This is a genomic window from Paenibacillus sp. 01T443, from assembly GCF_056398325.1.
Genome location: NZ_JBFTPE010000003.1, coordinates 1 through 230,686 on the forward strand (window position 1 = coordinate 1; position 230,686 = coordinate 230,686).

General features: G+C 48.1%; 170 protein-coding genes, 8 tRNA genes, 1 pseudogene and 2 riboswitches (1 of these 181 cut by a window edge). Of the genes and pseudogenes, 144 read left to right on the forward strand and 35 right to left on the reverse strand.

The window, feature by feature from the left end:
* A partial coding sequence (locus AC1DLI_RS04590; protein ID WP_477600080.1) for a hypothetical protein occupies positions 1–237 on the forward strand: 237 nt, incomplete at its 5' end.
* A gap of 216 nt (positions 238–453) precedes the next feature.
* Here AC1DLI_RS04590 and AC1DLI_RS04595 read toward each other — a convergent pair.
* Complete coding sequence (locus tag AC1DLI_RS04595) at positions 454–1,608, reverse strand: virulence factor (RefSeq protein ID WP_477600082.1); 1,155 nt, start codon at positions 1,606–1,608, stop codon at positions 454–456.
* 267 nt (positions 1,609–1,875) lie between these two features.
* On the opposite strand from AC1DLI_RS04595, the gene AC1DLI_RS04600 reads away from it, so the two are divergent.
* From AC1DLI_RS04600 to AC1DLI_RS04635, 8 genes are all read left to right on the forward strand, one after another.
* Entirely contained in the window at positions 1,876–2,979 is a 1,104-nt protein-coding gene (locus tag AC1DLI_RS04600) for an MBL fold metallo-hydrolase (protein ID WP_477600084.1), read from the forward strand.
* A gap of 255 nt (positions 2,980–3,234) precedes the next feature.
* A complete protein-coding gene (locus AC1DLI_RS04605) occupies positions 3,235–4,302 on the forward strand; it encodes a Gfo/Idh/MocA family protein (RefSeq protein WP_477600086.1) in 1,068 nt (355 codons plus the stop codon).
* Between the two features lie 234 nt (positions 4,303–4,536).
* A complete protein-coding gene (locus AC1DLI_RS04610; protein ID WP_477600088.1) occupies positions 4,537–6,156 on the forward strand; it encodes an ABC-F family ATP-binding cassette domain-containing protein in 1,620 nt (539 codons plus the stop codon).
* Positions 6,157–6,428: 272 nt separating this feature from the next.
* Positions 6,429–7,433: a LacI family DNA-binding transcriptional regulator gene (locus AC1DLI_RS04615; RefSeq protein ID WP_477600090.1), complete on the forward strand. Its 1,005-nt coding sequence runs from the start codon at positions 6,429–6,431 to the stop codon at positions 7,431–7,433.
* Between the two features lie 306 nt (positions 7,434–7,739).
* Positions 7,740–9,137 carry an ABC transporter substrate-binding protein gene (locus tag AC1DLI_RS04620; RefSeq protein WP_477600092.1) on the forward strand — a complete coding sequence of 466 codons (1,398 nt, stop codon included), beginning with the start codon at positions 7,740–7,742 and terminating at the stop codon, positions 9,135–9,137.
* Between the two features lie 168 nt (positions 9,138–9,305).
* Positions 9,306–10,388, forward strand: coding sequence for a carbohydrate ABC transporter permease (locus AC1DLI_RS04625; protein WP_477600094.1), 1,083 nt, complete (start codon positions 9,306–9,308; stop codon positions 10,386–10,388).
* A 1-nt stretch (position 10,389) separates the two neighbouring features.
* Positions 10,390–11,481: a carbohydrate ABC transporter permease gene (locus tag AC1DLI_RS04630; protein ID WP_477600096.1), complete on the forward strand. Its 1,092-nt coding sequence runs from the start codon at positions 10,390–10,392 to the stop codon at positions 11,479–11,481.
* Positions 11,482–11,590: 109 nt separating this feature from the next.
* Positions 11,591–13,258: a glycoside hydrolase family 13 protein gene (locus AC1DLI_RS04635; RefSeq protein ID WP_477600098.1), complete on the forward strand. Its 1,668-nt coding sequence runs from the start codon at positions 11,591–11,593 to the stop codon at positions 13,256–13,258.
* A gap of 191 nt (positions 13,259–13,449) precedes the next feature.
* On the opposite strand, the gene AC1DLI_RS04640 is transcribed toward AC1DLI_RS04635, so the two are convergent.
* Genes AC1DLI_RS04640 through AC1DLI_RS04650 form a run of 3 tightly spaced genes read right to left on the reverse strand, consistent with a single transcriptional unit; the run spans position 13,450 to position 16,378 of the window.
* The gene (locus AC1DLI_RS04640; protein WP_308994222.1) at positions 13,450–14,268 is read right to left on the reverse strand and encodes an ABC transporter ATP-binding protein; all 819 of its coding nucleotides are present in this window, start codon (positions 14,266–14,268) and stop codon (positions 13,450–13,452) included.
* A 54-nt stretch (positions 14,269–14,322) separates the two neighbouring features.
* Entirely contained in the window at positions 14,323–15,369 is a 1,047-nt protein-coding gene (locus AC1DLI_RS04645; protein WP_477600101.1) for a FecCD family ABC transporter permease, read from the reverse strand.
* A gap of 1 nt (position 15,370) precedes the next feature.
* Complete coding sequence (locus tag AC1DLI_RS04650; RefSeq protein WP_477600103.1) at positions 15,371–16,378, reverse strand: FecCD family ABC transporter permease; 1,008 nt, start codon at positions 16,376–16,378, stop codon at positions 15,371–15,373.
* A gap of 239 nt (positions 16,379–16,617) precedes the next feature.
* Here AC1DLI_RS04650 and AC1DLI_RS04655 point away from each other — a divergent pair, with 239 nt between their 5' ends.
* The 4 genes from AC1DLI_RS04655 (at position 16,618) to AC1DLI_RS04670 (ending at position 20,572) form a co-directional block, all read left to right on the forward strand.
* Positions 16,618–17,616 (forward strand): ABC transporter substrate-binding protein, encoded by a 999-nt coding sequence (locus AC1DLI_RS04655; RefSeq protein ID WP_477600105.1) that lies wholly within the window; start codon positions 16,618–16,620, stop codon positions 17,614–17,616.
* A 149-nt stretch (positions 17,617–17,765) separates the two neighbouring features.
* Positions 17,766–18,092, forward strand: coding sequence for an L-rhamnose mutarotase (locus AC1DLI_RS04660; protein WP_477600107.1), 327 nt, complete (start codon positions 17,766–17,768; stop codon positions 18,090–18,092).
* 215 nt (positions 18,093–18,307) lie between these two features.
* Positions 18,308–19,213, forward strand: a complete 906-nt coding sequence (locus AC1DLI_RS04665) for a cation diffusion facilitator family transporter (RefSeq protein WP_477600640.1) — start codon at positions 18,308–18,310, stop codon at positions 19,211–19,213.
* A gap of 351 nt (positions 19,214–19,564) precedes the next feature.
* Positions 19,565–20,572 carry a C40 family peptidase gene (locus AC1DLI_RS04670; protein ID WP_477600642.1) on the forward strand — a complete coding sequence of 336 codons (1,008 nt, stop codon included), beginning with the start codon at positions 19,565–19,567 and terminating at the stop codon, positions 20,570–20,572.
* Positions 20,573–20,634: 62 nt separating this feature from the next.
* Here AC1DLI_RS04670 and AC1DLI_RS04675 read toward each other — a convergent pair whose 3' ends face one another.
* The 3 genes from AC1DLI_RS04675 to AC1DLI_RS04685 all read right to left on the reverse strand — a co-directional run bounded on the left by AC1DLI_RS04675 (position 20,635) and on the right by AC1DLI_RS04685 (position 24,347).
* Positions 20,635–21,279 carry a YqaA family protein gene (locus AC1DLI_RS04675; RefSeq protein ID WP_477600109.1) on the reverse strand — a complete coding sequence of 215 codons (645 nt, stop codon included), beginning with the start codon at positions 21,277–21,279 and terminating at the stop codon, positions 20,635–20,637.
* 453 nt (positions 21,280–21,732) lie between these two features.
* Positions 21,733–23,148: an NAD-dependent malic enzyme gene (locus AC1DLI_RS04680; protein WP_477600111.1), complete on the reverse strand. Its 1,416-nt coding sequence runs from the start codon at positions 23,146–23,148 to the stop codon at positions 21,733–21,735.
* A gap of 83 nt (positions 23,149–23,231) precedes the next feature.
* Complete coding sequence (locus tag AC1DLI_RS04685) at positions 23,232–24,347, reverse strand: MGDG synthase family glycosyltransferase (RefSeq protein WP_477600113.1); 1,116 nt, start codon at positions 24,345–24,347, stop codon at positions 23,232–23,234.
* Between the two features lie 202 nt (positions 24,348–24,549).
* On the opposite strand from AC1DLI_RS04685, the gene kapB reads away from it, so the two are divergent.
* On the forward strand, positions 24,550–24,945 hold the full coding sequence (kapB, locus tag AC1DLI_RS04690; RefSeq protein WP_477600115.1) for a sporulation phosphorelay system protein KapB: 396 nt from the start codon (positions 24,550–24,552) through the stop codon (positions 24,943–24,945).
* A gap of 6 nt (positions 24,946–24,951) precedes the next feature.
* Here kapB and AC1DLI_RS04695 read toward each other — a convergent pair whose 3' ends face one another.
* On the reverse strand, positions 24,952–26,286 hold the full coding sequence (locus AC1DLI_RS04695; RefSeq protein WP_477600117.1) for a stalk domain-containing protein: 1,335 nt from the start codon (positions 26,284–26,286) through the stop codon (positions 24,952–24,954).
* A gap of 421 nt (positions 26,287–26,707) precedes the next feature.
* Here AC1DLI_RS04695 and gltB point away from each other — a divergent pair, with 421 nt between their 5' ends.
* Positions 26,708–31,312: a glutamate synthase large subunit gene (gltB, locus tag AC1DLI_RS04700; protein WP_477600119.1), complete on the forward strand. Its 4,605-nt coding sequence runs from the start codon at positions 26,708–26,710 to the stop codon at positions 31,310–31,312.
* Positions 31,313–31,658: 346 nt separating this feature from the next.
* Here the strand turns inward: gltB and AC1DLI_RS04705 are convergent, their stop codons facing one another.
* Entirely contained in the window at positions 31,659–32,027 is a 369-nt protein-coding gene (locus AC1DLI_RS04705; RefSeq protein ID WP_308994235.1) for a helix-turn-helix domain-containing protein, read from the reverse strand.
* 130 nt (positions 32,028–32,157) lie between these two features.
* Here AC1DLI_RS04705 and AC1DLI_RS04710 point away from each other — a divergent pair, with 130 nt between their 5' ends.
* From AC1DLI_RS04710 to AC1DLI_RS04730, 5 genes are all read left to right on the forward strand, one after another.
* Positions 32,158–32,598 carry a PilZ domain-containing protein gene (locus AC1DLI_RS04710; RefSeq protein ID WP_477600121.1) on the forward strand — a complete coding sequence of 147 codons (441 nt, stop codon included), beginning with the start codon at positions 32,158–32,160 and terminating at the stop codon, positions 32,596–32,598.
* Between the two features lie 47 nt (positions 32,599–32,645).
* Positions 32,646–34,028 carry a sugar phosphate nucleotidyltransferase gene (locus AC1DLI_RS04715; protein ID WP_477600123.1) on the forward strand — a complete coding sequence of 461 codons (1,383 nt, stop codon included), beginning with the start codon at positions 32,646–32,648 and terminating at the stop codon, positions 34,026–34,028.
* A gap of 11 nt (positions 34,029–34,039) precedes the next feature.
* Positions 34,040–34,501: a S24/S26 family peptidase gene (locus AC1DLI_RS04720; protein ID WP_477600125.1), complete on the forward strand. Its 462-nt coding sequence runs from the start codon at positions 34,040–34,042 to the stop codon at positions 34,499–34,501.
* Positions 34,502–34,954: 453 nt separating this feature from the next.
* Positions 34,955–35,875: an ABC transporter ATP-binding protein gene (locus AC1DLI_RS04725; protein WP_477600127.1), complete on the forward strand. Its 921-nt coding sequence runs from the start codon at positions 34,955–34,957 to the stop codon at positions 35,873–35,875.
* Positions 35,868–36,662, forward strand: a complete 795-nt coding sequence (locus AC1DLI_RS04730; protein ID WP_477600129.1) for an ABC transporter permease — start codon at positions 35,868–35,870, stop codon at positions 36,660–36,662. The genes AC1DLI_RS04725 and AC1DLI_RS04730 overlap by 8 nt, the downstream gene beginning before the upstream one ends.
* Before the next feature lie 82 nt (positions 36,663–36,744).
* Here AC1DLI_RS04730 and AC1DLI_RS04735 read toward each other — a convergent pair whose 3' ends face one another.
* From AC1DLI_RS04735 to AC1DLI_RS04745, 3 genes are all read right to left on the reverse strand, one after another.
* Positions 36,745–37,191, reverse strand: a complete 447-nt coding sequence (locus tag AC1DLI_RS04735; protein WP_477600131.1) for a bactofilin family protein — start codon at positions 37,189–37,191, stop codon at positions 36,745–36,747.
* Positions 37,192–37,196: 5 nt separating this feature from the next.
* The gene (locus AC1DLI_RS04740) at positions 37,197–38,210 is read right to left on the reverse strand and encodes a M23 family metallopeptidase (protein ID WP_477600133.1); all 1,014 of its coding nucleotides are present in this window, start codon (positions 38,208–38,210) and stop codon (positions 37,197–37,199) included.
* Positions 38,211–38,393: 183 nt separating this feature from the next.
* A complete protein-coding gene (locus tag AC1DLI_RS04745; RefSeq protein ID WP_477600135.1) occupies positions 38,394–40,655 on the reverse strand; it encodes an O-antigen ligase family protein in 2,262 nt (753 codons plus the stop codon).
* A 444-nt stretch (positions 40,656–41,099) separates the two neighbouring features.
* Here AC1DLI_RS04745 and AC1DLI_RS04750 point away from each other — a divergent pair, with 444 nt between their 5' ends.
* The 17 genes from AC1DLI_RS04750 to AC1DLI_RS04830 all read left to right on the forward strand — a co-directional run bounded on the left by AC1DLI_RS04750 (position 41,100) and on the right by AC1DLI_RS04830 (position 57,578).
* Positions 41,100–41,900, forward strand: coding sequence for an ABC transporter permease (locus AC1DLI_RS04750; protein ID WP_477600137.1), 801 nt, complete (start codon positions 41,100–41,102; stop codon positions 41,898–41,900).
* A gap of 15 nt (positions 41,901–41,915) precedes the next feature.
* Positions 41,916–43,175 (forward strand): ABC transporter ATP-binding protein, encoded by a 1,260-nt coding sequence (locus AC1DLI_RS04755; RefSeq protein ID WP_477600139.1) that lies wholly within the window; start codon positions 41,916–41,918, stop codon positions 43,173–43,175.
* 1 nt (position 43,176) lies between these two features.
* A complete protein-coding gene (locus AC1DLI_RS04760) occupies positions 43,177–44,718 on the forward strand; it encodes a polysaccharide pyruvyl transferase family protein (RefSeq protein ID WP_477600141.1) in 1,542 nt (513 codons plus the stop codon).
* On the forward strand, positions 44,705–45,700 hold the full coding sequence (locus tag AC1DLI_RS04765) for a glycosyltransferase family 2 protein (protein ID WP_477600143.1): 996 nt from the start codon (positions 44,705–44,707) through the stop codon (positions 45,698–45,700). Before AC1DLI_RS04760 ends, AC1DLI_RS04765 begins: the two co-directional genes overlap by 14 nt.
* Before the next feature lie 15 nt (positions 45,701–45,715).
* Positions 45,716–46,948, forward strand: coding sequence for a glycosyltransferase family 4 protein (locus AC1DLI_RS04770; RefSeq protein WP_477600145.1), 1,233 nt, complete (start codon positions 45,716–45,718; stop codon positions 46,946–46,948).
* Positions 46,949–47,875 (forward strand): NAD-dependent epimerase/dehydratase family protein, encoded by a 927-nt coding sequence (locus AC1DLI_RS04775; RefSeq protein WP_477600147.1) that lies wholly within the window; start codon positions 46,949–46,951, stop codon positions 47,873–47,875.
* The gene (locus AC1DLI_RS04780; RefSeq protein ID WP_477600149.1) at positions 47,865–48,812 is read left to right on the forward strand and encodes a glycosyltransferase family 2 protein; all 948 of its coding nucleotides are present in this window, start codon (positions 47,865–47,867) and stop codon (positions 48,810–48,812) included. The genes AC1DLI_RS04775 and AC1DLI_RS04780 overlap by 11 nt, the downstream gene beginning before the upstream one ends.
* A 35-nt stretch (positions 48,813–48,847) precedes the next feature.
* Entirely contained in the window at positions 48,848–49,591 is a 744-nt protein-coding gene (locus tag AC1DLI_RS04785; protein WP_477600151.1) for a sugar phosphate nucleotidyltransferase, read from the forward strand.
* A gap of 15 nt (positions 49,592–49,606) precedes the next feature.
* Positions 49,607–50,170: a dTDP-4-dehydrorhamnose 3,5-epimerase gene (gene rfbC, locus AC1DLI_RS04790; RefSeq protein ID WP_477600153.1), complete on the forward strand. Its 564-nt coding sequence runs from the start codon at positions 49,607–49,609 to the stop codon at positions 50,168–50,170.
* A 3-nt stretch (positions 50,171–50,173) separates the two neighbouring features.
* A complete protein-coding gene (rfbB, locus tag AC1DLI_RS04795) occupies positions 50,174–51,196 on the forward strand; it encodes a dTDP-glucose 4,6-dehydratase (RefSeq protein ID WP_477600155.1) in 1,023 nt (340 codons plus the stop codon).
* A 1-nt stretch (position 51,197) separates the two neighbouring features.
* Positions 51,198–52,046 (forward strand): dTDP-4-dehydrorhamnose reductase, encoded by an 849-nt coding sequence (gene rfbD, locus AC1DLI_RS04800; protein ID WP_477600157.1) that lies wholly within the window; start codon positions 51,198–51,200, stop codon positions 52,044–52,046.
* An 8-nt stretch (positions 52,047–52,054) separates the two neighbouring features.
* On the forward strand, positions 52,055–52,999 hold the full coding sequence (locus AC1DLI_RS04805) for a glycosyltransferase family 2 protein (RefSeq protein WP_477600159.1): 945 nt from the start codon (positions 52,055–52,057) through the stop codon (positions 52,997–52,999).
* 92 nt (positions 53,000–53,091) lie between these two features.
* Positions 53,092–54,498, forward strand: a complete 1,407-nt coding sequence (locus AC1DLI_RS04810; protein WP_477600161.1) for an undecaprenyl-phosphate glucose phosphotransferase — start codon at positions 53,092–53,094, stop codon at positions 54,496–54,498.
* The gene (locus AC1DLI_RS04815; protein WP_477600163.1) at positions 54,488–55,459 is read left to right on the forward strand and encodes a glycosyltransferase family 2 protein; all 972 of its coding nucleotides are present in this window, start codon (positions 54,488–54,490) and stop codon (positions 55,457–55,459) included. Before AC1DLI_RS04810 ends, AC1DLI_RS04815 begins: the two co-directional genes overlap by 11 nt.
* A 153-nt stretch (positions 55,460–55,612) precedes the next feature.
* Positions 55,613–57,037, forward strand: coding sequence for a cardiolipin synthase (gene cls / locus AC1DLI_RS04820; protein ID WP_477600644.1), 1,425 nt, complete (start codon positions 55,613–55,615; stop codon positions 57,035–57,037).
* 119 nt (positions 57,038–57,156) lie between these two features.
* Entirely contained in the window at positions 57,157–57,339 is a 183-nt protein-coding gene (locus AC1DLI_RS04825) for a hypothetical protein (protein ID WP_477600165.1), read from the forward strand.
* 53 nt (positions 57,340–57,392) lie between these two features.
* Complete coding sequence (locus AC1DLI_RS04830) at positions 57,393–57,578, forward strand: H-type small acid-soluble spore protein (RefSeq protein ID WP_477600167.1); 186 nt, start codon at positions 57,393–57,395, stop codon at positions 57,576–57,578.
* Positions 57,579–57,861: 283 nt separating this feature from the next.
* Here the strand turns inward: AC1DLI_RS04830 and AC1DLI_RS04835 are convergent, their stop codons facing one another.
* On the reverse strand, positions 57,862–58,173 hold the full coding sequence (locus AC1DLI_RS04835) for a dehydrogenase (protein ID WP_308994257.1): 312 nt from the start codon (positions 58,171–58,173) through the stop codon (positions 57,862–57,864).
* 79 nt (positions 58,174–58,252) lie between these two features.
* Complete coding sequence (locus tag AC1DLI_RS04840; protein WP_477600169.1) at positions 58,253–58,702, reverse strand: cupredoxin domain-containing protein; 450 nt, start codon at positions 58,700–58,702, stop codon at positions 58,253–58,255.
* A gap of 168 nt (positions 58,703–58,870) precedes the next feature.
* Between AC1DLI_RS04840 and uptA the strand changes: the two genes are divergently transcribed.
* The 6 genes from uptA (at position 58,871) to AC1DLI_RS04870 (ending at position 64,462) form a co-directional block, all read left to right on the forward strand.
* Positions 58,871–59,479 (forward strand): undecaprenyl phosphate transporter UptA, encoded by a 609-nt coding sequence (uptA, locus tag AC1DLI_RS04845; protein WP_477600646.1) that lies wholly within the window; start codon positions 58,871–58,873, stop codon positions 59,477–59,479.
* Positions 59,480–59,545: 66 nt separating this feature from the next.
* Positions 59,546–60,112, forward strand: a complete 567-nt coding sequence (locus tag AC1DLI_RS04850) for a thioredoxin family protein (RefSeq protein WP_477600171.1) — start codon at positions 59,546–59,548, stop codon at positions 60,110–60,112.
* 13 nt (positions 60,113–60,125) lie between these two features.
* A complete protein-coding gene (locus AC1DLI_RS04855) occupies positions 60,126–60,785 on the forward strand; it encodes an MBL fold metallo-hydrolase (RefSeq protein WP_477600648.1) in 660 nt (219 codons plus the stop codon).
* Between the two features lie 23 nt (positions 60,786–60,808).
* Positions 60,809–63,067 carry a Tex family protein gene (locus AC1DLI_RS04860; RefSeq protein WP_477600173.1) on the forward strand — a complete coding sequence of 753 codons (2,259 nt, stop codon included), beginning with the start codon at positions 60,809–60,811 and terminating at the stop codon, positions 63,065–63,067.
* A gap of 101 nt (positions 63,068–63,168) precedes the next feature.
* The gene (locus tag AC1DLI_RS04865; protein WP_477600175.1) at positions 63,169–63,615 is read left to right on the forward strand and encodes an RrF2 family transcriptional regulator; all 447 of its coding nucleotides are present in this window, start codon (positions 63,169–63,171) and stop codon (positions 63,613–63,615) included.
* 175 nt (positions 63,616–63,790) lie between these two features.
* A complete protein-coding gene (locus AC1DLI_RS04870; RefSeq protein ID WP_477600177.1) occupies positions 63,791–64,462 on the forward strand; it encodes a nitroreductase family protein in 672 nt (223 codons plus the stop codon).
* Between the two features lie 184 nt (positions 64,463–64,646).
* Here the strand turns inward: AC1DLI_RS04870 and cmpA are convergent, their stop codons facing one another.
* A complete protein-coding gene (gene cmpA / locus AC1DLI_RS04875) occupies positions 64,647–64,790 on the reverse strand; it encodes a cortex morphogenetic protein CmpA (RefSeq protein ID WP_308994264.1) in 144 nt (47 codons plus the stop codon).
* Between the two features lie 79 nt (positions 64,791–64,869).
* On the reverse strand, positions 64,870–65,232 hold the full coding sequence (locus tag AC1DLI_RS04880; RefSeq protein ID WP_477600180.1) for a hydrolase/acyltransferase: 363 nt from the start codon (positions 65,230–65,232) through the stop codon (positions 64,870–64,872).
* 130 nt (positions 65,233–65,362) lie between these two features.
* Here AC1DLI_RS04880 and AC1DLI_RS04885 point away from each other — a divergent pair, with 130 nt between their 5' ends.
* The 11 genes from AC1DLI_RS04885 to AC1DLI_RS04935 all read left to right on the forward strand — a co-directional run bounded on the left by AC1DLI_RS04885 (position 65,363) and on the right by AC1DLI_RS04935 (position 67,814).
* Positions 65,363–65,842: a SprT family protein gene (locus AC1DLI_RS04885; protein WP_477600182.1), complete on the forward strand. Its 480-nt coding sequence runs from the start codon at positions 65,363–65,365 to the stop codon at positions 65,840–65,842.
* 27 nt (positions 65,843–65,869) lie between these two features.
* Positions 65,870–65,945 (forward strand) — tRNA-Asn (locus AC1DLI_RS04890).
* A 5-nt stretch (positions 65,946–65,950) separates the two neighbouring features.
* Positions 65,951–66,041 (forward strand) — tRNA-Ser (locus tag AC1DLI_RS04895).
* Positions 66,042–66,148: 107 nt separating this feature from the next.
* Positions 66,149–66,223: transfer RNA gene (locus AC1DLI_RS04900), tRNA-Glu, on the forward strand.
* 49 nt (positions 66,224–66,272) lie between these two features.
* A tRNA-Lys gene (locus tag AC1DLI_RS04905) sits at positions 66,273–66,348 on the forward strand.
* Between the two features lie 52 nt (positions 66,349–66,400).
* Positions 66,401–66,485 (forward strand) — tRNA-Leu (locus AC1DLI_RS04910).
* 179 nt (positions 66,486–66,664) lie between these two features.
* Entirely contained in the window at positions 66,665–66,982 is a 318-nt protein-coding gene (locus AC1DLI_RS04915; protein ID WP_308994267.1) for a hypothetical protein, read from the forward strand.
* 112 nt (positions 66,983–67,094) lie between these two features.
* A tRNA-Glu gene (locus tag AC1DLI_RS04920) sits at positions 67,095–67,169 on the forward strand.
* 51 nt (positions 67,170–67,220) lie between these two features.
* Positions 67,221–67,296 (forward strand) — tRNA-Lys (locus tag AC1DLI_RS04925).
* Positions 67,297–67,351: 55 nt separating this feature from the next.
* A tRNA-Leu gene (locus tag AC1DLI_RS04930) sits at positions 67,352–67,436 on the forward strand.
* 144 nt (positions 67,437–67,580) lie between these two features.
* A complete protein-coding gene (locus tag AC1DLI_RS04935; RefSeq protein WP_477600184.1) occupies positions 67,581–67,814 on the forward strand; it encodes a helix-turn-helix domain-containing protein in 234 nt (77 codons plus the stop codon).
* A 51-nt stretch (positions 67,815–67,865) separates the two neighbouring features.
* Here AC1DLI_RS04935 and AC1DLI_RS04940 read toward each other — a convergent pair whose 3' ends face one another.
* A complete protein-coding gene (locus AC1DLI_RS04940) occupies positions 67,866–68,438 on the reverse strand; it encodes a 50S ribosomal protein L25 (RefSeq protein ID WP_477600186.1) in 573 nt (190 codons plus the stop codon).
* Positions 68,439–68,801: 363 nt separating this feature from the next.
* Between AC1DLI_RS04940 and AC1DLI_RS04945 the strand changes: the two genes are divergently transcribed.
* From AC1DLI_RS04945 to AC1DLI_RS04955, 3 genes are read left to right on the forward strand one after another with little or no spacing between them, the layout of a single operon-like run.
* Positions 68,802–69,992: a glycosyltransferase family 4 protein gene (locus AC1DLI_RS04945; protein ID WP_477600650.1), complete on the forward strand. Its 1,191-nt coding sequence runs from the start codon at positions 68,802–68,804 to the stop codon at positions 69,990–69,992.
* Positions 69,992–71,089: a glycosyltransferase gene (locus tag AC1DLI_RS04950; RefSeq protein WP_477600188.1), complete on the forward strand. Its 1,098-nt coding sequence runs from the start codon at positions 69,992–69,994 to the stop codon at positions 71,087–71,089. Before AC1DLI_RS04945 ends, AC1DLI_RS04950 begins: the two co-directional genes overlap by 1 nt.
* A complete protein-coding gene (locus tag AC1DLI_RS04955) occupies positions 71,082–72,161 on the forward strand; it encodes a mannose-1-phosphate guanylyltransferase (protein WP_477600190.1) in 1,080 nt (359 codons plus the stop codon). The genes AC1DLI_RS04950 and AC1DLI_RS04955 overlap by 8 nt, the downstream gene beginning before the upstream one ends.
* A 244-nt stretch (positions 72,162–72,405) precedes the next feature.
* Here the strand turns inward: AC1DLI_RS04955 and AC1DLI_RS04960 are convergent, their stop codons facing one another.
* Positions 72,406–72,744 (reverse strand): L,D-transpeptidase, encoded by a 339-nt coding sequence (locus AC1DLI_RS04960; RefSeq protein WP_477600192.1) that lies wholly within the window; start codon positions 72,742–72,744, stop codon positions 72,406–72,408.
* 210 nt (positions 72,745–72,954) lie between these two features.
* Between AC1DLI_RS04960 and AC1DLI_RS04965 the strand changes: the two genes are divergently transcribed.
* From AC1DLI_RS04965 to AC1DLI_RS05045, 17 genes are all read left to right on the forward strand, one after another.
* On the forward strand, positions 72,955–74,094 hold the full coding sequence (locus AC1DLI_RS04965) for a GntR family transcriptional regulator (RefSeq protein ID WP_477600194.1): 1,140 nt from the start codon (positions 72,955–72,957) through the stop codon (positions 74,092–74,094).
* 232 nt (positions 74,095–74,326) lie between these two features.
* Positions 74,327–75,880 carry a PHP domain-containing protein gene (locus AC1DLI_RS04970; RefSeq protein ID WP_477600196.1) on the forward strand — a complete coding sequence of 518 codons (1,554 nt, stop codon included), beginning with the start codon at positions 74,327–74,329 and terminating at the stop codon, positions 75,878–75,880.
* 300 nt (positions 75,881–76,180) lie between these two features.
* The gene (locus AC1DLI_RS04975) at positions 76,181–78,409 is read left to right on the forward strand and encodes a GH92 family glycosyl hydrolase (RefSeq protein ID WP_477600198.1); all 2,229 of its coding nucleotides are present in this window, start codon (positions 76,181–76,183) and stop codon (positions 78,407–78,409) included.
* A 152-nt stretch (positions 78,410–78,561) separates the two neighbouring features.
* On the forward strand, positions 78,562–80,103 hold the full coding sequence (locus AC1DLI_RS04980) for a GxGYxYP domain-containing protein (protein WP_477600200.1): 1,542 nt from the start codon (positions 78,562–78,564) through the stop codon (positions 80,101–80,103).
* Positions 80,104–80,519: 416 nt separating this feature from the next.
* A complete protein-coding gene (locus AC1DLI_RS04985; RefSeq protein ID WP_477600202.1) occupies positions 80,520–81,821 on the forward strand; it encodes an ABC transporter substrate-binding protein in 1,302 nt (433 codons plus the stop codon).
* An 81-nt stretch (positions 81,822–81,902) separates the two neighbouring features.
* Complete coding sequence (locus AC1DLI_RS04990) at positions 81,903–82,802, forward strand: carbohydrate ABC transporter permease (RefSeq protein WP_477600204.1); 900 nt, start codon at positions 81,903–81,905, stop codon at positions 82,800–82,802.
* 43 nt (positions 82,803–82,845) lie between these two features.
* Entirely contained in the window at positions 82,846–83,673 is an 828-nt protein-coding gene (locus AC1DLI_RS04995; protein ID WP_477600206.1) for a carbohydrate ABC transporter permease, read from the forward strand.
* A gap of 81 nt (positions 83,674–83,754) precedes the next feature.
* Positions 83,755–84,876 carry a LacI family DNA-binding transcriptional regulator gene (locus AC1DLI_RS05000; RefSeq protein WP_477600208.1) on the forward strand — a complete coding sequence of 374 codons (1,122 nt, stop codon included), beginning with the start codon at positions 83,755–83,757 and terminating at the stop codon, positions 84,874–84,876.
* Positions 84,877–85,085: 209 nt separating this feature from the next.
* On the forward strand, positions 85,086–88,229 hold the full coding sequence (locus tag AC1DLI_RS05005) for an alpha-mannosidase (RefSeq protein ID WP_477600210.1): 3,144 nt from the start codon (positions 85,086–85,088) through the stop codon (positions 88,227–88,229).
* Positions 88,180–89,529: a glycoside hydrolase family 125 protein gene (locus tag AC1DLI_RS05010; protein ID WP_477600212.1), complete on the forward strand. Its 1,350-nt coding sequence runs from the start codon at positions 88,180–88,182 to the stop codon at positions 89,527–89,529. Before AC1DLI_RS05005 ends, AC1DLI_RS05010 begins: the two co-directional genes overlap by 50 nt.
* 1 nt (position 89,530) lies before the next feature.
* On the forward strand, positions 89,531–90,490 hold the full coding sequence (locus AC1DLI_RS05015; protein ID WP_477600214.1) for an aldo/keto reductase: 960 nt from the start codon (positions 89,531–89,533) through the stop codon (positions 90,488–90,490).
* Positions 90,491–90,509: 19 nt separating this feature from the next.
* Positions 90,510–91,274 carry a sugar phosphate isomerase/epimerase family protein gene (locus AC1DLI_RS05020; RefSeq protein ID WP_477600216.1) on the forward strand — a complete coding sequence of 255 codons (765 nt, stop codon included), beginning with the start codon at positions 90,510–90,512 and terminating at the stop codon, positions 91,272–91,274.
* Between the two features lie 102 nt (positions 91,275–91,376).
* Positions 91,377–93,242, forward strand: a complete 1,866-nt coding sequence (iolD, locus tag AC1DLI_RS05025) for a 3D-(3,5/4)-trihydroxycyclohexane-1,2-dione acylhydrolase (decyclizing) (protein ID WP_477600218.1) — start codon at positions 91,377–91,379, stop codon at positions 93,240–93,242.
* 50 nt (positions 93,243–93,292) lie between these two features.
* Positions 93,293–94,303: a 5-dehydro-2-deoxygluconokinase gene (iolC, locus tag AC1DLI_RS05030; RefSeq protein WP_477600220.1), complete on the forward strand. Its 1,011-nt coding sequence runs from the start codon at positions 93,293–93,295 to the stop codon at positions 94,301–94,303.
* A gap of 31 nt (positions 94,304–94,334) precedes the next feature.
* On the forward strand, positions 94,335–95,780 hold the full coding sequence (locus AC1DLI_RS05035; RefSeq protein WP_477600222.1) for a CoA-acylating methylmalonate-semialdehyde dehydrogenase: 1,446 nt from the start codon (positions 94,335–94,337) through the stop codon (positions 95,778–95,780).
* 54 nt (positions 95,781–95,834) lie between these two features.
* Complete coding sequence (iolB, locus tag AC1DLI_RS05040) at positions 95,835–96,644, forward strand: 5-deoxy-glucuronate isomerase (protein ID WP_477600224.1); 810 nt, start codon at positions 95,835–95,837, stop codon at positions 96,642–96,644.
* Between the two features lie 46 nt (positions 96,645–96,690).
* The gene (locus AC1DLI_RS05045) at positions 96,691–98,688 is read left to right on the forward strand and encodes a beta-galactosidase trimerization domain-containing protein (protein ID WP_477600226.1); all 1,998 of its coding nucleotides are present in this window, start codon (positions 96,691–96,693) and stop codon (positions 98,686–98,688) included.
* 48 nt (positions 98,689–98,736) lie between these two features.
* Here AC1DLI_RS05045 and AC1DLI_RS05050 read toward each other — a convergent pair whose 3' ends face one another.
* Positions 98,737–101,775 carry a glycoside hydrolase family 2 TIM barrel-domain containing protein gene (locus tag AC1DLI_RS05050; protein ID WP_477600228.1) on the reverse strand — a complete coding sequence of 1,013 codons (3,039 nt, stop codon included), beginning with the start codon at positions 101,773–101,775 and terminating at the stop codon, positions 98,737–98,739.
* A gap of 107 nt (positions 101,776–101,882) precedes the next feature.
* Here AC1DLI_RS05050 and AC1DLI_RS05055 point away from each other — a divergent pair, with 107 nt between their 5' ends.
* On the forward strand, positions 101,883–102,749 hold the full coding sequence (locus tag AC1DLI_RS05055; RefSeq protein WP_477600230.1) for a helix-turn-helix domain-containing protein: 867 nt from the start codon (positions 101,883–101,885) through the stop codon (positions 102,747–102,749).
* 262 nt (positions 102,750–103,011) lie between these two features.
* Here AC1DLI_RS05055 and uraA read toward each other — a convergent pair whose 3' ends face one another.
* Positions 103,012–104,313 (reverse strand): uracil permease, encoded by a 1,302-nt coding sequence (gene uraA, locus AC1DLI_RS05060; protein ID WP_308994270.1) that lies wholly within the window; start codon positions 104,311–104,313, stop codon positions 103,012–103,014.
* 142 nt (positions 104,314–104,455) lie between these two features.
* Between uraA and AC1DLI_RS05065 the strand changes: the two genes are divergently transcribed.
* Both AC1DLI_RS05065 and AC1DLI_RS05070 read left to right on the forward strand, forming a co-directional pair.
* Complete coding sequence (locus tag AC1DLI_RS05065; RefSeq protein ID WP_477600233.1) at positions 104,456–104,884, forward strand: NfeD family protein; 429 nt, start codon at positions 104,456–104,458, stop codon at positions 104,882–104,884.
* A 6-nt stretch (positions 104,885–104,890) separates the two neighbouring features.
* Positions 104,891–105,820 carry an SPFH domain-containing protein gene (locus AC1DLI_RS05070; protein ID WP_477600235.1) on the forward strand — a complete coding sequence of 310 codons (930 nt, stop codon included), beginning with the start codon at positions 104,891–104,893 and terminating at the stop codon, positions 105,818–105,820.
* 261 nt (positions 105,821–106,081) lie between these two features.
* Here AC1DLI_RS05070 and AC1DLI_RS05075 read toward each other — a convergent pair whose 3' ends face one another.
* Complete coding sequence (locus AC1DLI_RS05075) at positions 106,082–107,923, reverse strand: extracellular solute-binding protein (protein WP_477600237.1); 1,842 nt, start codon at positions 107,921–107,923, stop codon at positions 106,082–106,084.
* 240 nt (positions 107,924–108,163) lie between these two features.
* Between AC1DLI_RS05075 and AC1DLI_RS05080 the strand changes: the two genes are divergently transcribed.
* Positions 108,164–111,184 (forward strand): carbohydrate-binding protein, encoded by a 3,021-nt coding sequence (locus AC1DLI_RS05080; RefSeq protein ID WP_477600239.1) that lies wholly within the window; start codon positions 108,164–108,166, stop codon positions 111,182–111,184.
* A 98-nt stretch (positions 111,185–111,282) separates the two neighbouring features.
* On the opposite strand, the gene AC1DLI_RS05085 is transcribed toward AC1DLI_RS05080, so the two are convergent.
* Both AC1DLI_RS05085 and AC1DLI_RS05090 read right to left on the reverse strand, forming a co-directional pair.
* Positions 111,283–113,046 (reverse strand): sensor histidine kinase, encoded by a 1,764-nt coding sequence (locus tag AC1DLI_RS05085; RefSeq protein WP_477600241.1) that lies wholly within the window; start codon positions 113,044–113,046, stop codon positions 111,283–111,285.
* A gap of 15 nt (positions 113,047–113,061) precedes the next feature.
* A complete protein-coding gene (locus AC1DLI_RS05090) occupies positions 113,062–114,645 on the reverse strand; it encodes a response regulator (protein ID WP_477600243.1) in 1,584 nt (527 codons plus the stop codon).
* 193 nt (positions 114,646–114,838) lie between these two features.
* On the opposite strand from AC1DLI_RS05090, the gene AC1DLI_RS05095 reads away from it, so the two are divergent.
* The 4 genes from AC1DLI_RS05095 to AC1DLI_RS05110 all read left to right on the forward strand — a co-directional run bounded on the left by AC1DLI_RS05095 (position 114,839) and on the right by AC1DLI_RS05110 (position 120,579).
* Positions 114,839–115,828 (forward strand): ABC transporter permease, encoded by a 990-nt coding sequence (locus AC1DLI_RS05095; protein WP_477600245.1) that lies wholly within the window; start codon positions 114,839–114,841, stop codon positions 115,826–115,828.
* A gap of 23 nt (positions 115,829–115,851) precedes the next feature.
* Complete coding sequence (locus AC1DLI_RS05100) at positions 115,852–116,739, forward strand: carbohydrate ABC transporter permease (RefSeq protein ID WP_477600247.1); 888 nt, start codon at positions 115,852–115,854, stop codon at positions 116,737–116,739.
* Positions 116,740–116,839: 100 nt separating this feature from the next.
* Positions 116,840–118,453 carry an ABC transporter substrate-binding protein gene (locus AC1DLI_RS05105; RefSeq protein ID WP_477600249.1) on the forward strand — a complete coding sequence of 538 codons (1,614 nt, stop codon included), beginning with the start codon at positions 116,840–116,842 and terminating at the stop codon, positions 118,451–118,453.
* A gap of 71 nt (positions 118,454–118,524) precedes the next feature.
* Entirely contained in the window at positions 118,525–120,579 is a 2,055-nt protein-coding gene (locus AC1DLI_RS05110; RefSeq protein ID WP_477600251.1) for an alpha-galactosidase, read from the forward strand.
* Between the two features lie 210 nt (positions 120,580–120,789).
* Here AC1DLI_RS05110 and AC1DLI_RS05115 read toward each other — a convergent pair.
* Positions 120,790–121,388: pseudogene (locus AC1DLI_RS05115) on the reverse strand (transposase); the annotation flags it as partial.
* A gap of 823 nt (positions 121,389–122,211) precedes the next feature.
* Positions 122,212–123,111 (reverse strand): AraC family transcriptional regulator, encoded by a 900-nt coding sequence (locus AC1DLI_RS05120; protein WP_477600253.1) that lies wholly within the window; start codon positions 123,109–123,111, stop codon positions 122,212–122,214.
* Between the two features lie 161 nt (positions 123,112–123,272).
* Here AC1DLI_RS05120 and AC1DLI_RS05125 point away from each other — a divergent pair, with 161 nt between their 5' ends.
* The 10 genes from AC1DLI_RS05125 (at position 123,273) to AC1DLI_RS05170 (ending at position 133,967) form a co-directional block, all read left to right on the forward strand.
* Complete coding sequence (locus tag AC1DLI_RS05125; protein WP_477600255.1) at positions 123,273–124,577, forward strand: alpha-L-fucosidase; 1,305 nt, start codon at positions 123,273–123,275, stop codon at positions 124,575–124,577.
* Positions 124,578–124,612: 35 nt separating this feature from the next.
* Complete coding sequence (locus tag AC1DLI_RS05130) at positions 124,613–126,250, forward strand: hypothetical protein (RefSeq protein ID WP_477600257.1); 1,638 nt, start codon at positions 124,613–124,615, stop codon at positions 126,248–126,250.
* Positions 126,251–126,260: 10 nt separating this feature from the next.
* Positions 126,261–127,253 (forward strand): aldose 1-epimerase, encoded by a 993-nt coding sequence (locus AC1DLI_RS05135; protein ID WP_477600259.1) that lies wholly within the window; start codon positions 126,261–126,263, stop codon positions 127,251–127,253.
* An 89-nt stretch (positions 127,254–127,342) separates the two neighbouring features.
* Positions 127,343–128,479 carry a Gfo/Idh/MocA family protein gene (locus tag AC1DLI_RS05140; protein ID WP_477600261.1) on the forward strand — a complete coding sequence of 379 codons (1,137 nt, stop codon included), beginning with the start codon at positions 127,343–127,345 and terminating at the stop codon, positions 128,477–128,479.
* Positions 128,476–129,378, forward strand: coding sequence for a sugar phosphate isomerase/epimerase family protein (locus AC1DLI_RS05145; protein WP_477600263.1), 903 nt, complete (start codon positions 128,476–128,478; stop codon positions 129,376–129,378). The genes AC1DLI_RS05140 and AC1DLI_RS05145 overlap by 4 nt, the downstream gene beginning before the upstream one ends.
* Before the next feature lie 97 nt (positions 129,379–129,475).
* On the forward strand, positions 129,476–130,573 hold the full coding sequence (locus tag AC1DLI_RS05150) for a fatty acid desaturase family protein (RefSeq protein WP_477600265.1): 1,098 nt from the start codon (positions 129,476–129,478) through the stop codon (positions 130,571–130,573).
* A complete protein-coding gene (locus AC1DLI_RS05155) occupies positions 130,570–130,887 on the forward strand; it encodes a MocE family 2Fe-2S type ferredoxin (protein WP_477600267.1) in 318 nt (105 codons plus the stop codon). Before AC1DLI_RS05150 ends, AC1DLI_RS05155 begins: the two co-directional genes overlap by 4 nt.
* A 37-nt stretch (positions 130,888–130,924) precedes the next feature.
* On the forward strand, positions 130,925–131,911 hold the full coding sequence (locus tag AC1DLI_RS05160; protein ID WP_477600269.1) for an aldo/keto reductase: 987 nt from the start codon (positions 130,925–130,927) through the stop codon (positions 131,909–131,911).
* Complete coding sequence (locus tag AC1DLI_RS05165) at positions 131,889–132,773, forward strand: creatininase family protein (RefSeq protein WP_477600271.1); 885 nt, start codon at positions 131,889–131,891, stop codon at positions 132,771–132,773. Before AC1DLI_RS05160 ends, AC1DLI_RS05165 begins: the two co-directional genes overlap by 23 nt.
* 120 nt (positions 132,774–132,893) lie before the next feature.
* Positions 132,894–133,967 (forward strand): Gfo/Idh/MocA family protein, encoded by a 1,074-nt coding sequence (locus AC1DLI_RS05170; RefSeq protein WP_477600273.1) that lies wholly within the window; start codon positions 132,894–132,896, stop codon positions 133,965–133,967.
* A gap of 151 nt (positions 133,968–134,118) precedes the next feature.
* Here AC1DLI_RS05170 and AC1DLI_RS05175 read toward each other — a convergent pair whose 3' ends face one another.
* Together AC1DLI_RS05175 and AC1DLI_RS05180 are read right to left on the reverse strand one after the other, a co-directional pair.
* Positions 134,119–134,898: a response regulator transcription factor gene (locus AC1DLI_RS05175; protein WP_477600275.1), complete on the reverse strand. Its 780-nt coding sequence runs from the start codon at positions 134,896–134,898 to the stop codon at positions 134,119–134,121.
* Positions 134,899–134,928: 30 nt separating this feature from the next.
* On the reverse strand, positions 134,929–136,773 hold the full coding sequence (locus AC1DLI_RS05180) for a cache domain-containing sensor histidine kinase (RefSeq protein ID WP_477600277.1): 1,845 nt from the start codon (positions 136,771–136,773) through the stop codon (positions 134,929–134,931).
* A gap of 215 nt (positions 136,774–136,988) precedes the next feature.
* Between AC1DLI_RS05180 and AC1DLI_RS05185 the strand changes: the two genes are divergently transcribed.
* The 14 genes from AC1DLI_RS05185 (at position 136,989) to AC1DLI_RS05250 (ending at position 164,353) form a co-directional block, all read left to right on the forward strand.
* Positions 136,989–138,353 carry an ABC transporter substrate-binding protein gene (locus AC1DLI_RS05185; protein ID WP_477600279.1) on the forward strand — a complete coding sequence of 455 codons (1,365 nt, stop codon included), beginning with the start codon at positions 136,989–136,991 and terminating at the stop codon, positions 138,351–138,353.
* A 36-nt stretch (positions 138,354–138,389) separates the two neighbouring features.
* Positions 138,390–139,265, forward strand: a complete 876-nt coding sequence (locus tag AC1DLI_RS05190) for a carbohydrate ABC transporter permease (RefSeq protein WP_477600281.1) — start codon at positions 138,390–138,392, stop codon at positions 139,263–139,265.
* Positions 139,262–140,083 (forward strand): carbohydrate ABC transporter permease, encoded by an 822-nt coding sequence (locus AC1DLI_RS05195; RefSeq protein WP_364146755.1) that lies wholly within the window; start codon positions 139,262–139,264, stop codon positions 140,081–140,083. The genes AC1DLI_RS05190 and AC1DLI_RS05195 overlap by 4 nt, the downstream gene beginning before the upstream one ends.
* A 64-nt stretch (positions 140,084–140,147) precedes the next feature.
* Positions 140,148–142,565, forward strand: a complete 2,418-nt coding sequence (locus AC1DLI_RS05200) for a glycoside hydrolase family 95 protein (RefSeq protein ID WP_477600284.1) — start codon at positions 140,148–140,150, stop codon at positions 142,563–142,565.
* A gap of 23 nt (positions 142,566–142,588) precedes the next feature.
* Entirely contained in the window at positions 142,589–143,494 is a 906-nt protein-coding gene (locus AC1DLI_RS05205) for a nucleoside hydrolase (RefSeq protein WP_477600286.1), read from the forward strand.
* An 18-nt stretch (positions 143,495–143,512) separates the two neighbouring features.
* Complete coding sequence (locus AC1DLI_RS05210; RefSeq protein ID WP_477600288.1) at positions 143,513–146,188, forward strand: family 78 glycoside hydrolase catalytic domain; 2,676 nt, start codon at positions 143,513–143,515, stop codon at positions 146,186–146,188.
* A gap of 113 nt (positions 146,189–146,301) precedes the next feature.
* Entirely contained in the window at positions 146,302–148,602 is a 2,301-nt protein-coding gene (locus AC1DLI_RS05215) for a helix-turn-helix domain-containing protein (protein ID WP_477600290.1), read from the forward strand.
* Positions 148,603–148,805: 203 nt separating this feature from the next.
* Positions 148,806–149,771 (forward strand): ABC transporter permease, encoded by a 966-nt coding sequence (locus AC1DLI_RS05220; RefSeq protein ID WP_477600292.1) that lies wholly within the window; start codon positions 148,806–148,808, stop codon positions 149,769–149,771.
* On the forward strand, positions 149,765–150,664 hold the full coding sequence (locus AC1DLI_RS05225; RefSeq protein ID WP_477600294.1) for a carbohydrate ABC transporter permease: 900 nt from the start codon (positions 149,765–149,767) through the stop codon (positions 150,662–150,664). The genes AC1DLI_RS05220 and AC1DLI_RS05225 overlap by 7 nt, the downstream gene beginning before the upstream one ends.
* Before the next feature lie 104 nt (positions 150,665–150,768).
* Positions 150,769–152,355, forward strand: coding sequence for an extracellular solute-binding protein (locus AC1DLI_RS05230; RefSeq protein WP_477600296.1), 1,587 nt, complete (start codon positions 150,769–150,771; stop codon positions 152,353–152,355).
* A gap of 32 nt (positions 152,356–152,387) precedes the next feature.
* Positions 152,388–155,096, forward strand: coding sequence for a hypothetical protein (locus AC1DLI_RS05235; RefSeq protein WP_477600298.1), 2,709 nt, complete (start codon positions 152,388–152,390; stop codon positions 155,094–155,096).
* Positions 155,097–155,414: 318 nt separating this feature from the next.
* Positions 155,415–156,470 carry an FtsH protease activity modulator HflK gene (hflK, locus tag AC1DLI_RS05240; protein ID WP_477600652.1) on the forward strand — a complete coding sequence of 352 codons (1,056 nt, stop codon included), beginning with the start codon at positions 155,415–155,417 and terminating at the stop codon, positions 156,468–156,470.
* Complete coding sequence (hflC, locus tag AC1DLI_RS05245) at positions 156,467–157,333, forward strand: protease modulator HflC (RefSeq protein ID WP_364146783.1); 867 nt, start codon at positions 156,467–156,469, stop codon at positions 157,331–157,333. Before hflK ends, hflC begins: the two co-directional genes overlap by 4 nt.
* 1,587 nt (positions 157,334–158,920) lie before the next feature.
* Complete coding sequence (locus AC1DLI_RS05250; RefSeq protein ID WP_477600301.1) at positions 158,921–164,353, forward strand: glycosyl hydrolase 53 family protein; 5,433 nt, start codon at positions 158,921–158,923, stop codon at positions 164,351–164,353.
* 262 nt (positions 164,354–164,615) lie between these two features.
* On the opposite strand, the gene AC1DLI_RS05255 is transcribed toward AC1DLI_RS05250, so the two are convergent.
* Entirely contained in the window at positions 164,616–165,485 is an 870-nt protein-coding gene (locus AC1DLI_RS05255) for a helix-turn-helix domain-containing protein (protein WP_477600303.1), read from the reverse strand.
* Positions 165,486–165,684: 199 nt separating this feature from the next.
* Here AC1DLI_RS05255 and AC1DLI_RS05260 point away from each other — a divergent pair, with 199 nt between their 5' ends.
* The 9 genes from AC1DLI_RS05260 (at position 165,685) to AC1DLI_RS05300 (ending at position 182,760) form a co-directional block, all read left to right on the forward strand.
* Positions 165,685–169,023: a tetratricopeptide repeat protein gene (locus tag AC1DLI_RS05260; RefSeq protein ID WP_477600305.1), complete on the forward strand. Its 3,339-nt coding sequence runs from the start codon at positions 165,685–165,687 to the stop codon at positions 169,021–169,023.
* 78 nt (positions 169,024–169,101) lie between these two features.
* The gene (locus AC1DLI_RS05265) at positions 169,102–171,078 is read left to right on the forward strand and encodes a glycoside hydrolase family 2 protein (RefSeq protein ID WP_477600307.1); all 1,977 of its coding nucleotides are present in this window, start codon (positions 169,102–169,104) and stop codon (positions 171,076–171,078) included.
* 120 nt (positions 171,079–171,198) lie between these two features.
* Complete coding sequence (locus AC1DLI_RS05270) at positions 171,199–172,671, forward strand: glycoside hydrolase family 53 protein (protein WP_477600309.1); 1,473 nt, start codon at positions 171,199–171,201, stop codon at positions 172,669–172,671.
* A 42-nt stretch (positions 172,672–172,713) separates the two neighbouring features.
* Positions 172,714–175,029, forward strand: a complete 2,316-nt coding sequence (locus tag AC1DLI_RS05275) for a beta-galactosidase (protein WP_477600311.1) — start codon at positions 172,714–172,716, stop codon at positions 175,027–175,029.
* A gap of 370 nt (positions 175,030–175,399) precedes the next feature.
* A complete protein-coding gene (locus tag AC1DLI_RS05280) occupies positions 175,400–177,124 on the forward strand; it encodes a sensor histidine kinase (RefSeq protein ID WP_477600313.1) in 1,725 nt (574 codons plus the stop codon).
* An 18-nt stretch (positions 177,125–177,142) separates the two neighbouring features.
* The gene (locus AC1DLI_RS05285) at positions 177,143–178,783 is read left to right on the forward strand and encodes a response regulator transcription factor (protein WP_477600315.1); all 1,641 of its coding nucleotides are present in this window, start codon (positions 177,143–177,145) and stop codon (positions 178,781–178,783) included.
* Between the two features lie 102 nt (positions 178,784–178,885).
* Complete coding sequence (locus tag AC1DLI_RS05290; RefSeq protein WP_477600317.1) at positions 178,886–180,583, forward strand: type 2 periplasmic-binding domain-containing protein; 1,698 nt, start codon at positions 178,886–178,888, stop codon at positions 180,581–180,583.
* Positions 180,584–181,002: 419 nt separating this feature from the next.
* Complete coding sequence (locus AC1DLI_RS05295; RefSeq protein WP_477600654.1) at positions 181,003–181,863, forward strand: ABC transporter permease; 861 nt, start codon at positions 181,003–181,005, stop codon at positions 181,861–181,863.
* An 18-nt stretch (positions 181,864–181,881) separates the two neighbouring features.
* Positions 181,882–182,760: a carbohydrate ABC transporter permease gene (locus tag AC1DLI_RS05300; protein ID WP_308994317.1), complete on the forward strand. Its 879-nt coding sequence runs from the start codon at positions 181,882–181,884 to the stop codon at positions 182,758–182,760.
* 261 nt (positions 182,761–183,021) lie between these two features.
* On the opposite strand, the gene AC1DLI_RS05305 is transcribed toward AC1DLI_RS05300, so the two are convergent.
* Positions 183,022–184,326 (reverse strand): glycosyltransferase family 39 protein, encoded by a 1,305-nt coding sequence (locus tag AC1DLI_RS05305; RefSeq protein WP_477600319.1) that lies wholly within the window; start codon positions 184,324–184,326, stop codon positions 183,022–183,024.
* A gap of 189 nt (positions 184,327–184,515) precedes the next feature.
* Here AC1DLI_RS05305 and AC1DLI_RS05310 point away from each other — a divergent pair, with 189 nt between their 5' ends.
* From AC1DLI_RS05310 to atzF, 12 genes are all read left to right on the forward strand, one after another.
* On the forward strand, positions 184,516–185,295 hold the full coding sequence (locus AC1DLI_RS05310; RefSeq protein ID WP_477600321.1) for a YheC/YheD family protein: 780 nt from the start codon (positions 184,516–184,518) through the stop codon (positions 185,293–185,295).
* Positions 185,296–185,465: 170 nt separating this feature from the next.
* Entirely contained in the window at positions 185,466–186,422 is a 957-nt protein-coding gene (locus AC1DLI_RS05315) for an ABC transporter permease (protein WP_477600323.1), read from the forward strand.
* A 34-nt stretch (positions 186,423–186,456) separates the two neighbouring features.
* Positions 186,457–187,353 (forward strand): carbohydrate ABC transporter permease, encoded by an 897-nt coding sequence (locus AC1DLI_RS05320; protein ID WP_477600325.1) that lies wholly within the window; start codon positions 186,457–186,459, stop codon positions 187,351–187,353.
* Between the two features lie 77 nt (positions 187,354–187,430).
* Entirely contained in the window at positions 187,431–189,092 is a 1,662-nt protein-coding gene (locus AC1DLI_RS05325) for an extracellular solute-binding protein (RefSeq protein ID WP_477600327.1), read from the forward strand.
* Positions 189,093–189,218: 126 nt separating this feature from the next.
* Entirely contained in the window at positions 189,219–190,760 is a 1,542-nt protein-coding gene (locus tag AC1DLI_RS05330) for a helix-turn-helix domain-containing protein (RefSeq protein WP_477600329.1), read from the forward strand.
* Complete coding sequence (locus tag AC1DLI_RS05335; RefSeq protein WP_477600331.1) at positions 190,757–192,535, forward strand: cache domain-containing sensor histidine kinase; 1,779 nt, start codon at positions 190,757–190,759, stop codon at positions 192,533–192,535. Before AC1DLI_RS05330 ends, AC1DLI_RS05335 begins: the two co-directional genes overlap by 4 nt.
* 147 nt (positions 192,536–192,682) lie before the next feature.
* Positions 192,683–192,837: riboswitch (guanidine-I (ykkC/yxkD leader) on the forward strand.
* Positions 192,838–192,956: 119 nt separating this feature from the next.
* Positions 192,957–193,970, forward strand: coding sequence for an ABC transporter substrate-binding protein (locus AC1DLI_RS05340; RefSeq protein WP_477600333.1), 1,014 nt, complete (start codon positions 192,957–192,959; stop codon positions 193,968–193,970).
* 6 nt (positions 193,971–193,976) lie between these two features.
* Entirely contained in the window at positions 193,977–194,777 is an 801-nt protein-coding gene (locus tag AC1DLI_RS05345) for an ABC transporter permease (RefSeq protein WP_477600335.1), read from the forward strand.
* Positions 194,778–194,896: 119 nt separating this feature from the next.
* Positions 194,897–195,059: riboswitch (guanidine-I (ykkC/yxkD leader) on the forward strand.
* A gap of 59 nt (positions 195,060–195,118) precedes the next feature.
* Positions 195,119–195,838, forward strand: coding sequence for an urea amidolyase associated protein UAAP1 (locus AC1DLI_RS05350; RefSeq protein WP_477600337.1), 720 nt, complete (start codon positions 195,119–195,121; stop codon positions 195,836–195,838).
* A 32-nt stretch (positions 195,839–195,870) separates the two neighbouring features.
* Positions 195,871–196,521, forward strand: coding sequence for an urea amidolyase associated protein UAAP2 (locus AC1DLI_RS05355; protein ID WP_477600339.1), 651 nt, complete (start codon positions 195,871–195,873; stop codon positions 196,519–196,521).
* Between the two features lie 54 nt (positions 196,522–196,575).
* Positions 196,576–200,211 carry an urea carboxylase gene (uca, locus tag AC1DLI_RS05360; RefSeq protein WP_477600341.1) on the forward strand — a complete coding sequence of 1,212 codons (3,636 nt, stop codon included), beginning with the start codon at positions 196,576–196,578 and terminating at the stop codon, positions 200,209–200,211.
* Positions 200,208–202,040: an allophanate hydrolase gene (atzF, locus tag AC1DLI_RS05365; protein ID WP_477600344.1), complete on the forward strand. Its 1,833-nt coding sequence runs from the start codon at positions 200,208–200,210 to the stop codon at positions 202,038–202,040. Before uca ends, atzF begins: the two co-directional genes overlap by 4 nt.
* A 93-nt stretch (positions 202,041–202,133) precedes the next feature.
* Here atzF and AC1DLI_RS05370 read toward each other — a convergent pair whose 3' ends face one another.
* Entirely contained in the window at positions 202,134–203,012 is an 879-nt protein-coding gene (locus tag AC1DLI_RS05370) for a LysR family transcriptional regulator (protein ID WP_477600346.1), read from the reverse strand.
* 110 nt (positions 203,013–203,122) lie between these two features.
* Between AC1DLI_RS05370 and AC1DLI_RS05375 the strand changes: the two genes are divergently transcribed.
* The 3 genes from AC1DLI_RS05375 (at position 203,123) to AC1DLI_RS05385 (ending at position 208,957) form a co-directional block, all read left to right on the forward strand.
* Entirely contained in the window at positions 203,123–204,403 is a 1,281-nt protein-coding gene (locus AC1DLI_RS05375; protein ID WP_477600348.1) for an adenylosuccinate synthase, read from the forward strand.
* Between the two features lie 509 nt (positions 204,404–204,912).
* Entirely contained in the window at positions 204,913–207,330 is a 2,418-nt protein-coding gene (helD, locus tag AC1DLI_RS05380) for an RNA polymerase recycling motor HelD (protein WP_477600350.1), read from the forward strand.
* Positions 207,331–207,460: 130 nt separating this feature from the next.
* Positions 207,461–208,957 (forward strand): MDR family MFS transporter, encoded by a 1,497-nt coding sequence (locus AC1DLI_RS05385; RefSeq protein WP_477600352.1) that lies wholly within the window; start codon positions 207,461–207,463, stop codon positions 208,955–208,957.
* Positions 208,958–209,053: 96 nt separating this feature from the next.
* On the opposite strand, the gene AC1DLI_RS05390 is transcribed toward AC1DLI_RS05385, so the two are convergent.
* The gene (locus AC1DLI_RS05390) at positions 209,054–209,596 is read right to left on the reverse strand and encodes a hypothetical protein (RefSeq protein ID WP_477600354.1); all 543 of its coding nucleotides are present in this window, start codon (positions 209,594–209,596) and stop codon (positions 209,054–209,056) included.
* A 75-nt stretch (positions 209,597–209,671) separates the two neighbouring features.
* On the opposite strand from AC1DLI_RS05390, the gene rbsK reads away from it, so the two are divergent.
* The 3 genes from rbsK to AC1DLI_RS05405 all read left to right on the forward strand — a co-directional run bounded on the left by rbsK (position 209,672) and on the right by AC1DLI_RS05405 (position 211,974).
* Entirely contained in the window at positions 209,672–210,598 is a 927-nt protein-coding gene (rbsK, locus tag AC1DLI_RS05395; RefSeq protein WP_477600356.1) for a ribokinase, read from the forward strand.
* Between the two features lie 80 nt (positions 210,599–210,678).
* Positions 210,679–211,389, forward strand: coding sequence for an MBL fold metallo-hydrolase (locus AC1DLI_RS05400; protein WP_477600358.1), 711 nt, complete (start codon positions 210,679–210,681; stop codon positions 211,387–211,389).
* A gap of 21 nt (positions 211,390–211,410) precedes the next feature.
* Positions 211,411–211,974: a TetR-like C-terminal domain-containing protein gene (locus AC1DLI_RS05405; RefSeq protein ID WP_477600360.1), complete on the forward strand. Its 564-nt coding sequence runs from the start codon at positions 211,411–211,413 to the stop codon at positions 211,972–211,974.
* A 157-nt stretch (positions 211,975–212,131) separates the two neighbouring features.
* Here AC1DLI_RS05405 and AC1DLI_RS05410 read toward each other — a convergent pair whose 3' ends face one another.
* A complete protein-coding gene (locus tag AC1DLI_RS05410; RefSeq protein WP_477600362.1) occupies positions 212,132–213,022 on the reverse strand; it encodes an ROK family protein in 891 nt (296 codons plus the stop codon).
* Positions 213,023–213,279: 257 nt separating this feature from the next.
* Here AC1DLI_RS05410 and AC1DLI_RS05415 point away from each other — a divergent pair, with 257 nt between their 5' ends.
* The 9 genes from AC1DLI_RS05415 (at position 213,280) to AC1DLI_RS05455 (ending at position 225,312) form a co-directional block, all read left to right on the forward strand.
* A complete protein-coding gene (locus tag AC1DLI_RS05415; RefSeq protein WP_477600364.1) occupies positions 213,280–214,530 on the forward strand; it encodes an MFS transporter in 1,251 nt (416 codons plus the stop codon).
* A gap of 99 nt (positions 214,531–214,629) precedes the next feature.
* Entirely contained in the window at positions 214,630–215,313 is a 684-nt protein-coding gene (locus AC1DLI_RS05420) for a hypothetical protein (RefSeq protein WP_477600366.1), read from the forward strand.
* Between the two features lie 201 nt (positions 215,314–215,514).
* Positions 215,515–216,813, forward strand: coding sequence for an ABC transporter substrate-binding protein (locus AC1DLI_RS05425; RefSeq protein WP_477600368.1), 1,299 nt, complete (start codon positions 215,515–215,517; stop codon positions 216,811–216,813).
* 113 nt (positions 216,814–216,926) lie between these two features.
* A complete protein-coding gene (locus AC1DLI_RS05430; protein ID WP_477600370.1) occupies positions 216,927–217,823 on the forward strand; it encodes a carbohydrate ABC transporter permease in 897 nt (298 codons plus the stop codon).
* Complete coding sequence (locus AC1DLI_RS05435) at positions 217,824–218,657, forward strand: carbohydrate ABC transporter permease (RefSeq protein WP_308994343.1); 834 nt, start codon at positions 217,824–217,826, stop codon at positions 218,655–218,657. It begins immediately after the preceding gene.
* Between the two features lie 182 nt (positions 218,658–218,839).
* Entirely contained in the window at positions 218,840–220,513 is a 1,674-nt protein-coding gene (locus AC1DLI_RS05440; protein ID WP_477600373.1) for a family 43 glycosylhydrolase, read from the forward strand.
* A gap of 36 nt (positions 220,514–220,549) precedes the next feature.
* On the forward strand, positions 220,550–221,854 hold the full coding sequence (locus tag AC1DLI_RS05445; protein WP_477600375.1) for an ABC transporter substrate-binding protein: 1,305 nt from the start codon (positions 220,550–220,552) through the stop codon (positions 221,852–221,854).
* A gap of 10 nt (positions 221,855–221,864) precedes the next feature.
* Positions 221,865–223,688 (forward strand): cache domain-containing sensor histidine kinase, encoded by a 1,824-nt coding sequence (locus tag AC1DLI_RS05450; protein ID WP_477600377.1) that lies wholly within the window; start codon positions 221,865–221,867, stop codon positions 223,686–223,688.
* Positions 223,681–225,312, forward strand: coding sequence for a response regulator (locus tag AC1DLI_RS05455; protein WP_477600379.1), 1,632 nt, complete (start codon positions 223,681–223,683; stop codon positions 225,310–225,312). Before AC1DLI_RS05450 ends, AC1DLI_RS05455 begins: the two co-directional genes overlap by 8 nt.
* An 8-nt stretch (positions 225,313–225,320) precedes the next feature.
* Here AC1DLI_RS05455 and AC1DLI_RS05460 read toward each other — a convergent pair whose 3' ends face one another.
* The 3 genes from AC1DLI_RS05460 to AC1DLI_RS05470 all read right to left on the reverse strand — a co-directional run bounded on the left by AC1DLI_RS05460 (position 225,321) and on the right by AC1DLI_RS05470 (position 227,773).
* Positions 225,321–226,220, reverse strand: coding sequence for an ArsR/SmtB family transcription factor (locus AC1DLI_RS05460; protein WP_477600381.1), 900 nt, complete (start codon positions 226,218–226,220; stop codon positions 225,321–225,323).
* 266 nt (positions 226,221–226,486) lie between these two features.
* The gene (locus tag AC1DLI_RS05465; RefSeq protein ID WP_308994349.1) at positions 226,487–226,714 is read right to left on the reverse strand and encodes a 3-dehydroquinate dehydratase; all 228 of its coding nucleotides are present in this window, start codon (positions 226,712–226,714) and stop codon (positions 226,487–226,489) included.
* A gap of 147 nt (positions 226,715–226,861) precedes the next feature.
* Positions 226,862–227,773 carry an AraC family transcriptional regulator gene (locus AC1DLI_RS05470; protein WP_477600383.1) on the reverse strand — a complete coding sequence of 304 codons (912 nt, stop codon included), beginning with the start codon at positions 227,771–227,773 and terminating at the stop codon, positions 226,862–226,864.
* A 171-nt stretch (positions 227,774–227,944) separates the two neighbouring features.
* On the opposite strand from AC1DLI_RS05470, the gene yicI reads away from it, so the two are divergent.
* On the forward strand, positions 227,945–230,266 hold the full coding sequence (yicI, locus tag AC1DLI_RS05475; RefSeq protein ID WP_477600385.1) for an alpha-xylosidase: 2,322 nt from the start codon (positions 227,945–227,947) through the stop codon (positions 230,264–230,266).
* Positions 230,267–230,473: 207 nt separating this feature from the next.
* Positions 230,474–230,686 carry the 5' end (the start) of a sugar phosphate isomerase/epimerase family protein gene (locus tag AC1DLI_RS05480; RefSeq protein ID WP_477600387.1) on the forward strand. 558 nt of this gene lie beyond the right edge of the window, so only the first 213 of its 771 coding nucleotides appear in the window; the start codon lies at positions 230,474–230,476; its stop codon lies off the right edge, out of view.

The following is a 230,686-nucleotide window of genomic DNA, read 5'->3' on the forward strand; positions in this document are numbered from 1 at the left end:
CTTGATCCGGAATACACCGTGTCGAGCGCGGAGCAGCTAAACCAAGTTATTCAGACGGCGCTGGAATCAAAGACGGCCAGCTTGGCGTTTCGTTATGAGGAAGGCGATCAATTTCCAGCAGCGCTCAAGGCAGCCTTCAAGCGTGTAAAGGTGGCTGTCGGTTACCGGGCAAGCTATGAGCCATACGCGGGAGACGATTCGCTGCTTGTCCGCCTGCAGATGGAATATGCGAAGTAGAGCTGAATAAGCGAATGGAAGAGGCGCAGAAATGAGCCTCTTTGTTTTTTATAAGAATTTATAAGATTTCCCTCATAAATCTGCTTAGATATCACCGCGAAACGATTGTTTCTGCCGCAGGGGAAGGGAACTGCCGTTTACTCTGGTGATTAGCTCGCTTCAAACACAAAAAGTGGGTGCAGCTCTGCACCCACTTTTATGCGTATGGTAAGCGGTCTACTGCTCGTTGTTTCTCGCAGCCGTCATTTGCTGCCAAACAGAGCCGGCGGCTTCCTCGCCGCGTTCAATCCTCTCAAGCGCCATTTGGGCTTGTAGCTGAATTTCGAACTCGCTGTCATGCGCTGCTTCCCGCAGCGCCTCGATAGCCGTCTCGTCGCCAGCCTCGTAGAGAAAGCGGGCTGCACGCCAGCGGACAAGCTTGTTCTTGTCGCGCAGGGATTCAATCATCGGCCCTATAGCAGCAGGGTCACCAAGGTCCGATAGCGTATCGCCGGCAGTCCGTCTCACGGACGTAGACGAGTCACGCAGCGCAATGAATAAATAAGGCAGAGCTTCAGGCAATCGCAGATCGCCGAGATAAATGACAGCCAGCCTTCGAATCGAAGTGTTCTCATCCTGGATTGCCTTGGCAAGCAAAGGTAATCCTTCAACGGAGGAAACGTACCGCTCAAGCGCAGCGTAACGTACCTGCCAATCAGTTGAGGCGAATTGCTCCTCTGCCTCTTCGAGGGTTAGCGGAGCCGGCCTTACGACCGCCGGCGAAGCTCCCTCTTCTAAACCGGACTGGCCTTGTTCGATAGCTGCTTGAACGAGCGTTTCTAATCGTTCGCTCGGATAGGAGGCCTCGAGCTCGCGTACGATCTCAGCCGCGATCTCCTCGGGCTCGCCGTATCGGACGCCGAATTCCTCCAGCTTGCGCTCACGGATCATGCCAGAGCCGGCTGCAAGACTAACAGCCTCTCCAAACTGCGCTGGAAGCGCCGAGCGAGCTTCGGTATCTCCCATGCGTACGCGTACCTGCATCGGAATCCCGCGATACATTTGAACCAGTACCTGCGCTTCGCCATAGCTGGTTGATGGTCCTTTGCTTCCAGTCTGCTCACCGTCAGCATTATCCTTCTGCAGCAATTGTCCGGCTTCGGCCAAAATAGCGGCCCAATCCGCTCCGGGCTTTCGGTCAAGCGCAATAAAATCAGCGGTGCGGAACAAGCTTCGCACGCCTTTGATTTGGAGCAGCTGCCGGAACAGCTCAGGCGCATCGTTTGCTTCGCTGGTTTTATAAGTAAGCCTGCGTCCGCGCGGCAGCATCTCATCGACGTTCAGCTTCATGGAGTTAGGACTCGGTGTGGGCTCTATAGAAATTAGTTTCATAAGGAAACCTCCTGAATTGATAATGGGGTAAATGAAAATTTCCAACTATTAAGTAACATTTGCTGCGTCGAAAGCGTAGTCTTATGTGTAAAACTTATATAACCAAGTGTACCTGATTTTAAGTTGGGATGCTAACGATGGAACGGAAGGCTGACCCGGTTTATTTTGTAATATGAGTTTTTTACGTATAAATAACATATTTGCATTGTAAGCTGTCAGCTTGGTATCTTATAAAAACAACGGAATTTTGCGAGGAGGGATGGACGGTTGAGGTTAAAACGATTTGCAAACATAGATCCTATCGAGCAGCACACATCGCTTAAGCAATTCAAGAGATGGCGTCAAGAGCGCATTCGCAGGCTAAGAATGAAGGATTATTCATTCACCGTTCCGAATGTCGAACCTGATATCGCATATCTGGAGGATAACCGAAAGTGGCCTTCCATCACTTGGGTGGGTCACTCGACCTTTTTCATACAATTCGGTGGGTTGAATATTATAACGGACCCTGTTTGGTCCACCCAAATGGCATTCCAAAAAAGACTTTCTCCGCCGGGCATTCCCATTGAGGATGTGCCGCCGATCGATGTTGTCCTTATATCCCATTCCCATTATGATCATCTAAATATAAATTCACTGCGCAGGCTGGTTGGTTCAAGGCATTTGCTTGTGCCGGCGGGACTTGGCGCAAAGCTTAGGAAAAAGGGTTTCTTTCGTATCCATGAGCTGCATTGGTGGGAATCCGTTATGTTAAACGGGGTCAAATTCACCTTCGTGCCTTCTCAGCATTCGACTAGGCGCAATCCCTGGGATTCGAATAGCTCGCATTGGGGCGGCTTCGTGATTGAACGCCCGGCTTCGCGCAGCGGAAAGCTTGCAGGCCGCGTTAGCGGATTGGCTGCAGAGGATAAAAGAGCTGGCGATTCGGAGGTCCGAGCACAGATCGCAAGCACGGCAGAACCGGCTTCGGAGCGTCTGCATCCGTTTTTCAACGAGCGGGGCCAAGCAGAACGGCCAATCGTGTCTGATTTTCCTACGATCTATTTTGCCGGAGACAGCGGCTACTTCCAAGGCTTTAAGGAGATCGGACGACGCTATCCCATTGACGTCGCGCTTCTGCCGATCGGTGCATACGAGCCGGAATGGTTCATGGCGCCGCAGCATATTACGCCAGAGCAAGCGCTCCAGGCATTCGAGGATCTAGATGCCAAATGGTTCTTGCCGATGCATTATGGCGCATTCAAGCTAGCCGATGATACGCCTCGCGAAGCGCTTGACCGGCTGGAGGCAGAACGCAGAAAACGCAGAATCCCGGATGAGCAAATTCTTATTTTGCCGCACGGGGAGACATGGCGTTTATCGGGAAAATAACAAACGTGAACAAATGCGCGCCAAATTCGCACAATGACGGCAGTGGGCGAACAAGGTATACTGATTTAGAGCATATTTCGGAAAATGATTACGAAGCAAGGATTGCATGCGCAAACCTATGCTTAATCTTACGAAGAGAGGTTTGCATGCGCAAACCTTAGCTAAATCTTACGAAGCAAGGTTTGCATGCGCAAACCTAAGCTTAATCTTACGAAGAGAGGTTTGCATGCGCAAACCTTGAAGGAGGAGCAATAAATGAATCAAGCTAACATACGTCTAGGCGTGATCGGTGCAGGCGCAATCGGCAGCATCCACATGCAGACGTTCAATAAGGTGGAAGGCATCGACGTCGTGGCAGTTACGGATGTGTACCTTCCGCTTGCCGAGCAGCGCGCCGCGGAGCATGGCATTCAGACAGTTCATGCAAGCCCGCAAGCGCTGCTTGAGGATCCGTCTATCGATGCTGTTGTCATCGGTGTACCGAATAACTACCATGCGGCACTTGCGATAGAAGCGCTTAAGCATGGCAAGCATGTTCTTCTCGAGAAGCCTATGGCCATTAATTCGGATGCTGCACGCGAGATTGTAGACGAAGTCGAGAAATCTGGCAAAATATTGATGATGTCGCATCAAATGCGCTGGACAGGTTTGAGCCGGGCGCTTAAGCAGCGTATCGACAACGGTGATGTAGGTCAAGTCTATAACGCGAAGGCAGGCTGGTTCCGCAAGAAAGGCATACCTGGCTGGGGTTCTTGGTTCACTCGCAAGGATCAATCCGGCGGAGGACCGCTTATTGATATCGGCGTTCATATGCTTGACCTGTCCCTCTACTTAATGGGCAACCCGAAGCCGGTATCCGTTTACGGTACCACTTATGCGGAATTTGGACCCAATCGCCAAGGAATCGGAAATTGGGGTACACCGAATTGGGATGGATACTATGACGTAGAAGATCTTGCTTCAGCTTTAATCAAGCTTGATAACGGAGCGACATTGTCGCTTGAAGTAAGCTGGGCGGCGCATGCGGCATTTTTGTCGGAGGAGCCTTTCATCCATTTGATGGGAACACAAGGCGGTGTAGGTATGGTGGGCAACTACGGCAAGTACGTCACGCATGCCGAAACCGGCGTTGCTGAAAGCGATATCGAGCCGCTTGACGGGGAAGAGGATCGGATTCTTATGAGCCGGCACTTCGTTGAGTGCATCCGCGAGGGCAAGCAGCCGATTACATCGGCGCTTTCGGGCTATACGAATAATCGCATTCTTGACGCCATCTATGAATCCTCCCGCACAGGCAATGAAGTTAAGCTGAACTGGGATTAAGGCAGCAGCTTTACGATAGTGTACGAAATCATAAGCCTTCCCTAAAGCATCGACGGCCTGTTGCTTGCTAAGGGAAGGTTTTTGTGCATACCCATTATGAAAAATAATAGCTTTCTTGCAGCGCAGCTTGCCTATCAGGCGGGAGCAAGGCAAAAGAAGGTTCGGTTTCCGCAGATACTGTGGTATAATAGTTCGAGATAAAGTGATTTTGTAGTGAAGGACGGGATTAAACGAATGATTAGCACAAGTGGCATAACGCTCCGTTACGGGAAGCGGGCGCTTTTTGAAGATGTAAGCATTAAGTTCACGCCAGGCAACTGTTACGGCTTGATCGGCGCTAACGGCGCAGGTAAATCGACCTTTCTAAAAATATTATCCGGTGAAGTAGAACAATCGCACGGAGAAGTGCATATAACGCCGGGCGAACGGCTAGCCGTTCTAAAGCAGAACCATTATGAATATGATGAGTCCGTTGTTCTCGAGACGGTTATGATGGGGCACAAGCGCCTTTACGAAGTAATGAAGGAGAAGGACGCCTTGTATGCTAAAGCGGACTTCACCGATGAGGACGGTATGCGTGCCGGCGAGCTTGAAGCAGATTTCGCTGACATGAACGGCTGGGAAGCAGAGTCGGAAGCGGCAGAGATGCTTAACGGCCTTGGCATTACACCTGACCTGCATGACAAGAAAATGGCAGAGCTAAGCGGCAATGAGAAGGTTCGCGTTTTGCTTGCGCAAGCATTGTTCGGCGCACCGAACATTCTATTGCTCGATGAGCCTACCAACCACTTGGACATCGAGTCGATCCGTTGGCTGGAAGATTTCCTTGCTGATTATCAGGGCACGGTTGTCGTTGTCAGCCATGACAGGCATTTCTTGAATACCGTATGTACGCATATCGCAGATATCGACTTCGGTAAAATCCAAATGTATGTAGGTAACTACGACTTCTGGTACGAATCCAGTCAGCTTGCCCTGCAGTTGATGCGCGGAGAGAACAAGAAGAAGGAAGACAAAATCAAAGAGCTTCAAGCGTTTATTCAACGTTTTAGCGCGAATAAATCGAAAGCGAAGCAAGCAACGTCAAGACAAAAGCTGCTTGAGAAAATTTCGCTTGACGATATTCGGCCGTCGAATCGTAAATATCCGTTTATCCTCTTCAAAGGGGAGCGCGAAGCCGGCAAGCAGCTGCTGCTCGTTGACGGCTTGACCAAATCAATCGATGGCGAGAAAGTGATCGATAATTTGACGATCGCGCTTAATAAAGGCGATAAGGTCGCTTTTGTTGGCCCGAACAGCTTGCCTAAAACCTTGCTTTTCCAACTGCTTGTTGGCGAAGTTGAGGCGGATGCAGGCAGCTACTCATGGGGCGTAACAACGTCTCAGGCTTATTTCCCGAAAGACAACTCCCCTTATTTTGAAGGGGTAGATTTGAATTTGGTGGAATGGCTTCGTCAATATTCGAAGGATCCGGATGAAACTTTTATCCGCGGCTTCCTTGGCCGTATGCTATTCTCAGGCGATGACGCGATGAAGAAAGCCAGCGTATTGTCAGGGGGCGAGAAGGTTCGCTGCATGCTCTCCAAGATGATGCTTGAGGGCGCAAACGTATTTATTCTCGACGAACCAACGAATCACTTGGATCTTGAATCCATTACGGCACTTAATAACGGTTTGACAGATACGGATTGCACCATTCTGTTCACCTCGCATGACCATCAGTTCGTTCAAACGATCGCTAACCGCATCGTTGAGATTACGCCAAACGGCGTGATTGACCGGATGATGACCTATGACGAGTACCTGGAAAGCGCTGAAGTAAAAGCACTTCGTGAGCGTATGTACGCAGTATAATCCACGAATTTATAAGAGCGTCCGGTTGTAAGGGAAACCTTGCGGCTGGTCGCTCTTTTTATTTTGAAGTTAATGAACATTAATAGCCGGGATAGGAAGAGGACTGGCAGAAGGAATTTATGGTTGCAAAGCATGCGGATTAGCATTATACTATCGTTGAAAAGGTTTTCAGAAAAGCTTTTCAGAATACGCTTTCAAAAATAAAACCATATAAATTGAGTATACTAGTTCAGGATCCATACATTCTCATTCAGCAAGAAAGGCGTGCAGCTATGAAATCAACCATACGTGATGTCGCAAAATACGCAAATGTATCCATTAGCACGGTTTCCCGGGTTATGAATGCTCCGGATACGGTGGTGGAGGAAAAGCGTGCGAAAGTATTAGAAGCCATCGAAGCGCTTCAATACCAACCGAATGGATTTGCAAGAGGGTTAATTTATAAAAAATCTGATACCCTCGGCGTGATGATCCCGGATATTGAGAACCCATATTATGCCGGCTTAATTCGCGGGATGCAGGATGCTGCTGTCATGCTTAATCATAGTCTTATGATTTGCAATACGGATCGTGATAAGAAACGTACCATTGCGTATGTGCAAAATTTTTTCGAGAAGCAAGTAGATGGCATTATCTTTGCGAGCGACTCTTTGCACGTGGAATATTACGAGGAAATGCAGCGATACCGACTGCCCTTCGTGCTTGCCTCAACCAATGCGCCGGAATATGATATCCCTTCCGTGGACATTGATGATGAACAAGGAGCATACGAAGCGGTTAAGTATTTATTGGAATCGGGTCATCGCCAAATCGGCATGATTAGTTTTCCATTAGGTGAAACCATCTCCGGCGTGCCGCGCTACTCTGGTTACAAGAGAGCCTTGAGCGAGTTTGACATAACGACTGGCGAGGAAGATGTCGAGTTTGCAGAACATCGGTTTGAACATGCGTATGACGCGGCAGAGCGCCTTTTATCACGTGATCGGGAGTTTACGGCCATCTTTGCAGCATCCGATGAATTTGCAATGGGAGTCATCTCTTATTTACGGGAACATGGAAAATCGGTGCCTGACGACATGTCTGTTATCGGCTTTGACAATATTCGCATGGCGCAGATGTTCATTCCGAAGCTCACAACGATTGACCAGCCAACCTATGATATCGGATATCGCTCAGTTCAGAAACTGCATGAACTCATAACGACCGGCGAAGTAGCTGAGCTTAGAGAAAAGCTTCCGCATCATTTGATCGTGCGGGAATCAACAAAGACCAAATAAGCAAGAAGCAAGAAGCAAGGGACAGTTATTTTTTAAGAGGAAGAACCGTTGAAATATCGAGTGGTAAGCAAGCTTTCAAAAATGAGAGCTATTCTCTGCATTTTTGAAAAGCTTTTCAGAACATGTAAGCGATTACTTACTGGGATGTAATTATTCGATTGACGCATCGGGATAAAAAGAGCTTGATTTGGCATTTTAAAGGGGGTGATGACACAACTCGAAAGCTAACTTTATTCGGATGTTTCGAAAGGGTCATGAGGGTGTAAGGTAATTACTGAATTACTTAAATATGAAAGGATGAGGTCTATGTACTCGAAAAAAACAAAGAAAGCATTGCCTGCCTTTATTTTAATGTTAGTCGTGGCGATGACGATTACGGCTTGCGGCGGGAAAAATAATACAAATAACGGGGCGAATACACCGACCGATAAACCTGAAACAACGGCCGAAGGCGGAAATGCCGGAGCAGCTGGCGACAGTGCGCTGGCTCAGGCGTTGAATGGAGATTTCAAAGGTAAAAAAGTAACGATGTTCGGCCCGTTCACGGATGCGGATGAAGTGAAATTTAACGAAAGCATCAAAGCATTCGAGGAAAAATCCGGCATCGATATTGCTTATGAAGGATCAAAAGAATTTGAAGCTACAATCTCTGTTCGCGTGAACGGCGGCAACGCGCCTGATATTGCGGATTTCCCGCAGCCGGGTTTGCTGAAAGGGTTTGTTAACGCCGGTAAGGTTATTGATGTGAAATCTTTCCTTAGCGATGAGTACTTGAAAAAGCAATACAATCAAAGCTGGCTCGACATGGCAACCATGAAGGGCGCAAGCGATGATGTTATGGCAGGTATATGGGCGCGAAGCAGCGTGAAAAGCTTAGTATGGTACAACAAAAAGGCTTTTGCTGATGCGGGTTATACGGTGCCAAAAACTTGGACGGAGCTTATGACTTTAACGGATCAGATCGCAAAGGACGGGGATCCGGCCTGGAGTATCGGTATTGAGAGCGGTACAGCTACAGGGTGGCCTGCAACCGACTGGATGGAGGATATCATGCTCCGTACGACGACACCGGAAAACTATGACAAATGGGTATCCGGCGAGCTTCCTTTCACAGATCCGGTAGTTAAAAATGCTGCAGAAAAAATGGCTGAGATTTGGTTTAACGAAGACTATGTATACGGTGGACGTAAATCCATTGCTACAACCTCATTCGGGGATGCGGTAAAACCGCTATTCGATAATCCGCCAAAAGCTTGGCTTCACCGTCAAGCGGGCTTTATCACAAGCTTCTTCCCAGAAGGTTTGACAGCTGACGATTATGATTGGTTCCCATTGCCTGCGATTGATGAGCAATATGGCCAACCCGCGCTGATCTCAGGTGATATCTATGCCATGTTCAATGATCGTCCAGAGGTACGTGCGGTAATGGAGTTCTTCTCGACAGGAGAATCGTTGAAAGCATGGATTCAAACGGGCGGCGTAACGGCGCCAATGAATGATGCAGATCCTTCCTGGTACCCGAATGATCAAGAGCGCAGAATGGCTGAGTTTGTGAAAACGGCCGATACGATTCGTTTTGACGGCTCCGACTTAATGCCGGGCGCTGTCGGTGCAGGAACATTCTGGAAAGGTATGACAGACTGGGTAAGCGGAACGGTAGATCTAGATACGGCCTTGAAAGAAATTCAAGCCGGCTGGAAGTAATAATTGCTAAAAGGATCTTGAGGGGCTGTTAGCCAAATGGCGAAAGCCCCTTGATCATCAAAAAACTGTCGTGGTAAGCACATGCTTACGAAGTAAGGTTTGCTTCGCAAACCTAAGCCGATGCTTACGAAGTAAGGTTTGCTTCACAAACCTTTAAGGAGGATTCATATGGAACTACAGGCTAGGAAAGGCAATGCTCTGCGTCTACTGTTGATATCCGTGCTGGTGCCAGCTTTGAATGTTGCCGTCCACGGGTGCATTTTTTTGTTCTTTCGCGATTCCAGCTTGCCGCCCGTACTCAATGCGATATTAGCTGTCCTTTGGGGAGCGCTAGGCATTTATTCGATTTACTACTCCTTTAACTGGGTGGTCGAACAATATCCGGATCAATGGAAGCGAAGAATATTGCCTTTTGTATTTGTTGGTCCAGCAGTGCTGCTGCTTGGCTGGCTGTTAGTTTTTCCAACGCTGCGGACTCTATATTTAAGCTTTTTTGATGCAGGCTCGGTTAACTTCGTAGGCTTCGCCAACTATGTTGCCGTATTTACGGATCGGCTGCTCATTATGGCGCTTCGCAATAATCTGCTGTGGGTATTTTTTGGTACGTTAGCCTGCGTAAGCTTAGGCCTGCTTATTGCGATTCTGGCTGACCGAAGCAGCTTCGAGAAGTTGGCTAAGGGGCTCATCTTTATGCCGATGGCTATCTCGTTCGTTGCCGCAGGCGTCATTTGGAAGTTTATTTATTACTATCAGCCAGGCAATGAACAAATCGGTCTGCTTAACGCGATCGTCGTAAAATTCGGAGGGGAGCCGCAGGCTTGGCTCAGTATGATTCAACCCTGGAACAACCTGTTTCTGATCGTTATTCTGATTTGGATGCAAACCGGCTTTGCAATGGTGATATTCTCAGCAGCGATCAAGAGCATTCCGGAGGATACGCTGGAGGCTGCCCGCATGGATGGCGCAGGCGAAGTCCGGATTTTCTTCAAAATCATGATTCCTTACATTGCAGGCACACTGCTGTCGGTGACAACGACGATCATTGTTTTTACGCTGAAAATATTCGATGTGGTTATGATCATGACAGGCGGACAATATGAGACGGATGTTGTAGCCACGCAGTTCTACCGTCAGCTCTTTATGTACCAAAATGCAGGCTACGGTTCGACCTTAGCGATTGTATTGCTAATAGCGGTCATTCCGGTCATTATCATCAACCTGCGTCAGTTCCGCAGAGAGGGGGGCTTCTAAGATGAGCAAGAACAAAAAAATTCGCAAGTCCAAATGGCTCGTGAATACGGTGCTCGCCATCATCTGTCTCATCTGGACGATCCCGACGCTCGGTCTGCTCGTTTCTTCGTTCCGGCCTGCCGCTGACATTTTGTCAACGGGCTGGTGGAATATTTTGCCGCATCGTGATTGGCAAACCTCTGAGCAAATTCAGTTGCCCAAAGATACCGATCTTCGCGAGCCGATTAAGGTGAACGATGTTACCTATTCGGATGATCAGCTGCGAGCAGGTGTAGTGGTTGGCGGAGAGCGGCTGATTTGGGAGAACCGGCGAGCTCGGCTCTTGAACGTCCAGGATAAGCAGTGGACGGTCATTTCCCGTTTTACGACTCAGAACTACGAGACGGTGCTTGGAGGGAAAACCTACTCCATCACGATGCCGGACGGCACGACAAAAACCGAGAAGGGCAGCGGGATGTCGCGTTCCTTCTGGAATACGATTGCAGTTACCGTTCCGGCGACCGTTATTCCGATCTTTATTGCTTCCTTTGCCGCTTATGCTTTTGCATGGCTTCGCTTCCCAGGCAGGAAGACGCTGTTTGTTATCGTCATTGCATTGTTGGTTGTTCCGCTTCAGGTGGCGCTTATTCCGATTTTGCGTGACTATACGTCGCTAGGTCTTAATGGGACTTATTTTGGCATATGGCTCGCGCATACCGCATTTGGATTGCCGCTGATTACTTATTTTATGTACACATCAATCAGCCAGCTCCCGAAGGATTTGTTTGAATCGGCGTTTATGGACGGGGCAACGAACTTTACGATTTTTAGCAAGCTGATTTTGCCGCTGTCCGTTCCAGCGCTTGCTTCGATCAGCATCTTTCAGTTTTTATGGGTATGGAATGATTACTTGGTATCGCTTATATTCCTCGGCAGCCAACCGGAGGTACAAGTTTTGTCCATGAACATCGCGAATATGGTCGGTTCGAGAGGGAATGATTGGCATCTGCTTACAGCTGCCGCATTCGTATCGATGTTGATGCCTTTAGCTGTATTTTTTGGATTACAAAGGTATTTTGTTCGAGGCATGTTAGGCGGTTCGATCAAGGGCTAGAGCAGGATTATATCGCAGGAAACGAATGGCGCAGCGCTTGGACCGGTGTCCGGGCATGCGCCATTATCGTATAGACAAAAGATGATCGACGAGTAAAGGAGAGAGCGACATGGAGGTAAAGCCGGCTTGGTGGAAGGAATCGGTCGTATATCAGGTTTATTGGCGGAGCTTTCGAGATACGGATGGGGACGGAATCGGTGATCTAAAAGGCGTGATTGAGAAGCTGGATTATATTCAATCGCTCGGTGTAACGATGGTATGGATTAATCCGTTTAATGAATCGCCGGATAAGGATAACGGCTACGACGTATCCGATTATTATGCGGTAATGAATAAGGCCGGCACAATGGAGGACTTTGATTTATTAGTGGATCAGACCCATGCGCGAGGGATGAAGCTGATGATGGATGTCGTAGTGAACCATACCTCGGATCGTCATCCGTGGTTTATGGAATCGCGCTCCTCGGCCAGCAATCCGAAGAGAGATTGGTATATTTGGCAGGATGGAAAGGACGGCGAACCGCCAACGAATTGGCGCTCCTATTTCAACCCGTCAAGCTGGGAGTTGGATGAGGCAACTGGGCAATATTATATGCATTCCTTCGCGATCGAGCAGCCTGATCTGAATTGGGCGAATAAAGAGATGCGGTATGAATTATACAAAATGCTGCGCTTCTGGCTTGATAAGGGAGTGGACGGCCTACGGCTTGATGCCCTGGCACTGCTGGCAAAGCCGAAGCTGTTGACGGATGTGGAGAACCCCCGCGATATTCGATATTTGACGCATAATCCCGGACTTCATGAATATTTACAAGAAATGAACCGTGAGGTTTTTAGGCACTATGATATGATGACCGTCGGTGAAATTGCCTTCGCTACGCCAGAGACAGGCCCCTTGTTCGTTGATGAGGAGCGTCAAGAGTTGAATACACTGTTCCATTTCGAGGTTGCCGATGAGATGCCGGAGTGGGATATGCTGCGTTTCAAGCGAATTCAACGATTGTGGGCAGAAGCGCTGGCAGGCCGCGGATTTGGCTCACAGTTTCTGAACAACCATGATCATACGAGGCAGGTATCGCGTTACGGCAATGATCAAGAGTACCGGGTGGAATCCGCTAAGCTGCTCGGCATGATGATACATACGCTCCCGGGTATCCCTTATATCTATCAAGGGGAAGAGATCGGAATGACTGGCGTAAGGTATGATACGATCGGTGATTACAAGGATATCGCTATGCTTAATAAATATGTCGAAGAGATCGGCAAAGGAGGAGATCCGGCAGCGGTGTTTCGCGCTTTGCAGCCGCTTAGCCGGGATAACTCCAGAACTCCGATGCAGTGGAATGACGGTCCAAATGCAGGCTTTGGCAGTGAGGAGCCTTGGATTAAGATAAATCCGAATTATACGGAAATCAATGTACAGCAGGCGGAAAGTGATCCGAATTCCGTCTTGGCGTTTTACAGAAAACTTACAGCACTGCGTAAAAGCAATCCGGTTATGGTCTATGGAGATTTCACTGACATCAGCGGAGAAGATCCTCATCTTTATGTTTATGTGCGCGAATATGAGGGATCGGAATGGATTGTGCTGTTGAACCACAGCAACGAGACGAGTACGTTTACTTTTTCGGAGACGTATTTCGGCAATGATTTGATTCATTTGGAGCTTGAGCTGGTGCTGGGCATCTATGAGCAGACAGCTGACAGCTGGAACTGTGAGAAGCGAAGCATGGAGTTAAGGGCGCACGAGGGAAGGATTTATAAGGTTGTTTCCTAGCATACCCAGTCAAGCGTATAAGGAAAACAAAGAAAGAGCCTGCTCCGTTATGGAGACAGGCTCTTTCTTAATATATAAGAATTTATAAGTTTTCACTTATAAATGTGCTTATATATCACCGCGAAACGTCAGCTTTTGCCACAGAGGACGGCGACAGCCGTTTACGCTTGTTGGAATGAGATCGCAGGAATTCACGAATACATGATTTCTTTAGCAATCGGCAGCTTTCTGCCCTTTCCGTATGGTATGCAGAGCGGCGTACCGAAGATCGGGTCAGCTGTAATTTGGCATTCCATATCGAAGACGTCACGGATAAGCTGTTCATTCATGATTGCCTCCGGACTTCCTTGCGCGTGAATGCGGCCGTCTTTTACGGCAACGATATGATCCGCGTAACGGCAAGCGAGATTAATATCATGCAGCACCATAACGATCGTGCGTTTCTCTTGCTCGTTTAATTCGAACAACAAATCAAGTATTTCAATCTGATGTGCCATGTCGAGATACGTTGTAGGCTCATCCAGCAAAATGGTGGGTGTATTTTGCGCCAGGGTCATCGCGATCCAAGCACGCTGGCGCTGACCGCCGGAGAGTGAATCCACCGAACGGGAGGACAGCTCGTCCATGTGCGTTACCGCAAGCGCCTTTTTCACCATCTTCTCATCCTCGTGCGACCATTGCTGAAGCCAGCTTTGGTAGGGATAGCGTCCTTGCTTCACAAGCTGATGGACGGTTAACCCCTCAGGAGCGATAGGACCCTGCGGCAGGATGGCGAGCCGTCTAGCGATTTCCTTGCTCGAGAGCTTGGCAATTTCAGTGCCGTCAAGCAATATAGAGCCTTCCTGCGGTTTTAAGAGGCGCGCAAGGGAACGAAGCAGCGTCGATTTGCCGCAGCCGTTACTGCCAATGAACACCGTAATTTTCCCCGAAGGAATAAGCAAATCGAGATGATTGAAAATCTCCTTTTGTCCGTAAGACAAAGTAAGGTTTTTCGCTTGAATGGAGGACACGAGAAGCACTCCTTCTGTTTTCCAATTTATTTTAAGTGAATGCCCCGGCGACAGTTACGACCCGTTGCGGTGACGATATAGCAAATAGATAAAAAAGGGTGCTCCGATCGCCGCTGTAAATACGCCGGCGGGAATATCGAGCGGAATAAAGGCTACTCTTGCCACAAGATCAGATAATAATAACACGAGAGAGCCAATGAGAGCAGAAACCGGGATAACGCCTCCGTAGGAGGGGCCAACAAGCTTGCGTGCAATATGCGGAGCCATTAGGCCGATAAAATTGATTGCACCTCCGATAGAAACCGCTGCCCCTGCAAGCGCAACGCTGATGATGAGTAAAATGGTGCGTTTAACCTGCACGGAACTGCCGACGCTTGTAGCAACCTCGTCACCAAGCTCCTGCACATTAAGATGCCGGGCATAAATAAGTGCAATTGGAAAAAGTACGATAATCCAAGGAAGTAAGGCTTTCACATCTCTTTCCCAGGAGACGCCGTATATGCTGCCTGTCATAAACGTGAAGGCTTTGACGGCGACGGCAGTAGGCGTAAAGGATGACGTTAAGATGAGCATATAAGTAAAGGCTGTTAACGCAGTAGCCATACCGATGCCGATTAGCACGAGCCGAAGCGGCGTGATGCCTTTGCGGTAAGCAAACAAGTAGATAAGGAACGCGGCGCCAAATGCGCCTAGAATAGCACTCAGCGGCATGAAGCGAATGCTGATATGCGAGAAGTACAAGATAAAAATGACAGTGCCTAATGAAGCTCCTCCTGATATGCCAATGATGTCCGGAGAGGTCAGCGGGTTGCGTACGATACCCTGAAGCAAAGCGCCGGATACGGCGAGAGCCGAGCCTACCATTACGGCAATCAAGACCCGGGGCATTCGAAGCGAGAAGATAATCATCGAATCAGAAGAATCCGCGTTCCCAAAAAACGCGCTTATTACAGTAAAAGGGCTAATCGTTTTGCTCCCAAGTCCTACGCAAATGATGACCGCAGCCAAATTAGCGAGAAATAATAAAATAACCATCATGACGGTACGGCGGTCTACTTGAAATGAATGTCTGCGGCCTCTAATGGTAATCCATTTATTCATACTAGGCACGGCCTCCTCTTCTGGCGATAAAGACGAAGAAAGGAACGCCAATGATAGCCGTCATAATCCCAACTGGAACTTCCTTCGGAAATGAAATATACCGTGACCCGATATCGGCTGCCAGCAGCAGAACGCCGCCATACACTGCGCAATAAGGAATAACCCAGCGATAGTCGATGCCGACCAAATAGCGCATCAGGTGAGGAATGATAATGCCTACGAAAGCAATTGGACCGGCCATGGATACCGAGCCTCCCGCAAGTAAGACGATAATGATTCCCGCGGCTAGTTTAATATAGACTGTTTTTTGCCCAAGCCCGACGGCCACATCTTCTCCAAGCGTCAGCACATTCATATGTCTGGCAAGGATGAAGGCACCGATCAAGGCGATCCCCATATAGGGAGCAGCAGCTGTAAATATATTCAAATCCCGACCGGCGACCGAACCAACAAACCAATATAGCACCTGATCGAAAGTTTGTCCGCTCGTAAGCAGAACACCTAATGAAAGGGAAGAAAAAAACGCGGTTAATGCAGCTCCTGCAAGCGTAACCTTAAGCGGTGTTAAGCCGTCATTGCCGATGGATCCCAAAGTATAGACAAGGGCCGCTGTAAAAGCAGCGCCGATGAAGGCAAGTGTCGCATATGTCGTTAAACCGCTAGCTCCGAAAAAAGCCGAGCCGATTACAATGAAAAAGGCAGCTCCCGCATTAATGCCGAATAGACTGGGTGAAGCCAGCTGATTTCGTGTTATGCCTTGCATTAGCGATCCGGCAACAGCCAGGCCTGCCCCTGCTGCGGCAGCAATAAGCGCACGCGGCATCCTCGCTGTCTGAATAATAAGATGCTCCTGCGAGCCATCGAACGCCCGATACGAAGCCAAGATGGTCCGCCAGCTGATATTGGTCACTCCGAAAGCGATGCTGCAAACGATACCCGCGGCAAAGAGAAGCAGTCCCACGATAAGCCCTGCCGTTCTTTGAGCACGAGTATGTAATAATGTATCCATAATGTCCTCTTTCCTCAGTTGCAAGAATGATGAAATATTCCTTAAATTGTTATATGTGCTAACATTAAAGTATCGTCGAATAATTAGGATTACTACTACAACATTTTAGGGGATCGCTGTAACACTGTCAATGATGTTGAAAATCATTATCAATAATTGTTGACATTCGCTTGAGTCGCTGGTATAGTTTCGTTTGGGATAACAATGAGAATGATTTTCAACACGAGGGAGAGAAAACAATGTATCATTTATTAAAGAAGAAATTAACTTGGACAGCAACCACGGTATTGCTTGCGCTAGCCGTAGTCGTATCGGGATGCGGTCAATCCGGGTCAAACAATAGTAATGAAAATGCTGCAGCAACAAATGAAGCGGGAGCGTCGAACACTGCGGAAGCAAGAGTCATCACACATGCAATGGGCGAGGCCAAAATTGAAGGAACGCCTGAGCGTATTGTCGTCTTGACGAATGAAGGAACGGAAGCTCTTCTTGCACTGGGCGTTAAGCCGGTCGGTGCCGTAAAATCATGGACAGGAGAGCCGTGGTACGAGCATATAAAAGCGGATATGGAAGGCGTAACTGTAGTAGGTGAAGAGAGTCAGCCGAACATGGAGCTAATCGCGAGCCTTAAACCAGATCTTATTATTGGTAATAAATTGCGCCAAGAAAAAGTATACGATCAGCTAAATGCTATAGCGCCTACCGTCTTTTCTGAAACGCTGCGCGGTGCTTGGCAGTCTAACTTCAAATTGTACGCGGACGCAATCGGCAAAAAGACGGAAGGTGACAAAGTCATTGCTGACTATGACAGCCGTGCTGCCGACTTTAAAAGCAAAGCAGGCGATAAGCTGAACCAAAAGGTTTCGGTCGTTCGTTTTATGGCAGGAAAAACCCGGATTTACTTAGAAGATACTTTTACGGGTATTGCTTTCTCGAAGCTAGGCATTACTCGTCCGGATAGTCAGAAATACAAAGATACCTTTGTAGAAGAAATTACGAAGGAACGCCTTCCTGAAGTCGATGCAGATATGCTTTTCTATTTCACTTACGAGACCGGTGACGGCAAAGGAACGGAAATGGAAGAAGAAATGCTGAAGGATCCGCTATGGCAAAGCCTTCAAGTCGTGAAGAACAATAAAGCGATTAGAGTTAGCGATGCGATTTGGAATACAGCTGGCGGTGTAATAGCTGCAAATCTAATGCTTGATGAGATTTATAAAATTTACGAAATCAACTAACAGAGATAAGAATGAACAGTCGGATAGATATCCGGCTGTTTTTTTTGTGAACGGGGTCCTCTGCCTAGGCTCGGTAACATTAACCAAAAAAGTACACGCTTATGCTATAATCATGCCATAAGAAGCGGTATGAAAGGTGGTTTTCTAAAATGACTGGCAGCAATAAGTTTGCATGGACTTGGACGATTAAAGAGGAATGTCTTGATGAGTATGTCCGCATGCACGGTGAGCCGTGGCAGGAAATTATGGAGGAGCACAGTAAGGCGGGTATCCGCAACTATTCCATTTTTCAAAATGGAAACCAGTTTTTCTATTGCTTCGAATGCGATGATGTTGAGGCGGCATTTGCCTACATTGCAGACAGCGAGGCTTGCGGGCGTTGGAATGCCATTACGTCTAAAATGGTGCAGGGCTCCTTTGATTTCCAAGAAGCTGAGCCAATTAAGCGAATGAATGAAATATTTTTCTTAGCATAGCCTTGGACCTATGAACGCTCTAGACCTTTGTCTAGAGCGTTTTATTTTGTAGGCCCAAGCTTGAGCGGCGCAGTGAATTGTTGCGTCTATGCATAAAAGTACGCACCTGGTAAACACTGTTTCTCTAGACCCACACGGGTTCGTTCGGGTATGATACCCATAGGTTACGAGAGCTTGAAAATACATACGCTTTTACGTTTGGGAGGGTATTGAAACTGAATCAGTATGATGAGATTAAACAGGGCGAGAAGGGTGCCTGGGTTAGTATCGGCGCCTACTTGGCGTTATCTGCGCTGAAGCTCGGTGCTGGCTACTGGTTTGTGTCGGGGGCTCTCGTTGCAGACGGCTTTAACAACTTGACGGATATCGTCGCATCGGCAGCCGTATTGATAGGCCTCCGCATCTCGCAAAAACCGCCGGATAAGGATCATCCTTATGGCCATTTCCGCGCGGAGACGATTGCTGCGCTTATTGCTTCCTTCATTATGGCGACGGTGGGCATTCAAGTTCTGATCAGCGCAGTAAAATCATTGTTTGCTTCGGATCATCATGTACCGAATTTAAACTCGGCTTGGATCGCATTGTTCGCGGCAGTTTGTATGGGCGGCGTTTATATTTATAATCGGAAGCTGGCTCTTCGCATTAACAATCAAGCCTTGCTGGCTGCCGCTAAAGATAATTTATCGGATGCGCTTGTCAGTATCGGCGCGGCAATCGGTATTATAGGCGCTCAGTTTGGGCTTCCGTGGCTGGATCCTGTTGCTGCGCTTGCAGTAGGGGCAATTATTTGTAAAACGGCTTGGGAGATCTTCTATAGCTCTACACATGCGTTAACGGATGGTTTCGATGAAAACGAGCTATCCTCGCTGCGCACGACAATTGCCAAAACAAAAGGTGTTAAGACAATAAAGGATATTAAGGCCAGAGTCCATGGAAGCCATGTGCTTGTGGATGTGATTGTACAGGTTGATCCCGAGCTGACGCTTATTGAAAGTCACCGCATCAGCGACGAGATTGAACATCGAATGGGCCGGAAGCACAATATAATGAGTGTTCATGTTCATGTTGAACCTCATGAGCTCGTTGAAAATATTGAAATCATTACGACAGAAAAGCATTGAAAACAATCGGTAATTATTACCAATGGAATACGTGTGAATTTTTGGTGAATATAAAGTCCTGGTTTGTTGTTTGGAGCTAAAGACCCAATCAAATGAGGGAACACTTAAATAATCTTAGAAACATCGCAGTAAATCACATAGACAATAGGCGTAAAGGCATTTCCTAAATGGAAATGCCTTTTTTGCATTATTTTACAGTGCGTTTATATGCCTTTCAACTCATTTCAAGGTATTGGTAAATAGGCAGATTGGACGATACTTGTCTCTCCCAAACGAATTTACAATGAGAGCAGAAACCGTTACACCTACACGGTTTAAACACCAAGGGAGGCGTACAGAGTGCACTACACTATGAAACAAAGGATAGCAACGGCAACGTTAACGGCCGCATTATTGTTTAGCTCGATTTCTGTCCCGGCTGCACTGGCAGCTCAAGCAGGCGAGGTACAATCCAGTGTCAATATGCGCACCTCACCGTCTACTTCAGCTTCAATCATTCGCAGCTTAATGAAAGGCGAACAAGTAACGATTATTGAAAAAGTCAACTCGTATTGGTATAAAGTTAAAGATTCCTCGGGTAAAACAGGATACATATCCACCTCTTCTCAATATATAGAGCTGACAAGCCCAGCACCTGAACAATCCGGCAATGCAGTTGTCAAGGCATCCGTTTCTTTCCGAAAAACGGCTTCTACTTCAGGAGAGCGGATTCGGTATTTAAAAATAGGCGAGAAGGTTACCATTCTTGCGAAAACAAACAGCTATTGGTATGAGGTAAAGGACAGCAGTGGTGTTCGGGGCTATGTGAGTACGCAAGCCTCCTATCTAAGCGTCACAGGTACTATTCCTAATAGCGGCTCAGGAAATACCGGCGGCAGCGGAGGAGACAACACGATAACTAAACCGGAAGAAACGAAGGCTGAAGCAGTCGAGAAGATGATTGCAGCGGGTATGAAGTATTTGGGTACGCCGTATGAGTACGGTTCAAGCCGTAACACAACAACAACCTTTGATTGCTCTGACTTCGTTAGGCAATCCTTCCTTGACGGGCTTGGCGTGAAGCTGCCCGCTGATTCGCGTCAGCAGGAGCAGTATGTAAAGGATAAAGGTCCGATAAAGACGAATTGGAAAGAGCTCGAGCGCGGCGATCTGGTATTCTTCATGTCATACAAAGGCTCAAAGCCTTCTTCTTATACGGGAATCGACAAGTCAACGGCGACGATCACACATGATGGTATCTATTTAGGTGACGGCAAAGTATTGCACACCTTCTCTAACGAAGGAGGCGGTGTTACAATCAGCAATATAGCGGGCACCGCATGGGAATACCGTATCGTATTTGGCGGAAGCGCTTTGTAATTCAAAAAAAACCGGTCAGGGAGAAACCCAGACCGGTTTTTTTTATAGAAGTTCTGTTTCATTTATGAATCAATTTGTATGGTTGTACTGTCTGCTTGTTTTACGGAATCGGATAACTTTGACTCCGTTTGTTGTTCTTGCAGCGCTTTTTTCTTATTGCGTTTTTTGCGGATAATAAGATACACAATAACGATGGGAACGGCTCCTATGAAAATATATAAAGAAACATCCTTTACCATGCTTTCTGCGGCACGGCCATAGAAGTAGAATAGCAACCCGACAATATAGAACTTCAATCCCCGCCCAATTGCCGCGTAACCGATCAATCTCCACAACGGGAAGTTTAAGCACCCTGACAATATCGTAAAGACTTTAAATGGTATAGGTGTGAATGAACCGATAAGAATGGCTGTTTCGCCATTTTTCTGAAACTTTTCCGTGGCAGCGTCGATCCATTCTTTTTTTAGAAATTTATAGAGGACGGATTTGCCCATGACCTTTCCCAGATAATACCCGACGGGTGTACCTAAGAGACAGCCGACATAACCGACGGTAGCCAGCCATATTGCTGTAGTTGGATTGAGTAAGCTTAATGAAACTTGAAGGAAAAACGCGGGAATGGGAAAAATAACTGCGTCTAAAAATGCATGAATAAATAATCCCAGAGGCCCGAAATCTTCTAAAAATTTGACTACAGCTTGAAACATTACCAGGCTCCCTTTCCGTCAACTAACCTGCACATAAAGCCTGCTTAACGAGATACCGTGTGGAAATTCCCTTTTTTGCTAATATATGCTGCAGTTTGTTGAAAAAGCGCTTTAGCGCTTGATATTTTAATTATAGCATATTTAATACGGTTAAGAAGATGATAGTTGTCATGTGTTTTTACTAAGTTTATTTTATGGTTCAGAGATAGAAGCGCATGTTATCCAAATCCGGCACATAAGAACGAATACGTGTATGCCCGCTCGCAGGTTTCAAGCACTTTTTTAACTATTTGACTAAGCAATTTTCGAACCGTTTATACTCAAAGTCCAATAGTCGCAGACGCCTTAAGGAGTGATGGCCTAGTATAGTTTTATTGCAAGCCGAAAAAACGCCGCTAAAATACGGGGGATACCCATATTTTAGCGGCGTGTGCTTCACGACATTTACAGCGGCTATTCCCGAATTTGACGGCGAGAGACACCGCTTTGCTGCGCGGCCTGGATAACACGGCGGCGAACCTCTTCTACAACACGGGTGTTAAAGACGCTAGGCACGATGTACATAGGGCTCAGCTCTTCATCGCTAATCACTGAGGCAATGGCCTCTGCGGCTGCGAGCTTCATCTCTTCATTAATGGTAGCAGCCCGGCTGTCGAGAGCGCCCCGGAAAATGCCAGGAAAGCAAAGCACGTTATTGATTTGATTCGGGTAATCCGAACGGCCGGTTGCGAACACCGCAACGATATCCTCAGCCAGCTCTGGTCTTATTTCCGGCTCAGGGTTAGCCATTGCGAATACGATAGGATCCTTGGCCATCGTTTCGATATGGGCCCGCGTTAATATTCCGCCAGCCGATACGCCTATAAACACATCCGCTCCGTTTAATGCTTCAGCCAGCCCGCCGCTTTTCCGTTGAGCGTTCGTATTCTCTGCGTACCACTGCCACATGGGGTTGTCATACTCGCGGTCGGCGGTCAAAATACCTTCGCGGTCTACGCCGACAATATGCTGGGCGCCGCCTGCAAGCAGCATTTTCGTACAGGCAGTTCCTGCTGCCCCGATACCGCAGATCACGATGCGAGTCTCGCTCAAGGTGCGGCCTGTCAGCTTAAGAGCATTAAGCAACCCAGCATATAGGACAACGGCAGTGCCGTGCTGATCGTCGTGAAAGACGGGAATATCGAGCTCCTTCCGAAGCCTTTGTTCAATCTCGAAGCAGCGCGGTGCAGATATATCTTCAAGATTAATGCCTCCGAATGCAGGAGCCAGGTTTTTTATGGTGGCGATGATGGCTTCCGTGTCCTGCGTGTCGAGACAAATCGGGAATGCGTCAACGTCAGCAAATTGCTTGAACAGCATCGCTTTCCCTTCCATGACAGGCATTGCCGCATAGGGTCCGATATTTCCTAGACCAAGCACGGCGCTCCCGTCGGATACGACTGCCACCATGTTTCTTTTTATCGTAAGCGTATATGCTTTTGACGGTTCATCAAAAATAGCCTGGCAAACCCTGGCGACATCTGGCGTATAAACCCGGGACAAGTCGTCACGGTTCTGGATAGGGGTTTTGGGCTGAATCGTAATTTTCCCACCCAAATGAAGCAGAAAGGTGCGGTCGGAAATATGGACTAAACGAATTCCCGTTAATGATTTCAGTGCCGCCGTGAGCCGTTCAGCTGCGCCATGCTCTGTAATTTTGACCGTTAAGTCGCGCAAGCTTTTGTTTTTGTCTGTATGTATGACGTCAATCGCGATGATGTCGCCCTTCGCCTGCTCAATGGCTGTAGCCGCACGTCCAAACTGCGCGATATTCGTATCGATTTCAATCCTCAAAATAATTGTTTTACCGTCTGTCATTAGTGAACTCATACTAAACAGCTCCCTTCATCAGTTATACTATTTGGATAAGGGTACACAATTTATGCTTCGATCCCGTTTAAAAAAGAAAGCCGTCACTGCATTAGTCGCAGTACGGCGTTCGGACAATTCATGGGGTCATATTGTTGATTTCGTTTGGATAGCAGACCGTCCCTGAATTGACCAGAGGCGTAAGGCTCGTGGATGAGCGAGAACCATCGATCGACGGTATCGTTCGAGTCGAGCATTTCGCCAAAACCGTTGCTAATGAAATATTCGCAGTTCTCTTCCTCTTGACCGGGGATTGGTTCATAAAACAGCATCGGAATTCCTTTGCTCATGCCCTCCGTACAGGTCATTCCACCAGGCTTCGTTATGAGCAGATCGGACACATCCATCAGCTTGTTCACTTCCCGGGTGAAGCCCAAAATATGGATGTTCGGATGCTGAAATAGCGGATCAGAAAGCATCTTTTCCTTCATCTTTTCATTCGAGCCCACGCAGTAGATGAGCTGAGTGCTTTCCCGCCATTTCGTCATGTATTCGAGGGCATTATCCTCATACATAATTCCCCAGCCGCCGCCCATGATGAGTACGGTCGGCATGTTTTTTAAATGATACTGCTCTCGTATTTCCTCTTTATCGTATGTATGCCAGAAATTCGGATGTACGGGGATACCTGTCACTTCGATTCGATCTTCCACGATGCCCTTCTCGATAAGCCGGTCTTTCACGAGAGACGAGGAAACAAGGTAGCGGTTGACCTCCTTGTTTACCCAAGAGCCATGTGCATCGTAATCCGTTATAAGCGTGTACAGCGGCATGTCCAGCCCTAAACGCTTGAGTCTTGCCACAACCGCATTCGGACCCGGATGCGTACAAATAATCAAATCCGGTTTCAACTGGGAGATGACCTGTGACGTTTGGGTATAAAACATGCGATGAAGCGCAAGCTGAGTAAGGCGATTAAATGATTTTTTATAGTTGCTGCGGTACATAAGACCGACCATCTTAGGCTGTTTGCTTACTGTTTTGCGATATGCAGATATAATCCATGGACCAAGCACCGGATTAAGAAATTTTCCAAGCTCGATGACGCGGGTCTGAATCCCCGGACTTAACTGCTTTAGTCCGACAGCGAGCGCATAGGCAGCTTGAGTATGACCGGAGCCAAAGCCTTCAGAGAGCAGAAGCACTCTTTTCTTACGCATTCATTCCACCTACTTTTCTAATTCCATATTACGATGCAAGTGCGAGTAATACAAGTTTTATCCATCAGGGTTGCGAATAGCGCTTAGGATAATTTATCCTTGAATGAAGAAGCGCGTATAATTATAATATGTATCCCTAGAGTCAACTATATTTACATATATTTTACAAGTGATAATAAAATAATAAGTGAGGATGATATTAATGGAACCGATAAATCAGAACGATCAGAATTTTAAAATAGGGGATAACGTTAAAGCCGAGGTGCGCTCCGGACATTATGTCGGGGAGCTTATCGAAATAAACGGACCACGCGCCCTAGTCAAGATATTGGCTGTACTAAAGCATCCGGAGCAAGGCGATCTTCATAATCCTTACAATCCGGATGTGCCTATGTTCCACGAGAGACGCGCGCTTAGCTATACGGAGAAAACAACTGTTTTGCTCCGCGATGTGAAGTCGTATTCCGGGACAATTCCAGAGTACGGCGTGTCGCTAAGGGCTGCTGCAGAAGCAGAGATTGCGGCTTTGGACCGATTACACCGTTGGACGGCCAAAGGACTTGAACAAATGCAGCAGCTTTTGAAGGAATACAAGTAACCATTTTTATTTATTAATGAAGACCGTTTTTAAAGTTTCACGAAAGACGACCTGGAACTGCAAGCCTTCGGACAAAGCGGAAAGCGGAACATACAGGGTTCTCGCCTTGCCGGCCGTATGAACGAAGGCAGGCGGTGCATGCAGCTGTTTGGGGTCGCCATTAACACGAATAATGTCTGAGCCTACGGTAATAGCAACGGTACCGTTCTCAAGCTTAACCGTAGCGGTTCGTGTGGCTTCGTTCCATAATATCGTTGCGCCCATGGCCTCCGCGATGCTGCGGAGCGGTACATAGGTTCGATTTTGGACAAGAAGCGGTTTATTTGTGCTAATCATTTCTTTGCCATTAAGGACAATTGAAACGAGTTCCCCGTCTTCTTTTGGTTTTACCGCGCGATAATCTCCCCAAATGGCCTTTGCAAAAACTTTCCCCATTGCCGCATAGCCAGCCTTACTAGGATGTATGTCCCCATCGGCAATCGATGTGTAGGCTAACTCATTATCGATAAACGCAGACGCCGCATTTGCTATTTTCACTTGCATGCCGTCTTTTGTCAGTCGACCGACAATTTTGTTAAGCCGCTCACGCTGCTTTTTAACGCTTTCCTCGAGAAACAAACGGTCAGCCTCAGGGTATAATGGAAAAACGAATGCGCCGATCCTTACGGGCTTTGGAATAGGCAAATATTGATCGGCTACAACAATCTTAGCCTTCGGCTGCAGGCTTAAGATCAACCGAAGGGATGCCTCAAGCTCCGTTTCGTAAATGTCCAAAGCTTTGTTCAGTACAGCTGTCGCTTCAGCTTGGTCAGCGCCTTCCTCGAGCTTCTCCAGCACGGCATACATATCGTTGCCGCCGATTGTCATAAGGATGAGCTCAGCATTGCCTAAAGCGGATCGAAGCAGCTTTGATTCGGCGAATATTCGGTCTGCGCGCGGATCTGGAAGGCTGCTCTGAATATCTGAGCTTTTTACAGTAACTCCATTGACTACGGCATCCATCCAGCGCTTAAGGCCTGCTGTCCGGAGCCCAAGCACGCCGTAGTTTAAATAGTCTGAACGGAGTCCATGGAAGAGTGCCTGCTCGTAAACATGCTCTACGAAGCCGTATGGGACCGCATGCTCGGTAAACCCATGCTCGTAGCCGGCGGTTACGGAATCCCCAATCGCAAYGATATGATAGGTCTTGCTGTCAGCTGCTTTGYCTGTTTGGGATGCTGCTTGGATGCTTGTGGAACGGGTTGAGGGAAGAAAGGAAGTAAAGGCATTTACCATCAAGCTCGAGATGATAACGGACGCCAATACGCGGAATGATACTTTCCTTAACTTGCTATACAACATCTACACTTCCTTCTGATAAAATATAAGAAAATATAAGCAGTGAACTGTGCTATGCTTATATTTCGCGTTAAAACGGGGACTGCTCAGCAAGAGGACAGTATTCAGCGATTGCGGTTGTAGTAAAATAGTGCAAATAATTATGAAAATATTAAATTGATTCCGCTATGGCCTAATGTTAAAATAATATAATAATCGCAATGTCGCGGTATAGGCCCGGTATATGGTCAATTAGACGGATGTGCTCTTTGGCAGAGCTGCAGCCGTTTAGCTTACGAATGGCAAGGAGCAGGCCGATGCGCCTCGCTGACTACCATTCTATGATAAAACAAGCCAAAAATGAAGCGTAATGCGTATTCATCGGTGCTTATTTTCAACACGTTCACGCTTACCCAAAAATCTTCTCATAGAAAGGTTGCACACAATGAAAGAACATATTTTGGGATTGCCGCCGAAGCAGGGGCTCTATGATCCGCAATTCGAGAAAGATGCTTGCGGCATGGGCTTTGTGGCCAACATCAAGGGAATAAAATCACACACGGTCATCCGCCAAGCGCTGATGCTGCTCGAGAATATGGAGCATCGCGGCGGTCAAGGCAGCGAACCGAATACCGGAGACGGAGCAGGTATTTTGCTTCAAATTCCGCATGCATTTTTTGCAGCTGAATTAAAGAAGCAAGAAATTGTACTGCCTGTCGAAGGACATTATGCCGTAGGTATGATTTTCATGCCGCAGGATGAAGCTGCCCGCGTCGCTATTGAGCGTGAAGTGGAATCGATTGTTCAAGAAGAGAACCAATCGGTAATCGGTTGGCGTACGGTTCCAACGGATGACAAGAAGCTGGGTGAATCCGCATTAGCTGTTAAGCCTTATGTCCGTCAGCTTTTTATCGGCATGAACGATAGCTTGAAAGACAATATGGCATTTGAACGTAAATTATACGTGATTCGTAAGCGTTCTGAGCTTGCGATTCGTTATGCCGGCAAAGAAGGCGGCAATATGTTTTACTTCTCGAGCTTGTCCTCGAGAAAGATTGTTTACAAAGGAATGCTTACGACTGAGCAAGTTCGCTCGTTCTACACCGAGCTGAACGATGAGTCGGTTGTATCGGCAATGGCGCTTGTTCATTCTCGTTTCAGTACGAATACTTTCCCGAGCTGGGAACGCGCGCATCCATTCCACTACATGATCCACAACGGCGAGATTAACACGCTTCGCGGTAATGTGAACTGGATGCATGCTCGTCAAACTTTGTTTGCAACAGAGTTGTTCGGTGACGATATCGAGAAAATCAAGCCTGTCATTAACCCTGACGGCTCTGATACGGCTATGTTTGACAATACGCTCGAGTTCCTGTTCTTGTCTGGCCGCTCCATGGCACATGCTGCAATGATGATGGTACCAGAGCCTTGGTCAAACCATGAGAACATGAGTGATGAGCGCAAAGCTTTTTATGAATACCACAGCACGTTGATGGAGCCTTGGGATGGACCGGCTGCGCTTGGCTTTACAGACGGCGTGAAAATCGGCGCGGTGCTTGATCGTAATGGACTACGTCCGGCACGTTACTATGTAACGAAAGACGATCATATTATTCTCGGTTCAGAAGCGGGTACCGTTGAAATCCCGCCAGAAGATATCTTGTACAAAGACCGCTTGCGTCCAGGACGCATGTTGCTTGTCGATACAGAGAAAGGCCGCATCATCTCCGATGAGGAAGTAAAAGCGGAGATCGAGACGGAGCATCCTTACCGCGAGTGGCTTAACGAGCATCTTGTTGATTTGGAAGACCTGCCGGAAGCGCCTGAGCTGCCTGAACCAAACCATGCTACGGTTCAAATGAGACAACAAGCGTTTGGCTATACGTTCGAGGATGTACGCAAAGTGCTGGAGCCAATGGCTGGCAGCGGCGCGGAGCCGATCGCATCGATGGGCTACGACGCACCGCTTGCAGTATTGTCTGAGCGCCCTCAGCGTTTGTACAATTACTTTAAGCAGCTGTTTGCTCAAGTTACGAATCCTCCGATTGATGCAATCCGTGAGGAAATCATTACTGCGACAGGCACGACCATTGGTCCTGAGCGTAATCTCTTGAACCCTGAGCCTGAAAGCTGCCGTCATATTAAATTGGATACGCCAATTTTATCGAATGAGCAATTCGCAAAGCTGCGCCATGTTCGCCGTCCAGGCTTCCGTTCCATTACGCTTCCGATCTTCTTCCCTGCGAATGAAGGAGAAGCGGGCTTGCGTGGTGCTCTAACACAAATGTGTGAAGCGGCTGACCGTGTAATTGCGAAAGGTCATAACCTGCTTATTCTATCCGACCGCGGCGTCGATAAGGATAATGCTGCAATTCCAGCCTTACTTGCGGTTTCGGCATTGCATCATCACCTTATTCGCCAAGGCACTCGCACGAAAGTAGCTATCCTACTTGAGTCGGGTGAACCGCGTGAGGTGCATCACTTTGCCTTGCTGCTTGGTTACGGCGTAAATGCAGTTAACCCTTATCTTGCCTTCGAAACGCTCGATGATATGATCCGTCAAGGTATGCTTCGCGGCGTATCGCATGACAAAGCAGTGAAAAACTTTATTAAAGCAGCCACCAAAGGCGTTATTAAAATATTGTCTAAAATGGGAATTTCGACGATTCAATCTTACCGCGGCGCGCAAATTTTCGAAGCGCTCGGCTTGAAAGAGGATGTCATTAACGAGTACTTCACATGGACGCCTTCCCGCATCGGCGGTATCGGCCTTGATGTGATCGCGGAAGAAACGTTGAAGCACCATAACCGTGCATTTGCTGAGCAAGAGGGCGGCGAGAAGGAGCTTGACTCCGGCGGCGATTACCAGTGGCGCAAAGACGGCGAAGACCATTTATTCACTCCACAGACGATTCATACGCTGCAAATGGCTTCCCGTGCAAATGACTACAAGCTTTACAAAAAGTTTTCGGCACTCGTACAGGGTGAAGACAAGAAGCATCTAACGCTTCGTTCCTTGCTTCAATTCAAGGAAGGACGTCAAGCGATTCCGATCGAAGAAGTTGAATCACTTGAATCCATCGTGAAACGCTTCAAGACCGGTGCGATGTCGTTTGGATCGATCAGTAAAGAAGCGCATGAGAGCCTGGCTATTGCGATGAACCGTCTAGGCGGCAAATCGAACACAGGCGAAGGCGGAGAGGATCCTGCTCGTTTCATTCCTGATGCGAACGGTGATTCAAGACGCAGTGCGATTAAACAGGTTGCATCGGGTCGTTTCGGCGTAACGAGCAACTACTTGGTAAATGCAGACGAGATACAAATTAAAATGGCTCAAGGCGCTAAGCCTGGTGAAGGCGGTCAATTGCCTGGTCTTAAAGTATACCCTTGGGTAGCAGAGGTTCGTGGCTCTACGCCGGGCGTAGGTCTCATCTCGCCGCCGCCGCATCACGATATTTACTCAATCGAGGATTTGGCGGAGCTTGTTCATGATTTGAAAAATGCTAACCCGCGCGCCCGCATCAACGTGAAGCTGGTATCCGGAGTTGGCGTAGGCACGATCGCAACTGGTGTAGCGAAAGGCCGCGCAGATGTGATCATGGTAAGCGGCTATGATGGTGGTACGGGCGCTTCACCAATGGGCTCCATCCGTCATGCGGGTCTGCCATGGGAGCTTGGTCTTGCCGAGACTCACCAAACTCTCATGCTTAACAAATTACGTGACCGCGTAGTTCTTGAAACAGACGGTAAAATGATGAATGGCCGTGACGTTGCGATTGCTGTGCTGCTTGGCGCCGAAGAATACGGCTTCTCGACTGCTCCGCTGATTGTGCTTGGCTGTATCATGATGCGTGTTTGCCAGCTGGATACTTGCCCGGTAGGCGTTGCAACACAAAACCCTGATCTTCGCAAGAAATTCATGGGTGATCCGAGCCATGTGGTTAACTACCTGCGCTTCATTGCTGAAGAGCTTCGTGAGATTATGGCAGAGCTAGGATTCCGTACCATCCAAGAGATGGTTGGACGTGTTGATATTCTTGAAACGAAACAGCTTCGCGAGCATTACAAAGCAAAAGGCATCGACCTTTCAGGCTTGCTCTATGAAGCGGATCTTCCTCAAGATGCAGTACGCTATAATATTCAAGAACAAAACCATGGCCTTGAGCTATCGCTTGATATGCAGAAGCTGGTTCCTCTCGCGCAACCAGCGCTTGAGAATGGTGAGCGCGTAAGGGGCACTTTCCCGATCCTGAATACGAACCGCGTAGTCGGAACGATTCTGGGCAGTGAGGTTACTCGCCGATACGGTGCAGTTGGATTGCCAGAAGATACGATTTCTTATCACTTTGTTGGAACGGCTGGTCAAAGCTTTGGCGCATTCGTACCGAAAGGTATTACGTTATCCATTGAAGGCGATTCGAATGACTATGTCGGAAAAGGTCTTTCCGGCGGTAAAATCATCGTAGCTCCTTCTCCGAAAGCGACGTTTGTAGCCGAAGAGAATGTCATTATCGGTAATACCGCGCTTTATGGTGCGACTAGCGGTCAGGCTTATATCCGCGGTGTTGCAGGCGAGCGCTTTGCCGTTCGGAATAGCGGAGCTAATGTTGTTGTCGAAGGCGTGGGCGATCACGGCTGCGAATACATGACAGGCGGACGCGTCGTTATTCTTGGAAAAACGGGCCGTAACTTTGCAGCCGGTATGTCAGGCGGAGTCGCTTACATCTATGATGAGAATGGCGATTTCTACAACCACTGCAATTTAGAGATGGTATTGCTGGAGCGTCTCGAGGATTCACTGGATATTGCTGAGCTGCGCGGTTTGATTGAATCGCATGTTCAATATACAGAGAGCGCGATCGGTTCCCGTCTATTAAACGATTGGGATGTATCGCTATCGAAATTTGTTAAAGTTATACCGAAGGACTACAAACGTATGCTTGAACAGATCCGTAAGGTCGAGGATACCGGTTTAGTAGGCGAAGCAGCATTGCTTGCAGCCTTCGAAGCGAACAAAAGAGAGCTTGCTAGAGCAGGCGGCAAATAATAATTCAAGCTATAAAATTAATATTATCGAATAAAGGGACTGTCCCTGAAGTAGCATGTGCTACTTCAGACGACAGTCCCTTTTATTTTTCGACAAAATGCCACTAAATTAGAAAAAAGCCGCGCCCACTAACCGACATATTCCATCCGGCGACTCGGGTATAATGATGTTATTATTTCTATCATTACTATTATTTTACTAGGAGCCAATCCTATGTTGAAGGATGAAGTAGAGATGACAAATGAAGAGGCTGCCCAGCATTCAAGCGTCATTGTACTCGAAATAGATGACATACTAAGGCAAATCGGGATTTCCGAAGCAAAATGGCGCTCTTGTATAGATCAAGCTAGTGTTCTAATCGTTCGGCCCGTATCAGAGAAATAAACCATTTCGTTTCTTCGGCAGTAAGTGTTCTTCCATCGATCGTTAGATGGTATTTATTAAGCAGTTCATCATCAGAAAGCTCGAGGTGATCGACGAACTGCCTTACATCATTCGTTAATTTTTGCTGGGGAATTAATGTTCTTCCGACCAGATAGTCGACGGTAACCTGAAATAAATCAGCGAACTTCGATAATGTCTCGGAATCGGGTTCTCTTCGATTCTTCTCGTAATGAGATAATGCTGCGCGTGAGATACCAAGCGCGGTTGAAGTTTGCAATTGGGTCCATCTTCGCTCATCCCTCAGCGCTGCAAGCCGATTACCGATACTCATCAAATTCCTCCTGTATTAAAAAAGCGATTATTTCTATTTTAGTACGGAACCGGAAGATTTGCATGTAATAAAGATCATTCATAATGAATAAGGATCAAATTAGCAATTAGGTATGATGGAGGAATGGAGCATGGCGACGAATTCAAACGATGTATCGCGCGCCCACATCAGGCTTCGCTTCACAGAAGGCGTAAAGGCAGAACTTAGGCTGGTCAGTAAAGATGGTCAACAGTTAACACCATCTACTACAACAGTGCTTCTGCTTAATCTTAGTCAAAATGGCTTATGCTTTTTATCAGGACTGCATTTGCCCGTTCAGCATAACTATTTCGTAGAATTTCGGATGACGATTTCAAATGTGCAAATTATTGTTAGAGGACGTATCGTGTGGAATTCGAAGCAGGACAATCAATTTGCCCACGGCGTATTATTTGAATGTTCCAATACACTTCGCTCTTTAATTATTGGCGTAATGAATCAAGAGATTTTGGAGAGACAGCCGCAGCAGCAAAAAATCCATTATTTATACAGCCGATTATTGAATACGAAGAGATTGCATTACAGTGGTTAGGAATTACAATGATAGTTTAGTGAGGCTTGCTAGAAGGGGGACATTCTTTGAAAATCATATTGTTATCAGGCGGATCTGGAAAGAGATTATGGCCCTTATCGAATGCTAACCGTGCAAAGCAATATTTATCTGTTTTGGAGGGACCGCAAGGTGGTATGGAGTCGATGCTCCAACGACTTTGGCGACAGCTGGATGAGGCCGATTTGCAGGAGCATGCACGGATATCGACCTGTCGTCAACAGCTGGATATGCTGCAGAGACAATTAGGAGCGAAAACACCAGTTATTATTGAACCCGAACAAAGAGACACTTATCCGGCAGTAGCGCTTGCTGCGGCTTATTTGTATTCAATAGCAGGCGTATCATTAAGTGAAACGGTCATCGTCATGCCAGTAGACGCATATGTTGATAGTGAATTCTTTTCATGTATTAGAGGACTCCCTAAGCTGATTAGAGAGAGCAGATCGGAGCTGTTAATGCTGGGGACAAGGCCAAGCTATCCATCGGAGCAGTACGGATACATCATTTCGGAAGCATGCCGTCATAGTGAGGATGAGGGCATGTATGAGCAAGCAGTGAAAACATTTAAGGAAAAGCCTTATGAGGCTGAGGCCCAATCCTTAATAAAAGACGGTGCGTTATGGAATAGCGGCATCTATGCTTTCCAGTTAGATTTTATGATTACACTGCTGATGAGTCGTAGTTTACCTATTCATTATGATGAGTTATATAAACAATACTACAAAATGCCAAAGGCGAGCTTTGAAGCTGAGATTACGCAAAAAACAAGCTCACGGTCCGTTATTCGCTATGATGGAGGATGGAAGGATCTTGGGACATGGAAGACCTTATCGGAGGAAATAGCTTTTGACAGGCTGGGGATTGGAGAAGTATCGAGCGATAGCGAGCAATCACAGCTTATTAATGAACTGGATATTCCAATCTCGATAATCGGTTTAAATAATGTGATTGTAGCCGCGAGTCCGGATGGCATTCTTGTTACTAGCAAGAATGCTGATTCCCTGCTAAATGCGAAGCTGCAGGCGATGAATGAGCGCCCTAAATATGAGGAACGACGATGGGGCCATTCGAGGGTAATAGAAACCGCAGTTCTTGCCTCAGGATTACATAGCGTTACTAAACGGGTTTTTATAGCAGCAGGGCAAAATACAAGCTATCAAATGCATTTCAAACGAAGAAAGGCCTGGACGGTTTTATCCGGCGAAGGCGTTCTTATTTTGGATGAAATGTACCGGCACATTGCACCGGGGGATACGATTACGATACCGGAGCGGGCGAGACATAGTTTGCGCGCAACAATTAATATGGAGCTAATAGAGGTGCAAACAGGTGAGCAAATCAAGGACGATGATGTTATTAGACTCGGCATCACCTGGGATGAAATTACTAGTCAAATAAATACGGTATAGGAGACTAGAAGATGGTGGTTCGGAATGAGCTGGCTGTCATAATTGCGAAGGTCATTGCTAGTAGAGGCTTCATCGATGTAACATGTTACGGTAACGCAATGTATCCATTTTTACGGGATGGAAATGTGTCGACTTTCGTTCGTGTGCGTGAAGAGGATCTGCAGATTGGCGATGTGTGCTTGTTTGAAAACAAGGAAGGACAACTTTTGCTATATCGTATGATTGATTTGGATGATGAACAGCAGCCAGCAATTTATACATTCCGAGGTGATACTTGTGATCGACCGGAGCTACCGGTTCCATTTTCTCATATTATAGGAAAGCTGAAGGCAGTTCATAGGGATGGCAGAGTCTTATATGCTAATCACTGGCGCTCACGCTTGATTGAAGCGGCGGTGCTTCAAATTCCGTATTGGCCCAAAATTTCTAGATGGATTGCAAATCGACGTTATGATCGAACTTCTGCTATTTAATGCCGCTTGACTAATATAATATAGAAGTTGATACAATCATTACGAAAGAGAGAGGGAGCGATCTATCGGATGATATGTTCAAAGGACCGTTTTTATTGTGTTAGTTGCGGGGAGATGCTTTCTAATCCTGAAGCGGATATTTTGTTCCGAACAGGTTTTTTCCGAGTGGTACATCCAATGGGTTATTGCTTAACATGCAGCGTGGAGCAGGATAGGCTGGATGCTATAGTAGGAACGGCGGGTAAGACCAGTAACTATGACTATAAAATGTTCCTTCGTGCAGATGCGAAAGTTGCCGAACATGTTATACAGCCCTATCGAACGAATGATAATACGTGCCTCTGTCCTACAGTTCATCTGTAGAGCGGAGGTGTTTTTTTGTGTAAACTACCAATTGTTTCCTGAATCGTTTATAATAAATAAGATTTGGATTTTTGAAGGAGGAGCACGGATATGGAGCAGCCCATTGTTAAATTGCAAAACGTAACAAAAAAAATCGGCAAAAGAACGATAATTGATCGGTTGACGCTCGATTTACCGCTTGGAGAAGTATTTGGTTTTCTCGGCCCCAACGGATCAGGCAAAACAACTACGATTCGTATGATGGTTGGCCTAATGTCTCTTACAGATGGTGAGATTACCATTGGCGGACATAGCATTACCAAAAATTACGAAAAAGCCATTCGCCATGTCGGAGCTATTGTAGAAAATCCTGAGATGTATAAATATTTGAGCGGTTATGATAACTTAATTCATTATGCGCGTATGATTCCAGGGATTACAGAGCATCGCGTCCATGAAGTGGTGAAACTGGTTGGACTTGAAGAACGGATCCGCGATAAAGTGAAAACCTACTCGCTCGGTATGCGTCAACGGCTGGGCGTTGCGCAAGCTATTTTACATAAACCACAGCTTCTCATTTTGGATGAACCGACAAACGGATTAGATCCGGCGGGTATTCGCGAGCTTCGTGATTACTTGAGAATGCTTTCGAAAGAGGAAGGCATAGCTGTATTCGTATCAAGCCATTTGCTGTCTGAAATGGAGCTCATGTGTGACCGCGTGGCTATTATTCAGAATGGAAAGCTAATTGACGTTAGAACCATTCGAGGAGAGCAAGCAGCAAAAGTAAACAATCGCGTCGTTATTGAAGTTGATAACCAGCGCAGCGCGCTGGATGTTCTGCTTGCTGCCGGGATATCGGGGGAACTCGAAGGATCGAATGCAATCGCCGTTGAAGCTGACAAGGAAGGCACGGCTAATATTAATTCCTCGCTCGTAACAGCGGGTGTTAAAGTTTACGGTATTCGTGCGCAGGTAAAAACACTCGAAGATCAATTCTTAGAAGTGACGGGAGGGGAACGAATTGGGTAATTTTTTGCCGCTTGTACAAAATGAGAATATGAAAATTTACCGTCGTCCTCGCACATGGGTGATGACGGGAATATTGATCGTATTAGTTCTAACGATATCGATATTATGGTTGATTTTCGGCGGAAGAGATACATCGATGTGGGATGTCGCGTTTATGGAATCATCCATCTTGTTCTTGCTAGTAACGATTTTCACGGTCGTTATTGCTGCCGGTGGAGTTGCTGAGGAGTTTACAAGCGGAACGATAAAATTGCTTTTGATCCGTCCATGGTCACGCTCGAAAATATTGTTGTCCAAATATATCTCTATTATGATATTTGCGCTTTTACTTGCAATTCTGCTCTTCGTAAGCACCCTGCTGGTAAATTGGATTTGTTTTGGCATAAATGCATCGCCGGATATTAAGCCAACCTTTGTAGGAGGAGAAGGATCAAACCCTCTTTCATACATGCTGAAGTATTATGGCTTAACGTTAATTTCACTGGTAGTCACGGTGACGCTGGCTTTCATGCTCTCGACAATATTCCGCAGCAGCGGTCTTGCTATCGGTATGGCATTGTTTCTCTTGCTTGGTGTTAACAGCTTTATCGCATTAATTGCTATGCTGGAATATAAATGGATCGATTATCTGTTGTTCATTCATTTAAACCTGACCCAATATCTAGACGGGAACCCGATGAGGGAAGGCATGACCATGGGGTATTCCATTGGCGTGCTCGGTGTTTATTACGTGATCTTTATAGCTTTGACTTGGTATATCTTTAATAAGCGTGACGTCGCTTCGTAATAGCCAGATTTGAAGAAAAAAGCCGTCCTGCCCGTGCTGCTTCTCGTTGAAGCAATACAAGCAAAGGACGGCTTTTTTTACGTTAACCTGCCTGTCGTGATTTCTCTTTGGATTCCTTGCCTGTTAATTCTTTGCCATGAGGCTTAGAGGTATCGTTTTCTATAAGCGAACGATTTTTGGAGTCTGCTGTGGGCTCCATTTGACAGCTTCCATTTAGACTGCCCCCATCATGAATGATGAGTGAATGAGCTGTAACGGCGCCTGTCAACATGCCGGAGGCGGTAATGGTAAGCCGCCCCTTTGTGATAATATCGCCAAACACTTTCCCGGCAATGATGACATCACGAGCCATAATATTAGAGCGGGCAAGGCCACATTCTCCAATGATAACATCCGCGTTGCATTCAATGTCCCCCCGGTGCTCCCCTTCGATACGCAGGCTGGTTTCGCAAATCATCTTGCCCTCGCTTAACGTGCCTTGGCCGATTAATGTATCAGCAGCAGCTAGCCGCTTGTGATCTTTAAACATGAAGGTTAGTCCTCCTTAATTAAACTTAGATAGGGTATGGGGTTAACGGGCTCATTTTTATGCATGATTTGAAAATGCAAATGGGGACCTGTGCTTCTGCCGCTTGAGCCTAATAAGCCTATTTTTTCTCCTCGGACGACGAAATCGCCTACCTTGGCTTCAATTTCTTTCAGGTGCATATAAGCGCTCTGCAGTCCTGCGAGATGATCAATCACGATATACGTCCCTAAAGAGCTGTTATAACCGGTTTCTGACACCGTTCCATCCGCCGCGCTGAACACTGGATCGCCGAGCTTTCCCGTTATGTCTATGCCGGCATGGAAGGCAGCACGCCCGGTTATAGGGTCCCTACGGTAGCCAAACCCTGAAGATAGCAGCTTGGACCGTGTAGGCCATACGGAAGGATAAGCATCCACAGAAATGCGTGTCGTTTGTGCTAGCTCAAGCGTTAAAGCCATAGACTTCTCCATCGTATCCGCGATTGCGTTCAACGAGGTTAACGTAAGATCGGTTTTGTGAGCGAGTAAAGAGAGCGGTTTTGATTCCTTTATGTAGTTGTAGCTCTGATTAGATGCATTTTGTTGGAGAGACTTTGATTGTGCTGACGGGATGGTATCGGGAGTCTGTACTTGATAGGTAGAGGAATCCAATCGGTCTCCATAGTTATTAATAAATTGCTTGAGACGGGACTCTAGCTGCTGCAAAGCTTCCATTTTCTTTTTCATCTCGTTTGCTTGCTCGGAAAGCCCAACCAATTCTTGCTGCAACGAATGAATGGTTTCATCCTTGCCTGATAAGGTTTCTGAAAACAAATGATCATGCTCCGACAATTTTTCTTCCAAATGATTCTTTTCATAATGCGAGTTTAATTGAAGTCCTGTAATGCAGCCCGAAACAGCAAGTACGACTGCCGTAGGCGCAGCAAAAACCGAACGCTTGGAGACATGAAACTGTTTAACCGTTTTGTCAGCGCCGCGCAGCACGACAAAGGACCATTTTGGCTTTCTTGCTCGTTTCAATCGCATACTCCTTTCTCATTTGGTTACGTATAAAATGATCGTGACGTTCTATTGCTATTTATTCTTTTATTCTGAGGCGCAATAAAACATGCCTTAAAACTTACTCATAAAAAAGAAAGACTGCCAGCTGCGCACGGAATGTGCGAGCGGACAGTCGATGGAAACATAGAAGAGGAATCATAGCTAGTTTGCAGCTGCTAGCTCTATCTGGGCGATAGCATCCTGAATCGCTGGCGTGAATGCAAAGGATCGTCCTTGCTGTTGTTCTGGAGGAAGAGCAGCAAGCTGCTCGATCCTTCTTTTTATTTCAGTAGAGAGTTCATTAATATGTTCTGCATATTCTTTAGCTTTCAAGTCATTTTTCTCCGTTGCTGCTGTCTGATTCGCTTTGGCGTAACTGGTTATCGCAGCTTCGTAAAGATTTATGTCCCAAGGGAATTTGGTAACGCCCTCACCGATAACAGCAAGAGATTCCTCGAAGAGGCCTTTCGCTTGCAGCACACGATATTGGGATAATAGGAGGCTGCGGTTATAAGGATCCGATTCCCTTGCCTTATTAAGCGTGCTTAATGCTTCATCAAGATAAGAAACCGTATTCGTCTGCGTATAGGCTTGTTCCAGCCAATCAGCTTTCGTTAATGAAAAGGTTGAATGCTGAGGCGATGCCTCAATGGCTTCATTTATCATAGGTAGAAGTTGGTCCAATGAAGCTTGCTGCTGAACGGCTAACGTATAAACCTTATTATATTTTTGAAGGGCATTGTTTTCTAGAATAGCAACGACAAGCAGAAACAGAGACAATAAAGCGAGAATCGACGGATACGCTATTTTTAACCATGGGCGCTCTGCTTTAGCTTTCATGCGCTCAATTGTAAGCTTACCGCTAAATGGGGCAAGCATGCAGCCGAGCGAGATAAAGACGATTGCGCTGATATAAATATAACTCATATCGAAATCGATCGCGCTGTGGACAAGAAGCGTCATTGAAAAAATAAAAAAGATGAAATGACTGCCTCGAAGTTCTGGGTAACGTATGAATGAACGGATGTATAAGCCATAAACGAACACTAGTAATGCTATTAAAGCGATTAACCCGATCCAACCGCTTTCTACTAAAATTTGAACAAAAAAGCTATGTGCCTGTCTGCTCCAATAAGGATTATTCTGATATTGCTCATACATAGCCTGCCAAGAGCCGCCGCCACCGCCTAACAGAGGATAATCCTCCGCAACATGGAGACCATCCTTATAGAAGGTTAAGCGTTCGAGCACACTGTGCTGTTGAAGGTTAATGTTCTCAAAGCGAGCAGCAATTTTATCCGGAAGCAACCCCCGAATGGCACTGCTGCCGAGGATGCTGCCAGCTGCAACGGCTGCTAGAATGATCGTGGCGACCGGTACAGCTGCAAAGGACCATTTATAGGTAGACAGCTTCGCCAATTTTGTTTCCAGAACTGAGCCGGCCTTGGCATGATAAAGCATGATTAGCCCGGCTGTTACGATAATTCCTAGAAGAAGGAGTCCCCAGCTTTGCAAAGGCAATGAGCTGAACAAGGAAATCGGGCTTTGCGCTTTCGTTTCTGTCGGCTGAACAAGCTTAGAGATCGCATCTGCATTCGTTGTAAGCTTACCTAATATCGCCATAGAAACAAGTGCAGATAAAACCATGAATATGATATATGCGATTTGTTTCGATAAGCGCAGGAATGGCAGCAATAGGAGTGTCATCACAGGAATGACGATAATTGCGCCTCGTGAGTAGGTGAACATGAATGAAATCCAGATCGGTACAAGCATAGCAGCGTGAATTAAACGCGCGGAAGGACGTATGCAGTGCGCAGCGTAGTATAGACTGACCAAAAACAAAGCGGCCAAGAAGCCGGCATAAGTATTTGAATATTGGAATACGGATGCGAGTCGATACCCGTCGTGGGCGAGCCATAACGCATCCCTATAATAGATTTGTCCAAATAGATTGAGTAAACCAAACAGGACGATTAAATAGGATGAGAGCATAAGTGCATACTCGATTGTTTTGCGAGTAAGCTTAGCCTCTGCAAGATAGAAACTGGATATAAAAAGAGCTGCTAGAAGAAAAAATACGAGTGTCATGAACTTCGCGTAATAACTAGAAACCGCTTGGAACGAAGAAAGCCAATAAATGAAAGGAAGGATCATGACGGCAATCGACAAAATTCCTCTATAGCTGCCGTACTGTGACTTGCGATATACAAATAAAGCCGTTACAAGCAGCAGTACAAATCCGAAAATGATAGATCCGTAAATGGCCCCATCAAAGCTCAATTCATAGCCATTAAACAATCCTTGCTTGTAGGGGAAAATAACTAAAAATAGGGCAATTCCAATCGTCCCTATCCACTTTAACAGCGTTAAATCAGCGGCTGCAGCCGGCGTACTGCTTTTTGATTTCTTTTGTGCGCTCATGCATATGTACTCCTCATCCATCATTATGTAGATCTGAAACGGTTAGCTCCTGTTTGTATTTTAGCAAATGGGGGAATGGATTACTATAATGGAAAGTTTTAAATTGTATGTCGTTTACATATTTGCAGGATTGGGAGTTTGTCGAATGGGTAGCGATTTCGGGGGGATTCTACATTTTATCGGGTTTTGGAGACACAATTAGGTATGAATATGGGAGGAACTTTGGTAAGATAACGAGGTGTAACTACTGTATATAAAGTGCAAATTTGAGGAGCTAAGAAAATCAAGTATTTATCAAAGTAAATTACTACAAATTAGATTCCTACCTTTCTCCTAAAACATGAGAATATTGATAGTACATATTATTTCTAGATAATCAATGCAAATTCCATAAGTTCATCAAATGTTAAGTAGTTTTATAAATGGAAGGAGAATTCATCTTAGATGGGTAGTAGCAAGCGGTTTTTTAAAAATATATTAGCAAATAGAGGGTTGATTTTTCAATTAGCCATCAAAGATTTAAAGGACAAATATTTAGGTTCTTACCTAGGAGTAATGTGGGCAATAATTCAACCTACTATAACCATATTGATTTTTTGGTTCATTTTTCAAGTGGGATTTAAATCGATACCTATTGATAATTATCCGTTTATTCTTTGGCTTATGGCTGGAATGTTGCCTTGGTTTTTTTTCTCTGATGCAGTTATGAATGCGACCAATTCAGTTATCAGTAATATTTTCTTGGTTAAAAACGTAGTGTTTCGACTAAGCTTATTACCAATTGTTAAAATCATTTCACCACTTATTATTCATGTCTTCTTTATATTGTTTTTAATTGTGATGTTTTGGGGTTATGGATATAAACCGAATATATACTTTATACAGGTATTCTACTATATAATGGCAATGTGTATTTTTATGTTGGGACTAACATGGATCACATCAGCTTTAGTTGTATTTCTAAAAGATGTTGGGCATATCTTATCAATGATACTTCAATTCGGCTTCTGGTTAACTCCCATCTTCTGGTCATTGAAGATGATTCCAGAAAAATTTACTTTCTTAATAAAGTTAAACCCCATGTATTATATTATTGAAGGCTATAGAAATAGTTTTATTTTTAGAAATTGGTTTTGGCAGTATCCTAGCCAAACAATATACTTTTGGTGTGTGACAGTTGTATTTCTATTAATTGGTTATTTTGTGTTTAAGAGATTAAGACCACATTTTGCAGATGTACTATAAGGAGATTTGTTAGCTATGAGTGCTGCTATACAAGTGGATAACATCACTAAACAATATAAATTATACGAAAAACAAGTAGATCGGCTTAAAGAAGCCATTAATCCTTTGCGAAAGAGTTACCATACAGATTTTTATGCTTTAAAAAAGGTTAGCTTCCAAGTGGAAAAAGGTGAAACATTAGGAATTTTAGGTAAAAATGGTTCTGGGAAGTCGACTTTATTAAAGATAATTACTGGTGTTTTAACTCCGACTAATGGTCAAGTTTATATCGGCGGGAAAGTGGCTGCGCTATTAGAACTTGGTGCTGGCTTTAATCCTGAATATACAGGTCTTGAGAATATTTATTTAAATGGATTGTTAATGGGAATCACAAGAGAAGATATGAGAAAAAAACTGAATGATATTCTCTCATTTGCTGATATAGGGGATTTCATATACCAGCCTGTAAAAAATTACTCAAGTGGAATGTTTGCCAGATTAGCTTTCGCAGTTGCTATTAATGTTGAACCTGAAATTCTTATAATAGATGAAGCTCTGTCGGTGGGGGACATTTTTTTTCAACAAAAATGTTTTGAAAAAATTAAAGCAATGAAGAATAAAGGCGTAACAATTCTCTTTGTTAGTCATGATGTAACAAGTATTAGTACTCTTTGTGATAGATGTGTTTTACTTAATAAAGGGGAAGTTTATTCATATGGAGAACCAAGAAAAATAATTAACGATTATGTAAAGCTGTATAATACAAATGATCAAATTGAAAAACGGATTAATAAGTTAGAAGATAAAGGAAAAATTGAAATGATTCCCGTTAAAAACGACTTGGAAGAATATAGATATGGTGATGATTCTGCAAGTATAAAGAATATTGAATGCATAAGCGGAAGTGATTGTGAAGACAGTTGGTTAGTTTATACACTTGAACAATTTATGCTGAAAATTACTATTGATTTTCATGAAAGTTGTACAAATCCTGTTCTTGGTTTTTACATTAAAAACAAAAAGGGTTTAGAAATGTATAGTGGAAATACTCACTATTTAAATCAAAATATTGGACCTACTAAAAAAGGTGACAAAATTACAGTTGTTTTCTCTCAGAAGATGTATCTGGCTCCTGACGAATATATTGTCTCTGTAGGTTTATCGGATTATGTTGATGGTTTAAGTCGTCCATTGGATCGAAGATATGATTATAATAAAATAACGGTAAAATCGGAACGAACAGTTATTKGATTAATGGATATGGATTCAAATGTAGAAATCATTAAAGGTGGTTAGTATGAAAAAAATTGCTCAAATAGGTACATTTAATGTTGATAATTTAGGCGATCTACTTTTTCCAGTTGTTTTTTCAGAAATAGTTGAGGAAATAAGCAGAGAGACAGATGAATACTATAATATAGATTACTTCAGTCCTAATAGCATCGAATATGTTCCAACATACATAGACCAAAAAAAAGTTATTGATATAGATCAATTTAATAATATTACTTATGATAAGGTTTTTATTGGTGGCGGAGATCTCTTGAGATCGGATGATTGGTCGATTAATTCATTATATAATTCTAACAAGCTTAGTTTTACTAATATTCTATCACCTACAAACCTTGAAATATGTAACTGCTACACTTTAGGTTTAGGAGTTCCATTTGAATTAGATGATGCCTTTACTAGTTTTGTGAGAAATTCATTCACACGATTTAATGCTATATCTGTAAGAGATTTAAAATCACAAGCCTYTTTAACAACTAAAGGTATTGAAAGCCAAATTGTCCCTGATATGGTTTTAAGTATTTCCAAGTACTTTCCTAAAAAGACTTTAGAAGAAAAGACAAAGAATGTCTTCAAGAGAAATAACATCGTACTGGAAAAAGATGGATATGTCATATTTCAAGCAAATGACACTGTACTTAATAATAGCGAAATAAGAGAAATTAGTGAGTTTCTAAATGGTATCACTCGAAGGATGAAGATGCCTGTAATATTACTTTCTATAGGTGAATGTCTGGGTGATAACGAGTTATATAATAAACTAGCATTATTACTTAATGATTGTTATGTCATTAATAAAGAACTTGATTCTACAATCTCGTTAATAGATAAAGTGGCACTATTAGCCCAGGCAAATGGATTCATTGGTTCTAGTTTACATGGAAACATAATCTCATATAGCTATGGTATTCCTCATGTTACATTCTCTGGAGATTATTCGAATAAACTAAAAGGCTTTTTTGATTTAATAAATAACAAAGAATATTGTTTTAAGAATGTAATAGATATTTTGAATAAAGAAGATCATATTGCAAAATACTTATCTACAAGTTTAGATAACCTTGCTGATTTATCAAAAGAAATTTGTAAAATAGAGGATTTTGTAAGACAAGCACTACTTGAAGAAAGAAAGAATGAGGTACAATTTTCTGATAAATCCGATGATATCTTTAAAATGCAGCAGATTATTATAAATAATAAAAATAATGAAATTTCTAAATTATGGAGTAGAGTGAACTACGCTGAAGGTCATCTTGAAATCGTCTCAAAACAGAATGAACAATTATGGAAACGAGTTGGCATCGCTGAGTCGGCGCTGAATCAGGCAAATGCAGAAAATACTCATTTATCTGAAAGGCTACTATATTTGAAAGAGCAAACTGTCCAAATGCAAAAAGAGATTGATTTAACTACTGCTAGTAGAGATACATTACTAACTGATAATAAACAACTGAGTCATATTAAACAGGAATACTCAGCGGTTCTTTCTAGTTTCAAAAACTATATTAAGAAAAGAAAGAATAACGAGGAAAATAATGAAAATGAATGAAAATAAAATTATTGCGTCCATTATTATCCCCACTAAAAACGGTGGTCCGATATTTCATGAAGTACTTGAAAAAGTACTTGCCCAGGAAATTCATCAAAAATATGAAATAATAATAGTTGATTCTGGCTCATCCGATGGAACTTTACAATATGCCAGAAAAATAAAAAAAACTAACGAAAATATTGTTTTGCATGAAATTCCTGCAAAAGAGTTTGGACATGGTAAAACAAGAAACTTAGGTGCGTCTTTGGCAAAAGGAGAGTATTTGGTATTCATAACACAGGATGCCAAGCCATATGATAAGTTTTGGTTGAAAAATTTAGTATCTTGTTTTGAACTAGATGAGGAAATAGTAGGCGTATTTGGACGTCATCTCCCATATGATGATTGTGATATATTCGAAAAACATAACATCATTACCCATTTTGATAATTTTGGATCAGAACTAACTCTTTATCATTTAGATGATAAAGAGAGATATGATAGGGAAGAAGGTTATAGGCATTTATTATGCTTTTACTCCGATAATTCTTCTGCGATGAGAAGGAAAATTTGGGAACAAATACCTTATCCTGAAGTTGACTTTGCTGAGGATCAGTTATGGGCAAGACAAATTATTGAAAAAGGTTATAAAAAAGCATATTCTCCAAATTCTGTCGTATATCACTCGCATAATTATACGTTTAAGCAACAGTTCAAAAGATATTATGATGAGTATAAAGGGTTGTATAACATCTATAATTATTCATCTGTTAAAAATATATTTTTGTTGCMAGCTCATATAGCAAAGCATTTTTTAAGTGATATTAAATTTTTGCGTTCAAATCAAACTATTGGACGGAAAAGGAAAATTTATTGGGCAGGATATTCTCTTATAAAAAATAGCGTAAGGTACTTAGGAGCATATTTGGGTGTTCGCGGAACTAAGTATAGTTTTTTTAATAGATTATTTTCAAGAGAATATAAGTTGATAAATAAATAATGATGAGGGTTGCTTATGTATAAGTTATTTCTTTATAACACTAAGAAAGTGATAGTTATCTTAAAAAAGGAAGGCCTCGTAAAAGGATCAAGAATGGTATTATCGAAAATTAAACAAAAAAATGAAAATACCATTATTAAAAAGAATGTTTTTAAGTTCTACAATTACTTACTATTCGAAAATAACGCAGCTAAACTGACCTATAAGCCAGATGGAAGCTTGAAACTTGCATGGTTTATTCCTGATTTCGGAATTGGTTCAGGAGGACATCTTAATATTTTTAGAATTATTCACCTCCTTGAGGGAATGTCTGTTAAGTCGGATATTTTTATCTGTGGTAGTTCACAGTGGGGAAACCCTAAAGATGTTAAGGAAATCATTAATAAATATTTTGTTCCTCTTCAAGCAAATGTGTTTATTCATAACCATAATGATGTAGTTTTAAATGAATATGATATAGCTTTAGCCACTTCATGGCAATCGGCGTATTATGTAAGAGCCTTTGAGCAATGTGTGAAAAAAGTCTATTTTGTACAAGATTTCGAACCATATTTTTATGCTAAAGGAAGCTCTTATTCGTTTGCTGAACAGACGTACAGTTTTGGATTTCACGGGATAACAGCAGGAGATTGGTTAAAAGAAAAACTAACTGACGAATATAATATGGTTTGTAAAAGTTTTAGTTTTTCTTATGAGAAGGATTTGTATCAACAACATGAACGAAGAGATAAAGATATTAAAAGAGTATTTTTTTATTCCAGACCGCCAACAGACCGCAGAGGGTTCGAATTGGGGATATTAGCTCTAAATCAGTTCTGTGAAAAAAATCCAGATGTAGAAATAGTAATGGCGGGTTGGGATGTATCAGAATACTTAATACCATTTAAACATTTTAATGCAGGTGTTGTCCGTATTGAAGAGTTATCTCATTTGTATAGCCAATGTGATGTGGCGTTAATTTTGTCTTTTACAAACTTGTCTTTACTTCCTTTAGAACTCATGGCCTCTGGGTGTCCGGTTGTAATAAATAGTGGAAGAAATAATGATTGGATTGATCCTAATAAAGAGTTGTTTATTTATGTTAATGATGAGATTAATGAAATCGCGGATGTACTACATAAGGTAATAAATAATGAAGTAGAATCTAAAGCCATGATACAAAATGCTAGTCAATTTTTACACAACTCTTCATGGGAAGAAGAAGCTAAAAAGATTAACAAATATCTTTTCGAAATATTGGGGGATTAAATGAAACAAGTTGTGGTTTTTGGATGTGGGTATTTAGGTTCTCATATGGCGAATTATTTTCATAAATTAAATTGGAATGTAAAGGTTTTAGGAAGGAAGTCTATATATACTAATACTTTAGCGTCACAAATACGTTTTTTTGATATCGATATTAATAATATAGAGGAGATAGGTGAATTCATTAATAAAAATGATTTTATTATATATGCTGCTGGATCAATAAATGCAACAAATAAATATTCTGATCTATTGCCTGATATTTCAAACAATTATACGGCTTTTGTTAAACTATTAGATTTGTTTGAAAGTAAGGAAATAGAAAAGCTAATATTTCTTTCATCTGCGGGTACCGTATATGGGAATACAAGTTCATTTGCTTGTGAAAATGATAAATTATTACCAACTAATATTTATGGGTTACAAAAAGTGTATTTTGAGAATTTAATAGCTATTAAACATCATGAATCAGATAGCTTCCCTTATTTGATTTTAAGAGTATCTAACCCCTATGGAGGCTTTCAAAATCCAAACAAGAGACAAGGAATTATTCCTGTATTAATTAATAAGGCATTGAATAATGAAGAGTTTATATTTTGGGGTAATACGGCTGCAGTTCGTGACTTCATATATATAGATGACTTTCTTGAAGCAGTATTCCGTACAACACAACTTAAAGGAAATGAGATAATAAATATCGGAAGTGGAACTGAAACGGCAATAAGTGAAGTTATATCGATTGTAGAACAGAGAACGGGAGAAGAGATTCAAATTGTACATAAAGAACTAGGGACAAAAACGATTATGAATAATAGATTGAAAATTGATAAATTGAAGAGACTTACAAGTTATGAGCCAACAACTACCTTACAAGATGGAATTACAAGAATGGTCAATGTTATCCTGGAGACAAAAAATCGTGAATTATAAGAAAATAGCTGTATTACTATCTACCTATAATGGTGAGAAATACGTAGATGAATTGATAGAGTCAATTTTAAATCAATCCTATACTCATTTTCATATATTTATTAGAGATGATAATTCAACTGATTCAACCTATCAAAAGTTAGAGGATCATTATAAAAATAATAGAAATATTACCTTATTAAAAGCATCGCACAATATTGGTGCTAATTTAAGCTTTTCTGAGCTTATAAGTATTGCATTAAAAGATAATGAATATGATTTTTTTATGTTTGCAGATCAGGATGATGTATGGCTTAAAGATAAGATAATGATTTCATATAAATTAATCTGTCAAAGTAATGAGCAAATACCGGCGTTAGCTCATACCGACATGTATATTACTGATGAAAATTTAAAAGTATTGAGTAAATCTTTGTGGAAATACCAATCTATAAATCCAGAAAATTGTTCTTTTAACAGGTTATTAATTCAGAATGTTATTACAGGATGTAGCACCATTGTTAATAAAGCATTGGCAATCAAGGCAGCGCCCATACCCAATGATTCTATTATGCACGATTGGTGGTTAGGTTTGCTAGCATCTTCGCTTGGCGAAATTAACTATAGTAAACAACCCACTTTGTATTATAGACAACATAACTTTAATACAATCGGGGCTAAAAAATTCAATATCAAGTATATATTAATGAACATATTTAAAAGGAAATCTTTTTATGAAAATATTATACAAGCTAAAGCATTCAGAAGAGAATATGGAAATGAAATTGATAATAATAAGCGACTAATGCTAGATGCATTATGTTCATTAGATAAAGTTAATTATTTTCAGAGGTTACTATTAATATTTAAATATCGATTTTTTAAAGTTGGATTAATAAGAAATATTAGTTTTATTATCAATTTATTTAATCTAAAGGTAGTGGGTCGAAAGCATTAATGCATCATCAATATAAGTATATGGGAGTGAAAGAATTGAAAGGTATAATTCTAGCAGGAGGAACAGGCTCACGTTTGTTTCCGCTGACTAAAGTAACGAATAAACATTTACTTCCTGTCGGGAAGTATCCAATGATATTCCACTCTATTGCGAAGCTTAAAGAATCTGGCATCATTGATATTCTCATCGTAACTGGTAAAGAACATATGGGCGATGTTGTAAATTTACTTGGAAGCGGTACAGAGTTCGGCGTATCATTTACATATAAAGTTCAAGATGAAGCTGGAGGTATTGCGCAGGCACTTGGATTAGCTCAGAACTTTGTTAATGGCGATCAAATGGTCGTCATTTTGGGCGATAATGTTTTTGAAAATAGCATTGTTCCGTTTGTCAGCAATTTTAAGAAGCAGAATACAGGAGCTAAAATACTTATTCAAGAGGTTCACGATCCTCAGCGTTATGGTGTGCCCGAATTGAATGGTGGGAAAATTGTCTCTATTGAAGAGAAACCTAAGCATCCAAGGAGCAATTTTGCTGTTACAGGTATATATATGTATGATAGCAAAGTTTTTGAAATAGTAAAAACACTCAAGCCATCCGGCCGAGGCGAACTCGAAATAACGGATGTGAATAATGCATATATTGATGCAAATGAGCTCAGTTTCGATATTCTACAGGGTTGGTGGACGGATGCGGGTACTCATGCCTCATTGACTAAAGCGAATGAGCTCTCGAAGGACTTAACGTTCGGTGAGGAATTCGGAAAACTAAAATTATAATAGAACAGGTGACCTATGAAAATAATAGTTTCTAAGCTTCCAGGCGTAAAACTGATTGAACCTGCTGTTTTTGGCGATCACCGAGGCTTTTTTATGGAAAGCTATAATGAACAAGTGGCTCATGAAAATGGGATTACACATGCTTTTATTCAAGACAATCACTCGTTATCTGTAGAAGCGGGAGTTCTTCGCGGTTTGCATTATCAATTATCACCTAAAGCACAAACGAAGCTGGTTCGTGTTACTTCAGGTGCTATTTATGATGTCGTTGTGGATATCCGCAATGGCTCGCCAAGTTTTGGACAGTGGCAAGGCTTCATTTTAAGTGCGGCAAACAAACGACAACTACTTGTACCTCAGGGATTTGCCCATGGCTTCTGTACACTAGTTCCGAATTGTGAGGTTCAATACAAGGTTGATGCGCTTTATTCCCCTGAACACGACCGAGGGATTGCTTGGAACGATCCCGCGCTTGCGATCGACTGGCCGACAACCAAACCGATACTTTCGGATAAGGATAACAAGCATCCAGTGCTGGCTGACGCGGAAATCAACTTTGTTTTTGAAGGGGGAGTTTGATTCATGAAATTACTAATTACCGGCGGTGCCGGGTTTATTGGCAGTAACTTCGTTTTATATATGATTCAAAATTACCCGAGTTACGAAATCATAAACGTTGACGCTCTGACATACGCAGGCAATCTCGAAAATCTGCGGTCCATAGAGCAGCATCCTAACTACTCATTTGTAAAAGCTGATATAGCGAAGCGGAGTGAATTAGAGCCCTTATTCCAACAAGGCATCGATGCAGTGATTAACTTTGCAGCGGAATCGCATGTTGATCGCAGCATTTTACATCCGGAGATTTTCGTGCAGACGAACATCCTAGGCACGCAAACACTGCTTGACCTCACAAAGCAATATAATGTTACTAAATTCGTGCAGGTGTCTACCGACGAGGTATACGGTACGTTAGGCGAGAGCGGGCTCTTTACCGAAGATACGCCAATTGCTCCTAATAGTCCTTACTCGGCTAGCAAGGCAGGTGCGGATTTGCTTGTTCGTGCTTACCATGAGACCTTTGGTCTAAACGTCAATATTACGCGCTGCTCTAATAATTATGGTCCTTACCAATTCCCGGAGAAGCTTATTCCATTAATGATACAGAACGCGCTACAAGATAAACCGCTTCCTGTTTATGGCGACGGCCTGAATGTGCGCGATTGGCTGTATGTAGAGGATCACTGCAGTGCTATTGATCTGGTTCTGCATAAAGGCCGCATTGGTGAAGTTTATAACGTAGGCGGACGGAATGAGCGGAACAATCTTCAGGTGGTTCGTACAATACTTGAAGAGCTTGGAAAACCCGAAACACTAATCTCCTATGTGAAGGACCGCCTTGGACATGATCGCCGCTATGCCATCGATGCAGATAAAATCCGCAATGAGCTAGGATGGCAGCCGAAGTTCAATTATGAGGACGGAATCAAGGAAACGATTCGTTGGTACCTCAGCAACACCGAATGGATGGAGCAGGTAGCTTCAGGCGCTTATCAGCAATATTATGATATCCAATACAAGGATCGCCTGGAGGCGAACGAATAACATGTCTAAATTGAAGATCATGATAACAGGCGCGAACGGACAGCTCGGACGCGAATTGGCCGAGTGGACGACAGAAACAGCCGAAATCATTGGATTTGGCCGTAATGAACTGGATATTACAAGTCTGCCAGCATGCCGCAATATATTTACGCTTCACCAGCCTGATGTCGTTATTCATTGTGCTGCGTATACTGCAGTTGATAAAGCCGAATCCGAACCGGATGAGGCCTTTCGTGTGAATGCGTCGGCAACGCGTAACGTAGCAGTTGCTGCACGCGAAGTAGGCGCTAAGCTTTGTTATATAAGCACGGATTATGTATTCGATGGCACGGGTACAACACCTTACAATGAATATGACCAAACGAATCCTCGAACAGTCTACGGAAAGTCGAAATATGCAGGCGAACAGCTGGTTCAGACGCTGCACGATCGATATTACATCGTGCGGACATCGTGGGTTTTTGGAAAATATGGAAATAATTTTGTGAAAACAATGCTGAAAATGGCAGGCGAACGCAACCAGATTAAGGTGGTGGCGGATCAAATCGGGTCGCCGACCTATACCTATGATTTATCAGCATTTTTAATTGAACTTGTACAAACGGAATATTATGGAATCTATCATGCATCTAATAGCGGAATCTGTTCTTGGTATGATTTTGCCAAAGCAATCTTTGAGGATAGTGGCTCGAACATATTACTAGAACCTTGTACAACGGCTGATTTTCCTAGGCCGGCGCCTAGACCGGGATATTCGGTCATGGATCATTCTGCAATTCGCAGTAATGGTCTTAACGTACTAAGGCCATGGCGAGAAGCGTTAAACCACTATCTAAAAGACAGTGAGTGATAAAAGTTATGCCAACAGTAAGTGTTTGTATCGTAACTTATAATAGCGCGAAAGATATTGAGAGCTGCTTAGAGGCTGTTTTGAAGCAAACCTTCCCGGTTGAAAGCATTGTCGTAATTGATAATGCTTCAACTGACGGAACGGCAGAGCGTGTAACGCGATATTCGAAGCAGGTGCAATTCATAGAAAATGAAGTGAATAACGGGTTTGCCGGAGGCCAGAATCAGGCTATTCGTCAAACCCGTTCGGATTATGTACTCGTTTTAAATCCTGATGTAACGATAGAACCTAATTATTTATTTGAGATTATTAGTTTTATGGAACAACACAAAGCGGTTGGTAGCGCGACTGGCCAGCTTGTTTTTTCGTCAAATAAGGATGTAATGGATAGCGCGGGTTTAGGCATGAAACGAACGAGAAACGCTTTTGATCTTGGCGCAGGAGAGCCTGTTTCTAATTGGAATTCGAAACAAGCTGTATTCGGTGTGTCGGGTGCTGCGGCAGTATTCCGAACAACAATGATAAGGGATATTGAATTCGAAGGCGATTTTTTTGATGAGCAATTTTTTGCTTATAAGGAAGATGTTGATGTTGCTTGGCGAGCTCAGACGCTTGGCTGGAAGTCATATTATTTGCCTTCGGCGAAAGCAGTACATGATAGAGGTTGGAAGAAGGGCGGTCGCAGCAGCATTCCACTGTTCGTGAGACAGCATTCCTATCAGAATCGTTTTTTTACTCTTTTGAAAAATGAACCGATAGGCTGGCATTCCATAGTAATAGGACCGTATATTTTAGCGACTGAGGTTATTAAGTTTGGTTATATCGTGTTGAGAGAGCCGGGTCTTCTTCATTGCTGGCCAACTATTCTCCGCTCATTTCCGAAAATGCTCAAGAAACGCAGATGGGTTAAGACTAAAGCCAAACAAAATAAAGGTAAATCCAAATCAATTTAAGGGTTGGGAAAATATAGGGTACTGCTTGCGTTCTATTTTTGGTAAAATGCAGATAGAGTCGAAATCTAAGAGAATGAGGGTGGAAACGGCGAATGCTAAGGCAAAACCAAAGGTTCCTGACACAATTGTATATGTTGGCTGACCTATTTTGCGCATTGGTCGTATTTATGGCAGCGTATTGGCTTAAATTTTATAGCGGTCTGCTGCCCAGCTTCAACTCTGTTTCGTTTTCTACTTACTTGCTGTGGGGGACGATTTATTCCTTCTCCGCGGTCCTTATCGGATTCTATCTTCAGTTCTACTCACCCAAACGACGAAAAAACTACTCCTATGAAGTGTTGCGAATTTTACAGATCCAAACGATAAGTTTTCTAGGGTTGCTCAGCTTGTTTTTCTTCACTCGTGAAGTACATATTTCCCGGGAATTTTTAGCGATCTTTTTTGTAATGAATTTCTTTGCCATTACAGCCTATCGATACTGGGTAAAATCGATCCTCGCATCGTTCCGCCGTAAAGGCTTTAATAAACGGTTTGTTCTTATTGTAGGCGCCGGGTCTGTGGGCCGCAGCTTTTATACCAATTTACAGCAGCATCCTGATCTGGGCTACGAGGTAGTTGGCTTCCTCGATGATTATCAAACGGAGCATGCGCCGGAGCATCAGCATATGAAACCGATAATCGGCATGCTAAATGATTTACGAATAAAGCTGGAGAAGGCTCCGATTGATGAAGTCATCATTGCGCTGCCTCTCGAGGCACACACGAAATATGCCGAAATCATTGAAGTGTGCGAACGGACTGGTGTAAAAACACTTATTATCCCAGATTTCTTTGATCTACTGCCTGCGAGGCCTTTCTTTGATAACTTTGCAGGTATCCCTCTTATTAACGTTAGGGATATTCCGCTGGATGAGCTAAGCAACCGCATACTCAAACGTTGGTTTGATATCGCTTTTTCAATAGCGGCAATCATTATAACCTCGCCAATTATGTTGTTTACCGTTATTGCTCTTAAGCTGACCTCTCCCGGTCCGATTTTGTTCAAACAGGAGCGAATGGGGCTTGATCGAAAGACCTTTTACATGTTTAAGTTCCGCTCCATGCATATTTCGACTGATTCGGTATCGGATACGCAGTGGACGGTACAGAATGATCCGCGCCGAACCAAATTTGGCAGCTTCCTAAGGCGTACAAGCCTGGATGAGCTTCCGCAGTTTTTCAACGTGCTGCTTGGACATATGAGCGTTGTAGGACCGCGTCCTGAGCGTCCTTATTTCGTTCATCAGTTTAAAGAAGAAATTCCAAAATACATGATTAAGCACCAGATTAGGCCTGGGATAACCGGCTGGGCACAAACGAATGGACTACGAGGCGATACCTCGATAAAAGACCGCATTATATTTGATATTTTCTATATCGAGAACTGGACGTTCTTCTTTGATATCAAAATTATTTTCAAAACGGTTCTGAAGGGCCTGATTAACAAAAATGCTTATTAACAGCAATGGAGCATGCCGAGTATCCGTTATTATTCCTACATTAAACGCAGGTCCGGACCTAAAAGAGCTGCTCAAGGGGCTGCAACAGCAGTCTCTTCCCCCTTACGAAATCATTGTCATAGACTCCTGCTCGGATGATGGAACGGCGGAGCTGGCGCGTGAGGCTGGCGCACAAGTGCTAAACGTGCTGCGAAGCGAATTTGATCATGGCGGTACACGAAACCGCGCTGCTAAACAAGCCAAGGGTGACATTTTGATGTTTATGACTCAGGATGCGATGCCTTATAATGAAAAGCTCATCGAGGAGCTGACGAGGCCGCTCATCACAGGGGATAAGGCTGTTTATGCTTATGCCAGACAGCTTCCAAGGCCAGGAGCGAATGAGTTGGAGCGCCTTGCTAGACAGCATAACTATCCAGCCGAGTCCCAAATGAAGTCCTACGAGGATTTGGATGAGCTCGGGCTAAAAACGTTTTTTTGCTCTAACGTTTGTTCGGCCATTCGGCGCGAGGTGTTTGAAGCAATGGGCAGTTTCCAAGAGCCAGTTATATTTAATGAGGATTTATTTATGGCTGCAAAATGTATCTTAAGCGGCTATCGGGTAGCTTATTGCGCCGATGCTGCTGTTTTTCATTCGCATGATTATTCCGTTGCGGAGCAATTCAAAAGGTATTTCGATAACGGGATTTCCATGCGATGCAACACCTGGATTACGCCTTATAGCGCAGTCGGCAAAGCTGGCTCGAACCTTGTGAAGCTGCAGCTCAAGGAGCTCCACATAACCCGTCAATGGCAGCTTATACCGTTGCTTGTTGCGGAATCTGCGGCGAAGCTTCTTGGTTACAAGCTGGGCATGAATTATCGTTTGCTTCCCGCGTTTATTACGAGAAGACTAAGTATGCATCGCCTTATCCTAACTCATATTGAGAAGCAATCCCCGGGAATTACAATGAGGCAATAATCATCTCATAGCCACTGCTTGCAAGCCCTTCTGATTCGTATGAATCAGCGGGGCTTTTTTTTATTTGACGAAGTATACGTTTCTAAGCGCACGTTCAAACTAGAGACACTTGTCAGTCCGTCTGGCTAGGAGGAAACGAGGTGTTTATTGATAATGTGGTCCATTGTGCTCACTTCTGCGCTTCTCGTTTATATTTTACAATTAGCTGCTGTATTTATTATGGAGCATCGGCGTCCAGCACAGCTGACTGCATGGCTTCTGATCACCTTTGCATGCCCTATAATTGGATTTATCGCATATCTCATACTGGGCAAAGACTTCACAAGAAGAAGACGGATAGAACGGTTTAAGGAAGAGACAGTACGATACGCGAATCAAATATCCGAGAAGGCTTCAAGGGCCGAACAAGTAGGAAACCAGCAGCTCCAGAAGCAGGATAAGCTCTACGCAATGCTAACCGGCCTTGTTCCATTTCCAATTACCCGTAACAATAAAACAGTCGTTCTGACGAACGGACATGAGACCTTTGAAGCGATTCTCAGTCACCTTGAACTCGCAGAGCATCATATACATATGGACTATTATACGATTAGGGATGATGAAATCGGCAGACGTTTTTTGGAGGTGCTTACGCGAAAAGCAAAGGAAGGCATAGAGGTTCGAGTCGTTTACGACGGAATTGGCAGTTTGCATTTAAGTGCTGCCTTTGTTGAAGAGCTGCGTCTCGCAGGCGCTGAGACGAGCTGCTTTTTACCGCCGAAAGTTGCATTATTTGACAGGAAATTGAATTATCGAAACCATCGCAAGATCGTTGTTGTTGACGGCAAAGTTGGTTTCCTCGGCGGCATTAATATTGGTGATGAATATTTAGGCAAGGAACCGAAGCTTGGATTTTGGCGAGATACGCATCTGCAGCTGCATGGCGATTCCGTTTACTACTTGCAGGAGCTATTCATGAACGATTGGGCTTTTGCGGCGAATGTGGAGCTGAATGGTCAGGAGTATATGCCGAAGCATTCGGCCATGGGGAATGAACATGTGCTGATTGTTTCAAGCAAGCCGGGTCAGCATAATCATCAAATCGTTGAGGTTATGTTTGCGGCGATAAATACGGCATGCTCCAGAATTTATATTACCACGCCGTATTTTATACCGGATCCCAGCTTAGTGATGGGGCTAAGGACGGCAGCGCTCGGCGGTGTAGATGTCAGGCTAATTATTCCTGGAATAGGAGATTCGAAGCTCGTGCTGCTCGCAACTTTGTCTTATATTCAGGAAATGCTTGAGGCGGGAGTAAAGGTATATCGCTATCAAAAGGGGTTTATTCACGCGAAAGTGATGATTGTTGATCAAATGCTTGCGACAGTTGGGACGGCTAACGTGGATCTGCGCAGCCTGCTTAGCAATTTTGAGCTGAATGCGGTGCTTTTTGATGAAGGGGCGATTAAAAGGCTGGAAGCCGACTTTTTAGAGGATTTAAAGAACTGCAGAGAGCTGGACCTCAAGACGTTCAACCTTAGACCTAAGCGTCAAAAGATGACCGAGGCTTTGCTCCATATGTTATCTCCGCTGCTGTAACGGATGCATGTTCATCCGCGTTTTCGGGCATATTTTTTGTGATGGCTTAAACAGATGCCGTCAAGGCCTTTAAGACTAAGGCTTAGCAGTTGCAAAAAAAATAGGGGGAGGGAATGAACGTGAGCGAAACGAGCAATGATCCAAAACAAGCAGCGGCGGAACCTAAACATGAGGGCCGAGATGATTATTTTATGGATATCGACAGAATGGTGAATGAAGGATTGGGCGGCGGAAATGTCACGCTCCAAAATGGCCTTATTGACGAATCAACGACTGACACGATGGAACCGGAAACTAAATAACTTACCGTTACTGAGTGGTTATATTACTAAAAAGCGAAGGAGGTGTTTATCTAATGGATACAACGCGCGCAAAGCAGATCTATGAATCGGAGCAGACCTTTGCGGTCATGCTGGATGCGGACTCAGTCTGGATTGAAAATGTCGACGAAGCGAACGGAATGGCGACGGTTATGGTTAACAACAACCCAGTCAATACAAAAACCGTGTCAGTTGACCGGTTGAAGGAAATCGAAAAGTAAGGCTTAAGCAGTACCTTTTTGAAATGCTGTATGGAGTCGAATGGACCATGCCCGAAGTATGGTTTATTCGGCTTTTTTACATGGCAAATATGAATTTTTATCCTAAAATGAAGGGCGGCGACAGTCGTATACGCTTGTAGGTAGAAAGAACTGGATTTCAGAGATGGCGATGAGTCAGCGTCATCATTATTCGTTTGTTAATATGCAGGACAATTTATCTAGCAACAAGATCAAAAAAAAAACCTGCACCCAATCGGGCAGTCAGGTTTTTTTACGTACAATTTTAGCCGCCGTAAGCTTCCCGGAATGCGGCGCATAGCTGGTCCCGGTCAACCTCCCAAAGTTCCGCTATTTCGGCGCTGACATTCTCGTCCCACCAATCGGACTGAACCTTGCGATTGCTCTCGTTTTCGACGATCCATTTCAGGTTGAGAATGACTTTTTTGAAATAAACAGCTTCAGCCTGATCTATTTTTTCCTTCGATACCCAAATCTTCATCCGCTTGATGGTGCGGTATAGTTCATTGCTGCAGGCTCTGCGAATTTTTCGGGCGGTCGGATAGCCGGCAGTATGCTTTTGTGAGTTTGCTTTCATTCTTAAACCGACTCCTCTCTATCCCATATGTATGCGGATAGGAAGGAGTAGGTCACTATCTAAGGGGCTGCGGTTTCGCTTAATCGTTGACGATGATGTACCCGACCATTGGGCCACCGTGACGCATATCGGTATGGGTCAAGCATACAATGGGATAAGTCCCGGCCTTCTCTGCGGTGAAGCGTACAACGGTCGTTTTCCCTTTGGTAACCTCGCCGCGAATGCCAAGCTCTTCAACGACGAATGGATGGCTGTTTCCGTTCACCCCGGTAATATGAAGCTCGACGGGCTCGCCTTTGTTTACGACAATCGTGCCGGGGTCCCAGCGGTATACCTCCAGCTCTTTGCCGTCGTCGGTTTTCGTACTGTATTCCCCGGTTACAAGCTGAAAGATACGTGGCTCTGTCACCTGCGCATTAACCTCCCGCGAGCGATCCCAGCTCAAGTAAACACCAGTTAAAATGATTAAAACGGCCACAACAATAAACAATTGAATCTGTCGTTTGCTGACAATAAAAACCTTAGCCATGAAACGCTCACCTCATCCATTCGTATCATTTAAGGCTAGTCTATGCAAGGGCTTGTCAGCACATGACAAAAGTGGATGGCTGTCCGTATCGTATGTTAGAATAGCTTCAGCGCAAGAGTTTGCTAGTGAAAGCCATATTTTATGAAGGAAGGCGGATTGAGAGCAGGAATGGATTTTATTCATGAATTATTGGATGGTGTGCTGCAATGGGTGGAGAGTTTAGGGTATTTCGGTATTTTAATCGGACTATTAATTGAGGTTATTCCGAGTGAAATTGTGTTAGGCTTTGGAGGTTACCTCGTATCGCAAGGTAAGATTAGCTTCTGGGGAGCAGTTCTGTTTGGTACGCTTGGAGCGATCGGACAAAACTGGATTTTATATTGGATTGGCCGTTATGGCGGAAGACCGATCGTGGAGAAATACGGGAAGTATATCAAAATCAAACAGAAACATGTCGATATTTCCGAAAAATGGTTTAATAATTACGGAGCGGGAATTGTGTTCACGGCACGCTTTGTTCCCGTTATGAGACAGGTTATTTCTATCCCTGCCGGCATGGCGCGCATGAACTTTGCTTTATTTACGCTCCTTACAGCGCTGGCATCCCTTCCATGGTCCATATTGTTCGTATATTTAGGAAGCACGCTTGGCGAGAATTGGGATAAAATCGATGAAAAAGCGGCTCCATATGTTCAGCCTGCCATTTTGATCGCCATTGCGCTGCTGATCGTGTACGTCCTCTTTAAATTTGTACGTTCGCGCCGCAAATCGGTATAATGATTGCTGTAAGCATCCTTATTATTTTGAGTAACCATTAAATAAATAGATGAAAGAGGGATTTCAATGAGCAAAAGCATAGCAGAAAAGCTCGGCAAAGGCATCAGCCCGCAGCAATTTATCGACGGCATGACCAAAAACAAAGAGCAGTTTTTGGATTGGTCCGAAAAATTCGCATGGACCGATGAGAGCGACAAGGAGTATTTCGAGTCGCTGAACAATCGTGATGATCTTCGCGTGTTGATTTTGATGGCTGATTGGTGCGGCGATGTCGTACGCAATATCCCTGTTGTTTTTAAAGCGCTTGAAAATAGCGGAGTTCCGACAGAGGTGCTTATTATGGAAGAGCATCTGGATACGATGGATCAGTTTTTGACAATGGGCGGCCGTTCCGTCCCTGTCGTTATTATTGCGGATACAGGCGGGGCTGTGCTAGGGCAATGGGGGCCGCGTCCTAGTCATGTTCAGGAAGCAATGATTGCTTTCAAGCAGGAAAACACAGACCGCGATGCAGCTGATTATCAAGAGAAGCTTGCGGTAACAAGGCAAGAAATAGGTCGGCGTTACGGTGAAGGTACAGCCTACCAATCCGTGATCGTGAAAGAGCTCCGCACTTTGTTGGAGTCGTTTTAAGAAAGCCATGAGTATAAATATGCGAATCGAGACATTTTCACTTGGGCCCATACAAACCAATGCTTATCTCATTTCGGTGACGGAACCGGCGGCTAACGAAGGCGAGAAGCCTTCGGAGCGGGCTATTGTTATTGATCCAGGCATGAATCCCAAAAAGCTGCTGGAGCGGCTGGATGGTGTAAAGGTGGAGGCCATTCTGCTGACACATGCCCATTTCGACCATATGGGCGGCGTTGATGAGCTGCGCAAAGCCGCTGGCTGCCCGGTCTACATACATGATCTAGAGGCGGATTGGCTAACCGATCCTCGCAAAAACGGTTCAATGAGATGGCAGGATGTGACGCCTCCTCTCTCAACGGATCCTGCTGAATATGCGTTAGCAGAAGGCCAAACACTGAAGCTGCTCGGCTTATCCTTCCGCGTTATGCACACGCCGGGCCATTCTCCCGGCAGTGTCAGCTTCTTGTGCGGTAACCATCTTTTCTCAGGCGATGTATTGTTCAAAATGTCGGTTGGCCGGACGGATCTGCCAGGCGGACGCGAAAGGGATTTGTACGATTCCATTCGTTTGAAGCTGTACAAGCTGAGCCCGGATGTCATCGTTTACCCGGGGCATGGCGGACGTACGACAATTGGATTTGAAATGGCGAATAACCCCTATACGGGAGCATGATGCATAAGAAAGGGGCATGACGTTTGGCGGATACGAAGGTTCAGCATTTTACAGAGGAATCAGAGGAGAGCGCAGGGAAATCGAAGCTGACAGCAGAACAAAAGGCAGCCGAAAGCCAGCGCATCATTGCGGGCATTGCCGCGCAGTTATCGATCCCGGTAACAAAGGTGAAATCGGCAGTTAGCCTGCTTGATGAAGGCAATACTATCCCTTTTATCGCTCGGTACCGTAAGGAAATGACCGGTGAGCTTGATGAGAACGATTTGAGATCGATTGAAGAAAAGCTGCAGTATATGCGAAATCTGGAAGAGCGCAAGCGTGAGGTTATTCGTCTTATTGATGAACAAGGCAAGCTTACGGAAGTACTGCGAGCGGATATCATCAAGTCTGTGAAGCTGCAGGAAATCGAGGATCTCTACCGTCCGTACCGGCAAAAACGCAAAACAAGAGCCAGCGTGGCAAAAGAGAGAGGCTTGGAGCCTTTATCCGAGTGGCTGTGGTCGCAGCCGCGCAGCGGCGATCCCCTTGCTGAAGCAGCCCGTTATGTTAACGCTGAGAAAAGCGTGCCCACTGCCCAGGATGCCTTGAACGGCGCGATGGATATCATAGCTGAAAATTTGGCGGACGATGCTTCAATTCGGGCTTGGGTGCGGAAGTTCACTTTCGATCAAGCCATTATGAAGACAGAAGCAAAAAACGCAGCTGAAGAAACGGTTTATGAAATGTACTACAGCTATCAAGAGCCGGTTCGTAAGCTGCCTCCGCATCGCGTGCTTGCGATTAACCGCGCCGAGCGTGAGGATGTGCTGCGTGTCAACTTTGATGTGCCTTCAGAGCGAATCCATGAGCATATCAATCGCAAGGTGCTCCGAAACGGTACAGCACAGTCAGTGCGCGATGTGCTGACTGCCGTCATCGAGGATTCGTATAAGCGTCTGATCTCGCCGTCGATTGAGCGCGAGGTGCGCGGCGAGCTTACCGAGAAAGCAGAGGAGCATGCTATTTCAATCTTTTCCGAAAATTTGCGAAATCTGCTGCTGCAGCCGCCTGTAAGGGGAAATATCGTGCTTGGCGTGGATCCGGCTTTTCGTACGGGCTGCAAGCTTGCCGTCATTGACGATATCGGAAAGCTGCTGGAGGTCGCGGTTTCCTATCCAACGCCCCCTAACAACAAGGTAGCGGAAGCAGAGAAGCTGATTAACGGCTTAATCGACAAGTATAAAGTGGAATTAATCGTTATCGGCAACGGCACCGCATCGCGTGAGACAGAGCAGTTTATCGCTGCCTTAATAGGGAAGCGTAAGGCGGCTGGAGCGGGCGGACCGGAGCTCAAATATATTATTGTCAATGAAGCGGGCGCAAGCGTCTATTCGGCGTCTAAGCTTGCTCAAGAGGAGTTTCCGTCGCTTGACGTGGCAGAGCGCAGTGCGGTTTCGATTGCCCGCAGGCTGCAGGACCCGCTTGCTGAGCTCGTTAAGATTGAGCCTAAGGCGATTGGGGTCGGACAATATCAGCATGACGTAAGTCAGAAACGACTGGATGAAACGCTGGGCGGGGTCGTGGAGTCCGCGGTTAACCATGTCGGTGTAGATGTTAACACGGCATCTGCTTCGCTGCTCTCCTATGTAGCAGGTATAAATGCAACGATTGCGAAAAACATCGTAAAATACCGCGATGAGAACGGCAGATTCGTAAAGCGTGCCCAGCTTCAAAAGGTGCCAAGGCTTGGCGCAAAGTCCTATGAGCAATGCATCGGATTTCTAAGAATTGCCGAGCCGGTAAATCCTTTAGACAGCACGCCAATCCATCCGGAGTCCTACGAAGTGGTAGACAAGCTGTTCAGCGAGCTTGGTCTTGGACTGAAGCAACTAGGCTCTGAGGAGCTTAAGGCGAAGCTGGCAGAGCTTGACACCGAACGCGTTGCCCCCACGCTTGGCGTGGGTGTTCCAACCTTGCGGGATATTATGGACAGCTTGCTTAGACCGGGACGTGACCCGCGCGAAGAGCTGCCTCCTCCAATTTTTCATACGGATGTTTTGAACATCGAGGATTTGTCCCCAGGGATGGAGCTTCATGGTACGGTGCGCAACGTAATCGATTTTGGTGCTTTTGTTGACATAGGCATCAAAAATGACGGACTCGTTCATATCTCGCAACTGAGCGATAAATTCGTCAAGCGTCCGATGGACGTCGTTTCCGTCGGCGACACGGTTACCGTCTGGGTGCTTAGCGTGGATCTTAAAAAAGGGCGCGTAAGCTTAACGATGCGCAAGCCTAATTAACCTATCCATACAAAGGGTTTGCCTGTTATCAGGCAGACCCTTTATACTTATAATAAAGCCTTGGACATCGCAAACTACCCTACAAAAGGAGTGAGATGACTATGAAAGCAAATAAAATCAGCGGTACCGCTCACCCTAAATGGTTTGGATTGGCGCTCCAGGCGCTTGTTATCTTATCGCGGAAGTCAGACACGTATCCGAGCGCAGCCATTGCCGATTGTTTGAAGTCAGAAGCGACGCAGCTGCGAAGAGTGATGGCCAAGCTGTCCGGAGGGCAAATTATCGAAACGAGGGAAGGCCGTGATGGAGGCTATAGGCTCAAGCGTCCGCCCGAGACGATTACACTTGCCGAGGTTTATATTGCCCTTAAGGTTGGAGAGCCTCTTTGCAGCGGTATGCTGGAAACGATAGGCATCCATGATTCCGGGCTAAGCATGAAATCTGCCTTTATGGATATTGCGAATGAAATCGAGCAAAATACGATTGAAACGCTGAAGCAGTATACGATTGCACAGCTTGCAGAAAGAACGGTATCTTATTCGATTTAGAGAGTTAATGGAATAAAACTAGTTGATTGACAAAAACAACAGCACGAATTATACTGTGTATATAAATTGTACAGTTAGTCAGTCATTAACTGTGTGGATCTACACACAGTAAAATTTTGGAATCAACTGAGTTGTATTTTGCACAGATAAAAATAATCCTTTGGAGGGAATCATAATGTCATCAACACAAATCGATTCACAAGTAACAGTTCAAACTACGGAGCAATCCGCAGGTTTTTTCAACGTCCTTAACAGCCGTCGTTCTGTTCGGAAATATGACAGCAGCGTTGTTATTTCGGAAGAAGAAATCCGTGAAATATTGGAAATTTCTACAAAAGCTCCATCTTCTTCAAACATGCAGCCATGGCGTTTCCTAATTGTGACAGATCCTGAGCTGAAGCAGAAATTACAGCCAATCGCATTCAATCAACAACAAGTGACTGAAGCATCAGCAATCGTAATCGTGCTTGCTGATTTGGAAATGTACAGCTTGTCCGATAAAATCTATGGCGCTTCAGTTGAAGCTGGGTATATGACGCAGGAAGTTGCGGATAATTTCAGCGCTAACTCCACGAAGATGTATTCCGGGCTGCCTGCAGAGCGCTTGAAAGAAATCGTTGTATTCGATACAGGTCTTGTAGCTATGCAAATTATGCTGACTGCTCGCGCAAAAGGATACGATTCCGTACCTATGGGCGGTTACAACCGCGATCAAGTGAAAGAAATGTTTAACATTTCGGATCGATATTTGCCGACCTTGATGCTTCCGATTGGTAAAGCAGCCGTTGAAGGCCATCCAACAACGCGCTTGTCGCTTGATGATATTACTTTTTTTAATAAGTTTTAAGAAAAAGGCAGCATACAAAGAACCATAAATAAACCGGCCTCTCCTTTTAAGGGGGCCGGTTTTATTTTATACAATATAAGTAGTTATGAGCGCTCTTTTATAACTCAGCTTATATTTCATCGCGAAACGTGTCTTCCTATAAGGTCGTCAGACGTTTGCGATTATGTGATCCGAAAGGGAGCAATTATTGAAAAACGGTGTCATTGCTTTCTTCCTTCGGACTTTGTTTATTACGGTAGAAATACCAGCAGTCATTAAGGAGCTTGATTTGTCTGCGATCTTTTTTTTGAAAAGCGCGCATCAGTTGGTTGCACAGCCACTGTGGCATACGTATCGTCCTCCTCCCGGGGCCTAACTTGTTGTAATACTAGAATATGGGAAAGGGCGAGTGTCCGTGCAGGTCCAAACTAATTGCTCAGTTCTTCTTCGTACTCCTCATACCACTGTTCGAGCTGCGCTTGCAAAGCGCGTATTTCCGTCAAAAGAGAAATGAGCGGATAGGATTTCTCCTGCACGCCTGCAAAATCCTTCTCAAGGCTGTTGATGTAATCCAGGCCTGATACGATGCTGATTGACGAATCATGCAATTCGACGTCGTTGCATTCCGCAACCGCGTAAGGAAGGCTAGGTACATGGTCAGCCGTCAATTTATCGATTTCTTTATGAAGTCGAAGATTGAGCGCGCTTAGCTGATAAGCGTGCGAATCGGGCATTTCAACAAAAAAGATACTGTCATTTTGTTTCAATAGGACATAGCGCATTGTTGCCATAATGGTTATTGGTCTCCCCTCGGTATGCTACCGTGTTTCTTTTGCGGATTTTCTACGTATTTAATAATTCCTACTTGACAGTGTAGCCTATCGCGGCTTTAAAATTCAAGTAGTTGGGGGAGAATAATCAATGAATAATGAGGCTTTGCAGCAATGGGTTGAGCAGCTTTCTATGACCTTTTTTGGTCGTCCATTTTTACATGTTGCAACGTTTAACGCTCGCTTGAAGGCAACGGGAGGACGTTACTTTACACGCTCACACAATATTGAGATCAGTCCGCATCAGCTTACGGCTTTCGGACGCGAGGAAACCGAGAAAATTATAAAGCATGAGCTTTGTCATTATCACCTGCATATTTTGAAAAGGGGATATCAGCATCGAGACACCGATTTCAAAAAACTGCTTGCCCATGTCGGGGGTTCACGTTATTGTCAGTCTCTTCCTGAACGCGCGCAGCGCAAGCCGCAGCCATTTCGTTACAAGCTCATTTGCACCAAATGCGGGATGGAATATTTGCGAAAACGGAAAGTTGACCCGGCCAAATATGCATGTGGAAAATGCCGCGGAAAATTACTGCTGAATTTGATTGACAAACAAAAAGCTACGTGATATATTATTACTTGTCACTTTTACTTTTCCCTGATAGCTCAGTTGGTAGAGCACTCGACTGTTAATCGAGTTGTCACAGGTTCGAGTCCTGTTCGGGGAGCCAGATTTGGAGAGATACCCAAGTGGCTCAAGGGGACCCTCTGCTAAGGGGTTAGACTGCGTAAGTGGTGCGAGGGTTCGAATCCCTCTCTCTCCGCCACAATTTTTTTCACAAAAGTTTGCAACGGCAAGACCGTTCATCCGGTCTTTTTTATTTGCCAATGAGGTTGCAGCATTGTGAAATGGCTTTTTTAAAGTGATCTATACGGCCCGTTGGTCAAGTGGTTAAGACACCTCCCTTTCACGGAGGTAACAGGGGTTCGAGTCCCCTACGGGTCACCAATTTCTCAAAGTGTACTAGCTCTTTAGAGCTCAATTGTATTCACACCGAGAGCCATTAGCTCAGTTGGTAGAGCACCTGACTTTTAATCAGGGTGTCGAAGGTTCGAGTCCTTCATGGCTCACCATTTCTTAGCATGACTAAGAAAATGGGAGTGAAGGATGTCAACTTATAAATGTGCGGTAGTGGTGGAACGGCAGACACGCTATCTTGAGGGGGTAGTGTCCCATGGACGTGCAGGTTCAAATCCTGTCTACCGCACCATAACTTACTTCTTGCCGATGTATATAGGTGAACTTAGAAGGTGTCATTTTAAAACACTTTTCTGATAGATGATGCCACTTTATATTCAGATCATAAATCTGACTAGAGAGTGGTTTTTTCGTTATAAGTTACTCGAACCGTCCAAACAGATGCATCATTAGAGATGAGGAGCTGTAAACATGAAAATAAACTTAAACTTTACGAACAAGGGACAAGCGGCGATTGGGAAATTCAATAACGAGGAATTGCTTGAGATTTTTGCGCGGTACAGCAACACATTGATGAAGAAATATTCGATCGAAGTAACGGTACCGGCAGAGGGCAATGAAGCGATTATCGAAAGAGGCACATTGTCGGTATACGTAGACAAAATCGAATGCGATGTAGAAACTTTCTTCAAAGAACTGGGAAGAGACGTTAAGGTTCCTTTGAAGAAAAGACTTACGCCTGAGGACAAGTTGGATAACGTATTTAAAGCCGAGACGATTGAGTCTTAATCGCTGCTTTTTCAAGGAAATAAAGATTAATAAAAAAATGCTTGTACTTCGGCGAATATGCTGATATAATCATTTTTGTTGTCTCACACAACACCGATTGTTTTGTTAGAACGGCCCGTTGGTCAAGTGGTTAAGACACCTCCCTTTCACGGAGGTAACAGGGGTTCGAGTCCCCTACGGGTCACCAATTTTCCTCAAAGTGTACCAGCTCTAATGAGCTCGATTGTATTCACACCGAGAGCCATTAGCTCAGTTGGTAGAGCACCTGACTTTTAATCAGGGTGTCGAAGGTTCGAGTCCTTCATGGCTCACCATTTGCTCAGCATGTCGAAGCGAGTGGGGCTTTATAATCCTTCGAACTTCAAATGTGCGGTAGTGGTGGAACGGCAGACACGCTATCTTGAGGGGGTAGTGTCCAATGGACGTGCAGGTTCAAATCCTGTCTACCGCACCATACTTTATAAACGTTACGGCTCTAGCTATAGAGTCGTTTTTTTGTGCGTGATTAGGGATAGGTGCGCTGTTAAATTAGTGCAGGTAGAGGAACGGTTGATAATATGTTCATGCCGTTATATATTTATGGAATGGAGGTGCAGCAATGCCGGGGGTTCACAGTAATTTAAAGGAAATAATGAGGGAAAAGGATCCAACCTTATCGATACGGCAGCTTGCGAAGGATATCGATTACCATTTTGATTCGGTACGAAAGATGTACAAGGATGAGATGGTACAATATCCGCGAGATCTGATATGGAGGCTGTGCAAGTACTTTAATGTAAGTCCAGGACATTTTATCATTGTCATCCATGATGACGAGGATCCAAACAAATAAAAGGGAACCCTGTACATCCTGTATAGGGTTCCCTTGTTATTTATATGAAGCTTACGCTGAAGCAACTACTTCTTCCGCATGAGCTTGTGAGATCTTGATAAGCATCGCGCTAGGATCGGATAGGACCTCTATTCCCTCATGGAAAGCGAGATCGGAGACATGCAGCTGATCACCAATTCTGAGCCCGCTAATATCAACCTCAAACGCGCTAAGCAGGTTATCCGGCATGCAGCGCACCTCAACCTCGTACATTTCTACTTGAACAATGCCGCCTTCTTTAACGCCCGCCGGGTCGCCGGAGAAGTGAATCGTTACTTTTGAATCCAGACTCTCATTCATATTCAATTGATAAAAATCGACATGAACGATTTTATTGCTGATCGGATCTCTTTGAATATTTTGAATCAATACAGGCATATTTCCTTGAGCCGGAATTGCTGCAATAAGAATGGCACGCTGATTGTGCTTTATCGCTGAAAGGATATCCTTTTCGCCTACGATGACCGATACGCTGCCAACATCCTTGCCGTAAACGATGGCAGGAACCTGACCCTGCTTTCTTAGTCCATTGATTTGTGACTTTGTTAGATTGACCCGTTCGCTTAACTGGATAGAATTGCTCATTATTGTTGCCTCCTAATCGAATGGGTTGCTATAAAACCGACAATAAAAAAAGACTGATTAGCAATGGAATGTCTAATCAGTCTGCTAACGACCATATTTTCTTGTCATATGTTAATTTTATCACAAGTTCTCTCGTTGTCAAATAAGAGGAAGAAATTGGTCTCGTTGACAAGAAAATATGGTCGTGTTAAGGTTTAAGCAGCAGATAGGAGCGGAATCGTAAGCATCGGCAGCTGTCATTAGCTTCAAAGTGAGTATTAGCAGAGATCACAACCAGCCAAATGCATAAGGATCGCAGGAGAAATAAAGATATCTTTATTTCTTTTTTTTATATCCAAATGTAAGAAAATATAAAATATGGGAGTGATTATTTTGAAAAAAGGATCAATAAAACATAATGTGGCTTTCCTCGGAACGAGTTTGCCAAGAGAATGCGGTCTAGCTACCTTTTCGCAGGATATGATGAATGAGATCGAACGAATGCAAGATTTTAATAAACCGCGGATGATTGCGGTGAACAATAATAAAGCATATGCATACGGCAATCAGGTTATGGGACAGATTGGCCAGCAAACCCGTACGGATTACGCCAAAGCAGCGGTAGAGCTCAATCAATCAAACATTGAATTATTGGTCATTCAGCATGAGTTTGGCATCTACGGCGGAGAAAGCGGGGAATACATTTTAGAGTTGGCGGAGAAGCTTACGATCCCGTTTATCGTTATTTTCCACACCGTGTTGTCCGAACCGAGCGTTATTCAGCTGTCTATTATGAAGCGGCTTGCTGATTTGAGCTTTAAGGCGATTACGATGGCACAAAATAAAATACAGGATTTGCACGAGATTTACGGCATAGACCGGGACAAAATCGAAATGTATCATCACGGTGTTCCTGTCGTAGCTGCAGAGTCCCGCACAGCGCTTAAGAAGCGTTACGGCTATTCCAATCGGCAGATTCTATCCACCTTCGGTTTTTTAAGCCCGGGAAAAGGAATTGAATACGCGATAGAGGCAATGAGCGGCGTTGCGGCGAAGCATCCGGATGCCCTGTATATTATTTGGGGTAAGACGCATCCCGTTGTTAAAGAAGAGGTAGGAGAAGTGTATAGACAGAAACTGATCGACCTTGTTGCAAGGCTTGGCCTTGAGAAGCATGTTGCGTTTGTCGACAGGCATTTGTCGCAGGAGGAAGTTGTACATTCGCTTGTGCTTTCTGACATCTATATGACCCCTTATCTAGGAAAGGATCAGGCAGTTAGCGGAACGCTTGCATTCGGAATTGGTTATGGAAGGGTTATTATTTCGACGCCGTACCGTTACGCGGTTGAGATGCTTGCTGACGGCCGGGGCTTGCTTGCGGATTTCCGTGATTCTGTCTCGTTAAAAAATCATATCATAACTGTTCTAGATCATCCGGAGTTAAAAACAGAGATGGAGAACAGAACCCTTGCTCTCGGGAGCACGATGATGTGGAATGAAGTGGCTAAGTCGTATGCGGTTCTTTTTCGTGAAATCATTGCTCAAAGCTATGCGTTAAAAGGGAGCGCAGTGTGATGGTAAAATCGATGACGCGACCGTTGCTGACAGATTATTTGAAAAGATTGACGGATGATACGGGAATCTTTCAGCATACGAAATTTGGTATACCCGACAGAAATAAGGGATATACCTCGGACGACAACGCGCGTGCTTTGATTGCAGCGGTCATRCTGTACAAAAGTAGAAAAGATGCGGAAACGCTGGATCTCATTCGCACCTATTTGGCATTTATCCACCATGCTCAAAACAAAGAAGGAAGCTTTCGGAATTTTATGGACTACAACCGTATGTTCATAGAAAAAACGGGTTCTGAAGATTGCTTGGGACGTTGCTTATGGGCGCTCGGTTTCACGCTTGCGGAGTCTGCCGTACCTGATAATTTACGTAATACATGCCGATATATGATTAATCAAGCTCTTCCGAGAATAAGGAGCCTTGGATCGCCGAGGGCGATGGCCTATGCGCTCATCGGACTGACTTCTATGCTTGAAACACCGGATGCTTTAAGCTACAGCTTTCCTTATTCACGTAAGGAAATGGATGACCCTGCATTTCTGCCGCGAGCAGAGATCGAATCGCTGGTTGAGGAATTAGCTATGCGCCTGCATTTGCAGTATGAGAGCAATAAGGGAAAAGAGTGGCAGTGGTTTGAAAATAGTATCACGTACGGAAATGCGATGCTTCCTTGGGCGCTTCTCAAAGCCTCGCGGTTGTCACATACCGAATCATTTCGGCAAACCGCTAAGGAAAGCCTCGACTTTCTTGCTTCAATTACTTTCTCGAAGGAAGGTTATTTTAAGCCCGTCGGCAGTCATGGCTGGCTTGAACGGGGCGGAGAGGCAGCCTTGTATGATGAACAACCTATAGAGGCCTCTGAGATGCTGCTGGCCTGCCTAGCTGCTTATAAAATCTTAGGAAACCATACGTATCTTGTTCTCGCATCAACCTGCTACGAATGGTTCCATGGCCGTAATTCGCTAAAGGAATCGTTGATAGATGCTCAAACCGGTGCCTGTTACGATGGCATACATGCGGTTGGGTTAAACTTAAATCAAGGGTCTGAGAATATTGTCTCTTACTGCATGGCTCATTTGGTGATGCATGATGAATAAATATGCTGCGATTTTAGCCGGCGGAGGCGGTACCCGTTTTTGGCCACTATCCCGTCAGGAGCTTCCGAAACAGCTGATTAACATAAGCGGCAACGATATTATGCTCAATGATACGATTGAAAGATTTAACGGGGTTATTCCGTTGGAAAACACAATTGTGGTGACCAACCGTTCACAAGCGGTGTTACTTGAGAGCATTATGCATAAGAGCGTTCAGCACGTTAATATTTTAGTAGAGCCTGTAGCCAAAAATACGGCAGCCAGCATTCTACTGGCTGCATTATTTATCGAGAAAAACCATGGCGATTCTTTGATGGTTGTGTTTCCCTCGGATCATCATATTACGGAAGAAGAAAGATTCAAGAAAACGTTGGAGGATGCCTGCAATATTGCTATGAAGACCGATAAAATCGTGACGATTGGCATTAAGCCCACCTTCCCATCGACCGGCTACGGTTATATTTCTTACCGAAGCGAGCCAGCCCTAACAAAGCCCTGCAGCGTGTTTGAAGTCGCTGAATTCGTGGAGAAGCCAAATTTTTTAAAGGCGCAGTCCTATCTACAATCCGGCCATTACCTATGGAACAGCGGCATGTTTATATGGAAAACATCCTGTATTATCGACAATTTCAAAAGATTTCTTCCGAGACTCTATAAAACGATGATGCCATTAATAGAATATTTGGGCACTGATCGCGAAGAAGAAATGATCAATGAAATCTATCCGTTGTTGCAAAACATATCGATAGATTACGGAATTTTAGAGAGATGTGACGAGGTCGTCGTGATTGAGGGCGATTTTGGATGGAATGATATTGGCAGCTGGGATGCGCTGGGGGCGATATTTCCTCCGGATGAGCAGGGCAATATCGTCAAAGCGAACTACCTTGGCATTGAAACGCGTAACTCTATCATTTATGGAGAGGACCGGCTCATAACGACCATCGGTATCGATGGGCTGATTATAGCGGATACTAAGGATGCTCTGCTAATATGCGCGAAGGATAAGGCGCAGGAGGTAAAGGAAATCGTCAAAATGCTGAAGGATAAAGGAATGCAGGAATATGCCTAAGAAGGCTGAGTCGATAGCTGTATTTTTCGGCCACATGGAAGAACGAAACTCGGAGGAATCCGATATAATTGGAGTCGGTATTTGGCGGAGTTCATCTCTGCTTAGCTTAAAGCAATAGGTTTATAGGAGGGCACTCTTCATGAGTAAGCCCTCTTTTTCTTTTTATGCGCTGTGAAAAGCTGGTTACTTGAACACTAAGGAGGCTGCAGCCATGCTTAAAGTAGCCATTTATTTGGCGAAATGGCTAAGGCCTGATGGTGACGCGGGTGTGGATGGGCACGAGTTTGGACAGCGCTAGGACATCGTCGTTATACATCCGAATACAGCCGAGCGAAACCATATGTCCGATCGAAGACGGATTGTTCGTGCCATGGATGCCGTAGTGGGGCTTAGATAGTCCCATCCAAAATGCGCCGAACGGACCGCCGGGATTGGCTTGCTTATTTATAATCGTAAATTCACCGGTTGGGGTCTGGGTAACCATTTTTCCAATGCCAACAGGAAAAGAACGAGTGACGATATTTCCATCGAGAAGATGCAGCTTGCGATCGGAAAGATCGATGATGATCCGATAATCAGGCATGAGGCTCCACTCCTTTTCTCATATGTTATGTTAAGGTGTGGAGGTTTGCTTCATTGGATCGCTTCTAAAAATCTAATTGACGGGAAAAGATTGACTTTTCTGCTTCTATTGTTAATATTTGGAGTTACTTCGCACATTATTTGATGATATGTTATATTTGTATATAATAATTATAGTTAACTTTAAATTTAGCCTTGGAGGCTTGAGAAGATGAGCTCAGAACGAGAACCTCTTTACATACAAATACAGAACTATTTTAAAGAACTCATCAGCACGAGACAGCTGAAGGAAGATGACAAGATACCGACGGAAAAAGAAATGATTGAGCAATTCAAAGTCAGTCGGATTACGGTGGCGAATGCGCTTAACGAGCTTGCGAGAGAAGGTTGGATTTATCGTATCCCCGGCCGTGGAACCTTCGTCAAGGGGGTGCCGGAGCAAGAAATAATACCGGAGAAATCAGCTTCTGCGCCTGTCTTGGAGAGCTCGAATCACTCGGAACGTCCTAAGATAGGCCTCATTTTTCCTTTTGTGGACGATTACTTCGCGATTCGTCTTATTCGGGGAATTACCGATGCTATGGAGGATAGCGAATATTCTCTGGTGATGATGTTTAGCTTTAACTCAAAGGAACGAGAGAAGGAAATTATCCGCGATCTGAAAAACAAGGTGGAAGGCTTGATCATTTTCCCGGTTGATGCAGAGATCTATAACGAGGAAATTATTACGCTGAAAATGTCGGAATATCCATTTGTACTCATTGATCGTTATCTTCCCGGTGTAGAAACAAACGCCGTATACTCAGACAGTATGCTAGCCTCCAAACTAGCGGTTGAACATCTATGGAGCCTAGGGCATCGTGAAATCGCGATCTGTTCGGATTCGCCGGTGCCTACTGTGTCTGTAGATGATCGGATCAACGGCTACATGAACGCTTTAAGGGCGCGTGGGGCGATGATCAATCCAGCTATGCTTCTTACGGATTTTGACTCCGATATGGACATGCTCGACCCGGAGCATCCCTTGTTCCGTTATATTAAGAACCGCGTAGCTACCGCATTTATTGCCTTGAACGGGAACCTGGGCTTCAAAATTTGGTCGATCGCCAAACGGGCCGGCATAAAGGTGCCTGAAGAGTTGTCTATCGTAACGTTCGATAATCCTAGCCCGATGATGGAGGATCTTAGCTTGTTTACCCATATCGACCAATCGGAAAGCGATATGGGTTTGAAGGCGGGAGAGCTGATTTTGCATATCTTGAAGGGCCGGCAGCTTTCGACTCAAAATATAAGGACAGTACTAGAGCCAAAGCTGGTTATCAAGCAAACAACCGCGGCAATTAACGAATAATAATTATTGTGATTTTTCAAAATGGATTATAGACAATTCATATTGAACCTGACCGTGCTTGGTTAGGTTTTTTTGCGTTGCGGTATCGGATTATATGTTTTTAAAAAATGGCATTTTGTTTTATGAGAAACATTTACATTATCTATATTAAATATATCATTGTCAAAACCTAAAAACCGTTTTATACTGATAACGTTTATTAAGTCCTAATAATCTACTGGAGGTTTTCATTATGTCTAAGAAACGTATGTCTGTATTGCTTGGGCTGACGCTTGCTGTAACGATTGCAGCACAAGGCGCTTCTGCTTCTACGGACCAGAAAGAAACTGTTAAAAGCGGCAAATGGCTAACTGGTGAATATCATGTGCATACCTATCAATCCGATGACGCGCAGCATTCATTGACCTACTTGCTGGATCAAGGACTGGAGAATTACGGCCTGGATTGGATGGGGTTTGCGGACCATCTGCGAATGGAATCAAGAGATGACGACGGACAACCGCTGCCGAATGGATCAATCCCGTTTTCTCAAGGGATGCTGCAATATCAGGTACCCAAGATCAAGCAGCTGCAAGAGGCTGGCAAATACCCGGGAAAAATCATTTTCTCCGGATTTGAGTGGGATATGCCGACCTATGAGCATGTTGGGGTTGGTATTATTACGGACAAGCCGGGCTCCGAGCAGAGCTTGAAAGCGGCAAATCAGTTCGAGTATTTGTTCACGAACCGTGAAGAAAAGTATTTTGATCCGGCGGATGTGGCCGAGTGGACGTCAAAGGACAGCCGGGCTTTTTCTACGCGCGAGGATGCGCGTACGGCATTGAATTGGCTGGAGACCAATTACAAGAAGACCAGCTTTGCACTGTTTAATCACCCATCGAGAAAAACGGTGTACACGATAGCGGATTTCCGTGATTTCAACAATATCGCTCCGACGGTTGCTTTCGGGTTTGAAGGCATGGTTGGCAACCAAATGGAACCTGATCGCGGCGGCCTCAATTTAGCAACTCCGAAGAATCGGACATACGGCGGCGCAGATTACATGTTGGCTCAAAAGGGCGGCGCATGGGATGCGCTACTGGGAGAAGGACGCAGGTTCTGGAACTTTGCCAATTCAGATTCGCATTTCTTCATTAGCGACAATCGTCTGTACTCAAGCGGATACCGTCCGGGTGAATATTCGAAAAACTATACATGGGTGAATGGAAGCGATTCGCTTGCTGTCCTTGACGGTATGCGTTCGGGGAAATCTTTCTCCGTATTCGGCGATTTAATCAATGCCCTTGATTTCAACATTACGAAGGGTAACAACAAGGCGGAAATGGGCGGGGAGCTGAAAGTGAAAAAGAACGAGCAGCTGACCGTAACCATTAAATTTAAAAGCCCGAAAAAAAATAACAATGGCGATGCAGTTAAAGTCGATCACGTGGATCTAATCTCGGGCGATGTGACAGGCAATGCGAAGCCGGGAACAGATGCGTACAACAAGGAAACCAATGATTCGACCAAGGTGCTTAAGCGGTTTACCAGCAAGGAATGGAAAACGACGAAAGACGGTTACAATGTCATTACCTTTAAAGTGAAAGCTTCCGACAAAAATCAGTATTTTCGGCTAAGAGGCACTAATTTGGGTGTAAATGTGCCAGGGGAGACACTAAACGGAGAGCCGTTGATGGATGAGAAGACAGATATCGAAGATAACGAGGCTCGGTTTATCGAAATCAACAAGAGAAATTACAAAGACCTGTGGTTCTATTCTAACCCCATTTTTGTAAGTGTAAAATAATGACTGTAACACGAACATCGAAATAAAATAATGCTTGGAAGAATAGAAACTGCAGCCGCTTGGCTGCAGTTTTTTTGTATATTTTTTGATATAAGGTTATATTGACATATTTGCAATGTTAAATATAATAAACATAGATCTCCTAAAGAACAAAGGCATCATAAATTGATTTCATCCTCTAAGCCGCAATTATTCGCTCGGGTTCACAAAGGAAGAACCGATCGCTAAGCTGTTGAACGAATCGCAAGAAAAAGCGGAGAAGCAATAACACGCTAATACGAATAAGGGAGACAAGATCATATGAAACTTTTGGACCACGTTAATCCACTGCAAGGTACCGCATCTATCATGAAATTCTCAAATGGCAATACGCTGCCTCTCATTACACGTCCATTCGGCATGGCAGCATGGAGTCCCCAAACGGATGAGGCGGGAGAAAGATGGTTTTTCCATCCTTCCCACCGAAGCCTGCAAGGCATCCGTCTTACTCATCAACCAAGCCCGTGGATGGCTGATTATGGACATTTGCTGCTAATGCCTCAATCAGGTCCGTTATATTTGTCTCCATTTGATTGGGCTTCATCTTTCAGGCCAGAGGAAACAATCATCAGACCTGACTATTTCCGCGTTCAGCTGCTTCGCTACAGAGCGACGCTGGAGCTTGCCCCAACCGTACGCTGCGCCGTCATTCGAATCCGCTTCGAGGAGCGGGACGGCGCTCGGTTTCTCGTATCCCCATTTGAAGGAGAGTCTTCCATTCAGATCGACTCGGCTGCCCGCCTTGTGACAGGTTTCACGAGAGGGAACAGCGAGAATCTCGTACCGGAAAATTTTGCTCAATACTTTGCTATTTCATTCGATTGCGAAATTAATGAAGGGCTAAGCGGAACGTTCGATAAGGAATTTGCTTCAAGTGAATCAAGGGCAGCGAACGGAAACCGTGTGGGCGCTTATGTCGGTCTGGAAGTTCCGGAAACGGGCTACGTGCAGGCGAGGGTTGCGACTTCCTTTATCAGTGTCGAGCAAGCTCTCCTAAATATGAAAAATGAGATCGGCGACAGTGGTTTTGATGAGGTTAGAATTGAAGCGGCTGAACAGTGGGAGACCACGCTCGGAAAAATTCAAGTGGAGGACGAGGATGACGAAAAATTAAAAACGTTCTATACGAGCCTGTATCGCACCTCGTTGTTTCCGAGGGTTTGGTATGAATATGACAATAGGGGCAATCAAATTCACTATAGCACATTTAGCGGCAATGTAGAGTCAGGCCCGATGTATTCAGACAATGGCTTCTGGGATACGTTTCGAACGGAATATCCGCTGCTCTCGATTCTCTCGCCAACGCTCGTAGGCGAAATGCTGCAGGCTTGGGTGAATGTGTATAAGGAAGGCGGCTGGATGCCGAAGTGGGTGTCGCCGGGGGAAAGAAGCTTAATGCCTGGTACGCTGATCGATGCTGTGTTTGCTGACGCTTATGTTAAAGGCGTTCGCGGCTTCGACGTGGAGGCCGCTTACGAAGGCTTGAAGAAGCATGCGACTGTGGATTCCGGGAAAGAAGGCATTGGGCGCAAAGGTTTGGCCGATTATGTGAAATATGGATTTATGCCAAGCGATAAATACCACGAAAGCGTGAGCAATGCACTCGATTATTATTATGGCGATTTCTGTATCGCTCAGCTTGCTGACGGATTAGGGAAGCATGAGGAAAGCCGGCAAATGCTAGAAAGGTCTAGAAATTATGTTCGGCTTTACGATCCGCAAACCGGCTTTATGCGCGGGTTAAAGGCAGACGGGAGCAGGAAAGGCGAATTCGATCCATTTGCTTGGGGCGGCGATTATTGCGAAGGCGGCCCGTGGCAAACGAGCTGGGCGGTACAGCATGATTTGCTGGGACTCGCTAAGCTTATGGGCGGGAGAGAGAAGATGTATAACCGTTTGCTCGAGCTGTTTGCGACGCCGCCGCATTTCCGTATCGGTTCGTACTCTTTTGAGATCCATGAAATGTCGGAGATGGCCGCTGTTGATTTTGGACAATTCGCCATCAGCAACCAACCAAGCTTTCACATTCCTTACATTTTTACAGCCATCGGTTATCCGTCGGAAACGCAGTATTGGGTAAGAAGAACGATGGAGGAATTGTTCAGCTCGCATCCAGACGGTCTGCCTGGCGATGAGGACAATGGAAGCATGAGCGCTTGGTACATTTTTGGAGCATTAGGCATCTATCCGTTATCTCCGGGAACGCCGGAATATGTGTGGGGAAGTCCGTTATTCAAAAAAGCTGTGCTAACTTTGGAGAACGGTGAACAGCTTACAATTGAATCGGAAAATAACAGCGCCGAAAATGTTTACGTTCATGCCATTTACGTTAACGACGAGCTTCAGGATCGTTTGTCGATTCCTCATGAGACGCTCATAGGCGGCGGTACGATCCGCTTCGTGATGACGGACCGCCCTGTAAATAAGGAGTATGCGGAGGAACAGCTGCCATTCTCGCTCAGCAGCAGCATGAAGGAGAGTTTGCTGTGACCAAAACAAGGAAGAGCGCCTCGAGTGCAATAGTCAGCTTAATGTGAAAATTACAAGCGATTAACGAGCAGACTATGCTATGCCAAGGCCAAGCCCCCTTTCAAGTAAGGGGGCTCTGGCTTTATGGGGTGGCGACACGGGGGAGTGAGAAAATGATGAAATTTGCTAAATGGCTGGGGATGGCGATGTTTTTGCTTGCGCTGGCCGGCTGCAGCGGTGCTAATGCAAAGACCTTTAGTTATTTTCCAAAAATAGAAGCGCCAGAGCATTTGTATGTCATTCAAAAATCGTCCTTAAGCCCAGAGGAGCTTGTCCTGGTAGGGACACTTCAAGGAGTCTTGGCTCAAGAAAAACCGGAAATTTATATTACGGACGATGCTTACGATGAGTGGCTGGAAGAGCTGAGAGTAAAGCATCGCGTGAAGACGGAGGATGTAAAAGATGCTTGGACACTGATGGAGAAGTTTAAGGATCGTATTCAAGGATTTTACGTCTATGAGAATAATTCGCCATCCGTAAACGTGGCTACCTCGCTGGCAGGGCTAAAACAAGCCGTTGCTGCTGAGAAATCGTTGTCCTCTAAAATGGAGTCCATTGGCTTTAAGCAATTGGAGGATGTAAGTGATAAAGATGACATGTGGCTGTTCAAGCAGTATGGCGACCAATTCAATAAGGATATCATCATGCAGCTGCATCCCGAAAGAGGGGAGCTGCGTGATTATGGCGTGGCGCTGAAAGCGATGTACATCTACGATAGCGCAAGCGATGAAGAGCTCCCGGAAATTTACAAGTCTTTGAACCCTGATGCTATTCGTCTTGGCTGGGGGAAAGGGAGCGAATCTGAGCATATAGCTCCGGCCAGCCTGCAAGGCGTTGCGACGATTCCCTCGGATTGGGCGATGAATTTGTCTGCATTATCTGCTGTAAAGCCTGATAAGGCTTTCAAACAGCCTTATCATGCCAAAGCAGGAGTGGCAGACCCGAAAGCGCATTATGTGTCGTTTGTTATGAGTGACGGGGACAATGTGCAATGGCTTCTGAATGATTTTGTTAATAATGATAAATATTACGGAAGCAGCGAGCGCGGAGAGTTCCCGATGGGCTGGCAGATGGCTCCGACACTCGCCGACTTGGCCCCAGACGCTCTATCACGGATTTACGAGCATGCGAAGAAGGATCAATTTGTAGTCTCGGTATCAGGAACGGGGTATTTCTTTCCCAGCGAGTACCCGGAGGAGGATCTCAAGGAGAACGTCAAACGGCTTGATGCTTATATGAAAAAAACAGATATGCAGCTCGCGGTGCTTCTCGATTGGAATAGTCCGGAGAAAGCATCCATCGAGCAATTCGCTTCGATTCCCTCCTTAAAAGGCGGTATTCTCGCTTATGGCGAAAAATATGTAGGAGGTGAAGGCAAGGTCTGGTGGGTGAAGGACAAGCCGTTCGTTAGCGTTAGAGAGACACTGTGGGATGCCGATCCAGTGAAGATGGCAGAGCGCATTAACGGTTATACGGCAGATCCGACAAAGGAAGACGGTTATACGATTATTAACGTGCATCCATGGAGTCGTTCGATGAGCGACGTGCGGAACGTAATCGACCATCTGGATGCTCATGTGAAGGTAGTGTCGCCTGAAGAACTGTTTGGTCGTATCGTTCGAGATGTGAAGACAAGGACGCCGCTGGAGGAGTGATTTTTGTTACAGATTTTACCGTTAGACATTATTGCTGGAGTGTATACTATAAAGATAGAGGTGGTTGTATAACAAATATACCATTAGGTATATAAATGACCAGAAAGGAAGCGGTACCAAGAAAATAAGGTATATTAATTTAATATAAACTTGGTAAAAATCGCTTGATTTTCGATCGATAATGATATATCATCTTATTACACCGCAAATGAGTGGTTATATAATATGTTATACAAAATGTGGAATGCTTTGTTTTAGTTATGAATTGTAAGCGTTTTTTTAAAATGGTGGTCACAATGGTGATTTCCGTTACGGTCGAGGGGGGCTGCACAAGCTAGATTTATGACAGCGCTTTATCACATTGATTCCGCTTCATCATGCAGTGCTTTGAATATTTCATACAGGGGGAACCTAAAATGAACAAAAAAATGTCTTATTTATTTGTGCTTACGCTGATTACTGCTATTCTACTCTCGGCTTGCAGCGGCGGAAATGGAAATAACAGTAATAAAGGAGAGAATAGCCCGAATAACGGCGGCTCCTCATCAGCAGGCGAAAAAGTGAAGTTGACGTTGTGGTATTGGAATGGCGCTATTTCGGATTCAACGGTTGAAGAAGCAAAAACGAAATTTCCGAATATTGAGCTGAATGCACAGAAGCTGCCTCCTGGCGGTGAATACATGACAAAGCTGAAAACATCTCTAGCTGGCGGAGCTGGCGGCCCGGATGTAACGGCAATGGACAGCTGGATTACGGAATTGATCCAGTATAGCGATAAATTCGTTAATTTGAATGACTATGGCGCAGCTGATCTGAAGGATCAGTATCTAGAGTGGAAATGGAATGTAGCTTCGGCAGATGAGGGCAAGGTTCAAATCGCGATGCCGATCGATGTCGCTCCGACGGTTATGTTCTACCGCGAGGATCTATTTAAACAAGCCGGTGTTGCTTCAACTCCGGAAGAGCTCAAAGAACAAGTGAAAACTTGGGATGATTTCATCGCGCTATCCAAGACCGTTCATGAAAAAACAAAAGGCGGCATGGGCACTATCGTTGATATCTACCGCAATGTAATTGGACAATTGCCTGAACGTTATTTCGATGAAAGCGGTAACTTCATCGGCGAGAAGGGGCATGTGAAGCAAGCTTGGGATACTGCAGTTAAAGCTTACCAGTCCGGCGCGACATTCGGTATGTCATCGAGCTCGGAGAGCAATGCTGCACTTAATAACGGTACAATGGCATCCATTATCGGTGCATCCTGGATGAAGGGCGACATTATTGCTGCAGCACCAGATACGAAAGGCAAATGGCGTATTGCTTATCCGGCGGGCGGAGTCGGCAACCAAGGCGGTTCCTTCTTCGGCGCTCTGAAAACAACGAAACACCCGGAAGAAGCTGCTGAGCTCATTAAGTTCCTGACTAATGCAGAAAACCTGAAAAAAGGGTTCGTGGAATTCGGCAACTATCCTTCAACTCCTGGTATCTATGAGGATGAAGATATGAAACAGCCGGATGAGTTCTTTGGCGGACAAGCGATCGGCGAAGTGTTCGGCGAAGCTGCAAAGGATGTTGTTATCTCGCACTCCGATCCTAGAGACGGCAAAATTGAGGATGCCATCATCGAGCAATTGAGCTTGGTGGATACAAGCAAGAAAGATCCGGAAGCAGCATGGAATGAAGCGCTTGAAAATGTGAAGAGAGAATTGAGTCGCTAAGCTTAAACGTAGAAGGGCGATGGCTAAATATTGCCTCGTCCTTCTTTCACCCATGCATCAAGAAGTTAGGAGGTTGGCAATGTGGGTACTAATGTAAGGCAAACGTGGAAAGAGGCCATGAAAAACAAAACACTGTATTTGTTTATTTCTCCGTTTTATCTTTTGTTTTTGGTGTTTGGTCTGTTCCCAATCTTGTTCTCAGCCTATCTTGCTGTTAACAAATGGGACGGAATCGGGGATTTGGAATATGTCGGACTGTCGCAATTCGAGTTCTTATTTAAAGATCCTAAATTTTATGACGCGGTGCAAAACACGTTCACCATTTGGGCGATGGCTAATATTCCATTATTGTGCAGCGCTCTTGTATTCGCTTTTTTAATCAATTTGAGCATCGTTCGATTTAAAGATTTTTACCGGATTGCCTTTTATCTTCCGAATGTAACCGCAATGGTCGCTGTCGTTATCATTTTTCAATCCTTTTTCGGAAATCATTACGGCTTTGCAAACTACCTTTTGCAGAAAATCGGTTTGAATGAAATTGCTTGGCTGAATCACAAAATAAGTGTTCAATTCATTATTGCTACGATGATTTACTGGCGGTTCCTTGGGTACAATATGATTATTTACTTGGCCGGGCTTCAGAAGATTCCGAATGATCTCTATGAAGCAGCTAAAATTGACGGAGCTACAATGTATGATACCTTTAGTAAAATTACGATTCCGATGCTTCGGCCTATCATCCTGTTCACAGTCATGATGTCGACGATCGGCGGCTTGCAAATCTTCACGGAGCCTCAAGTGCTATCAACGCTTACATCGCCTTATCCAGGCTCTGAAACGATAGTGCTCTACTTGTTCCGGGAAGCATTCAAGTATAACAATTATGGTTATGCAGCAGCAGTTTCGTGGGTAATGTTCGCCATCATAATGGTCATCTCATTCCTGAACTGGAAACTATTTAAGCCTGCCGATGATCGTTAACCAGGGTGATAGATACGACTAACCTTTCGTGAGGTGCAGGAATATGCAAAAGGAAATAATTAAAAAATCGATGATTCATCTGGTCTTGATGACCGGAGTTGTTATATCCATTTTCCCGTTTTATTGGTTGTTCGTGATGTCAACGAACACAACTAGTGCCGTGTTTGCCTTTCCACCGAAGCTTGTTGTAGGCGATCAGCTATGGGTGAATATTCGCAGCGTGCTCGATACCATCGATTTCGGCCGGGCGTTCATGAACACCGTTTTTGTCGCAGTGGTTACAACTGTCTTGCGATTGTTTTTGGAATCACTTGCTGGCTTCGCATTTGCGAAATTCAAGTTTCCCGGCAGTAAAATACTGTTTGTAGTGCTGCTTGCGACCATGATGATTCCAGGACAGCTCTCGCTTGTTCCGCAATTCATGATTATGAAGGAGCTGGGCTGGCTAGGGGAATACAAAGCGCTTATCATACCTGGACTCGCAGGCGCCTTCGGAATTTTCTGGATTCGTCAATTCGCCCAAGATGCGATTCATGATGAGCTGCTGGAGGCTGGACGGATAGACGGGTGCAACAATTTCAGGCTTTATTTCAACGTTGCGCTTCCGGTTCTAAGGCCGGCGCTTGCTTTCCTAGGCATTACTTCGTTCATGGCAACATGGGAAGATTACTTATGGCCGCTGGTCGTTTTGACCGATTCTTCGAAATTTACGTTAATGGTTGCGCTCGCATCGATGAAAACAACACATACAGCGAACTATGCTATGCTTATGACTGGTACGCTGTTGGCAACGCTTCCGTTGATTGTTTTTTTCCTTATCGTCAGCCGTCAATTTATTGCCGGTCTCTCTGACGGGGCGGTTAAAAGCTAATTTGCTGGTATGCAAGTCTTACAGCCTCTGGTAAAATGGACATAACATTCAGATTACAAAGAACAGGGTGGCGGAGTGCTGATGCAAGGTAACAAGCCCTTATATCTTCAGATTATGGAAGATTTGCAGCAGAAAATCAAAGACGGAGTGTATAGGGATAACGATAAGTTGCCGACGGAAATAGATATTGCGAACGAGTATGGCGTTAGCCGCATTACGTCCAAGCGGGCGCTAATCGAGCTTGTAAAGCAAGGTCTTGTTTACAGGAAACGCGGGAGCGGAAGCTATGTCCGCAACCATGATGATACGATTGAAATAGAGAAAGCTTCCTCTTCTTTTCGTACTCCGATCATTTCGATGATCCTTCCCTGGTCCTCGACAGGAAGGCTTGATTACATTCAAGGAGCTAATGATTACTTGGATCCAAGAGGTTATTTCTTGAGTATTCATATCTCGAACTGGAACGTAGAGAAAGAAAAAGAGCTACTGCTCAAAATGTACAATAGCGGGCATAGCGGCATTATTCTCTACCCGTCGAGTACTTCTCATAATATCGCTACGGTATACACGCTCTTCATGAACGATTTCCCGATCGTGCTGATTGACCAGCACTTTGAGGGCGTTGAAATTAGTAATGTTGTGTCTGACAATAAAACCGGCGGCTATTTGGCAGCTGACCATTTAATTCGCAAAGGGCATACCCGCATAGCCTTCGTTACAGCTATCGAGGTTGATCTTCGGAGCACGATTAGAGAGCGGTTTATCGGTTATTGCTCGGCTCATAAGGATCACCGGTTGACTATTCAGAGCGATTTTATCGTATCTGAGGTTTATAAGGGGATCGCAGATGAGGATCGTATCGCTAAATTAACGTCATTGGTTGAAGAGTTGGCCGATCAGAATATTACAGCTATTCAGGCGGAACATGATGATCTGGCAATCGATTTGCTCAAGGCCTGTCATCATGCCGGCATTTCGGTACCGGAACAAATGTCGATCGTTGGATTCGATAATGAGGAAAACGTTGGATACGCGCAGGTTCCGTTAACGACTGTAGCTCAGAATTACTATGAAATCGGGCAAAAAGCTGCTTCCATTATCGTTGACATCATTGAAAAGAAAAATACGGATTATCGGCAGCATCTCATCCCAGTCAATTTGGTGGAAAGAGAAAGTGTTAAAGAGACGGTTGAAGAAGAATAGTCGTCATATTGCAAAGCATTACAAAATGAAGCCCCTGGGGATCCAGGGGCTTTTTTTATATTCTTTTCTGAATGATGATATAACATCTTTCGATATTTTCATACCAAATTTGATTATTTCTTATTAATTAGTAATATAATTTTATTTACAGCAATCATCATTAGATATATAATTGGGTATATAACATCATGATGTCAGGGGGCGCAAATATGTTCTTATTGGAAGACAAGATTAAAGCAAGATTAGATGAAATTGAGCCCTTGCGTTATCGTGAAGGGGTAAAAATACCAGCGTTTCGCTTTTTACAAGATGAGAAGGGGGAAATCGGCGCATTTCCTCCTAAAGAAGATGAAGCGTGGTCGACTATCGAGACAGGTTCCCGTTGGGAAGGCAGAGATATGTATGCATGGCTTTCCTGTGAGGTTGATATACCTAAACAATGGAGCGGCAAAAAAATAGTTGGCAGATTCGACTTTGGCAAAACCGATGAAGGAACCAATTCAGGGTTCGAATCGCTTCTATTTCTCCACGGACAGCCTTACCAAGGCGTAGATGCCAATCACAAGGAAGTATTTTTGCCTGTTCAGGAAGCTGGAAACAAGCTTCGTCTTACGTTCCGCTTATGGTCTGGTTTGGAGGGCGGGGGGCCGAAAACCGTACAGGCTCACCGTCTGAAGATAGCTGAAATAAGCTGGCTTGATGAAGGTATGGATGACTATTACTTTACGGTTAAAGCAGCGTTGGAAACCGTTCTTGTACTACCAGCCGTGCAGCCCGAAAGGCATCAGCTTCTGAAAGCCATCGATCGTTCCTTGCGTGAAATTAGATGGCAAAACAAAGGAAGCGATGACTTTTACAGCTCAGTCGGTACAGCGCTCGTAATCTTGAAGGAAGAGCTTGCCCGGATCGAGAAGCATTCGCGCATTACGGTTACTTGCGTTGGTCACACCCATATCGATGTAGCTTGGTTATGGCGCCTAAAGCATACACGCGAGAAGATTGCTCGATCCTTCTCGACCGTATTGCGGTTGATGGAGCAGTATCCAGATTACGTGTTTTTGCAAACGCAACCACAGTTATACGAGTACATCAAAACGGATTATCCCGAAATTTATGAGCGTATTCGCGAGAGAGTGGCAGAGGGCAGATGGGAAGCGGCCGGGGGCATGTGGCTTGAAGCTGATTGCAATATTCCTTCAGGTGAGTCGCTCGTTCGGCAAGTATTGTTCGGTACGCGATTCCTGCAGGACGAGTTCGGCAAGGCTTGCACGTATTTATGGCTCCCAGACGTATTTGGCTACAGCTGGGCGCTTCCGCAAATTTTGAAAAAATCGGGAATCGACCGATTCATGACGACTAAGATCAGCTGGAATCAATTCAATCGCATTCCGCATGATACGTTTACGTGGCGTGGGATGGACGGCTCGGAAATCATGGCTCATTTCATTACGACCCCGGAGCCGGGACATGGCAAAGATTCTTGGATGTACACCTACAATGGCAGGTTAACGGCTTATGAGGCCTATCATATTTGGGATAATTACAGGGATAAAGAATTAAATGAAGAGCTTCTTCTGTCATACGGCTATGGCGACGGGGGCGGCGGTGTAAATCGCGAGATGTTGGAGATGCGCCGCAGGCTGGATGAAATGCCGGGTCTCCCGCATGTGAAGACCGGAACGGCAGGCGATTATTTCGAGCGGCTGCAAGATACGATTGACAGCACGGAGCAATACGTTCATACCTGGGACGGCGAGCTGTACCTCGAATATCACCGCGGGACATATACGAGCCAAGCGAAAGTTAAACGGATGAATCGCAAGCTTGAGCTCGGCTATCGCGATGGTGAATGGATAAGCACATTTGCAAGCCTAATTGAAGGAAATTGGATTAAATACCGTCAGCAGCGAATCAATGACGGCTGGAGAATCATTCTGCGCAATCAATTCCATGATATTATTCCGGGCTCATCGATCCAAGAGGTGTATGAAGATGCTGCGGTAGAATACAGCGAAGCGCAAATGTTGATTTCGGATGTTCGCTCGGAAGCACTGAGCCAATTGACGGAGGTAAGCCCAGGTGCTTATACCGTTCTAAACAGCTCGGCTTGGGAGCGTGAGGATTTGCTTGAGATTGCAAATCCTGTTGAAGGAAGCGGCGTTTGGATAGATCATGAAGGGAATGAGCTTCCTGCTCATAAGGGTCAGAAGGGCTGGGCGGTATTGGCGAAGGTGCCTTCTATGGGTTATACGCCTATCCGGTTCGTTCCGAGGTCCGAAGAAACAATCCAGGCAGTAAGCTTTTCGTTTACTAAGAGCGGATTAGAAACGCCATTTTATAAGATGACATGGAACGAACAAGGCCAGCTTACAGACATTTGGGATAAGGAGCTTCGCCGAAATGTACTGAAGAAGGAAGGCAGAGGCAATGTTTTGCGTGTATTTGAAGACAAGCCGCTCGCATTTGATGCTTGGGATATCGATATTTTTTATAAGGAAAAGATGCGTGAGGTAACCGAGCTGGAATCAGCTCAGCTGCTGGAATCGGGTCCTTTGTACGCTGTTGTTCGTTTCCGCTGGACTTATAACCGTTCCTCTCTCGTTCAAGATATGAGGGTGTACAGCAGTAATCGGAGAATCGATTTTGTGACAAACGTAGATTGGCAGGAGCAAAGCCAACTGCTGAAAGCTGCCTTCGAAGTCGACGTACGTTCGACCGAAGCAACTTACGACATTCAATATGGGAATGTCAAACGTCCGACGCACTGGAATACAAGCTGGGATTTTGCAAGATTCGAGGTTGTTGGGCATCAATGGGCTGACCTCTCCGAGCGGGGATTCGGTGTAAGCCTGCTTAATGATTGCAAATACGGCTACGACATCAAGGACAATGTCCTCAGCCTCTCACTTATTAAATCGGCTAACTTCCCTGATCCGGAACAGGATATCGGATTGCATCAATTCACCTATTCATTACTGCCTCATAAAGGCGATTGGTACGAAGGCGGTACGGTTGTTGAAGCATGGAATTTGAATAATCCGCTGACGAGCCATCCGGGAACAGCGTCAGGCTTGCAAAAATCGATGTTCACGCTTTCGGCTGACGGTGTGATGATCGATGCGGTCAAAAAAGCGGAAGATGGCGACAAGGTCATCATAAGGCTGCATGACTATTCAGGAAGCCGCAAAGAAGTGACAATCGGAAGTGATTTGGGCATCGTCTCTTGGCAGGAATGCAATCTGATGGAAAAACCTTTGGGAGAAAACCATGTTGGCTCTTCGATAGTAACGGAGTTTACACCCTATGAAATTAAGACATTTGCTGTCGTCTTTAATGAAAGGAACGATTTCTAAGATGAAGCTGACTGAGCAAATGAGCCAATATGTCGAACAAATCATTAGCAAGCTGCAGCAGCATCCCGAGCTCAAGGAGCTCGCCCCGATGTTCGGGCCTTGCTTTGCCAGTACGTTCGAAACGACTGTAGAGCAATTAAATGATGGAACAACCTTTGTCATTACAGGCGATATTCCAGCCATGTGGCTGCGCGACTCATCTGCACAGGTCAAGCATTATCTCCCGCTCGCGAGAGAGGATGGGACGCTGCAGCAAATGATTGAAGGCTTGATTCGCAGGCAGCTGAAATATATCGGGATCGACCCTTACGCAAACGCGTTTAACGTAGAGGATAACGATCACCGTATCGATATTGATGAGACGGAACTAAATCCATGGGTGTGGGAGCGAAAATATGAGATCGATTCCTTGTGTTATCCGATCTGGCTCAGCTACTTATATTGGAAAGAGACGGGGATAACGAGCTTGTTCGATGACTCCTTCCGAGCAGCCGTTCATCAAATTATTGATATATGGCGGCGGGAGCAAAGGCATACCGAGCAATCGCCTTATCAATTTATTCGGCGTGATTGCCCTCCCACCGACACGCTTAGAAATAACGGAACGGGCATGCCGGTTAATTATACCGGTATGACCTGGTCCGGCTTCCGTCCAAGCGATGACGCTTGCACGCATGGATATTTGATCCCCTCCAACATGTTTGCAGCTGTCGTTCTTAGATATGTAGAGGAAATTGCGGATTCGATTTATATGGACCACGAATTGATTAGCAAAGCAACTGAGCTTAGGGAAGAAATCGAATATGGAATTGAAACATACGGAGTGGTCCATCATCCGAAGTATGGCAAGATGTATGCCTATGAGACAGATGGATTCGGCAACTACAATCTGATGGATGACGCCAATGTGCCAAGCTTGCTCTCGATTCCTTATCTCGGTTACAAGGCGAAGGACGATGCTGTCTACCAGAACACAAGGCGGTTTATTCTTAGTCGAGACAATCCTTACTACTTCGAAGGCACAGCAGCTAGAGGGATTGGAAGCCCGCATACGCCGGAATCGTATATTTGGYATATTGCTCTCAGCATGCAGGGATTAACATCAAACGACGAGCAGGAAAAGCGAGATCTATTGGTGATGCTGTCGTCCACTCATGCGGGAACCGGATTTATGCATGAAGGGTTCCATAAAGATGATCCATCAACGTTTACAAGACCATGGTTTGCATGGGCGAACAGCTTATTTGCAGAATACGTCAGCATGATAGCCGAACAATCCTCTGTAGAATGGAAGGGATAATATGAAAACAATTCAGATACAAGCTACTCAAAACGGGCAGCCGATCTTAAAATCTTGCTCTCAGCTCATAATGGGCTCCACTAACTTTTTGCGCGCGGATGATATGGACTACATCCATGAGATGTTTGGCGCCTACTTGGCGGCAGGCGGCAACACATTCGATACTGCGCACCAGTATGATGATTGCGAACAAAAAATAGGCAGATGGGTCGATGAGACAGGCAGACGAGCTGAGGTAAACATTATGACAAAGGGCGCACATCCAGACGACGGCGAGCCTGGCAATCGCGTTAATGCCAAAGCGATCAACAAGGATGTCTTAGAGAGCTTGGAGCGTCTTCGCACCTCATACATTGATCTTTATGCGCTGCACCGCGACGATCCTTCTGTCGAAGTTGGACCGATCATGGAGGCATTGAACGCGCATGTGGAAGCTGGACGCATTCATGCCATCGGGGCATCCAACTGGAGCCATGAAAGAATTCAAGCAGCAAACGACTACGCCAAAGCGCATGGGTTAATCGGCTTTACGTTTAGCAGCCCGAACCTCAGCTTGGCAAAATGCCGCATCCCGCGTTGGCCAGGCAGTATATCCGCTGGGCGCGAAATGATCGAATGGCATCAGAATAACAATTTACCGCTTCTGTCCTGGTCCTCGCAGGCTGGCGGATTTTTCTCGGGACGTTACTCGCCTGATAATTTGGAAGACGAAGAAATGGTAGACGTATATTATACGGCGGACAACTGGGAGCGTTACCGCCGCGCGACTGAGCTTGCTGAGAGCAAGGGCGCGTCCGCTATTCAAATCGCGCTGGCTTACGTGCTGCACCAGACCTATCCGACTGCAGCGCTCATCGGACCTGAGAGACTGCCTGAGCTGCAATCATCCATTCAAGGCATGAGCATTCCGCTTACAGAAAACGAGATTCAATGGCTGGATTTGGTAACAGACCGCATTTAATTTGAGAGGAGCAACAACCATGCAGAATAAATTTGCAGCTCAACTATATACACTCCGGGACGAGCTTAAGAAGGACTTCTATGAAACGCTTCGTACACTCAGCAAGATGGGCTGGAAAGCTGTACAGATCGACGGCTTGCACGGCTATCCGGCTGTCGAAATCGCTGCTGTTCTGAAAGAGACGGGCTTATCCGTAGCAGGGATGCATGTCGGCTTGGACCGGATGACGCAGGAGCTTGATGTCGTGCTCGAAGAAGCGCGGCTCTTTGGAACGACGGACTTCTTTAATCATTATTTGGAAGACGAATTGCAAAATGAGGCTGGTTACCGCCTCGCTAAGCGCCAGCTGCTTGAAATATCCGACAAAGTAAAACCGCTCGGCTTCCGCGTTGGCTATCACCATCACGAATTCGAGTTTGAACTCGATGTCGATGGGAAGCCGGCACTGGACTTCGTGCTGGAGCCTGAGGGCGACCGCTTTATTTATCCGGAAATAGATACCTATTGGGTAAGCTTTGCAAACCGAGATTCACTTGTATATATGTCTAAATTCCCGAACAAAATACCGATTCTGCATTTGAAGGATATGTCCGCAGATGAAAGCAGAACGTTCACCGAAATTGGAAACGGTATCATTGATTTTGAGCCGATTCTGAAGTGGGGCGAGAACAATGGCGTAGAATGGTATTGCGTGGAGCAGGATTACTGCCCGGGCAGCCCGTTCGACAGCTTGGAAACGAGCTTGAACTACCTTAAAGAAATGACAGGCAAATGGAACAAGTAGACTAGCAAATGGAATGGATGGAGTGAGCTTCTTTACTACTCGCTCCATTTTTCTTCTTATAAGGGTTGGCTCATTTCGAAATAAAGGGAGGCCTTGAAACGTATGATGACGATTCGGCTAACGATGGCGCAAGCGCTGCTGCGATTTCTCGATAATCAGTACGTATCGATTGACGGAGCAGAGACGAAGTTCATCAAGGGCGTTATGGGGATTTTCGGGCATGGAAACGTGACTGGAATCGGTGAGGCTTTAGAGAGAAGCGCCGGCGATTTGGTTTATGTACAAGGGAAAAACGAGCAGGGCATGGTTCATGCCGCAACTGCGTTCGCAAAGCAAAGCAACCGCAAGCAGATTTTTGCATGTACCTCTTCTATCGGGCCTGGTGCCTTGAATATGATAACGGCGGCGGCAACCGCGACGGTGAACCGCATACCAGTTCTTCTGCTGCCGGGAGATAACTTTGCAAGCAGGCAGCCGGATCCGGTGCTTCAGCAGCTTGAGGTGGCCAGTGACTATACGATTTCCGCTAACGAGCCGTTTAAAGCGGTAAGCAAGTACTGGGATCGCATCGTACGCCCGGAGCAGCTTATGACGGCAGCTGCGAATGCGATACGGATACTGATTGATCCCGCAGAGACCGGAGCTGTTACGCTCGCCCTGCCGCAGGATGTTCAAGCGGAAGCGTACGATTACCCGTCCTCATTTTTTGAGCGCAAGGTTCATTACATCGATCGGAGACCGCCTTCCGCTGAAGCTGTTCTACGTGCTGCTGAGCTTATCAAAAATAAAAAGAAGCCGCTGATTATCGCTGGCGGCGGAGTGCTGTACGCTGAAGCGACGAAGGAGCTTGGCGCATTCGCTGAAACATTCGGAATTCCCGTATCGGAAACGCAGGCAGGCAAGAGCTCATTGCCGTGGAACCACACATTAAACGTTGGAGCGATAGGCGTTACGGGGACGCTGGCAGCCAATAAGCTGGCAAGCGAAGCGGATCTGATTATCGGTGTCGGCACCCGTTATTCCGATTTTACGACGTCGTCCAAATCGGCTTTCGGAAATCCGGATGTAGAGTTCGTCAATCTGAATGTAAGCGGCTTTGATTCCTCCAAGCTGAACGGCGTAGCAATTGTCGCAGATGCCAAAGAAGGACTGAAAGCGCTGCATGAGGCTCTGGAAAAAATCCATTACCGCAGCGAGCATACTCCATCAGTCATCAAGGCATTGAAGCAGGAATGGGACAATGAGGTTGATCGTCTTTTCGCGGCTGAGCATGAAGCGGGAATTGCACAAACTCGCGCGCTTGGCATTATTCAAGAGACGATTGATCCTTTATCTGTCGTCGTATGCGCGGCGGGCAGCCTTCCAGGCGATCTCCACCGGCTGTGGAGGCCTGTCGAGCCCAAAACTTATCATATGGAATATGGCTTCTCCTGTATGGGATATGAAATAGCAGGTGCTTTTGGGGCAGCCCTTGCGGAGCCTGCACGTGAGGTTTATGCGATCGTTGGGGATGGCAGTTACTTGATGCTTCACTCCGAATTGGTGACGAGCCTTCAAGAGGGCCGTAAAATAACGATTTTGTTGTTCGACAATCACGGTTTCCAATGTATACACAATTTGCAGCGAGGACATGGCAGTGACGGATTCGGCAACGAGTTCCGCTATCGCTCGCAGGAGACAGGCAGACTGTCTGGTTCGTATATGCCGATTGATTTTGCAGCCCATGCACGCAGCTTGGGAGCGAAGGCTTATAAGGCCGATAATGCGGAGCAATTAAAGGAAGCGCTGCAGCTCGCTAAGCAGGAAACGGTAACGACATTGATCGAAATCCCTGTCGTGCCGGGCACGAATACGGGTGGTTATGAGTCGTGGTGGAACGTGGGTGTGCCCGAGGTATCCGTTAGCGATAAAGTTGCTCGAGCAGGCAAAGAGATGAATGCCAAAATCCAAACGGTCTCTCTCCGCTAAGGCTTGATCGCGGATTGTCTAAAGTCCAAAGAAAGCAGGGAGTTCACACAATGACTTATTTATCTTTTTCTCAAAATAAAAAGTTTGATTTTACCGCTATCGGCAGGCTTTGCATCGATTTGAATGCGAACGAAATTAACCGTCCGATGGAAGAGACGATGACGTTCACCAAATATGTCGGCGGCTCCCCCGCCAATATCGCGATCGGGATGTCTCGCCTCGGCCGAAAAACCGCATTTATCGGCAAAATTGCGAACGATCAAATGGGATGCTTCATCAACGATTATTTGAACCGGGAAGGCATCGACACTTCAAACGTCTTGACTGACAGCACCGGCGCGGTGACAGGCCTTGCTTTTACGGAAATAAAGAGCCCAACCGACTGCAGCATTCTTATGTATCGAGACAACGTTGCTGATCTAAAGCTTGCGGCAGGAGAGGTAAGCGAGCAATTGATCGCCGAGTCGCAAATGCTTCTGATTTCCGGGACGGCGCTCGCCAAGAGCCCATCGCGGGAAGCGGTTTTTCAAGCGCTGAACTATGCTAAAAAGCATCAGACGGTCATCGCCTTTGACCTCGATTATCGGCCTTATACATGGACATCCAAAGAAGAAACGGCTGTCTACTACAATCTTGCTGCAGAAAAGTGCGACATCATACTGGGCACGCGCGAAGAGTTCGATATGATGGAGGCATTCGAGCAAAATCCGGATCACAGCGATCATTTCACCGCATCCAAATGGTTCGACTACTCTGCTAAAATCGTCATCATCAAGCACGGCAAGGAAGGCTCCATCGCTTACACGACTGATGGAACGACGCATCGTGCGAAGAGCTTCCCGGCGAAGGTCGTCAAAACCTTCGGAGCGGGAGACTCCTATGCGGCTGGTTTTCTATATGGCATTATGGAAGGCTGGACGCTGGAGAAAAGCATGGAATTCGGAAGCGCATCGGCGTGCATCGTCATTTCGAGTCATAGCTGCTCCGATGCCATGCCGACTCTCGCTCAAGTCCAGCAATATATTGAAGATTGCAACAATGGCAAAATAACGATCTCATAGATACCGACAGATTTGAAAGGGGCAAACGATAATGGCGCAAGTACTGAATAACTGGATAGGCGGAGCATGGGTTCCATCCACATCGACCGCAACCGAAGAAGTATACAACCCCGCAACGGAAGAGGTGCTGGGCCTTGTTCCGCTTTCTACCCGCGAGGACGTAGATCTGGCCGTTCAAACAGCTAAGGAAGCGTTCAAAACATGGAGCCGTACGCCGGTTCCACGCCGTGCCCGCATTCTTTTTAAATACCAGCAGCTGCTGGTGGAGAACTGGGGAGAATTAGCGCGGCTTGTTACGCTCGAAAACGGAAAAAGCTACAACGAGGCTTACGGCGAAGTGCAGCGCGGCATTGAATGCGTCGAATTCGCTGCCGGAGCGCCTACACTTATGATGGGCAAGCAGCTTCCGGATATCGCTTCGAATTTGGAGTCCGCGATGTACAGGTATCCGATTGGAGTTGTCGGAGGCATTACACCGTTCAACTTCCCGATGATGGTGCCTTGCTGGATGTTCCCGCTTGCTATTGCTTGCGGCAACACCTTTGTCTTAAAGCCGTCAGAGCGCACGCCGCTGCTCGCTAATCGCCTTGCGGAGCTGTTTAAGGAAGCCGGCCTGCCGGACGGTGTATTCAATATCGTTCATGGCGCGCATGATGTCGTTAACGGAATGCTTGAGCATAAGGACGTCATTGCGATTTCCTTCGTCGGCTCGCAGCCGGTAGCGGAGTATGTTTACAAAACCGGAACGGCGCATGGCAAACGCGTACAAGCGCTTGCTGGCGCCAAAAACCACTCTATCGTCATGCCGGATGCTGACATGGATGTCACGGTCAAAGAAATTATTAACGCCGCTTTCGGCTCAGCGGGCGAACGCTGTATGGCGTGCTCCGTCGTAGTAGCCGTCGGCGAGATCGGTGATACGTTCGTCAGCAAACTGATGGAAGCGGCAGACCGTATCACAATCGGCAACGGTGCGGAGGATGGTATTTTTCTCGGTCCGGTCATTCGGGGCCCGCATAAGGAGCGTACCCTCAAATACATCGAGATCGGCGAGAACGAGGGTGCGATTCTTCTGCGAGACGGACGCAAAGATGCGGCATGCGAGGGCAAAGGCTATTTCGTTGGGCCGACGATTTTTGATAACGTTAAAGGCGGGATGAAAATTTGGGAAGACGAGATTTTTGCTCCCGTGCTGTCTATTATGAGAGTGGATACGCTCGAGGAAGCAATCGAGCTTGCTAACGCATCGGAGTTTGCAAATGGCGCATGCCTGTTCACGAAGAGCGGTGGTTATGTGCGTCAATTCCGCGAGACGATTGAAGCCGGTATGCTGGGCGTTAACCTGGGCGTTCCTGCTCCGATGGCATTCTTCCCGTTTTCTGGCTGGAAAAAGTCGTTCTACGGCGACCTTCATGCCAACGGTACTGACGGCGTTGAGTTCTATACGCGCAAAAAAATGTTGACGACTCGTTGGTAGGAGAGGCGGAGACTGCTTCGTAGCTCCGGCAAAGCATAAAGGAGAAAAAATACTATGTCCAAACTAATCGTAGCTCCATCGGCGGAACCGGATCGTGAAGGAAGCGTAATGCGAATTACACCGGAATCGGCCGATTGGCAATATGTCGGCTTTGAAATGATTCGTCTCTCGAAAGGGCAAGACTTACACAGGGAAACGGCTGATAAGGAAGTATGTCTCGTACTGCTTAGCGGAAAAGCAGATGTCATAACCGCTGAGCAGGAATGGCGGGAAATTGGCGAGCGGATGAATGTTTTTGAACAAATTCCTCCTTATTCTGTATATGTCCCTAACGGCGACAGCTATCATATTCATGCGCTCACCGAGCTTGAAGTGGCCGTTTGCTCCGCACCAGGATACGGAAACCACAAGGCGAGACTGATTACACCTGCACAGGTCGGTACCGAAACGCGCGGCTATGGAAATATCGAGCGGAGCATTCATAATATTTTGCCGGAGCAGGAGCCTGCCGACAGTTTGCTCGTTGTGGAGGTGTTTACGCCGAACGGCCATTGGTCAAGCTACCCTCCGCATAAGCACGATCAAGATGATCTTCCTGCGGAGTCACTACTTGAGGAAACCTATTATTTCCGGATAAACCCGGAGCAGGGGTTTGCTTTGCAGCGAGTCTATACCGACGACCGCTCACTCGACGAGACGCTGGTTGTGAAGAATGGGCAAGCTGTAATGGTTCCTCGCGGCTATCATCCCGTATCCGCGCCTCCGGGCTATGATTGTTATTATTTGAATGTCATGGCTGGTCCGACCCGCATCTGGAAGTTCCATAACGATAAGGACCACGAATGGATTATGACGAAACCTTAAGATGACAGTGTGTATGAGCAACCATGAAGGATATGAGGTGTATTTTATGAAGAAAAAATTTAATCCGATTGGATTTAGACAAGTTCATCTTGATTTTCATACATCAGAGCATATTACGGGCGTAGGCAGAGACTTTGACGAGGGGCAGTTCGTTGCCAGCTTGAAGCAGGCGAAAATTGATACGTTGAACGTTTTTGCGATGTGCCATCACGGCTGGAGCTATTATGATACGGCTGTCGGTAAACCGCATCCGCATCTGGAAACAAATTTGCTGCCAAGAATGCTGGAGGCATGCAAGCAGAACGATATTGAGGCACCGATCTATATAACGGTCGGATTTAATGAGCTTGCCGCTAGAGAGCATCCAGAATGGGTAGTGGTGAAGGAGGATGGCGACCCTTACGGCCCTCCGAAAGCGACAAAGGAGACTAGTCTTCCTACCGGCTGGGATGGCTGGCATATGCTTTGTCTGAATTCTCCCTACCTTCAATATATACTGGACTACACTCGCGAGGTAATGGAACGTTTCCAGCCTGTCGGCATTTTCTATGATATCGTAGGAGAATATCCTTGCTTATGCACAAGCTGCCGCAGCAGCCTAAAGGAGCAGGGGCTTGATGAGGACAATCCAGAGCATCGCATGCAGCTCGCCAAACAGACTTATTTGAACTATTTGAAGGCGACATCGGAATTGATTTGGTCGATTAATCCTCAGACCCGTCTTTATCATAACTGCACGACGGAGAGAATGGGCGACAAGCAGTATCATGAATATTATTCGCATTATGATATCGAATCGCTGCCTACTGGCGGGTGGGGGTACGATTATTTTACAAGCATGGTCCGGTATATTCGCAAGCAGGACTTTCAGTATCTCGGCATGACCGGAAAGTTCCACAAGTCGTGGGGAGAATTCGGAGGCTTCAAAAGCCCTGCTGCGCTGCGATATGAATGCCAGCAGATGATCTCATTCGGAGCCCGAATCTGCGTCGGCGATCAGCTTCACCCAAGCGGCCGCATGGATGAAGAAACTTACCGGATTATTGGGGAAGCGTTTGAGGATGTCGAAGCGAAGGAGGAATGGTGCCGCGATACGGAGAGCATTGCCGAAATTGCCATACTTTCAGCTAACGCGCTCAATGGAGCAGAGGATAGCAGAACGAGTGACATGGGCGCCTACATGATGCTGGAAGAAGGCCATTACTTATTCGATATGATCGACGAACTAGCTGATTTCTCAGTTTACCGCATCTTGATTTTGCCTGATCAGATTCGATTAAATGAAGCGTTGCAGCAAAAGCTGGTGCGCTATGCTGCAGGCGGAGGGAAAATCATTCTAAGCGCGCAGAGCGGTCTTTGGGCGGAACATGATGAATTCGCGCTTGCTGTAGGCGCGGAGTTTCAAGGGAAATCCGAGTGGGAGCTTGATTATACTTTAGTGTCGAAGCAGCTAGGGGATCGGCTCGTATCCTCACCGTTTATTAACTATGAGTCAGGTTATCGAGTTGCAGTAGGCGGTGCAGAGGTGCTCGCGGACTCTTACAGACCTTACTTTAATCGGACCTACGGACATTTCTGTTCCCATCTGCATGCTCCTGCTGCGGAAGAAGCGGGCTACCCGGCAGTCATTCAGTATGAAAATATCGTCTATATCGCACAGCCTTTGTTCCGTCTATATCGGAATCATGGCATGCAGCTGTATAAGGATTTGCTTTTGAACATCATCAAGCAATTGCTGCCGGAGCCAGTCTTGACAACAAGTTTGCCTTCCGCTGGAAAAGTGAACTTGACGAAGCTAGAGGGCAAATCGGATTATGTGCTGCATTTGCTGTACGCGGTGCCTATTCTACGCGGCGACACACAGGTTATCGAGGATGTGCCAGCTTTAAGTGACATCTCCGTTCGGATCAAGCTGGACAAGGCTATGACTGGTGTGCGGCTGCTGCCGGAAATGGTTGATGTTCCTTTCGTACAAGATGAGGAAGGTTATACGTGCATATTGGTTGATCTTCATAGCCACCGGATGGTTCAGTTTCAAGTTTAAGAAAATAGGACGGAGCAGCTATATTAAGCTGCTCCGTCCTATTAATTATTAATGTGAGTCTTCGCTGAACACTGGTTTTATATGAAGCTTGAAGCGGAATTGCTTCTCGTTCAGACGATATCGATCCAGCAGCTCTGGTCCGCAGGAATTTGATCCGACGCCGCTCATTTTGTAATCAAGATGAACGATGGTTTCCTTCCGCCGCTTCAATTCATGATTATGAGCAGCGACCGTAAGGTCAAGCGGCGTATAGTGCGACGCGTTGAACGAGAACGGCTCCGGCGAGGCGAATTTCAAGCCCATCCCTTGCTCGCTTGATATGACCGCCCAATTGGTGCCGTAACGCGAGCCATTCTCCTGCGGCATGATGTAAGGCTCAAACATTCCGTCAACGGTCGTATGGTAGTTGCTTTTTCGAACGCTTTGGCGTTTATCGACGTAGCTCTCGTGCGGCCCGTAGCCGAAGTACTCGACCTGCTCATTTCCATTTGGCATAATMAGCTGCAGCCCGAAGCGCGGCAAGTAAGCTGCCGATTCCCTTACCTTCACTTGCACATCGAGCGTGATTTCTCCGGATGCGTCAACTTGCCAGACGGCTTCGCCGTGCAGGATCGGATATTGCGTATAGCCGCCTAAGGAAAATGCCGTTCGAACCTCAAGTGTTGATTGGCCTAACAGTGACCATTCACAGCTGTAGACCTTCATAACTGCTCGGTCGTATCCTAACTCCTCCCATTGCTTGCGTATATGCATATCGTTGTCGATTGGCGCCCGCCAAATGTTGAAGTTCATAGGCTGCTCCAGCATCTCGATGCCGCTCCGGGCTATTTGCACAAACGTTCCTTTGTCCAGATTAAAGGCGTAGCGGAAATCGAACCCATCTATCGTCAGCAATCGATCATTCTCAGCGACCTGCAGGGATAACGATGAAGGATAGGATCGGTTGGCCGGCTCTGCGGATGGTTCGGCTTCAAGAAGGGTGAACTGCGTGAACGCCACCTCATAGCCCATCTCCGCCCATGATGTTTGCCGGTTCAACCAGCAGGACAAAGTAAGGGTATAACAGCTATCCTGCGATTTGGGCCATGCATAAGGCAGGGTTACGAGCTGATGCTCATGCGCAGAGGCATCGAGCTGCCAGATTTGGCCTTGTTCGATTGTTTTGCCATCCTTCTCAACTTTCCAGTGTAGGCCGAGATGGGTAAGATCAATAAAATCATGTAAATTGGTGATCTTTAGCTTACCGCATGATAAGTCAACCGCTTCGATATGAATCGGTGCCATAACCTGCTTTAGCTCAAGCAGCCCGGTATGCGGCCTGCGATCCGGATAAACGAGTCCGTCGATGCAGAAGTTGCCGTCATTCGGTTTGTCTCCGAAATCGCCTCCGTAAGCGAAGAACGGTTCGCCTTCCTTCGTTTCGGTCTTAATGCCATGGTCGCACCATTCCCAGACACAGCCGCCCATAAGCTTCGGATACTGATGGATAACATCCCAATAATCCTTCAAATCGCCGGGGCCGTTGCCCATTGCATGACTGTATTCACACAGGAACAGCGGCTTTCTGTTAGACTCATCCTTTGCGTATTCCTCAATAAACTGGACGGACGAGTACATGCGGCTCTCTACGTCGAGAGATTCTATATTCTCATGGCCTCCGTAATGGGGAGCCGCACTTTCGTAATGCACGAGTCTTGAGTCATCTCTTTGCTGAATCCACTCCGCCATTGCGACATGGTTTATTCCGTATCCAGATTCATTCCCAAGCGACCACATGACGATGCAAGGCTGGTTTTTATCTCTTTCCACCATTCGGGATGCCCGCTCTACATATGCTTTTTTCCAAATCGGATCTTCTGCTAGCCGATGCGCAGACCCGTCAGCACCGTCGTCAGGGATACTCATGCCATGCGTTTCCAAATCAGCCTCATCTATAACATAAAACCCATATTCGTTACACAGTTCATAAAAACGAGCGTCGTTCGGGTAATGGGAGGTACGGATGGTATTCACATTATGGCGCTTCATTAGCTTCAAATCTTGAATCATATGGTGAACGGGAATCGTCTGCCCAAGCTCGGGATGTGAATCATGACGATTAACGCCGCGCAGCTTGACAGCTTGTCCATTGATTTGGAATACGCCGCCATTAATTTCGACCTTGCGAAAGCCTACTTGAAATCTAATAATTTCTTCACCGGCATACAAATAAAGCTCGTAGAGGTAAGGCGCCTCCGCATTCCATAGTATCGGATTTTGTATATCCAGAGTGATCGAGCCTTGGTTCATAATTACTGCTTGTGCGGCTGCGATAAGCTGATAAGCGGAATCACGCAGCTCAGCTTTAACTTCCAGAGCACCCGTTGTTTCGATTTCTGTTTGCAGAGATGCTTGCTGGAAACCGTCTGCGAATATCGTTTTATTAAAAACATCACGAATATGGGTCTCGTCGCGACCTAGCAAATAAACGTCACGGAAGATGCCGGAAAACCGCCATGCGTCCTGATCCTCGAGATACGTCCCATCGCACCACTTCAATACCATAACGGCAATACGGTTCTGCCCTGGGTGAAGATAAGGGGAAATAAGAAATTCCGCAGGCATGCGGCTGCCTTGGCTGTATCCGACAAATACGCCGTTCACCCAAAGGTAGAAGCATGAGTTGACGCCCTCAAATACGGCATATTTCTCTTTGCCCGCCCAGCTGTCCGGCAAATGAAAGTCTCTAACGTACAAGCCCGCGGGATTGTCATCCGGCACATACGGCGGGTCACAAGGTATAGGATAATTGATGTTTGTATACTGCAGCTGGTCGTACCCGTTTGTCTGCCAACATGAAGGCACAATCAAATCATCCCAAGCGCTAACATCGGTTTCAGCTTCATAGAATGCATCCTTTACTTGCAAGACGCTTGGGTAATATTTGAACTTCCAGCTACCGTTAAGCGTCTCATAATAGGGGGAGCGACCCCTTTGATGCTCTTTGGCCGCAGCAGCATCGGCATATGGAATATAGTAAGCGCGCGGAGCCTCGCGGTTCACATGCAGCTTATCAGGATCCTCCCAATATTTATCCATCACAATCATCTGACACTCATCCTCTCGGTCTTGTCTTGACTTCATTATAACCGTCAGATAGGATGATTGATCAGGAGACAAAACAGACAACTTATAGTACAAAATGGACATTTGGGGTGAAACAGTTGGAACTGCTTAGTTTGAGAAGCAATAGCCTTTATCAAATTGACGAGGGGCTCCCTTTTGCCGTTTATACGGCGGGAACGGAGATTCAGTCACCAATAACCCGCTTGGAGGGATTCTCGGCTAATCAATTGTTTTTAACCTTTTCGGGCAAAGGTAGGTTTCGTCTGCCTGGGCAGGATAAATGGGACATCTTGCAGCCGCACATGCTGCTGTACATCCCGGCTGGTAAGCCGCATGAATATATGCCGGAGGGCGTCGAGCCCTGGTACGTTGGATATGTTACGTTCGTTGAGAATGAGGCGGGGATGCTCTCTGGCTGGGGGTTCGGATCAGAGTCGTTTCATTGCCCGTTTAAGGAGAAAGAGCGATTGTATGATTTGTTGAAAAAAATATGGTCACTCTCGGGAGCGCAGCATGATGAGTGGGCAGCGACGGAATGCTTGTTTGCTTTTTGCCTTGAGCTGAAGAGGCAGCTTCAGTCTACGTCAAAGGTTCCGATATCAGCCTTCACGAATCGAGCGTATGAAGTTCAGCATACGATCGTCGATATTGCTGTCCGATTTCTGCATGATCATCTTGAACGCCATATTACGATGGGTGAGCTTGCCGCTCATGTCGGATATTCACAAAAGCAGCTCACCCGGCTGTTTAGAAATTCGCTGCAAATGACGCCATTGCAATATTTGCAGCAATTGCGACTGAGAACAGCCTCACTGCTGCTCGCCGAGCAGCCGAATATGTCAATTCGGCAAGCTGCCGCCTATATCGGGATGGAGCCGGTCTATTTTACACGATTGTTCCGCCGGGTTTACGGGATTACGCCTTCCGAATCCAGGGCGGAACAACGTGAAACGTAAGTGAGTTCTGGATCTATTGCAAAAAAAGCCTCCAAATCCACTGTACAAGTGGGCTTGGAGGCTTTTTTGGCAGGTTGATTGATGAGACAGCGCCATTGATTCAACGTAAGAGACACGGAATAAAGGCTGCTGTAAGTACGCTTTTGCTCTTATAGCCAACAAAATATGTCTTTTGGTGAGCTGTAAACGCAAATAGTATTGGAAACGACGTGGACATATTAGTTCATTTTCATAGAAGAATGTACTGTAACTCAAGAGCTATTTAATGACCCGAAGCTTCATGGTCGTTAGATAGCTTTAGCACGTCAAACACTTTGAACAGCAGGCTAAGCACAATAGCAACTACAGTTGCGAGCGCCATCCCCGAAAGCGAGAAATCCCCGATCGTGAGCTTCACGCCGCTAAGTCCCGTAACGAGTACGACGGTCGTTAGGAACAGATTAGTTGGTTTGCTGTAGTCCACCTTGGATTCAACAAGCATCCGGAAGCCGGAAGCTGCGATTACGCCAAACAGCAGCAGGGAAACGCCGCCCATAACCGGTTCAGGAATGCCGGAGATCAATGCAGAAAATTTACCCGAGAACGAAAGCACGATGGCAATGACAGCTGCGCCTCCGATGACAAACGTGGAATAAACCTTGGTAATCGCGAGTACGCCGATATTTTCCCCATAGGTTGTGTTAGGCGTGGAGCCTACGAAGCCTGAAATAATGGTCGAAACCCCGTTGCCCAGCATCGAGCGGTGAAGACCAGGATCCTTCGATAGGTCTTTATCCACGATATTTCCCGTTACAACAAGATGGCCGATGTGCTCAGCTATAACGACAAGCGCGGCAGGCGCAATTGCGATAATAGCCGTCCACTCGAATACAGGGAAGGTGAAATGCGGCAATTGAACGAAGCTGTTTTCCGAAAGGTTGCTGAAATCGGTAAAGCCCATGAAATAGGCAAGCACATAGCCTGTGATAATCCCGATAAGAATCGGAATGATGCGCATAAAGCCGCGGAACAGGACAGAACCAAGCACAGTGACTGCAAGCGTAATCGTTGAGAGGGCTACAATTTTCGGATCCGGAGACCATACGGCCGCATCGCCGTCAGCAGGCATAATCCAACCGGCCATCCGCGCTGCGACAGGAATTAGCTCTAATCCAATAATCGCGACGATTGCGCCCATGGCTGCCGGTGGAAATACGATGTTGATCCAGCCAGTGCCGGCCGCTTGAATAATTAACGCGACGATCGTGAAGATAACGCCGGATATAATAAATCCGCCAAGCGCCGCTGCATAATTTCCGCCACCTGCAGCCTGATCGCCGATCACGGCGCCGGCGGGTGCAAGGAAAGCGAAGCTTGATCCAAGATATGCGGGGATTTTGTTATTGCAAATCCATAAATAGAGCAGCGTTCCGATCCCGTTCATAAGCAGGCAGACAGCCGGATCGACGCCGAGAATATTCGGAACAAGCACGGTGGAGCCGAACATGGCAAAGAGATGCTGCAGGCTCAGCAGAAAGCTTTGCAGCGCTGGCGGTCGATCAAGGACCCCGATTGTGTTTTTCATGATGAAAATTGCCTCCAATGATATGTTGTTTGTAAAAAGACCCTTGATGATTCTACATACTCAGTATCGGTTTGGCAAGTGTTTTCTTAATCATAGGATGATCATGTTCGAATATATTAATGAAGAAGGAGGCGATGGCAGGATGGAATTGTGGACGATATGGCTCATACTCGCCGGTATTTTATTTGTTGTTGAGATGCTCACGCTTACTTTTTATTTGCTATGGCTGGGAATTGGGGCTATAGTTGCGGCTGTCATCGATTGGTTTTGGCCGGGCTCCTTTGTCGCCCAGCTGGCAGCCGGCTGTATCGTCGTTCTTATTCTGACGTTCTTTACGGGTTCAATTACTCGACGCATCCATTCCTCACGCGGCTATAAGGATGCGGTAGACGATCTCGTTGGGAAGCAGGGGATTGTGCTTGAGGAGGCTGGAGCGGGAGCGCCTGGTATCGTCAAAGTTGGGAATGAAACATGGAGCGCAGTATCGAATACGCCACTCGTAAAGGGGGAGCTGGTTCAGGTCATAAGCCGCGGAAACGCGGTGCTCCAAGTCGAGAAATGGGGAGGCTAATCGTTCATGGGTTATGTTGTAGCCATCATTATATTAGCAATAGTCGTTGTGTTTACGGCCTTATCAATTAAAATAGTACCGCAGCAGCGAATAGGCGTAGTCGAGCGTCTCGGTAAATTCAATCGGCTCTTAACACCCGGCGTAAATATTCTTATTCCGATTATCGATCATGTGCGGACGTATCATGATCTGCGCATTCAGCAAGCGAATGTACCGCCTCAAACCGTTATTACAAAAGATAACGTTCAAGTAAAAATTGATACGATTATTTTTTATCAAGTAACGGGGCCGGAACAAGCTACATATGGCATATCTGATTATGTTTACGGCGTTCGAAATATTAGCACGGCAACCATGCGGCAAATTATCGGCAAAATGGAGCTGGATGAGACATTGTCCGGACGCGAGAAAATATCGTCGGACATTCGGATCGCGCTCGATGAAGCGACGGAGAAATGGGGCGTTCGCATTGAGCGGGTCGAGGTCATCGACATCCAGCCGCCCGTCGATATTCAGGATGCGATGGATAAGCAGATGAAGGCAGAGCGGAGCAAGCGGGCAATGGTGCTGGATGCGGAAGCGGCGAAGCAGGATATGATTTTACGCGCCGAGGGTGACAAGCAGAGCAAAATATTGAAAGCCGAGGGAGATAAGGAGGCTCGAATACGTCAAGCAGAAGGCCAGCGCCATGCGCAGGAGCTTGAGGCGCTCGGGGAAGCGAAAGCTATCCAGTCGATTGCCGAGGCGGAGAAAAGCCGAATTGAGCTTATACGCTCCGCGGGCCTGGACGAGAATATTCTCACTTATCGTTCGCTTGAGGCTCTCGCGGATATCGCAAAAGGCCCGGCGAACAAAGTGTTTATTCCAACCAGAGCGGTCGATACGCTGGGCAGCATCGGCGCCATTGGCGAGATGCTCAGAGCAAGCAAAGAGTAGGATTTTATCTAATGAAAACAGCTGGGCAAAACAATCGTTTTGCTCAGCTGTTCTTGTTTATATATAAGAATTTATATGTTTTCACATATAAATGTGCTTATATATCTCCGCGAAACGACTGCTTTTGCCACAGAGGACGGCGACAGCCGTTTACGCTTGATTCGGCATGATTAAGATTGAATCGATAAAGGGTAGAATGATCTGCTCGCGCAGCGTGCACCACGTTAAACATTCCCGGTTCAAACACCCAAAAACATTCTTCTAATTCGTTCGTTTAGAAGCCAGCTTGTTCAAATCCGCGAGCATGGCTTTATATTCCGTTGAAGCCGTATACTCTTTGATGAAGACCTTCCAATCCTCGATAGATGCCGCGCCCATAATGACCTTGAGCTTGAACTGCTCCAGTTTATTGTTTAGCTCGGCATATTTGCCTGAACTCCACAGGCTGCCGGCCTCTGGCAGCGTGATGGCGGCGTAGGAGGTTTTTCTCCATTCCGTGACGGCCGATTCATATTCGTCTCGAATGCCATCCGATAGTTTATCAAGCCTGCTGTTCTGTTTGAGCATATCGGTTTGTCCGAATAAGCTGTTTACCGCCTCTTGATCTGACTGCTGCCAGCCCTCGATCGCTTCCCACCCGCCATTTTCAGTTTTCTCCAGTCCATAGTCCAGCCAAGCCAAGATCTGCTTCGTGTCCAGCTTCGAGGTTTTGGCTACAATGTAGGTCCCGTTGCCCTGCGTTGTCCAAGGCGCAATCGGGGAACTGGCCGAAGAAGCGCGAATACTTTTCAGCGGAAGCCAAATTGCATCTTTGCCAGTCAAACTAGCTGCTTCGTTAATGCTCATCGAGGCAAGCCCTGCTTTGTTGCCGCGCAGCTGTTCGTTTGATTGTTCTCCAGACAATACCGAAAACGCTTTGTCTATCAAGCCTTCATTATATGCGCGGACAAGCCATTGCAGCGCCAGCGTCTCTTCATCGCTAACCGCATGGTCAACAACGCTTCCGCCTTTAACCGAGAAGCGGTCCGGACTGCCCGTATAAGCATGCTCGATCCATGAAAGTGTGCCAAGACTCGTTCCGTCCAAATAACCAGTAAGTCCTACGGTGTCATGCTTTCCGTTGCCATCCGGGTCAAGCTCGGTGAATTTTTTCAGCGTAAGAAACAATTCCTCCATCGTTTGAGGCTGGGCTAGCCCAAGCTTATCCAGCCAATCTTTGCGGATCGCGGGGAAGGCAGCATTATGCGGATCGCCCGGCCGAGGCACGCCTAATATTTTTCCGTTAATGACCCGGCTGCCAGCCCCGTTTTGAGCCAGTGCCTTAAGTCTCGGAAAAGCTTCGAGCTGGGAAGTCAAATCACTGGAAAAGCTCGCGAACAGCTCATCCTGAAAAATGTAAGGGTCTTCAAGCAGCATGAGCGAGGTCGGATCCCCGGCGGCAATCATGACCATCGTTTTCTCACGGTAATATTCCGGACCTACCTGAACGAAATCAACGTTCATCTTCATCGCCTGCTTTAAATCATTAAACAACCTGTCCGTCTGTTCGATGATGCCGTTATCTGCTTTCGTCATGACGCTTAACCTTGGCAATGCCTGAGGATCACTGACAGAAGCATAACGGTGCTGGGCGTTCCACTCCACGCGCAGCCCGCTGGCTGCGGCAACAAGGCGAAGCGGTATCCAAAACGTCTGCTGATCAAGGAAAGGGGCGACTGGAAGCCCTTTCAACAATGTTCCGCCAATTTCAGCTTGAGCAATGTTTTCTTGGAAAATAAACGTCGGTTTGTTGTCCTGGACAGCTATCAGCTTCCGCTCTTTGGCCCGCCACTCTATTTTATAACCAAGTCCCTCCAGCATGCTTTTGCCTGGCACCATAATGGTTCCTTTAATTAAACGCGGCTGCATAGACAAAGCGATTGGCAGATCTTGAAAATAAACGTTCACGGCAGTTCCGGGAAGGTTATGTATTTCGGCGCTTAATGTAGATCCATTCGAAATGCTTTCGGCTGCCGCAGGGTACGGAATGCCGGTTAATAAAGTTGCGGCCAGCGCTGCGGTCATGGCGGTTAGGGTTGTCTTGCGAAGCTTTTTTCGACTCATGAGATAACCTCGTTTCCATAATTAGTATTTACTATTAGACGTGTGGAAACAGGAAAGGTTTCGTATTCATTTTTTTATCCTAAATGGATCTACCCTCGAAGTTCACTTCTAAGGCGAAAAGGTTAAAGTCTGTCGGTTTCGAGTACGAATCGTAATATTCTTGGCTAGTATGGCAGGAGGCCTCCGCTTTAAACTTAGGAAAGAAAGCGCTTTACAAAAAGGAACGAGGAGGAATAAATAATGAACAAAGTGAAATACGGCAGAGGCATGGGAATGTTGTTGGCGATGCTGCTGCTATTTCAAACCGCGCTCTTTGCCCCTATGGCAATTGCGGAAGCTCAGACGACGGAAACGGATGGGGCCGTCTATGCATTTGAGGCCGAGGCGGCAGGCAATTTGCTAAGCGGCAAGGCAGAAGTGAAAGCTTGCGAGGCAGCCGTTGGCTGCTCGGGTAATCAGCTGGTCGGAAGCTTATGGGGAGGATCGGCGCTGCAGTTCAACGATGTCATTGTAGCGGATGCCGGTGTTTATACGATGACTGTGCACTACATATCGGGCGATCCAAGATCCTTTGCGGTTAGCGTAAACGGCGGGGGAAGCGACCGCTACGATCCGCCAAAAACCGCGGATTGGAATACGCGGGGCTCCTACGAGCTTCAGCTTGAGCTGATACAAGGAGCAAATACCATTTTGTTCGATGACGAAGGCAGCTACTCTCCTGACATTGACCAAATCGAGCTGCGCTTTGTTGGTTCAGGCACTGATCCGAACGAGCCGCCGGCTAGCGGACAAGTCTATGAGGCAGAAGCGGCTGCTAATACACTAACGGGAAATGCTGCCGTTCGCTCCTGCAAAGCGGAGACAGAATGCTCCGGCGGCAAAAAAATAGGCGATATCTGGGGAGGCTCAACGCTTCGATTCAACGAGGTAACCGTACCGTCTGCCGGTATTTACACCTTGAAGCTGAGCTATATTTCCGGTGATCCCCGGCCCATTGCGGTCAGCGTAAATGGCAGCGAAAAGGAAACCTATTCACCGCCACAGACCGCAAGCTGGGATACCGTTGGCACATTCAGCGTTGAGGTCCAACTGCAGGAAGGCAGCAATACGATTTTGTTTGACGATAACGGGGGATGGTCTCCGGATATCGACAGTATTGAAATCATTGCCTCCGAATCTCCAGGAGAGGAACCGGGTGATATCGATGGCATCACCCAAATCGGCGCAGAGGTCGATTCCGAAAAGTTCGGCTCCATTAAAGTGGAAGAGCATGAGACTGGCGTAACTTTGTCCAATGGCATTTATAAAGTAACGTATAATACGGAATCCGGCCTTTCGGCATTCGATTGGAACGGCAAGACGATCGCCAAGGGCTTGTACAGCAGTATTCTGCTCGATAAGCAGTTGGACAGCAAGAGCTACGCCGAGCACAGTTTCGCCATGAACAAAATCGAGAAAATAAAGGACGGCCATGGCAAAGGCATTCGAGTAACGATCGAAAACCATCAATCCGGCCTTCCGACGATGATACAAATTTATCAAATTTACGAGAAGTTGCCATATTTCCTCGTTAGCCAGCAGGTTAAGGGCGAACAGGAGCTAAGCACAAACGAAATGTCGCCTGTTGTCTTAAACGCCGCCGGGGGCATCGATATTGGCAGCTATTCAGACAACCGGGTACTGGTCGTTCCCTTTGATAATGATGCGTGGTCGAGGTATCAATCGCGAACAATCAATACGAGCTTGAACACGAACAACTATATCAGCTCGGAGCTGACGGCCATTTATGACAATACAAGCCGCAGCGGCCTCGTTATCGGTTCAGTGACCCATGATCAGTGGAAAACAGGCGTGTATTGGAGCGGTTCGAAAGACCGATTGAATAAACTGAAGGTATACGGCGGATTTACTTCGTCTGCCTCGACACATGATACGCTTCCGCATGGCCAAATAACGGGTAAGACATTAACATCGCCGCAAATTCTCGTCGGTTATTATGCGGATTACCGCGATGGCCTGGAGAGCTTCGGCCAAGCGAACGCAGCAGTTGCTCCACCGCTGGCATTCAAGCATGACGTTCCGAAGGGAGTCCCTGTAGGCTGGAACAGCTGGGGCGCTTATGAAAGCCATTTAAGCTATGACAAGGTTGTGGCTGTGTCCGATTTCTTTAAGGAAAACCTGCAAAAGTCTTCGTTTGCGAACAAAGGCAATGTCTATATTAATATGGACTCTTATTGGGACAATCTGTCTGAGCAGCAGCTTCAGCAAGCAGTCAAAGTCATTAACAATAACGGACAGAAGGCCGGCATTTATTATGGGCCGTTCGTTTATTGGGGCGACAACATGGAGCAGCCAGTCGAGGGCACGAATGGGAAGTATAAGTATGGCGATATTATTTTGAGGGATGCAAGCGGCAATCCTTTGCCGAAGGTGGACGGCGCTTACGCTGTCGACCCGACTCATCCAGGCTCCAAGCAAAGAATCGAATATTACTTCAAGCGTTTTCTGGATTACGGATTTGAATACATCAAGATTGATTTTCTAAGTCACGGTTCCTTTGAAGGCAAGCATTATGATCCAAAGGCTCAGACGGGAATTCAGGCGTATAACCAAGGGATGGCCCATATCAATAAGGTGCTGGACGGCAAAATGTTCATCAGCGCATCGATTGCACCGTTATTTCCGAGCCAATATGCACACGCCAGACGCATATCCTGCGATATTGACGGCACGCTGGGCAGAACCGAATACCAATTGAATAACCTTACCTACGGCTGGTGGCAGAACGGAACGATCTATCCGTATACTGATCCCGACTATATGACGCTGGCAAAGGGCGGTTCCTATGCTGCCTCGCAGACGCGGGTTAATTCCGCCGTTATTTCCGGTACGGTATATCTAAATTCTGATGATGTCAATGACCCTGCAGCGCAGGAGCTGATGAAGAAGCTTCTGACGAACAAGCAGGTGAATGAGGTTGCGCTGAAAGGCAAGGCCTTTAGAGCAGTCGAGGGCAATACGGGCACGTCAGCCGCGGATACGTTCGTTATGAAGGATGGGAAGGATTATTACCTCGCCGTATTTAATTTCACGAATGAGACGGCTGCAAAGACCGTGGATTTCGCTAGGGCAGGCATACCGTCGGCATCGAAAGCAAAGGTGACGGACCTCTGGACGAACGAATCGAGCCAGGTTGTCGGATCGATGAAGGTAGATTTGCTTGGCGCGCAGTCGAAACTGTACAAAATTACGGTAAAATAAGTCGGTAATCGTCAAAGACTTCGATCAATAAACGCAATAGAAAAAAACCTCGAGCAGCATAATGCTCGAGGTTTTTTTGTGGATCTGTTGACTTCCCATTATCGTCCGGGAATACGAATCGTAACGGTGGTGCCGATGCCGAGCCTGCTGAAAATCGAAACGCCGTAAGCGTCACCGTACAACAGCTTGATTCGATTATCCACGTTGCGGATACCGTAGCCCGATAAAGCGTCGCCTCTAGACGGCAGCGCTTGGTCTGAGTTTCTTCCTTCCTGCATGCGCATGCCCATTCCGTCATCGATAATTTTGAACACAATGTCCTGTCCTTCACGGCAGGCCTTTATCATGATATTAATTCCGAGCTTGTCATCCCAGATGGCGTGATTCATCGCATTTTCCACGAATGGCTGAAGCGTCAGCTTCACGATCGGGCAGGGCAGTACTGATTCGTCGATTTGATAATGCACGCGGATTAGATCCGCGAAGCGAATTTGCTGAATCGCCACGTAGTAACGGGTAAGCTGCATTTCCTCGTGAATTGATATTTTGTTTTTACCTTTGTTTAAAGATATACGGTAAAACTTAGCGAGATCGGTGACCATTTTATTCATCCGCTGATCCGAATTTCGAATCGCCAGTGAAGAAATAGAAGCGAGCGTGTTGTATAGAAAATGCGGATTTATTTGCGCTTGCAGCACATTCATCTCCGCTTCCTTCTTATCGATTTCCTTCTTGTACACGTCGGAAATCAAAGTGCTGAGCCGCTGGGACATCTTCCGCAGCACATTGCCGAGCTGTCCGATCTCGTCCCGGCCGAGCGGCCGGATGTCGATATGCTCGAATTCTTCCCTTTCGATGCGGCGGATGATGCCGACGAGATACTCGACCCGCTTGGTGAACAGCCTCGCTGTAATATAAATGAGCAAAGCCATAATGCCAAAGCTGATCAAAGCCAGGATGAAAATCCGTTTTGCGGTTTGATTAGCTTTTGCCAGAAAGCTGTTGTAGGGAATGAGCGCAACGCTCTTCCAGCCGAATTTGGTCGTATTGTAGACCACCAGCATTTTCTCCCCGTTATAGGTGCTGTCGAATCGGCCTTGCAGCTTGTCGGGAAAAGTATCCGGCACGAATTTCTTAAGCGGGCGGTTCAACATGCTTTTGTCTTTTGCGGACATAATGAAGCCCTGATCGTTAACGATTAAGACGGTTTTCTCCGCCGTCTCCTTCTCCATGAGCCGGAAGATGTCCGATTCCAATATATTAATGGTTAAAATACCGTATGCGTTGTCAAGATTGCTTATGTTCAACATGCGCGTCAACGTAAACATAGGAGGCTGATCGACAGCGGGCGGCGTGGATAAGAACCGTACATTTCCGTAGGTATCGAGCAGTGAGCGATAAATTGCCGAGCTTCTAAAGGCATCGTCTATTCGTTTAATATAGATGCCGTCGGCGGGCAGCGAATCGTTGTTAATATAAATGGATAAAGAATGAATATCGGGGTTCGTAGTCAGCATGTTGGAAAACGTATTATTGATGTACTGATAGGCATCCACGAACAGAGAAGGGTCCTGCGTATAGTTGTTTGTCAAGTAAGCGCGCAGCGTATTGTTCAAATACATGGTCGCTGAAAGCTTCGTGTACGTATCCAGCTTATTTTCCAGATTGGAATTGATTTGAGCGACAGATGCGACAGAGCTCGTATACATTTGATTAGAGAGCTCACTTTTAATGGTTTGATAAGAATATAAGACAAAAAACAGAAGCGGGAGAATAGCGCCGAGCAAAAACATCAGAAACAGCTTTTCTCTCAGCCGTAAATTCGTAAAAGGCTTGGTCATCCAGCCTGCTAGCCTTTTCATGCTTCTCACTCCAGCCTATAGATACATTTTTCGATATTCATTCGGGGTACTGCCTCTATGCTTATGGAAGATCGAACAGAAATAAGAGACATTTTCATATCCCACGCTATGTGCAACCTCGCGAACCTTAAGCGCTTTATCCTTCAGCAGCTCAGCTGCTTTGTTCATTCTGAACCTCGTCAAATAATCGAGAATCGTCTCGCCCATCTTTTCCTTGAAAATCGTTCGGATATAGTTGGGAGACAGATAGACCTCCTTGGCAATTTCTTCGACCGTGAGGGGCAAATGATACCGTTCCCCAATCAGCTTCACGATTTGTTCGGCTATTGCTTGATTTCGGTCTATATCCCGCTCGTTTGCCGCTTTCCTCATCTCATTACAGAAATGCATGACATAAGCCTGCATATGCGCTGCCGAGCTCATGGACGAAATCTCCTTCCAATGATCTACAAGCAGCCACTCTTTGAGCGAGCCCGCCAGCAGCATAGAGAAATGCTGTTCTAAGGCGGTTAAGAGCCGAATAATGGCTCGGATTGCAAAGTTCCGATCAATCCGTTCTTCTCTGATCACCCCGAATAAAGATTCAACGTGCAAGCTGATTTGCTCCGTATCTCCGGATTGAATGGCGGAGGAAAGCTTTGCCGCGATTTGTTCGCTCTCATCATCCGTTTGTTTGGTCGGCTTCAGATCTTGCGGAGAGAGAACGGTGCCGCTTTGCTCATAAAACTTCTCCTCATTACAGGTCTTAGCTTCTGCGCAGGCATCCCAAATCGCCTGAAAACCCAAATGCGGGGCAGACAAGCCTATCGTAATCTGCGAGCCGGCGGATGGATCCGAAGCCAAGTGCGCGCGAAGCAGCTCCCAGTAGGCTGCTGTCGATTGCACATGCTGCCGCTCGTCCTGCCATTGAAAGAGTACGTAAAAGGCGTGAGGGTCATCTTCAACCATAATAAACGAATCCAGCCTTTGCCTTGCAGCCGTTCGAAATAGCTCGATTCTGTCGGTCGATGCACTGTCAGCGGGATACGGATCGGTGCCGGGATAGGCCGGAGGAGGATCGAAGGTTGCGTAAACGGCAGCAAACGGTTTATTTTCCGCAAAATCAACTGCGCTAAGCTTCCATTGATTTGTCCATTCCTTGCGTTTCCCCTCGTTAGGCTCGCGTAGGATACGCATCAGCAGCTTCTCCCGCACCCAATCTCCGCCTTGATCCGCCAATTGATCCTCTTCGCATTTTTTCTTGACCTTTTCGAGCAGGGCAAGAAGCTCCTCCATGTCTATTGGCTTCAATAAATAACCGGTCGCTTCGATGTTGAGCGCGGCCTTTATATATTGAAACTCGTTATGCCCGCTCAAATATATAATTTTAATATTTTTATCGATTTGCTTCGCTCTTCTTCCGAATTCCAGCCCGTCCATAATCGGCATGCGGACATCCGTAAGAATGATGTCGGGCTTCAGCTCAGCGAGCTTAGCGAGCGCTTCTTTACCGTTGCGGGCCGTACCCGCGACCGAAATTCCGATTTTATCCCACGGGACATAATGCTCAATCGTTTCCAATTCAATGGCTTCGTCGTCCACTATCAAAATACTGTACATGAAAGTCCCCACCTTTCTATCTCGTGCAACGGGATGTTTTACTAGTTTATCCGCTATAACGTTTTTCAACAATGGAGCGCTCCGAACTGTGTCAATTTGGGATACGAATCGTTAAATGCTTGTATAGAATGGGCCGGTCAGCCGACCTATAATGAAGTCACAAAGCAGCGAAAGACTGGCAGGAGGCTATAACATGGAATCGATATTGAAAGCGGAACCAAGTAAATCCGTTCCACCGAAGCACAAACGAGGCATAGGAAATTCTACGGTATGGGGGAGGCTGAAGGAGCAGCGGCTATTGTATTTGCTAATGCTTCCGGCTTTGATTGTTACGCTCTTATTCTCCTATGTACCTATGTTTGGCCTATATATGGCCTTCATTAATTATTCGCCGGGCGGCGGCTCATTTTTTGGACAGTTTTTCACGACAGAGTTTGTTGGCCTTGACTGGTTTAATTACTTTTTCACGAACGGCGATTTCTACCGGGTGATGCGAAATACGCTGGCTCAAAGCTTCCTGTCTCTGCTGTTCGGTTTTCCGATGCCGATCATTTTGGCGCTTATGATTAATGAGCTCCGCAATGGCTGGTTCAAGCGGACGTTCCAGACGGTTTCCTACATGCCTCATTTTATTTCATGGGTCATTGCAGCAAACATTATCATTACGGTGCTGTCATCCGGAGGCGTGCTCAACAACCTATTGACAGGGCTTGGATTCATCGAGGAGCCGATTCAATTTATGCAGAAGGGTCCTTTGTTCTGGTGGATTATCGCGTTCTCGAACACGTGGAAGGACATGGGGTTTAACGCCATTATGTATCTGGCCGCCATATCGGCGATCAATCCTGAGCTGTACGAGGTGGCGAAGGTGGACGGGGCAAGCCGCTTAAAGCAAATGCTGCATATCACGCTGCCTTCGATTAAACCGACGATTATTATTTTAGCCATTCTAGCGGTAGGCGGCATCTTGAATGCGGGCTTCGATCAGCAGTACTTGCTGCAAAATAATACCGTGCTTCAATATTCGGAGGTTATCGATACGTACACGTACAAATACGGACTCCAAAATGGGATGTTCTCTTACGGCGCAGCAGTCGGTTTATTCAAATCGGTCGTCGCTTTCATCCTCGTCATTAGCGTCAACACGATGGCCAAAAAAATGAATGAACAGTCGTTGTTCTAGGATCGACGAAAGGGGAACGCAGCATGGCAAAATTCAAAAATGATTTTCTGTTTATGTCCATCGTTTACTTATTCATCATCGCGGTATTTATCGTAACGTTTTATCCTTTCTGGAACATATTTATCATTTCGCTTAACAGCGCTGAGGATACGCTGCGCGGGAATTTATATTTGTGGCCGAGGGATTTCAGCTTGGCCAGCTATAAGCAGATTTTATCCGATAGCGAGATTTGGCTCGCCATCAAGGTAACGGTGCAGCGGACGATCATCGGCACGCCGCTCGCGGTAGTCGTTATCAGCATGGTCGCCTATGCGATCAGCAAACGCGAGCTTGTCGGAGGCCGGTTCTGGTCGCTCTACTTCGTATTCACGATGTATTTCGGCGGCGGGCTCATCCCATATTATATGGTGCTGAAGAGTCTTCATCTGATCGACAGCTTCATGGTATTCATTCTGCCAAGCATGATGAATGTGTTCTACATGATCATCGTACGTACCTTTATGCAGCAGCTGCCGCAGGAGCTCGACGAGTCGGCGAAGATTGACGGCGCGAACTACTTGCAAATTTTCTTCAAAATTATATTGCCGCTGACAACGCCTGTGCTTGCCACGATCGGGATGTTCACGGCGATCATGCACTGGAATGCCTGGTTTGACTCCTACGTGTTTACTTACAATTCAGATCTTAAGACGCTGCAGGCGGTGCTGGTCAAAATATTAAACCAATATCAAACGAGCTCGATGGTCGGCGATGCGCAGCAGCTGGCCGATGCCTCTAAGCGGCTCGCGGTCTCGCCGGACACGATTAGGATGGCAGCTACGATGGTGGCCACGCTTCCGATTTTGATGGTCTACCCGTTTCTGCAAAAGTATTTCGTTAAGGGCATGACGCTGGGCGCTGTGAAAAGCTAAAGCCGAGATATTCTTGCTGGAGGTGATGGGGGCCTGTAAGGCCAATGCTTTTGGGTGGAAATGTACTATAATAAGATCACATATAAGGGGGACTTCTACTATGCGTATTAAAAAATGGCTCGTTCTATTTCTCGCCGTTATGGTCGTCGGTTCTGTATTATCTGCCTGCGGCTCGGGCAATACGAAAAACGGCGGTAATGCCGCGGAAAATGAAACCGGTTCTGAGAATGGATCAAAAGAACCGCTCACGCTAACTTTCTTTGATAAAAATACAGGCGATAAGTTCAGCAATGAGGTAGCTGCGGAGATTACGAAACGGACGGGTATTACCGTTGAAATTCAGCAACCGACCGGAAATCCGGCGGAGAAGCTTAATTTGATGCTGGCGAGCGATGACCTTCCCGACATTATTTTATTCGAGCGCAGCAGCGATTTGGTCAACAAATATATCGAATCGGGCGCCATCATTCCATTAAACGATTTGATTGAATCACATGGTCCTGATGTTTCCGAGATGTATGGCGACGTGCTGAACAAGACTCGCTATAAAGACGGTAAAAACTATTATCTCTCCAACTGGTACGGCTTTGAGAGCGAGCCGGTATTCGGCTTCAATATCCGCAAGGATATTATGAAGGAGCTGGCGCCGGATAAAGCAGAGGGCGGCGTACCGTTCACTGCATCGGAATTCAAAAAATTGCTTCAGGATTTCAAAGCGAAATATAAGGCGATGGACGGAAAAGAAACGATTGCCCTTTCGATGGACGGTGAAAACTTCGGCGGCTCGCTTGGCACCTTTAAAGGGATGTTCGGCATGATGCCTTTCTTCGAGGACAACGGCAACTTGCAGTTTGATGTAAAAGATCCGAAGTATCGCGATATGATTCTTTATATGAATGATTTGTACCGCTCGGGCTTGTTAGATAAAGAATGGGCCATCAACAAGAAGCAGGTTTGGGAACAAAAGCTGGCGACAGGCACGGTACTTTCCACTACAGGCGCTTACTGGGATGCTGGTGGAGCTAATACAATCCTGAAGAAAGATCGCGGTGAGGAATCGCAGCTGTTTCCTTACAAAGTTGTCGCAGACGGCGTAGATCCGGCAAAAACAACCTACGGCGGACGCAGCTCGCTTGGCTGGGATGCGATTACGATTACGAAGAAAAATAAAAATCCAGAGCGCACGATGGAGTTCATGAACTTCCTGGCAAGCGAGGAAGGCCAATACTTGCTCATGTGGGGCATCGAGGGTAAGCACTGGGATATGAAGGACGGCAAGCATACGCCTCGTCCGGAAGTGCTTCAAGGCTTCAAGGATGATTGGAATGCGTATACGAAGGAAACGGGCATTCGCAAATGGACTTGGTTTATCAAGAACGGAAAAGGCTCTGACGGCATGCCTTATGATTTGGCAGGACGCTACGAGCGCGGAGCGGTCGATCAAATGGCGCTCAAAAACATGTCCGATTCCATCTACGATTCCGTGCTGTACGACGGTTTAGGACCACAGGGAGGCACGCCTGAAGCGCTTAATGAGCAGAAGGTGAACGATATTGTGAAGCAGGCTTTGACCAAAGCGATCATGGCAAAAACGGCTGAGGAAGCGAGCAGCATTTTCGATAAAATGCTGAGCGATATGAAAGCGGCTGGCGACGAAAAGGTTGAAGCGATTTATACTAGCAATTACAAAAACCGCGTAGAGCTTTGGAAATAACGAATAGCAGAGCGTGTAGGAGGGCCGGCGCAGCCGGCCTTCTTTCATTCTAATATAGGAGCTGATAAAGAATGATCATGGGAGCATTCAAGCTGGAGCAAAGCATGGACGAATTTGTCGTCGATAACGGCATTATACAGGCGAGGGCAAATGTAGCGGACGGAAGCGTATCGCTGCGATGGAGCAGCGGCGAAGCATTGAACGGGCTTTATGCAGAAGCACGTTATGGCCTGGAGCAATTACGTTCCACGTATTACGGCAAGCATTACGTAAAGGAAACGGAAGCTCAGCCGATTACGGACGGCTTTGGCAGCGGCATCCACTGGACGTTTGTGCACGAGGAGCTCGGTAAGCCTGTGCTGCGGCAGCATTTCCGCATGTATGAGCAGCTGCCTTATTTATTGACCGAGCTTGAGGCGGAAAGTGAATTCGATTGGGAGACGAATGAGCTGACTCCGCTGGCTGCTTACTTAAATGACGGGAGCGTGGTTTCCTTTGCGGAAGGCACGGATCCAAGCGAAGAGATAAGAGCACTGTTTATCCCGTTTGATAATGATAAATGGGTGCGTTATGCCTCTCATGCCATTCCATGCAGCGTGCACAGCTATGAAGCAACGGCGATCTACCGCTCAACCAGCAGGAACGGCTTCGTACTTGGATCGGTTACGCATGACCGGTGGAAAACGGGTGTAGTCGTGGAAGGCACGTTCGCGGAAGCGGTTGGCAGGCTTCGGGTATATGGCGGGGCTGCGGACATGCAGACCAGGGATACGGTTTCGCACGGCGCTATTCGGGGCAGAAGCATTACATCGCCGACGATATTTGTGGGAGCGTTTGAAGACTACCGCGGCGGGCTTGAAGCGTATGGGAGAGCTAACGCGGTATTGTCACCTGCCCTGCCATGGGAGGGCGGTATTCCGATGGGGTGGAACAGCTGGTCTGCCGTTATGAGCAAGCTGGACTATGACGTTTATACGCACACATCAGATTTTTTTGCCAAGGAACTGCAGCAAAACGGCTTTTCGGATGACAACGACAGCTTGTACGTCAATTTTGATGCTTTTTGGAACAGCTTGCCTGAGGAGCAGCTCAAAGACGCCGTACGACGGGTGAAGGAAAACGGCCAAAAACCGGGCATCTATTATACGCCGTTCGCTTTCTGGGGAAGCGACCCGGATACGCCGGTTGAAGGAACAGAAGGCAGGGTGCTTTACCGGGAAATCCTGATTAAGGACCAGGCTGGACAGCCGCTGCCGAAGCTGGATGGAGCCTTCCCGATTGACCCGACGCATCCCGAAGCGCAGGAGCGGATCAAGCGCAGCCTGGACAGCTTTGTTGAGCTTGGCTTTGACTACGTGAAGCTGGATTTCTTGACCCACGGAGCGATGGAAGGCGGATTCCACCAAGAGAGTGTGCGTACGGGAATTCAAGCTTACAATATCGGAATGGCGCTTATCCGCGATACGCTTTCGCCGGAGCGGGTCGGCCGTCCTTTTCTGATCAATTTATCGATAGCGCCGTTATTTCCGCATGGCTATGCGCACAGCCGCCGCGTTTCCTGCGACGCCTTCGGGACGATTAACGATACCGAATACATGCTAAACGCGCTTACTTACGGCTGGTGGATCAATGACAGCCTATATCGTTTTAACGATCCCGATCATGTGGTGCTTTACAAAAGCGACAATCAGCGCTCAACCAGCGAGCATGAAGGGAGAAGCCGGCTGAACAGCGCCGTGATTGCCGGCACGTCGCTGCTGCTCGGTGATGATTACCGCGTGTTGGAGGCTGCTCGGCGGGCAAAGGAATGGATGACGAACCGCGAGGTCATGGCGCTTGCGCGGCGCGGCGAAACCTTTAAGCCGGTGGAGGGAAGGAGCGGCAGCAAAGGCGAGGACCTGTTTACGCTGAGAAGAGAAGAGGGCACCTATGTTGCCGCCTTTAACTTTGACGAAGAAAAGGAAAGCGTAAAGCTCGTCTCATTTGCAAGACTCGGCATAGATTCCTCTAAGGGGATAGTGGTTCGGGATTTATGGAGCGGACAAGAGCAGCGCATCGAGGGAGAGAGCGCGGAGCTCCGTATTGAGCTGGCGCCAGCCGAGTCCAAGCTTCTGCTTCTCAAATAAACTCGGCATGCGGGATTGAACGGCATCCTAGTACCCGCGTCCATGGAGATAGTCTAGCAGCAGACTTGTGAAGCAGGACCCTTCTGGATAAAAAAAAGATAGATACGCAGGAAAGTGAAGGGGCTGTCCCAACAGTAGTAAGCTCGCTGGAGAGAGAGCTCGCTTTGAACAGAAATGTTGGAAAACATGAAAAAATAGCGCTGCAGCGGGCTATTCCTGTAGCGTTATTTTTCTGTTCTGGTCTATGGCTGCTCGCTTAAGTAGACTATGGGCAAGCGAAAGCCACCCGACCTCCAGGCTTGCTTTTGGCAAGCCGCGAAGCAGGAACCGCCGGAATCCCCGGTTATTCTTCATCTGCCCGAATCCACTTTCGGGTTCAATTATTCGTCTCGCCGACAGCGCATAACCTTCCTCGCTGCGCAGCTTTTCCCGCACCCGCTGCATGTAACGCATTTATCTCAGACTGACTCGAACCTCCCGGTCGCCTTGCGCCTTCGTACTAACGAGTTTGATGGGGCAACCTTCACAGCTTTCACTGCGGTAATGGCGATGTCGGGTTTCAAATCCACTTTCTGTTGTATCTTTCCTTTCATAGCGAAAGACAAGTTTCTGTCCATTCGCGCATGTCCACGTATCTTCTTCCTCGTCGTAATGCCCATTGTCAAGCTTACTGATGTCCGTTTGCCATTTCTTCGATTTTCCTTATGATACGTGCTGGATTTGACCAACGCCTCAAGCGCTTCCTGTTCTAGGTGAGCCTAGTTCTCTTCTCCGCCCTATCCAGCATCTGCGATGATTGTTCCCGGCAGCGTTCACGACACGAACGGGGTGATTTTCGGGGATATCTTCCGCCAAATCCATTGGCAGGGTAAGTTGGTCCATAGTATATTGCATGTACATAGAAACCTTCCTTTCGAAGATGGTTGGGTGGTACCTCCATTTTAGCAAAGGTGGGTTTCTTTGTTTTTTTTACAGATTTTAAACCATTGAAGAGGGTGCCCTAAAGCCTATACCCACCTAATTTTAGTCTCGCAAATCCAGGGCATCCTCTTAGCCGCCAGCCGCTCCGGTACACTGCAGTTTCTGCAGCAGAATTACGGAATATGCTTCTTTATTTTAGCTACAATGCATTTACTACAGCAGAATAGACGCCACACGTTCCTAATCGCTCAAAAATAGGCACTCCCATTGCAGAAACTGCATTGTACGCCTCGATCCAACTCGTTTTTTGTCCATACATTGCAGAAACTACAACGTAGAACTCTGACCGTACTTTTATTACTCTTAGCTTCTGCAAGACCGTACGTCCAAATGTTTTCAAAAAACATTTAGACCGAGCACCCCATTATACCCGATAGAAATCGACCGCGTTGCTGCAGCAATCGCCGCATGCCCAAACTTAAATCGACGCCTCCGTATGCCGCCCGGCAACAACGCCAGATCACCAAGAAACCATTTGTTTTCACAAGCGTAAACGGCTGTCGCCGCCCTCTGTGGCAAAAGCGGTCGTTTCGCGGAGATATATAAGCCCATTAATAAGTGAAAACTTATAAATTCTTATATATTAAAAAAAGGGCTGTCTCTCGGGTCTTCAGACCTTTTGAGACAGCCCCTTTTTCCCGTTTCCCCCCACTACGACAGCTCCTGTCCATTTACGCTCCGCTTTCGGCACTGCGATGGAGAAAACCTCTTGTACTGTCTGAACATCTGGCTGAAATAGTTGACGCTGCCGAAGCCGACGTTAAACGCGATTTCCGTGACCGGATCGGAAGAATGGATCAATAATTGCTCTGCAGCATTAATCCGGAGCAAATTAACGTATTCCACAAAGGTTTTGCCCGTCATTTTCTTAAAGGTTCTGCAAAAGTGGTATTCGCTCAGATTGACGATGCCGGCCGCTTGCTGCACGGTCAGCTTCTCCGGATAATGCTGCTCGACAAAGGAGATAAGCTCTTTGAACTTCTCGGTCAAATCGGTGTCGATCGGAACTTCGGAGGCAGATGGGCCTTGCAGCTGGTGATGACGGGATAAATGAACCAGCAGCAGATGTAGCATGGAGCGGATTGCGAGCCGGTAGCCTTGGCGCTGCTGCTCGTATTCGGCGATCAGCTGCTTGACGATGCCGGCGATGAATGGATAAAGCGCATCCTTAACTGACAGGTGAATGGGAAAAAAACTCTTTCCGGTTATATAAGGATTCGTGATTTGCATGTGATAGGCGTCGGCCATCGAGCTTCCGGCCAAGGAGGAATGAAAGACCACCGCGTAATACTCCACAGGATCGTCATCTTCAGAAAACCCCGTATGGATCAGCCCTTTGTTTACGAACATAATGTCGCCCGGTTCCGGTCTGACAGTCTCGGAGCCAATATAGAAAATTGCGTTCCCGCGGATAAAATAAATGATTTCCCAATCGTCATGCCAGTGCAAGTGCAGGATCTCCTTGCCCTTCGGAATGATATGGAAAACGTCCAGCGGAAAGCCGGGCTCTTGGTGAGGCACGTCTTGTTTGATTTGATGAGGATTTGTCATGACGGAGTCCCTCCGAAAAGCAAGATTCCTTAACTTTACAGCAATATCAGATAGAGAACTCTATATTTGAAGCACCTATAATTATAGACAATCAGCCGCTGGAATGAAAGCGTTAACTAAAGTAAGGAAGGTCAAATCAAAGGTCTATAGGGGGTTATTACATGGCGTTCGACGTTGAGTCGACAACAGGAGATTCAAGCTGGTATACGCATGATAGATTCGGCATGTTCATTCATTGGGGCTTATATTCGCTGGGAGCCAGGCATGAGTGGATGAAAGGCCGGGAATTTATGACAAATGAGCAGTACTACAAATATTTCAAGCGCTTCGATCCAGATATGTACGATCCCGAGCTATGGGCTTCTCTGGCGGCAGATGCCGGCATGAAATATTTTGTCATCACCGCCAAGCATCATGAGGGATTCTGTTTATGGGATTCCAAGCTGACCGATTATAAAGCGACGAATACGCCGGCAGGCCGGGATCTGTTGACGCCGATGGTGGAAGCCTTTCGTTCAAAAGGCATCAGACCGGGACTGTATTATTCCTTATTGGACTGGCATCATCAGCATTATACGCTCGACGTCAAGCATCCGCTCCGTTATAACGAGGAGTTTCTCGAAGACCAACGGAACCGCGAGTGGCAGCAGTATGTCGATTATTTACATGGGCAAGCGAGGGAGCTGCTGACGGAGTTCGGCAAGATCGATATGATGTTTTTTGACTTCTCGATCCCGCCGGAGAAAGGCTTCCCGGGCAAAGGGAAGGAAGAGTGGCAAAGCGAGAAGCTGGTGAAGCTCATCCGTGAGCTGCAGCCGCACATTCTGCTGAACGACCGTCTGCAGGTGAAGGGGGATATTACTACGCCGGAGCAATATCAACCGCGTGAGTGGATTCAAATGAACGGCAAGCGCGTAGTCTGGGAAGCATGCCATACTTTCAGCGGCTCATGGGGGTATTACCGTGACGAGGTAACGTGGAAGAGCGTAGACACCCTAGTGAAAATGTTAATTGATACGGTAAGCAAGGGCGGCAACCTGCTGCTTAACGTCGGGCCGACCGGACGCGGCGAATTCGACGAACGGGCGATCGACCGGCTGAAAGGCATTGGCGAATGGATGAAGCCCCACAACAAGTCGATTTATGGATGCACCGCAGCCCCGGAGGAGTTCCAATGTCCCGAAGACTGCCGATTTACGTACAATCCGGAGAGCAAGCGTCTCTATCTGCACATTTACAGCTGGCCTTTCAAGCATATTCATCTGCGCGGTTTCTCCGGCAGGGTGGAATACGCACAGCTGCTGAACGATGCCTCGGAAATAAGAATGGTGCAAGGCGAAGAGGAAATGACGATGGAAGCGGGAGCGTTCAACGAAGGCAGGTCACGCGATATTTTGACGCTGCAGCTGCCGGTCAAGAAACCGAACGTAACCGTGCCCGTCATTGAGCTTTTCTTGAAAAACTAAGCCGGAAACGACGGAACGTACATGGAGATGAGACGATGAGTAAACCGAAGCTGGGATTGCAGGGGCCGGTTATCGCCTGGCAGGACTCTTGGGCGGGGCAGGCGTCAGATGATATCATGCGCACGGGCACGGGCAGCGTGTATCCTTCCCAGGATGATACGCCGCCCCCCGGCCGGTTCGTCGAGGCGATGAAGGAGCTTGGCGCCGAGTTTTATGTACACCATATGTTCCCCAGCCTGGCCGGCCAATCGGAAATGGTTCGCGATATGGCGGCACACGGCATGGAGGTGTGCTTAGGAAACGAGTACGGCAATATTAACGGCCCTTACGTAGAAGGAACGAACCGTTACGACGTGCCGGATGATGCGCTGCTTGAAGCGGCTCGCAGCGGCAAGCTAATCGGACTGCTGTACGACGAACCCGAGCATTTGCAAATTAATGCGTCGCAATACCGCAAGGATGAGTTCCTGCCGCATTGGGGAGGTACGGAAGGCAAGTCGCTTGCACTATCACAGGAACGGGTAACCGAAACGGTTGCGGCGAGAGTGAATCACGTACACGGCGTCCTGGCGGGAGCCGGACTGGACCCGGACCGGGTGCCGCTCGTATCCGAATTCGTGTTTCCGACCTTGTTTCATACGACAGCCCGCGGCGGAATGGCCGTTTGCCCGAAAATTATGAAAGAGTCGTTTCAATCGCTGCAGCTTTCCACGGCTCTTGGCGCGGCGAAGCAATATGGCCGGGCAATGTGGGTTTGCGCCGACCTATGGGGACCGGATGCTGGGCCATGGTTCACCCGCACCTCCGGATTTCCAGGGCATTCGCCGGAGGAATACGCTTCGGCTCTGCGAATGGGCTATTATATGAGCCCGACCCATCTGTTTACGGAAAATATCGACGTTTTGCTGCAGTACGAGAACGACCGGTTCCGCAAGACGGAATTCGGGGACGTATGGGATGAGTTCGTGCGCGGCTTCATTCCGGAGCATCCCTTGTCCTGGACGCATGGCCAAGCCGAGCCCGATATCGTTGTCATCCATTCGGATGACAGCAACTACGGGCAGAACAAAAGGTTATTCGGCAATCGCAGCCTGACCGCTCCGGCTTCGACGCAAAGTGTGTTCCATGTGTGGCATCTTCTCAGTCACGGTACTATTCCCGCCCATGGAAGCTGCATGCATATTCCCGGCTATTCGTTTCCCCGGCAACAGTTGAAAGCGCAGGTTCCGAAGGATCGCTTTCCGCTGAAGGAAGGCTGGCCTTTTCCCTTGGAGGAGCGGGTGCATCCGCTGCATTATCCGGTCAACAATGCGATTGTATTTGACGATACGGTACAAGAACATCAGCTTGGCTGTCCGAAGCTGATACTAGTTGCCGGCGACCGGATATCGGAAGAGTCTTTGAAGGCGGTTCGCCGCCGGGCGGAGTCGGGAGCAACGGTTGTTATCGGACGGTGGCTATCATCGGATCATTGGTCCGCAAGCGGCCGCGCCGGTGAAGGCAATTGGCTCGTGACCGACAGCTTTTTAACGGATGACCTCGTAAAGGAAGCGGTTCAGCCGTTTCTCGGCAGTCCCGATTGCTGGATGCAGCGCTTCGGCGGCACGGAGGTACGGATGTATAAGGCGGACTCGCATGGCTTTACGCTTGATTTTGAAATAAGAAAGGGGTGAACCGTACGACATGAGCCGGTATGCCGCGACATGCGAAATCAGGGAAGGGCTTAAGGTCATCGTATTGACCGATGCGGCCTGCAAGGCGACGGCGGAGTTGCTGCCGGCGGCAGGCAACAATCTTTACCGCTTCGAAAGCAAGGGGCATCCGGTTATTATGCCGCCGGTCAGTCTTCTATCTTTAAAGAATGAACCGTTCGATGCTTTCAAATACGGCACGCCTATTTTATTTCCGCCCAACCGTGTAAAGCGAGGCCGGTTTTCGTTTCGCGGACGCCAGTACAGCCTGCCTTTGAACGAACCTCCAGACAATCATCTGCATGGCGAGATATCCTCCAGAGGCTGGGAGGTTATTGAACAGGGAGCAAGCGATCATGGCGGAGCTTCGGTCACCAGCTGTTTTCATTACGCCTTGCATCCCGAACTGCTAGAATATTTCCCGCATCCGCTTTCGTTTACCGTCACTTATCGCCTCTTCGAAGGACGGCTGATGATGGACACGAAAATCCGGAACGACGGGGAGGACGAGGCGCCTTTCGCGTTTGGGCTCCATCCTTACTTTTCTATTCCTTTTAAGAGCGGGGAGCAGCTTGCATTGAAGGTTCCGGCGGCCTCGGAGTGGCCGGTAACGAATGAGGCGTTCGTTATGGGAACGCCGGCAGTTACGCCATTCAGTCAAGCGTTGAAGGAAGGTGTCAGCATGACGGATTATCCGCGGCTCGGCTGCTCGCTGCTGGCACTGGAAGACGAGGAAGAGGACCATACTTGCCGAATCGAAATGAAGGACAGCGGGTATGCGATCACCTACTGCTTCGACCGCAAATTCCCGTTTCTCGTTTTATTCCGTCCTGATTGGGCCGAGGCCTATTCGCTGGAGCCGTATACGAGCGTAACCGACGCGTTCAATCTGCCTTACGGCCACGAGCTGACGGGAGCCCGGGGAATCGGGGCAGGGGAAGAAATCCGTTTAACAACCAGCCTAGCGGTGGAAGCCTTGGTTTAAGAATAGGGTTTCCATGCGATTGGAAGATCAAATGACCCGCGCAGCGGACTTGTTCACCCTAGTTTTTAAGAGCGGAGGAGGACTGTCATATGGAAGCTGTCGATTTGAATTTACCTATCAATCCGGAAATGCCTAGGCGCAAAGATTACCGGATCGGCTGCATCGGTTCCGGGTTCATTATGAGGGATTGCCATCTCGTGGCGTACAGGGACGCAGGCTTTCACCCGTATGCCATCAGCTCGAGAACGCACGGAAATGCCAAAGCCGTGGCGGAGCTGCACGGCATCCCCCATGTGTACGAAACATGGGAGGAGCTGATCCGGGATCCGCAAATCGAAATCCTGGATATAGCTGTTCCACCGGACCGGCAGCTGGAAATCGTTCGGGAAGCCGTCAAGCAAGCTCATATTAAAGGGATCCTTTGCCAAAAGCCTCTTGCCATGAATATGCGGGAAGCGTGCGAAATCGTGGAGCTGTGCGAAGAGGCGGGCATAAAAATCGGCGTCAATTCGAATATGCGTTACGACCAATCCGTGCGGGCACTGAAAGCGGTACTCGATAGGGGGTATCTCGGAGAGCCGGTTCTGGCGACGATCGAAATGCGGGCTATCCCGCATTGGCAGGATTTTCTTCACAAGTATGAGCATGTTGAAATTCTTAATATGGGTATCCACCATATCGATGCTTTCCGTTATTTGTTCGGAGATCCCGAGAGGATTACCGCCGTTGCGCGCAGGGATCCCCGCATCGCCTTCAAGCATATCGACGGCATTTCCCAATATACGTTCCAATACGGCAATGAGCTGCTAGCAACCAGCCTGGACGATGCGTGGGCGTGGCCGGGCGAAGGGACCGAGCAGGATATTTACATCAAATGGAGAGTCGAAGGACTGGATGGCGTGGCTCAAGGGACGATCGGCTGGCCAACTTATCCAGAAAGAACGCCAAGCACGCTTGAGTTTACGACCAAGCGGTCGCCGGGCAAATGGCACCGTCCCGCATGGGACCAGGTATGGTTTCCAGATGCATTCCAGGGAACGATGGCCCAGCTGCTGCGCGCGGTCGAAACGGATACGGAGCCTGAAATCGGAGGAAGGGATAACCTGCATACGATGGCGTTGGTGGAGGCGTGCTATAAGTCTATTGCCGAACGGCGCACGGTCGAATTTTCTGAGACGGCAAGCAAAATCAAATCCTATACGTTTGAGGGAGGCAGTCCGCTATGATTTCAGTAGGTATTTTCAACGGGTATTATCCTTATACGCTTTCGGAAACGATCGCCAAAATTCAAAAAGACGGATTTTCCTGCGTTCAGCTCGATTTGTCGTTCAAGGACATGGACCTTTCGCTCGATTCACTTACGCAGGAAAAGGCCCGTCATATTCGCGACGCGTTCCGGGATGCCAACCTGCCGATCGTTTGTATTTCTGGCTACACCAATATCATTCATCCGGATCCAAGGAAGCGGGCGGAAAATATTGAGGGCTTGAAGACGCTGCTGAAATTTGCCCGCGATCTGGGCTCGCCCTACGTAATCAGCGAGACAGGAACGTACAATACGGAAAGCGATTGGGTATGGGATCCGAAAAACGGTACCGAAGAAGCTTATGAGACGGTATGCGGGGAACTTGAGAGCCTGGCAAAATTTGCGTATGAACACGGTTCTATGTTTTTGGTGGAAAACTACGTCAACAATGTCATCGGCTCGGTCGACCAGCTAGCCCGCTTATTCTCGGATGTCAATCACCCGGGCCTTGGCCTTCTGATGGATCCTACCAACTATTTCACGGACAAAAATATCAATCAAGTCGACGAAGAGCTAAACCGCATCTTCAATACGCTGGGCGACAAAATCAAGATCGCTCATGCGAAAGACTGCAAGCCTGCCGTAGATACCTCAGAGAAGCATGCGGCGATCGATGCGGCTGAATCGCATACGTTCCGCGGTGCAGGCGGCGTAGAACTCCCCGCTCCCGGCCTTGGTATCTTGAATTATGACCTGTATTTGCAGCGCCTCTCCAAGCTTCATCCGAATATACCGATCATCATCGAGCATTTGGATGAGCAGGACATCCCGCGCGCGAAAAGGTTTCTTGACGGCAAATTAAAGGAAAACGGCTGTTAACCGGCCGAATCCTGAGTTTGGTCGGTTCGGCGGGTAAGCCCGATGATTTTCGGGTTTATCCGCCGCCTATTTTCCCAGCAAAAAGGAGGAGCGATCCATGGCTTCCGTCAACAGGCAAAAACGGGATTACAGCATCACAGGACCCGAAAACCAACGTGCGCATGAAAGAGGGCTGGTCGCGGCCGAATGGTATACATGCCCGATTCCCCGCCAGCGCATGAAAGAGTTGATGAAAAGAAAGAACGGCCCGGCTATCCGGGATACGCTCATTTGGTTCGGCTTACTTCTCATTGTAGGTTATATTGCTTATCTGGCATGGGGATCGTGGTGGGCGGTTCCGGCGTTTTTGGCTTACGGCATTCTCTATGCGACGCCCGGCGATTCCCGCTGGCATGAATGCGGGCACGGAACCGCGTTTAAGACGCCTTGGATGAACGAATTCGTTTACCAAATCGCTTCCTTTATGGTATTGCGGTCTGCTACGCCTTGGCGATGGAGCCATGCCCGCCATCATACGGATACGATCATTGTTGGGCGCGACCCGGAAATTATTACGGAGAGACCGCCGGTCTGGAAAATTATAATTATGCAAATCTTCCATCTTTACGGCGGGCCGATTGAGCTGAAACGGTTTATGCTGCATACATTCGGAAAGCTGGATACGCAGGAAAAGGAGTATATTCCCGTCTCTGAGCATCGCAAAACGTTCCGCGAGGCCCGCATTTACATGCTCATCCTGCTGACGGTCGCTGCCGCATGCGTGTATGCAGGGAGTATACTTCCCGCTATGTTTTTGTTTTTGCCTTCTTTTTACGGAGGGATCGTCGTCATTTTATTCGGCATTACGCAGCATTTGGGACTTCACGAGGACGTGCTTGACCACCGGTTGAACACCCGCACCATTTATATGAATCCGGTATTGCGGTTTCTGTACTGGAACATGAACTATCATGTCGAGCATCATATGTTTCCGATGGTTCCCTATCATGCGCTCCCGAAGCTCCATCAAGAGATGAAGGCAGATTGCCCAGTTGCGCGTCCCGGCTTGTTCGCCGCTTTAAAAGAAGTGATTGCGGCTCTTCGGAAGCAAAAGCATAATCCCGCTTATGTTGTAGAAAAACCGCTGCCGGTTACCGCACACCCCTATATGCGCGGCGTACGGGAGGATACCAGCCTAAGGAGTGAAGTGCAATGAGGACCGGAACGTGGATCGAAGCCTGCGCGGCGGATGCTATTGATGTGGAGGATGTGATCCGTTTTGACTTTGAGGATCGCACCTATGCGATATACAGGACGGACAATGGGGAATACTTCGCCACCGACGGGTTCTGCACGCATGAACGGATTCATTTGTCGAACGGCTTAGTAATGGGCAACGTCATTGAATGCCCGAAGCATAACGGCCGCTTCGACATTTCTACCGGCAAAGCGAAGCGGGCGCCGGTATGCGTCGATTTAAAAACATATCCCGTGAAGGTTGAAGCAGGTAAAGTGTTTATTCAAGCCTAGCTTCTGCGCTTCAATCTAACAGGAAAGGAACGAATCGATGAAATATAATGTGTTCGGCCGCACGGGAAGGCAGGTATCACGCTTAGGCTATGGCGCAATGGGACTCGGGGGCTCATTCGGTGCCTATGAAGAGAAGGACCTGGTACGCTCCGTTATTCACAGCTTGGAGCGGGGCGTGACTTTTATCGATACCGCGCGCAACTATGGAGAATCGGAACGTATTTTAGGCCTGGCTTTGCAGGAGTGGAGCGGGGAAAGGCCATTCCTTGCTTCCAAAATCCAGTCCAAAGGTCCGGGAAACCTGGGCTGGGGCATTCCGATCCCGGTGGAGACGGCGTATCCGAGAGGCTGGCTGAGGGAAAGCACGGAAGCTTCGCTCAGGCAGCTTGGCGTAGACACCATTGATTTGATGCAGCTTCATCAATATTGGCCGCAGTGGGATAGCTCGGACTATTGGATGGATGAGCTGCTTGAGCTCAAGCAGGAAGGGAAGATCGGCGCAATCGGCATTTCATTGCCCGACCAGCGCCATGATATTGCGCTTCCGATCGTACAAAGCGGTAAAATTGATTCCGTCCAAACGGTGTTTCATATTTTCGACCCGCAGCCGCTCGACTGCCTGATTCCGGCTTGCGAGCAGAACAACGTCGCGCTCATCGCGCGCTGCATATTGGATGAGGGCGGATTGACGGGGTTCCTGAAAGAGGACACGGTGTTCGAAGACGGCGATTTCCGAAAATCTTATTTTGATTATATGCCTCGCAGCTTGTATATCGAGCGTGTCAATCGGCTGCGGGAAATGTTCATACCTGCATATGCCAGCAGTTTGGCGGAGCTTGCCATTAAATTCGTTTTGCATCATCCGGGGGTAACCACGGCCATCTCCTCGATGCATGTGACAAAGTTTGCGGACGAGAACATCGCCGCCGTTGATCGCGAGCCTTTACCGGAGAGCGTATTTGAGGAAATCAGACGCCATCACAGATGGGTGAGAAATTTTTATGAAACCAAATACTGGGTCTAAGACGTTGTGGGCGGAGCTGCTGCCTTATGAATTTAAACAAAGAATAGCGGAATGTCCGGTCGTCTATTTGCCCCTTGGCCTTTGCGAGCCGCATGGGCAGGTCAGCGCGTTCGGCCTTGATACGATAAAAGCGGAATGGCTCTGCCTAGAAGCAGCCCGGCAAGCCGGGGGCATCGTGGCCCCTTCCATGGGCTATCACATTCATGAAACAGGCTATCATGCCGGATGGCTGGAACAGACGGTAGGCGAGGAGCAACCGCACATGACGGCCATGCCGCCTGGGATTTATCTTTCTTTTTTTCTGTATCAGCTAAGGGCGTTCGTGAATGCGGGGTTTAAAGCGGTTGTCGTTATCTCTGGGCACAGCGGGGGAAATCAAGCGGATTTGCGGAAAGCGGCCAGTCTATTTATGAAATATGTTCCGGTTCAAGTATGGGTAAGAAGTGATCCGGAGTTGGTCGAAGGATTATATGAAGGCGACCATGCCGGCAAATACGAGCTTTCGCAATTGATGTATATCCGGCCGGATTTAGTCGATATGAGTGCCAAGCGTTACGAAGAGCTGGCAGATTACGGCGGGCGCCTGGCGATTGGGGCAGATGCGCTTGAAGCGAATGCGGAATGGGGAAGAGCGATCATGGAAGCCTGCTTAAACCGCTTATGCTCCGAAGTTTCCCGAATGAAGGAAGAGGCAGAACGAACCATCGTGAAGCAAGATGTTCCTTACTCAACGATCGACTCGGTTCTAAAAGAGCTCATGCAAAGCACTGACGAATGGGTGACGGCTAGCCCTTGGAACGGGCAAACAGCCGTATCCGAGCACTCCCGGTGGAAGCCGTATGAATATTATCGGGTGACGTGATAAGGGAATCTATGACGAATGCGCTGCCTGCCGATACATCCCTATAATGTTATATGTAAAACAGTTATGCATAACGATTCCAAGTAGAGCTTGGCCATAGAACAAGGAGGAAGCAGACCTATGAAAACTTACAAACTGGGCGTTGTCGGATTGGGAGAAGGCCGAAGCATTATGTCGGCCGCTTTAAGCAGTAAGCGTTGGGAGCTTGAGATGGTGTGCGACATCAATCCGTCGATGTGCGAACTGCGAGCAGAGGAGTTTGGCTTCAACCGCTGGACGACAGATTACGGCACGCTGCTTGGCAATCCCGATATTGACGTGATAGCGATTTATACACCAGACCAGCTGCATCTTACCCACATTACCCAAGCGCTGGAGGCGGGTAAACACGTCATCTGCACCAAGCCGCTGCTCACCTCGCTGGAAGGCTCGAACGAGCTGCTGGAGACGGTGCGGAAGTCCGGAAAACGTGTATTCGTCGGTCAGAGCTCGCGCTTCTTCGAGCCAATGATCCGGCAGCGGGCGGACTTTGAGAAGGGGCGGCACGGCGACGTTCAAACGGTTGAGGCCCATTATATCGCGGACAGCCGCTGGTTTCTGGACAAACCGTGGAGCCGCCAGCGCGGCTTCAGCTGGATGTACAATTTTATGATCCATGCCGTCGATTTGGTGCGTTGGTATTTGCCTGGGGTGACCGAGGTAACAGGCTTCGGAAATGTGAGCGAAACAAGCCGCAGCTACGGCCTGGACACATGGGATTCGATGCGCTTCCTCGTTCGTGACGACCAAGGCAGAATCGGCCAAATTTCCGGCAGCTACACGCTCCCGGCGTTAGGATCGGATGTCGAGCCCGGCATCGGCTGCGTCATACGAGGTACGAAGGGATCTTCGCGGGCGGAATACTCTAATTTGCGTTACCATACGCATTTCGCTGGGGAAGGGAAAGTCACGCATTCCTTCGAGGAAATGCATGATTACTATTTCCGCTTCGAGGGCAAGAGCCACCATGCCGGGGAATACCAAAATTACATTGAATATTTTGCGGAATGCCTGGATACGGGAGCTGTCCCGCTGCCGGATGTAGAGGAAGCCGTGCGGACGCTGGCACTGATGGCGGCGATGGAGCGAAGCATGAAGGAAGGCGGCAAGCCGATAAGCATCGACGATATTGTCCGCGAGAACGCATTGGCTTGAACCGCTGATATTACGCGGATGAACATCTTAGTCTATAACATCTCGTATGCTGACCATGCGGGATGGCTAGCTGCATTTGATGTATTTAAATCGACGATAATGGCCAAATCATTGGTTTATCGGGATTTAGTTACATGGAATGCAGTTATTTTTATTGTTTTTTTTGATTTTCGTTCAAATAATCCTTCGGCGTGCATCCCGTCATTTGCTTGAAGATCCGGCTGAAATAAAACTGGTCGGGGTAACCGACCTGTTCTCCTACTTCTTTGACGGATAAATGCCGGCGGTTGGCCAGCAAATATTTGGCTTCATTGATGCGAAGCGCCATCAGGTAGCGGGAAGGAAGCTCGCCCGTATGCTTGATGAACAGCTTGCTCAAATAGGAGGCGTTGAAGTTGAAATTGCGAGCGATTTGCTCCAGGCTCACTTCCTTCTGAAAGTTGTCCCTGAGGAACTGCTGCACCCTCCTTACGATTTCCTCGGTGCTTATTCCTGGATTTTGCATGCCTTTCATGTTTTCTTTGTAGGTGGATTCTTCGCGTTCAATAGCGGTTTTCACTTTCGCGAGCACGCGCTGCAGCTCATCTGCGGAGATAGGCTTCAGCAAATAGTCGGTAACGCCAAATTGTATGGCTTGACGCGCATATTCAAAATCGGCATAGCCGCTCGTGATGATTTTGCAGACGCGGGGATGATACAGGTGCATATGCTTGATTAGCTCCATACCGTCCATGACAGGCATCCGGATATCCGTAACCAGCAGATCGGGCTGTCCAGATTGGACGAGCTCGAGCGCTTCTTTCCCGTTTTGAGCGGTGCCGATGACCTTAACCGCCTCGTCGAGCCCTTCGATTTTGCGGGCCAGATTGTTGCGGATCAAATCCTCGTCCTCAGCGACAATCACTCTGATCTGCCTTGCATCCTCCATCATGACGACCTTCTTTCCATAAGGATATGGGGGTTATATCGTTCCGCCAATAACTACCGTGGCGCCTTCCTGCGGCCTGTTCTCAATCCGGAAAACCGCGTCGGCGCCAAACGTCAGCTTCATCCTGATATAAATATTAAGCAGTCCCATACCGTCGAGCTTCAGCATCGGGACGGCGTTTGTCTCGTCGATTTCGCGGATTTTGCCATACAGGAGGTTCAGGCTTTCTTCGGAAAAACCGTTCCCGTTGTCCGATACTTCGATTTGCCATCTGTTGTCATACACGAAGCCGACGATGCGGATGCTCCAAGGAGGCTCCTTCTGCGTGCCGAATTTCACCGCGTTCTCGACAAGCGGCTGAACGATGAGCTTCGGACAATTCAACAGCAGAATCCGCTGATCGATATCGAGGTCGAACTGCAGCTTTTGGCCGTAACGGATTTGATTGATTTCCAAAAACTTTTTCGTATGAAGCAGCTCAGCCTCCAAATTGGAAACCGAGTTATCGGAGGAGATGTACCGGAGGAAGCCGGACATGTTCTCCGTCATGGACACGATTTGCCCATTCATATTTTCTTCTGCCATCGCATGTATCGTTGCCAGTGTGTTATACAGAAAATGCGGATTCATCTGCGAATTTAATGCGACCAGCTTGGCCTGCAGTTCTTGGGATTGCGCCAGGAGCAGCTCATCCATTGATTGCTTCAGCCGCGCATTCATCTTTAGGAATGACCAATGCAGCTGATCTAGTTCGCTCAGTCCGCTGTTCAGCTCTTTGGAAAAGGCCTTCGTGCTGCCCAAATCCTCGAGACTCATGTTCCGTACGGTGCGGTGGATTTTCATAATCGGCAAAGTGATTCGCTTGGCCGCCACGAAGGACAGAACGATCGCGAACAGAAGAATGACAGCCGCAATGAGCACGGTGCGCTTGGTGAACACGCCTATCGGAGCAAGCAGCTCCCGTTCGGATACGGCGATCGTCGTATGCCAGCCCGTTACGTCCGAATGGTGGCTGGTCAGCAGTTCCTTCTCCTTCGTTACTGGATTCAGAAACGTGCTGAGAGAATCTGGCATGCCGGAGACGCCTCCGTCCGCGAGCCTGATATAAGCGGCGCTCTGTTCCGACTCGTCCCCAAGCGGATAGATGATACGGCCATTGTCGTCATATACGATAACTTTTGCCTGGTAAGTATTCTGCTTCGTGAATTCGATCGCGGTTTTGAAGATGCGGTTATAGTATTGTTTTACTTCGACAATGCCCATGGGCGCGTTATAATTATCATAAAAAAGCCGGAAGAGTGAAATGGAATACTGCTTCTCCCTCGACGAGATAAAGCGGGACATTTCCTCGTCGAGCACGGGCTGGCCGATGATTTTCCCCTTCTTATTGTCCATAACGGATCGGAACCATGACTTGTCCTCCGGTTTGTAGGAACGCTCACCATTGTCGAAGCCGTTGCCGTAGGCTTTGTTATTGAAATCATAAAGGTAAAGCTGCTCGACCGGTCTTGAGGGCCCGATGGCCGCGGTCAGAATTTCGGACAGCTCCTTGGCGTTCTCGACCTGTATGCCTGCTGGCGGGCCGCCTAATGCGTCTGCCGGCTGCGCATTTTCCAAATCGGACATATACTTTTTGAAATTGTTTTTGACCAAATTGGAATACATCACATCAAGCGAGACATCATTCATTTTCGTTATTTCGGAATCGATCTGCCCCTGCATGGACTGGCCCATGCTGCCGAGCGAATCAGTTGCGCCCGCCCGCAGCAGGTCCGATGCCCACCAGTAGAACCAGATCACCAGCACGGTGAAAAAAACGATTATGATCAGGGAGTAGGTCATGAACAGAATCGATTGGATGTTTCTGAATTTATTCACGCGCATATCCTCCGGAAGCTGTCTTAGGCCAAGCATAACTGTATTGTCCGTCCAGGCTGGAGATTTGTCAAAAACTTTTTGAAAGCGCATGCGGTAAAATAAAGACAAAATAGGAATCCGTTTTCTCCATGGAAGATTAGCATGCCTGCTTTTATAATGAGGACGAAAGAGAAATGAAAGCGGATTCAATTATGATCACTAAGGGGAGCGATGTTATGAAAAGACGGTTATGGATGTTGTCCGTATTTCTGCTTGCCATTGTAATTGCAGGTTGCAGCGGAAACGGCTCCGGCAATGCGAAGAATAATGAAACGCCGACGAATGCCGCGAACACAAGCAACGAAAAAGACACGGGGGAAACGCCCGCCAAACAAAACATAACACTCACTTATCTTGCAAGCCAAGGCTGGATTTTCGATGCCGAAATGGAGCTCGCCAAAAAATTCGAGGAGCAGACGGGCATCAAGATCGACTATCAGATCATCCCTGCCGATCAATACTTCAATGTGCTGAAAACAAAGTTGAACTCGAAAGAGGGCCCGGATATCTTCGGCGGCCAAAGCGGCAAGAGCGAAATCAGCCTGAACTACAACGTAACGGAAAATGCGGTTGATTTGAGCGACCAGGAATGGACGAAGCGCGAGGATCCGCTTTCCCTCGAGCAGCTGTCACTGGACGGCAAAGTATACGCGCTTACGATCTGGGATACGGGCAACAGCTTTGTTATGGTCTACAACAAAAAGATATTCGAACAACTCGGCCTGGCCGTTCCTAAGACCTATGAGGAATTCAAGCAAGCCTCTCTGAAAATCAAAGAATCAGGAATCACGCCGATCTACGAGCCGATAGCTGACGGCTGGCACCATGTGCTGTGGTTCTCCGAACCGGGCCCGAGGTACGACGAACTGACGCCTGGGCTGTATGACGATTTGAACGCCAACAAGAAGAAATTCGCGGACGATCCGTCGATGCTGACTGCGCTTACCCAAATGAAAGAAATGTACGATCTTGGGTTTTTCGGCGACAACACCTTCTCGGATACAGGCGCCGATACGGGGAACAAGCTGGCAAGCGGCGAATATGCGATGTCGCTTTCCGCTCAGAGCGTCGTCGGCGATATCACGAAAGCAAATCCCGAAATGAAGGAAGAGGACTTTGGCTTTTTCGTCATCCCGCTCGCCGACAATCAATTCTATTACATCAATCCGGGCGGTCCGAGCAAATTCGTCTATTCGCAAGGCAAGCATATCGATGCGGCCAAGCAATATCTGGCGTTCCTGGCACAGCCGGAAAATCTGCAGTTCCTGATCGACAATACCCCGTCGTTTACCAATTTGAACTTCCCGGGGCTGAAAGACAAATACAGCGACGCGCAGAAGGAACTGTTCGCTGCGTATCCGAAGAAGGGTACGGATGTTCAAAATATCGTGAACTACGTCAATCCGCAGTGGATGGATATGGGCAAAGACATCGCCGCCATGTTCGCAAACTCGATGGAACCCGCCGATATTTTGAAAAGCATTGATAAGCGCAGGGCAGACATGGCAAAAGTAGCGAAGGATACGGCCTGGGCCGAATAAGCCGTTAGAGAAAAAAGGAGTGGGGATGAATGCAGCATGAGGAATAAAATCTATCCATTCTATTTTACTTGGGGCACGCTCGTCTTTTATTTGATCTTTTTTATCGTGCCTAGCCTGATGGGCTTTTACTACTCCTTCACCGACTGGAACAGCTATTCCGATGTTGTCAACTTTATCGGGCTCGACAACTTCAAGGTACTGTTTTCGGCCGATGAGAATTACGTCAGCTTTATCGCCAATACGGTCAATTTCACGATATCGACGGTAGTCCTGAAGACGGTGCTGGGTCTCGCATTTGCGCTCGTGCTGAACGAAGGCATCCGCATGAAGGGGTTTCACCGGGTCATGATCTTTATGCCGTCGATCGTGCCAATGCTGGTCGTGGGACTGATGTTCAAGTCGATCCTGAATCCGGCAACCGGGCTGCTTAATGAATCGCTGCGTTTTATCGGGCTGGATGCGCTGGCGCAAAAATGGCTGGTGGACGTGAACTGGGCGTTCAAGTCCATTATCGCCGTCGATACGTGGAAGGGCGCCGGCTACATTATGATCATCCTGCTTGCCGGGCTGCAGTCTATTTCCAGGTCCTATTACGAAGCGGCAGAGATTGATGGGGCCAATGCGTGGCACAAGTTGAAATACATCACCATTCCGCTGCTTATGCCGGCACTGGTAGTGACCACAGTGCTGAACATGCTGCACGGTCTGAAGGTGTTCGAGGTCGTCTACGTTTTGACGAACGGGGGGCCAGGCTATGCGACGGACGTGCTTTATACGGCTATTTTCAAAGAGTTTTCGATGGGACGTTACGGGGTGGGAACCGCGCTTTCCTCGCTGCTATTCCTATTCATGACAGTTATCGGCTACTTTATCATCCGGTTAATGGCCAGGGAAGGAGCGCATGAGCAATGAAGAAGAATCCCCTGCAATACGCACTGAGGAACGGCTTTGCCTGGGTGCTGAGCATCATCATGTTCATCCCGCTCCTGCTCATTCTGGTCAATTCCTTCAAGGACCGGGTCGGGGCAAACTCGATGAGCATGAAGCTGCCGAAGACGCTGCATTGGAGTAACTATGCGACCGTCATCGAAGAAGGGAAGCTGGTGCAGTCGTTTTTCAACAGCCTGTTTTATACGACGGCATCGACCGTGCTCGGCATTGCGCTGGCTTCCATCGCCGCTTATATTTTTGCCAGAAACGCAACGAGGCTGAACCGGTTCCTGTATTTCTTCGTCATTATGGGAATCGCAATGCCGATCAATTTCGTTACCTTGACCAAGGTGATGCAGGTTACGCAGCTTATCAATACACAGCTCGGTATTATTGTTTTGCTTGCCGTTATGTCGATTCCGTTCAGTGTGTTTCTGATCTACGGTTTCGTTAGCTCCGTGCCAAGGGAGCTCGACGAAGCCGGGATCGTGGACGGATGCCCGCCGTTTAGGCTTTTCTACAGTATCATCCTGCCGCTTCTAACGCCCGTTATCGTGACGGTGGGCATTTTGAATTTCATGGGTTCATGGAACGACTTTGTCCTGCCGCTCTACTATTTGAACGATACGGCGAAATGGCCAATGACGCTTGCGGTATACAATTTCTTCGGAAGATTCCAGGTGAACTGGAATCTGGTGTCGGCCGATATCGTGCTGACGACGCTTCCGGTTATCGTCATTTATTTGCTTGGACAGCGGTATATCATTTCAGGCATGACATCAGGCTCGGTTAAAGGATAAAACGGAATACCCCGCCGGAACGATTCCGGCGGGGTATGATGCTCAGGCACGAGGAGGAAGAGTTATGAAGCTTCATTACGACAAGCCGGCCACGTTCTGGACAGAAGCGCTTCCAGTGGGTAACGGCAGGCTTGGCGCCATGGTGTTCGGCGGTACGGATCTGGAGTGGATTCAACTGAACGAAGATACGTTATGGTCCGGCGGTCCAAGGGATTGGAATAACCCGAGGGCAAAGGAGGCGCTGCCGGAAATCCGGAAGCTGGTCAGTGAAGGCAGGCACGAGGAGGCTGAAGCGTTAAGCAAAGCTTCGATGATGGGCCCGTATACGCAGACGTACATGCCCTTTGGGGATCTTCATATCCGCTTTTATCATGGAAATATCGTATCCGGTTACCGCAGGGAGCTGGATTTGGCGGGCGGAGCAGCCCGCACGGCATACCGGGTCGGAGGCGTGGAATATACGAGAGAGGTTTTTGCATCCTATCCGGATCAGGTGATTATCGTTCAATTAAGGTCAAGCCGGGAAGGGATGCTGAGCTTTAAAGCCAGTCTTGGCAGTCCGCTGCGCTCGTCCCAAATTCCCTTGGACAACGCTTTGCTTCTGAGAGGGCGCTGCCCGGAATACGTGGCGCCGAACTACTACGAGGCAGATGAGCCTATCGTATACGGAGACGAGGATACAACTGCGGCCATGAGGTTCGAGGGCAGGCTGCAGGTCCGCCTGGAAGGTCCCGGCACATGGCGCGTCGACAGCGACGGCCTTCATGTGGAGGGTGCTTCGGCTGCCGTATTGTACGTAACGGCCGCAACCAGCTTTAACGGGTATGACCGCTGTCCCGGTACCGACGGCCTTGAGCCTGGGCCGATCGCGGAGCGGCAGATGAATGCGGCGCTCGCCAAGCCGTACGGGGTGCTGAGGGAGGCTCATGCCGCGGATCATGGCTCGCTGTTCGGAAGAGTCCGATTCCGCCTGGGGGCTTCCGCAGCACTGGAGACGCTGACGACCGACCGGCGCATTGCGGAGTACGGCGCGAAGGATCCGAGGCTCGTTGAGCTGCTCTTCCATTATGGGCGCTACTTGATGATCGCCTCTTCAAGAGCCGGCACGCAGCCCGCGAATCTACAAGGAATCTGGAGCCACGAAGCCAGACCGGTCTGGAGCTGCAACTACACGCTGAACATCAATGCGCAGATGAACTATTGGCCCGCGGAAAATTGCAACCTGTCCGAATGCCATGAGCCTTTGCTGGCTTTTATACGGGAATTGGCGGAGACCGGACGCAGGACGGCAGAGACCAATTACGGCTGCCGAGGCTGGACGGCCCATCATAATTCGGACATTTGGAGGCAATCCGCCCCTCCCGGCGATTATGGCCACGGCAACCCGCTATGGGCCAACTGGCCGATGGGAGGCGTGTGGCTGTGCGCGCAATTGTGGGAGCATTTCCGGTTCGGCAAGGATAATAAATTTTTGGCGAGCCATGCTTATCCGGTCATGAAGGAAGCTTCGTTATTTTGCCTGGATTGGCTGCTTGAGGACGAAGAAGGCAGGCTCGTCACGTCTCCCTCGACGTCGCCCGAGCATCGGTTCAGGCTGGCGGACGGGCGGACTCCTGCGCTGAGCAAAGGCTCGACGATGGATATGTCGCTGATCCACGAGCTGTTATCGAACTGCGTCGAAGCTGCGGAGACTCTCGGGATAGATGAAGAACTGCGCAAGGAATGGATCGATGCGCGTTCCAGGCTGCTGCCGATGCGGATCGGAAGGCACGGGCAGCTGCAGGAGTGGGCGCAAGACGATGATGATGAAGACCAGTACCATCGGCACGTATCCCATCTTTACGATATTTATCCGGGAGAAGGATTGACGGAAGATAGGTCACCGGAGCTGTTTAAGGCTGCGCGCGTTTCGCTTGAACGCCGCGGGGACGGCGGCACCGGCTGGAGCATCGGCTGGAAGGTGAACTTATGGGCGCGCTTCCGTGACGGAAACCGCGCGTTAGGTCTGCTGTCGAATTTGCTCAAGCTGGTGGAGGAGGATGGCGGGAAGATCGATTTTGTCAGCGGCGGGGTATATGCCAATTTATTCGATGCCCATCCGCCGTTTCAAATCGACGGCAATTTCGGGGCAACGGCCGGCATTGCGGAAATGCTTCTGCAGTCGCATAGGGGAGATGTCCACCTGCTGCCCGCGCTTCCGGACGCTTGGCCAGAAGGCGAGGTTAACGGGCTGCGGGCTCGCGGCGGCTTCGAAATCGGCATGGCTTGGAAGGATGGGAGGCTGTCGGAGGCGACGATTGTGTCCCTCAAGGGAGGGCCTTGCCGCATTCGAACGAAAGGTGACTTTACCATCATGTCGGAGGGCCGGCCGGTCGAGGCGGAAGTTGAATCCGCCAAGGCAAACGGACCAGCCCAAACGGATCAGATCTTTGTCTTCCCATCCGAGGCAGGCAAAACCTATAGGCTGAGCAAATCATCATAAAGGATTCCATAGGGAGGTTAAACATGAAAATGCCTTACGAAGTTCCTGAAGCGAAGAAGATCCGACTAATCGTCAATACGGATGCGAAAAACGAAGCGGACGACCAGTTCGCGATCACCCATGCGCTGCTCACGCCCCAGTTCCGGATTGCAGGCTTCATCGCCGCCCACTTCGGCACGGGACGGAGCGAAACTTCAATGGAAGACTCTTACGCCGAAATTGAAAACGTTATGCGCATCATGAAGCTGGAAGGGCAGGCCGGCGTGTACCACGGTGCGCCGTCGGCGCTGGCAGATGAAGAGACACCTGTTCCTTCCGAGGGCTCCGGGCTGATTATCAGCGAGGCGATGAAGGATGATCCCGCACCGCTGTTCGTTATTTTCCTCGGGCCGCTTACGGACCTGGCATGCGCATACCTGCAGGAGCCGCGCATCGCGGGCAGGCTGACTGCGGTTTGGATCGGCGGAGGCGCTTACCCGGACGGCGGCGAGGAATTTAATCTGAGGAACGATGTTAAAGCGGCTAACGTCGTATTCCGCTCCCCGATTTCATTATGGCAGGTGCCGAGAAACGTCTACAAAATGGTTCGCGTAAGCTTGGCAGAGCTGGCTGTAAGGGTCCGCCCTCACGGTGACATCGGCCGCTACCTGTACGACCAGTTGGTTTCCTTCAATAGTCTTCCGACTCACGGGCCGAGATGGCCGAAAGGCGAAATGTGGATGCTCGGAGACTCGCCTGCCGTATCGCTCTTGCTTGACGATCACGAATTTGAATACGATCTGACCGACCCGCCTCATATTACTGACGAGCTGCTCTACGAGCAAAGGCCAGCCGGAGGACGGAAAATCAGAGTATATCGTTACGTTGATTCCAGATTCACGCTTGAAGACATGTACGCGAAGCTCGAATTGTTCAATAGGGAAGAGTGATTAGGGAGGGTTTGATCGATGTCGATTCGCATTATAAATTGCAAAACGGAATATATGGTCAATCCGCTCGGCCTAGATACCGCCGTGCCAAGACTGTTCTGGCAGCTGGAATCGGAGCGTCCGGGAACTGTTCAAACCGCGTACCGCATCCTTGTCGCCCATTCGCGCGATGAACTGGGCCGGGAGGAAGGAACGGCTTGGGACAGCGGCATCACGTCCTCCGGCGACTCGGCGCATATCGCATACGGGGGCAAGCCGCTCGAAGCGGAAGCCTTATACATTTGGAAGGTGAAGGTGTGGGACGGAGAAGGCCGCGAGTCGGAATGGAGCGAGCCGGCGCTGTGGACGATGGGCCTGCTTGACCGCGGCGCATGGCGGGGGAAGTGGATCGGGCGAAAAGCGGAGCCAGGCGTACAATTGCAGCCTCCGCCTTATCTTCGCAAATCGTTTATGCTGAGGGGCGGCATCCGGCGTGCAGTTGCGTATGCGACGGCGCTTGGGATCTACGAGCTTCAGATAAACGGGCACAGGGTAGGCGATCGGTTCGCGCCGGGCTGGACGGATTACGATAAGCGTGTGCAGTACCAAACTTACGATATGACGGATTTGCTGAAGGCTGGCGGCAATGCGGTTGGCGTCATTCTGGGGGATGGCTGGTATTCGGGTACCGTCGGTTTTCTGGGCAAAAGCGTATACGGGCAGCGGCCTTTTTTTCTACTGCAGCTTAATATAGATTATGAGGACGGCAGCAGGGAAAGCATTACGACCGACGGCACGTGGAGAACGATGCGGGGGCCAATTGCCTATTCCGATATGATTCAGGGCGAAGAGTATGACGCCAGGCTGGAGCTCGGGGACTGGAGCACGGCGGAGTACGGGGATGAGGCTTGGGAAAAACCCGACGTCCGAGCGGGATATAACGGGTTGATCGTAGCGATGGTCGAGCCGCCTGTGCGCATCACGCAAACGGTGAAGCCGATCAGCGTCAGAAAAACGGCTGCGGGCAGCTATATCTTCGACATGGGTCAAAATATGGTTGGATGGACGGAAGTGCGGGCTTCGGGCGCATGGGGAACGAGGATTACTTTGAGCCATGCCGAGATGCTGAGCCCGGACGGCTCACTATACCTGGACAATCTGCGCAAGGCGGTCCAGCAGGACCATTACGTGATGAATGGCGAAGGCGAAGAACAGTATGAACCGCATTTCACGTTTCACGGCTTCCGCTACGTCGAGGTGACCGGCTTTCCTGGCGTACCCGGACTGGATGACGTGACCGGCAAGGTGATCCATTCGGACACGCCAGCTGCGGGCAAGCTCGAAACCTCTGACGAGATGGTAAACAAGCTTTATTCGAATATCACATGGGGCCAGCGGGGGAACTTTCTTTCGGTGCCGACCGACTGCCCGCAGCGGGATGAGCGGCTTGGCTGGACCGGCGATGCGCAAATATTTGCGAGAACGGCCTCCTATAACATGGATGTGTCGCGCTTCTTTACGAAGTATGTGTGGGACATGATCGACTGCCAGCAGCCGTCGGGGGCTTTCACGGACGTAGCTCCGGATGCCGGATGGATTCGCCACAAAATGTGGAATACCCGCCTAAACTGGTTCGCGCCGGATAACTCGGGCTGGGGTGACGCAGGGGTTATCATTCCTTGGACGTTATACCTCATGTACGGGGACATCCGTGTCCTGGAACGCCATTACGATGCGATGGAGCGCTGGGTGCAATACCTGAAGCAGAACAGCGACGGCTTGATCCGGCCGGATTACGCAAACTATGCAGATTGGCTGTCGATCGGCGCGGATACGCCGAACGAAGTGCTCGCAACGGCTTATTTCGCCTACAGCGCCAAGCTGCTGTCGCGGATCGCAGGCGTGCTCGGCAAGCGGGAGGACGAACAGACCTACGACGAGCTTCATGCGGCGGTTGCCGATGCGTTCCGCGGCGCGTTCGTAGACGGCAGCGGGCAAATTCACGGGGATACGCAGACGGTATACGTGCTCGCGCTTCAGTTTGGCCTGCTGACGGAGCAGCTTCGCAAGAAAGCTATCGACAGATTGGTGGCCGATATCCGCGGACGGGGGAACAGGCTGTCGACGGGATTCCTTGGCGTCGGATACCTGCTGCCAGCGCTCACGGACAATGGGCATACCGAGGTCGCTTATGACTTGCTGACACAGGAGGAGTTCCCCTCCTGGATGTATTCCATTAAGCATGGCGCGACGACGATTTGGGAGAGATGGGACGGCTGGACGGAGGAAAAGGGCTTCCAGACGCCTTCTATGAATTCATTCAATCATTATTCGCTCGGCTCGGTAGGCGAATGGATGTACCGGTATATGGCCGGAATCGAGGCCGATCCTGCTTCCCCGGGCTTCAAGCATGCAATCATCCGGCCAAGGCCGGGCAGACGGCTGACCTGGGTAAAGGCGTCCTACGCTTCCAATTACGGGACGATCAGCACCGAATGGCAAATGGAGCCTAACGGCGTATTCAAGCTTCAGGTATCGATCCCTGCGAATACGACGGCAGACGTCTATGTGCCGGGCGAAGCAGCGCTCGTAAACGGGGCCGAGCCGGGCATCAGCCCGGTTCCCGGCAGCAAGCAGGACGGCTGCTCCCTGTTCCGGCTTGGATCGGGACGATACGCCTTCGAAAGCATACAAGCGGGCATACCCCATTGTTAATAGAGCGTTCTTAAATGAGCTGATGCCGCCAAAGGGCGGTGTCAGCCATTTGCGTTTACGGACCAAACGGGGCAATCAGGTGCGTAAAATGCCGGATAGGAGAGGGATGACTGATGATACGAAAATGGACGTTCGGATTAAACGGAAAACGGGTGCTTTTTGGCAAATTTCTATTGTCCTATGTTCTGATTCTGCTGATTCCGCTGCTTGTAGGCACGCATGCCTATTACCGGACGGTTCAAGTCGTGCGCGATGATGCTGCCGGGTTGAACCTGGCGGTGTTGGAGCAGAGCGAGGAGGCGCTTAATCGTCTGCTGACGGAAATCCGCGACATCGTTTCATTATTATCATTGGATTCGGAATTGCTTCATGCGATGATTACCGCCGATGCATCGTGGCCGCCGCAAGCGCTGTACCAGTTCTCCCAGCTGCAAAAGAACGAATTGAACATGCTGTCAACGAACCAGTACTTCTCCGATCTGTTCGTTTATCTGGAGAGAAGCGAAGCTGTCATATCAGGCGACCGGATCGATAAGCTGAACGCGCATCCGCTGACGATCGGCGGTATTCCGTTTGGCCAGTGGCTGAAAGATGCCCTGTCTGGAGAGCAGATGAATAGGTATTTACCGCTCAAGGACGTGAATGACGGAAAAACGATGGAGGATTACGTCGCTTATATCAGCCCTTTGCCCGCTGGTACCAACATGCGTGCCGACGGCGCCGTCGTCATTTTGATTAAGGAGAGTTCGATTGTCCGCTTATTTCACCGGCTGCTGGCGGAGGAAGGATCGTTTGCTTATATTTTGAACGAGAAAGCGGAGATGATCGTATCCGCATCGGCAGGTGAAGAGCGGATCGTGCCCGTAGACACGGAGGCTGAGAGAGCTTCGTTCGTCCGCATAAACGGCACGGAAATGTTTATCACCTCGGTGCAATCCTCCGGCAGCGGCTGGACCTATGTGGCCGGCCTTCCGGCAGACAGCGTATTCTCCAAGGCGGAATACATTAAACGAATCAATTGGACGATTGCCTTGGCCGCTATGGCTGTCGGGTGCATGATCGCATTGTTGTTCGCTTACAGGAACAGCAAGCCTATCGCGGAGCTGCTCGACTCGATCAAGGAATTAACCGCCGTGGAGACAGGCAAACGGGCGTCCGCGATGGAGGTCATTCAAACGGCCGTGCATGAAATGATTACGAACAATAAAAGCATGAGCGTGTCCATCAAGCAACAGCTTCCTCTCCTGCAGTCAGCCTGCCTCGAACGGATGCTGAAAAGCGGATTCAATCATGAAGACGAAATGCGCGCCAACCTTGACCAGGCCCAAATCGGGCTCATAGAGGACAACGTCACGGCAGCCGTCATCAAAATTCATCATTCCGGGTATATGCCGGAGGAGGAGCTGATCGCGGACAAAGCGAGAATGAAGCGTTTGCTGCTGCATGGGCTCGGGGAGGGGAGCTTTGTCCACGATCTGAAAGCCGAGAAGCTGGCGGTCGTGATCTCGTTTCATGAGTCTACGGCGGAGGATCGGTTCGCCGAAAGGATCGGGCTGCTCCGGCTGCTGCAGGAACGGTTTCTTTCTGAACATTCCATCATGACCTCCATCGGCATAGGCCAGGTCTACCACCGTGTACTGGACGTTTGGCGTTCGTACAACGAGGCGGCGCAAGCGCTGGAGCACGAGGATCCTGATGTCTCCCAGAAGCTGGCTCGATATGATTGCATCAGCCAGCATTCCAACCACTATTATTATCCGCCCGACCTGGAGCTGAAGCTAATGAATGCGGTAAGAACGGGAGACTGCGAGGAGCTGGGGCGCCTGCTGGAGCATATCGAAACGCAAAATATCAAAATCCGGCAGCTAAGCCCTTGGCGAAAAAAACAACTGATTGCGGAAATGCAGGGCACTCTTCAAAAAATCAGCGGCCAGATTGAATATTTATCGGAGGATGCCGGCCTGCAGCCGGAACTGCAGGGGGGGCTGGAATCGGATGGGGAGGAATACAGCTATGCGCGCATCACTAAACAATTACTTTCCATATGCGAACGGATAAAGCGGCAGAAGACAACGAAACATCAGGGCATGCTCGAGGGCATGAAGGCTTATATAAGCGAAAATTACGCCGACAGCAATCTTAGCCTCAGCATGATTGCCAGCGATTACAAGCAATCGGAAAGCTTCGTTTCCACCTTTCTGAAGGAGCAGCTGGGTATGACCTTTTCCGAATATTTGGAACAGCTGCGGCTGAACGAAGCTTGTTTACTGTTGAAGGAGGAGGATCTACCAATATGGGACATTGCCACCCGGGTCGGATATAACAGCGATAAATCCTTCCGCAGAGCATTCAAGAGGGTGCTCGGGATACAGCCGACCTCCTACCGTAACGAAACAATAGCGTGCTCCGAATAAAAGGTGTGTTTCTCAAAAAAACGTGTCCTATCAACGGTTTAAGCGCTCTTGGAAGCAAGGTGTGCTTGTGAAGAACTGTTCCTTTACCCCGTAGGGCATGCCGTTGTATGGTTTTTCGTGAGAGCGCTGCCAAAAAAAATGGCCTGGCATCATCGGCATAGGCGGCTGGCGCTGATCGAGTATTCGCATAGGGAGGATCACTTATGAATGACGCGGCGGCAGGACGTGCCGGTACAATCGCGGGAATTCGGCGGAAGGCCAAAAAACAAAAGGTACTGCTGCTGCTTCTCATTCCTGCAATCGCTTACTTTCTTGTTTTTCATTATATTCCGATCTATGGAATTCTGATCGCATTCAAAGATTTCCGCATGCAGGAAGGCCAAGGTTTTCTAGAGTCCGTTCTTCGTGCTCCTTGGGCAGGCGCCTACGGCTTGGATCATTTTAAAACATTTATTAACGGCCCCTATTTTCTGATGCTGCTGCGGAATACCTTTTTGATTGGGCTGTATTCGATGCTGTTTGGCTTCCCGATTCCGATTCTGTTTGCCCTGCTTCTTAATGAAATACGGAAGAAGCATTACAAAAGCTTTGTCCAAACGGTCAGCTACCTGCCATATTTTTTGTCCGTCGTAGCCGTGATCGGAATGATGAAAATGGTTTTGTCCCCAAGCACCGGTGTCGTTAACCTACTTCTGACCAAGCTCGGCATAGAACCGATTTATTTCTTTGCCGATGCAAGCTGGTTCCGCTTCCTGTTCGTCAGCTCGGGCATCTGGACGGCGATGGGGATGGGTGCTGTCATCTATTTAGCGGCACTCTCGAAGGTGGATTCCGAGCAGTACGAGTCGGCCGTCATAGACGGGGCTACCCGGCTTCGCCAAATGTGGCATATTACGCTGCCGGCGATCAAACCGGTCGTGGTGATCACCCTCATTCTTAATATGTCGGGCGTGCTCAGCGTAGGCTCGGAAAAGATCATCCTCATGTATAACTCGTTAACCTACGAGACGGCGGACGTGTTCTCGACCTTCGTTTACCGAAGAGGCCTGGTCGAGCTGGATTTCAGCTTCGGCGCAGCGGTCGATTTGTTCAATGCGGTCGTTAATATCCTCTTTCTGGTGACGGCAAACTATTTGGCAAGAAAGGCGGCGAATGAGAGCTTATGGTAAAAGACACATCCTTCGGGTCCAGAATGCTGGATATTACCGTCCATACCGTCATGGTTCTCATCGTGCTGATCACCTTATTGCCGCTGCTGCATGTCGTTTCGATTTCGTTCAGCAACCCGGATGACATTGTAAGAGGGAAGGTCGGTTTATGGCCATCGAACTTCAATCTTGACGCGTACTTTACCATTCTTTTTGAAAATGCTCATATTCCCCGTTCGTTTTTGAACTCTGTCATTATTACGCTTACTGGCACGGTATTGAATGTGCTGTTTACTACGATAACGGCTTACGCGCTTTCGAAAAAGGATTTGCTGTTCCGGCCGTTATTCCTGATGCTCTCGGTTTTGCCGATGTTTTTCACCGGGGGCATCGTGCCCCAATTTTTGCTTATCAAATCGCTTGGCATGATGGACTCCGTATGGGCCTTGACCGTTCCCGTCCTGATCAGCTCCTGGTGGCTCATCATCATGATTTCGTTTTTCAAAAATTTTCCGCTTGAGCTCGAGGAAGCTGCCAAGCTGGACGGCTGCGGCGAGCTGCAGACGTTAGTCCGCATCGTGCTTCCGCTGTCGATGGCAGGCGTCGTCACGATTGCCTTGTTCTACAGCGTTTCCCACTGGAATTCTTATTTCTCGGCTATGTTATACATGCGAAGCTACGACAATTATCCGCTGCAGCTGATTCTAAGAGAAATCGTGCTGCAGAGCACGTTGGCCGAGCAGCTGGCCTCGCAAGGAAACGCGGCCTTGGCAGAGGATATGAGCACCAAGCTTACGCCTGAAAGCGTCCAATACGCGACCCTGGTCGTATCCATCGTCCCCATGCTGATTATTTATCCTTTTATACAGAAGTATTTTGTCAAAGGAATTATGATCGGATCGCTGAAAGGCTGAGATTCTTTGAAGGAGGTGAAGCGCGAACGCATCATCCGGCCTAGCTTGCATGCTCAGGAAACGTTAGTTCTACCTTGAATCAAAAATGAGGGGGATGGTTGAACATGGGAAAAAGGAATTGGAGAGTAACGCTGCTCGCACTAATTTTGGTGATTGCGTCCATTGCGGCGGGCTGCAGCCAGTCAAATAACGGTAATGGGAAAACGACGGATTCGGGTTCGGAACCGGCGGCGACAAACGGCGCGGCCGAAGGAAACGCCGCATTGAAGGTTTCGGTTGCAAGCATGCCCAAATATCCGCCGAATGAAATACCGAACGCTTACATTAAAGAGGTTGAAGAACGGTTCAATATGAAATGGGATTTTGAATCCATTCCGCTTTCGGCGGGCATTGAAAAGTATAATGTGATGTTTGCATCCGGCGATTATCCTGATTTTATTCCGAACATGAACAGCCCGACCAGCGTGGCCAAATGGGCATCATCAGGCTATTTGCTGCCGATCGGCGATTACATCGATAAGCTGCCGAACTACCGCAAGCTGTTTTCCGATGCAGATTGGGAGCTTTTACTTTCCTTCGGAAGCAGCAATGGAAAGCTTTATATGCTCCCGAGCACGGCAAGCAACGATCCAATGTCCTGGATTTACCGCAAAGACGCATTTGACAAAGCCGGTGTAACCGCGTTCCCGTCAACGATGGATGAGCTCTATGAGACGGCGAAGAAGCTCAAAACAGCCTATCCCGATGCAGTGCCTATCGGCGTGCGCGGAGGCACGGACAATAACGGCGTCAAAAACATGATGAACGGCTTCCGCCAGGCATTCCGCAATCCGCAAAACAGCAACACCCGCGGCTTCTGGAACGATCCGGACGAAGGCGGCAAGGTCGTTTGGAATCTGGCATCGCCGAAGCACCGCGAAATGCTGGCCTTTATTGCCAAGCTGTACAAGGAAGGCCTGATCGAGAAGGAATTCGCAACGCTGACGCAGGATCAGTGGAAGGCCAAACGTTTGACCGGCAAGACCCTTATGGATTTCCAATACGCAAGCCATACGGTTGATCCGGGTTATGCCTTAACGGATATTCCGGGGGGCGAATGGGAGTACGCTCGCAGCCTTCCAAGCGCTTCGGACCAGCCTGCCCTCGAATTCAAGCCGCTCAACTTCTCGTTGTTCGGTCCGGTATTTAGCAGCAAGCTGGCTGACGATCCGGAGAAGCTGGACCGTCTGATCGAGTACGTCGAGTGGGGGGCTTCTCCGGAGGGCCAGCTGTTCCATCAGGCGGGTCTAGAGAACGAGACCTATGTGAACGAAGGCGGTACGTTGAAATACAAGGACGGGCTTGACCGGCAGAAGGTGGCGGAGCAGTACGGCTTCGACTGGTGGCTGAACCAAAGCAGTGAATTCCTGAAATCCGATGCAGGATATCTGAAGAAGCAGGAAGCGATGACCGAGTTCGCCTCTAATTTCAATGTCATTCCGAAAAACGCCCCGCTCACCGAGGAGGAACAGGAGACGGTCAACACCACGGTCAGCGCCCTTGAGGATGTCGCGCTGCAGTTTGCGACCAAAGCCGTCATGGGCATGGTCAATATCGGTAACGACGAAGCATGGAACGGGTACCTGAGTGATTTGGAGAAGGTCGGCTTGAGCGATGCGCAAGCTATATTCGAGAAATATTTAGCCGAATAGGCAAAATGCATGGATACAAAGGAGCAACCCACATGACTACAATCTATTTGTCCGTGCCCGAACAGGCGGAGCCCCGCATTCGTTTCGGAACGGAATTGCTGAAGCAATCACTTCAGAAGCTGGGCTTCTCCGTTCTAGAAACCGGACCGCTCACGCTGGCAAGTTACCGACAGTTGGAAGGAATCAAGATCGCGGTCGGAGACCGCCGCTATTGTTCCTTTATCCGGGAATTAGAGGAGCACGAAGTGCTCCTCTACCACAATGATGCGCCTGAAGGCGAAGGGTTTTATTTGGCGAAATTGCCCGGACGGTTATTCGTGATCTCCGGTGGTGGAGACACCGGGGCGCTTTACGGCTGCCAGGAGTTTGCCGCCCTTCTGGCCGATAAAGGAGAGCTGCCGGATGAGCTGGCTTACGGGGATGCCCCGGTTATGAAGCTGAGGGGGCCTGTCGTCCCCCTTCAGAAAACGAAGGTGGAGCCGCCTAGAAGAACGTATGAGTACCCGATAACGCCGGACAGATTTCCGTGGTTTTACGATAAAGCGTTATGGGAGGCATTTCTCGACAGGCTGCTCGAGCAGCGCTGCAACGTCATTTATATTTGGACGGGGCATCCGTTTTCTTCGCTCGTGAAGCTGGAGGACTATCCGGAAGCGCTCGAGGTGACGGAGGAGGAGTTTTCCCGCAACGCGGAAATTTTCCAGTGGCTGGCGGAGCAATGCGAATGCCGCGGCATTTGGCTGGTGCTCAAATTTTATAATATTCATATCCCGCTGCCTTTCGCCGAAAAACACGGACTGGATCTGCATCAGCCGCAGCCGCTCCCCATCACGAGCGATTATCATATCCAGGCGATTTCCGCGTTCATCCGCAGCTACCCTAATGTCGGTCTGATGGTGTGCTTGGGCGAAGCGCTTCAAGGAGCGCTGTATGGGGTGGAATGGTTTAATGAAACGATTCTGGCAGGCGTAAAGGAAGGGCTGAAGGACCTTGAACGGAAAGAGCTGCCGCCGATTATCGTGAGGGCGCATGCGATCCCGTCGGAGAAGGTGATGGAAGCGGCGCTTCCGAATTATGCGAACTTGTATACCGAAGCTAAATTTAACGGAGAATCGCTGACAACCTTCACGCCCCGGGGAAACTGGCAGGAGACGCACCGGCATCTCGGCTCGCTTGGCTCGGTTCACCTGTTCAATGTGCATATTCTGGCTAATCTGGAGCCTTTCCGCTTCGGCGCCCCATCGTTTATCCAGAAATGCGTGCAGGCCGCCAAATACCGGCTCGGCACGAACGGAATCCATCTTTATCCGCTATTCTACTGGGATTGGCCGTATTCCCCCGATAAAACTACGCCTCGGCAGCTGCAAATGGAACGGGATTGGATCTGGTTTTCGGCATGGTTTCGTTATGCGTGGAATCCAGATCTGAACCCGAAGCTTGAACGCGAATACTGGATCAACGAGCTGGCTGGCCGCTATGGCAGCAGGGAAGCGGGCGAAGCGATCCTGGATGCTTATGAAGCGTCGGGCGAATGTGCGCCTAAGCTGCTGCGGAGGTTCGGCATTACGGAAGGGAACCGCCAGACGATGAGCCTTGGCATGACGATGAGCCAGCTGACGAATCCGGAGCGGTACCGCCCTTGGAAGGAACTATGGGAATCCCAGTCGCCGCAAGGGGAGCGGCTGGAGCAATATGTCGAGCGGGAGCTGCTTGGGGAGGCACATATCGGGGAGACGCCGGTTGACATCGCGGACAACGTTGATTATCACGCCGACAAGGCCGAACGGGCGATCGGAAGAGCTAAGGCACACGTCACGCGCGGACAGGAAGAATTCGAACGAATCGCCTCCGATGTGTCGGCGATCGCACTGATGACCCGTTCGTATACGCATAAGGTTCGGGCTGCTATCCGGATTCTCACCTACAAGCGCATGTCGGGGACCGATTTTTTGGCTCACGCGGAGCTGCTTGAACAAGCGCTGCCCGATTTCCGGAAAAGTCTCGAATATTATCGCAAGCTTGTTACATTGACGGACAATACGTATCTTTATGCAAACAGCATGCAAACCCCGCAGCGCAGAGTGCCGTTTCCGGATGGCGAGAAGTACGGGCATTGGCGGGCTTGCCTTCCGATTTACGAAGCGGAGTATGCGAACTTCTCCGTGAATGTGGAGCACTTGAGGCAAGGTAAACTGCCGCAGAAGGTGCTGGAATCGGAACAGGATATCGTGCCTTATGCGCAGGCCGGCTTCACGCTCCATTCACCGCATGCGGAAACGTATGAGGTCCGGAATCAAGCCAAGCTGTTCACGGACGGGGAAATCCTTGCCTCGCAAGTGGCGGAAGAGCTTGTCGGCCTGACCGGCATTCGTCTGAGCCGGGAGCAAGCGGTCAAGGAAGGGGTAAGCCTAGAGCTTGAGTTAAAGGAGCCCGCCCGTGTACTGGTCGGATATTTCAATTCCGCGGATGCGGAATGGCTGAAGGTTCCGAATTTGGAGGAAAATACGCATGCTGATGACCGCGGGGGGCTGTCGCCCGTTATCAAAAACGGGGTTAGCGTTTTCTTTTACCCGAACGTGAACGTGCATGCCTTTGCCTACGAGCCGGGACGCCACACGCTCGTATTCGGCCAAGGCGCTTATTTGATCGTCGGCATCATTAAAGCGGATCAGCCCTTGCGTGTCCGCGATTTGGCAGGAACAAGCAGCGTGGATACGCTTGATTGGTTGTACGAGAATTAATAGTTATGGGAATGTTCCGCTTTGTAAAAGGCGGGCATTCCCTATTTTTTTGCGCAAGACGACTGTTTTGGGTCTGAATTTAGCCAGAAGTGTATTCATTTTATTTAGCTTGTTTTTCAGTAGATATCATCTGCGATATAACAGCTAAAAGGATTAAAACGCAGGAAATCGTAGATATCCAAAAGTTTATTTGGAAAAACAATTAAATTTGCGCAAAATCCGTGACCATTGGCGCACTTTTCCGTAATATCCCATATAGCGATTTTTCGTCGCACATTCTAAGAGATGCTTGAAAGGGGAGAGATGTCATTGAGCTTCATGGATCAGAACCAAAACCAGCCGCAAAATCACAGCATGGGCGGCGGCCGCAGGCCGCCGGAGCTAAAGCCGGGGACATTAAAGAAAATTTTGATTGGCGTAGCCGCGGCAATCGTCGTGATTTACGTAGGATCAACATCCTTCTATACGGTGCAGGAGCAGGAGCGGGCTGCTATTCTTACCTTTGGCAAATACTCGAATGAAACCTCGGCCGGACTTCATTTCAAATGGCCGTATCCGATCCAACAGGTCATTACCGTACCGGCGGAGCTGACCCAGCGGATTCATATCGGCTACCGTCAAGAGGGATCGGAGGCAATTCCGGTCGAYGAGGAAGCGATGATGATTACGGGCGATGAAAACATCGTGTCGGCGGACGCAGTCGTGCAGTGGAAGATCAGCAATATTCACGATTATTTATATAATATCTCGGATGCGGAGCAATTTTTGCGTAATGCCGCTAGCTCTTCGATCCGTGCGGTCATCGGTTCGGAGAAGCTTGATTATGCGATCACGGACGGTAAAACGGTCATTCAAGACAAGGTTCGCGAGAAGCTGATCGAGCTGCAGGCGAAGTATCAGACCGGTATTCAAATTATCGATATTAAGTTCCAGGATATCGAGCCGCCAAGCGGGCAGGTAGCGGAAGCCTTCCGCGAAGTAACGAATGCGCGCGAGGAGAAGAACACGAAAATCAACAATGCCGCGAAATATGAGAATGACCGGATACCGAAAGCGCGCGGCGAGGCGCAGGCTCTTCTGGAAAACGCGGAGGGCCAGAAGAAATCGCGTATCCTGAACGCGGAGGGAGACGTCGCCAAATTCAACGCGATATTCGGCGAGTACAAAAACAATCCGAACGTAACCCAAAGCCGGTTGGTGCTGGAGACGCTGGAGAAAATATTGCCGAATGCCAAAATCTTTATTACGAATTCGAACAGCGATACTGTAAACTATTTGCCTTTAAATGAACTGCTGAAAAGCGGAAGCACTGCTACACCGCCGGCCACGACGCCGCCAGCCGCGGAAGCTCCTAAAGGAGGTGACGCGCAGTGAAAAGAAACCATTGGATAGCGCTTGTCATTGTGCTGGCCGTTGTGATTCTGGGCTCAGGCTCGATGTTTATCGTCAAGGAAGGCGAATACAAGGTTGTGCTTCGGTTCGGCGAGGCGATGAGAGCCGTTCCCGAGCCAGGGTTGAAGTTCAAGCTGCCGTTTATTGAGAATGTATCGACGCTGCCGAAGTACCAAATGACGTACGAGAGCAGTCCGACGACCATACTGACAAAGGATCAGAAGCCGATCGTCGTGGATAACTATACCGTGTGGCGCATTACGAATGCATCGCAGTTTTTGAGAACGGTGCAATCGGTCAGCGGCGGTATACAGCGGATCGATGAAGCGGTGTACAACTCCGTTCGCCGCAAGCTGTCTGAGGTTAATTACGACAACATCATCAGCGAGAATACGGCACGGGGCAATATCAACGACGAGATTACGAAGGATGTCGTGACGGCATTGACGAGAGACAACTATGGTATCGAGGTCATCGACGTCCGTATCAAGCGCACCGATTTGCCGGAGGAGAACAAGCAGAGCGTATATAACCGCATGATCTCTGACCGTCAGTCCATTGCGGCACGCTACTTGTCCGAGGGTGACGAGGAGTCGCGCAAAATAACGTCCAAAGCAGACCGTACCGCGACGGAGCTGCTTGCCCAGGCGCAAGCCGACGCGAAAAAAATCGTCGCGGAAGGCGAGCGTGAAGCTGCTATTATTTATAACAAAGCGTACGGCAGCGATCCGCAGTTCTATAATTTCTACCGGACGTTGGAAAGCTATACGACCACGCTGCAGAATGAGCCGGTCATCATGATTCCAATCGATTCGCCTTATGCAAAAATTTTGTTAGGCCAATAACAATTAATCCCCTTCGCCTTGGCGGAGGGGATTTGTTATTTCTAGGACCTTCGGTTAGTAGAAGGAGCAGTAGAAGGAGCAGTAGAAGTAGAAGTAGAAGTAGAAGTAGAAGTAGAAGTAGAAGTAGAAGTAGAAGGAGCGGTATCGGATATTTTATTTAATTAACATATAATGGAAAGACTTTATAGGTGACGAACCCTACGTTCGAAAAAGGATCTTTTCGCTCAGCATTGACTGCATAGTTTGCAGACGGATAATTAGATGGAATTTCTCCCGTTAATGGAGCGCCATTCAGTCGTGTATAAGAAATAGATGGATTTTCTCCTGATAATTTAAATTGTTTTATCTAAAAACCCCTGTTTTCCTTGAATTAGATGGAGGAATTCCAGCTAAGTGCCTAAACTAATCAATCACTTTCATATTAGAAGGAGAAATTCCATCTATATTGAGTTAGTTAATTGAAAAAGGCTAGAAACAATTCATATTATAAAAAGGTGACTCTAAAGGCTCCGTGCCTTAAGGAGCCACCTTTTTGTTTTAGGGGCTTTTTCAATTGATAAGTTTCTGTCTCGGAAAACACTCCCTCCATAACCGAAAAGAAAGAAGTCTAATCTGCCATGTTAGATCCCGCAGCTGGAGCGCTTCTCTACATTGCAGAAACTGCAATAGAAACCTGACATGACGCTCAACTGGAGAAGCTGCGCTGCAGTTAATACAGTAGAAACGACTCCTATCCCCTGTAAAACCTCTAAAATTGACGATGCTATTGTACAAACTGCATTGTAGAGCAGGCTCAGGCACTGCAGGTAAGGATTCTGTTGCACAAACTACATTGTAAAGTGAAAGATGTCTCTTCGAAAGGGAAGCTGCTGTACAAGCTCTAATGTAAGAGGGAGATGTCCTCATCAGTAGTGAAGCTGCTTAGAAGTCCTAATGTATGTGGGAGATGTCTCTGGAATAGAGAATCTGCTGTACAAGCTCGAATATAAAGCGAGAGATGTCTCAGCAGTAGTGAAGTTGCTTACAAGCACTAATGTAAGAGGGAGATTTCTCTTCAGAAGTGAAGCTGCTTACAAGTTCTAATGTAAGTGGAGATGTCTCTGGAATAGAGAATCTGCTGTACAAGCTCGAATGTAAAGCGTGAGATGTCTCATCAGTAGTGAAGCTGCTTACAAGTTCTAATGTAAGTAGAGATGTCTGGAAAAGAGAATCTGCTATACAAGCTCGAATGTAAAGCGTGAGATGTCTCATCAGTAGTGAATTTGCTTACATGCCTTATGTAACTGGGAGATATTTTTTGAATAGAGTAGCTGCTGTAAAAGCTCCAAGTAGTATAAGTGTTTTGGCGCCGCAGTCGAACGGATGCCGTCTATCGTTTCAAATTGGTTGCGAAACCTGCTAAAATCTTGCATTTGTGTTGCTTGTAGATCCCTTGGAATCCTTTAAAGTTAAAGTTGTGGAAAGTTAAACCGTTATCGTGCGAGAAAATGGTAGCGCTTTATTCGGTTGCTGCAGAATGATTGGGGATCGATTACAGAACTAGGGGAGTGACTAAGATTGAGCAGAGCAAGCAGTGTACGTAGGGGCATGAGCATAATTTTGGTGTTTTGTATGGTTTTTGGACTTTTTGCGGGTTTCCCTATGTCGGCTGTCCATGCGGCAGGAGCGGCAATTGCCGTGCCGAATGGAAGCTTTGAGAGCGATTTGGAGTCTTGGGAGACGAGCTTTACTCCGGCTGAGGGCACGACGCCCATCTCGATTCAAGGGAGCTGGATTCCGGCTGGCGGGGGCACGAAAAGACTGGACTATTGGAGCGCTGGCGCCTATACGGCAAATACGCATCAGACATTAACAGGCTTGACGAACGGCTCGTATACGCTGTCCGCATGGGTGGAGCGGGGAGCAGGCTTTAACGAAAGTTATCTGTATGCCAAAAACACGGGGCTTGCGGAGGTAAAACTTGATGTGCCGGTAGGCAGCTCGTGGGTACAAATCAGTATGCCTGTCACTGTTGCGAACAATCAACTGACGATCGGCTTTTATGCGGATGGCAAGGCATCTGCCAGCAATTACATGGGCGTCGATCTGGTTACACTCGAACTAGATGAAGCAGCACCAGCCAAGGCGCTTGCAAATGCTAGCTTTGAAAGCGGTTTAACCGGCTGGGAGACGAGCTTCGGACCCGAGAGCAGCACGACGCCCATCGCAATCCAATCTGGCTGGTCGCCAGAGAACGGCGGAACTAACCGTTTAAATTACTGGAGTGCAAGCGCTTATACCGCGAATACGTTTCAGACGGTAACGGGCTTGGAGAACGGGACCTATACACTGACGGCGTGGATTGCAAGAAGCGACGGCTTTGCAGAGAGCTATATGTACGCCAAAAATACGGGAAGAGCAGAGGCGAAGGTAACGATTCCGGTCAGCTCCTCCTCATGGACCAAAATCAGCCTGCCGGTTATCGTTGAGAATAACAGCGCAACCATTGGCTTTTATGCGGACGGGGGAGCAGATAAATGGCTGGGCGTCGACTTGGTTTCATTGGTTAAAGAGGATGAAGTTGAGCTGGAGCCAGTCGGCGTGGCTATAGAAAACCGAAGCTTTCAAGCGGAGGGCCAGTCACAGGTAATCAGCTCCTGGTCGGAGGATGGAGATGCTGAGGCTTCCTTCACGGATGCTCCCGGCTACTTGAGCAGCAGCAGCTTGAATCATTCGTCTGACAGCGATTATCGGGTATCGACCTACCAAACGCTGACAGGCTTGGAGAACGGATATTACACGCTGACGGCTTGGGCGCAAAATAGCGGCGGCCAGCAGGCCAGCTACCTGTACGGCCGGGACACCGGCACTTCGGAAGCTAGAGCAGCGCTGCCGATCAGCAGTGAGTGGACGAAGGTTTATTTGAGAGGCATCCATGTCACGAACGGCACAGCAACAATCGGCTTATATTCGGACGCCAAAGCAGGCGAATTTGCAAGGCTGGATGTCGTTGAACTCGTAAAGGACGACAAACCTTACCGATTCCTTAAAGGTGGGGACGTATCCGAGCTCACCTATGTGGAATCACAGGGCGGCAAGTTTTACGACAGCAGCGGCAACGAAAAGGATCTTTTCCAAATTTTAAAAGAGAATGGCCACGACATCGTACGCCTGCGCGTGTACAATGACCCCGGCAAAGGGCATGGCGACGGCAGCTACTACCGGCCGGCCAGCATTATGGATAAAGCAGACATCCTGAAGCTTGCGAAGCGGGCTAAGGCTGCAGGACTGCAAATCCAGCTGTCGTTCCACTACAGTGATTATTGGACGAACGGCGCTACGCATAACATCCCGAACGAATGGCAAACGGCAATCAGCGGCCTCGCAACGGAAGCCGAAAAGGTAAATAGGCTGGAGCAGCTATTGCGTGCCTATACGCTTGATGTCATGACGGCGATGGTGAATCAAGGAACGGCGCCTGAATTCGTTTCATTAGGCAACGAGATGCAATCGGGCATTCTGTTTCCTTACGGCAGAGCCTCTGGTGACAATTGGGCCAATTTAGCGCGATTCCTGCAAGCAGGGGCAGAAGCGGTCAAGCAGGCCTCTTCGCAGTCAAAAGTCATTCTGCATTTGGATGATGCGGGAAATACAAGCAAATATGAAAGCTTTTTTGACCAGATCGAGGCAAGAAATGTCGATTACGATATTATCGGACCGTCGTATTATCCATTTTGGACGGATAATACGATTGAACAAATCGTGGCATTTTGCAACTATTTCAGTCAAAAATACGATAAAGACATCATGATCATGGAAACCGGCTATAACTGGAATCCGACGCTTCCAAACGGAACAATCGGCCAACTGAACGACAATGGCCCTTATCCTGCGGACACGAGCTCCCCGCAAGGGCAAAAGGAATTTATGATTAATTTGTTCAACGGCTTAAAAAGCGTGGAGAACGGCAGAGTCATCGGGGATTTGTACTGGGATCCGATCATGATCGCGGTGCCAGGCGTAGGCTGGGCGATCAAGGAAATCGACGATCAGCCTGACCTGAACGTTGTATCGAATACGACGCTGTTTGATTTTAACGGGCAGGCGCTGCCCTCTCATGATGTCTACAAGCAAAATACGGAGGGCACGACCGTAGGGCATATTTCCGGTGTCGTCCGCGGCTCGCAGGGCAAGGCGATCGCTCATGCAACAATCGAAGCAACAGCGGGCAGCTCAACTTATACAATCAAATCCGATGCAGAAGGCAATTATTTCATTCCGGATTTGCCTGTTGGCATATCGTATGAAATTGCCGGATCCAAAAATGGCTACCAGCAAGGGCAGTTGACCGTAAATCTTGCGCAAGCAGGAGAGTTTACGGCGAATCAGAACGTGACATTGATTGGCGGCTCCATTACGGGATCTGTGAAGGATCAGAACAATCATGCTGCCGCATCAGTGAAAGTGAGTGCGATTATTGAAGGCGTTGCGTACAGCGCTCTTACCGATCAAGCAGGGCAATATAGGCTTGCCGATTTACCAGCCGTTTCGAACGTAACCGTCAAGGCGGAAATTGAGGGATATGAGGCCGGCGAAGCAAACGACGTCGCAGTTGCCATCGGTGAAACGACCTCATCCGTTGATTTAACTGTTACATTGAATTCGGGTACGATAACGGGAACAGTAATAGGCAGTGACCTTGCACCGATTGCCGAGGCGGAGGTGAGTGTGACCGCAGGAGGCAAAAGCTATTCCGCGGAAACGAATCAAGCGGGCGAATATACGCTGGCAAACGTGCCTGCTGGAACCAATTACAAGGTAACGGCAATGAAGACCGGTTACTTAAACGGCGAGTCGCCAGCGGTTACCGTTATGGTCGGCCAAACGACAAGCAGCGTTCAGGTGACATTAACCATTAACCTAGGTTCGATTACCGGAATCGTTAGTGCCAGTGCGTATGCTCCTGTTGAAGGAGCAACGGTCACAGCGGTTAAGGGAGAAAAAACATACTCGGCGCAAACCGATGCTTCCGGGAAATACGTGCTTTCGGATGTGCTCGGCGGTAGCGGTTATACGGTTACGGCAAGCAAAGCCGGATATATGAACGGCTCGGTCTCTGCGGTAACGGTAACGGCGATGACTGAAACAACAGCTGTCACCTTGAAGCTGGGCACGCTGATTCCGCTCGTGAATGCCGGATTCGAGACGCAGGGCGCAAGTAAATATACGATTCCCGGCTGGACGATAACTGGAACGGAGAATGGAACCTATACCCAAACGCATGCGAGTTCAAAGGATGGCCGCTATGTCTTCTCGAATTGGCTCGCCGGCGCGTACACTTCTGATGCGAATCAGACGGTTACGGGACTTGCGAATGGCTACTATACGGTATCAGCCTGGTTCTACAATGGCGGCGACCAAAAGGAATATTACATGTATGCCAAGGACGCAAGCGGTGAGCTGGCACGGCTGGATATTCCCAAGTCGAACGCAATGACCGAATACAGCATGAATGTGCTGGTGAAGCAAGGTGAGCTGACGATAGGCTTCTATGCCGATGCAAATGCAGGAAACTGGGTAAACGTTGATATGGTCACGTTAGGATATTTAGGAGCTGGAAGCGGAGCGATTACGGGTACTGTAACGGATGAGGCAGGCGGAATGCTAGCAGAAGCCAGCGTGAACGTGACGGTTAGCGGAATCGAGTATTCGGCGATAACGAATCAGGCAGGAGAGTTCAGCTTGCCGGATGTGCCAGTCGGTGCAGGCTATTCGGTTACGGCAAACAAAGCCGGGTATCAGACGAACTCTGCAGCAGGCATAAACGTTGTCGATAAGCAGGCGACTGCTGGAGTAACGATCGTACTGGCGGCTGAGGCGGTAGAACCTACCCCGTCGCCAACGCCGACCCCGGGGCCGGAAGCTACGCCAGCACCGACAATGCAGACGATAAAGGTGGATTTGAAGCAAGGTGCAAAAAATGAGGCTGAGCAAACGGTCACGCTGAATGTTCTACCGTCAGCGGCAGGAACGGGAATGCTTATTGAAATTCCTGCGCAGCAGATTACAGAGGCGGCAGCCGAAGAGCTGAAGGCCATCATTGTGGACACTGGAATGGCAACGATATCGCTTGCGCCGAGCATGTTCAAGGCGCACATTCATTCTGCCTCAGGCAGCGTCCAGCTCTTGGTTGCAGAAGCAGACAAAGCCTTATTGCCAAGCGAAATGAAAAAGGCGATTGGCAATCATACGGTTATCGATTTTAATCTAACCGTCGATGGCAAGAAAATCGCTCAATTCGAACCGAATACGGTCAAGGTTGAGCTGCCTTACAAGCTGCAGCAGGGCGAGGATCCGTATAACGTCATTGTTTATTACATCGGCGATGACGGGAAGCTGGAGATCGTTAGAAATGCCATTTACCAACATGATAAAGGGACGATTACATTTAGCCCGGCGCATTTCAGCAAATATGCGGCGATCTACAAAGAAACCCTGTTTACGGATCTCGAAAGCGCGGCATGGGCGCAGCAAAGCATTGGATTCCTGACGGCAAGAGGGATCATCAACGGCTTTGAGGATGTAACCTACAAGCCGTCTGCCTCCGTAACGAGAGCACAATTCGTTCAGATGCTGATGAACGTATTGGACGTGAAAGCAGAACGCGGTGATTCTGGCTTTACGGATGTAAAGGCGGATGCATGGTACGCTTCTTCCATTGCAGCTGCGCATAAGCTCGGCATTGTGAAGGGCAAGACAGATGGAAGCTTTGGCGTGCAGGATGAGATTAGCCGCGAGGAAATGGCCGTTCTTCTTTATCGTGCGGCACTCGCGGTTAACGCGAGGCTAGAAGGGCAAGAAAACGGAGCCGATTTCTCCGATGAGCTGCAAATTTCCGCTTATGCGAAGGAAGCGGTGAAAGAACTGCAGCAAACCGGTCTTATTAGCGGAATGGGGCAAGGGAAGTTTGCGCCGCAAGGAAATGCGACGAGAGCGCAGGCAGCGGTTATTTTAGAGAGAATGTATCGCCTTATTTATTAAAATATAAGAAAGTATAAAATTCAACCTTATACGTTGCTTATATTTCACCGCGAAACGAGCTTTTACCGCCAAGGACGGCGTCAGCCGTTTACGCTTGAATCGTTTTACGAAAAGGACGCTTCCATTCCGGAAGCGTCCTTTTCGCTTTAAATATAAGAAAGTAAAATTATCAGCCTTATATGATGCTTAAATTTCACCGTGAAACGGGCTTTTGCCTACAAGAACGGCGTCAGCCGGTTACTTTTTTCCTTCAGCCGCGTAATCAACCCTTCAGCTTACTGCGGTAATCGGAGGGAGAGGAGCCGATGATTTTTTTGAATAAACGGGAGAAGTAGTAAGGATCGCTCAAGCCGAGAGATATGCTGATTTCCTTGATGCTGTTGTCCGTCAAATCCAGCAGCTGGCATGCTCTTTGCATTTTGAGACGTAAATAATAATCAATCGGAGCAAAGCCGGTCGCCTGCTTGAAGAGATGGTTAAGATGCTGCTTGGAGACGCGTGTATGGGCAACAAGCCCGTCAATGGTCATGTCCATTTCAAGCCGCTCCTGCATGTATAGGATCGCTTGCTCGATATACGCCTGCGTCTTGGCCTCCTGCTTTCTGCGCGGAATGAGCCCGATGAAGCTAAGCAAATAGCGCATCGTGTGCGAGACATGGATTTGATGCGAAGCTGAATAGGCTTTGGCCGACAACAGGTCATAGCATTGATGGAACAGCTCTCTGATTTTCTCGGAATCGGTTAAGGAGAGCCGGAGCGGACCGGCATCGAGACCGCTGCTCTGGATGAGTGCACCGACCTGCTCCCCATTCAGGTGAAACCAGTAAATGCTCCATGGATCGGTTTCGTCCGCGCCGTATACATGCGGCGTGTTCGGCGGGATAACGGCAAGGGTTTGCTCGGTCAGCTGAAAACTGCTTTGGCCAGCAAGTTTAATCCAGCCTTGCCCGCCTACGCAGAAAATCAAAATATGGGAATCACAACCTGCTGGACGCTCGCGATAGTGGCTTTTAGCACGTGGATAGTAGCCGATATCGGTAATATATGTATCGCGAATTAAAGGCTGGGCGATCATTTCGTTTAGCTGGTATTGCGGCAGCACGATGATTTTTTCGTCATTGAAGCCTTCCATTTTTTTAGGAATAGGACTCGGACCTCCTTTTTTGAGCCTATGCGTATTTTACATTCCCGGCTTCCAAAATTCAAGCAGATTGGAGTTTAAAAATCAGAGTATCATCCATCATGAACAGCGGATAATCAATGGCAAGCGAGGCTCCTCTCCAGTAAGGTATAGCTATAGGATCGTTAACTAACCAAAGGGAGTGAGCGGATTGAATACTAATGAAGAACGATCGCGCGTATGGGAGGAAATTGTGCAAATCCCGACATACGGCGTAGGCAAACCCGATAAAAACCCGATGTTTTTGGAAAAACGCGTCTATCAGGGCAGCTCTGGCCGCGTTTATCCGCATCCAGTTATCGATAAGATTGATGATGAGAAAGCACCAAAGTCTTATAAAATGGCCATTGTTGAAAACGAATATTTACGCATTGAAATTATGCCGGAGATTGGCGGACGCATTTACCGGGCCATAGACAAAACGAATCAATATGATTTCGTCTATTACAACCAGGTCATCAAGCCGGCTCTTGTCGGATTAGCCGGTCCATGGATTTCGGGCGGCATTGAATTCAACTGGCCCCAGCATCATCGCCCGAATACGTTTGGACCCGTCGAATACCGTTTAGAGGAAAAGGAAGATGGCAGTGCTACGGTTTGGGTGAGCGAGATCGACCGCATGTATGGAACGAAGGTGACAGCGGGCTTTACGCTGCATCCGGGAAAGGCTTATTTGGAAATCCATGCCCAGCTGTACAATCGGACACCGGAGCCCCAAACCTTCCTATGGTGGGCAAACCCGGCCGTTGCGGTCAACGACCATACGCAATCGGTGTTTCCACCCGATGTCACCGCCGTATTCGACCATGGCAAGAGAGATGTATCGAAGTTCCCGATTGCCACAGGCACTTACTACAAAATGGATTATTCGGAAGGCGTCGATATTTCGAGGTATAAGAACATTCCGGTACCGACTTCGTATATGGCTTACAAATCGGATTACAATTTCGTCGGCGGCTACGATCATTTGATGCAAGCGGGTCTGCTGCATGTGGCCAACCACCATATTTCACCCGGCAAGAAGCAATGGACGTGGGGGAACGGTGAATTCGGACAGGCGTGGGACCGCAGCCTAACGGACGAGGACGGCCCGTATATCGAGCTGATGACCGGCGTTTATACTGACAATCAACCAGACTTTACATGGCTGAAGCCTTATGAAGAAAAATCGTTTAAACAATACTTTATGCCCTACAAAAATATCGGCGTCGTCAAAAACGCCACCATCGAAGCGGCTGTCAACCTCGAGGTTGATCAGCAAGCGAGGACTGCGACCCTACAGGCTTATACGACCTCCGATTGCCGGGCGGCTACGGTTGAGCTGAAGAGCAAACGCAGAAATTACGTGCTGGAGACAGCGGATCTGTCTCCAAGTATAACGTTTACTTCGATCGTTCCGCTGCATGCAGATGATCAAGAACATGATTTGAGGCTTACGTTGAAGGATGCCGCCGGACGCGTGCTCGTCAGCTACCAGCCGAAGAAGCCCAGCATTGAAGAAATGCCGGAAGCGGCGAAGCCGCTGCCAGAGCCGCAGGAGCTCAAAACAAATGAGGAGCTGTATCTTGCCGGCCTGCATTTGGAGCAGTACCGCCATGCGACGTTTGAGCCGGAAGCGTATTACTTAGAAGGGCTGAAGCGCGATGAGTCCGACGCGCGCATCAATGTCGCTTACGGAACGCTGCTTCTGCGCAGAGGGTTGTTTCAGCAAAGCGAGGCTTATTTCCGCAAGGCAATCAGCCGTTTGACCTGGCGAAATCCGAATCCGTATGACAGTGAAGCCTATTATCAGCTTGGCGTGTCGCTAAAGCTTCAAGGCCGATTGGAGGAGGCGTTCGCCGCGTTATACAAATCGGTATGGTCAGCTGCCTGGCAGGATAGCGGATATTTTTCTCTTGCTCAAATTGCTGCGGAAAGAGGCTCTTATGAGGAAGCGCTAGAACTAACAGAGCATTCCTTAATTAGAAATTCCCGCAACTACAAAGCAAGGGATTTGAAAACGGCGATGCTGCGCAGGCTTGGCAGATTGGATGCTGCGATTGATTTTGCGTCGGAAACACTCAAGTTTGATATTGCCGACTTCGGCGCATACAACGAATTGTACTTGGCATATAAGGAATCTGGGAACGAAGCTGGCGCAAGAAAGACGCTTGAGAATTTGCAGTCGCTAATGCGCGAAGATGCCCACAACCATATTGCGCTGGCATCGGATTATGCTGGAGCAGGCCTATACGCTGAAGCGATCCGGGTACTGCATTTCATAGCGCCAAATGATGAGGCGGATGCGTATCCCATGGTTCATTACACGCTCGCCTACTGCTATGCAAAACAAAATCTAACGGAACAGGCGGATCGCTATTTGACGGCAGGAAATAAAGCAAATCCGGACTATTGTTTCCCTAACAGCCTTTTTGATCTTCTTGTGCTGCAAAATGCTGTCGAAGCGCGTCCGGCGGAGGCCAAAGCACTTTATTTCCTGGGTAATTTCTACTACGACAAAAAACGCCATTCGGAAGCTGCTGCCCTCTGGGAAAGCTCTATTGCGAACGATCCTGCTTTCCCGGTGGCGCACCGCAACTTAGCGCTTGCCTATTTTAACAAGCTGAACAAAGCAGAAAAAGCGCGCAGCTCGCTTGAAACAGCCTTTGCTTGCGATCAGACTGATGCACGCGTGTTTTATGAGTTGGATCAGCTGTACAAGAAAATAGATCTTGGGGCGGAGCAAAGATTGGCGCTTCTGCAGCAGCATATGGCGCTTGTTCAAACGAGGGACGATCTGTACTTGGAATATGTGACGCTGCACAATCTTCTGGAGAGGCATGAGGAGGCGCTTGGGCTGCTTGCTGCACGCAGGTTCCATCCTTGGGAAGGCGGCGAAGGCAAAACATTGGGGCAATATGTGCTTGCTCTCGTTGAGCTTGCGAAGAAAAAGCTTGCGGAGCAGCAGTACGAGGAAGCGGCAAGACTGCTTAAACTGGCCTTAATAAATCCCGAAAATCTCGGCGAAGCCAAGCTGGCGGGCGCACAGGAGAACAACGTGTATTATTATCTCGGCTGCGCATACGAGGCACTTGGAGAAACTGCGGAAGCAAAAGCGGCGTTCAAGACAGCGTCGGAGGGACTGGAGGAGCCGGCAAGCGCGATGTATTACAACGACCAGCCGCCGGAGATGATCTTCTATCAAGGCTTAGCATGGTTAAAGATGGCTAACGGAAAAGAAGCCAAGCGCCGTTTCAATAAGCTCATTGATTTTGCCGAGAAACATTTGTTCGACGATGTCAAAATAGATTATTTTGCCGTATCGCTGCCTGATTTTCTCGTATTTGATGAGGATTTGAACAAACGAAACGTGATCCACTGCCGCTTTATGATGGGACTTGGCCATCTGGGGCTGGGTCAACTGCAGGATGCAGCCGAGCAATTCGAACTTGCCATCGCGATGGATCGCGGCCACCAAGGTGCAGCTATTCATAAGCGCATGTGCAAATAAATAGAAGCGCGATATCCATCGGGAACTTTCGATGGATATTGTACGTTCATTTTAAACGAAAAGGGATGAAAAACGGATATGCCCATACGAATGACGACGGGTTTAGCGGAGGACTGGCAGTTTCAAACGGATCCTGCTGGCAATGGCATGGAAGAAAAATGGTTCGCATGCGGCTTGCCTGACGCACGAAGTGTTAAGATTCCGCATACATGGAACGTCGAACGAGGTTTTGAGGAGTATAGAGGACTTGCTTGGTACAGTTATGAATTACAGATTGCAAAGGAATGGCAGGGACAAACGATTCGCCTGCAGTTCGATGCGGTTTACCGGGATGCCGTCATCTGGGTAAACGGGAAGCAGGCAGGCGCACATCATCATTCGGGTTACACGACATTCATAATAGATATCTCCGCTTATGTGTCATTTGGTCAGTCCAACCGACTTGTCGTTTCCGTTAATAACAAAAATAGCGAGTTGGCGCTGCCGATCCGAAACAGCTTTGACTGGGCGGATGACGGCGGGATCATTCGAGGCGTATCCATGATCGTAACAGGAGCAGTTGCTATCGACTATGCGATGGTGGATGCCATTCCGATTTTCTCCGGTGCCGACCACTCGGTACAAGAAGGCATAATCAAGGGCGGGATAAAGCTGTGGAATGCGGCGATAGCAGAGAAACAACCCATTACGGTGATGCTGTCCGTATGGCGGAAAGAGAAGCTAATCGTAAGCGACCGGTATGATACGTATGCGCAGGATGGCTTGCTTCTGCTGAAGGAGCTGCTTATTGAACGGCCGGAGCTATGGCATTTTGACCATCCCAATCTCTATAACATCCAAATTACGCTCATGGCAGAAGGGGTTGAAACAGATCAGTTGAGCATCAATGCAGGCTTTCGCGAGATCAAAGCCGCTGGTCATCAGCTGCTGCTAAATCGTGAGCCGGTCCGTCTGATGGGCGTGGAATGGATGCCTGGCTCCCACCCGGACAAAGGCATGGCGGAGTCTGAGGCGGATCTCATTAAAGTGCTGGAGAAAATCAAGAATGCGAACTGCGTTATTACCAGATTCCATTGGCAGCAGGACAGCCGTCTGCTGGACTGGTGCGATCGAAACGGGCTTCTTGTGCAGGAGGAAATTCCGCACTGGCAGCAGCCCGGCGAGCCGGATGAAAGCTTGCTTCCTATCGCCAAGCAGCATGCGGAGGAGATGATCCTTAGGCATTACAATCATCCGTCGATCTATGCCTGGGGCATGGGCAATGAAGTGAACGGCCAGGACGAGCGTACGATTAGCTATATGAAACAGTTGAAACAGTATATGGTAACGCTTGACGGGAATCGGTTCATTAATTACGTGAGCAACTCGGTTCATTTCAAGCCGGAGAGCGACGCGACAGGAGCAGGGGACCTGCTGATGTGGAATGATTATATCGGAACCTGGCATGGCGATTTGGATATGAAGGAGGTCATTCACAGCATGGATGCCGCTTATCCGGATAAGCCTCTTGTCGTTGCGGAGTATGGCTTATGTGAGCCGGCATTCCCAGGCGGAGATGAAAGGCGCATCGGCATTTTGCTGGAGAAGACCGGGGAATACCGCAAGCATGAGGGGATTGCGGCGCTTATATTTTTCAGCCTCAATGATTACCGTACGCAAATGGGAGAAGAAGGTGAAGGGAGATTGCGGCAAAGGGTTCACGGCACGACGGACGTATACGGCGAGCCTAAGCCTTCTTATCAAACGCTTCGCGCCATTGGCGCCCCGATTGCCGTGAAGCATGCTTTGCTTGATAAGGACCGAGCGCTGAATGTTGTTTTGTCCGTCCGCGACGATATTCCAAGGCATGCGGTCAGCGGGTATGTGTTCACGCTTGTCCATCCGGACGGAAGCGGCAGCGTGCATGAAATCCCATCTCTGGACGCCGGGGAGGATTGGTGCCTGATCATTCCCGAGGGCAGGATATCGGCTGAAGGCGGGCTTTCTTTCAATATTAGCCGTCCTACCGGCTTTTCCGTGATGGATGGCAAACTGCATATAACGGCAGTAGAATAACCGCAAGGATCTAAGTGGTTGCATAAGCAACCATAATGTTGTGAATATACCCTATAATGGCTGCTGGCGGTTTGTTACGATAACAGGGAATACCATCTTGATAGATTGGAGAGGTACAAATTGTTTATTCCCTTCGAAGCAAGAAGACTGTCAGATTGGAACATCTATTCAAGCAGCAGCCAAGAGACCGCGAGCATTTTGTTTGACGGCCAGACGTCTGTAGAATATCTCAACATAGAAAAGACAACCGCGTACCGTTTCGTCGTTTCGCAAACCATAAAGCAGTTAGAGCCGGGCTATTATACGTTAACCGCCATAATCAAAAACGGTGGGGGGCAGCAAAAATGCTACATTTACGCTGACGCTGCGAACGGCGAAATTAGGCTGACCAGCCTGCCGGTCTCGTCCGAGTGGTTGGAGGTAATCGTTCGAGGCATCGAGGTTAGGGAAGGTGAATGCACAATCGGTCTTTATACCGAAGCGGCTGGCGGGAATTGGTGCAGCATACATTCTTTTGAGCTGGTGCGCAGCGACCGTTCCTACGAGATGCTAAAGGGCGGCGATATCTCCGAGCTGCCTCGCATTGAAGAAAACGGCGGTATTTACAGGGACCAGCATGAACCGAAGGACGGTCTTGCGATTTTGAAGGCGTACGGCCACAATATCGTTCGGATCCGGCTTTATAACGATCCAGGTAATCCTGATTTTTGGCCTTCTAACCAGCTGGATGAGCGAGGGTACCAGAATGAGGAGCGAACGCTTGCTTTGGCTAAGCGCGCGAAGGAGCAAGGCTTCCAAATACAATTTTCGTTTCATTACAGCGATTATTGGACAAACGGGGCGGCGCAGCACAAGCCCCATGCCTGGGAGGGTCTTGCTTTTGATGAGCTTAAAGAGGCTTTGTATCAGTATACCCGCGCGTTTATGGAACGCTTGGTCAGTCAAGGTACCGCACCGGAATACGTATCGTTAGGCAATGAAATTCAAGGCGGTATCTGTTATCCGGATGGATCTGTGGCCAATTGGCCGCAGCTCGCAGAGCTGCTGAAGGCAGGCTATCGTGGGGTGAAGGAAGTATCGGATCAGAGCAAGGTGGTCATTCATCTAGACGGCGCGACCGAGGATGCAAAGTATGAGCAGTTTTTTGGCAACTGCGAGCGTTATGGCGTGCCTTACGATATTATCGGACCCTCGTATTATCCATTTTGGACGCAGGCTTCGGTTCAGCAGCTCGTTGAGTTTTGCAACAAGCTCGTTCAAAGATTCGATAAGGATATTCTCTTAATGGAAACGGGCTTCAACTGGAACAGGGCAACATGCAGCGGAATGAGGGGGCAGTTGGAGAACAACGGGCCCGAGCCATATGAAAGCACGCCGGAAGGACAACGGGATTTTCTATACGCCTTGATGAACGGAATCAAACAGGTGGAGCAGGGAAGATGCCTCGGCGTTCTTTACTGGGATCCGGTCATGATTTACGTACCGGGCGTCGGTTGGCAAAAGGATGCTCCGAATGTCGTCGATAATACAACGTTGTTTGATTTTGACGGAAACGCGCTGCCTGCGATGTTTGCTTACAAATACAACAATTAATCGATTTTGATTTTGCTGTTTATTATAGGAGGAATAGTTCTCATGACTACGTATTCGCTTACGCTTGATGGCCCCAATAAAGAGATTAAGCCAGGCAAGCTGGCAGGCAGCAAAGGCTCGAACCCGAAGGGGGAAAGCTTTGGCTTTACGAATTTTCACATGCTGCGCAATGAACAGCCGATTATTCCGGTCGTTGGCGAATTTCATTTTTCGCGTTTTTCTTATTTGCACTGGGAGGAAGAGCTGCTGAAAATGAAAGCTGGCGGCGTGAACATCATCGCTACCTATATTTTCTGGAACTATCATGAGGAAGAAGAAGGCATCTTCAATTGGAACGAAAACCGTAATTTGCGCCATTTCGTGGATCTGTGCGCCAAGCATGAGCTGCCGCTTGTACTGCGGATTGGGCCGTTTTGCCACGGTGAGGTAAGAAATGGCGGCATTCCGGACTGGGTATTCGGCAAGCCGCTTGAAATCCGTACGAATGATGAATTGTATTTATTTTACGCGAAGCGTCTCTACCGTCAAATTGCTAAGCAGGTCAAAGGCTCCTTGTTTGCGGAAGGCGGGCCGGTCATCGCGGTTCAGCTGGAGAACGAGTATATGCACTGTGGAGCGCCACTCGATTCTTGGGGGTATAAGACAGGCGTATTTATGTCCTCCGGCAAAGGCGGAAACGAGCATTTGGCTGAGCTTCGCCGAATCGCGGAGGAAGTAGGCATTACGCCAATGTTCTTTACGGCGACCGCATGGGGCGGCGCTGCCGTGCCGGAGTCGGACACGCTGCCGATGCTGGCAGGTTATGCCTATACGCCATGGATTCCGAACCAGCCGCCGAGCGGCGAGTATATTTACCGCGACCTGCATGTGAAGCCGTCCGAGGAGGTCAATTACGATACGCTTGATTATCCGGTTGCGTATTGCGAAATGGCGGGCGGCATGCAGGTCAGCTATACGGCCCGTCCAAATGTCAGCCCGGAGAGCGTGGAGGCGATGACGCTCGTCAAGCTGGCAAGCGGCAGCAATCTGCTCGGCTATTACATGTATCACGGCGGCTCCAACCCGGTAGGCAAGCATGGTTATTTGAATGAATACGGCCTTCCGAAAATCACTTATGATTACCAATCCCCGCTTGGCGAGTTCGGGCGTGTCGGCAAATCCTATGACCGTATCCGCTCCTTGTCATTGTTTATGGACGCATTCGGATCGATTTTGGCGCCCATGGGAACGGTGCTGCCGGAAGGGCAGTCTGCTATTCACCCGGAGGATACGGAATCACTGCGCTGGTGCGTACGCCAGAAGGACGGCTCCGGCTTCCTGTTCCTAAACAATTTCCAGGATCATCTCGAGCTTCCTGATCGCGAGGGCATCCGAATCGAGCTGGATACGGAACAAGGGAAGGTCGCATTCCCACATACGGGTACTTTAACTTTGAAGCAGGACGTATGCGCTGTTCTGCCGTTCAATCTTGAGATTGAGGGAGCGCTGATTGTGAGCGCAACCGTTCAACCTTTAACCAAGCTGAATGTGGACGGACAGCCGGTTCTCGTCTTTTATGCGCAGCCGTCGCTTGTGCCGGAGCTTGTGTTCAGCCGCTCGAGCGTCGCGGCTGTATCGCTCGAATCCGCAGAGGCTGCCATCGATGAGAAAACCATCGTCGTTCGGCCGCAAATCGGCCGTGAGCATGCTTTTACAGCGGTGCTAGCGAACGGCAGCAAGGTGCAAATCCTTGTGCTGTCAAGGAAGGAAGCTCTTAATACCTATAAGTTCCGCTTATGGGGCGAGGATAGACTTGTGATGAGCGAAAGCCGTCTATACGCAAAGGATGAGCGCCTCGTTTCTACCTCAGAAGGACAAGCACGCTGGAGCGTATCGATTTGTCCCGCGCTGCCGGAGCACGCACTTCTATCTAGTCAGGGTACGGTTCAAACGAAGCAACAGGGAATGTTCCAAACCTACGAGATCGAGGTTCCAGTCTATGCGCCGACGATAAAAGTGAGTAAAAAGGAGGAGCGAAGCGCGCTCGTTGAGCTGGATATCAACTGGCCCAGCCAGGTATCAGATGTGTTCCTGCAAGTGGAATACGACGGCGACGTAGCCGGCGCTTACTTGGATAACCGCTTGCTCACGGACCACATACATTACGGCGAGGCCTGGCCGATCGGTTTAAAGCAGTTCAAGGACGATTTGGAGAACAAACAGCTGCATCTGTCAATCACGCCTTTGCGCAAAGGCACGGTGCATACGTTCGTAAACCAAGCATTGGTGGAAAGGTTTGAAGGCGTCGAGATAGCGATATTCCACAGGATCGAGCCGATTCCTTATTACACAACGGCATTGTTTAAATCATTTGGTTAAGAGGAACTGTCAAAGAGGGAAGCTGGAGCGGAGCGAGCAGATCGTTCTGGAGAAACGGAGTGTTCGCCTTTGCAGCCGGATTCTTACCCTTTAGGGGCTAAGAAAATTCAAAGAATCTGGCTGCAACAGCGATCGGAAGAATGATCTGCCCGCGCAGTTAAAAGAACAAAACCGGAATTTCGGGAGAAACCCCGAAACTCTGGTTTTTTTTGCGGGAATAAGGCTATCCTTTTTGAATGAGTTGCGAAAACATTGTATTTGTTTTGATTTTACAGGTTGATATATCCTAAGTGTCCACGTATGGTGGAAAGGGCGAAAAAATTCGCTATATAGCTGCCCATAGAACATCCTGTAGAGGTGCGAAGCCATCATGCCGAAAATAAATCTATTTACCAAAATCGTCGCCCTGATCATCATTATGCTGACGCCGATTCTGCTCCTTTATTTTTATTCCAACAAGACAAGCACGGATGTCCTTCGCGAGGAGCTTAATAAGTCGAACACGAACCAGCTTGTTTTTTTTCAAAACGAAGTCAATACGACGATCGATTCCATGGCGCTGTGGCCTGACCTGCTTATCCAGGACCCCGATATTTCATCCCTTCGCGACTTTTTCATCGAAACGAATGAGCTGAGCCTGAACACGATAACGCTAATCAAACGGATCCAAACGAAGCTTGCCATTCAGCAAAACTCATCAAAATGGCGCAGCAGCCTGCATATTTATTCGCCGATTATTCATCGGGATATTTCCGATCGCGACGCAGTTCAATATGACGATGCGGATTTGAAAAAAAGATTGAAGCCCGGCTGGCAAGTGAAAGTGGTTAATAATGGACAGAGCGAGCAGTTCGTTTTTTCCCGGTATGCGGTAACCCCGTATTCGAGCTATTTGGATCCGAGCGGCTCCAACTTGATTATTGAGGTTCAGTTCGACAGCTCGAATATTAAGGACATGCTGGACAAGTTCAAGAGCGGCGGACGTAGAGAGCCTTTTTACTATATGGAAGATGTGGGAATCATCTATAACCGTTCGGTGGATAAGGAATTGACGAATCAGGTACTCATGCATCTGAAGTCAGAGCCGCTGAAGGATATGGAGAGCCGGACGGTTCAAGTAGGGGAAGAAAAATATTTGGTCAATATCGTTAAGTCGGAAACGATGGGCTGGCATTTGATTGACTATATTCCGATATCCGAAATCATCCGGCCGATTCAAAAAACCAATCAATTATTTTATGTTTCCATGGCAGCCCTGCTGCTGCTTTGCTGTATTGCGGCCTATCTCTTATACGCGCAGGTGCAGGTGCCGATCAAGCGTCTCGTCATCGGTTTCCAAAAGCTGAAAAACGGGGATTATTCGGTACGGATGAAGCCGCGCGGCAGGAGCGAATTCGGCTTTTTGTATACGCGCTTCAACTTGATGGTAGCCCAAATCCAAGAGCTGTTCGAAACGGTCTATTTGGAAAAAATCCATGTGCGGGAGGCTCGTCTAAAACAGCTGCAGTCGCAAATCAATCCGCATTTCTTTTATAATTGTTTTTCGTTCATATCGAGTATGGCTAAATTGGAGAAAAACGAAGCAGTCGTCGCCATGTCCCATCATTTATCGAACTATTACCGGTATACGACAAGGCAGGAGCGTGATCTTGTAGCCTTATCGGAGGAAATAAATTTCGTAACGAGCTATTTGGAAATTCAGAAGATGCGAATGGCGAGACTGAATTATTCCATTCATTTACCGTCGGAGATGCTTCACTTAGAGATTCCGCCGCTGATGCTGCAGCCGCTTGTGGAGAATGCGGTTATTCATGGCATTGAAGCTTGGTCGGATGCTTCGGTCATCCAAATTACAGGTGAGTGGCATGAGGATGGGGCCAGGCTGATCGTTGAGGATGACGGCAAGGGGATGAGCGCAGAGGATATCCTGATTCTTCAGCACAAAATGCAGCATCAAATGGATGAGCAGATGGGCTGCGGGCTTTGGAATGTGCATCAGCGCATGCATCTGCGCTTCCGTGGAAACGCAGGTGTTAGCTTCTCATCATCCAATCTTGGAGGATTAAAGGTCACGATTACATGGTCAACAGCTTAGAGAAAGAGGGGAATTCCGATGATTGAAATTCTATTAATCGATGATGAGTCTTATGTAACCGGGAGCTTGGAGAAAACGATCCCATGGTCTTCAATCGGCGTGAAGAGCGTCTATCAGGCGGCGTCCGCCTTCGAAGCGCTGGAGCTGCTGGAGGAGAATGCGATCGACATTGTCGTAACCGACATCGCGATGCCGGAAATGAACGGACTGGAGCTCGTTCAGGAAATCGGCCAGCGCTGGCCGCATATCAAATGTGTCTTATTGACGGGCCATTCCGATTTTGAATATGCCAAGAAGGCGGTTCAACTGCAAGCCTTCGATTATATATTGAAGCCGGTGAATGATGATGAATTCGTCAAGACCGTATCAGGCGCAATCGAGGCGTTAAAGGATGAATGGGAACAGGCAGAGAAGTATCAGCAGCTGCTGTATGACCGCAAATCTGATTTCAAGGTGCTTCGCGCCAATTTTATGGTGGATCTTGTGCTGGGCAGGCAGCTTTCCCCGAAAACGATCAAGGAGAAGCTGACGCAATATGAGATCCCGCTTGTGATGGAGCGCCCTACCGTCATGATGCTTGTTCAGCTAGGCAAGCAATTTTCCCATTTGGATTATAGCTCCGCCTCGTTGATGGAATTTGCGGTCGGCAATATCGCAGAGGAATCGTTCGCGAACCATTTTAACGTCTGGCACTGCAAGGCGCCGCATGAATACTTGCTTATTATGGTACAGCCAAGGTATGAGGCGGGTGAGAAATTCGATTACAGCGCAGAAAATCGCAGCTTGCGCAAAACGAATCTAGTGGATGCGACGAAAAAGCTTCGCGGCAACGTCAGTAACTATCTCAAGGGCGAGATTTCGATTGTCGTAACGGATTGGTTCGAATTTCCTGAATCGATTACGACGGCTTACCGCGCGGGGCTTGGCGCAATGTTCATGATAGCAAACGAGGAGCAGCATTCGGTTCATTTTCTCGAGGACCGGGTGAGCAAGGATCATATGTTCGTGAAATCGATGGAAACCCTGTACAAGCCGCCGACGATGATTACGCTGCTGGAATCGAAGCGCTGGGATGCGGTGGCGCAGAAAATCAAAGATGTGTTTGCTGATCTGAAACAAACCAGATATTCACGTGAGCATCTTTACGAGGTATATCTGGCGCTGACCAACGCCTTTATGTACATTGCACATAGACAAGGACAATATGTATCGCAAATTAACGAGCTTGGCATCGATTTTATTCTGGATCAGACGATGGTCCTATCTCCTGACCGTCTGGAAGAGTGGTCGATCGGCGTGCTGAACAAGCTGCAGACCGAGCTTTCGGTGAATGAGGAAAGCGCCAAAAGCTTCATTGTGAAGCAGGTACAGGAAATCGTGGCGACTAATCTGAGCCAGGATACGACGGTCAAAACGATCGCGGACCGTGTATTTTTGCATCCGGTATACCTCTCTAAGGTATTTAAAGCGGAAACGGGAGAAAGCTTAAGCGAATGGATCATCGGCATGAAGATGGAGCGGGCGCTATATTTGCTCAAAAACACAAACAAGAAGATYTATGAAATCACAAGCGAGCTGGGCTATCAGAATCCGCAATATTTCAGTAAAACATTCAAAAAATATTACGGTATGACGCCTCAGGAGTTCCGAGAGCAGTAAATGGTTGCAAAAGGTGCTGATATGTTCGCATTGTGTCATAGGCTGGGGCTGCTGCCCATCCTATAATTAAACTTGTAGAACATAATCATGAGGGGGATTACAATGAGTACGAAAACAAAAAAACGGTTTACGTTTGCAATTTGTATGCTGCTGATCGTCTCTGCCATCGTCGGCTGCTCGAACAGCGGCAATAAAGCGGAGCCGTCTAATACAGCGAATGGCAATGCCGCCGCGGGCAATGCGGAAAACCCTTACAAAGAGAAATATGATCCGCCGGTTACCATCTCCACGGTATGGGGAGTCGATCCTGCGCTTACGTTCCGCGAGGGTGAGACGATCGAAAACAACGTGGCAACGAAATGGGCGCTCGATACACTTGGTATTAAAGTTGAATCGCTTTGGTCGGTAACGGATACAAACGGTGCGTTTGCGACAAAAATGCGTCTTGCGATGTCTTCCGGTCAAAAAATGCCTGATGTAGCTGTTATCGGAGACAAGCTGCTTGCGCAGGATCTCATTGATTCCGGCATGTTCCAAGACGCGGGCGCGCTTTTCGATAAATACGCGAGCGAGAAATGGAAAGCAGCTATGAACCTTGACCCAACCGTTTGGAACTCTTATATCAAAGACGGCAAACGTATTGGTATTCCGGTTCTTGACTACGCGTACAACAGTGATTATATGCTTTGGATCCGTCAAGATTGGCTGGATAAACTGAAGCTGGAAGCTCCAAAAACGATTGCGGAGCTTGAAACCGTAATGGAAGCCTTTAAGAACAACAATCCGCAAGGACTGGCACCGGACAAAGTCGTTCCGCTAAGCGTCGGCTTTAAAACGTCGATGAACACTTGGATGGGCGACCCGTCATGGGTATTCGGCGCATACGGCACATTGCCTTCGCAGTGGAACCTCGCAGCCGACGGCACATTGGAATACGGCTCTACAAACGCTGGCATCAAGCAAGGCCTCGTGAAGCTGAAGGAATGGCGCGACAAAGGCTATATCCCGAAAGAAGCGGCGCTATGGGACGAGAACAAAACATCTGAACCGGCAGTTGCCGGGACGGCAGGTATTATCCCTGGACCTTACTGGATGAGCGGCTGGCCATTGCTGGATACTGCCAAAAACGTTGAGGGTGCAGTATGGAAGCCTTATGCGATTCCTACAGGCGAAGACGGCACGGCAATGCGTCACGGTACGCATTTTGTAAACGGCGTTATTCTGATTAACAAAGATATGAAAAATCCTGAAGCATTCTTTACTTATGAGAATTATCTGTTTGAAAATCTGGCTGATCCGCAACCAGGCAGCCCGTTCGAGCTAGGCGCTTTCGAAGGTTATGATTACGCGCTTGATGCAAGCGGCAAGCCTTTGTATTTGGATGATGTGCCGGGCGGCGCAATCACGGCTCCGCTCCGCTACTTCATCGTACGTGACGGCGCTCGTATTCCTGATGCGCAGTTTAAAGCATTGCTTAACCTGGCAGAAGGCAAGGAAGCAACAACGACGCGCGAGAAAGAAGTCGTTGCGCAATACGGACCGCAAACCGCTCTTGCTGCTACTGTCGTAATGGAGCAAGAGGCGATCTCCAAAAAAGATATGTTTGTAGGTCCATCCACAAAAACAATGAAATCGCGCATGGATTATTTGAAGAAAATCGAAGCGCAAACGTTCAACGAAATCATTTACGGCGCGAAGCCGGCAGAAGCCTTCGATGAGTTCGTGAAGAGCTGGAAATCTTCCGGCGGCGACGATATTACGAAGGAAGTAAATGAGTGGTATTCGAGCGTAGCAAAATAGTGTAAGCAATAAGAATGCGGTCCCTAGGGGACCGCATTTTTTTTGAAATATAAGAAAGTATAAAATTCAACCTTATACGTTGCTTATATTTCACCGCGAAACGAGCTTTTGCCGCCAAGGACGGCGTCAGCCGTTTACGCTTGGGTGCGCACGTCAAAAGAGGTTGCATTTGTGCCATGAATGTTGGGTTTGTTAGCTACTTCAATTTTTCTGGCGCTGATATAATTTTATTATAAGAAACGCAGGTAGCATACGCGCCTTGGAAGAGGCTGATCGCGTTCTACATTTCATCCAGCGGGAGGAACAAAAAAATGTCACAGCAGCAAACGCTTCAACAAGACGACATCTCGTTATCTGTTGTCAAATCTAAAGGAAAACCGCTGTTTTATTACCTTATAAAACAATGGCCGTTTCATCTTATGGTGCTTCCATCCCTTGTCTTTCTAATCATCTTCGCGTATTTGCCAATGGGTGGATTAGTCATGGCCTTTCAGGATTATAAACCTTGGCTTGGCTTGACCGGCTCGGAATGGGTTGGGCTTGATCAGTTCCGTTATTTATTTGAGAGAGAGGACAGCATACAGGTTATTTGGAACACGCTGATCATTGCGATTTTCAAAATGGTGCTGAACCTGGTTGCTCCGTTTATGTTCGCCATTCTCTTGAATGAGATTAGAAAGCAGCTCGTAAAGCGTTTCGTACAGACGCTCGTTTATTTGCCGCATTTCTTGTCATGGGTCATTTTGGGCGGGATTTTGACAGACCTGCTGTCAACAGAGGGCGGACTCGTGAATCGCCTGCTGACCAGTGCGTTTGGCATCCAGCCGATCTTCTTCCTCGGCAATGGCGACTGGTTCCGCTTTACGGTTATTCTCTCCGACGTATGGAAAGAGTTCGGCTTCGGAACGGTCGTGTTCCTAGCAGCCCTTGCCAACGTCAATCCGTCGCTCTATGAAGCGGCAGAGGTAGACGGCGCTAACCGTTGGAAGCAAACAATCCACATTACCGTTCCGTCAATGATTCCGATTGCGATCGTCGTAGGCACGCTGGCACTCGGTAACGTGCTGAATGCGGGCTTCGATCAAATCTTCAACCTGTATAATTCATTGGTTTATGCAAAAGGCGATATTATCGATACCTTTGTATATCGGACGGCGATTTTGAACGGCGAGATGGGCTTTGGAACGGCAATCGGATTGTTTAAATCGGTAATCAGCTTTGTATTAGTCGTCATATCTTACCGCCTGGCTTACAAGCTGGCGAATTACAGAATCTTTTAATAAAGGAGGCCATGCGGCATGTATCATAAATCACCATCCTATCGCATATTCAATACGTTTAATACGGTCCTGCTGATCGTTCTAGCTTTGCTTTGCGTCATTCCGCTCCTGCATGTGTTCGCGGTATCGCTTAGCGCGAAGGCTGCGGCTGATGCCAATATCGTCGGCCTATGGCCGGTCGATTTCACGCTTGAGGCTTACAAAAAAACGACAAGCAACCCGATCTTTCTAAACTCGATGTGGATCGCCGTACAAAGAACGGTCATCGGAACGCTGCTAACGCTGGTGTTATCCTTCTTGGCTGCTTACCCGCTGTCCAAAGAAAATAATGCTTTCCGTGGGAGAAACATTTATGCCTGGCTGTTCGTATTCACGATGTTGTTTAACGGCGGTCTTGTTCCTTTCTATATGGTCATTCAGAAGATCGGCTTAATGGATAACTTTTGGGTACTCGTGCTTCCTGGTGCAGTTAACGTATTCCTAACGATCCTCATGCTTAACTTCTTCCGCGGCGTTCCGAAGGAGCTTGAAGAAGCGGCGTTAATCGACGGGGCCGGCCATTTCCGGACCTTGTTCAGCATTTATTTGCCGGTTTCGCTGCCAGCAATTGCGACGCTTGCTTTGTTTAGCATGGTATTTCATTGGAACTCTTGGTTCGACGGCTTGCTCTATATTGGCGATCCAAAAAAATATCCGCTGGCCACCTTCCTTCAGACGGTAATCATTCAGCGCGATATGAGCTCGATGAGTATCAATCCAGCCGATCTAGCTTTGATCTCGCAAAAAACGGTAAAATCGGCGCAAATTTTCATTGGTGCGCTCCCGATCCTGATCGTATATCCATTCCTCCAAAAGTTCTTTGTAAAAGGTTTGGTTATGGGATCGGTTAAGGAGTAGAAGTAAGTCACATGGACAGAAAAAGAGGCACTTAGCCTAGCGCTAGGTGCCTCCTTTGTGCTTTTGTTTCCCTATTCCGAAGTTAAGCGTGTCCCCCAGGGACGAAAGCGCTCCAACCCCGACGTAACGATCAAGCGCCTCACTAACTCCTGGGTTACTCCAGGTGCAGGTGTCCAGAGGGCGCAGCGCCTCGGGGCCCTCCCTTGGAAGGGAGGGTTTGGGTGGGTTCGAAAAGCCTTTGAAGGTGGGTAGTATATTCCCTTATAGATTTCTCACTTCAGGCCCAACGGCCAAATCCTTCACCGATTGAACGCTTATTACCCGCTCGATTAAGTAAGCTCCTCCTAGGAAAATAAGGAAAATGTTTGGATAGCCGTAGCGGGAGAAAGCGACGAATGGAATATAGATGACGGTAAAATAAGCAAGTGTCAGCAAGATGAGCAAATAAGGGATATTGCGCCGAGCAATCGCATTGATAAGCATAAGCAGCAAGCCGGCGCTGCTGATAAGCATCATAATAAAATGGAACAAGACGACCAGCGGGAGAGGGATATTAAACACGGTTTTCCAATAATAAGGCCCGAGGTACAAACCTGTCATTTTATCAATCGTATACCACTTCAGATATTCCATGGGCTGATGCTTAAAGCCGAAGCTTATAATTTTTTTGGCGGTGTCCGCCATGGCGTCATCCGAGCCTGCGAATAAGCTGGCTCTATCCCGAGCCGCATATTCAGGGTGAGCATCGAAGAACGGTTCTGCTGGAGCCGCGTTGTTGATTAAAGCGCCGAGCAGCATCGGATTTCCAGCGGACTTGGTAAAAGGAATGAATTCGTCAAAAGTTATGTAATTCCGGATCCACCATGGGGAGAGCAGCAGCACCATCGTAACGGATATGACGACCGTATGCTTCACGATTGTTCTCCATGACACCTTATTAAACAACCATAATAGGAACAATACGACGGGGAAGAGTCCGGTATGCGGTTTGAAATAACAGCCCATGATGACAAGCACCGCGACGATAATATAATGCTTCGTTTGATTGCTCTTTAAAGCCAGAAGGCTGAAGTAAACCAAAAGGATAAAGATCGTCCGGAAAATCGTCTCCGACAATATAACGCCCGAAGAGAAATAGTCCGGTAAATATAAAGCCGTTGCTATACTCGCGATCAGAGCTGTCCGGCTGTTAAACAAGTTATTCGCAATAACAAATATCAAATAAACAGAAAAGGCCTGAAGAATCACCTGCAAAATGCGAAACGCGATGACAGCGGCATCTCCTTGTCCAAAAATCAGCATGAGGCCGGACAATACAAAGGGCATCCCCGGCATAATGAAGGAGGAAGGTTCTTCGCCGCTGTTATAGGCAAGCGTATGCTTGTTCAATAAAATTTTTGCGCTATTGACGTATTTCACGTCATCATTGTTCAATTTCTCATAGGAGCCTAGCAAATAATGATCGCCGTATAGGAGAACAGACGCGGCACTGATTGCGAATACGATAAGAATAGTGAGCAGTAGAGTGATTTTGACCGGCTTTGATACGTGATTCAGGTTAAACAAAAACGACACACCTCTCGAATATATTTCAGTAGAGATAAACAGAATTTCCCTCTACTTCAATTATAACGTATATAAGATGAAAATTGTTCCGAATCCGCCAGCTGCCCCGGTTACTATTTTTGGCGCGTATAAACATCCGTACAATTGCTTGCTGCCCTGCTTTCATATAGTAAGGTGAGGTGAGCCGAGATGTTCAAAAAAAGATATGCCAGCCGTAACTTTAGAGGGAAGCTGCGTGTCTGCAAATACTTATCAGCGGATAAAAAAATGAAAAGCCATATCCCGGAAACGGTCTCGTTCAGTCGAGAGCACTTGGAAATAATGCTTGATCGCTTCGACACGCTATATGTAAAGCCTGATTTTGGTTTCCAAGGCAGGGGGATATTTAAGCTGAAGCGGACCCGATCCGGCTATGAATTATATGAGATCGTCGGAAAGAAGCAAATCCGCAAAACATTTGCCTCCATATCTAAAGTCTATCATCGTCTAAAGAAGAAAAGTGCGGGTAAGCTTATAATTCAAAAAGGGATAACCTTGGATCGGGTGAAGGATCGTCCCTATGACATCCGTGCGATGGTTCAGCGCAAACCAAGAGGCTCTTGGGTTTGCACGGGCTTTATGGTAAAGGTAGGCGGACGCAACAAAATCGTAACGAATTATTACCAGGGCGGCGCTATTTATACGATGAAAAGACTTGGAGCAGAGCAGGGTATCTCATCCAAGGAGACGGCTGGACGCGTACGGAAACTTACAGGTACCGCTTTACGCATATCGCGGATCTTAAGCAAGCAGCGCTCAGGCATGCATGAGCTTGGCATTGACTTTGCCTACGATAAACAAGGGCATCTCTGGGTGCTTGAGGTGAACTCTAACCATCCGCAATTCCATCCGCTAAAGCGGCTCGACCCACCGGCCTATAAAAAAATGAAGCGATTTGCGGCAAGCTACGGCCGGCGTGAGGCCACATAAAATGAAAAATACAGGCCAGCGAACTGCTGGGCCTATTTTTTTGTGAAATGAATGATTGCGCTTACCTCGATGATTGAAAAGTATCATTTTTAGTTGTTCAGATAGCTATTAGTCGATTTGGTATCAAGCTAGAATACAAGTAGAACAACAAGAGCAAGGGGGATTGAGTAGTGGCGCAGCTTTCCGTTAATGAAGAGCTAATAACTAAACCAAAAACTAAAAATGCATTTCTGAGATTTTTAAAGCAAATGGACATCCAATTGATGGTGCTGCCGGCATTATTACTTATTATCGTGTTCAGCTACATACCGATGTACGGCGTATTAATGGCTTTTCAAGACTACAGCATTTTCAAAGGCTTTATGGCAAGCGAATGGGTTGGCTTGAAGCATTTTGACATGTTTTTCAGCTCACCGGAGTTTTTTGAGGTTATGCGAAATACGATAGTCATCAGCTTATTGAAATTTTGCATCGGATTCCCTGCACCGATTGTGCTCGCCTTAATGTTAAATGAAGTGAAAAACATGATGTTTAAGCGTCTTGTTCAGACAGTAAGCTACCTTCCGCACTTTATGTCTTGGGTAATCGTTGCGGGACTCATCATGTCAATGCTATCTACCGACAATGGAAGCGTTAATATTTTACTTGAGAAAATGAATTTCATAGAGGAGCCGATCAACTTCCTGTCGCTTCCGGAATTGTTCTGGTCCATTCTTGTCTCGACTGGCGTATGGAAAGAAATCGGCTTCGGCTCCATCGTATATCTCGCGGCAATCGCCAGTATTGATCCAAGTATGTACGAAGCGGCATCCATGGATGGCGCGAGCAAGTTTAAACAAATTTTCCTGATAACTTTGCCTTCGATCATGCCGGTTGTCTTGATCTTCATGATTCTCGCTATCGGTAATTTGCTCAACGCTGGCTTTGAGGACATTCTCTTGCTTGCCGTCAACCCTGTGCTTCGGGATGTGTCGGACGTCATCGATACGTATGTCTATCGTGTGGGGATACAGAGCTCAAGGTATTCATACGCCACTGCAGTCGGCTTGTTCAAAGCAGTAATCAGCGTCGGACTTCTGACGATGGCGAACTACCTGGCACGCAGAGCCGGCAGCAGCTTGTGGTAAACTATATAATTAGCCCGGAAAGGCGGAGGATGCAGTGATCAGGCTCAGCTTCGGAGACCGCGTCATGACGGTAACCATCTACATCATACTTACGTTTTTAGCTTTTCTGACCTTTTATCCCTTTTGGAATGCGCTCGTCATTTCATTTAATGCCGGCATAGATACGGCTAAGGGCGGCGTAACCTTTTGGCCGCGCACCTGGACGCTGGAGAACTACGGCATCGTCTTCAAGGACAAGCGTCTGGTCGGCGCATTTCTAGTCTCGATTGCCAGAACGGTCGTCGGTACGGCGGCATCCATTCTTGTAACGGCCATATTCGCATACGGCATTTCGAAGAAAGAGCTGATGGGCCGCAAGTTTTATATGATTTTATGTATCATCACGATGTATTTCAGCGGCGGACTTATTCCATCCTTTCTCCTGATTCGCGAGCTTCACCTGATGAATACGTTCTGGGTATTCATTATTCCTTCGCTGGTCAGCGTGTGGAACATGATTATTTTCCGGACCTTCTTCCAAGGCTTGCCCGCAGGTCTCGAGGAATCGGCAAAAATCGATGGAAGCGGCAACTGGGGCATTTTCTTCCGGATCGTCGTTCCGCTCTCCGGACCCGTGATTGCGACACTATCGCTGTTTACCGCTGTTTTTCATTGGAATGACTGGTTTGGTCCAAGCATTTACATCACCAATGAGAAGCTGCTTCCTATACAAACCATGCTAAAGCAAATTTTGAATTCGAACATTGTCTCGGACCAAATGTCTCAGCTTGATTCCGCCGCACAAGGCCAATTAGCCAAAATGAGAACGGTAACGAGCAAGTCGTTGTCAATGGCGACCATGATGGTAGCCACGATTCCCATTATTATGATTTATCCGTTCGTACAAAAGTATTTCGTAAAGGGTGTGCTGGTCGGCTCCTTGAAGGAGTAGCAGACCACGTATGAAAAGTGGTTTAGAGCGAAAGCTTTGAACATATAAAAAAGAGCTTGAAAGGGGATTTTATACAGATGAAAGCGAAAAGTAAACTGCTCGTCCCTATCGTCTCCGCTTTTATGGCCGTTTCTTTATTGGCTGGATGCAGCGGCAATGGCGGAAATTCCGGCAACGGAGAAACAGCAAACAACACGGCGGATGCGAATAACAGCAACAAACCGGCGTCGGTTTATGAGCTAGGCAAGGAGCAGCTTGATTTTACGCTTTACGGTCATTATGATTGGTACACAATGCCTGCTTGGGGCGGGGATATTACAAGTACATGGATTAGAGATACGAAGAAAGTAAATGTAAAACCGATCCATTCCGGCGGCGCAGCTCCTCAGAAGCTGAACACAATGATCGCAACCGGCGACCTGCCTGACGCGATCTGGCTGGAGCGTGTCGATGTGGAAAAGCTGCGCAGCGCAGATCTCCTCGTACCTTTCGACGACTACTTGGACAAATATCCTAACTTGAAAAAATGGCTCGGTGAAGAGGGCATCAACATGCTTCGTTCCGAGGACGGCAAGCTCTATCAGTTCCCTAACTGGTACACGAAGCAGCCTAACGGAAACGCCGGCTATGTTGTTAATAAAAAGATTTACGCTGAGCTTGGCTCACCTAAGCTTGAAACAACGGATGATCTATACAATTACTTAAAGCTCGTGAAAGAAAAGTATCCGGACGTAGTTCCTTATGAGCCGCATTTGGCAAAAGACGGACAAGGCCTTGACGTATTGTACTCTGCGTTCAAAGAAAATGATCAGAAGTTTCCTGGCATGCGCGCTGTCCCTAACGGCGATAAGCTGACTTCGATCTTCCTTGATCCGCAGTACCGCGAAATGATGCAGTACACGTCGAAGCTGTTCCGCGAGAAATTAATCACGCAGGATGCCATGACGCAAACGATCGATCAAATTACGGAAAAAGTAATGACCGGCCGAGTAGCGGTATTCGCAGCGGCAAGCCCGACGGAAATCGCGATGCAAGCACATGCCGAGCTCGTGAAAAACGATCCGGAAGCTGGATATTTCATGATTTGGCCGATTCACAAAGAAGGCTTGGATAAAGATAAAATTTTCCCGGGCACTTATGGTATGCTTGGTTGGAACGTAACAGTTATTACGAAAAAAGCTAAAAACCCAGAAGCAATCTTCGCTTTCTATGACTGGCTGACAGGCCCTGAAGGCCAAAGCGCATTGATGTGGGGACCTCCAGGCATCTACTGGGATGGCGTAGAAGCAGACGGCGAAACACCGATTTTCACGGACAAATATACATCCGAAGCAGGAGAGATGGCAAAGCTTCAAGGCATTACAACTAACTTGAACTGGGTTGGTAACACCGTATTCATCGACTCAACGAAAGCGAAGTTCGAAGCTACTTTGCCGGTAGAGCAGCAGAACTGGTCGACTCGCTACCAACGTGAAATCACTTGGAAAACGCAATCTAACGCTACGGAGTTCATCAACATTGATCCGCAGCCGGAAACAGAAGAAGGCATTATTCGTCAACGTATCGAGGATCTCTATCTTGAGGTGAGAGCAAAAGCGTTGTTTGCAAAGGATGACGCGGAAGTGCTGGCTATTCTTGATCAAGCGGAGAAGGATGCGCAATCGGCGGGCTACGATAAGCTGCTGGCGTTCAAAACAGAAAAATGGCAGGCGAATCTTGCAAAAATGAAAGCGGAATAATAGATAGTTTTTCATAAAACGGCGGGTATACTAAGTTATTTAGTGTACCCGAGTTTTTTCGTTTCTGTAGAACCTTTTTTTTGTATTAACCTATATCGCGTTTTCCTAATTGGAGCTGATAACATCATGTATAAAGTATTGCTTGCAGACGACGAGAGGCTGGATTTGGAAGGAATGCGTACCTTTATCCCTTGGCAGGATCTTGGCATGGAGGTTGTCGCGGGGGTACTGAACGGCTTTGACGCTTGTAAAGTGCTGGATGCGGAGAAGATTGACATCATCGTTACCGACGTCCGTATGCCGAATATGACGGGGCTGGAGCTCGCAAGACGCGCGCTTGAGCTGTCTAAGGATATTAAAATTATATTCGTCAGCGGCTATCAGGATTTCAGCTACGTGAAGCAGGCATTATCACTCAATGCTGTTAATTATGTGCTGAAGCCGATGGATGACCAGGAGCTGATTGATTCCTTACTCAAGGTTCGCGAGGACTTAGATCAGGAACGGCAGAGGCAGGATGCTTATTGGCAGATGGTTCCGATCGTTAAGAATGAATATTTGCTGCAGCTCTTGGAAGGGACGAGCAGTGCGCGTACGGTTGAGATCCTGAACCAGGAATATGAAATGAACCGTTTCCGTTATCCGGGAATGGCTGCGGTTATCGAAATTGACGATAGGTCATGGAAGCAAAGCGACGAGAGCGAGCCTGAACGGGATGAGATGCAGAAGGTGGTTTCGATTTGTACGGAGCTTGGCGTAAGGCAAATTTGCAAAATAAGCAAGACCCGCATCGCGATCCTTATCGAGCAAGCAGATAACGGGAATTTGCCGGAGCGGATGATCAGCCATGTAAACGAACGGCATGCTTTTTCGATTACGGCAGGAGTAGGGGAGCAATGCCGCTCAATCAGCGAGTTGTCCCATTCCTACAAGCAGGCTGTAGAAGCTTTGGATCTGAAAATGTTCTATGGCAAGGGCAAGGTCATTGGATACGGAGAGGTAAGGCCTGCGGAGAAAGAGGATGTCAAGCATCTCGACGAGAAGCTTGAAGCGTTATTTGTAGCGATGTCAGCGTACGAGCTGGTTCGTATCCATGATGAGCTTGATGAATTGTTCCAGATTGCCAAAAGCTTGAAATCAAAGTTTACGCTGCGGAATTATGCGCTCTATATCGTGATGAAGCTTGATAATTATTTGCAAAGAACGAATGAAAACGTGTTCCAGCTCCTCGGGATGGAATTGAATAATTATGATATCATTATGCAGTTCGAAACCATTAACGATATTCACATATGGCTGAGACGCAGAGTCTATGAAATTTCAGAGACACTGCAGTCGAATAAACAGAAAAAAAATTGGAAGCTCATTAAGCAAATAATCGACTATATGAAAGAGCGCACGCAGGATAACATCACGCTGCGTGATTTGGCAGAGCAATTTTCGCTCTCGCCGAATTATCTCGGATTGATTTTCAAAGAGGAAACAGGCAAAAACTTCAGCGAATATTTCATCCAGCTGCGTATGGAGGAAGCCTGCCGGCTGCTAAAAACGACCAATATGAAAATATACGAAATCGCGGATCGCGTTGGTTATCGGCATTTGCCCTATTTTAGCAGACAATTTAAAGAAATGTACGGCATGACGCCGCTGGAGTATAGACGAACATGACCAATCAGAAGAACGAGCATCGTTATATGCCCTTCGGCATTAAGCTGATGCTTACCTACAGCTTGTTTATTATCATACCGGTATTGCTTGTCGGCTACGCGGCCAATATAATCTTTACGAACTCGATTCAAGAGAGAACACGCGAGATTAATCACGGAACACTGGAGCAGATGAAGGATAATATTACGTACAAAATGGAGGATATGTCCCGCATCTCGGACATGCTTTATTTTGACAGCAACTTAGCTTCTTATTTACGGCATTACGAGGAAGGCTGGGTCAGCTATGAAGCAACGACAAAGCAGCTCCTGCCCAAAATCCAGACCACAATTGAGGCTGCTAACAACAAAATGCGCCTTGCGGTTTATTTGCACAACGATACGCTGCCGGAGATTTACCATAATTATAAAAATACCGATCCTCTCAACGCAGAAGGGCCTTTATTCGATTTGTACCATATAACGAGGATTCTGGACAAGAACTGGTATATGAACTACCCGAAGGAGCATTATGGTCAAACCTTGCAGTGGAAGCAGGTGGAGGGAGACAGTAAGTTCGGGCATATTTCCTTGCTTAGGCGGCTTGTTAATATGAATGATCCGATTTCCCTGGAGGAGATTGGCTTTGTAAGGATCAGCCTAAGGCTGACGGATTTGCTGGAGAGCGTCGATTCTGAAAAAATCGGCAAGGGTACGAAGATTTTTGCGATTGACGAGAATCGTAAAATCATGTTTTCCTCCGGAGATACAGACTATAGGCTTGGCGAAACCTTGAGCGAGGAGAAGATTGCGCATTACTGGGTGATTGACGAAGAAATTCCGCAGCTGAAATGGCATCTTCTTGCGCTTGTCCCGACGGACATTATGGAGAAAGCGACCAATGACGTGAGGCTTTGGACGGTGCTGATTTGTTTGGCATGTTATGTGGTGTTTTCGTTCGTGGGCTTGTTCATTTCCCGGTTTTATTCCCGCAAGGTATCCAAAATCGTACGTGTGCTGGATGCGTTCCAAGAGGGGGATTTCCAGAAGAAGATCGTGTTTAAGGGCAAGGACGAGTTTACGCGGATTTCCGTCGCACTTAATGAAATGGGACAAAATATCGATGAATTGATCCAAGAAGTATATATGACGAATATTAAGAAAAAGGAAGCGGAGCTTGAATCGCTGCAAGCGCAAATTAACCCTCATTTCTTATACAACACCTTGTCTTCGATTAGCCGGTTGGCTAAATTCGGAGAAGTAGACAAGCTGCAGCGCATGGTGCTCGATTTGGCCAAATTTTATCGGTTGTCGCTCAATGAAGGCAGAACCGTCATTCCGATTAAAAATGAGCTGGAGCAGGTTGGCGCTTATATTAATATACAAAAAACCAAGTTCGGCGACGGTATGCAGGCGTTGTTTGATGTTGACCCTGATATTTTGCGGTTTACGACCGTGAAGCTGATTTTGCAGCCGTTTATTGAAAATGCGTTAGAGCATGCCTGGTACGGAGATCGCATTAATATTCGCATCGTCGGAAAGCTGGAAGGCGGGCTGATCACGTTTCAAGTCATAGATGACGGCATCGGTATTCATCCTGAAATACTGCGACAGCTGTCAGATCCGGTGGAAAGCTTGAATGTTGGGTATGGCATTCGCAATGTAGACGGACGCATCCGGCTTCACTTCGGAGCAGAGTATGGCGTCAGGATCGTAAGTAAAAGGGGAATCGGAACCTCCGTTTGCATGACCATTCCCGCAAAAACAAAGGAGAACGAAACAGAGCGTCCTATTTAAAATAGGGCGTTTTTTTATGTTTTTTTATTTTCATGTAATAAAACCTAACATATATATTGACACATCCGTACGTTCCGCTCTATAATTCGGTTAAACGTAAGGTTTCGTGACAAATGAATACAGGTTCTCGAGCATAATCGATGAGAACGACAAGCAGTCTAGGGTTCCGTTAACGACGGCCCGGTGCGATGCAAGCAAGCGCCCCGGGAGGAGTTAAGTCTGGTCCAAGAGACGGCGTATAGATGATGCGGCCTAAACACCTGCTCAGCTATATAACACGGAAGGATAAAAGCCTGGGAGATCACTCTCCTGGGCTTTTATTTTTTTTTATAGCCTATTGCGCTAACAAAGTGTAAACGGCCGTTGCCGTCTTTGGGCAGTTTCGCGGTGGAATAAAAAAAGAAGACAGGAGTGGGGAAAAATGAAAAAAACACTTAAAGCTGCATTGGTTCTAATGCTTATCGTATCGATGACATGGCTTGCTGCATGCTCTGGAAATGCAAAGGAAACAGCGGGAGGGGCTGCAGGTGATCCCATTACCATTGCTCTTAGTCCATGGCCAGGTTGGTATATGTGGTACTTGGTTGAGGAGAAGGGGTTCTTTGAGAAGCATGGCGTGGACGTGAAGCTGGAGTTTTTCCCTGTATACAGTGATTCTCTGCAAGCGATAGCAGCCGGTAAGGTAGATGCGAACAGCCAAACGCTGAGCGATTCGCTCGCGCCGCTGTCAAAGGGCATTGGCCTCAAGGCCGTGCTCGTCAACGATAATTCCTTCGGCGGCGACGCGATCGTAAGTAAACCTGACATCCAATCGATTAAAGACTTGAAAGGGAAGACGGTAGCAACGGAGCTCGGTACCGTAGATCATTTCCTGCTGCTTACCGCCCTCGCGGAGAACGGGATGGATGAAAAGGATATTAAATATGTCAATATGACGGTAAATGATGCCGGCCCGGCCTTTATCTCGGGTAATACGGATGCATCCGTGCTCTGGGAGCCGTTCCAAACGACCGCGGTGAAGGAAGGCAAAGGAAAGGTGCTCTATTCGTCCAAGGAAACGCCTGGGCTCATTCCAGATTTACTCGTTTTCCGTGATTCGGTGGTGAAGAAGCGTCCAGAGGATGTACAGAAAATCGTTGATGCTTGGTTCGATGCGCTGGCTTGGTACGAGGCGAACAAGGAGGAAGCGATAAAGCTGCTTGCCGAGAAGGCAGAGACGACGCCGGAGGATTTTCAGCTCGGTCTAGACAGCATTAAGCTATTTGGCATTGAAGATAACATCAAAGCTTTTGAGAAGCACGATGATTATACGTCGCTTAGCTATACGGGGCTTAAAACGGCCGATTTCCTTTATAAGCTCGATATGGTCGATAAGCTCGACAGCGTAGATGAGTTGTTTGACCCTCAGTTTATAAATAAAAAAGCAGGGAAGTGATAAGCGATGGGAACGCCAATACGACGTAAACCGCATAAATTTCAGCTATTCAAAGACATCGGCCCAAAGCCGTTTGCCGTAACGGCGGGATTTTCCTTCGTTTTGCTGCTCGGAATATGGTCGCTGCTCAGTTATACGGAGACGGTCAGTCCGATCTTTCTGCCAAAGCCGCATGCGGTGCTGGTTCAGCTTATTCTTAATCTCGGCAGTCCGGAGTATTGGGGCCATATCGGAATTAGTGTATTCAGGGTGACGGCCGGCTTCCTATTAGCCTGTGTCATCGCGATTCCTATCGGGGTTTTCGCGGGGACGTTCAAATACGGAGAAGCCTTTGTGGAGCCGCCGATGGAGTTTATCCGCTATATGCCGGCCGTAGCCTTTATTCCGCTCATTATGGTGTGGGCGGGGATCGGGGAATGGGCAAAGGTGCTGCTTATCTTTATCGGCTGCTTCTTCCAGCTGGTGCTCATGGTATCGGATATTACAAAGCGCGTTTCGCATGATCTGCTGCATGCTTCCTTTACACTCGGAGCGACAAGGTGGAAGGCGATTGAAACGGTTATTATTCCAGCGATTCAGCCTCAGTTGATGAATACGCTCCGCCTCATTTTGGGATGGGCGTGGACCTATCTTGTCGTTGCAGAGCTTGTAGCGGTAAGCAGCGGACTCGGCTATCAGATTATGAAGGCGCAGCGATTCTTGAATACGGATGAGATTTTTGTAGGGATCATTGTAATCGGTCTGCTAGGCCTCATCAGCGATCGGATATTTGCCTTTCTAAATCGGCGGCTTTTCCCTTGGGCCTAACGATAATGTAATAATACCTTACATGAATATTGACAAAAATGATTAATCGCTAGTATACTCCTAACAAACGTTAGGGAAAGTGACAACTGAATAGAGGTTCTCATGATTGCCATTGAGAACGACAAGCTGTCTAGGGTTCCGCTGAAGACGGCTGACGAGAAGAAATGGAGCAAAACCATCGTCAGCTTTAAGCAGGACTGGTCCGAGAGACGGCATATAGCAGGGCGGTTTTTCCATAACGCAGCCGGCTATAGTACACGGAAGGATAAAAGCCTGGGAGATTACTCTCCCGGGCTTTCTTTATTTTCAAGGCCAACCAATTAATCGAGGGGGAAACAGTGATGAGCAGCATTTGGAGTACAACTATTCGTCCAGGAGGAAAGTGGTCAGGAACGATCAGCCGGGGGAGATTGCTGCGGTTTACCGCATTGGAAGCGGGGGCGAATCTATCTCTGCTTCTCTATAACGCAAAGGATTTGACGGAACGCTACAATATGCCCGACACGCTAAAAGCGCAGTATACCTCACATTTAACAAAAGGGAATGTGCTGATGAGTGATAACGGACGGTCGCTGGCGAGCATCGTTGAAGACCAGCTTGGCTGGCACGATACGATAAGCGGGTACACGAGCCGCAAGGTTACGGATGTGAAGTATGGAAAAACCACCTACCAGGAGCTGCGAAATGAATGGCTGCACAGCGGAGAAGAAAATTTTGCAGTTGAGCTGGTGAGAAACGGTCTGGGTGTGAGGGACCTTGTTCCCGTCGTGAATTTGTTTTCCAAAGTGTTTTGCGATGAGCAGGGCAGGATGCATTTTAGCTCGGAGCATTGCAAGGCAGGTGCAGCCGTAACGCTTAGGACGGATATGGATGTGCTGCTCCTGCTGTCGAACACGCCTAATCCGCTCGATCCAAGCAGAGAGTATCCGTCCGTTCCCGTTCACATTGAGGTTTTGGAAGCTGACCCGGCTGCTGACGATGATTATTGCTTGAATTACCGGCCGGAGAACCGGCGCGCTTATGAAAATACGCAGGAATATTACCYGCTGCAAGGCCTATAGAACTTATCAATCCATGATCAGGAGGAATGACAATGTCTGTTTTTAATCGAGTGGAAAGCACGCGCAGGGCAGAGGATGCGATATATGATGAAGTGATCGCGGCAGGTGACGGCTGGATGTATGATCTGCAGCCCGGCCAAGTGCTGCGAATCGTTGATTTGGATGGCAATCAAGCGGCCGATACGTTGTTTTACGATGCGGATCATCCTGAGGACCATTATAGTGCGGTAGCGACGATTGCCGGGCAAGGAAACATCTATTTGACGACAGGAAGCGTGCTCCTCTCCGAATCCGGCAAGGAAATGCTGAGGATTGTCGCGGATACGTGCGGGCGCCATGATACGGTCGGAGGCTCCTGCTCCGCTCAGAGCAATACGGTGCGATATTCACATGATAAGCTCCACATGCACAATTGCCGGGATACGTTTATGCTGCAGCTGGCGAAGCGGAACGAGAATTATACGAAAAGGGATTTGGCTCCGAATATTAACTTCTTCATGAACGTGCCGGTTACGGCAGACGGCGGCCTCCAGTTTGCGGATGGCGTATCCTCGCCCGGCGCCTATGTGGAGCTTCAATCGCTTTGCCGCACGACGGCGCTGCTCAGCAACTGCCCGCAGCTAAACAATCCTTGTAATGCCTATAACCCAACACCGATTCGGGTGCTCGTCTGGAATTCATAGCATTCATCTTCTTTTTAATAATACAAGAGAGCGACTAGGCGAGGAGAGATTATGATGTTCACAAAAGTATTGATTGCAAACCGCGGCGCTATCGCCGTTCGTATAGAGCGCACCTTGCGCAAGCTTGGCATTTCTTCGGTGGCTGTATATACTGGAGCCGATCAAGACAGCCTGCATGTCGATCATGCGGACGAAGCTATTCTTATCGGAGAAGGTCCAGCGAAAGAAAGCTATTTGAATACGGAGCTGATTTTGCAAACGGCGCTGGAAACAGGCGCGCAGGCGATTCATCCCGGCTATGGCTTCCTTAGCGAAAATGCGGATTTTGCCCGGGCCTGCCGTGAGCACGGCATAGTATTCATCGGTCCGACTCCGGAGCAAATGGAGATGTTTGGCCTAAAGCATTCGGCGAGGGAAATCGCCGAGCGGGCAGGCGTCCCGTTATTGCCGGGAACGGCATTGATTACGGAGCTTTCGGAAGCGCTGGAGCAGGCTGCGCAGATCGGCTATCCCGTTATATTGAAAAGCACGGCAGGCGGCGGAGGTATCGGGATGCGGGTTTGCGCCGATGAGGATGCGCTGCGCTCGGCTTATGACGGCGTGAAGCATTTGGCGGAAACCAACTTCAAAAACGGCGGTTTGTTTTTGGAGAAATATATTGCGAGAGCACGTCATGTCGAGGTGCAAATTTTCGGGAACGGCTTCGGCGAGGTCGTCACGCTGGGCGAACGCGATTGCTCCATTCAGCGACGCAACCAAAAGGTGATCGAAGAGAGTCCGGCTCCAAATCTGACAGATGAGGTTCGGAATGCAATGTTCGATGCTTCGAAGCGCCTCGCGGCCGAAGCGGGCTATCGCAGCGCGGGAACGGTAGAGTATTTGTACGATCCGGAATCCGGCGAATTTTATTTCCTTGAGGTGAATACGCGGCTGCAAGTAGAGCATGGCGTAACCGAAGAGGTGCTGGGCGTAGATCTAGTCGAATGGATGGTTCGAGAAGCGGCGAATGAGCTTACTGATTTGCAGTCGCTTGTGAAAGCGCCGGTTGGACACAGTATCCAAGCGAGAATCTACGCAGAGGATTGCTTGCAGAACTTCCGGCCAAGCGCGGGACAATTGGATCAAGCTGTATTTTCGGCTAACGCCCGCAATGAATCCTGGGTAAGAGACGGTCTTACGGTGACAACGCTTTATGATCCGATGCTGGCTAAAATCATCGTGCATGGCGCAGACCGGGAGGAGGCCATCGGGAAGCTGATTCAGGCGCTCCGCGAGACGAGGATGTACGGCATTACGACGAATTTGCAATACTTGCAGGCTTTGCTTGGGGATCAAGAAGTAGTGGATGGCAATGTCTACACGCAGCTGTTAAACGGTTTTGAGCCTGCCGAGCATGCGCTTGAGGTGGTCGACGGCGGCGTGCAAACGACGGTACAGGATTGGCCGGGCCGGGTAGGACACTGGGATGTCGGCGTTCCGCCGTGCGGACCGATGGACCCGTATTCCTTCCGTATAGGCAATAAATTGCTCGGCAACGACAATCATGCTGCCGGCCTTGAGCTTACGCTGCGCGGGGGCTCGTATAAATTTCGCAGCGGCGTATGGTTTTGTGTAACCGGCGCCGATATGGAAGCAGAGCTGGACGGCGTTAAGGTAGAGTCTTACAAGCCAACGTTTGCGGAACGAGGACAGGTGCTTAGCTTTGGGGAAGCGCAGATGGGCTTGCGTACGTATTTGCTCGTTGCCGGAGGCTTCGATATGCCGCGTATTCTCGGAAGCGCCGCTACCTTCACCCTTGGAGGCTTCGGCGGACACGGCGGCCGTGCGCTGCGCGCGGGGGACGTACTTGGCTTAAACAAAGGCGCTGAACCACTTGTCATGGCGGAGCTTGATTTCGCCGAACGGCCGCAAATGACGCGGGAATGGACGATTGGCGTCATTCCTGGACCGCATTGCACGGGAGAATTCCTGAAGCCTGAATATTTAAACCAGCTTTCGGAGACGGCTTTTGAGGTTCATTTTAACAGCTCGCGCACCGGTGTTCGCTTGATCGGGCCAGCCCCGCTATGGACGCGGGAGGATGGTGGAGAAGCGGGGCTTCACCCCTCGAATATTCATGATAATGCCTATGCGATTGGCACGCTGGATTTGACGGGCGATATGCCGATCCTGCTTGGACCAGACGGACCAAGCCTCGGCGGGTTCGTATGTCCGGTTACGACGGCATCGGCGCAGTTCTGGAAAATCGGGCAGCTTCATGCTGGCGATAAAGTGCGGTTCCAGCTGTTAACGCTTGAGGAAGCCGATGAGCTGCGGGACCTGCAGGAGCGTAATTTGGAGGCGATTGGGAGATCGGCGCGCATTGGCCTGCCTAATGCAGAGATGAAGACCGCCTCTGCTGTTTTAACGCCAGATTATCCGCTTCTCGTAAATGAGGTGGAAGGCCGCAGGTTTCCAATCAAGATTCGCAGCAGCGGCGATGAGAATTTGCTCGTGGAATATGGTGATTTAGAGCTGGATCTTCTGCTTCGCTTTCAAGCGCATGCGCTTATGCAAGCCATCGAGCAATCGGGACGTATTCCGGTGCTGGATTTGACGCCGGGCATTCGCTCCTTGCAGGTGCATATTGACCGCTCCAACATTACCGTTAGCGAGGCATGCTCGATTATTTTGGAGCTGGACAGCATGCTGCCGCCGCTAGAGTCGATCCAGGTGCCATCGCGTATTGTCCGCCTGCCGCTGTCCTGGGATGACCCGGCCACGCAGCTTGCGATTGACCGCTACCAGCAAACGGTTCGCCCTGACGCGCCTTGGTGCCCAAGCAATATTGAATTCATCAGGCGCATTAACGGGCTGGATAGCATAGAGGATGTGCAAAAAATCGTATACGAAGCCAACTATTTGGTGCTTGGCTTAGGCGACGTCTACTTGGGCGCTCCGGTTGCAACACCGGTCGATCCGCGTCATCGCCTCGTTACGACCAAGTACAATCCCGCGCGTACGTGGACACCGGAAAATGCGGTCGGCATCGGCGGTGCGTATATGTGTGTATACGGGATGGAGGGGCCTGGGGGCTATCAATTCGTCGGACGCACGATCCAAATGTGGAACCGCCTGCGCAGCACGGAAAGCTTTAAGCCTGGCAAGCCTTGGCTTCTGCGGTTTTTTGACCAAATTCAGTTTTATCCTGTGGAGGCGGATGAGCTGCTGAAGCTGCGCGAGGATTTCCTTCGCGGCCGTTATGAAGCGGATATTACGGAAACGACGTTTGATCTTGGCGAGTACTTGAAGTTTCTAGGATCCATTGAAGAAAGCACGGTGGCGTTTAAGGAAAAGCAGCAGGCATCATTCCAAGCGGAGCGCGAGAGCTGGAAGGAGCTTGGACTTGCCGAGTACGTAGCGGAGCATGAGCCTGCGCGGACCGAGCAGGAGGAGGAGCTGCAGGAGGGTGCTGCCGCGATTCGCTGCACGATGCCGGGCAGTGTATGGAAGGTGCTTGTGAGTCCCGGCGAGCAGGTGAAAAAGGGCGATACGCTCATCATTGTGGAAAGCATGAAAATGGAGTTTTCACAGCAAGCCTCCTGCGACGGTGAGGTATGCTCGGTGCATGTGGAGCCGGGTGACCAAGTCCATACGGGGCAGCTTATTGTCGGTATTCTGCAGCACAAGGAAACGGAGGCGGTTGTATGACAAAGCAAGGATTTCCCCTTCAATTGACGATGGAATGGCTTCAAATAAGCTACAAGAGCGGGGCGTTGATGCCTGAGGATGTTATGCTGGAAATCATTCGGCGAGCGGAAGCGGATTCGGATATGAATGTTTGGATCACGCCTCCGTCGATGGCTGTGTTGAAGCCATATTTGGAAAGGCTTGTCGAGATGGATCCGGCTAATGCGCCGCTTTGGGGTATTCCCTTCGCCATTAAGGATAATATCGATGTAGCCGGGATTCCGACGACGGCCGGCTGCTCAGAATTTGCATATACGCCAGTGGAGCATGCAGCGGTAGTAGAACGGCTGGTAGCCGCAGGAGCAATCCCTCTAGGCAAAACCAACCTCGATCAATTTGCGACGGGACTTGTCGGTACTCGCAGTCCCTACGGAGAAGCGCATAATGCGCTTCGTCCGGAGCTGATCAGCGGCGGCTCGAGCTCCGGCTCGGCCGTTGCGGCAGCCCGCGGGCATGCCGTGTTTTCGCTTGGTACGGATACGGCTGGCTCCGGCCGCGTACCCGCTGCGCTAAATGAGCTTGTGGGCTATAAGCCCAGTCTTGGGTCGTGGCCGGTAAAGGGCGTCGTTCCGGCTTGCGCAAGCCTGGATTGCGTTACGGTATTTGCTCATAGTCTGGAGGAAGCGCTCATTGTGGACGGCATTGCCCGCGGCATGCATGAGAACGATCCTTGGTCGCGCGATGTGAAGCAGCAGCGGCCAAAGCTTCCGGCTAAGCTCTGTTTGCCCAAGCAGGCGGTTGCTTTCTTCGGGCCGTTCGCGGAGCAGTATGAGCGCGCTTGGCATGCGGCAATTGGTCGGTTGGAGCAATTAAACCTTCCGATCGAGTATGTGGATTATGATTTGTTTTCGGATGCGGCTGCGATTTTGTACGGCGGACCGTGGGTTGCGGAGCGCTGGGCAGACCTAAGCGGGTTCATTGATTCGAATCCAGGCGCCGCCTTCCCTGTGACAGAACGGATTTTACGGTCTGGCGCAGCAGCGGAGCATGATGCGGCATCAGTGTTTAGCGCTATGCATAAGCTGCAGGCATATAAGCTGGAAGCGAGAAAGCTGCTGCAGGATGCGGTGCTAGTCATGCCGACCTGCGGCGGAACATGGACGCGCGAGCAGGTAAGAAAGGAACCATACAGCACGAACAGCGATATGGGGCGTTACACGAACCATTGCAATTTACTCGATTTGTGCGCGGTAGCGGTACCTTCGGACGCTGCAGAGGAGCGGCTGCCCTTCGGCATTACGCTGTTCGCGCTTGCGGAAAACGAGCATCTGATGATCGAAGCGGCGCGTTCGTTTCTGAGAGGCGGGGAGCGGGCTGCTGCGGCTGTTCCAGTGGAGTCGAGACGATCAGACTCGGCGCGGACAGGGTTCGCAGCAGAGGATATCGCCCTCGAAGCTAATCCCAGAGAACCTTCGATTACCGTAGCCGTATGTGGTCTGCATATGCGCGGTTACCCGCTTGAGAAGCAAATGATTGGTTTGAATGCGCGTTTCATGCGCGAAGCCAGCTCAGCGCCCCGCTACAAACTGGTTAAGCTGCCAACGACGCCAGCGAAACCGGGTATGATCAAGCAGCAGCAGGGAGGCGCAAGCATCGAGCTGGAGCTATGGGAAATGTCCCCGGCATCCTTCGGGATATTTACTTCCTTAATCCCGGCGCCGCTCGGCATCGGGAAAGTCGAACTGCTGGACGGTACAGAGGTTTCCGGCTTCGTATGCGAGGCCTATGCAGCTGCGGAGGCGGAGGATATTACGGCATATGGTGGCTGGCGCTACATTCCACAGTTATAAAGGTTTGAGAAAAGACTTCCTTCGTCTCACTGATGAGACGAAGGAAGTCTTTTGCTTGCTGCCGAAACAACAGCCCCTCTTTTGCGGCAGAGCCTAGGGCAGCAGCTCAAGAAAGCGTTTGGCTGCCGAGGACCTCGGCACGCGGCGAAGTGTAGCGATGCCGATGCTGCGCACGGGTATGGGAGGGTGCAGCGGGATTTCGATAAGCGAGCCGGAGGCAAGTTCGTCTTTTACATATTCACGAATAAGGAAGGCTAGCCCAAAGCCGCTTCTCGCGAATTGGGCAAGCAAATCGAAGCTGCCCAGCTCAAGCTCCGGATTCAGCTTCACGCCATGCGATTCGGTGTACACGTCAAGGAAACGGCGGGTGCTTGCGTCTTTTTCCAAGAGCAGCAAGGGATACCGAGATATATCCGCAAGATTCATTACAGAGCTGCCGAGCGATGAATAAGCATGGCCGCAGGCGAGCATATCCTGTACCTTAGTGCTTTCTCGAAAGTCGAGCTGACTGTCAGAGGCGGGCATATGAACGATGCCGAAATCGATCTTCCCCTCTTTGAGAAGTGCTATCGTCTCGGGAGTTGTACGATTGGTCACACGGATGCGGATGCCGGGATACTCGGATCGGAACCGCTCCAAATAAGGCATTAAATAATGTTTACATAACGTATCGCTGGCGCCAATGCTAATTTCACCGCTTTGCAGATTATGCATTTCAGCAAGCATCTTCTCCCCTGACTCCATGAAGGTATAGGCTTGCTCGATATAACGATAAAGCATCTCGCCTTCTGTCGTAAGCTTAACTCCCTTTGCCATGCGAAAAAACAGCTGTCCGCCCAGTTTTGCCTCTAATTGCTTAATGGTATGCGTGACGGCAGGCTGCGTAATATAAAGCTGCTCGGCTGCACGTGACAGACTGCCAGTCTTAGCCGTCCAGTAAAAGACGCGGTACCACTCCATATTAACGATCATATCCATTACCTCACCTAATACATGATATTAGATATATCAATTATTCTAATGCTGTCTCTATCATTATAATGAACGATGTAAGGTGAAAACAAGATCGGGAGGCGATTGCTTTGACGGTAACGGCGATTGTAGGGGCGAACTGGGGAGATGAAGGCAAGGGGAAAATGACGGATGCGCTGGCGGCAAAGTCCTCTTTTGTCGTGCGGTACCAAGGCGGCAGCAATGCCGGACATACGATTATAAACAGCTACGGAAAATTTGCGCTCCATATGCTGCCATCCGGTGTTTTTTATCCGGAGATTACAAACGTTATCGGCCCAGGTACGGCACTCGATATTGATGTGCTGCTGCGGGAGCGCGATGAACTGCTCAGCAGAGGCGTTCCCGAGCCTCGCATCCGAATATCGGAACGGGCGCAGGTCGTGCTTCCGATTCATCGGCTGTTCGATGAGCTGGAGGAGTCGAGGCTCGGTGAGAATAGCTTTGGATCGACCAAGCGCGGAATTGCTCCATTTTATGCAGATAAATATGCAAAGCTTGGCGTTCAGGTTGCGGATTTATACGAGGAGGAGCGGCTGCTGAAGCGACTCGAACAATCATTAGCTGCAAAAAATATTCTTCTCGAGCAGCTATACAATCGCAAGCCAATTCACGCAAGCGAGCTGCTGCCTGAGCTGCGCAGTCAAGCAGAGAAGCTGAGACCGTATGTATGCGATACAAGCAGTCTTCTCCATGACGCTTATCGTAACGGAGAGACGATTTTGCTGGAGGGACAGCTTGGCGCATTGCGTGACCCCGACCACGGCATTTATCCGTATTCGACCTCTTCTTCGACGCTGGCTGGTTTTGCGCCGGTCGGTGCGGGACTGCCGCCATATGCGATTACGCGGATTATTGCGGTAGTAAAAGCGTATTCCAGCTGCGTGGGAGCTGGCCCTTTTGTTAGCGAGTTGATGGGCGAAGAAGCGGATCAGCTGCGCCGATTGGGCGGCGACGCCGGAGAATTCGGGGCAACGACGGGAAGACCGCGCCGAGTGGGCTGGTTTGATGCGGCAGCTACGCGCTACGGCTGCATGCTTCAAGGCGCTACGGAGGCTGCGCTGACAAATCTCGATGTGCTCGGCTACTTAGAGGAAATACCGGTATGTGTAGGCTATGAGCTGGATGGGCGAATCGTAAAGGAGTCGTTTCCCGTAACGGCTAAGCTGGAAGAAGCAAAGCCGGTCTTGGAGCGCCTTCCCGGATGGAGATGCGACATCTCACATATCCGCAGATTCGAGGATTTGCCCGAGGCGGCGCAGCAATATGTCCGCTTCGTAGAAAATTCTGTTGGAGTAAAAGTCGGAAGCGTATCGGTTGGGCCAAAACGCGAGCAGCTCATTACGCTCTAATGATTAGGAGATCATCTCCTTAGTTGGCAGCCCAACCGTTAAGGGAAATAAAGTTCTTTCATTATTTGTTATCACAATCCAGAGCCAGTGGACATAAAAAAGATGACCCCTGATAAATTCGAGGCCACTGAAAAAGTCCTTAATATGAAAAAGGCACAATCTACTCAAGTTTTATTGAGGAGACTGTGCCTTTTCTCTATATAATTAAGGTATTAAACCAAGTAGGTGAATGAGATGATTCAAAAACAACAATCTATGACTTTAAGCCCTTATTTGGAACTTTATAACTTGGTGGTGCCGAAAGACAATATGTTACGGCAAATACGGAGGGTATGAAAAAAATAAATTGAACATGAAATAACGCTATGATATAATCGATAGCGTTATTGACAAATTAAATTAAGTAGTGCGTACAGTTTTATTCCTACTTTAATTGTACATCTGGAATTTCAATTTGTCAATGCTCTTTTTTATCCCAGAAAAAGGAAAAAGGAGTGTGTTCGGGAGAGATGGAAACGAAGGATTGGCGGCAGGAACAGGAGCGGTTGGAACGGGTCAGGAACAAGCTGCAGGCGAGAATTGCCGAACTGGAGCCGGAGGTTGCCGGGCTGCGCGATCAAGCTACGGACATCCGCAAGCGGTTTTGGGAAGAAGTTACGATCAACACAAGCACGTACGAAGATTTCGAAGAGACTTTCTATACGATTAACCAGCAGTCCGCGGTATTGGCCGAACGGGAGCGCGGCCACAAGCTGTTGACAGAGCAATGGAAAAGCATGAACCGTCTGCTGCCGTCTCCTTATTTTGGACGCATCGACTTTCAGGAGGATGGCCTGGACCTCAGCGAGCAGATCTATATCGGCGTATCTTCCTTCGTCGACGAAGATGGATTGAGCTTTCTGATCTATGACTGGCGTACGCCAATCGCTAGCTTGTACTACGACTACTCCCCCGGCCTGGCATCTTATGTCACGCCGGCCGGACGAATCGAAGGGACGATGGAGCTCAAGCGGCAGTTTCAGATTCAAAACGGGCAAATCCGCAACATGTTTGATGCGAGCGAAACAATCGGAGACGAATTACTGCAGCAAGTGCTCGGCAAAGGTGCGGACTCGCAAATGAAGAGTATCGTGGCAACCATCCAGAAGGAACAAAACACCATCATCCGCAATGACAAAAGCCGGATGCTTATCGTACAAGGGGCTGCCGGCAGCGGTAAGACTTCCGCGGCATTGCAGCGGGTGGCGTACTTGCTGTACAAACACCGCCAGACGATCAAGGCTGATCAGATCGTTCTTTTCTCACCGAATCCGATGTTTACCAGTTATATCTCCACCGTCCTTCCGGAACTCGGTGAAGAGAATATGCAGCAGACGACATTTCAAGAATATCTCGACTATTGGCTAGGTTCTTCGTTACGGCCGGAGGATTCTTTTGATCAGATCGAATATGTTCTGACCGCACAAGGAGCGCCGGGGTATGAGGCTCGTCTTCAGGGGATCGAGTATAAAGCTTCCGAAGCCTTCCTGGAAGCCCTGCAGAACTATGGAATGTGGCTGGGACGGGAAGGCATGCGTTTCAACGGTATTCGGATTCGAGACCGCGATTTGATTACCGCGGAGCGAATGAGAGCGAAATTTTACGGTTATGACCGTTCCCTGCCGTTGCTCAATCGTGTCGTTCTCTTACAGGAATGGCTGCTGAATGAACTGGCTTTGCTGGAACGCATGGAACGGGAAGCGTCTTGGGTACAGGAAGAGTTGAATTATCTCGACACCGATCAGTACGCGGAAGTCTTCGGAATGCTGCATAAAGAGAAGGAAGTATTCGACGTTGCGGAACAATACGCCGCAGTTCGCGAGAAAATTAACAACAAGCGCCGGGAAGATGAAGGCGACTTTGACTACGCCCAGAGGGAGGAAGAACTRCTCCGTCGAAGGATCGTGAAAGAAAGCTTTAAACCGCTAAGGAAAAGTGTGAGGAAATTCTCGTTTGTAGATGTCAAAGGCATATATGGCCAATTGTTTGAGGGTGAAGCCGCTTATCGGGAGAAAACAAATGGGGCCGTCATCCCCCCGCTGTGGCCTGAAATATGCAGCCAAACCAAGGATATGCTGCTCCGGAACGAGTTGTTCCACGAGGATGCGACTCCGTATTTGTATGTAAAAGAACTGATCGAAGGCGTCCGGACGAACACGGAAATCCGGTATGTTTTCGTTGATGAGGGTCAGGATTATTCGTCGTTTCAATATGAATATCTAAAAAAGCTGTTTCCCCGTGCTCGGATGACGGTACTCGGCGATTTTGGGCAAGCTATCTTCATGCAGGCTACAAGTTTGACCGCATCCGATTCACCGCTGGTCCGCCTTTTCGGCGAAGCCGAAACAAGCCTTGTCTGCCTGGTACGCAGTTATCGATCAACCAGGGAGATTGTTGAATTTACGAAATCGATGCTTCCAGGCGGAGAAGAAATTGAACCGTTTGAAAGGGGAGGCCAAAAGCCCCTTCTGACGAGACTGGAAGGCGGGGAGAAGCGTTATGCGCAAATTCTGGCAGACATCGCGGTGCTCATGGCCGAGGGCTTCGATTCCATCGCCGTCATTACGAAGACCGCAGCCGAAAGCCGTGAGGCCTATGAATCGTTACGGATTCATGGAGGCGAAGCTCTTCAGCTCATTACGAAGGAGACGCTGGGCTTTGAAAAAGGAGTGATGGTCATTCCCGTGTATCTCGCCAAGGGTGTCGAGTTCGATGCAGTCTTGGTCTATGATGCTTCGCCCGAAGCATACGGCCGGGACAACGAACGCAAGCTACTTTATACGGCGTGTACGCGGGCCATGCACCGGCTTAATCTTTACACGACGGGCGATTGGTCGCCTCTCGTGCAGGCATTGCCTGCGAATTTGTACGAGAAAGCGCCAAATTGACGGATCAGGGTGGCGTCGGCCGCGATGAGCTGCTGCTCATGATTCAGCAAACCTTCGGCACCAGCCGTTTCACATTGCTCGACCATTATTTTCATCCATACACAGCTCGTTGAGCAGAAAGCAGGGTCCAATGTCAGCTCCTACGCAAACAAAACCGATGGCAGCAGGCGGGGACGACTTCTCGTTGAAAGCCATTCTGCCGCCGCTAATGGCGATTATTGTCGCCATGATCATGGTTATTCTGGACAGCACGGTCGTCAATAATGCCATTCCGAAACTCGTTGAATACTTCGACACCGATCTGAAGACGATCCAATGGACCGTCACCGGCTATACGCTGGCATTATCCGCCGTTATCCCGCTTGCAGGCTGGATGACCGATAAATTCGGATCCAAGCAAATTTTCATGATTACGATCGCCCTGTTCACGATCGGCTCCGTGCTGTGCGGCATCGCGCAAACGCCGGAACAGCTGATCATTTACCGCATCATTCAAGGCTTGGGCGGCGGCATGGTGGCGCCGATCGGGATGACCATGGTGTTCAAGATTGCGCCTCCAGAGCGCCGCGGATCCATTATGGGCCTACTCGGCATCCCAATGCTGATGGCGCCGGCGTTCGGTCCGGTGCTTTCCGGCTGGTTGGTCGATTCTGTCAGCTGGCACTGGATTTTCATCATCAATCTGCCGATCGGCATTATCGCCTTGATTCTCGGGTATAAATATTTGCCGAAATCGGGCCGCGAAGCGGCGCCGCATCTGGACCTCTACGGCATGTTTCTCGCGCCGATTGCCTTCTCCATGCTTGCGTACGGCGTAAGTGAAGGCGGCACGAGCTGGTCCAGTGCTTCGACGATCACAGGCTTGACCGTCGGCGGCATTGCGCTTATCCTCTTTATCTTCGTGGAACTGGCACAGAAGCAGCCGCTGCTGGAGCTAAAAGTGTTCAAGTCGTCCGACTTTACACGCAGCATCATCTTGACGTGGATCGTACAGCTCGCGCTGTTCGGCGCAATGCTGATCGTGCCGCTGTACCTGCAAAGCGTCATGAACTACACCGCGCTTGAAACGGGCTGGATCCTGATGCCATATGCGCTATGCGCGGCGATCGGCATGCCGTTCAGCGGCCGGTTGTTCGACAAGATCGGCGCGCGTCCGCTCGCCTTCGCAGGTCTTGCCGTTGTATCCGTTGCCCTCTTCATCTTGTCCGGCATATCGCTGGATACCTCGCTGTGGGTTATCATCTTGTGCATCTGCATCATGGGTCTTGGCATGGGCTTCTCCATGATGCCGCTCAACACGCATGTCCTGAACTCTGCGCCTCGCCGTCTGGTAGGCCGCGTTACACCGCTGACAGCAGCAGCACAGCAAGTCGTCGTCTCGTTCGCGGTCGCGGGCCTGACGGGTTATCTGACGTCGCAAATCACTTCCCACGCCGCAAGCGCGGGAGCAGACGCAAATCCGCTGAACGCCGTCGTCGCGGGTTACGGCGACACGTTCTTCCTGTCTGCGTGCCTAACGACCGCGGGTGTCGCACTGTCGCTCCTCCTGCGTAAACCGAAGCAGCAGGAAGAAGACGGAACCGTCGGCGGGGACAATACGGACCCGGCGATGATGATGAATCACTAATAACGAATCGGCTCCGATTCGCTCGTATGCAAATAGCCTTGGCCGTTAGTCGGCCAAAGTATCTCTCTTATGTAGGAAAAAGCAGTATCCTGGAAATCAGGATACTGCTTTTTCTTTGCGCGGCCATAACGTATAGCTAAAGCTGATGACAAAATCGATGCCGAGCACGAGCAGCCAAAATCGCAGCGCTTGAAGCAAAGCTTCCGTTCGTGCCTCATCTCCAACCATGATAATCATGCCGTACAAAATGAGCGAGCCGATCCCCCATGCGAGCAGATGATGCAGCCATCCGTTTCGCTCATAGATCGCATGCTCTTTTCCGTATTTTGGTTTGCCGGCAGGTGCGGGACCACCGGCGAAGCGGTAGGCGAACCGCTCATCCGCCCATTTAATTATCCGGTGCCCGAAGGCGATGGAAACGCCGATATATACAGCAGCCAGGCTGTGGGCGAAGGTCGCTTCCGCGCCGCCGCGCAAATCATAAACCGTGGCGATAACCAATGCCAGATCAATAAGCGGCGTACTGAATAGGAAGAGCTTGCCCAGCTTCTTTAACCGGAAGATATAGCGGCATAATAAGCCAGCGAGTACAAATACCCAAAAACCAATTTCACAGCCAATAATAAAGGCGGTAATCATGTGAATGTCTGCTCCTTCTGTTAAAATAGTGTTGCGATTATCTTGAGTTACATAATAGAGGGGATGAGTCAACCTATGAATAAATTGCTCGTGGTTGGAAGCATAAACATGGATATCGTCAGTTCTGTGGGGAAATTTCCGCTTCCAGGCGAAACAATACCCAGTGTGGCCACATCCTTCTACCCGGGCGGCAAGGGCGCAAATCAGGCCGTTGCCGCTGCCAGGGCAGGAGCCGATTGCGCAATGATTGGCGCGGTAGGCGAAGACCCTTTTGCCGAAACGCTGCTGGCAGCTTTACAAGAAAATGGAATTGGCATCGATCACATATTACGCAAGCCATGCAGTTCAGGTTTCGCAATTATTACCGTAAACGAGGAAGGCGAGAATTATATCGTTTTATCAGAGGGTGCTAACGGTCAACTTACGGCATCGGATGCAGCGGCAGGCGCAGGGGAATGGAACGATGTGTATGCCGTGCTGCTGCAAAACGAAATTCCGTGGGAGACCACTTTAGCGGTTATGAACAGCGCAAGCAGCAGCGGCGCCCGCGTCTTTTATAATCCTGCGCCAGCGCGCGCCATACCTCAGAATGTTCTGCCGCTCATCCATACGCTCATACTAAATGAAACGGAGGCGGCGGCCGTTACAGGCTTAGCCGTCAGCGATGCTGCATCGGCCCAAGCAGCCGCTAATTGGGTTTTGAATAAAGGGACGAAAAACGTCATTATCACGATGGGTGAGAAGGGCTGTTTTTATCAAAATGAACAGGGAACCTCGCATACGATTCCTGCTTTCGCTGTAAAGCCCGTCGATACGACGGCAGCAGGCGATACCTTTTTTGGTGCATACGCGGCAGCAAGCGCGGATGGCCGATCAGCAGAACAGGCATTAACTTTTGCAGCGGCAGCGGCAGCGCTTGCGGTTACGAAGCAGGGCGCGCAAGCTTCGATTCCTGATAAAGCAGAGATTGAAGCATTTCTTCTGAAAAACAAAGAAAAATAAAATGGGGCTTGCTAAAACTAATGGTATTAGTTTATTATAAAACTAACAACATTAGTTTTTATTCGAGGGGGCCGATTGGAATGAGAATGACGCGTGAGAAAACGGTAGTACAGCTGACCTATTTACCAAAGGTATTTCCGGTAAATTGTTATTTAGTTGAGGAGGAAAATAGCTTAACTTTGGTGGATGCAGCGCTTCCTAATAACGTTAAAGCTATTTTGCAAGCAGCGGAAAAGCTTGGCAAGCCAATTACGCGTATCGTTTTAACCCATGCTCATGATGACCATATCGGCGCTCTCGACGGATTAAAGGAATTGCTTCCAGGGGTTCAGGTGTTTATTTCCAAAAGAGACGCCAAGCTGCTCCAAGGCGACCGCTCGCTGGAGCCGGGTGAACCAAGCGGGCCGATCCGCGGCGGCGTACCCAAAAAGGTGCTTACCAAGCCGGATGTATTGCTGCAGGATGGCGATCGTGTTGGCTCATTGCTCGCAGTAGACTCGCCTGGACATACACCGGGCTCAATGGCATTCCTTGATACAAGGAACGATATTCTTATTGTTGGCGATGCATTTCAAACACGAGCAGGCGTCGCGGTTTCCGGGCAGCTGAAGCTGTTATTTCCCTTCCCGGCTATGGCTACATGGGATAAACAAACGAGCTTGGAATCAGCACGCCGTCTTAGAGATTTAAAGCCAACTCTGCTAGCCGCGGGTCATGGGAATATGATCAATCAGCCAAAGCATTGGATGGAGAAAGCCATCTCCGAAGCAGAGCGTTCCTTAGCAAAATAGAAGATTCAGGGGGATAGCCTCATGTCACCGAGAAGAGGACTAGATTTGTTGACCATCGTGGAAGAGGCGGCTGCCATCGCAGATGAACAGGGCATACAAGAAGTAACGCTTGCATCACTGGCGCAGAAGCTTGGCGTACGTTCTCCTTCATTGTATAACCACGTAAACGGACTTACCGGTTTGCGGAATCAGCTGGCTATTTACGGTTTAAAGAAGCTGACCGCAGCCATCAATGACTCATTGAAGGATCAAACAGGCGATGAGGCGATTCACGCGATTGCATCCGCGTATATTTCTTTTGCGAGATTGCATCCGGGCTTATACGAGCTGACTCTACGCTCGCCGGATGCGGATGACGAGGAATATACCGCAACCGCGCGGGAGCTGGTCGATATATTAGTGATGAAGCTTAGCTATTATAAGCTGGACCGGGAGCGTTCCATTCATATTGTAAGGGGCTTGCGCAGCTTTCTGCATGGCTTCGCATCAATCGAGCAAAAAGGCGGTTTTGGAATGCCGCAGGCTATCGATGAAAGCTTAACAATCACAATCCAAACTTATTTGAACGGACTTCAAAAGAGCTAGCAAACTAAAAAAGAGCAGCAGCCTGCTGTACAGAGGCTGCCGCTCTTTTTTGAAATATAAGAATTTATAAGTTTTTGGGCTTATCGGGATTCTTATATTTCACCGCGAAACGAGCTTTTGCCGCAAAGAACGGCGGCAGCCGTTTACGCTTGGTTCATTAATAAGCTTGCTGAATCAGCGCAGCAGCGCCGATCAGGCCGGCATCCTGCTGCAGCTGTGCGGGAACGATTGCCGCTTCTCTGCCGGATGGGTTAAGCGCATGCTTGGAAACATAATCCCTCACCGCGGAGAATAATGGTTCGCCAACCTGCGAAACGCCGCCGCCGATGACGACTTTGTTCGGATCGAGAATATTGATAAGCGATACGCAGCCCATGCCGATCGAAGTGAACACGCGATTGACGAGCTCGGACATTTGCGGATCGCCTTGCGCAGCCAGCTCAAAGGCTTCCTTCGAGGTAACCTCACGGCCCAGCAGCTCCGTCGCCTGGCGGGCAACGGCTGTACCGGATGCTACGACCTCCCATGGCGTTCCGGCTTGATCAACAAGCATGAAGCCGGCATCGCCTGCGTTTCCGGTCGAACCCGTAAGGAGCTTGCCGTGCATAAAGATGCCTGCGCCGATGCCTGTACTGATCGTGATAAAGATAAAATGATCGGAATCCTTGGCTGCTCCGACCCATTTCTCGGCCAGCGCGGCAGCGGTAGCGTCGTTCTCCATTTTAATAGGAAGAGGAAGATGCGATTTAAGCTCTTCAACGACGGGAAACCCCCACCAGCTTTTTAAATTTGGCGGGCAGGTAAGCTCGCCTTTTTGTGTGTTCAGCGGACCGGGAGCACCGACGCCGACGCCTTTTAATGATGCGAGCGAAAGCCCGTTTTGCTCAGCCAACTGTTTTACAGCGTCTGCGACCCGTGCAAGCATTACCGCCGGCTCGACCGAAAGATCGGTTTTGAGCGAGCCCTTGGCTATAACCTCTCCTTGCTCATCCACGAATCCAAATGCTATTTTTGTACCGCCGATATCAATTCCGATTGCAATACTCACGAAATACCCTCCAATGATTTGAAAATAATGCTGTAACCGTCTGAGAAAAGTCTATCATAATCATCGAATATAAGGAAGAACGCAGCGATTGCCGGCTTGCGGAGCAAGCCTTAATTTGCCTGTAAGTTATACTGTACAAATAAGAAGTAGTGTAGTAATATCCTATCAAATGAAGTGCTAGAAAGAGAGGATCCTTTGCAGCGCAAGGGGTCCTCTAAGCGTTTTTAAACAACATAGCGAAGAAGGTAACTGTCCAAATGGAATCCGAGTCCAAAGCTAGTCCGCGTATCGTGAAGCTGGGGATGTCAATGACCGAAAATGTTTGGAGGAACGCTCGGATCGATGTGGGAGCTTCCTGTTTATTCAGCTTGTTTCATGTGGTGATGAATCAATTTTATATCGCCTTTGCGATTCAGCAGGGAGCAAGCAATTTTCAGGTTGGGCTATTGTCGGCTGCTCCGGCGATCGGCCTTTTATTTTCTCCATTTTGGGCGACCTGGATCGAGAAAGCGAATAATCCAAAGCCGTTTGTGATTATCCCGAATGTCATTGGAAGATTACTGCTGCTGCTGCCTGCTGTTTTTGCCTATCCATCCGTTTATGTCGTTGCGGCGCTGTTATTCCAGCTGTTAATGGGCATTCAGGCACCTGCGTATGCGGCATTGATTTCACGGATGTATCCTTCCGATTTGCGCGGGAGATTAATGGGGTATGTGCGGGTGGCGATGGGAGGCATTATGATTCCGCTCGCTTATTTCGTCGGCAGCTGGTCGGATGCTTTCGGGCCGTCGGGTCCGCTCATTACGGCTTCCATCGCAGGCATGTTATCGATTGGACTATTCAATACGTTGAAGCTGCCTAAGCATGAGCCTAAGGAAAAGCCGATTATACTCCAGAAGACGAGCCGCTTTCCGCTGCAGGAGCAGTGGAAGCTTGTCAAAGAAAACCGTACGCTCGCCGTATTTTTAGCGGCAACGACGTTTGCGGGCTTTGGCAACATGCTTGCGAATCCGCTTTACCAGATTATTCAAGTGGATGTTCTCTATCTCTCGAACCTTCAAATCGGTTTTGCCCGCGTAGCTTACTATATGGCATTACTGCTTACATTTTTGATTGCGGGTTGGATGATCGATCGCATAGAACTCAAATACACGCTGCTTTGCGGAATAGCGGCATATGCGATCGTTCCGATGCTTTATGGCCTTTGGGGCACTTACGCCGCGGTCATAACCGGAAACGCGATTCAAGGCATCGGGGAAGCCATTTGGGATATCGGTATTTTAGCTTTTGTTTTCCGGCTGGCGCCGGGCCGTGAGGCGATGGTGTTCGGGCTGCATTTGATGCTCTTCGGTGTTCGGGGCAGCATTGGTCCTATACTCAGCGGCACGGTTTCCGATAGCGTATCGTTAACGCTATTGCTCGTTATCGCCTCTATTTGCGGCTGGATCGGCACGTTTCTATTCCTATCAGGCAACTGGAAGCGAAACCCGCAGCTTAGGCGAAGTTAATTTATGTTTCAGTTCTTGTTCATCTCTCGTTCATAATCGAATGCTAGAATTCGTTATGGACATAAGGAATGTCAACCACATTCATAGGAGATGAACGGTATGAACAAATGGAAAGTGATGCTGAGCGCCGTAGTTATCGCTGCGGCATTGGCAGGCTGCGGGGTACAAGAGGAGCAGGCAGCAAGCGAAGTGCAGACAGATGCGCAGACAGACGTTCAGGAAAATGGAGCGGGCGGCGGCACGCAGCAGCAGGGCGGCGAACCTGGAATGGGGCAAATAGGCGCGCAAGCCGATTTGATGGGTAAAATCAAATCCATTGATGGACAAACCATTACGCTTTATAAATCTGCGATGGGACAAGGCGGTCCACCGCAAGGCGATGGCACGGGCAGCATGCCTGAAGGCGGTGAAGGACAACAGCCGCTAGCGGACGGCGAATTGCCGGCTGACGGTGAACGTCCGGCAGCGCCAGCCCCAGACGGAACGGCTCCTGAAGGCGGCGGACGCATGAATATGGGCGCGATGTTTTCGGATGAAACTGTAACTATTCAAGTGACGGATACGACGAAAATTACGACCATGACCTTCGAGAACGAACAAATGGTGGAGACGGAAGTGACGTTAGCAGACCTCAAGGCGGATGATATTTTATCCGTTATGCTGAAGGATGACACGCAGGAGGCCGAATCGATTACGATTCGTACCGGCGGCTTCGGCGGCGGCGGAGGCGGAAGACAGCCTCAGCAGCAAGAGCAGCAGACCGATGCGGCGGCAAGCGAATAGGCACAACATGCAAAAAGCGGTGGACCAGGTCAAAAACCTGTTCCGCCGCTTTTTTTTGATGCCATCACTATTAGGATAGCTATCCAAAAATATGTCCATATCATCTATAAATGCGGCATATGTTTACCCAGCCCCTCCGTTTATGATGTAACCACGGAAGACAAAACGTCTATCCAACATCATTTTTAGGGGGATAAAAAAATGAGCAAAGCACGCAATAAGTTTTCAATGCTGCTTCTGATGGTATCTATCGTTGCTTTGATTGCTGCAGGCTGCAGCGGCGGCAATAATGGCGGCAACAACGGCGGAGAGCAAACGGCAAACGGAGGGAAGGATTCCGGCAGCGGCAAAAAGACGGATATTTTGTTCTGGTCGCCATTCTCCGGCTCTGATGGCCCCTTTATGAAGAAGATCGTAGATAAATATAACGGCTCCCAAGACCAATACAAAGTAAATTTCGTCATCCAGCCAAATGGAGAATATTACAAGCAGCTGGACGTAGCGCTAAGCACGGGTAAAGAAAGCCCTGATCTAATGATTATGCACGTTGACCAAGTACCGACTTACGCAAGCAAAGACCAATTGCAGCCGATTGACGATATGGCTTCAGGCGCAGGTATCAATAAAGCGGATTTTGCGGAAGCGGCTACGGAATATTCGACGCTTGACGGCAAATGGTATTCCATCCCGCTGGATATTCATCCGCTTGTGATGTATTACAACAAGGATTTGTTCGAGAAAGCGGGCATTGCAGCCGCACCGACGAACCGTGCGGAATTTGATGATGCCGTTCAGAAGCTGACGGATAAAAGCAAGGGCGTATACGGCTATGCCGTTCCAACCTTGTGGCCTCAGCAATTTATATTCCCGACACTCGTATGGCAAAACGGAGGCGAGCTGTGGAACGGAACGGAAGTTGCTTACAATTCTCCGGAAGCCGTAGAAATGGTGCAGTGGCTGCGCGGTATGGTAGACAGCGGCGTCTCCCCAGCCAATGTGCAGCAGGACGGCGAAAACACGTTGTTCCTGCAGGGCAAGAACGCAATCCAATTCAACGGTCCGTGGATGAAATCGCAGTTTGACGAAGCAGGGCTCAACTATGGTGTCGCACCGGTGCCTCAAATCGGCAAGGCTAAGCAAGCGGTATTCGCGGGATCTCACGGCTTCGTGGTTCCAAAGAGCGTAACGGATGAAAAAGTAACGGCAGGTATCGGCGATTTCTTGAAGTATGTATCGACGAATTCGATGGATTGGGCAGAGTCCGGCCAAGCGCTTGCCTCGAAACCGATGCTTGAGAGCGATGCTTTCAAAGCGCTTGAATTCCAAAGCAATGTAGCCTCTGCTTTCACATACGTACAATTCGCACCGAATGTATTGAACTGGGGGACGATTTCTGAGCCGATCTGGGGCGAGCTGAATAATGCTTTGTTAGGCAAAAAGGATGCGCAAAAAGCACTTGACGATGCAGCAGCCAAATCTCAGCAAGCGCTTAAGAAATAACGCAAATTGATTAAAAAGTAACGAGGAGGATGGGGATAGCAGAGTCCGTTCCCATCCTCTAAGGTTACGCTTGCAAGGAATGGAAAATTCGCAATGCGTCAGGGGGACTCCGGTTGAAAACCACTTTTATATCACGTTTCACATCGTTTTTGTTCATACTTCCTTACTTAGCTGCTTTCAGCATTTTTCTTTTGTTCCCGATTTTGTACGGCATTTATATCAGTCTCCACAACTTCGAGCTTTTGTCGAAGGAGCATGAATTCGTCGGGCTCGCCAACTACATTAATATTTTAACGCCCGGCACCTATATTCATGATATTTTTTTCAGGGGATTATGGGTCACTGCCCAATTTGTTTTATTTTCCGTTCCGCTCTTAATTGTCGTAGGTTTGGCGCTTGCAATGCTCATTAATGCGCTGCCAGCAAAAATTCGCGGGTTATTCCGAACGTTCTATTTCCTTCCGTATGCGCTGTCAGCGTCCGTCATGGCTGTGATTTGGCTGATGATGTTTGATACGAACGCCGGTTTTCTGAACAGCATGCTTGCGAAGCTTGGCATTACGAGCATCCCTTGGCTCACGGATACGCCTTGGGCTTGGATCTCGCTTATTCTCACTACCCTTTGGTGGACAATCGGGTTCAATATGATTATTTTCATTAACGCATTAAACGAGGTGCCAGAGGATTTCTATGAAGCCGCTTCGATCGATGGAGCGAATGCATGGCATAAATTTACGAAAATAACGCTTCCGTCGATTCGCCCGGTTATGCTGTTTGTCATGATTACATCGACGATTGCTTCTTTTAATATCTATGCTCAGCCGTTTTTGCTAACGCGGGGAGGACCTGGCGATACAACGAAAGTACTGCTCATCAATGTGCTTGATCAAGCCTTTATCCGCAAAGAGATCGGTTCGGCTTCGGCTATGGCTATCGTAATGGCATTGCTCATCATTATCATTTCAATCGTACAGTTTAAGCTTACGAATGGCAGAAAGGGAGAGGTTTAAATGGTGAAAACGAGAAAGCTATGGCTCGTCTTGCTGGCTGTAATCGTTGCGATATTTTTCCTGCTGCCGCTCGTTTGGATGGTTTCGACTTCGTTTAAAAATGATTTTGAAGCCTTGTCCGGAAAAATGAATTTCTTTCCGTTAAAGCCAACGGTCGATAATTTCGTGCAAGGCATCAACGGGGAATTAATGAACGTTCCGATTATTCGCTGGATAATGAACTCCTTGTCGGTYGGATTAATCGGAACCGCTGTCGTTCTGATTATCGATTCCATGGCCGCTTACGCGCTGGCACGATTAAATGATCTGCCGCTCCGAAGAATAATGCTGTCGTTGTTTATCGCTTCGCTAATGATTCCAGGCGTGCTGACGTTTCTGCCGATGTATTTGGAATTTAATGCGCTTAATTTGATCAATACGTATCCTGCGCTGATTTTGCCGGCAACCGCCGGAGCGTTTGGCGTTTTTCTGCTCTACCAGTTCTTCGCTTCTTTCCCTAAGGAAATAGAGGAGGCAGCACGTATTGACGGCGCGAATAAATGGCAAATTTACGCGCGTATTTTATTGCCTTCCGCGGTTTCGATTATGGTTACACTGGGAATCTTCACGTTTATGGGAATTTATAATGATTTCGTCTGGCCGCTTTATGCGACGACCTCACCCGAGATGCGCACGATCACAGCAGGGATTGCATTGATGGCAACAGGCAGCTATACGCAAAGCTACGGCAAGCTGATGGCAATGACAACCGTTGCAACGCTTCCGGTCGTTATCGTCTTCATTCTTGGGCAACGCTCCTTCGTGAAGGCGATTACGCAATCGGCTGTTAAATAAGAGCATGCATGATTCAATCAGAAGGAATATACAGCATCAAAAAGAGACCTTGCCTTACAGGTCTCTTTCTGTACATTAACGAGTGTAAGCGGGGGGAAAGCATGAAAGGGATACGAAAGCGCATTTCATTAAACGTCGTAATTATTGTATCTATTATCACATTAATATTGGGGGTTCTCATCATGAATAAAACGAACCATGACACCGAGACGGGCGGCGTTTATAATGGGCATGGCGGAACATTCAAAAACACACTGGCGCCGATCGATACACCCGATCCAAGTATCCTCTATCAGGATGGCTATTATTATATGACCTTCACGCATAACGGAACCGACATTATGATCATGAAATCAAGAACGCTCGACTTTCATCAAGCGGAGCGCAAGGTTGTCTGGTACCCACCTATTGATACGATGTATTCTGCTAATTTATGGGCACCGGAAATTCAATATATCCAAGGCAAGTATTATATTTATTTCGCGGCCGATAACGGGAATAATGAGAACCATCGCATGTATGCGCTGGAGTCTGAAACCGATGACCCGATGGGCAGCTATGCTTTCAAAGGACAAGTAACGGATTCGACAAACAAATGGGCGATTGACGGCCTTGCGCTTGAGCATGATGACCAGCTTTATTTCGTCTGGTCTGGCTGGGAAGGCGATCTGAACATACAGCAAAATACTTATATAGCGCCAATGAGCAATCCGTATACGATTAGCGGTCCGAGGGTGCTGTTAAGCGAACCGGATCTCGATTGGGAAAAAGCCGGCGGCCCTCCGTTTATCAATGAAGGGCAGGCGATTTTGAAAAAAGACGGACGATTGTTTATCGCTTATTCCGGAGCGGGCAGCTGGACTCCCTTTTATAGCATTGGCTTGCTTGCACTTGATTCTGGCGCAGATCCGCTGGATGCCTCCAAATGGAAAAAAGCTGAGGAGCCGCTCATGCAAATGAATGGGGAAGCCAAGGTCTACGGTCCCGGTCACAATACCTTCGTCCGTTCACCTGACGGGACTGAGGATTGGATCGTCTATCATGCTACCAGCGGACAATCAGACGGCTGGAACAACCGAAAGGCGCGTGCCCAGCGAATCGAATGGCAGGCTGACGGGATGCCCGCATTTGGGAAACCTTTAGCTCTGAATACAGCGATCGAGGTTCCGGCCGGGTCGGGTATATTTCTAGCAGAGCATGGGGTTAGCACGGGAGAAGAGCTTTTATCCTTTAGCGGTATTCCTTCGACGATTACAGCAAAATCGCCCTTGCTTTTGCATTATACCAATGAAAGCGAGCAGGCGCTGCAATTGCAGGTTGGCGCAAATGAAGCAGTTGCATCTGAGATCATACTTCCACCGACCAAACCGAATGAGGTTGGTTATGTCTACGCGGAGCTTATGCTGGACGAAGGCCTAAATCGTATCGACCTTCATGGAGAGCATGCAATCAAAAGTATCATCGCCGTTGAGATACTTCGGTTTGAAGCCGAATACGCCCAGCTTTCTATGGACAGCGAGCTGATGGAGAGCCCATTAAGGTCGAATGGCCGCTCTGTTCTTATATTGAAAGGGATCAAGGAGGCTATACGATTCGAAAATGTAAGGGTGCCCGTAAAAGGAATCTATACTATTCGTTTGAAAGTTGCCAATCCAACAGGCAGCGAGCAGCAGTTTCAACTGGAAGTAAATGGCGGTGGCGTTCAAAAGCTGACCGTGCCTGCTGGCGAGCGCGATCAATTTGCAGAAATTGAAGCAAGCGTGAAGCTTAACGGGTCTGCCAACACACTGAACATCGGAGATGCAACCGGACAGCTGGAAGTAGATGTTTTGGATATCATCTCCGCAACGCAATAAGGTATGGAATAAAACAAAGGCAACGGAGGCCTCATGATGCAAACAAAGAAACGGGGAGCACAGTGGTTGATCTATATGTCTATTGGTCTCCTAATCGCAGCTTTGACCAGCTGTGCTTCCAAAGAAACGGAAGTTCCGTCCGAGGATGGAGCGGTGACTTCTACGGTAAGATTGGAATTTTGGACACCGTTCAGCGGCGGCGATAACCAGTTCATGACGGAAATGGTCAATCGTTTCAATAGGGAAAATAAAGCGATCGAGGTCGTACAAGTCAATTCCCGATTGGATGACTATTACTCGAGATTAAAAACCGCCATTATGTCTGGGAATGCACCGGATCTGGCCATTTTGCATCAAACGAGCCTCCCCCAGTTCGTTCAAAACGGCTATATTGAGAAGCTGACGGAGCCGGCAAAGCAAATTGAACTCGATTGGACGGGCTTCAATAAAAATATTCTCGATTCGATTGTATACGACGGCAACCCGTATGCGGTGCCTTTAGACACGCATGCCTTGGTTATGTATTACAATAAAAGCTTTTTGCGCCAAGCAGGACTGCTGGACGCCAGCGATAAACCGTTAATTAACATCGGTGCGGAAGGCTTTACTGCTTTCCTGCAGAAGCTGAAAGATTCTTTACCGCCAAACATAGCGCCGATGGCTCAGCCAAGTACGAGGATTGACTCCGTCTGGCTCTGGTGGAGCCTCTATAATCAGATTAATGGCGGCGGGGCCTTCTATAATGAACAAAGCACTGAAGCGATATTCAACAATCCAAAAGCATTAAAAGCTTTAAGCTACGTGGATCAATTGTACAAAAAGCAGCTGATTCCCCCGAATATCAATGATTCATTTAAGCTGTTTTATGACGGCGAAGCTGCAGTGCTCATTACAGGGATGTGGGGAACTGGTGCTTTCGAGAAAGCGCCAGCCTTAGATTTTGGCGTAATTCCGATGCCGGTATTGTTCGATAAAGCAGCGGTTTGGGGAGACTCGCATACCATGGCGATTCCGACAAAGCATGCCATGACGGATGAAAAAAAGCGGGCGGCGCTAACCTTTGCAAAATGGTGCGTGGAGCATGGCGCAATGTGGGCGGAGGCCGGTCATGTGCCAAGCATGACGAAGGTTGTTGCAAGCGAGCCGTTTAACAGCTTGAACTATCGCAGCGCGTATGCCGCAACGGCTAATTATGTTGCTTATTGGCCTCGCCATGTTAGGCAATGGTCCATTGTAGAAATCCTGATTCAAGAATTCGAAAAAATGAATTATTCTCAGCAAACGCCGGAGCAAACGCTGCAGGCTGCCGTGAAGCGGGTGAACAACGAGCTGAAGAAGTAAGGAGATAACCATGAAGTGGATAAGCAGGACGATTGGGTGGTTCAAAAACCAAGAGCTGGCACGGAAGCTTATTTTAATTAATTTCATACTCGTCGTGCTCCCACTCAGTGTCATGGGATATTTCGCTTTTACCCGTTTTGCCGTCACGCTGGAGCAGAAGGTTGGCGATTATCAGCTGCAAACGCTAAAGCAATTGACGCTTAACCTCGATACTTATATGGCAGAGCTGGATCGCTTAACGCTTATGCCTTATCAATATGAGCAGATTATTACGTTTTTAGAAAGCAAGAAGTCCCATGGCCAAGCACTGACGTTAGAGGAAATTAAGCAGCTAAACAGCTTCGTTTCCCAAGTGTTTTTGAACGGTCGGATCGATATTGTCGGCGTATCGCTGTTTGGGGAAAACGGCGCATCGTACGTGGTGCTGCCAGAGAGTCAATATGTCACGACATACCGGCTGGATGAAAACGCGCTCTGGCTAAAAAACGAACAAGTAAGCAACGGGCAATCGACCTTTATCGCCACGCATACTATTCAGTCTACGAGCGGAACGGATTTTTCTGTTTTTTCGATTGCCAGGGAGCTGCGAAGCTTTGACAGCGGGAAGAAGCTCGGCTATATCGTCATTGATGTTGATCCTTCGGTCATTCATAAGATATTGTCACAGGTTACGCTTGGAGGCCATGAAGCTCTCTATATTGCTGACCAAACCGGAGGTATCGTCGTCGGCAAAGATCCATCGCAGCCAATAGAGAAAATAACAAGCTTAATGGACGACAATTTCTCTGAAGGAGTTACCCATTCAACTGTAAGCGGCGAGCGACAGCTGGTTTCTTATGTAACCTCATCCATTACCAATTGGACAACGATAGGGATCGTCCCGGTAGATGAGCTGATGAAGGATAGCATTATTATACGCAATTCCATTATGCTGTTTGGCATTATTAGCGTAGGCTTAGCCATGCTGATGTCTGTATATCTAGCATTTCGGATAACGAAGCCGCTGCGAGGCTTAATTAAGCTCATGCGAAAGGTGGAACGGGGAGATCTGCTTGTGTCCTTCCCTGTAAAGCAGTGGGATGAGGTGGGCCATTTGGGAAAAGCGTTTAATACCATGGTTTCCAAGCTGAGCGAGCTTGGCTACTTGCTTTATGAAACCGAAATTCGGGAAAAGGACGCGCAAATTGCCGCTTTACAAAGTAAAATCAATCCTCATTTTCTGTACAACACGCTTGGCTCGATCAGTATGTACGCAGAGGTTGAAGGCAACCAAGAAGTCGTAAAGATGACGAACAATTTAAGCAGGCTGCTTCGTTACAGCTTAAGCGGACAAAAGGAACGTGTTAATCTTCGGGATGAGCTTGATCATGTAATGGGATATATGACGATTCAAAAAATGCGCTACGAGGACCGGATCGCATTTCATCTAGAGCGGGACGAAGCTTCGCTCACCTGCAAAGTCATTCCTTTAATGATCCAACCGATCGTCGAGAATGCCATTAATCATGGAATCGACCAAGGGATTGGCCAAGGGAAAATCACTTTATCATGCAAATTGGATGGAAATCTGCTGCGAATCGTGATCGAGGACGACGGCATCGGGATGACGGAGGACCAGTTGGGTGCGATACGCAGGAGATTACAGCATTCGAAGGATCTCGGGGGGAGCTCCGGCAACGGACTGCTAAACGTGCATAGAAGAATTGTACTTCAATACGGTGAGCCGTATGGCTTAACGCTTGAGAGCATGCCGTATCAAGGGCTGAAGGTGATGCTGACTTTGCCGGCCATTCAGGAAAAGCTAGATTACATGGAGGGAAATGCTCATGCCTAGAATCGTTATCGTAGATGATGAATCCATATTTCGCAAAGGCTTACGCAAAATGATAGCGGATCTCGATCCGGATTGGGAAGTTGTCGGAGAGGCGAGGGACGGCTATGAGGCTTTGCAGTTAGTCGAGGAGCTGAAGCCTGAAGCGGTTCTGACGGATATAAGAATGCCTCGCATGGACGGTATTCAGCTTCAGCAAATGCTGCGCGAAAGATTTCCGAACATTTTATGTGTCGTGATAAGCGGCTTCGACGATTTTATATATATCCAGCAATCGATGAGGCAAGGCGCAAAAGATTATATCATGAAGCCTATCGAACGAGAGGAACTGGCTAAGGTGCTGAAGCTGCTTGGAGAGAACGTAAAGCTTCAGCAGAGGCAATACATGCCGGTTAGCAAATCCCATCGCAAAGAACATCAGATTCGTCAGCATGTTAGCGAGCATCTCATCACAGGCTTGCTGCGAGGAAGCGTGAATGAAGCGGATTTGGAGCTGCTTCAATCGATTGGCATTGATTTTAAGGAACCGTTTTTTACATGTATGGTCATTAAGCTCGACAAAAACTCAATCGGAAGCAAGCGCTATAATCAGGCGGATCCGTCTTTGTTTCAATTATATATCCAACAGCTTGTTCAGGAGGTGCTGAGCAGAAGAACGAACGGCTTTTGCTTCATCATGTCGGAGACGGAAGTCGTAGCCTTGCTTAATATTCCTAACGGGGAGCAGGCGATGCTTGATGTGAGAGAAATAGGAGAGACCATCCGCAGACAAATAACCTCGTTGTCCAATATGACGGTTACGATCGGTATCGGATCGGCTGCCGAAGGCTTCAGGTCGATATCGGGCGCTTATCATGAAGCGGAAATCGCCCTTCTGCACCGGCTTATTGTTGGCGGCGATAAAGTGCTCGCTTATAACGAGATGGCTCGGAATGAGCGCTTCTACAGCGAGATAAAATCATTGACTTGGGAGAAGCTTGAACTGGCGATGAACGAGGGGAAGCTGGGTCAGGTGGCTGAGGCTGCGCAGGCGTTGGTCAGCGAGCTTTGCAATAAGGCGCTTACGCCGGAGACCGTGCATCAGCAGCTTTGCAAGCTGCTTCTTCATTATTATGAAACAGCAGGCAAGCTTGGGCTTACGAAACAATGGCTTGGGATCAAGGATATGAAAGCGGTGCTGTTTCATATTTGTTCCATATCCTCGCGCGAGGAGCTTACGGAGGAGTGTTCGCGTTTGCTTGTCCGGTTATCGGAATGTATCAACGAAAACTTGGTGCAGCCCGAGCATGATCCGATAGAAAAATCGATTCGGTACATCGAGCAGCACTATGCTAAGGCACTGTCACTAAAGGAGGTTGCTGACTCCGTCTACTTGAATGCGGCTTATTTCAGCACATTGTTCAAGCAGCGGACAGGGAAATCCTTTGTAGAGAGATTAACCGAAATTCGAATCCAAGAGGCCAAACGGCGAATGGCTCAAACCGATAACAAAATCGCGGCCATCGCTGAACATACCGGCTTCACCAATATTCGGCACTTTAACCGCGTATTTAAAAATGAAACCGGCATGTCGCCGAAGCTTTACCGCGATCAGGTTCATGGGAATACGGAGGCCGCTCGGCCGTAGCTGTCATGTCAGTATGCGATGTAGACTTGGATATCTTGGTCGTAATTGCCGAACTGCTTGCCAAACATGCTTAATCCGCCGCTGTGCGTGGCCGTTTCAGGCGCACATATCCGGAACCGGATATCTTCACTGAACCCAACGCCAAGATCTTTGACCGTCCGGTCGGACATTCGAATGCCATCGATGTAGGAGCCTTCCGCATCGATGGTAATTTGTTTAAGCAAGCCATGCTGCGTACCGAGATCCCACCAGGCTGGAGTATAAACTCCCTTTACTGCGCCGAAATCCCCTGGGCAGGTCCAAACCCCGATGCAAACGTCATTCAAGTAGAAGGAAAGGTCTGAGGGCCAATTTTCGTTGTAGTGCGGGGCTTCCGAGCAAATCTCGAGCGAGACGGAAATGCTTCGTATGCTTTGTTTTCCGACTAAGTAATTAGGTATGCGGTACTCGATATAGCCGCTTCCGAACCAGAGATGACATGCCTTTACATGCTCGGGATCGGAGAAATAGCGAGGATCATCGACCATTCCGATGATTTTTGTATCCGAAGTCAGGCCGCAGGTCGGCTTTACCTCATAAGAGGAGTACTGTCCGATGGGAATGGAAACCGCATAACGGTTTTGATCCGCTTGCTCTTTCACGCGAAACTGCAGCGTGGCCGATTCAAGCGTCAGGTGGCATATTTTTTGGCGGCCGCGCGAGCTCGGTACGCTTTCTGTCGTTATAATAGAAGCTTCCTCAAGCTTTTGTATATGTTTGGTTACGATTGCTGACGAAATCCCAAGCGCTTCTGCCAATTCTTTAATATTCATGGGCTTGCTGTTCAACAATTCGATGATTTTAATTCGAGTATCCGATGAAAAGCATTCAAGAAATTTTAAATTGCGGCTGGTAACCTCGATGTTCATAAAAAGCGCCTCATTCCGTCCTTTTGCTCCTATTATATAATCTGAAAGTTAATTACACAACTTTTTAGTTCACTATTCCTGATACTTGGAAAGCTTACCTAGAGGAATGCAATAAAAAAAGAGAGAAGCAAATTAAAATCTTGCTTCTCTCTTTACTTGTGTTTACACCCATCATAATCCATTGTGCAGTGCTGCTGTTAGAAAGCCACAAAAATTAGTTTCTTATATATGACGGCGAAGCCTCGCCGAAGCAGAACAGATTTGTATTAGTAAAGGGAAATAGTCAGGGTATCGCGTTCGAAATAGGAATGCAGAGTCGCTTCACTGCCTACAATTTCAACGCTAATCAGCGATTTGATACATGTTTTAAGAGCGTTTTTACCTGTAGTCAGCTTTCGGTTCAGTACGGCGGACAGCTTTTCAATGGCTTGTTTATTTGTATCGGTCAAATAGACGGGTATCGTTTTATTTTGGAACATCAGCATGGTTTTCATAGTAAGGACCTCCATCCCGCGAAGGATTTTTTTTTATTTTCACTAGTGTAACTGACAATTATTAAATAATTCTTAAAATTCGGTGAGTATTTGGTTACAAAGCTGTAACTTTTGACAAAATGTCATCAAATCCTGCCTTTTTGCTAATCAAATTCGGCGTTCCGGTGCTTCCAGCTGTTTTTTACGGAACTGGGAAGGTGTACATTTCATCATTTTGCGAAATACTTTAACGAAGTAGCTGATATGATCGAAGCCGACATCGAGCGCTACAGCCGATATTTTAAGTTCGGGCCGCAGCAGAAGCTCGGCTGCCTGCCTAATCCGGTAGGCATTCAAATACTCGATTGGCGTTTGCCTTGTCATGGTTTTGAAGAATCGGCAAAACTGTCCCTCACTCATTGGGATTTGGTCTGCAATCTCAACAATGCGGACGGGACGGTGGAAATTTTGCTGCATATAAACAATGGCTTTCTTCAGTCTGTCAATCTTCGTCGTGTCGGCCGTGCTTGTCTCGCTGCGGTTGCAGAAGCAGCCTTCAGCTGCAATTTCATGGAGCATTAAATAAAAATGTCCTTTCACGGCAGACTCAAGTCCCGGCGACTCGTTTTGACAGATCTTCATAATGCTTTGCAGGTGTTGAAGCAGGGCGCTTCCCCATGACGTGTTAGGCTGAATATGCCTGGGGAATGTTCGTTTCTTATCTTGAAGCGGCGAGATAAAACGTTCTTGCACAGCATCATAGCTCGCGCTTGAAAGCAAATGGGTGTCGAACACAATCGCGCAGAATGAGCAGGCTTGATCGCCAAGGGCATGTCCAGCATGGATATCGCCGCCGTCTATAAACACAGCCTCACCGGCCCGAACGGGAAAATAATCGGTATCTACCTGGAACAGCACTTCGCCTTCAAGTACATAAAAAAATTCTGCTTCTGCGTGCCAGTGGCAATCCAGTACGGGTACGCCAGACTCTTCATGCTCAATCCAATAAGCGGCAAGCGGAAACATGTTGTCACCATGCAGACGGTCTTCCTTTAATGAGTGACGTGTTGTTTGATCCATTTCGAAAGGGCCTCCTGTGCTTGAGACGTGTTAGTTGGAAGGGTAAGAGGCACATCATCAAAATAGTGCTATAGTTGAGCATTATTCTGTTAGATTTGTCTGATTAATTATCAGTATAATGCAATTATGTAGGAATGCAAATAAAACCAAAGAGGAAGGTTGGTTCAGTCCATGAAATTTACAGACGGCAACTGGCTCATTCGTGATGAATACAAAGTATTAGGAGCAGTGCAAGTACATGATTTTGAGCAAAAGGACGGCAAGCTGACGGCTTATGCATCGCCGCAGCCAATCGTAACACGGTCTAATATGTTGGATACGATGCTGTTGACGGTACATTTTCATTCTCCACTGCCGGGCATTATCGGCGTAAAGCTTGTGCACCATGCCGGCGTGAATGAGCGCGGCCCGGTATTCGAGCTTTCCTCACAAACCGGGAATCATGTTGTAATTGAAGAAAATGACGACGAGGCCGTTCTAACCAGCGGTAATCTGAGCGTTCATATACGCAAAGGCCCGGTATGGGCAGTAGATTTCTACCGCGGCGGCGAACGCATTACGGGCAGCACGCAAAAATCGATGGCTTATATTAAAGAAAACAACGGCAATACCTTCATGYGCGAAGAGCTTGACGTAGGTGTTGGCGAGTGGGTATACGGACTAGGCGAGCGCTTCACGCCATTCGTCAGAAATGGACAAGTCGTTGATCTATGGAACAAAGACGGCGGCACAAGTTCCGAACAATCTTACAAAAACGTGCCTTTCTATATTACAAACAAGGGATACGGCGTATTCGTCAACCATCCCGAGCTTGTATCGTTTGAAATCGCGTCGGAGAAAGTGAAAAAAGTACAGTTCAGCGTGGCTGGCGAATCGCTCGAATATTTTATTATCGACGGTCCAAGCATGAAGGAAGTATTGGGTAAATATACGGATTTGACAGGTAAGCCTTCGCTTCCGCCAGCATGGACATTTGGCTTGTGGCTGACGACGTCCTTTACAACGAATTATGACGAAGCAACGGTTAATTCATTCGTTGACGGTATGGCAGAGCGCGATTTACCACTGCATGTATTCCATTTTGACTGTTTCTGGATGCGCGAATTCCACTGGACGGACTTCAAATGGGATGAGCGGGTATTCCCGGATCCAGTCGGCATGCTGTCACGCCTGAAGGAAAAAGGACTGAAAATTTGCGTTTGGATTAATCCTTATATCGCTCAGCGTTCGCGTTTGTTCGAAGAAGGCAAGCAAAACGGCTATTTAGTGAAGAAACCAAACGGCGATGTATGGCAGTGGGATCTATGGCAGCCGGGTATGGCGCTTGTTGATTTCACGAATCCTGCTGCGTGCGAATGGTATGCCAGCTATCTGCGCGAGCTTGTAGATATGGGCGTGGACAGCTTCAAAACGGACTTCGGCGAGCGGATTCCAACGGATGTAGCTTACTTCGACGGATCTGATCCAATGAAGATGCATAACTATTACACGCAGCTTTACAACAAAGTTGTATTTGAAGTGCTCGAAGAGAAGCTGGGCAAAAACGAAGCGGCATTGTTCGCCCGTTCTGCTACAGCCGGCGGCCAAAAGTTCCCTGTTCACTGGGGCGGAGACTGCTACGCGGACTATGAGTCGATGGCAGAGAGCTTGCGCGGCGGCTTATCGTTAGGTATTTCAGGCTTTGGTTTCTGGAGCCATGACATTGGCGGGTTTGAAAATACGGCACCTGAGCATGTATTCAAGCGCTGGCTCGCATTTGGCTTGCTGTCCAGCCACAGCCGCCTGCACGGAAGCAAATCGTACCGGGTGCCTTGGGCGTACGATACGGAAGCGGTTGACGTAACGCGCTTCTTCACGAAACTGAAATGCCGCATTATGCCATACCTGTTTAATACGGCTGTACAAGCAACGGAGCTGGGTTTGCCATCGATGCGTGCAATGGTGCTTGAATTCCCTGAGGATCCGACAAGCGAAATACTCGATCGTCAATATATGCTTGGCGACTCCCTGCTCGTAGCTCCAATCTTTAACGAGCAAGGCAATGTTACGTATTATTTGCCAGCAGGCAAATGGACGCATCTGTTGTCCGGAGAAATTATCGAGGGAGGCGCATGGCGCAAGGAGAAATATGATTTCTTCAGCCTTCCGCTATTCGTTCGTCCGAATTCGATCATTGCGCTTGGCGCTAACGATGTTCGTCCTGATTATGACTATGCGGACGGCGTTTCGCTTGAGCTTCATAATCTCGAGGACGGAAAAACAGCAGCAACAACGGTTCGCGATGTAAAAGGCGCTACGGAGCTGACTGTAACGGCTAGCCGCCAAGGCGGAGTAATCTCTGTTCAAATTGACGGCAGCGGCAAAMCATTCTCGTTTGCGCTTAAAGGTCTAGGCGATATCATTTCGGTAGACGGCGCGCAAGCGGAAGTAAAAGGCAGTGTTGCACAATTTGCTTCAGGATCGAAGCAGCTGGCATTCACAATCAACATCTAAACCATAAACGAGCAGCTCTTTCACGGTCCGTCAGCGGACACGTTAGAGCTGCTCCTATTTATTCGTCAAAAATTTAGGCATTGACCAAAATCGCATAAGAAAATGTTAATAAAATAGCTGTTTTTCGTATGTAACTGTCGATATAATGAAAGTCGGAAAACAAAATCAAATACATCAAAATAAGAGATATAAGGGAGCGCGGCTCACATGACACGAATGAATGTTGGTTTGCAGTTGTACACAGTACGGGATGCTACGGCACAGGATTTCGAAGGCACACTTCGCCAGGTTGCGGCAATGGGCTATGAGGGCGTAGAATTTGCAGGCTACGGAGATATCCCCGCCGAAACGATGCGCGATTTGCTTCAAGAGTTGAACTTGAAAGCAATCGGCAGCCACATCGGGTTACAACTTCTTGAA

What these genes read in the sequence shown, in the direction of transcription:
- AC1DLI_RS04595 (WP_477600082.1), bottom strand. Translation starts at nt 1,608, where the DNA reads ATGAAACTAATTTCTATAGAGCCCACACCGAGTCCTAACTCCATGAAG.
- AC1DLI_RS04605 (WP_477600086.1), top strand. Translation starts at nt 3,235, where the DNA reads ATGAATCAAGCTAACATACGTCTAGGCGTGATCGGTGCAGGCGCAATC.
- AC1DLI_RS04610 (WP_477600088.1), top strand. Translation starts at nt 4,537, where the DNA reads ATGATTAGCACAAGTGGCATAACGCTCCGTTACGGGAAGCGGGCGCTT.
- AC1DLI_RS04615 (WP_477600090.1), top strand. Translation starts at nt 6,429, where the DNA reads ATGAAATCAACCATACGTGATGTCGCAAAATACGCAAATGTATCCATT.
- AC1DLI_RS04620 (WP_477600092.1), top strand. Translation starts at nt 7,740, where the DNA reads ATGTACTCGAAAAAAACAAAGAAAGCATTGCCTGCCTTTATTTTAATG.
- AC1DLI_RS04625 (WP_477600094.1), top strand. Translation starts at nt 9,306, where the DNA reads ATGGAACTACAGGCTAGGAAAGGCAATGCTCTGCGTCTACTGTTGATA.
- AC1DLI_RS04630 (WP_477600096.1), top strand. Translation starts at nt 10,390, where the DNA reads ATGAGCAAGAACAAAAAAATTCGCAAGTCCAAATGGCTCGTGAATACG.
- AC1DLI_RS04635 (WP_477600098.1), top strand. Translation starts at nt 11,591, where the DNA reads ATGGAGGTAAAGCCGGCTTGGTGGAAGGAATCGGTCGTATATCAGGTT.
- AC1DLI_RS04645 (WP_477600101.1), bottom strand. Translation starts at nt 15,369, where the DNA reads ATGAATAAATGGATTACCATTAGAGGCCGCAGACATTCATTTCAAGTA.
- AC1DLI_RS04650 (WP_477600103.1), bottom strand. Translation starts at nt 16,378, where the DNA reads ATGGATACATTATTACATACTCGTGCTCAAAGAACGGCAGGGCTTATC.
- AC1DLI_RS04655 (WP_477600105.1), top strand. Translation starts at nt 16,618, where the DNA reads ATGTATCATTTATTAAAGAAGAAATTAACTTGGACAGCAACCACGGTA.
- AC1DLI_RS04660 (WP_477600107.1), top strand. Translation starts at nt 17,766, where the DNA reads ATGACTGGCAGCAATAAGTTTGCATGGACTTGGACGATTAAAGAGGAA.
- AC1DLI_RS04670 (WP_477600642.1), top strand. Translation starts at nt 19,565, where the DNA reads ATGAAACAAAGGATAGCAACGGCAACGTTAACGGCCGCATTATTGTTT.
- AC1DLI_RS04675 (WP_477600109.1), bottom strand. Translation starts at nt 21,279, where the DNA reads ATGTTTCAAGCTGTAGTCAAATTTTTAGAAGATTTCGGGCCTCTGGGA.
- AC1DLI_RS04680 (WP_477600111.1), bottom strand. Translation starts at nt 23,148, where the DNA reads ATGAGTTCACTAATGACAGACGGTAAAACAATTATTTTGAGGATTGAA.
- AC1DLI_RS04685 (WP_477600113.1), bottom strand. Translation starts at nt 24,347, where the DNA reads ATGCGTAAGAAAAGAGTGCTTCTGCTCTCTGAAGGCTTTGGCTCCGGT.
- kapB (WP_477600115.1), top strand. Translation starts at nt 24,550, where the DNA reads ATGGAACCGATAAATCAGAACGATCAGAATTTTAAAATAGGGGATAAC.
- gltB (WP_477600119.1), top strand. Translation starts at nt 26,708, where the DNA reads ATGAAAGAACATATTTTGGGATTGCCGCCGAAGCAGGGGCTCTATGAT.
- AC1DLI_RS04705 (WP_308994235.1), bottom strand. Translation starts at nt 32,027, where the DNA reads ATGAGTATCGGTAATCGGCTTGCAGCGCTGAGGGATGAGCGAAGATGG.
- AC1DLI_RS04710 (WP_477600121.1), top strand. Translation starts at nt 32,158, where the DNA reads ATGGCGACGAATTCAAACGATGTATCGCGCGCCCACATCAGGCTTCGC.
- AC1DLI_RS04720 (WP_477600125.1), top strand. Translation starts at nt 34,040, where the DNA reads ATGGTGGTTCGGAATGAGCTGGCTGTCATAATTGCGAAGGTCATTGCT.
- AC1DLI_RS04725 (WP_477600127.1), top strand. Translation starts at nt 34,955, where the DNA reads ATGGAGCAGCCCATTGTTAAATTGCAAAACGTAACAAAAAAAATCGGC.
- AC1DLI_RS04735 (WP_477600131.1), bottom strand. Translation starts at nt 37,191, where the DNA reads ATGTTTAAAGATCACAAGCGGCTAGCTGCTGCTGATACATTAATCGGC.
- AC1DLI_RS04745 (WP_477600135.1), bottom strand. Translation starts at nt 40,655, where the DNA reads ATGAGCGCACAAAAGAAATCAAAAAGCAGTACGCCGGCTGCAGCCGCT.
- AC1DLI_RS04750 (WP_477600137.1), top strand. Translation starts at nt 41,100, where the DNA reads ATGGGTAGTAGCAAGCGGTTTTTTAAAAATATATTAGCAAATAGAGGG.
- AC1DLI_RS04770 (WP_477600145.1), top strand. Translation starts at nt 45,716, where the DNA reads ATGTATAAGTTATTTCTTTATAACACTAAGAAAGTGATAGTTATCTTA.
- AC1DLI_RS04775 (WP_477600147.1), top strand. Translation starts at nt 46,949, where the DNA reads ATGAAACAAGTTGTGGTTTTTGGATGTGGGTATTTAGGTTCTCATATG.
- rfbC (WP_477600153.1), top strand. Translation starts at nt 49,607, where the DNA reads ATGAAAATAATAGTTTCTAAGCTTCCAGGCGTAAAACTGATTGAACCT.
- rfbB (WP_477600155.1), top strand. Translation starts at nt 50,174, where the DNA reads ATGAAATTACTAATTACCGGCGGTGCCGGGTTTATTGGCAGTAACTTC.
- rfbD (WP_477600157.1), top strand. Translation starts at nt 51,198, where the DNA reads ATGTCTAAATTGAAGATCATGATAACAGGCGCGAACGGACAGCTCGGA.
- AC1DLI_RS04805 (WP_477600159.1), top strand. Translation starts at nt 52,055, where the DNA reads ATGCCAACAGTAAGTGTTTGTATCGTAACTTATAATAGCGCGAAAGAT.
- AC1DLI_RS04810 (WP_477600161.1), top strand. Translation starts at nt 53,092, where the DNA reads ATGCTAAGGCAAAACCAAAGGTTCCTGACACAATTGTATATGTTGGCT.
- AC1DLI_RS04815 (WP_477600163.1), top strand. Translation starts at nt 54,488, where the DNA reads ATGCTTATTAACAGCAATGGAGCATGCCGAGTATCCGTTATTATTCCT.
- cls (WP_477600644.1), top strand. Translation starts at nt 55,613, where the DNA reads ATGTGGTCCATTGTGCTCACTTCTGCGCTTCTCGTTTATATTTTACAA.
- AC1DLI_RS04830 (WP_477600167.1), top strand. Translation starts at nt 57,393, where the DNA reads ATGGATACAACGCGCGCAAAGCAGATCTATGAATCGGAGCAGACCTTT.
- AC1DLI_RS04835 (WP_308994257.1), bottom strand. Translation starts at nt 58,173, where the DNA reads ATGAAAGCAAACTCACAAAAGCATACTGCCGGCTATCCGACCGCCCGA.
- AC1DLI_RS04840 (WP_477600169.1), bottom strand. Translation starts at nt 58,702, where the DNA reads ATGGCTAAGGTTTTTATTGTCAGCAAACGACAGATTCAATTGTTTATT.
- uptA (WP_477600646.1), top strand. Translation starts at nt 58,871, where the DNA reads ATGGATTTTATTCATGAATTATTGGATGGTGTGCTGCAATGGGTGGAG.
- AC1DLI_RS04850 (WP_477600171.1), top strand. Translation starts at nt 59,546, where the DNA reads ATGAGCAAAAGCATAGCAGAAAAGCTCGGCAAAGGCATCAGCCCGCAG.
- AC1DLI_RS04865 (WP_477600175.1), top strand. Translation starts at nt 63,169, where the DNA reads ATGAAAGCAAATAAAATCAGCGGTACCGCTCACCCTAAATGGTTTGGA.
- AC1DLI_RS04870 (WP_477600177.1), top strand. Translation starts at nt 63,791, where the DNA reads ATGTCATCAACACAAATCGATTCACAAGTAACAGTTCAAACTACGGAG.
- cmpA (WP_308994264.1), bottom strand. Translation starts at nt 64,790, where the DNA reads ATGCCACAGTGGCTGTGCAACCAACTGATGCGCGCTTTTCAAAAAAAA.
- AC1DLI_RS04880 (WP_477600180.1), bottom strand. Translation starts at nt 65,232, where the DNA reads ATGGCAACAATGCGCTATGTCCTATTGAAACAAAATGACAGTATCTTT.
- AC1DLI_RS04885 (WP_477600182.1), top strand. Translation starts at nt 65,363, where the DNA reads ATGAATAATGAGGCTTTGCAGCAATGGGTTGAGCAGCTTTCTATGACC.
- AC1DLI_RS04915 (WP_308994267.1), top strand. Translation starts at nt 66,665, where the DNA reads ATGAAAATAAACTTAAACTTTACGAACAAGGGACAAGCGGCGATTGGG.
- AC1DLI_RS04935 (WP_477600184.1), top strand. Translation starts at nt 67,581, where the DNA reads ATGCCGGGGGTTCACAGTAATTTAAAGGAAATAATGAGGGAAAAGGAT.
- AC1DLI_RS04940 (WP_477600186.1), bottom strand. Translation starts at nt 68,438, where the DNA reads ATGAGCAATTCTATCCAGTTAAGCGAACGGGTCAATCTAACAAAGTCA.
- AC1DLI_RS04955 (WP_477600190.1), top strand. Translation starts at nt 71,082, where the DNA reads ATGAATAAATATGCTGCGATTTTAGCCGGCGGAGGCGGTACCCGTTTT.
- AC1DLI_RS04960 (WP_477600192.1), bottom strand. Translation starts at nt 72,744, where the DNA reads ATGCCTGATTATCGGATCATCATCGATCTTTCCGATCGCAAGCTGCAT.
- AC1DLI_RS04965 (WP_477600194.1), top strand. Translation starts at nt 72,955, where the DNA reads ATGAGCTCAGAACGAGAACCTCTTTACATACAAATACAGAACTATTTT.
- AC1DLI_RS04970 (WP_477600196.1), top strand. Translation starts at nt 74,327, where the DNA reads ATGTCTAAGAAACGTATGTCTGTATTGCTTGGGCTGACGCTTGCTGTA.
- AC1DLI_RS04975 (WP_477600198.1), top strand. Translation starts at nt 76,181, where the DNA reads ATGAAACTTTTGGACCACGTTAATCCACTGCAAGGTACCGCATCTATC.
- AC1DLI_RS04980 (WP_477600200.1), top strand. Translation starts at nt 78,562, where the DNA reads ATGATGAAATTTGCTAAATGGCTGGGGATGGCGATGTTTTTGCTTGCG.
- AC1DLI_RS04985 (WP_477600202.1), top strand. Translation starts at nt 80,520, where the DNA reads ATGAACAAAAAAATGTCTTATTTATTTGTGCTTACGCTGATTACTGCT.
- AC1DLI_RS04995 (WP_477600206.1), top strand. Translation starts at nt 82,846, where the DNA reads ATGCAAAAGGAAATAATTAAAAAATCGATGATTCATCTGGTCTTGATG.
- AC1DLI_RS05000 (WP_477600208.1), top strand. Translation starts at nt 83,755, where the DNA reads ATGCAAGGTAACAAGCCCTTATATCTTCAGATTATGGAAGATTTGCAG.
- AC1DLI_RS05005 (WP_477600210.1), top strand. Translation starts at nt 85,086, where the DNA reads ATGTTCTTATTGGAAGACAAGATTAAAGCAAGATTAGATGAAATTGAG.
- AC1DLI_RS05015 (WP_477600214.1), top strand. Translation starts at nt 89,531, where the DNA reads ATGAAAACAATTCAGATACAAGCTACTCAAAACGGGCAGCCGATCTTA.
- AC1DLI_RS05020 (WP_477600216.1), top strand. Translation starts at nt 90,510, where the DNA reads ATGCAGAATAAATTTGCAGCTCAACTATATACACTCCGGGACGAGCTT.
- iolD (WP_477600218.1), top strand. Translation starts at nt 91,377, where the DNA reads ATGATGACGATTCGGCTAACGATGGCGCAAGCGCTGCTGCGATTTCTC.
- iolC (WP_477600220.1), top strand. Translation starts at nt 93,293, where the DNA reads ATGACTTATTTATCTTTTTCTCAAAATAAAAAGTTTGATTTTACCGCT.
- AC1DLI_RS05035 (WP_477600222.1), top strand. Translation starts at nt 94,335, where the DNA reads ATGGCGCAAGTACTGAATAACTGGATAGGCGGAGCATGGGTTCCATCC.
- iolB (WP_477600224.1), top strand. Translation starts at nt 95,835, where the DNA reads ATGTCCAAACTAATCGTAGCTCCATCGGCGGAACCGGATCGTGAAGGA.
- AC1DLI_RS05045 (WP_477600226.1), top strand. Translation starts at nt 96,691, where the DNA reads ATGAAGAAAAAATTTAATCCGATTGGATTTAGACAAGTTCATCTTGAT.
- uraA (WP_308994270.1), bottom strand. Translation starts at nt 104,313, where the DNA reads ATGAAAAACACAATCGGGGTCCTTGATCGACCGCCAGCGCTGCAAAGC.
- AC1DLI_RS05065 (WP_477600233.1), top strand. Translation starts at nt 104,456, where the DNA reads ATGGAATTGTGGACGATATGGCTCATACTCGCCGGTATTTTATTTGTT.
- AC1DLI_RS05070 (WP_477600235.1), top strand. Translation starts at nt 104,891, where the DNA reads ATGGGTTATGTTGTAGCCATCATTATATTAGCAATAGTCGTTGTGTTT.
- AC1DLI_RS05075 (WP_477600237.1), bottom strand. Translation starts at nt 107,923, where the DNA reads ATGAGTCGAAAAAAGCTTCGCAAGACAACCCTAACCGCCATGACCGCA.
- AC1DLI_RS05080 (WP_477600239.1), top strand. Translation starts at nt 108,164, where the DNA reads ATGAACAAAGTGAAATACGGCAGAGGCATGGGAATGTTGTTGGCGATG.
- AC1DLI_RS05085 (WP_477600241.1), bottom strand. Translation starts at nt 113,046, where the DNA reads ATGAAAAGGCTAGCAGGCTGGATGACCAAGCCTTTTACGAATTTACGG.
- AC1DLI_RS05090 (WP_477600243.1), bottom strand. Translation starts at nt 114,645, where the DNA reads ATGTACAGTATTTTGATAGTGGACGACGAAGCCATTGAATTGGAAACG.
- AC1DLI_RS05095 (WP_477600245.1), top strand. Translation starts at nt 114,839, where the DNA reads ATGGAATCGATATTGAAAGCGGAACCAAGTAAATCCGTTCCACCGAAG.
- AC1DLI_RS05100 (WP_477600247.1), top strand. Translation starts at nt 115,852, where the DNA reads ATGGCAAAATTCAAAAATGATTTTCTGTTTATGTCCATCGTTTACTTA.
- AC1DLI_RS05105 (WP_477600249.1), top strand. Translation starts at nt 116,840, where the DNA reads ATGCGTATTAAAAAATGGCTCGTTCTATTTCTCGCCGTTATGGTCGTC.
- AC1DLI_RS05110 (WP_477600251.1), top strand. Translation starts at nt 118,525, where the DNA reads ATGATCATGGGAGCATTCAAGCTGGAGCAAAGCATGGACGAATTTGTC.
- AC1DLI_RS05120 (WP_477600253.1), bottom strand. Translation starts at nt 123,111, where the DNA reads ATGACAAATCCTCATCAAATCAAACAAGACGTGCCTCACCAAGAGCCC.
- AC1DLI_RS05125 (WP_477600255.1), top strand. Translation starts at nt 123,273, where the DNA reads ATGGCGTTCGACGTTGAGTCGACAACAGGAGATTCAAGCTGGTATACG.
- AC1DLI_RS05130 (WP_477600257.1), top strand. Translation starts at nt 124,613, where the DNA reads ATGAGTAAACCGAAGCTGGGATTGCAGGGGCCGGTTATCGCCTGGCAG.
- AC1DLI_RS05135 (WP_477600259.1), top strand. Translation starts at nt 126,261, where the DNA reads ATGAGCCGGTATGCCGCGACATGCGAAATCAGGGAAGGGCTTAAGGTC.
- AC1DLI_RS05140 (WP_477600261.1), top strand. Translation starts at nt 127,343, where the DNA reads ATGGAAGCTGTCGATTTGAATTTACCTATCAATCCGGAAATGCCTAGG.
- AC1DLI_RS05145 (WP_477600263.1), top strand. Translation starts at nt 128,476, where the DNA reads ATGATTTCAGTAGGTATTTTCAACGGGTATTATCCTTATACGCTTTCG.
- AC1DLI_RS05150 (WP_477600265.1), top strand. Translation starts at nt 129,476, where the DNA reads ATGGCTTCCGTCAACAGGCAAAAACGGGATTACAGCATCACAGGACCC.
- AC1DLI_RS05155 (WP_477600267.1), top strand. Translation starts at nt 130,570, where the DNA reads ATGAGGACCGGAACGTGGATCGAAGCCTGCGCGGCGGATGCTATTGAT.
- AC1DLI_RS05160 (WP_477600269.1), top strand. Translation starts at nt 130,925, where the DNA reads ATGAAATATAATGTGTTCGGCCGCACGGGAAGGCAGGTATCACGCTTA.
- AC1DLI_RS05165 (WP_477600271.1), top strand. Translation starts at nt 131,889, where the DNA reads ATGAAACCAAATACTGGGTCTAAGACGTTGTGGGCGGAGCTGCTGCCT.
- AC1DLI_RS05170 (WP_477600273.1), top strand. Translation starts at nt 132,894, where the DNA reads ATGAAAACTTACAAACTGGGCGTTGTCGGATTGGGAGAAGGCCGAAGC.
- AC1DLI_RS05175 (WP_477600275.1), bottom strand. Translation starts at nt 134,898, where the DNA reads ATGATGGAGGATGCAAGGCAGATCAGAGTGATTGTCGCTGAGGACGAG.
- AC1DLI_RS05185 (WP_477600279.1), top strand. Translation starts at nt 136,989, where the DNA reads ATGAAAAGACGGTTATGGATGTTGTCCGTATTTCTGCTTGCCATTGTA.
- AC1DLI_RS05190 (WP_477600281.1), top strand. Translation starts at nt 138,390, where the DNA reads ATGAGGAATAAAATCTATCCATTCTATTTTACTTGGGGCACGCTCGTC.
- AC1DLI_RS05195 (WP_364146755.1), top strand. Translation starts at nt 139,262, where the DNA reads ATGAAGAAGAATCCCCTGCAATACGCACTGAGGAACGGCTTTGCCTGG.
- AC1DLI_RS05200 (WP_477600284.1), top strand. Translation starts at nt 140,148, where the DNA reads ATGAAGCTTCATTACGACAAGCCGGCCACGTTCTGGACAGAAGCGCTT.
- AC1DLI_RS05205 (WP_477600286.1), top strand. Translation starts at nt 142,589, where the DNA reads ATGAAAATGCCTTACGAAGTTCCTGAAGCGAAGAAGATCCGACTAATC.
- AC1DLI_RS05210 (WP_477600288.1), top strand. Translation starts at nt 143,513, where the DNA reads ATGTCGATTCGCATTATAAATTGCAAAACGGAATATATGGTCAATCCG.
- AC1DLI_RS05215 (WP_477600290.1), top strand. Translation starts at nt 146,302, where the DNA reads ATGATACGAAAATGGACGTTCGGATTAAACGGAAAACGGGTGCTTTTT.
- AC1DLI_RS05220 (WP_477600292.1), top strand. Translation starts at nt 148,806, where the DNA reads ATGAATGACGCGGCGGCAGGACGTGCCGGTACAATCGCGGGAATTCGG.
- AC1DLI_RS05225 (WP_477600294.1), top strand. Translation starts at nt 149,765, where the DNA reads ATGGTAAAAGACACATCCTTCGGGTCCAGAATGCTGGATATTACCGTC.
- AC1DLI_RS05230 (WP_477600296.1), top strand. Translation starts at nt 150,769, where the DNA reads ATGGGAAAAAGGAATTGGAGAGTAACGCTGCTCGCACTAATTTTGGTG.
- AC1DLI_RS05235 (WP_477600298.1), top strand. Translation starts at nt 152,388, where the DNA reads ATGACTACAATCTATTTGTCCGTGCCCGAACAGGCGGAGCCCCGCATT.
- AC1DLI_RS05250 (WP_477600301.1), top strand. Translation starts at nt 158,921, where the DNA reads ATGAGCATAATTTTGGTGTTTTGTATGGTTTTTGGACTTTTTGCGGGT.
- AC1DLI_RS05255 (WP_477600303.1), bottom strand. Translation starts at nt 165,485, where the DNA reads ATGGAAGGCTTCAATGACGAAAAAATCATCGTGCTGCCGCAATACCAG.
- AC1DLI_RS05265 (WP_477600307.1), top strand. Translation starts at nt 169,102, where the DNA reads ATGCCCATACGAATGACGACGGGTTTAGCGGAGGACTGGCAGTTTCAA.
- AC1DLI_RS05275 (WP_477600311.1), top strand. Translation starts at nt 172,714, where the DNA reads ATGACTACGTATTCGCTTACGCTTGATGGCCCCAATAAAGAGATTAAG.
- AC1DLI_RS05280 (WP_477600313.1), top strand. Translation starts at nt 175,400, where the DNA reads ATGCCGAAAATAAATCTATTTACCAAAATCGTCGCCCTGATCATCATT.
- AC1DLI_RS05290 (WP_477600317.1), top strand. Translation starts at nt 178,886, where the DNA reads ATGAGTACGAAAACAAAAAAACGGTTTACGTTTGCAATTTGTATGCTG.
- AC1DLI_RS05295 (WP_477600654.1), top strand. Translation starts at nt 181,003, where the DNA reads ATGGTGCTTCCATCCCTTGTCTTTCTAATCATCTTCGCGTATTTGCCA.
- AC1DLI_RS05300 (WP_308994317.1), top strand. Translation starts at nt 181,882, where the DNA reads ATGTATCATAAATCACCATCCTATCGCATATTCAATACGTTTAATACG.
- AC1DLI_RS05310 (WP_477600321.1), top strand. Translation starts at nt 184,516, where the DNA reads ATGTTCAAAAAAAGATATGCCAGCCGTAACTTTAGAGGGAAGCTGCGT.
- AC1DLI_RS05325 (WP_477600327.1), top strand. Translation starts at nt 187,431, where the DNA reads ATGAAAGCGAAAAGTAAACTGCTCGTCCCTATCGTCTCCGCTTTTATG.
- AC1DLI_RS05330 (WP_477600329.1), top strand. Translation starts at nt 189,219, where the DNA reads ATGTATAAAGTATTGCTTGCAGACGACGAGAGGCTGGATTTGGAAGGA.
- AC1DLI_RS05335 (WP_477600331.1), top strand. Translation starts at nt 190,757, where the DNA reads ATGACCAATCAGAAGAACGAGCATCGTTATATGCCCTTCGGCATTAAG.
- AC1DLI_RS05340 (WP_477600333.1), top strand. Translation starts at nt 192,957, where the DNA reads ATGAAAAAAACACTTAAAGCTGCATTGGTTCTAATGCTTATCGTATCG.
- AC1DLI_RS05345 (WP_477600335.1), top strand. Translation starts at nt 193,977, where the DNA reads ATGGGAACGCCAATACGACGTAAACCGCATAAATTTCAGCTATTCAAA.
- AC1DLI_RS05355 (WP_477600339.1), top strand. Translation starts at nt 195,871, where the DNA reads ATGTCTGTTTTTAATCGAGTGGAAAGCACGCGCAGGGCAGAGGATGCG.
- uca (WP_477600341.1), top strand. Translation starts at nt 196,576, where the DNA reads ATGTTCACAAAAGTATTGATTGCAAACCGCGGCGCTATCGCCGTTCGT.
- atzF (WP_477600344.1), top strand. Translation starts at nt 200,208, where the DNA reads ATGACAAAGCAAGGATTTCCCCTTCAATTGACGATGGAATGGCTTCAA.
- AC1DLI_RS05370 (WP_477600346.1), bottom strand. Translation starts at nt 203,012, where the DNA reads ATGATCGTTAATATGGAGTGGTACCGCGTCTTTTACTGGACGGCTAAG.
- AC1DLI_RS05385 (WP_477600352.1), top strand. Translation starts at nt 207,461, where the DNA reads ATGTCAGCTCCTACGCAAACAAAACCGATGGCAGCAGGCGGGGACGAC.
- AC1DLI_RS05390 (WP_477600354.1), bottom strand. Translation starts at nt 209,596, where the DNA reads ATGATTACCGCCTTTATTATTGGCTGTGAAATTGGTTTTTGGGTATTT.
- rbsK (WP_477600356.1), top strand. Translation starts at nt 209,672, where the DNA reads ATGAATAAATTGCTCGTGGTTGGAAGCATAAACATGGATATCGTCAGT.
- AC1DLI_RS05400 (WP_477600358.1), top strand. Translation starts at nt 210,679, where the DNA reads ATGAGAATGACGCGTGAGAAAACGGTAGTACAGCTGACCTATTTACCA.
- AC1DLI_RS05405 (WP_477600360.1), top strand. Translation starts at nt 211,411, where the DNA reads ATGTCACCGAGAAGAGGACTAGATTTGTTGACCATCGTGGAAGAGGCG.
- AC1DLI_RS05415 (WP_477600364.1), top strand. Translation starts at nt 213,280, where the DNA reads ATGGAATCCGAGTCCAAAGCTAGTCCGCGTATCGTGAAGCTGGGGATG.
- AC1DLI_RS05420 (WP_477600366.1), top strand. Translation starts at nt 214,630, where the DNA reads ATGAACAAATGGAAAGTGATGCTGAGCGCCGTAGTTATCGCTGCGGCA.
- AC1DLI_RS05425 (WP_477600368.1), top strand. Translation starts at nt 215,515, where the DNA reads ATGAGCAAAGCACGCAATAAGTTTTCAATGCTGCTTCTGATGGTATCT.
- AC1DLI_RS05440 (WP_477600373.1), top strand. Translation starts at nt 218,840, where the DNA reads ATGAATAAAACGAACCATGACACCGAGACGGGCGGCGTTTATAATGGG.
- AC1DLI_RS05445 (WP_477600375.1), top strand. Translation starts at nt 220,550, where the DNA reads ATGCAAACAAAGAAACGGGGAGCACAGTGGTTGATCTATATGTCTATT.
- AC1DLI_RS05450 (WP_477600377.1), top strand. Translation starts at nt 221,865, where the DNA reads ATGAAGTGGATAAGCAGGACGATTGGGTGGTTCAAAAACCAAGAGCTG.
- AC1DLI_RS05455 (WP_477600379.1), top strand. Translation starts at nt 223,681, where the DNA reads ATGCCTAGAATCGTTATCGTAGATGATGAATCCATATTTCGCAAAGGC.
- AC1DLI_RS05460 (WP_477600381.1), bottom strand. Translation starts at nt 226,220, where the DNA reads ATGAACATCGAGGTTACCAGCCGCAATTTAAAATTTCTTGAATGCTTT.
- AC1DLI_RS05465 (WP_308994349.1), bottom strand. Translation starts at nt 226,714, where the DNA reads ATGAAAACCATGCTGATGTTCCAAAATAAAACGATACCCGTCTATTTG.
- AC1DLI_RS05470 (WP_477600383.1), bottom strand. Translation starts at nt 227,773, where the DNA reads ATGGATCAAACAACACGTCACTCATTAAAGGAAGACCGTCTGCATGGT.